General features: G+C 65.7%; 228 protein-coding genes, 4 tRNA genes and 7 pseudogenes (2 of these 239 cut by a window edge). 137 read left to right on the forward strand and 102 right to left on the reverse strand.

Going from position 1 to position 225,170, the window contains the following annotated elements; translation table 11 throughout:
- Both G6N47_RS10960 and G6N47_RS10965 read right to left on the reverse strand, forming a co-directional pair.
- On the reverse strand, positions 1–245 hold the 5' portion of the coding sequence (locus G6N47_RS10960) for a family 1 encapsulin nanocompartment shell protein (protein WP_083130937.1). It extends 553 nt beyond the left edge of the window; only the first 245 of its 798 coding nucleotides appear in the window; the start codon lies at positions 243–245; the stop codon falls past the left edge of the window.
- Positions 242–1,255, reverse strand: a complete 1,014-nt coding sequence (locus G6N47_RS10965; protein ID WP_083130936.1) for a Dyp-type peroxidase — start codon at positions 1,253–1,255, stop codon at positions 242–244. Before G6N47_RS10965 ends, G6N47_RS10960 begins: the two co-directional genes overlap by 4 nt.
- 48 nt (positions 1,256–1,303) lie before the next feature.
- Here G6N47_RS10965 and G6N47_RS10970 point away from each other — a divergent pair, with 48 nt between their 5' ends.
- Entirely contained in the window at positions 1,304–2,542 is a 1,239-nt protein-coding gene (locus G6N47_RS10970; protein WP_083130935.1) for a M18 family aminopeptidase, read from the forward strand.
- 4 nt (positions 2,543–2,546) lie between these two features.
- Here the strand turns inward: G6N47_RS10970 and G6N47_RS10975 are convergent, their stop codons facing one another.
- Complete coding sequence (locus G6N47_RS10975; protein WP_083130934.1) at positions 2,547–2,939, reverse strand: nuclear transport factor 2 family protein; 393 nt, start codon at positions 2,937–2,939, stop codon at positions 2,547–2,549.
- 126 nt (positions 2,940–3,065) lie between these two features.
- Here G6N47_RS10975 and G6N47_RS10980 point away from each other — a divergent pair, with 126 nt between their 5' ends.
- The gene (locus G6N47_RS10980) at positions 3,066–3,872 is read left to right on the forward strand and encodes a helix-turn-helix domain-containing protein (RefSeq protein WP_083130933.1); all 807 of its coding nucleotides are present in this window, start codon (positions 3,066–3,068) and stop codon (positions 3,870–3,872) included.
- A gap of 14 nt (positions 3,873–3,886) precedes the next feature.
- Positions 3,887–4,234: a VOC family protein gene (locus tag G6N47_RS10985; RefSeq protein ID WP_083130932.1), complete on the forward strand. Its 348-nt coding sequence runs from the start codon at positions 3,887–3,889 to the stop codon at positions 4,232–4,234.
- Here G6N47_RS10985 and G6N47_RS10990 read toward each other — a convergent pair whose 3' ends face one another.
- Positions 4,235–4,465, reverse strand: coding sequence for a hypothetical protein (locus G6N47_RS10990; protein WP_083130931.1), 231 nt, complete (start codon positions 4,463–4,465; stop codon positions 4,235–4,237).
- A 190-nt stretch (positions 4,466–4,655) separates the two neighbouring features.
- On the opposite strand from G6N47_RS10990, the gene purL reads away from it, so the two are divergent.
- The 6 genes from purL to purM all read left to right on the forward strand — a co-directional run bounded on the left by purL (position 4,656) and on the right by purM (position 12,530).
- Positions 4,656–6,956: a phosphoribosylformylglycinamidine synthase subunit PurL gene (gene purL / locus G6N47_RS10995; protein WP_179966378.1), complete on the forward strand. Its 2,301-nt coding sequence runs from the start codon at positions 4,656–4,658 to the stop codon at positions 6,954–6,956.
- A 3-nt stretch (positions 6,957–6,959) separates the two neighbouring features.
- A complete protein-coding gene (locus G6N47_RS11000) occupies positions 6,960–8,714 on the forward strand; it encodes an alpha/beta hydrolase (RefSeq protein WP_083130929.1) in 1,755 nt (584 codons plus the stop codon).
- A complete protein-coding gene (locus G6N47_RS11005; protein ID WP_083130928.1) occupies positions 8,714–9,340 on the forward strand; it encodes an Rv0804 family intramembrane glutamic endopeptidase in 627 nt (208 codons plus the stop codon). Before G6N47_RS11000 ends, G6N47_RS11005 begins: the two co-directional genes overlap by 1 nt.
- A complete protein-coding gene (locus G6N47_RS11010) occupies positions 9,324–9,710 on the forward strand; it encodes a sterol carrier family protein (RefSeq protein ID WP_083130927.1) in 387 nt (128 codons plus the stop codon). Before G6N47_RS11005 ends, G6N47_RS11010 begins: the two co-directional genes overlap by 17 nt.
- A 158-nt stretch (positions 9,711–9,868) precedes the next feature.
- Entirely contained in the window at positions 9,869–11,413 is a 1,545-nt protein-coding gene (gene purF / locus G6N47_RS11015) for an amidophosphoribosyltransferase (RefSeq protein WP_083130926.1), read from the forward strand.
- 40 nt (positions 11,414–11,453) lie between these two features.
- Positions 11,454–12,530, forward strand: a complete 1,077-nt coding sequence (gene purM / locus G6N47_RS11020) for a phosphoribosylformylglycinamidine cyclo-ligase (protein WP_083130925.1) — start codon at positions 11,454–11,456, stop codon at positions 12,528–12,530.
- Here the strand turns inward: purM and G6N47_RS11025 are convergent.
- Positions 12,527–12,718, reverse strand: a complete 192-nt coding sequence (locus G6N47_RS11025) for a DUF3073 domain-containing protein (protein ID WP_083130924.1) — start codon at positions 12,716–12,718, stop codon at positions 12,527–12,529. The two genes, purM and G6N47_RS11025, sit on opposite strands and share 4 nt — an antisense overlap.
- 131 nt (positions 12,719–12,849) lie before the next feature.
- A complete protein-coding gene (gene ygfZ / locus G6N47_RS11030; protein ID WP_083130923.1) occupies positions 12,850–13,941 on the reverse strand; it encodes a CAF17-like 4Fe-4S cluster assembly/insertion protein YgfZ in 1,092 nt (363 codons plus the stop codon).
- Positions 13,942–14,075: 134 nt separating this feature from the next.
- Between ygfZ and G6N47_RS11035 the strand changes: the two genes are divergently transcribed.
- Positions 14,076–14,927 (forward strand): aminodeoxychorismate lyase, encoded by an 852-nt coding sequence (locus tag G6N47_RS11035; protein ID WP_139799427.1) that lies wholly within the window; start codon positions 14,076–14,078, stop codon positions 14,925–14,927.
- A gap of 231 nt (positions 14,928–15,158) precedes the next feature.
- Here the strand turns inward: G6N47_RS11035 and G6N47_RS11040 are convergent, their stop codons facing one another.
- The 7 genes from G6N47_RS11040 to lmeA all read right to left on the reverse strand — a co-directional run bounded on the left by G6N47_RS11040 (position 15,159) and on the right by lmeA (position 19,049).
- Complete coding sequence (locus tag G6N47_RS11040; protein ID WP_139799410.1) at positions 15,159–15,800, reverse strand: FABP family protein; 642 nt, start codon at positions 15,798–15,800, stop codon at positions 15,159–15,161.
- Between the two features lie 223 nt (positions 15,801–16,023).
- Positions 16,024–16,326 (reverse strand): DUF1416 domain-containing protein, encoded by a 303-nt coding sequence (locus G6N47_RS11045; protein ID WP_045374431.1) that lies wholly within the window; start codon positions 16,324–16,326, stop codon positions 16,024–16,026.
- A gap of 1 nt (position 16,327) precedes the next feature.
- Complete coding sequence (locus G6N47_RS11050; protein WP_083130920.1) at positions 16,328–17,161, reverse strand: sulfurtransferase; 834 nt, start codon at positions 17,159–17,161, stop codon at positions 16,328–16,330.
- Positions 17,140–17,628 (reverse strand): DUF4395 domain-containing protein, encoded by a 489-nt coding sequence (locus tag G6N47_RS11055; protein WP_083130919.1) that lies wholly within the window; start codon positions 17,626–17,628, stop codon positions 17,140–17,142. The genes G6N47_RS11050 and G6N47_RS11055 overlap by 22 nt, the downstream gene beginning before the upstream one ends.
- A 79-nt stretch (positions 17,629–17,707) precedes the next feature.
- Entirely contained in the window at positions 17,708–17,797 is a 90-nt protein-coding gene (locus tag G6N47_RS30315; protein WP_372507691.1) for an Ms5788A family Cys-rich leader peptide, read from the reverse strand.
- A gap of 29 nt (positions 17,798–17,826) precedes the next feature.
- Positions 17,827–18,240, reverse strand: coding sequence for a thioredoxin family protein (locus G6N47_RS11060; RefSeq protein ID WP_083130918.1), 414 nt, complete (start codon positions 18,238–18,240; stop codon positions 17,827–17,829).
- Complete coding sequence (gene lmeA / locus G6N47_RS11065) at positions 18,237–19,049, reverse strand: mannan chain length control protein LmeA (protein ID WP_083130917.1); 813 nt, start codon at positions 19,047–19,049, stop codon at positions 18,237–18,239. Before lmeA ends, G6N47_RS11060 begins: the two co-directional genes overlap by 4 nt.
- A 126-nt stretch (positions 19,050–19,175) precedes the next feature.
- On the opposite strand from lmeA, the gene G6N47_RS29625 reads away from it, so the two are divergent.
- Both G6N47_RS29625 and mshD read left to right on the forward strand, forming a co-directional pair.
- Entirely contained in the window at positions 19,176–19,937 is a 762-nt protein-coding gene (locus G6N47_RS29625; RefSeq protein ID WP_163659615.1) for a winged helix-turn-helix transcriptional regulator, read from the forward strand.
- The gene (gene mshD / locus G6N47_RS11075) at positions 19,922–20,836 is read left to right on the forward strand and encodes a mycothiol synthase (RefSeq protein WP_372517523.1); all 915 of its coding nucleotides are present in this window, start codon (positions 19,922–19,924) and stop codon (positions 20,834–20,836) included. The genes G6N47_RS29625 and mshD overlap by 16 nt, the downstream gene beginning before the upstream one ends.
- A 91-nt stretch (positions 20,837–20,927) precedes the next feature.
- Here mshD and G6N47_RS11080 read toward each other — a convergent pair.
- Positions 20,928–22,147, reverse strand: a pseudogene (locus G6N47_RS11080) (IS110 family RNA-guided transposase).
- A gap of 375 nt (positions 22,148–22,522) precedes the next feature.
- Here G6N47_RS11080 and pstS (G6N47_RS11085) point away from each other — a divergent pair.
- The 4 genes from pstS (G6N47_RS11085) to pstB are packed head-to-tail and all read left to right on the forward strand — an operon-like array spanning position 22,523 to position 26,354.
- Positions 22,523–23,605, forward strand: a complete 1,083-nt coding sequence (gene pstS, locus G6N47_RS11085; protein ID WP_232080179.1) for a phosphate ABC transporter substrate-binding protein PstS — start codon at positions 22,523–22,525, stop codon at positions 23,603–23,605.
- Positions 23,606–23,628: 23 nt separating this feature from the next.
- Positions 23,629–24,654 (forward strand): phosphate ABC transporter permease subunit PstC, encoded by a 1,026-nt coding sequence (gene pstC / locus G6N47_RS11090; protein ID WP_083134553.1) that lies wholly within the window; start codon positions 23,629–23,631, stop codon positions 24,652–24,654.
- Positions 24,651–25,565 (forward strand): phosphate ABC transporter permease PstA, encoded by a 915-nt coding sequence (gene pstA, locus G6N47_RS11095; protein ID WP_083134552.1) that lies wholly within the window; start codon positions 24,651–24,653, stop codon positions 25,563–25,565. The genes pstC (G6N47_RS11090) and pstA (G6N47_RS11095) overlap by 4 nt, the downstream gene beginning before the upstream one ends.
- Before the next feature lie 12 nt (positions 25,566–25,577).
- Positions 25,578–26,354 carry a phosphate ABC transporter ATP-binding protein PstB gene (gene pstB, locus G6N47_RS11100; protein WP_083134551.1) on the forward strand — a complete coding sequence of 259 codons (777 nt, stop codon included), beginning with the start codon at positions 25,578–25,580 and terminating at the stop codon, positions 26,352–26,354.
- A 5-nt stretch (positions 26,355–26,359) separates the two neighbouring features.
- Here pstB and phoU read toward each other — a convergent pair whose 3' ends face one another.
- From phoU to G6N47_RS11125, 5 genes are all read right to left on the reverse strand, one after another.
- Positions 26,360–27,028 (reverse strand): phosphate signaling complex protein PhoU, encoded by a 669-nt coding sequence (gene phoU / locus G6N47_RS11105; RefSeq protein WP_083134550.1) that lies wholly within the window; start codon positions 27,026–27,028, stop codon positions 26,360–26,362.
- 74 nt (positions 27,029–27,102) lie between these two features.
- The gene (locus tag G6N47_RS11110; RefSeq protein ID WP_083134549.1) at positions 27,103–29,202 is read right to left on the reverse strand and encodes an LCP family protein; all 2,100 of its coding nucleotides are present in this window, start codon (positions 29,200–29,202) and stop codon (positions 27,103–27,105) included.
- A 184-nt stretch (positions 29,203–29,386) separates the two neighbouring features.
- Complete coding sequence (gene dusB / locus G6N47_RS11115; RefSeq protein WP_083134548.1) at positions 29,387–30,514, reverse strand: tRNA dihydrouridine synthase DusB; 1,128 nt, start codon at positions 30,512–30,514, stop codon at positions 29,387–29,389.
- Between the two features lie 6 nt (positions 30,515–30,520).
- On the reverse strand, positions 30,521–31,543 hold the full coding sequence (locus G6N47_RS11120) for an acyl-ACP desaturase (RefSeq protein WP_083134547.1): 1,023 nt from the start codon (positions 31,541–31,543) through the stop codon (positions 30,521–30,523).
- 122 nt (positions 31,544–31,665) lie between these two features.
- Complete coding sequence (locus G6N47_RS11125; RefSeq protein ID WP_083134546.1) at positions 31,666–32,247, reverse strand: TetR/AcrR family transcriptional regulator; 582 nt, start codon at positions 32,245–32,247, stop codon at positions 31,666–31,668.
- Positions 32,248–32,317: 70 nt separating this feature from the next.
- Here G6N47_RS11125 and G6N47_RS11130 point away from each other — a divergent pair, with 70 nt between their 5' ends.
- On the forward strand, positions 32,318–33,322 hold the full coding sequence (locus G6N47_RS11130) for an oxygenase MpaB family protein (protein WP_083134560.1): 1,005 nt from the start codon (positions 32,318–32,320) through the stop codon (positions 33,320–33,322).
- A gap of 6 nt (positions 33,323–33,328) precedes the next feature.
- Here G6N47_RS11130 and G6N47_RS11135 read toward each other — a convergent pair whose 3' ends face one another.
- The 3 genes and pseudogenes from G6N47_RS11135 to G6N47_RS11145 all read right to left on the reverse strand — a co-directional run bounded on the left by G6N47_RS11135 (position 33,329) and on the right by G6N47_RS11145 (position 34,466).
- Positions 33,329–33,532: a zinc transporter Slc39a7 gene (locus G6N47_RS11135; RefSeq protein WP_083134545.1), complete on the reverse strand. Its 204-nt coding sequence runs from the start codon at positions 33,530–33,532 to the stop codon at positions 33,329–33,331.
- Between the two features lie 3 nt (positions 33,533–33,535).
- Positions 33,536–33,927: pseudogene (locus G6N47_RS11140) on the reverse strand (ArsR/SmtB family transcription factor); the annotation flags it as partial.
- Positions 33,928–33,968: 41 nt separating this feature from the next.
- A complete protein-coding gene (locus G6N47_RS11145) occupies positions 33,969–34,466 on the reverse strand; it encodes a nucleoside deaminase (protein ID WP_083134543.1) in 498 nt (165 codons plus the stop codon).
- Positions 34,467–34,536: 70 nt separating this feature from the next.
- On the opposite strand from G6N47_RS11145, the gene G6N47_RS11150 reads away from it, so the two are divergent.
- Positions 34,537–35,433: an SAM-dependent methyltransferase gene (locus G6N47_RS11150; protein WP_083134542.1), complete on the forward strand. Its 897-nt coding sequence runs from the start codon at positions 34,537–34,539 to the stop codon at positions 35,431–35,433.
- Here the strand turns inward: G6N47_RS11150 and G6N47_RS11155 are convergent.
- The 4 genes from G6N47_RS11155 to G6N47_RS11170 form a co-directional block, all read right to left on the reverse strand.
- The gene (locus G6N47_RS11155; protein WP_083134541.1) at positions 35,430–36,512 is read right to left on the reverse strand and encodes a F420-dependent hydroxymycolic acid dehydrogenase; all 1,083 of its coding nucleotides are present in this window, start codon (positions 36,510–36,512) and stop codon (positions 35,430–35,432) included. The two genes, G6N47_RS11150 and G6N47_RS11155, sit on opposite strands and share 4 nt — an antisense overlap.
- Before the next feature lie 19 nt (positions 36,513–36,531).
- A complete protein-coding gene (locus G6N47_RS11160) occupies positions 36,532–36,717 on the reverse strand; it encodes a hypothetical protein (protein WP_083134540.1) in 186 nt (61 codons plus the stop codon).
- Between the two features lie 22 nt (positions 36,718–36,739).
- The gene (locus tag G6N47_RS11165; RefSeq protein WP_083134539.1) at positions 36,740–36,952 is read right to left on the reverse strand and encodes an excalibur calcium-binding domain-containing protein; all 213 of its coding nucleotides are present in this window, start codon (positions 36,950–36,952) and stop codon (positions 36,740–36,742) included.
- Between the two features lie 184 nt (positions 36,953–37,136).
- Positions 37,137–37,209 (reverse strand) — tRNA-Lys (locus G6N47_RS11170).
- A gap of 122 nt (positions 37,210–37,331) precedes the next feature.
- On the opposite strand from G6N47_RS11170, the gene G6N47_RS11175 reads away from it, so the two are divergent.
- From G6N47_RS11175 to G6N47_RS11185, 3 genes are all read left to right on the forward strand, one after another.
- A tRNA-Glu gene (locus G6N47_RS11175) sits at positions 37,332–37,405 on the forward strand.
- A 33-nt stretch (positions 37,406–37,438) separates the two neighbouring features.
- Positions 37,439–37,515: transfer RNA gene (locus G6N47_RS11180), tRNA-Asp, on the forward strand.
- A 25-nt stretch (positions 37,516–37,540) separates the two neighbouring features.
- Positions 37,541–37,617 (forward strand) — tRNA-Phe (locus G6N47_RS11185).
- Positions 37,618–37,717: 100 nt separating this feature from the next.
- Here the strand turns inward: G6N47_RS11185 and G6N47_RS11190 are convergent.
- The gene (locus G6N47_RS11190; protein ID WP_083134538.1) at positions 37,718–38,806 is read right to left on the reverse strand and encodes a tyrosine-type recombinase/integrase; all 1,089 of its coding nucleotides are present in this window, start codon (positions 38,804–38,806) and stop codon (positions 37,718–37,720) included.
- A gap of 114 nt (positions 38,807–38,920) precedes the next feature.
- Entirely contained in the window at positions 38,921–39,133 is a 213-nt protein-coding gene (locus tag G6N47_RS11195) for a helix-turn-helix transcriptional regulator (RefSeq protein ID WP_308206285.1), read from the reverse strand.
- A gap of 432 nt (positions 39,134–39,565) precedes the next feature.
- Between G6N47_RS11195 and G6N47_RS11200 the strand changes: the two genes are divergently transcribed.
- On the forward strand, positions 39,566–39,991 hold the full coding sequence (locus G6N47_RS11200; protein ID WP_139799741.1) for a hypothetical protein: 426 nt from the start codon (positions 39,566–39,568) through the stop codon (positions 39,989–39,991).
- Between the two features lie 144 nt (positions 39,992–40,135).
- On the opposite strand, the gene mobF is transcribed toward G6N47_RS11200, so the two are convergent.
- Positions 40,136–45,979: a MobF family relaxase gene (gene mobF / locus G6N47_RS11205; RefSeq protein WP_083134536.1), complete on the reverse strand. Its 5,844-nt coding sequence runs from the start codon at positions 45,977–45,979 to the stop codon at positions 40,136–40,138.
- 254 nt (positions 45,980–46,233) lie between these two features.
- Between mobF and G6N47_RS11210 the strand changes: the two genes are divergently transcribed.
- Positions 46,234–46,740: a hypothetical protein gene (locus G6N47_RS11210; RefSeq protein ID WP_083134535.1), complete on the forward strand. Its 507-nt coding sequence runs from the start codon at positions 46,234–46,236 to the stop codon at positions 46,738–46,740.
- Positions 46,741–47,224: 484 nt separating this feature from the next.
- Here the strand turns inward: G6N47_RS11210 and G6N47_RS11220 are convergent, their stop codons facing one another.
- Complete coding sequence (locus G6N47_RS11220; RefSeq protein WP_139799740.1) at positions 47,225–47,452, reverse strand: hypothetical protein; 228 nt, start codon at positions 47,450–47,452, stop codon at positions 47,225–47,227.
- A gap of 126 nt (positions 47,453–47,578) precedes the next feature.
- Here G6N47_RS11220 and G6N47_RS11225 point away from each other — a divergent pair.
- The 6 genes and pseudogenes from G6N47_RS11225 (at position 47,579) to G6N47_RS11250 (ending at position 54,408) form a co-directional block, all read left to right on the forward strand.
- A pseudogene (locus G6N47_RS11225) lies at positions 47,579–48,685 on the forward strand (tyrosine-type recombinase/integrase).
- 38 nt (positions 48,686–48,723) lie between these two features.
- On the forward strand, positions 48,724–49,035 hold the full coding sequence (locus G6N47_RS11230) for a helix-turn-helix domain-containing protein (protein ID WP_232080330.1): 312 nt from the start codon (positions 48,724–48,726) through the stop codon (positions 49,033–49,035).
- Positions 49,036–49,378: 343 nt separating this feature from the next.
- The gene (locus tag G6N47_RS11235) at positions 49,379–50,536 is read left to right on the forward strand and encodes a recombinase XerD (protein WP_308206286.1); all 1,158 of its coding nucleotides are present in this window, start codon (positions 49,379–49,381) and stop codon (positions 50,534–50,536) included.
- Between the two features lie 477 nt (positions 50,537–51,013).
- Positions 51,014–52,273 carry an IS21 family transposase gene (gene istA, locus G6N47_RS11240; RefSeq protein ID WP_083134532.1) on the forward strand — a complete coding sequence of 420 codons (1,260 nt, stop codon included), beginning with the start codon at positions 51,014–51,016 and terminating at the stop codon, positions 52,271–52,273.
- Positions 52,270–53,079: an IS21-like element helper ATPase IstB gene (gene istB, locus G6N47_RS11245; protein WP_083134531.1), complete on the forward strand. Its 810-nt coding sequence runs from the start codon at positions 52,270–52,272 to the stop codon at positions 53,077–53,079. Before istA ends, istB begins: the two co-directional genes overlap by 4 nt.
- Before the next feature lie 576 nt (positions 53,080–53,655).
- The gene (locus G6N47_RS11250) at positions 53,656–54,408 is read left to right on the forward strand and encodes an SDR family NAD(P)-dependent oxidoreductase (protein WP_083134530.1); all 753 of its coding nucleotides are present in this window, start codon (positions 53,656–53,658) and stop codon (positions 54,406–54,408) included.
- Between the two features lie 502 nt (positions 54,409–54,910).
- Here the strand turns inward: G6N47_RS11250 and G6N47_RS30430 are convergent.
- Positions 54,911–55,063: pseudogene (locus G6N47_RS30430) on the reverse strand (ATP-binding protein); the annotation flags it as partial.
- A 355-nt stretch (positions 55,064–55,418) separates the two neighbouring features.
- On the opposite strand from G6N47_RS30430, the gene G6N47_RS11255 reads away from it, so the two are divergent.
- The 11 genes and pseudogenes from G6N47_RS11255 (at position 55,419) to G6N47_RS11305 (ending at position 65,858) form a co-directional block, all read left to right on the forward strand.
- Complete coding sequence (locus G6N47_RS11255) at positions 55,419–55,655, forward strand: hypothetical protein (RefSeq protein WP_083134528.1); 237 nt, start codon at positions 55,419–55,421, stop codon at positions 55,653–55,655.
- Positions 55,656–55,699: 44 nt separating this feature from the next.
- Positions 55,700–56,197, forward strand: a complete 498-nt coding sequence (locus tag G6N47_RS30320) for an integrase core domain-containing protein (protein WP_372517556.1) — start codon at positions 55,700–55,702, stop codon at positions 56,195–56,197.
- 257 nt (positions 56,198–56,454) lie between these two features.
- Positions 56,455–58,017 (forward strand): hypothetical protein, encoded by a 1,563-nt coding sequence (locus G6N47_RS11265; RefSeq protein WP_197945474.1) that lies wholly within the window; start codon positions 56,455–56,457, stop codon positions 58,015–58,017.
- A 376-nt stretch (positions 58,018–58,393) separates the two neighbouring features.
- Positions 58,394–59,764 carry an aromatic ring-hydroxylating oxygenase subunit alpha gene (locus tag G6N47_RS11270; protein ID WP_211281517.1) on the forward strand — a complete coding sequence of 457 codons (1,371 nt, stop codon included), beginning with the start codon at positions 58,394–58,396 and terminating at the stop codon, positions 59,762–59,764.
- Between the two features lie 103 nt (positions 59,765–59,867).
- Entirely contained in the window at positions 59,868–60,473 is a 606-nt protein-coding gene (locus tag G6N47_RS11275) for an aromatic-ring-hydroxylating dioxygenase subunit beta (RefSeq protein ID WP_232080181.1), read from the forward strand.
- A gap of 61 nt (positions 60,474–60,534) precedes the next feature.
- The gene (locus G6N47_RS11280; protein ID WP_083134525.1) at positions 60,535–61,356 is read left to right on the forward strand and encodes an SDR family NAD(P)-dependent oxidoreductase; all 822 of its coding nucleotides are present in this window, start codon (positions 60,535–60,537) and stop codon (positions 61,354–61,356) included.
- 14 nt (positions 61,357–61,370) lie between these two features.
- Positions 61,371–62,285: a VOC family protein gene (locus tag G6N47_RS11285; RefSeq protein ID WP_083134524.1), complete on the forward strand. Its 915-nt coding sequence runs from the start codon at positions 61,371–61,373 to the stop codon at positions 62,283–62,285.
- 2 nt (positions 62,286–62,287) lie between these two features.
- Positions 62,288–63,166 (forward strand): cyclopropane mycolic acid synthase family methyltransferase, encoded by an 879-nt coding sequence (locus G6N47_RS11290; RefSeq protein WP_232080331.1) that lies wholly within the window; start codon positions 62,288–62,290, stop codon positions 63,164–63,166.
- A 12-nt stretch (positions 63,167–63,178) separates the two neighbouring features.
- Complete coding sequence (locus G6N47_RS11295) at positions 63,179–64,267, forward strand: ABC transporter ATP-binding protein (protein WP_083134522.1); 1,089 nt, start codon at positions 63,179–63,181, stop codon at positions 64,265–64,267.
- A 44-nt stretch (positions 64,268–64,311) separates the two neighbouring features.
- Positions 64,312–65,370, forward strand: a pseudogene (locus G6N47_RS11300) (lytic transglycosylase domain-containing protein); the annotation flags it as partial.
- Positions 65,371–65,591: 221 nt separating this feature from the next.
- Positions 65,592–65,858 (forward strand): hypothetical protein, encoded by a 267-nt coding sequence (locus G6N47_RS11305; protein ID WP_139799738.1) that lies wholly within the window; start codon positions 65,592–65,594, stop codon positions 65,856–65,858.
- 360 nt (positions 65,859–66,218) lie between these two features.
- On the opposite strand, the gene G6N47_RS11310 is transcribed toward G6N47_RS11305, so the two are convergent.
- The gene (locus G6N47_RS11310) at positions 66,219–66,734 is read right to left on the reverse strand and encodes a hypothetical protein (protein WP_232080182.1); all 516 of its coding nucleotides are present in this window, start codon (positions 66,732–66,734) and stop codon (positions 66,219–66,221) included.
- A gap of 294 nt (positions 66,735–67,028) precedes the next feature.
- Between G6N47_RS11310 and G6N47_RS11315 the strand changes: the two genes are divergently transcribed.
- Positions 67,029–67,319: a MerR family transcriptional regulator gene (locus G6N47_RS11315; protein ID WP_083134520.1), complete on the forward strand. Its 291-nt coding sequence runs from the start codon at positions 67,029–67,031 to the stop codon at positions 67,317–67,319.
- 228 nt (positions 67,320–67,547) lie between these two features.
- Here G6N47_RS11315 and G6N47_RS11320 read toward each other — a convergent pair whose 3' ends face one another.
- Positions 67,548–68,321, reverse strand: coding sequence for a VOC family protein (locus G6N47_RS11320; RefSeq protein WP_083134556.1), 774 nt, complete (start codon positions 68,319–68,321; stop codon positions 67,548–67,550).
- Positions 68,322–68,443: 122 nt separating this feature from the next.
- Here G6N47_RS11320 and G6N47_RS11325 point away from each other — a divergent pair, with 122 nt between their 5' ends.
- Positions 68,444–69,286, forward strand: coding sequence for a class I SAM-dependent methyltransferase (locus G6N47_RS11325; protein ID WP_083134519.1), 843 nt, complete (start codon positions 68,444–68,446; stop codon positions 69,284–69,286).
- A gap of 63 nt (positions 69,287–69,349) precedes the next feature.
- Here the strand turns inward: G6N47_RS11325 and G6N47_RS11330 are convergent, their stop codons facing one another.
- The 3 genes from G6N47_RS11330 to G6N47_RS11340 form a co-directional block, all read right to left on the reverse strand.
- Positions 69,350–70,762 carry a gluzincin family metallopeptidase gene (locus tag G6N47_RS11330; protein ID WP_083134518.1) on the reverse strand — a complete coding sequence of 471 codons (1,413 nt, stop codon included), beginning with the start codon at positions 70,760–70,762 and terminating at the stop codon, positions 69,350–69,352.
- A gap of 73 nt (positions 70,763–70,835) precedes the next feature.
- Entirely contained in the window at positions 70,836–71,180 is a 345-nt protein-coding gene (locus G6N47_RS11335) for a helix-turn-helix domain-containing protein (protein ID WP_083134517.1), read from the reverse strand.
- On the reverse strand, positions 71,177–72,280 hold the full coding sequence (locus G6N47_RS11340; protein WP_179966442.1) for a tyrosine-type recombinase/integrase: 1,104 nt from the start codon (positions 72,278–72,280) through the stop codon (positions 71,177–71,179). The genes G6N47_RS11335 and G6N47_RS11340 overlap by 4 nt, the downstream gene beginning before the upstream one ends.
- A gap of 577 nt (positions 72,281–72,857) precedes the next feature.
- Between G6N47_RS11340 and G6N47_RS11345 the strand changes: the two genes are divergently transcribed.
- The 3 genes from G6N47_RS11345 to G6N47_RS11355 all read left to right on the forward strand — a co-directional run bounded on the left by G6N47_RS11345 (position 72,858) and on the right by G6N47_RS11355 (position 75,046).
- Positions 72,858–73,826, forward strand: coding sequence for a hypothetical protein (locus G6N47_RS11345; RefSeq protein ID WP_083134516.1), 969 nt, complete (start codon positions 72,858–72,860; stop codon positions 73,824–73,826).
- A 150-nt stretch (positions 73,827–73,976) separates the two neighbouring features.
- Positions 73,977–74,372, forward strand: a complete 396-nt coding sequence (locus G6N47_RS11350; protein WP_083134515.1) for an XRE family transcriptional regulator — start codon at positions 73,977–73,979, stop codon at positions 74,370–74,372.
- Positions 74,369–75,046 carry an RES family NAD+ phosphorylase gene (locus tag G6N47_RS11355; protein WP_163659622.1) on the forward strand — a complete coding sequence of 226 codons (678 nt, stop codon included), beginning with the start codon at positions 74,369–74,371 and terminating at the stop codon, positions 75,044–75,046. Before G6N47_RS11350 ends, G6N47_RS11355 begins: the two co-directional genes overlap by 4 nt.
- 1,169 nt (positions 75,047–76,215) lie before the next feature.
- On the opposite strand, the gene G6N47_RS11360 is transcribed toward G6N47_RS11355, so the two are convergent.
- Together G6N47_RS11360 and G6N47_RS11370 are read right to left on the reverse strand one after the other, a co-directional pair.
- Positions 76,216–76,368, reverse strand: a complete 153-nt coding sequence (locus G6N47_RS11360) for a hypothetical protein (protein ID WP_163659624.1) — start codon at positions 76,366–76,368, stop codon at positions 76,216–76,218.
- Positions 76,369–76,620: 252 nt separating this feature from the next.
- Entirely contained in the window at positions 76,621–77,529 is a 909-nt protein-coding gene (locus tag G6N47_RS11370) for a helix-turn-helix domain-containing protein (RefSeq protein ID WP_139799681.1), read from the reverse strand.
- A 273-nt stretch (positions 77,530–77,802) separates the two neighbouring features.
- Between G6N47_RS11370 and G6N47_RS11375 the strand changes: the two genes are divergently transcribed.
- Positions 77,803–78,600, forward strand: coding sequence for an alpha/beta hydrolase family esterase (locus G6N47_RS11375; protein ID WP_163659626.1), 798 nt, complete (start codon positions 77,803–77,805; stop codon positions 78,598–78,600).
- On the forward strand, positions 78,597–80,054 hold the full coding sequence (locus G6N47_RS11380; RefSeq protein WP_163659628.1) for a CoA transferase: 1,458 nt from the start codon (positions 78,597–78,599) through the stop codon (positions 80,052–80,054). Before G6N47_RS11375 ends, G6N47_RS11380 begins: the two co-directional genes overlap by 4 nt.
- Positions 80,055–80,092: 38 nt before the next feature.
- Here the strand turns inward: G6N47_RS11380 and G6N47_RS11385 are convergent, their stop codons facing one another.
- A complete protein-coding gene (locus G6N47_RS11385) occupies positions 80,093–80,401 on the reverse strand; it encodes a hypothetical protein (protein ID WP_179966379.1) in 309 nt (102 codons plus the stop codon).
- On the opposite strand from G6N47_RS11385, the gene G6N47_RS11390 reads away from it, so the two are divergent.
- Both G6N47_RS11390 and G6N47_RS11395 read left to right on the forward strand, forming a co-directional pair.
- Positions 80,394–81,065: a M15 family metallopeptidase gene (locus G6N47_RS11390; protein ID WP_083133974.1), complete on the forward strand. Its 672-nt coding sequence runs from the start codon at positions 80,394–80,396 to the stop codon at positions 81,063–81,065. The two genes, G6N47_RS11385 and G6N47_RS11390, sit on opposite strands and share 8 nt — an antisense overlap.
- A 19-nt stretch (positions 81,066–81,084) precedes the next feature.
- The gene (locus G6N47_RS11395; RefSeq protein ID WP_083133973.1) at positions 81,085–81,894 is read left to right on the forward strand and encodes a methyltransferase domain-containing protein; all 810 of its coding nucleotides are present in this window, start codon (positions 81,085–81,087) and stop codon (positions 81,892–81,894) included.
- Here G6N47_RS11395 and G6N47_RS11400 read toward each other — a convergent pair.
- The gene (locus tag G6N47_RS11400) at positions 81,891–82,700 is read right to left on the reverse strand and encodes an SDR family oxidoreductase (protein ID WP_083133972.1); all 810 of its coding nucleotides are present in this window, start codon (positions 82,698–82,700) and stop codon (positions 81,891–81,893) included. The two genes, G6N47_RS11395 and G6N47_RS11400, sit on opposite strands and share 4 nt — an antisense overlap.
- 68 nt (positions 82,701–82,768) lie before the next feature.
- Here G6N47_RS11400 and G6N47_RS11405 point away from each other — a divergent pair, with 68 nt between their 5' ends.
- From G6N47_RS11405 to G6N47_RS11420, 4 genes are read left to right on the forward strand one after another with little or no spacing between them, the layout of a single operon-like run.
- On the forward strand, positions 82,769–84,346 hold the full coding sequence (locus G6N47_RS11405; protein ID WP_083133971.1) for a methylmalonyl-CoA mutase family protein: 1,578 nt from the start codon (positions 82,769–82,771) through the stop codon (positions 84,344–84,346).
- Positions 84,347–84,754, forward strand: coding sequence for a cobalamin B12-binding domain-containing protein (locus G6N47_RS11410; RefSeq protein WP_083133970.1), 408 nt, complete (start codon positions 84,347–84,349; stop codon positions 84,752–84,754).
- Entirely contained in the window at positions 84,739–85,695 is a 957-nt protein-coding gene (locus G6N47_RS11415) for an LLM class F420-dependent oxidoreductase (protein WP_083133969.1), read from the forward strand. Before G6N47_RS11410 ends, G6N47_RS11415 begins: the two co-directional genes overlap by 16 nt.
- Positions 85,692–86,723, forward strand: coding sequence for a CaiB/BaiF CoA transferase family protein (locus tag G6N47_RS11420; RefSeq protein ID WP_083133968.1), 1,032 nt, complete (start codon positions 85,692–85,694; stop codon positions 86,721–86,723). Before G6N47_RS11415 ends, G6N47_RS11420 begins: the two co-directional genes overlap by 4 nt.
- Before the next feature lie 32 nt (positions 86,724–86,755).
- On the opposite strand, the gene G6N47_RS11425 is transcribed toward G6N47_RS11420, so the two are convergent.
- Positions 86,756–87,658 carry a LysR family transcriptional regulator gene (locus tag G6N47_RS11425; RefSeq protein ID WP_083133988.1) on the reverse strand — a complete coding sequence of 301 codons (903 nt, stop codon included), beginning with the start codon at positions 87,656–87,658 and terminating at the stop codon, positions 86,756–86,758.
- A 165-nt stretch (positions 87,659–87,823) separates the two neighbouring features.
- Between G6N47_RS11425 and G6N47_RS11430 the strand changes: the two genes are divergently transcribed.
- Genes G6N47_RS11430 through G6N47_RS11445 form a run of 4 tightly spaced genes read left to right on the forward strand, consistent with a single transcriptional unit; the run spans position 87,824 to position 90,361 of the window.
- Positions 87,824–88,708, forward strand: coding sequence for an SDR family oxidoreductase (locus G6N47_RS11430; RefSeq protein ID WP_083133967.1), 885 nt, complete (start codon positions 87,824–87,826; stop codon positions 88,706–88,708).
- Positions 88,709–88,710: 2 nt separating this feature from the next.
- A complete protein-coding gene (locus tag G6N47_RS11435; protein WP_083133966.1) occupies positions 88,711–88,977 on the forward strand; it encodes a hypothetical protein in 267 nt (88 codons plus the stop codon).
- A 26-nt stretch (positions 88,978–89,003) separates the two neighbouring features.
- Positions 89,004–89,792: an enoyl-CoA hydratase/isomerase family protein gene (locus G6N47_RS11440; RefSeq protein WP_083133965.1), complete on the forward strand. Its 789-nt coding sequence runs from the start codon at positions 89,004–89,006 to the stop codon at positions 89,790–89,792.
- Complete coding sequence (locus G6N47_RS11445) at positions 89,789–90,361, forward strand: TetR/AcrR family transcriptional regulator (RefSeq protein ID WP_083133964.1); 573 nt, start codon at positions 89,789–89,791, stop codon at positions 90,359–90,361. Before G6N47_RS11440 ends, G6N47_RS11445 begins: the two co-directional genes overlap by 4 nt.
- Here G6N47_RS11445 and G6N47_RS11450 read toward each other — a convergent pair.
- The gene (locus tag G6N47_RS11450; RefSeq protein ID WP_083133963.1) at positions 90,358–90,804 is read right to left on the reverse strand and encodes a TIGR03618 family F420-dependent PPOX class oxidoreductase; all 447 of its coding nucleotides are present in this window, start codon (positions 90,802–90,804) and stop codon (positions 90,358–90,360) included. The genes G6N47_RS11445 and G6N47_RS11450 overlap by 4 nt on opposite strands.
- Positions 90,805–90,815: 11 nt before the next feature.
- Entirely contained in the window at positions 90,816–91,817 is a 1,002-nt protein-coding gene (locus G6N47_RS11455) for a ferredoxin--NADP reductase (RefSeq protein ID WP_083133962.1), read from the reverse strand.
- A gap of 73 nt (positions 91,818–91,890) precedes the next feature.
- Between G6N47_RS11455 and G6N47_RS11460 the strand changes: the two genes are divergently transcribed.
- From G6N47_RS11460 to meaB, 6 genes are all read left to right on the forward strand, one after another.
- The gene (locus G6N47_RS11460; protein ID WP_083133961.1) at positions 91,891–93,300 is read left to right on the forward strand and encodes a class I adenylate-forming enzyme family protein; all 1,410 of its coding nucleotides are present in this window, start codon (positions 91,891–91,893) and stop codon (positions 93,298–93,300) included.
- On the forward strand, positions 93,278–94,177 hold the full coding sequence (locus G6N47_RS11465) for an acyl-CoA dehydrogenase family protein (protein ID WP_083133960.1): 900 nt from the start codon (positions 93,278–93,280) through the stop codon (positions 94,175–94,177). The genes G6N47_RS11460 and G6N47_RS11465 overlap by 23 nt, the downstream gene beginning before the upstream one ends.
- Positions 94,164–95,246 carry an acyl-CoA dehydrogenase family protein gene (locus G6N47_RS11470; protein WP_083133959.1) on the forward strand — a complete coding sequence of 361 codons (1,083 nt, stop codon included), beginning with the start codon at positions 94,164–94,166 and terminating at the stop codon, positions 95,244–95,246. The genes G6N47_RS11465 and G6N47_RS11470 overlap by 14 nt, the downstream gene beginning before the upstream one ends.
- Before the next feature lie 120 nt (positions 95,247–95,366).
- Positions 95,367–96,134, forward strand: a complete 768-nt coding sequence (locus G6N47_RS11475; protein ID WP_083133958.1) for an enoyl-CoA hydratase/isomerase family protein — start codon at positions 95,367–95,369, stop codon at positions 96,132–96,134.
- Between the two features lie 78 nt (positions 96,135–96,212).
- Complete coding sequence (locus tag G6N47_RS11480; RefSeq protein ID WP_083133957.1) at positions 96,213–97,352, forward strand: thiolase family protein; 1,140 nt, start codon at positions 96,213–96,215, stop codon at positions 97,350–97,352.
- Positions 97,353–97,362: 10 nt separating this feature from the next.
- Positions 97,363–98,229 carry a methylmalonyl Co-A mutase-associated GTPase MeaB gene (gene meaB / locus G6N47_RS11485; RefSeq protein ID WP_083133956.1) on the forward strand — a complete coding sequence of 289 codons (867 nt, stop codon included), beginning with the start codon at positions 97,363–97,365 and terminating at the stop codon, positions 98,227–98,229.
- On the opposite strand, the gene G6N47_RS11490 is transcribed toward meaB, so the two are convergent.
- From G6N47_RS11490 to G6N47_RS11505, 4 genes are read right to left on the reverse strand one after another with little or no spacing between them, the layout of a single operon-like run.
- Positions 98,213–98,476 carry a cytochrome C oxidase subunit IV family protein gene (locus G6N47_RS11490; protein WP_083133955.1) on the reverse strand — a complete coding sequence of 88 codons (264 nt, stop codon included), beginning with the start codon at positions 98,474–98,476 and terminating at the stop codon, positions 98,213–98,215. The two genes, meaB and G6N47_RS11490, sit on opposite strands and share 17 nt — an antisense overlap.
- A complete protein-coding gene (locus tag G6N47_RS11495; protein WP_083133954.1) occupies positions 98,473–99,057 on the reverse strand; it encodes a cytochrome c oxidase subunit 3 family protein in 585 nt (194 codons plus the stop codon). The genes G6N47_RS11490 and G6N47_RS11495 overlap by 4 nt, the downstream gene beginning before the upstream one ends.
- A complete protein-coding gene (locus G6N47_RS11500) occupies positions 99,057–99,776 on the reverse strand; it encodes a hypothetical protein (protein WP_083133953.1) in 720 nt (239 codons plus the stop codon). Before G6N47_RS11500 ends, G6N47_RS11495 begins: the two co-directional genes overlap by 1 nt.
- Complete coding sequence (locus G6N47_RS11505) at positions 99,773–100,510, reverse strand: hypothetical protein (RefSeq protein WP_083133952.1); 738 nt, start codon at positions 100,508–100,510, stop codon at positions 99,773–99,775. Before G6N47_RS11505 ends, G6N47_RS11500 begins: the two co-directional genes overlap by 4 nt.
- Positions 100,511–100,571: 61 nt before the next feature.
- Here G6N47_RS11505 and G6N47_RS11510 point away from each other — a divergent pair, with 61 nt between their 5' ends.
- From G6N47_RS11510 to G6N47_RS11525, 4 genes are read left to right on the forward strand one after another with little or no spacing between them, the layout of a single operon-like run.
- Positions 100,572–101,147 carry a TetR/AcrR family transcriptional regulator gene (locus G6N47_RS11510; RefSeq protein WP_083133951.1) on the forward strand — a complete coding sequence of 192 codons (576 nt, stop codon included), beginning with the start codon at positions 100,572–100,574 and terminating at the stop codon, positions 101,145–101,147.
- On the forward strand, positions 101,148–102,209 hold the full coding sequence (locus tag G6N47_RS11515; RefSeq protein WP_083133950.1) for a phosphotransferase family protein: 1,062 nt from the start codon (positions 101,148–101,150) through the stop codon (positions 102,207–102,209). It abuts the gene before it with no gap.
- A 53-nt stretch (positions 102,210–102,262) separates the two neighbouring features.
- The gene (locus G6N47_RS11520; RefSeq protein WP_083133949.1) at positions 102,263–102,538 is read left to right on the forward strand and encodes a type II toxin-antitoxin system Phd/YefM family antitoxin; all 276 of its coding nucleotides are present in this window, start codon (positions 102,263–102,265) and stop codon (positions 102,536–102,538) included.
- Positions 102,538–102,930, forward strand: a complete 393-nt coding sequence (locus G6N47_RS11525; RefSeq protein ID WP_083133948.1) for a type II toxin-antitoxin system VapC family toxin — start codon at positions 102,538–102,540, stop codon at positions 102,928–102,930. Before G6N47_RS11520 ends, G6N47_RS11525 begins: the two co-directional genes overlap by 1 nt.
- Here G6N47_RS11525 and G6N47_RS11530 read toward each other — a convergent pair.
- The gene (locus G6N47_RS11530) at positions 102,927–104,528 is read right to left on the reverse strand and encodes an FAD-dependent oxidoreductase (protein ID WP_083133947.1); all 1,602 of its coding nucleotides are present in this window, start codon (positions 104,526–104,528) and stop codon (positions 102,927–102,929) included. The two genes, G6N47_RS11525 and G6N47_RS11530, sit on opposite strands and share 4 nt — an antisense overlap.
- An 11-nt stretch (positions 104,529–104,539) precedes the next feature.
- Positions 104,540–105,208 carry an IclR family transcriptional regulator gene (locus G6N47_RS11535; protein WP_083133946.1) on the reverse strand — a complete coding sequence of 223 codons (669 nt, stop codon included), beginning with the start codon at positions 105,206–105,208 and terminating at the stop codon, positions 104,540–104,542.
- Between the two features lie 99 nt (positions 105,209–105,307).
- Between G6N47_RS11535 and G6N47_RS11540 the strand changes: the two genes are divergently transcribed.
- From G6N47_RS11540 to G6N47_RS11575, 9 genes are read left to right on the forward strand one after another with little or no spacing between them, the layout of a single operon-like run.
- Complete coding sequence (locus G6N47_RS11540) at positions 105,308–106,177, forward strand: alpha/beta fold hydrolase (protein ID WP_083133945.1); 870 nt, start codon at positions 105,308–105,310, stop codon at positions 106,175–106,177.
- On the forward strand, positions 106,174–107,838 hold the full coding sequence (locus G6N47_RS11545; protein ID WP_083133944.1) for a bifunctional 3-(3-hydroxy-phenyl)propionate/3-hydroxycinnamic acid hydroxylase: 1,665 nt from the start codon (positions 106,174–106,176) through the stop codon (positions 107,836–107,838). Before G6N47_RS11540 ends, G6N47_RS11545 begins: the two co-directional genes overlap by 4 nt.
- Positions 107,786–108,664, forward strand: a complete 879-nt coding sequence (locus G6N47_RS11550) for a 3-carboxyethylcatechol 2,3-dioxygenase (RefSeq protein WP_232080184.1) — start codon at positions 107,786–107,788, stop codon at positions 108,662–108,664. Before G6N47_RS11545 ends, G6N47_RS11550 begins: the two co-directional genes overlap by 53 nt.
- The gene (locus G6N47_RS11555; RefSeq protein ID WP_264007153.1) at positions 108,661–110,370 is read left to right on the forward strand and encodes an FAD-binding protein; all 1,710 of its coding nucleotides are present in this window, start codon (positions 108,661–108,663) and stop codon (positions 110,368–110,370) included. Before G6N47_RS11550 ends, G6N47_RS11555 begins: the two co-directional genes overlap by 4 nt.
- Positions 110,367–111,668 (forward strand): LLM class flavin-dependent oxidoreductase, encoded by a 1,302-nt coding sequence (locus tag G6N47_RS29635; RefSeq protein ID WP_232080185.1) that lies wholly within the window; start codon positions 110,367–110,369, stop codon positions 111,666–111,668. The genes G6N47_RS11555 and G6N47_RS29635 overlap by 4 nt, the downstream gene beginning before the upstream one ends.
- Positions 111,665–112,489 carry a coniferyl-alcohol dehydrogenase gene (locus tag G6N47_RS29640; protein WP_232080186.1) on the forward strand — a complete coding sequence of 275 codons (825 nt, stop codon included), beginning with the start codon at positions 111,665–111,667 and terminating at the stop codon, positions 112,487–112,489. The genes G6N47_RS29635 and G6N47_RS29640 overlap by 4 nt, the downstream gene beginning before the upstream one ends.
- Positions 112,477–113,466 (forward strand): cyclase family protein, encoded by a 990-nt coding sequence (locus tag G6N47_RS11565; protein WP_083133942.1) that lies wholly within the window; start codon positions 112,477–112,479, stop codon positions 113,464–113,466. The genes G6N47_RS29640 and G6N47_RS11565 overlap by 13 nt, the downstream gene beginning before the upstream one ends.
- Positions 113,467–113,474: 8 nt before the next feature.
- The gene (locus G6N47_RS11570; RefSeq protein ID WP_083133985.1) at positions 113,475–114,053 is read left to right on the forward strand and encodes an NADPH-dependent FMN reductase; all 579 of its coding nucleotides are present in this window, start codon (positions 113,475–113,477) and stop codon (positions 114,051–114,053) included.
- Positions 114,050–114,871, forward strand: coding sequence for an alpha/beta fold hydrolase (locus G6N47_RS11575; RefSeq protein ID WP_083133941.1), 822 nt, complete (start codon positions 114,050–114,052; stop codon positions 114,869–114,871). The genes G6N47_RS11570 and G6N47_RS11575 overlap by 4 nt, the downstream gene beginning before the upstream one ends.
- Here G6N47_RS11575 and G6N47_RS11580 read toward each other — a convergent pair.
- Together G6N47_RS11580 and G6N47_RS11585 are read right to left on the reverse strand one after the other, a co-directional pair.
- Positions 114,837–115,292 carry a TA system VapC family ribonuclease toxin gene (locus tag G6N47_RS11580; protein WP_083133940.1) on the reverse strand — a complete coding sequence of 152 codons (456 nt, stop codon included), beginning with the start codon at positions 115,290–115,292 and terminating at the stop codon, positions 114,837–114,839. The genes G6N47_RS11575 and G6N47_RS11580 overlap by 35 nt on opposite strands.
- Before the next feature lie 5 nt (positions 115,293–115,297).
- Entirely contained in the window at positions 115,298–115,531 is a 234-nt protein-coding gene (locus tag G6N47_RS11585; RefSeq protein ID WP_083133939.1) for an antitoxin, read from the reverse strand.
- 289 nt (positions 115,532–115,820) lie between these two features.
- Between G6N47_RS11585 and G6N47_RS11590 the strand changes: the two genes are divergently transcribed.
- Genes G6N47_RS11590 through G6N47_RS11625 form a run of 8 tightly spaced genes read left to right on the forward strand, consistent with a single transcriptional unit; the run spans position 115,821 to position 125,455 of the window.
- Positions 115,821–116,537: an MlaE family ABC transporter permease gene (locus tag G6N47_RS11590; protein ID WP_083133984.1), complete on the forward strand. Its 717-nt coding sequence runs from the start codon at positions 115,821–115,823 to the stop codon at positions 116,535–116,537.
- Between the two features lies 1 nt (position 116,538).
- Complete coding sequence (locus G6N47_RS11595; protein ID WP_083133938.1) at positions 116,539–117,408, forward strand: ABC transporter permease; 870 nt, start codon at positions 116,539–116,541, stop codon at positions 117,406–117,408.
- A gap of 5 nt (positions 117,409–117,413) precedes the next feature.
- A complete protein-coding gene (locus G6N47_RS11600) occupies positions 117,414–118,631 on the forward strand; it encodes an MCE family protein (protein WP_083133937.1) in 1,218 nt (405 codons plus the stop codon).
- On the forward strand, positions 118,628–119,668 hold the full coding sequence (locus G6N47_RS11605; RefSeq protein WP_083133936.1) for a virulence factor Mce family protein: 1,041 nt from the start codon (positions 118,628–118,630) through the stop codon (positions 119,666–119,668). The genes G6N47_RS11600 and G6N47_RS11605 overlap by 4 nt, the downstream gene beginning before the upstream one ends.
- Complete coding sequence (locus tag G6N47_RS11610) at positions 119,665–121,212, forward strand: MCE family protein (RefSeq protein WP_083133935.1); 1,548 nt, start codon at positions 119,665–119,667, stop codon at positions 121,210–121,212. Before G6N47_RS11605 ends, G6N47_RS11610 begins: the two co-directional genes overlap by 4 nt.
- Positions 121,209–122,777: a virulence factor Mce family protein gene (locus G6N47_RS11615; RefSeq protein ID WP_083133934.1), complete on the forward strand. Its 1,569-nt coding sequence runs from the start codon at positions 121,209–121,211 to the stop codon at positions 122,775–122,777. The genes G6N47_RS11610 and G6N47_RS11615 overlap by 4 nt, the downstream gene beginning before the upstream one ends.
- Positions 122,774–123,898 carry a virulence factor Mce family protein gene (locus G6N47_RS11620; protein ID WP_083133983.1) on the forward strand — a complete coding sequence of 375 codons (1,125 nt, stop codon included), beginning with the start codon at positions 122,774–122,776 and terminating at the stop codon, positions 123,896–123,898. Before G6N47_RS11615 ends, G6N47_RS11620 begins: the two co-directional genes overlap by 4 nt.
- Before the next feature lie 3 nt (positions 123,899–123,901).
- Complete coding sequence (locus tag G6N47_RS11625) at positions 123,902–125,455, forward strand: virulence factor Mce family protein (RefSeq protein ID WP_083133933.1); 1,554 nt, start codon at positions 123,902–123,904, stop codon at positions 125,453–125,455.
- A 31-nt stretch (positions 125,456–125,486) separates the two neighbouring features.
- Here G6N47_RS11625 and G6N47_RS11630 read toward each other — a convergent pair whose 3' ends face one another.
- The 3 genes from G6N47_RS11630 to G6N47_RS11640 all read right to left on the reverse strand — a co-directional run bounded on the left by G6N47_RS11630 (position 125,487) and on the right by G6N47_RS11640 (position 128,092).
- Positions 125,487–126,386 carry a metal-dependent hydrolase gene (locus tag G6N47_RS11630; protein ID WP_083133932.1) on the reverse strand — a complete coding sequence of 300 codons (900 nt, stop codon included), beginning with the start codon at positions 126,384–126,386 and terminating at the stop codon, positions 125,487–125,489.
- 17 nt (positions 126,387–126,403) lie between these two features.
- Positions 126,404–127,261 (reverse strand): metal-dependent hydrolase, encoded by an 858-nt coding sequence (locus G6N47_RS11635; RefSeq protein WP_083133931.1) that lies wholly within the window; start codon positions 127,259–127,261, stop codon positions 126,404–126,406.
- A 111-nt stretch (positions 127,262–127,372) separates the two neighbouring features.
- The gene (locus tag G6N47_RS11640; RefSeq protein ID WP_083133982.1) at positions 127,373–128,092 is read right to left on the reverse strand and encodes a TetR/AcrR family transcriptional regulator; all 720 of its coding nucleotides are present in this window, start codon (positions 128,090–128,092) and stop codon (positions 127,373–127,375) included.
- 131 nt (positions 128,093–128,223) lie between these two features.
- Here G6N47_RS11640 and pstS (G6N47_RS11645) point away from each other — a divergent pair, with 131 nt between their 5' ends.
- Together pstS (G6N47_RS11645) and G6N47_RS11650 are read left to right on the forward strand one after the other, a co-directional pair.
- Complete coding sequence (gene pstS / locus G6N47_RS11645; RefSeq protein WP_083133981.1) at positions 128,224–129,333, forward strand: phosphate ABC transporter substrate-binding protein PstS; 1,110 nt, start codon at positions 128,224–128,226, stop codon at positions 129,331–129,333.
- Between the two features lie 22 nt (positions 129,334–129,355).
- On the forward strand, positions 129,356–131,320 hold the full coding sequence (locus G6N47_RS11650; RefSeq protein WP_083133930.1) for a serine/threonine-protein kinase PknD: 1,965 nt from the start codon (positions 129,356–129,358) through the stop codon (positions 131,318–131,320).
- Between the two features lie 5 nt (positions 131,321–131,325).
- Here the strand turns inward: G6N47_RS11650 and pstA (G6N47_RS11655) are convergent, their stop codons facing one another.
- Genes pstA (G6N47_RS11655) through pstS (G6N47_RS11665) form a run of 3 tightly spaced genes read right to left on the reverse strand, consistent with a single transcriptional unit; the run spans position 131,326 to position 134,349 of the window.
- A complete protein-coding gene (gene pstA, locus G6N47_RS11655) occupies positions 131,326–132,231 on the reverse strand; it encodes a phosphate ABC transporter permease PstA (protein WP_083133929.1) in 906 nt (301 codons plus the stop codon).
- Complete coding sequence (pstC, locus tag G6N47_RS11660) at positions 132,228–133,211, reverse strand: phosphate ABC transporter permease subunit PstC (RefSeq protein ID WP_083133928.1); 984 nt, start codon at positions 133,209–133,211, stop codon at positions 132,228–132,230. The genes pstA (G6N47_RS11655) and pstC (G6N47_RS11660) overlap by 4 nt, the downstream gene beginning before the upstream one ends.
- Before the next feature lie 13 nt (positions 133,212–133,224).
- The gene (gene pstS, locus G6N47_RS11665; protein ID WP_083133927.1) at positions 133,225–134,349 is read right to left on the reverse strand and encodes a phosphate ABC transporter substrate-binding protein PstS; all 1,125 of its coding nucleotides are present in this window, start codon (positions 134,347–134,349) and stop codon (positions 133,225–133,227) included.
- Positions 134,350–134,590: 241 nt separating this feature from the next.
- Here pstS (G6N47_RS11665) and G6N47_RS11670 point away from each other — a divergent pair, with 241 nt between their 5' ends.
- The 11 genes from G6N47_RS11670 (at position 134,591) to G6N47_RS11720 (ending at position 146,067) form a co-directional block, all read left to right on the forward strand.
- Positions 134,591–135,406, forward strand: a complete 816-nt coding sequence (locus tag G6N47_RS11670) for an SDR family oxidoreductase (protein WP_083133926.1) — start codon at positions 134,591–134,593, stop codon at positions 135,404–135,406.
- A gap of 46 nt (positions 135,407–135,452) precedes the next feature.
- Entirely contained in the window at positions 135,453–136,109 is a 657-nt protein-coding gene (locus G6N47_RS11675) for a TetR/AcrR family transcriptional regulator (RefSeq protein ID WP_083133925.1), read from the forward strand.
- Positions 136,106–136,300: a ferredoxin gene (locus G6N47_RS11680; RefSeq protein ID WP_083133924.1), complete on the forward strand. Its 195-nt coding sequence runs from the start codon at positions 136,106–136,108 to the stop codon at positions 136,298–136,300. The genes G6N47_RS11675 and G6N47_RS11680 overlap by 4 nt, the downstream gene beginning before the upstream one ends.
- Before the next feature lie 42 nt (positions 136,301–136,342).
- Complete coding sequence (locus G6N47_RS11685; protein WP_163659791.1) at positions 136,343–137,527, forward strand: cytochrome P450; 1,185 nt, start codon at positions 136,343–136,345, stop codon at positions 137,525–137,527.
- 147 nt (positions 137,528–137,674) lie between these two features.
- Entirely contained in the window at positions 137,675–138,736 is a 1,062-nt protein-coding gene (locus G6N47_RS11690) for an amidohydrolase family protein (RefSeq protein ID WP_179966443.1), read from the forward strand.
- A 54-nt stretch (positions 138,737–138,790) separates the two neighbouring features.
- Entirely contained in the window at positions 138,791–139,960 is a 1,170-nt protein-coding gene (locus G6N47_RS11695) for a M24 family metallopeptidase (RefSeq protein WP_083133980.1), read from the forward strand.
- Positions 139,950–141,080 (forward strand): M24 family metallopeptidase, encoded by a 1,131-nt coding sequence (locus G6N47_RS11700; protein ID WP_083133921.1) that lies wholly within the window; start codon positions 139,950–139,952, stop codon positions 141,078–141,080. Before G6N47_RS11695 ends, G6N47_RS11700 begins: the two co-directional genes overlap by 11 nt.
- The gene (locus G6N47_RS11705; RefSeq protein ID WP_083133920.1) at positions 141,073–142,023 is read left to right on the forward strand and encodes an enoyl-CoA hydratase/isomerase family protein; all 951 of its coding nucleotides are present in this window, start codon (positions 141,073–141,075) and stop codon (positions 142,021–142,023) included. Before G6N47_RS11700 ends, G6N47_RS11705 begins: the two co-directional genes overlap by 8 nt.
- Before the next feature lie 2 nt (positions 142,024–142,025).
- The gene (locus tag G6N47_RS11710) at positions 142,026–144,413 is read left to right on the forward strand and encodes a CaiB/BaiF CoA-transferase family protein (protein WP_083133919.1); all 2,388 of its coding nucleotides are present in this window, start codon (positions 142,026–142,028) and stop codon (positions 144,411–144,413) included.
- The gene (locus G6N47_RS11715) at positions 144,410–145,261 is read left to right on the forward strand and encodes an LLM class F420-dependent oxidoreductase (protein ID WP_083133918.1); all 852 of its coding nucleotides are present in this window, start codon (positions 144,410–144,412) and stop codon (positions 145,259–145,261) included. Before G6N47_RS11710 ends, G6N47_RS11715 begins: the two co-directional genes overlap by 4 nt.
- 5 nt (positions 145,262–145,266) lie before the next feature.
- Positions 145,267–146,067: an SDR family NAD(P)-dependent oxidoreductase gene (locus G6N47_RS11720; protein ID WP_083133917.1), complete on the forward strand. Its 801-nt coding sequence runs from the start codon at positions 145,267–145,269 to the stop codon at positions 146,065–146,067.
- Here G6N47_RS11720 and G6N47_RS11725 read toward each other — a convergent pair.
- The 4 genes from G6N47_RS11725 to G6N47_RS11740 form a co-directional block, all read right to left on the reverse strand.
- Positions 146,064–146,891 carry an SDR family NAD(P)-dependent oxidoreductase gene (locus G6N47_RS11725; protein ID WP_083133916.1) on the reverse strand — a complete coding sequence of 276 codons (828 nt, stop codon included), beginning with the start codon at positions 146,889–146,891 and terminating at the stop codon, positions 146,064–146,066. The two genes, G6N47_RS11720 and G6N47_RS11725, sit on opposite strands and share 4 nt — an antisense overlap.
- A 14-nt stretch (positions 146,892–146,905) precedes the next feature.
- The gene (locus tag G6N47_RS11730) at positions 146,906–147,742 is read right to left on the reverse strand and encodes a mycofactocin-coupled SDR family oxidoreductase (RefSeq protein WP_083133915.1); all 837 of its coding nucleotides are present in this window, start codon (positions 147,740–147,742) and stop codon (positions 146,906–146,908) included.
- A 23-nt stretch (positions 147,743–147,765) separates the two neighbouring features.
- Positions 147,766–148,968 (reverse strand): cytochrome P450, encoded by a 1,203-nt coding sequence (locus G6N47_RS11735; RefSeq protein ID WP_083133914.1) that lies wholly within the window; start codon positions 148,966–148,968, stop codon positions 147,766–147,768.
- 349 nt (positions 148,969–149,317) lie between these two features.
- Entirely contained in the window at positions 149,318–149,974 is a 657-nt protein-coding gene (locus G6N47_RS11740; protein WP_179966380.1) for a TetR/AcrR family transcriptional regulator, read from the reverse strand.
- 204 nt (positions 149,975–150,178) lie between these two features.
- Between G6N47_RS11740 and G6N47_RS11745 the strand changes: the two genes are divergently transcribed.
- Positions 150,179–151,354, forward strand: coding sequence for an acyl-CoA dehydrogenase family protein (locus tag G6N47_RS11745; RefSeq protein WP_083133912.1), 1,176 nt, complete (start codon positions 150,179–150,181; stop codon positions 151,352–151,354).
- A gap of 55 nt (positions 151,355–151,409) precedes the next feature.
- On the opposite strand, the gene G6N47_RS11750 is transcribed toward G6N47_RS11745, so the two are convergent.
- The 7 genes from G6N47_RS11750 to G6N47_RS11780 are packed head-to-tail and all read right to left on the reverse strand — an operon-like array spanning position 151,410 to position 157,032.
- The gene (locus G6N47_RS11750; protein ID WP_083133979.1) at positions 151,410–152,144 is read right to left on the reverse strand and encodes an acyl-CoA dehydrogenase family protein; all 735 of its coding nucleotides are present in this window, start codon (positions 152,142–152,144) and stop codon (positions 151,410–151,412) included.
- Between the two features lie 50 nt (positions 152,145–152,194).
- Positions 152,195–153,283, reverse strand: a complete 1,089-nt coding sequence (locus tag G6N47_RS11755) for an acyl-CoA dehydrogenase family protein (RefSeq protein WP_083133911.1) — start codon at positions 153,281–153,283, stop codon at positions 152,195–152,197.
- Entirely contained in the window at positions 153,280–153,699 is a 420-nt protein-coding gene (locus G6N47_RS11760) for a nuclear transport factor 2 family protein (RefSeq protein ID WP_083133910.1), read from the reverse strand. Before G6N47_RS11760 ends, G6N47_RS11755 begins: the two co-directional genes overlap by 4 nt.
- The gene (locus G6N47_RS11765; RefSeq protein ID WP_083133909.1) at positions 153,683–154,897 is read right to left on the reverse strand and encodes a metal-dependent hydrolase family protein; all 1,215 of its coding nucleotides are present in this window, start codon (positions 154,895–154,897) and stop codon (positions 153,683–153,685) included. The genes G6N47_RS11760 and G6N47_RS11765 overlap by 17 nt, the downstream gene beginning before the upstream one ends.
- A 3-nt stretch (positions 154,898–154,900) precedes the next feature.
- Positions 154,901–155,236, reverse strand: a complete 336-nt coding sequence (locus G6N47_RS11770; RefSeq protein WP_083133908.1) for a hypothetical protein — start codon at positions 155,234–155,236, stop codon at positions 154,901–154,903.
- On the reverse strand, positions 155,208–156,497 hold the full coding sequence (locus G6N47_RS11775; protein ID WP_083133907.1) for an aromatic ring-hydroxylating oxygenase subunit alpha: 1,290 nt from the start codon (positions 156,495–156,497) through the stop codon (positions 155,208–155,210). The genes G6N47_RS11770 and G6N47_RS11775 overlap by 29 nt, the downstream gene beginning before the upstream one ends.
- Positions 156,498–156,501: 4 nt before the next feature.
- Positions 156,502–157,032: a carboxymuconolactone decarboxylase family protein gene (locus tag G6N47_RS11780; RefSeq protein ID WP_083133906.1), complete on the reverse strand. Its 531-nt coding sequence runs from the start codon at positions 157,030–157,032 to the stop codon at positions 156,502–156,504.
- A gap of 223 nt (positions 157,033–157,255) precedes the next feature.
- Here G6N47_RS11780 and G6N47_RS11785 point away from each other — a divergent pair, with 223 nt between their 5' ends.
- The 13 genes from G6N47_RS11785 to G6N47_RS11845 all read left to right on the forward strand — a co-directional run bounded on the left by G6N47_RS11785 (position 157,256) and on the right by G6N47_RS11845 (position 168,687).
- The gene (locus tag G6N47_RS11785) at positions 157,256–158,551 is read left to right on the forward strand and encodes an amidohydrolase family protein (RefSeq protein ID WP_083133905.1); all 1,296 of its coding nucleotides are present in this window, start codon (positions 157,256–157,258) and stop codon (positions 158,549–158,551) included.
- A gap of 11 nt (positions 158,552–158,562) precedes the next feature.
- Positions 158,563–159,729, forward strand: a complete 1,167-nt coding sequence (locus tag G6N47_RS11790) for an acyl-CoA dehydrogenase family protein (protein ID WP_083133904.1) — start codon at positions 158,563–158,565, stop codon at positions 159,727–159,729.
- A complete protein-coding gene (locus G6N47_RS11795) occupies positions 159,729–160,487 on the forward strand; it encodes an SDR family NAD(P)-dependent oxidoreductase (protein ID WP_139799678.1) in 759 nt (252 codons plus the stop codon). Before G6N47_RS11790 ends, G6N47_RS11795 begins: the two co-directional genes overlap by 1 nt.
- The gene (locus G6N47_RS11800; RefSeq protein WP_139799677.1) at positions 160,488–161,684 is read left to right on the forward strand and encodes a CaiB/BaiF CoA transferase family protein; all 1,197 of its coding nucleotides are present in this window, start codon (positions 160,488–160,490) and stop codon (positions 161,682–161,684) included.
- Complete coding sequence (locus G6N47_RS11805) at positions 161,677–162,480, forward strand: enoyl-CoA hydratase/isomerase family protein (RefSeq protein ID WP_083133903.1); 804 nt, start codon at positions 161,677–161,679, stop codon at positions 162,478–162,480. Before G6N47_RS11800 ends, G6N47_RS11805 begins: the two co-directional genes overlap by 8 nt.
- Positions 162,473–163,618: a thiolase family protein gene (locus G6N47_RS11810; protein ID WP_083133902.1), complete on the forward strand. Its 1,146-nt coding sequence runs from the start codon at positions 162,473–162,475 to the stop codon at positions 163,616–163,618. The genes G6N47_RS11805 and G6N47_RS11810 overlap by 8 nt, the downstream gene beginning before the upstream one ends.
- A gap of 3 nt (positions 163,619–163,621) precedes the next feature.
- Positions 163,622–164,770 (forward strand): acyl-CoA dehydrogenase family protein, encoded by a 1,149-nt coding sequence (locus G6N47_RS11815; RefSeq protein WP_083133901.1) that lies wholly within the window; start codon positions 163,622–163,624, stop codon positions 164,768–164,770.
- Between the two features lie 94 nt (positions 164,771–164,864).
- Complete coding sequence (locus G6N47_RS11820; protein ID WP_083133900.1) at positions 164,865–165,464, forward strand: TetR/AcrR family transcriptional regulator; 600 nt, start codon at positions 164,865–164,867, stop codon at positions 165,462–165,464.
- A complete protein-coding gene (locus tag G6N47_RS11825; RefSeq protein ID WP_083133899.1) occupies positions 165,461–165,967 on the forward strand; it encodes a hypothetical protein in 507 nt (168 codons plus the stop codon). Before G6N47_RS11820 ends, G6N47_RS11825 begins: the two co-directional genes overlap by 4 nt.
- A gap of 110 nt (positions 165,968–166,077) precedes the next feature.
- Positions 166,078–167,361: a cytochrome P450 gene (locus G6N47_RS11830; RefSeq protein ID WP_083133898.1), complete on the forward strand. Its 1,284-nt coding sequence runs from the start codon at positions 166,078–166,080 to the stop codon at positions 167,359–167,361.
- Positions 167,358–167,546: a ferredoxin gene (locus G6N47_RS11835; protein ID WP_083133897.1), complete on the forward strand. Its 189-nt coding sequence runs from the start codon at positions 167,358–167,360 to the stop codon at positions 167,544–167,546. The genes G6N47_RS11830 and G6N47_RS11835 overlap by 4 nt, the downstream gene beginning before the upstream one ends.
- An 8-nt stretch (positions 167,547–167,554) precedes the next feature.
- Complete coding sequence (locus tag G6N47_RS11840) at positions 167,555–167,842, forward strand: DUF1330 domain-containing protein (protein WP_083133896.1); 288 nt, start codon at positions 167,555–167,557, stop codon at positions 167,840–167,842.
- A 2-nt stretch (positions 167,843–167,844) separates the two neighbouring features.
- Positions 167,845–168,687 (forward strand): SDR family oxidoreductase, encoded by an 843-nt coding sequence (locus G6N47_RS11845; RefSeq protein WP_083133895.1) that lies wholly within the window; start codon positions 167,845–167,847, stop codon positions 168,685–168,687.
- Between the two features lie 15 nt (positions 168,688–168,702).
- Here G6N47_RS11845 and G6N47_RS11850 read toward each other — a convergent pair whose 3' ends face one another.
- From G6N47_RS11850 to G6N47_RS11900, 11 genes are all read right to left on the reverse strand, one after another.
- The gene (locus G6N47_RS11850) at positions 168,703–170,223 is read right to left on the reverse strand and encodes an HNH endonuclease signature motif containing protein (protein WP_163659631.1); all 1,521 of its coding nucleotides are present in this window, start codon (positions 170,221–170,223) and stop codon (positions 168,703–168,705) included.
- A gap of 50 nt (positions 170,224–170,273) precedes the next feature.
- On the reverse strand, positions 170,274–172,175 hold the full coding sequence (locus tag G6N47_RS11855) for a YhgE/Pip domain-containing protein (RefSeq protein WP_083131263.1): 1,902 nt from the start codon (positions 172,173–172,175) through the stop codon (positions 170,274–170,276).
- Between the two features lie 2 nt (positions 172,176–172,177).
- The gene (locus tag G6N47_RS11860) at positions 172,178–172,876 is read right to left on the reverse strand and encodes a hypothetical protein (protein WP_083131264.1); all 699 of its coding nucleotides are present in this window, start codon (positions 172,874–172,876) and stop codon (positions 172,178–172,180) included.
- A gap of 101 nt (positions 172,877–172,977) precedes the next feature.
- On the reverse strand, positions 172,978–173,172 hold the full coding sequence (locus G6N47_RS11865) for a ferredoxin (RefSeq protein WP_083131265.1): 195 nt from the start codon (positions 173,170–173,172) through the stop codon (positions 172,978–172,980).
- Positions 173,169–174,374: a cytochrome P450 gene (locus G6N47_RS11870; RefSeq protein WP_083131266.1), complete on the reverse strand. Its 1,206-nt coding sequence runs from the start codon at positions 174,372–174,374 to the stop codon at positions 173,169–173,171. Before G6N47_RS11870 ends, G6N47_RS11865 begins: the two co-directional genes overlap by 4 nt.
- 74 nt (positions 174,375–174,448) lie before the next feature.
- On the reverse strand, positions 174,449–175,231 hold the full coding sequence (locus G6N47_RS11875; protein ID WP_083131267.1) for an NAD(P)-dependent oxidoreductase: 783 nt from the start codon (positions 175,229–175,231) through the stop codon (positions 174,449–174,451).
- Positions 175,228–176,037: an NAD(P)-dependent oxidoreductase gene (locus G6N47_RS11880; RefSeq protein ID WP_083131268.1), complete on the reverse strand. Its 810-nt coding sequence runs from the start codon at positions 176,035–176,037 to the stop codon at positions 175,228–175,230. The genes G6N47_RS11875 and G6N47_RS11880 overlap by 4 nt, the downstream gene beginning before the upstream one ends.
- Positions 176,037–176,900: an alpha/beta hydrolase gene (locus tag G6N47_RS11885; RefSeq protein ID WP_083131269.1), complete on the reverse strand. Its 864-nt coding sequence runs from the start codon at positions 176,898–176,900 to the stop codon at positions 176,037–176,039. The genes G6N47_RS11880 and G6N47_RS11885 overlap by 1 nt, the downstream gene beginning before the upstream one ends.
- A complete protein-coding gene (locus G6N47_RS11890) occupies positions 176,897–178,540 on the reverse strand; it encodes a thiolase C-terminal domain-containing protein (RefSeq protein WP_232080189.1) in 1,644 nt (547 codons plus the stop codon). Before G6N47_RS11890 ends, G6N47_RS11885 begins: the two co-directional genes overlap by 4 nt.
- A complete protein-coding gene (locus G6N47_RS11895; RefSeq protein ID WP_083131448.1) occupies positions 178,537–178,836 on the reverse strand; it encodes a ferredoxin in 300 nt (99 codons plus the stop codon). The genes G6N47_RS11890 and G6N47_RS11895 overlap by 4 nt, the downstream gene beginning before the upstream one ends.
- Positions 178,837–178,844: 8 nt before the next feature.
- On the reverse strand, positions 178,845–180,149 hold the full coding sequence (locus tag G6N47_RS11900; RefSeq protein ID WP_083131450.1) for an NADH-ubiquinone oxidoreductase-F iron-sulfur binding region domain-containing protein: 1,305 nt from the start codon (positions 180,147–180,149) through the stop codon (positions 178,845–178,847).
- On the opposite strand from G6N47_RS11900, the gene G6N47_RS11905 reads away from it, so the two are divergent.
- Positions 180,076–180,528, forward strand: coding sequence for a hypothetical protein (locus tag G6N47_RS11905; protein ID WP_083131451.1), 453 nt, complete (start codon positions 180,076–180,078; stop codon positions 180,526–180,528). The two genes, G6N47_RS11900 and G6N47_RS11905, sit on opposite strands and share 74 nt — an antisense overlap.
- 5 nt (positions 180,529–180,533) lie before the next feature.
- Here the strand turns inward: G6N47_RS11905 and G6N47_RS11910 are convergent, their stop codons facing one another.
- Genes G6N47_RS11910 through G6N47_RS11925 form a run of 4 tightly spaced genes read right to left on the reverse strand, consistent with a single transcriptional unit; the run spans position 180,534 to position 184,043 of the window.
- Positions 180,534–181,403 (reverse strand): alpha/beta fold hydrolase, encoded by an 870-nt coding sequence (locus tag G6N47_RS11910; protein WP_083131270.1) that lies wholly within the window; start codon positions 181,401–181,403, stop codon positions 180,534–180,536.
- Positions 181,400–181,792, reverse strand: coding sequence for a Rieske (2Fe-2S) protein (locus G6N47_RS11915; RefSeq protein ID WP_083131271.1), 393 nt, complete (start codon positions 181,790–181,792; stop codon positions 181,400–181,402). Before G6N47_RS11915 ends, G6N47_RS11910 begins: the two co-directional genes overlap by 4 nt.
- Entirely contained in the window at positions 181,793–182,938 is a 1,146-nt protein-coding gene (locus G6N47_RS11920; protein WP_083131272.1) for an amidohydrolase family protein, read from the reverse strand.
- Positions 182,939–182,954: 16 nt separating this feature from the next.
- On the reverse strand, positions 182,955–184,043 hold the full coding sequence (locus G6N47_RS11925) for an amidohydrolase family protein (RefSeq protein WP_083131273.1): 1,089 nt from the start codon (positions 184,041–184,043) through the stop codon (positions 182,955–182,957).
- 317 nt (positions 184,044–184,360) lie between these two features.
- Between G6N47_RS11925 and G6N47_RS11930 the strand changes: the two genes are divergently transcribed.
- The 11 genes and pseudogenes from G6N47_RS11930 to G6N47_RS11980 all read left to right on the forward strand — a co-directional run bounded on the left by G6N47_RS11930 (position 184,361) and on the right by G6N47_RS11980 (position 196,808).
- A complete protein-coding gene (locus tag G6N47_RS11930; protein WP_083131274.1) occupies positions 184,361–185,359 on the forward strand; it encodes an acyl-CoA dehydrogenase family protein in 999 nt (332 codons plus the stop codon).
- The gene (locus tag G6N47_RS11935) at positions 185,343–186,518 is read left to right on the forward strand and encodes an acyl-CoA dehydrogenase family protein (RefSeq protein WP_083131275.1); all 1,176 of its coding nucleotides are present in this window, start codon (positions 185,343–185,345) and stop codon (positions 186,516–186,518) included. Before G6N47_RS11930 ends, G6N47_RS11935 begins: the two co-directional genes overlap by 17 nt.
- Before the next feature lie 255 nt (positions 186,519–186,773).
- A pseudogene (locus G6N47_RS11940) lies at positions 186,774–187,193 on the forward strand (thiolase C-terminal domain-containing protein); the annotation flags it as partial.
- Positions 187,194–187,200: 7 nt separating this feature from the next.
- A complete protein-coding gene (locus G6N47_RS11945) occupies positions 187,201–187,995 on the forward strand; it encodes an MlaE family ABC transporter permease (RefSeq protein ID WP_372517460.1) in 795 nt (264 codons plus the stop codon).
- 13 nt (positions 187,996–188,008) lie between these two features.
- A complete protein-coding gene (locus G6N47_RS11950; RefSeq protein ID WP_062540327.1) occupies positions 188,009–188,854 on the forward strand; it encodes an MlaE family ABC transporter permease in 846 nt (281 codons plus the stop codon).
- 10 nt (positions 188,855–188,864) lie between these two features.
- Positions 188,865–190,142, forward strand: a complete 1,278-nt coding sequence (locus G6N47_RS11955) for an MCE family protein (RefSeq protein ID WP_083131277.1) — start codon at positions 188,865–188,867, stop codon at positions 190,140–190,142.
- Complete coding sequence (locus tag G6N47_RS11960; protein ID WP_083131278.1) at positions 190,139–191,173, forward strand: MCE family protein; 1,035 nt, start codon at positions 190,139–190,141, stop codon at positions 191,171–191,173. Before G6N47_RS11955 ends, G6N47_RS11960 begins: the two co-directional genes overlap by 4 nt.
- Positions 191,166–192,287 (forward strand): MCE family protein, encoded by a 1,122-nt coding sequence (locus G6N47_RS11965; RefSeq protein ID WP_083131279.1) that lies wholly within the window; start codon positions 191,166–191,168, stop codon positions 192,285–192,287. Before G6N47_RS11960 ends, G6N47_RS11965 begins: the two co-directional genes overlap by 8 nt.
- On the forward strand, positions 192,284–193,789 hold the full coding sequence (locus G6N47_RS11970) for an MCE family protein (RefSeq protein WP_083131280.1): 1,506 nt from the start codon (positions 192,284–192,286) through the stop codon (positions 193,787–193,789). The genes G6N47_RS11965 and G6N47_RS11970 overlap by 4 nt, the downstream gene beginning before the upstream one ends.
- Positions 193,786–194,970, forward strand: coding sequence for an MCE family protein (locus tag G6N47_RS11975; RefSeq protein ID WP_083131281.1), 1,185 nt, complete (start codon positions 193,786–193,788; stop codon positions 194,968–194,970). The genes G6N47_RS11970 and G6N47_RS11975 overlap by 4 nt, the downstream gene beginning before the upstream one ends.
- A complete protein-coding gene (locus tag G6N47_RS11980) occupies positions 194,970–196,808 on the forward strand; it encodes an MCE family protein (protein ID WP_083131282.1) in 1,839 nt (612 codons plus the stop codon). Before G6N47_RS11975 ends, G6N47_RS11980 begins: the two co-directional genes overlap by 1 nt.
- Positions 196,809–196,844: 36 nt before the next feature.
- On the opposite strand, the gene G6N47_RS11985 is transcribed toward G6N47_RS11980, so the two are convergent.
- From G6N47_RS11985 to G6N47_RS11995, 3 genes are read right to left on the reverse strand one after another with little or no spacing between them, the layout of a single operon-like run.
- The gene (locus tag G6N47_RS11985; RefSeq protein ID WP_083131283.1) at positions 196,845–197,336 is read right to left on the reverse strand and encodes an Rv2253/PknI dimerization domain-containing protein; all 492 of its coding nucleotides are present in this window, start codon (positions 197,334–197,336) and stop codon (positions 196,845–196,847) included.
- 28 nt (positions 197,337–197,364) lie between these two features.
- A complete protein-coding gene (locus G6N47_RS11990; protein WP_372517463.1) occupies positions 197,365–198,006 on the reverse strand; it encodes a twin-arginine translocation pathway signal in 642 nt (213 codons plus the stop codon).
- On the reverse strand, positions 198,003–198,776 hold the full coding sequence (locus G6N47_RS11995; RefSeq protein ID WP_083131284.1) for a hypothetical protein: 774 nt from the start codon (positions 198,774–198,776) through the stop codon (positions 198,003–198,005). The genes G6N47_RS11990 and G6N47_RS11995 overlap by 4 nt, the downstream gene beginning before the upstream one ends.
- Before the next feature lie 204 nt (positions 198,777–198,980).
- Between G6N47_RS11995 and G6N47_RS12000 the strand changes: the two genes are divergently transcribed.
- Positions 198,981–199,385 carry a hypothetical protein gene (locus G6N47_RS12000; RefSeq protein ID WP_083131285.1) on the forward strand — a complete coding sequence of 135 codons (405 nt, stop codon included), beginning with the start codon at positions 198,981–198,983 and terminating at the stop codon, positions 199,383–199,385.
- Between the two features lie 10 nt (positions 199,386–199,395).
- Here G6N47_RS12000 and G6N47_RS12005 read toward each other — a convergent pair whose 3' ends face one another.
- Positions 199,396–199,746 (reverse strand): hypothetical protein, encoded by a 351-nt coding sequence (locus G6N47_RS12005; protein WP_083131286.1) that lies wholly within the window; start codon positions 199,744–199,746, stop codon positions 199,396–199,398.
- A gap of 198 nt (positions 199,747–199,944) precedes the next feature.
- Here G6N47_RS12005 and G6N47_RS12010 point away from each other — a divergent pair, with 198 nt between their 5' ends.
- Positions 199,945–201,384: an adenylate/guanylate cyclase domain-containing protein gene (locus G6N47_RS12010; protein ID WP_083131453.1), complete on the forward strand. Its 1,440-nt coding sequence runs from the start codon at positions 199,945–199,947 to the stop codon at positions 201,382–201,384.
- Here the strand turns inward: G6N47_RS12010 and G6N47_RS12015 are convergent.
- Complete coding sequence (locus G6N47_RS12015) at positions 201,374–202,204, reverse strand: SDR family NAD(P)-dependent oxidoreductase (RefSeq protein WP_083131287.1); 831 nt, start codon at positions 202,202–202,204, stop codon at positions 201,374–201,376. The two genes, G6N47_RS12010 and G6N47_RS12015, sit on opposite strands and share 11 nt — an antisense overlap.
- On the reverse strand, positions 202,201–203,478 hold the full coding sequence (locus G6N47_RS12020; protein ID WP_083131288.1) for a cytochrome P450: 1,278 nt from the start codon (positions 203,476–203,478) through the stop codon (positions 202,201–202,203). Before G6N47_RS12020 ends, G6N47_RS12015 begins: the two co-directional genes overlap by 4 nt.
- 129 nt (positions 203,479–203,607) lie before the next feature.
- Between G6N47_RS12020 and G6N47_RS12025 the strand changes: the two genes are divergently transcribed.
- Complete coding sequence (locus G6N47_RS12025) at positions 203,608–204,219, forward strand: TetR/AcrR family transcriptional regulator (protein ID WP_083131289.1); 612 nt, start codon at positions 203,608–203,610, stop codon at positions 204,217–204,219.
- A 1-nt stretch (position 204,220) separates the two neighbouring features.
- Here G6N47_RS12025 and G6N47_RS12030 read toward each other — a convergent pair.
- The 7 genes and pseudogenes from G6N47_RS12030 to G6N47_RS12060 form a co-directional block, all read right to left on the reverse strand.
- Positions 204,221–205,336: pseudogene (locus tag G6N47_RS12030) on the reverse strand (FAD-dependent oxidoreductase); the annotation flags it as partial.
- Positions 205,336–205,839: a nuclear transport factor 2 family protein gene (locus tag G6N47_RS12035; protein ID WP_083131290.1), complete on the reverse strand. Its 504-nt coding sequence runs from the start codon at positions 205,837–205,839 to the stop codon at positions 205,336–205,338. The pseudogene G6N47_RS12030 and the gene G6N47_RS12035, both read right to left, overlap by 1 nt.
- A gap of 17 nt (positions 205,840–205,856) precedes the next feature.
- Complete coding sequence (locus G6N47_RS12040) at positions 205,857–206,453, reverse strand: TetR family transcriptional regulator (RefSeq protein ID WP_083131291.1); 597 nt, start codon at positions 206,451–206,453, stop codon at positions 205,857–205,859.
- Positions 206,446–207,258, reverse strand: a complete 813-nt coding sequence (locus G6N47_RS12045; RefSeq protein ID WP_083131292.1) for a glucose 1-dehydrogenase — start codon at positions 207,256–207,258, stop codon at positions 206,446–206,448. Before G6N47_RS12045 ends, G6N47_RS12040 begins: the two co-directional genes overlap by 8 nt.
- The gene (locus tag G6N47_RS12050) at positions 207,255–208,343 is read right to left on the reverse strand and encodes an NAD(P)H-dependent amine dehydrogenase family protein (protein ID WP_083131293.1); all 1,089 of its coding nucleotides are present in this window, start codon (positions 208,341–208,343) and stop codon (positions 207,255–207,257) included. The genes G6N47_RS12045 and G6N47_RS12050 overlap by 4 nt, the downstream gene beginning before the upstream one ends.
- 102 nt (positions 208,344–208,445) lie before the next feature.
- Positions 208,446–208,862, reverse strand: coding sequence for a hypothetical protein (locus G6N47_RS29645; RefSeq protein WP_372517461.1), 417 nt, complete (start codon positions 208,860–208,862; stop codon positions 208,446–208,448).
- On the reverse strand, positions 208,859–209,599 hold the full coding sequence (locus G6N47_RS12060) for an enoyl-CoA hydratase/isomerase family protein (RefSeq protein WP_083131294.1): 741 nt from the start codon (positions 209,597–209,599) through the stop codon (positions 208,859–208,861). The genes G6N47_RS29645 and G6N47_RS12060 overlap by 4 nt, the downstream gene beginning before the upstream one ends.
- Before the next feature lie 159 nt (positions 209,600–209,758).
- Between G6N47_RS12060 and G6N47_RS12065 the strand changes: the two genes are divergently transcribed.
- Genes G6N47_RS12065 through G6N47_RS12080 form a run of 4 tightly spaced genes read left to right on the forward strand, consistent with a single transcriptional unit; the run spans position 209,759 to position 213,193 of the window.
- Positions 209,759–210,949 carry an amidohydrolase family protein gene (locus tag G6N47_RS12065; protein WP_083131295.1) on the forward strand — a complete coding sequence of 397 codons (1,191 nt, stop codon included), beginning with the start codon at positions 209,759–209,761 and terminating at the stop codon, positions 210,947–210,949.
- A complete protein-coding gene (locus G6N47_RS12070; protein ID WP_083131296.1) occupies positions 210,946–212,373 on the forward strand; it encodes a FadD3 family acyl-CoA ligase in 1,428 nt (475 codons plus the stop codon). The genes G6N47_RS12065 and G6N47_RS12070 overlap by 4 nt, the downstream gene beginning before the upstream one ends.
- A gap of 26 nt (positions 212,374–212,399) precedes the next feature.
- The gene (locus G6N47_RS12075; protein ID WP_083131455.1) at positions 212,400–213,005 is read left to right on the forward strand and encodes a fatty-acid--CoA ligase; all 606 of its coding nucleotides are present in this window, start codon (positions 212,400–212,402) and stop codon (positions 213,003–213,005) included.
- Positions 213,005–213,193, forward strand: a complete 189-nt coding sequence (locus tag G6N47_RS12080) for a (2Fe-2S)-binding protein (RefSeq protein WP_083131297.1) — start codon at positions 213,005–213,007, stop codon at positions 213,191–213,193. The genes G6N47_RS12075 and G6N47_RS12080 overlap by 1 nt, the downstream gene beginning before the upstream one ends.
- Here G6N47_RS12080 and G6N47_RS12085 read toward each other — a convergent pair.
- A complete protein-coding gene (locus G6N47_RS12085; RefSeq protein WP_139799439.1) occupies positions 213,167–214,837 on the reverse strand; it encodes an alpha-keto acid decarboxylase family protein in 1,671 nt (556 codons plus the stop codon). The genes G6N47_RS12080 and G6N47_RS12085 overlap by 27 nt on opposite strands.
- A 65-nt stretch (positions 214,838–214,902) precedes the next feature.
- Here G6N47_RS12085 and G6N47_RS12090 point away from each other — a divergent pair, with 65 nt between their 5' ends.
- The 3 genes from G6N47_RS12090 to G6N47_RS12100 all read left to right on the forward strand — a co-directional run bounded on the left by G6N47_RS12090 (position 214,903) and on the right by G6N47_RS12100 (position 216,358).
- Positions 214,903–215,346 (forward strand): SRPBCC family protein, encoded by a 444-nt coding sequence (locus G6N47_RS12090; protein ID WP_083131456.1) that lies wholly within the window; start codon positions 214,903–214,905, stop codon positions 215,344–215,346.
- 113 nt (positions 215,347–215,459) lie between these two features.
- Complete coding sequence (locus G6N47_RS12095; protein WP_083131299.1) at positions 215,460–215,915, forward strand: SRPBCC family protein; 456 nt, start codon at positions 215,460–215,462, stop codon at positions 215,913–215,915.
- A gap of 8 nt (positions 215,916–215,923) precedes the next feature.
- A complete protein-coding gene (locus G6N47_RS12100) occupies positions 215,924–216,358 on the forward strand; it encodes an SRPBCC family protein (RefSeq protein WP_083131300.1) in 435 nt (144 codons plus the stop codon).
- Here the strand turns inward: G6N47_RS12100 and G6N47_RS12105 are convergent.
- Positions 216,355–217,515, reverse strand: a complete 1,161-nt coding sequence (locus tag G6N47_RS12105; RefSeq protein WP_083131301.1) for a pyridoxal phosphate-dependent aminotransferase — start codon at positions 217,513–217,515, stop codon at positions 216,355–216,357. The two genes, G6N47_RS12100 and G6N47_RS12105, sit on opposite strands and share 4 nt — an antisense overlap.
- Before the next feature lie 132 nt (positions 217,516–217,647).
- Here G6N47_RS12105 and G6N47_RS12110 point away from each other — a divergent pair, with 132 nt between their 5' ends.
- Together G6N47_RS12110 and G6N47_RS12115 are read left to right on the forward strand one after the other, a co-directional pair.
- Positions 217,648–218,859: an acetyl-CoA C-acetyltransferase gene (locus tag G6N47_RS12110; RefSeq protein ID WP_083131302.1), complete on the forward strand. Its 1,212-nt coding sequence runs from the start codon at positions 217,648–217,650 to the stop codon at positions 218,857–218,859.
- 3 nt (positions 218,860–218,862) lie between these two features.
- Complete coding sequence (locus tag G6N47_RS12115) at positions 218,863–220,995, forward strand: 3-hydroxyacyl-CoA dehydrogenase NAD-binding domain-containing protein (protein WP_083131303.1); 2,133 nt, start codon at positions 218,863–218,865, stop codon at positions 220,993–220,995.
- A gap of 72 nt (positions 220,996–221,067) precedes the next feature.
- Here G6N47_RS12115 and G6N47_RS12120 read toward each other — a convergent pair whose 3' ends face one another.
- The 4 genes from G6N47_RS12120 to G6N47_RS12135 are packed head-to-tail and all read right to left on the reverse strand — an operon-like array spanning position 221,068 to position 224,202.
- Positions 221,068–221,688, reverse strand: a complete 621-nt coding sequence (locus G6N47_RS12120) for a class I SAM-dependent methyltransferase (protein WP_083131304.1) — start codon at positions 221,686–221,688, stop codon at positions 221,068–221,070.
- A 1-nt stretch (position 221,689) separates the two neighbouring features.
- Positions 221,690–222,115, reverse strand: a complete 426-nt coding sequence (locus tag G6N47_RS12125) for a pyridoxamine 5'-phosphate oxidase family protein (protein WP_083131305.1) — start codon at positions 222,113–222,115, stop codon at positions 221,690–221,692.
- A gap of 22 nt (positions 222,116–222,137) precedes the next feature.
- Positions 222,138–222,992, reverse strand: coding sequence for an LLM class F420-dependent oxidoreductase (locus G6N47_RS12130; protein ID WP_083131306.1), 855 nt, complete (start codon positions 222,990–222,992; stop codon positions 222,138–222,140).
- A 4-nt stretch (positions 222,993–222,996) separates the two neighbouring features.
- Entirely contained in the window at positions 222,997–224,202 is a 1,206-nt protein-coding gene (locus G6N47_RS12135; protein ID WP_083131307.1) for an FAD-dependent monooxygenase, read from the reverse strand.
- Positions 224,203–224,278: 76 nt separating this feature from the next.
- Here G6N47_RS12135 and G6N47_RS12140 point away from each other — a divergent pair, with 76 nt between their 5' ends.
- Both G6N47_RS12140 and G6N47_RS12145 read left to right on the forward strand, forming a co-directional pair.
- A complete protein-coding gene (locus tag G6N47_RS12140) occupies positions 224,279–224,815 on the forward strand; it encodes a TetR/AcrR family transcriptional regulator (RefSeq protein ID WP_083131308.1) in 537 nt (178 codons plus the stop codon).
- A gap of 11 nt (positions 224,816–224,826) precedes the next feature.
- Positions 224,827–225,170, forward strand: the 5' portion of a protein-coding gene (locus tag G6N47_RS12145; protein WP_083131309.1) for an LLM class F420-dependent oxidoreductase. It continues 646 nt past the right edge of the window; 344 of the gene's 990 nt are visible here — the first part of the coding sequence; the start codon lies at positions 224,827–224,829; the stop codon falls past the right edge of the window.

The following is a 225,170-nucleotide window of genomic DNA, read 5'->3' on the forward strand; positions in this document are numbered from 1 at the left end:
AACGGAACCCGCAGCCGCACAAGCGGTTTGCTGGCCCGCAGGTGCGCCACCACGCCATCGGTAGGCGCCTTCACATCGGTCAGCCGACCGGTGCCGACTGCCGCCATGGTGGGTCCACCCGGCCCGCTGACATCGACCACCCGGCGCCCGGCGATGTGGCGCTTGAACGTCCGCGTCGCCTCCAATTCGATTTCGTCCCAGGCGGCCTCGGTGATCGGCGCCAGCTCGCGGTAGAGGTTGTTCATTGCGGGTTTCCTTTCAGACTGCCGATCGCCAATGATCCGTCTTCCGATTCGGACTCCACCGCGGGAGCGGCTGCACCCGGCAGTGGTGGCGGATCGTCGAGGAAGTCGACGGTGGGGGAGAAGAACATCCCGCCGGTGACCGCGGTGGAGAAGTCCAGGATGCGGTCGGTGACACCCGGCGGATCACCGAGAAACATGTTGCGCAGCATCTGCTCGGTGACGCCCGGACTGCGGGAATAACCGATGTAATACGTGCCGTATTCGCCCTTACCGACCTCACCGAACGGCATGTTGTGCCGCACGATCTTCAATTCGTTGCCCTCGTCGTCTTCGACCTTGTTCAGCGCGAGGTGCGAGTTGGCCGGCTTGTCGTCGTCGTCGAATTCGATGTCTTCCAGCTTCGTTCGGCCGAACGCCCGCTCCTGCTCGGTGACCGACAGCGAATTCCAGCCGGCCATATCGTGGATGTACTTCTGCACGTGCACGTAGCATCCGCCGGCGAAGTCGGGGTCCTCGTCGCCGATCTGTGTGGAGCTCGCCGCCAGCGGGCCGTCGGGATTCTCGGTGCCGTCGACGAATCCGAGCAGATCGCGGTTGTCGAAGAACCGGAAGCCGTGCACCTCGTCGACGACCGTGACCGCGCCGGACATCGCGTCGATCAGCCGGGTGGCCAGCTCGAAACAGACATCCATTGTCTCGGCCCGGATATGGAACAACACGTCGCCCGGTGTGCCCGGAGCGACGTGTCGTGGACCCTGCAGTTCGATGAACGGATGCAGTTCAGCGGGCCGCGGGCCCGCGAACAAGCGGTCCCAGGCATCGGATCCAATCGAGGTGACCACCGACAGCCGTTTTGATGGATCACGGAATCCGATGGCGCGCACCAGCCCGGAGATGTCCGCCAGCGCGTCGTGGACGGTGTCTTCGCCGCCCTCGTCGATGGTGACCACAAGAAAGATCGCGGCCGGCGTCAACGGAGCAAGGATCGGTTGCGGCTGCACGTCGGGCACGTCTTGACCCTAACGTCCCGGCCGGTGCCGTGATGAAAGGATGAGGACATGGCGGCGACGGCAGAGGGCCTCTGCGAATTCATCGACGCGTCGCCGTCGCCGTTTCACGTCTGCGCGACCGTCGCCGAACGGCTACGCGCAGCCGGATACACCGAACTAGCGGAGGCCGACGAATGGCCGGCGTCGGGGAGGTTCTTCATCATCCGGGCCGGTTCGCTGGTGGCCTGGAACAGCGGCGCGGACGGCCCGTTCCGGATCGTCGGCGGCCATACCGACAGCCCCAACCTGCGGGTCAAGCAACACCCCGACCGTCAGGTCGCCGGCTGGCAGATCGTCGCGTTGCAGCCGTACGGCGGCGCCTGGCTGAACTCGTGGCTGGACCGCGACCTGGGTATCAGCGGGCGGCTGTCGACCAGCGACGGCACTCACCGGCTGGTCCGCGTCGACGACCCGATCCTGCGGGTGCCGCAGCTGGCCATCCATCTGGCCGAGGACCGCAAATCGGTCACCCTGGACCCGCAGCGTCACGTCAACGCGGTGTGGGCGACAGGTGAGACGGGCGCGTTTCTCGACTACGTCGCCGAGCAGGCCGGCGTCGATCCCGGCGATGTGCTCGGCTTCGACCTGATGACCCACGACTTGACGCCATCGACAGTCATGGGCGTGGACCGCGCGTTGGTCAGCGCGCCGCGGCTGGACAACCAGGCAACCTGCTACGCGGCGACTGAAGCCTTCCTGGCCGCGCAGCCGAGCGGACACCTGCCGGTGCTGGCGCTGTTCGACCACGAGGAGGTTGGCTCCACCTCCGATCACGGCGCCAACTCCGAGCTGCTGCTGACGACGTTGGAACGGATCGTGCTGGCGGCCGGCGGCGGCCGCGAAGACTTCCTGCGCCGCCTGCCCGGGTCGATGGTGGCCTCCGGCGACATGGCCCACGCCACGCACCCCAACTACCCGGACCGGCACGAGCCCGGCCATCAGATCGCCGTCAACGCGGGTCCCGTCCTGAAGGTCCAGCCCAACCTGCGCTACGCCACCGACGGCCGCACCGCCGCGGCGTTCGCACTGGCCTGCCGGCAGGCCGGCGTCCCGCTACAGCGTTACGAGCATCGGGCCGACCTGCCCTGCGGCTCCACGATCGGCCCGATGACGTCGGCCCGGACCGGCATCCCGACCGTCGACGTCGGCGCCGCCCAGCTGGCCATGCACTCGGCGCGGGAGCTGATGGGCGCCCACGACGTCGCCGCCTACGCGTCGGCGCTGCAGGCGTTCCTGACGCCCAGCTAGCCGCTCACCGCTGGGTCACCGGCGCGTAGCGGATGACGTTTTCCACCACCTTTCCGTCGCGGGTGCGAACCCGGTCGAGCCCGCGGATCGCGAACGGCCCGTCCGGGCCGGTGCCTTCGCCGACGTAGTGCAGGAAGACCAGCTGCTCGCCCGCAGTAGCGCCGGGAACTGTCGCGCTGTCGACGAGCTCGAGCCGCAAATCCGGTGCAGCGGCCAGTAATTCGGCGATCTTCGCCGTATACGCCTCGACGCCGCGCACCGGTTCGGGCTCGTCGGGCCAGTAGCCGACGATGTCGTCGGCCAGCACGTCGAACCCCCGCGACAGGCTCGGAGCGTCCCAGTACGCCGCCCACAGCTCGGCGCTGAACGTCGGGGCAGCGGACTGAATGTCGGTCATGGCGTCCTCCAGGGATTCCGGCGCTCCGGATGAGCGCGTCGTATCGAGCGTGCGTCGACGGCCTGCGGCCGCGCAATTACCTGCGAGGTCATCGCGGCGGTGCGCCGGCGTGGTTAGCGTTTGCACATGACCGACGCGACGGTTGGTGTGTTGCTGCGTGAATGGCGCGCGCGTCGGCGGGTGAGCCAACTCGACCTCTCGCTGAATGTCGGCGTGTCGGCACGGCATCTGAGCTTCATCGAAACCGGCCGCTCCCGGCCCAGCCCCGAAATGGTGCTGGCGCTGGCCGACGGCCTGGACATACCGCTGCGAGAGCGCAACACGCTGCTGCTGGCCGCCGGCTATGCCCCGCGCTACCCGGCGCGGCCGCTGGCCGACGACGCGCTCACCCCGGCGCGTGCCGCCGTGCAGCGGCTTCTCGACGCGCACGATCCGTATCCGGGTGTCGTGATCGACCGGTGCTGGAACATCGTGCAGGCCAACGCCGCGGCGGCCGCGCTGACCGCCGGCGTGCCGGAGGCCGTGCTCGGGCCGCCGGTCAACGTGTACCGGCTGTGCCTGCACCCCGATGGTCTCGCCGGCCGAACCCTCAATTTCGAGGAATGGGCGGGGTACCTGCTCCAGCAGCTCCGCCGCACGATCGCGCTCACCGGCGACCCGCAATTGCAGGCACTCGACGAGGAGGTCCGCGCCTACCCGGGCGTCGCCGCACTAGCGGGACGCAACATCTCGCCTGACACGGCGTCGCTGCTTGTTCCGCTCGAACTCGCAATTGATGGCGGACAACGGCTTTCGATGTTCACCACATTGACGACGTTCGGAACCCCGCTCGACGTCACCCTGTCCGAGCTTGCGGTCGAGTTGTTCTATCCGGCCGATACCGAAAGCGCCGAATTGCTGCGCGCAAGTGGGTCCATCAGCTCGGCCGGGTGAGTACGGTCGCGGCTATGGCACTCAAGGTGGAAATGGTCACGTTCGACTGCATCGATCCCGCGAAGCTGGCCGGCTGGTGGGCCGAGCAGTTCGATGGTCAGGCTCAAGAGTTGATTCCCGGCGAATTCGTCGCTGTGACCCGGGCCGACGGGCCACGGCTGGGCTTTCAGAAGGTGCCCGATCCCACGCCGGGAAAGAACCGGGTGCACGTCGATTTCAGCGCCGCCGATGTAGACGGCGAGGTAGCGCGGCTCATCGCCGCCGGCGCCACCGAGGTCGGCCGGCACAGCATCGGAGACAGCTTCCGATGGGTGGTGATGACCGACCCCGTTGGCAATGCCTTCTGCGTCGCCGGCAGTTAGCTACAGCCGCTTGGCCAGTAGCTGCTCGGCGAGTTCGGCGCCCTTACGGCTGTCCGACTGCGCCTTGCGGAACAGGTCAGCGACTTCCTTGTCGCCGTCGCGCTCGGCGTCCTGGATGTAGGTCTCCAGCCGCAGCGCGTTGTCCAGGCATTTCTCCGTGTACCAAATGAGGTTGTAGTTCTTGTCTTTGGTGCCAGTGATGGTCCCGGTCTCGGCAGTCCCTGAGGTCATGAGTCCTCCTCTTTGATCGTTATTGCCGGACCCTGTGCGGCTACCCATCCAATCGCCATGCAAACGCTGGCCGCACGAAAATCGACTGTGAAACCAGGGCGGAAAAACGGCGCGAACGTCGCCCTGCATTAACAGTCGACGCCGAGGATTCACACTCGACCAATGAGCGAGTCGGCGAGGTAACTAAGCTGTGTCCGTGACCTCCGGCCTCACCCACGCGGTGGATACCGTCGAGCGGGCCGCAGCCACCCCTGATCAGCCGCAGCCGTTTCGCGAGCTGGGCCTCAAAGACGACGAATACCAGCGCATCCGCGACATCCTCGGGCGCCGGCCCACCGACGCGGAACTGGCCATGTACTCGGTGATGTGGAGCGAGCACTGCTCCTACAAGTCGTCCAAGGTCCACCTGCGCTACTTCGGCGAGACCACCACCGACGAGATGCGGGCGTCGATGCTGGCCGGCATCGGCGAGAACGCCGGCGTCGTCGACATCGGCGACGGCTGGGCGGTCACTTTCAAGGTGGAATCGCACAACCATCCCTCCTACGTCGAGCCCTACCAGGGCGCGGCCACCGGGGTAGGCGGCATCGTGCGCGACATCATGGCGATGGGCGCGCGACCGGTGGCGGTGATGGACCAGCTGCGCTTCGGGCCCGCCGACGCCCCGGACACTCGCCGCGTCGTCGACGGCGTGGTGCGCGGCATCGGCGGCTACGGCAATTCGCTTGGGCTGCCCAACATCGGCGGCGAGACCGTCTTCGACGCCTGCTACGCCGGCAACCCATTGGTGAACGCGCTGTGTGTCGGCGTGCTACGCACCGAAGATCTTCACCTGGCGTTCGCGTCGGGCGCCGGCAACAAGATCATCCTGTTCGGCGCTCGCACCGGGCTCGACGGCATCGGCGGAGTGTCGGTGCTCGCGTCGGACACCTTCGCCGGCGACGAGTCCGGGCCGGGCCGCAAGAAACTGCCGTCGGTGCAAGTCGGCGACCCGTTCATGGAGAAAGTGCTCATCGAGTGCTGCCTGGAGCTCTACGCCGCCGGCCTGGTGGTCGGGATCCAGGACCTCGGCGGGGCCGGATTAGCCTGTGCCACATCGGAATTAGCGTCAGCAGGCGACGGCGGCATGGCCATCGAACTGGACACCGTCCCGCTGCGCACCAAGAACATGACACCCGCCGAGGTGCTCTGCAGCGAGTCGCAGGAGCGGATGTGCGCGGTGGTCACGCCGGAAAACGTGGACGCGTTCATGGCGGTGTGCCGCAAATGGGACGCGCTGGCCACCGTGATCGGTGAGGTCACCGACGGCGACCGGCTCAAGATCACCTGGCACGGTGAGACGGTCGTCGACGTGCCGCCGCGCACCGTGGCCCACCAGGGGCCCGTCTACCAGCGCCCGCTGGCCCGCCCGGAGTCGCAGGACGCGCTGAACGCCGACCGGTCCACCCGGTTGCCCCGGCCGGCCACCGGCGACGAGCTGCGCGCGACTTTGCTTGCGCTGCTGGGCAGTCCGCATCTGTGCAGTCGCGCGTTCATCACCGAGCAGTACGACCGCTATGTGCGTGGCAACACCGTGCTGGCCGAGCACGCCGACGGCGGCATGCTGCGCGTCGACGAAACCACCGGCCGCGGCATCGCGGTGTCCACCGACGCGTCGGGTCGCTACACCCAGCTGGATCCCTACACCGGCGCCCAACTTGCGCTGGCCGAGGCGTACCGCAACGTCGCCGCCACCGGCGCCACCCCCGTCGCGGTCACCAACTGCCTCAACTTCGGCTCCCCGGAGGATCCCGGGGTGATGTGGCAGTTCGCCCAGGCGGTGCGGGGGTTGGCCGATGGCTGTGCGGCGCTTGGCATTCCGGTCACCGGAGGCAACGTCAGCTTCTACAACCAAACCGGCTCGACGCCGATCATGCCCACGCCGGTCGTCGGTGTGCTGGGTGTCATCGACGATGTGAGCCGTCGCCTGCCCACCGGCATGGGCACCGAACCCGACGAGTCGCTGCTGCTGCTCGGCGACACCCGCGACGAATTCGACGGCTCGGTCTGGGCGCAGGTCACCGCCGATCATCTGGGCGGCGTGCCGCCGCAGGTGGATCTGGCCCGCGAAAAGCTGCTCGCCGAGGTGCTGACCGCCGCCTCCCGCGACGGGTTGGTGTCGGCGGCCCACGACCTGTCCGAAGGCGGCCTGGCGCAGGCCGTGGTGGAATCGGCGCTGGCCGGCGAAACCGGTTGCCGCATCGTGCTTCCCGAGGGCGCCGACCCGTTCGTGATGTTGTTCTCCGAGTCGGCGAGCCGGGTTCTGGTCGCCGTGCCGCGCACTGAGGAAAGCCGGTTCGTCTCAATGTGCGAGGCGCGCGGGCTGCCCGTCGCCCGTATCGGCGTCGTCGACCAGGGGTCGGATTCGGTGGAGGTCCAGGGACTGTTCACGGTGTCGTTGGCCGAGCTGCGCAGCACGTCCGAAGGGGTGCTGCCGCGACTGTTCGGGTAGCCCATGAGCGCTTCAGTCGACGACGTCACCACCGTAGCGTTACCGACTCGCGGCAGGCATCCGCTGCTCGTGTGGGCATGGAGCCTGCTGCGGCTGAAATTCGTCGGTGTGGCGTTCGGCGCCTTGTTCTTTTGCTTGTCGCTGACGCCGTCACTGCTGCCCCGGGATTGGCTGTTTCAGGGGCTGATCGGCGGCATCAACGCGGCGTTCGGCTACGGACTGGGCGTGCTGATCGGCAAGACCGTGCACCGTGTCGTGCTGCGCAACGCCGGCTGGTGGCCGCCGCCGGCGCGGGTGCTGTTCTGGATGAAGGCGGCGGTGGTCGCCATCTCGCCGACGGCATGCGTGCTGATGCTCGTCCCCGCCGCATCCTGGCAGCGGCAGGTGTCGGCGCTGATGGGCATCCAAGGGCCGACGACGCCGGCCTACCTGCGGACCCTGATGGTCGCGATCGCCGTAAGCGCGTTGCTGGTAGCGGCATTTCGGGCCGTGATCGACGCCATCAAGCTGCTGGCCCGAATGCTGATCAGACGCTGGCACATCCACGACGAGGTGGCGTTGTTCATCGGCACCGCGATCGTGGTGGCGCTGCTGGTCACCCTGATCAACGGCGTCCTGGTGCGCGGATTCTTCGCCGGGGCCAACAAGATCTTCGAACCGCAGAACAGCGAAACACGCGAAGGCCTGACCCAGCCGACCCTACCCGAAAAGTCAGGCAGCCCAATGTCATTAGCACCGTGGGACACGCTGGGTTATCAGGGCCGCAACTTCGTCGCCACCGGCCCGCACGCCGCCGAGCTCACCCGGATCAACGGCCGGCCCGCGCGGGAACCCATCCGGGTGTATGCCGGGCTGCACACCGCCGAGGACGACGCCGGCCGCATGAAAGTCCTTGTCCGCGAACTCGAACGCACCGCCGCCTCCGACCGCAAGGTGCTGGTCATCGTCCCCACCACCGGCACCGGTTGGATCAATCCGGTGGCCGCCCGCGCGATCGAGATGATGTACAACGGCGACACCGCGATCGTCGGTGTGCAGTATTCCTATCTGCCAAGCTGGATTTCGTTCCTGGCCGACCGACAGAAGTCGAAGGATTCCGGGCGGGCCCTGGTCAACGCCGTCCACGACTACTGGCAGCAACTCCCGGCCGATCACCGGCCGAAGCTGGTGCTCTACGGCGAAAGCCTGGGCTCGATGGCCGGACAGAGCGCGTTCGGATTCCTTCCCGACATTCCGAGGATGGGCTTCGACGGCGTCTTGTGGGTCGGCCCTCCGCACGAGAGCCCCCTCTGGCATGCGCTGATGGTGCGACGCGACCCCGGCACCCCTGAGGTGCAGCCGCGCTACGACAACGGGCGGACCGTGCGGTTCTCCGAGGCGGTCACCAGTGACGACGTCGCCCGCATCGCCGAGCCGCCGTGGGACGGCACCCGAGTTCTGTTCCTGCAGCACCCTTCCGACCCCGTCGTGTGGTGGTCGCCCGATCTGTTGTTCACCCGGCCCGACTGGCTGGTCGAACCGCCCGGCCAGGACCGCACCGCGGCGATGAGCTGGTATCCGGTGGTGACGTTCTGGCAAGTCAGCGCCGACCTGACCGACGCCGAAAGCATGCCCGGCGGCCACGGTCACAACTACGGCGACATCGTGCTCGACGGCTGGGCCGCGGTCGCCCCGCCAGAGGGCTGGCAGCCGAGCGACACAGAACGCATGCGCCTGGCGCTGAAACAGACCGAAAGCGCCGACGGACCCGAACACTGATGAACTCCAACGCTTTTCGCGCGCTAACGCTGGCGGGGGCGCTGGTCGGCTGGAGCTTTCTCGGTCCCCGGGTTCGGATGCCGTGGCGTGTTGTGGCGCAATCCGGTCTGGCGGGGCTGCTGGTCCTGGTGACCCGTGCGCCGTTGGGGCTGGCTGGGCCGCGGCTGTGGGCGGGACTGCGGATCGGGGCCGCGGCAGCGCTTCCCGCGGCGACCGGTGTCGCGACGACAACAGCGGTGCCGGTCGTGCGGTTGTCGATGGCCGACCGGGAGCTGCCGCGGCCGACACCGGTCTGGCTGATGCTGCGGATACCCGTGGGGACCGTCTGGGCAGAGGAGGCCGCGTACCGCGGGGCGTTAGGCGCCACGGCCAGAACAGCTTTCGGTGAAACACGCGGACGGCTGCTGCAGGCCGCCGCGTTCGGGCTCTCGCATATCGCCGACGCCCGCGCCACCGGCGAACCGGTGCTGCCCACGGTCGTCGCCACCGGCATTGCCGGCTGGGTATTCGGTTGGCTCGCCGAGCGTTCCGGCAGCCTGGCGGCCCCGATGCTGGCACACCTGGCGATCAACGAGGCCGGCGCCGCCGCGGCGCTGGCGGTGCAGGCGCATGGCCGGGCGTCGTAAAGCCGACCCGGCCCAGACCCGCCAAGCGGTGCTGGCCCTCGAGGAGTGGCTGCGCGACGACAGCCGGCCCACACCCGACCGCGCCGAGTTGGCGGCCGCCGTGCGGCTCACCGCCCGCACCCTGGCCGAGCAGGCGCCCGGCGCCAGCGTCGAGGTCCGCATTCCGCCGTTCGTCGCGGTCCAGTGTGTCGCCGGGCCGCGGCATACCCGCGGCACCCCGCCCAACGTCGTCGAAACCGATCCGCGCACTTGGCTTCTGCTCGTCACCGGGCTGTTGAAGGTGCCCCACGCCCAGGCCACCGGATTGCTGCGCCTGTCCGGTTCCCGGGCCGGCGAGATCGCGACCTGGCTACCGCTCGTGAGCTTGTGACTTTTGTGACACACGCGACGGCTGAAGTCTCCTGGGAACGATCTTTTGCGCGAAGCCGTTAGCAAGGTGCGCAACACGCTCGTCCGATTCGGTGACTCGACGGTCGTCCCCGTAGACTCCGTTACGTCACCAATCGCGCCCCAGGGAGCCGCCACACCGTGACCGCCCAGCAGCCGCCGCCCGAGGAAAATCCGCCCGGCGAAGAGTGCGGCGTATTCGGCGTATGGGCGCCCGGCGAAGAAGTCGCCAAGCTCACCTATTACGGCCTGTATGCCTTGCAGCATCGCGGCCAGGAAGCCGCCGGCATCGCGGTCGCCGACGGCTCGCAGGTGCTGGTGTTCAAGGACCTCGGCCTGGTCAGCCAGGTGTTCGACGAACAGACGCTGGCGGCCATGGAAGGCCACGTGGCGATCGGCCACTGCCGCTACTCCACCACCGGCAACACCACCTGGGAGAACGCACAGCCGGTCTTTCGCAACACGGCCGCAGGCACCGGGGTGGCGCTCGGACACAACGGCAACCTGGTCAACAGCACCGCGCTTGTCGCCCGCGCCCGCGACGCCGGGCTGATCAACACCCGGGTGCCGGGTGCGGCCACCACCGACTCCGACATCCTGGGCGCACTGCTGGCCCACGGCGCGGCGGACTCCAGCCTGGAGCAGGCGGCCCTGGAACTGCTGCCGACCGTGCGGGGCGCGTTTTGCCTGACCTTCATGGACGAAAACACCCTCTACGCAGCGCGTGACCCGCACGGGGTGCGGCCGCTGTCGCTGGGCCGGCTGGACCGCGGCTGGGTGGTGGCGTCGGAAACCGCGGCGCTGGACATCGTCGGCGCCTCGTTCGTGCGTGACATCGAACCCGGCGAACTGCTGGCGATCGACGCCGACGGTGTGCGCTCCAGCCGCTTCGCCAACCCGACCCCCAAGGGCTGCATCTTCGAGTACGTCTACCTGGCCCGGCCGGACAGTATTCTCGCCGGCCGGTCCGTGCACGGAGCCCGCGTCGAGATCGGGCGTCGGCTGGCGCGCGAATGCCCGATCGACGCCGACCTGGTGATCGGCGTCCCCGAGTCCGGCACCCCCGCCGCGGTCGGCTACGCGCAGGAGTCCGGCATCCCCTACGGGCAGGGGCTGATGAAGAATGCCTACGTCGGGCGCACGTTCATCCAGCCGTCGCAGACCATCCGCCAACTCGGCATCCGGCTCAAGCTCAACCCGCTCAAAGAGGTCATCCGCGGCAAGCGGCTGATCGTCGTCGACGACTCGATCGTGCGCGGCAACACCCAGCGCGCCCTGGTGCGGATGCTGCGCGAGGCCGGCGCCGTCGAGGTACACGTGCGGATCGCGTCGCCGCCGGTGAAGTGGCCATGCTTCTACGGCATCGACTTCCCGTCGCCGGCCGAGCTCATCGCCAACGCCGTCGAGGACGAAGACGAGATGCTCGAGGCGGTACGCCATGCCATCAACGCCGACACGCTGGGCTACATCTCACTGCGCGGCCTGATCGCGGCCACCGAGCAGCCCACCTCGCGGTTGTGCTCGGCCTGCTTCGATGGCCAGTATCCGATCGAACTGCCCAGCGAAACGGCGCTGGGCAAGAACGTCATCGAGCACATGCTGGCCACCGCGGCACGCGGGGCGGCGGCGCAGAGCGCCGAGGTATCCCCGGAGGCCGAGCAGGCATCCGTGCTGCGGCACCCGTAGCCGATGGCGGCGTGGGTGCCGACCGGTAGCCTTGATCGCGATGACTGCAAAAGACCCCGGTAATCAGGGCATTACCTACGCTGAAGCAGGGGTAGACATCGAAGCCGGCGACCGCGCCGTCGAACTGTTCAAGCCGTTGGCATCGAAGGCCACTCGTCCGGAAGTGCGCAGTAAGCTGGGCGGATTCGCCGGATTGTTCGCTTTGCGCAGCGGCTATCGCGAGCCGTTGTTGGCTGCCTCCAGCGACGGTGTGGGCACCAAGCTGGCCGTCGCTCAGGCGATGGACAAGCACGACACCGTGGGCTTGGACTTGGTCGCGATGGTTGTCGACGATCTCGTGGTCTGCGGCGCCGAGCCGCTGTTCCTGTTGGACTACATCGCGTTGGGCCGGATCGTGCCCGAGCGGCTCAACGCCATCGTCGCCGGCATCGCCGACGGATGCATGCGTGCGGGTTGCGCGCTGCTCGGCGGCGAGACCGCCGAGCACCCTGGCCTGATCGAACCCGACCACTACGACATCTCGGGCACCGCCGTCGGCGTCGTCGAGGCCGACGATGTGCTGGGTCCCGAGCGCGTCAAGCCCGGGGACGTCATCATCGCGATGGGATCGTCGGGGCTGCATTCCAATGGATATTCGCTGGCCCGCAAGGTCCTGCTGGAGATCGACCGGATGAACCTGGCCGGTTATGTCGAGGAGTTCGGCCGCACACTGGGCGAAGAGCTGCTCGAGCCCACCCTGATCTACGCCAAGGATTGCCTGGCCCTGGCCGCTGAAACCCACGTCCGCACCTTTTGCCACATCACCGGCGGCGGGCTGGCCGGCAACCTGGAACGCGTCATACCGCACGGGCTGGTGGCCGAGGTCGACCGCGGCACCTGGACGCCGGCGCCGGTGTTCGCGATGATCGCGCAGCGCGGACGCGTGACGCGTGCGGAGATGGAGAAGACGTTCAACATGGGCGTCGGCATGGTCGCGGTCGTCGCGCCCGAGGACACCGACCGGACACTGGCCATCTTGACCGCGCGGCACCTGAACTGCTGGGTGCTGGGCACCGTCAGCAAGGGTGGCAAAGAAGGCCCCCGAGCCAAGCTCGTCGGGCAACACCCGAGGTTTTAGCGGCGCCAGTCGTCTTCGTCGGCCCAGGGGTCGCTGGGAAACGGTTCGTCGCCGTCGCGCTGGGCGGTGTCGTCGGCGCTCGACCCGGACAGCTCGCGCTGAAGCCGCTCGAAATCGGTCTGCGGGGTGCTGTACTTCAGTTCTCGAGCAACCTTGGTCTGCTTCGCCTTAGCCCGGCCGCGGCCCATGGGGGAACCCCCTCGCGCAATAACGGAGCGGCCCAAGAGAAGGCGGCTCCGATCTGTCAGTGAATTTATTGTCCTGCCGACAGTTTACCGTGCCCCGCGGGTGGGTGCTTGGCCTGCCCTACCCACCAGTACTACTGTCCTCGGCCGGTGCCGCGCAACCGCTCGACGGCCGCTCGCCCGGCCCCGACTGCATCCGCCGGAGGCATGGAATCCGGATCGATGACCGCGGTCACGGCGGCGTCGGAGCCCGTGACCAATTCGGTGTCGGCGGGCAATCCCCGCTTGAGCAGCGCCAGCGCCACCGGGCCGAGGTCCACATGGTCGACGACGGTGCCCAACCGGCCCACCGAGCGCCCGCTGGCCTGCACCGCATCGCCCGTAGACGGCCGATCCGCGGAACCGTCGAGGTGCAAAAGCACCAGCATCCGCGGCGGTCTGCCCAGGTTGTGTACGCGCGCGACGGTCTCCTGCCCCCGGTAGCAGCCCTTGTCCAGATGGACCGCGCCCAGCCCAGGGCCGCCGATCCAGCCCACCTCGTGGGGGATCGTGCGCTCGTCGGTGTCGACTCCGAGCCGTGGGCGCACGGCCGCCACCCGGTGCGCCTCATAGGTCCACACCCCGGCCGGGCGAATGTTGGCCTGCGCCAAGCGGTTTCGCCACCCCGCGGCGTCGTCGCGCGGCACCACCAAGTCCAGCTCGACCTGTGCACTGGTCATCCGGCGCAGGAAGCCTCCGCCCGGGAGCGCCGCGGCCGTCATCTCGGCGGGCAATGCGTCGACGCCGAGAGCGTCGAGAACCGGTCGCTCGGCCAGCCGCGGACCCAGCAGCGACAGCACCGCGAGGTCGGCGGCAGCGGGGCTGACGTCCGACCAGAACACCATCTTGCGCAGGTAGTCCAGCAGCGGCTCGCCGCGCCAGGGCTCGGTGTCGAGGTAGGTGATGCCGCCCAGCTCGGTCTGGATCCAGTGGTCCTCGACGCGGCCCTGCCCGTCCAGGCTGAGGTTCTCGGTGCTGGCGCCGTCGGGCAGCTCGCTGACGTGCTGGGTCGAGATGCTGTGCAGCCAGGTCTGGCGGTCGGCGCCGGTCAGCGTGAGCACCTTGCGGTGGGAGCGGTCCACCAGCACGGCGTCGGTCTCGGCCGCGCGCTGCTCACCCAGCGGATCGCCGTAATGCCAGGTCACACCGGCGTCCGGGCCGGTCTCGGGGGCGGGAACTGCAGGCACATCTCAACTCTACGGGCCCGCCAAGGCCGCCCCGGCCCCGCGAACGTGAAGCCAGTTTCACAGTCGTCGACGAGGGTGAACCTAGCTTCACAGGCGCCGCGATAGGCTCTTACGTCATGACAGACCACCCTGGCGTGGTCGTCACGCTCGACGGCGAGATCCATCCGCCGGGGACGCCACTTCTGTTCGCCGACGATCTCGCCGCGGTGCGTGGCGACGGCGTCTTCGAGACACTGCTGGTACGCGATGGCCAGGCGTGCCTCGTGGAGGCGCATCTGGACCGGCTGACCCTGTCGGCCAAGCTGATGGACCTGCCGGAGCCTGACGCGGCCGCTTGGCGGCGCGCCATCGACGTGGCAGCGCGCAACTGGGCGGCCGATACGACCGACGAGGGCGCGATGCGGCTGGTCTACAGCCGGGGCAGGGAGCGCGGTTCGGCGCCGACGGCGTACGTGACCGTCAACCCCGTCGCGGCCCGGGTGGGCGCCGCACGCCGTGACGGGGTGGCCGCGATCACCCTGCCTCGCGAACTGCCCGCCACCGGCGTCGACGCGATGCCCTGGCTGCTGGCCGGCGCCAAGACCCTGTCGTACGCGATCAATATGGCCGCGCTGCGGCACGCCGGCCGGCACGGCGCCGGCGACGTCATCTTCGTCAGCTCCGACGGCTATGTCCTCGAGGGCCCGCGGTCCACGGTGGTGATCGCCGCGGAAAATCGTTGCCTGCTGACACCGCCGCCGTGGTATCCGATCCTGCGGGGCACTACTCAGCAGGCGCTGTTCGAAGTCGCCCGCGCGAAAGGATACGACTGCGACTACCGCGCCCTTCGGGTATCGGATCTCTTTGATGCGCAAGGGATTTGGCTAGTGTCGAGTATGACGTTGGCTGCGCGTGTCCACACCTTGGACGGCCGGTTGTTGCCGCCCGCGCCGATGGCTGCCGAATTCGCCGAGCTGGTTGACGCCGCGATTCTCAGCGATCGCTGAATTCAGTTGTGGCTCCGGCCGGTTAGCGGTACGGTCGGCCGTACACAGGGAAGGAGGTGGTCCGCAAATTGATTGGCTTATGGACTTGTGAGGTGGCTGCGCGTTAAGCGCGAGCGGCTGGAATCACCTGCGCGCGCTGGCGAATTCCCCGCAGTCACCCGGCCCCCGAGCCTCCGGTCCGTCCAACCAGGAACTACGGCTCGGGGGCCGTCCCATCTCTGGACCTGACCGCTAGCCCGCGAAGCGGGAGAGCCGTGCCGACAAGTGCGGCACCAGCCCGCCGTCGGCGTCCACCCGTTCTTCGACGTAGGCCAAGTCGCCGCCCTCGACGATGCCGTAGAGCCGCTTGGCGCCCCCGACCAGCACGCCTGACTTACTGCACGCCAGTGCGTCGGTGACCAACTCCCACGACGACTGGTTGCGTGGCCGGCCGTAGAACAGCTCGACGTAGCCGGCGGAGTGGGCCAGCAGCAGCTCGATGGCCTGCGACTCACCTGCGTCGTTGGGGTCGACGACGAAGCGCCAGAAACCGGTTTCCCGCAGGTCGTGGCCGTCGTAGTCACCGGAGTCGGTGAGGCGCCACGACCGGGCCTCCCAATTCAGGTAGTCGCCGCCGTCGTGGCTGACCACGATCTGCTGGCCGAACCGGTAGTCGCCGTGGCTGCCGCGACCCTCGCCTTCACCGCGCCACACGCCGACCAGTGGCAGTAACGCCAACAAGGCGTCGTGCAGGTTGGCGCCCTCGCGCAGGTTGGCGGTGTCGGCGGGGCCAGGCAGGTCGTCGAAGACCGGGATGTTGCGTGACGCGGTCACCTTGGCGCGCTCGGCGGCGGCCGCCAGCGCTCGATCGCCAGAACCGGTCCGGTCACTCACGACTCGTCGGTGATCAGCCGATACAGCGCATACAACGCGAACCAGGTGATGACCACCACGGCCGCGACCAGCATGATCTCGAAGAACAGCACCACGGCAATGAGTCTAGTGCGTCAATCCCACCGATATTCTCGGGGCGACCCGCGGCGAGCGTGCACACTTGCACGTCATTTGCGGCGTTTCGGCGTACAAACACGCACGCTCGCTGGGAAACGAAGGCCCGTCAGGCGATCTTGACGTCCACCTCGTGGATGCCGGCGCCCGACGGGGTCACCACCGCGTCGCCGTTTCCGGCCGCCGACAGCGCGCGCAGCGTCCAGGACCCCGGCGCGGCGAAGAACCGGAAATCACCGGTGGCCGACGCGACGACCTCGGCGGTGAACTCGTCACTGGAGTCCAGCAGCCGCACGAACGCGCCGCCGACGGCCTGGCCGTCGCGGTCCACGACGCGGCCGGTGATGACGGTCTCCTTCTCCAGGTCGACGCTGGCCGGCAACGTCTGTCCTTGCTTCGGTGCAGAGCACATATCAGCTTCCCAACTCGATCGGGGCTCCCACCAGGGAGCCGTATTCCGTCCAACTGCCGTCGTAGTTCTTGACGTTTTGGTGTCCGAGCAGCTCGCGCAGCACGAACCAGGTGTGCGACGACCGCTCACCGATCCGGCAATAAGCGATGGTCTCCTTCGACCCGTCGAGGCCGGCGTCGGCGTACAGCTTGGCCAGCTCCTCGTCGGACTTGAAGGTGCCGTCCTCATTGGCGGCTTTGCTCCACGGCACGTTGATCGCGCCGGGGATGTGACCGGGCCGCTGGCTTTGTTCCTGCGGCAGGTGCGCAGGGGCCAGGATCTTGCCGGAAAACTCGTCGGGGGAGCGGACGTCGACCAGGTTCTTGACGTTGATCGCGGCCAGGACCTCGTCGCGGAACGCCCGGATCGAGTTGTCGGGCTGCTTGGCGCTGTAGGAGGTGGCCGGGCGGTTCACCTTCTCGCTCGACAGCGGGCGGCCGTCCAGCTCCCACTTCTTGCGGCCGCCGTCGAGCAGCTTGACCTTGTCGTGGCCGTAGAGCTTGAAGTACCAGTACGCGTAGGCGGCGAACCAGTTGTTGTTGCCGCCGTAGAGGATCACGGTGTCGTCGTTGGAGATACCGCGGTCGGAGAGCAGCTTGGAGAACTGCTGAGCGTCGACGAAGTCACGCCGGACCGGGTCCTGCAGGTCGGTACGCCAGTCCAGCTTGACCGCGCCGGGGATGTGGCCGGTGTCGTAGGCGCTGGTGTCCTCGTCGACTTCGACGAAGACGGTGTTGGCGGCGTCGAGATTGCTCTCGGCCCAGTCGGCGGAGACTAGGACGTCGGAGCGTGCCATGGTGTGGATCCTTTCGGTTGGTTACGCAGACGCGCGACGAGCGGGTAGAGCTGGCAGCCCAGGCAGATGCCGAAGGCCGCGTTGAGGAAGGCCGCCGCCAATGCGGCCGCGGTGGCGACGATCCCGAGCAGGGGAGCGCCGGCGGCGAACCCGGCCACGCCGATGGCGGCGAAGACGAATCCGACCAGTTGAGCGAATTTCAGCGGGGCCACCGGCTCCCGCTCCCGGACCGGCCCGAGCCGCGGCGCCACCAGGTTGGCGAACAGCACGCCGTACGGATGCCGGCGCGGGCCGGCCCAGGCGCCGATCGCGAACACGACTGCCTGCAGACCCAGGATGCCGGCGGCGGCGAAGGTGCTGGTCCCGGCCACAATCAGCGTGGTCACCAGCACCGCGGTGGTGACCCAGGCGACGAATCGCGGTCCGCGAACGTCCACCCGGTCGGTGGTGGTGGTTTCTGACGACATAGAGCTGCTCCTGTTGAGAACGGGAAGGGGGAGGCATGCCAGAACGGCTGCTTCCGAGAGCGGCGCGAGACGGCGCTACTCAGCAGCTACAACAACAGCAGCAACCCGCGGTGCGGCACAGATCGACTGCGCGGCGCTTGGTGAGCACGAGCTCCAGGCGGGCTAACACGTCGGACAGCTTACCCAATGTCCCGACGGTCAAGCCAACAGCGGGGTCAGCGCCGAGCGCAGGTCGGCGGCCGACGGGACGCCGGCGGTGCGGTACCGCTGCCGGCCGTCACCGTCGAAGATGAACGTCGTCGGCAGCGACAGCACCGAAAGGCGGCGCGCCGCAGCCGGGTTGGCGTCCATGTCGATCTCCACGTGCGCCACGTCGCCGAGGTCCTCGAGATCACGGCAGACCTGGCTGACCACGCGTCGCACGCGGTCGCACGGCGCACACCAGGCGGCGCTGAAGTGCACGACCGTCGGCCCGTCCCGGGACAAGCCGAGATCAGTGGTGTCCACTTCGGATCCGACGGCCTGTAGGGACCCGGCGCGGCGGGTCAGCAGCCAGCCGACGAGCGCCGCCAGCGCCAAAGCGGCCACGACAGCGACCAGTGCAGTAGTCATACCTGGTTGAACCCGTCGAGCGTGATCGTTACTCCCTGGGTGATGCCCTCGATGATCACGTCGGAGCCGCGGGCGCCCTGGCTCGTCGGCGCCACGCCGAACGGCAGCCGCTGGTCGGGCAACCGCTGGCGAAACGCCGCCAGCACCGCGTCCCGCTTGTCGTCGGGCACCGTCTGGTTGGCGGTGTCGGGTCCGGTCAGCACACCGGTCGGAGTGAACACCAGCGTGGTGCGGTCCGCTCCCGCGATGGAGAGGTCGACGGCGACGCTGACCCGCTTGTCGAAGTGGGCAGATTTCGGAGTGCCGGTGAACACCAGCCCACGACTGCCCGAGATCCCGGATTCGGTGGTGCCGCCGGTGTTGTCGTTGGTTTCCTGCGGCGGCGCCTCGACCATCAGATCGGTGATGCCCATGTACCGGCCCAGATGCGTCGAGTCGATGATGATGCGGCTTTCCAGCTTGCCCACCGGGAGCTTCGCGTCCGGCCGGATCAGCCATGACGCGTCGCCCAGGCCGATGGAATGCATCGTGGCCTCGAGGGTGGCCTTGCCGACCTTGGGATGGTCGACGGCGCTTGCCTTGATCTCCACCTCGTCGTAGTGGCGCCGCATGGCCTGCGGGATCACCGGGAAACCAAGGATCGCAATAAAGGGATCCGAACCCAGGTGCGCGGTGTTGCGCAGCGTGCGGGACAACCGGTATTCGGCGTAAATAGTGGTCCCGAAATCCACCCCGACGGCTCCGACGAGCACCACGGCGACGGCCACCGCCACCGCGGCCACACCGATGAACACCCTGCGCATCCGCATATTGTTGCCCTTGGATCGTCAGCGGGCGAAACACCTGGTCGCACGTTATCGTTAGATGACCTGGCCGCTAACTACACATCTCGCGAATCTGGGAGACGCCTTTCCCACGACGCTGGAGGGGCTTGCTTGGATCTATTGCTGCTGACCGCGGAGCCGCACCCGGACTCGGTCCTGCCGTCGTTGTCGCTGCTCGCCCACACTGTGCGGACAGCGCCGGCCGACGTGTCGTCGCTGCTGGAAGCGGGCAGCGCCGACGTCGTGCTGGTCGACGCGCGCAACGACCTGCCGGCGGCGCGCGGTCTGTGCCGCCTGCTGGGCACCACGGGCCGGTCGATCCCCGTCGTGGCGGTGGTCAGCGAAGGCGGGCTGGTGGCGATCAACTCCGACTGGGGGCTCGACGAGATCCTGCTGCCGGCCACCGGGCCCGGCGAGATCGATGCGCGGCTGCGGCTGCTGGTGGGACGCCGCGGCGGCCTGGCCGACCAGGAGAGCGCGGGCAAGATCAGCCTCGGCGAGCTGGTGATCGACGAGGGCACCTACACCGCCCGGCTGCGGGGTCGTCCGCTGGACCTCACCTACAAGGAGTTCGAGCTGCTCAAGTACCTGGCGCAGCACGCCGGCCGGGTTTTCACCCGCGCGCAACTGCTGCACGAGGTATGGGGCTACGACTTCTTCGGCGGCACCCGCACCGTCGACGTGCATGTGCGACGGCTGCGGGCCAAGCTCGGCCCGGAGTACGAGTCGCTGATCGGCACCGTGCGCAACGTGGGCTACAAGGCGGTGCGCCCGGCCCGTGGCCGGTCACCCGAACCGGAACCGGCCGACGACGAGGAGCCGGGACTGGACACCGACTCCGACCCGCTCGTCGACCCATTGCGCAGCCAGTGACCGACTGGCACTCGGAGCTGTCTGCGGACGAGCAGCAGCAGGTGCGTGAACTCGTCGCTGCGGCAACCGCATTCGATAAGGTGGCACCCGTCGGGGAGCAGGTGCTACGAGAGCTCGCGCATCGGCGAACCCGACATCTGGTGGCCACCGAGCCGCAGACAGACGCCATTGTTGGTTATCTGAATCTGACTGTCCCGCAAGATGATTCGTCTGCAATGGCCGAGCTCGTGGTCCACCCGGACGCGCGCCGGCACGGCATCGGCACCGCCTTGATCCGCACTGCGTTGTCGAAAACCGATGGACGTAACCAGTTTTGGGCGCACGGCACATTGGAAGCGGCCCGGGCTACGGCGTCGGCGCTGGGTCTGGTGCCCGTGCGCGAACTCATCCAGATGCGTCGTCCGCTGAACGACGTCGCCGCGCCCGCCGTGCCCGACGGCGTGCGGATCCGCACCTACGCCGGCGTCGGCGACGACGACGAACTGTTGCGGGTCAACAACACCGCGTTCGCCGCGCATCCCGAACAAAGCGGCTGGACGCAGGCCGATCTGGCCGAGCGGCGCGCCGAACCGTGGTTCGACCCCGAGGGACTGTTTTTGGCCTTCGACCAGACAACCGACAAGTTGCTGGGCTTTCACTGGACCAAGCTGCATCCCGACGAGAGCGGCCTGGGTGAGGTCTACATTGTCGGCGTCGACCCGGCGGCCCAGGGCCGTGGGCTCGGCGGCGTGCTGACGGCGGTGGGGGTCGCACACCTGGCGCGTCGGCTGGCGGACAAGGCGGATCCGACGGTGATGCTCTACGTCGAATCGGACAACACCGCCGCGCTGCGGACCTATCGGCGGCTCGGCTTCGTCCAGCACAGCGTCGACACCGCCTATGCTGCGGGTGTCCCCTGATTCACCCTGTGTTCACTGATAACCGGCAATCTCCAACCCATGCGCACTGCGCCGCACGACGTTCGAGAAAGACATCTCACGAAGTTAAGAGTCAAGCCACGAGCGAGAGAGGAGGTGGAAACGCCAGGTGTTCGTTGTAGAGCCGGCCGGTCTGCAGGCAGTGGTGGAGTTGGCCGAGAAACTTGTTGAACAGGTGCCGTTGGGCTTGGTGGTTCCAGTCTCCGGCGGCGCGGCGGGCATCGTAGTGGCGACGCGCGCCCGGCGAGGCGCGCAGCGATCCCAGTGCCCAGATCGGGCCGACGGCGGCCAGTCGCCGGTTCTTGATGTGGCGGTGCAGGACAACGGTTTTCTTGCCGCTGGCGCGGGTGATGGGGCGGATCCGGCGAAGGCTTTGAGTCCGCGGGCCTCAGCGAAGCGGGTTCGGTCATCGCCGATCTCGGCGAGCACCTGGCGCCGGCCAACATCCCCAGGCCGGGGAAGCTGGTGATGATCTTGGCGTCCGGGTGTTGCTCAAAATGGGCGATCGCCGCCTCGGCCAGCTCGTCGGCCGCGGTGCAGGCGGCCTCGAGTTGGCGCAACAACGCCGCCAGTTGGATGCCCATCGCGTTTTCCACGGCCGGCGGTTGGTGCAGGTAGGTGTCGGTGAACACGGCGCGCAACCGCTCGATATCGCGGTCGAGATGGCGTCGGCGGCCAGCTTTGGTCAGCAGTCGGCGCAGCCGGAGTCAGCGTCGCCGCCTGCGTTGGGGTCGGCGCAGCGGCCAAGATGGTGCGGGCGTCGGCGCGGGCCAGTCCACCCTCGGGCAGCCCGGCGAACGCGGCGATGGCGGCCGGGTAGAAGTCTTTGAGCAGGTCGCGGATCTGGTTGCCGATCTGCTGACGCGCCCAAACCGCATCTTGCTGGGCGCGGGCGAGCACCCGGATGGCTTGGGCCAGCTCGGTGTCGGCGGGCAGCGGTCGGTGCGCGGCGGCATCGGTGCGCACGATATTGGCCAGCAGCACCGCATCGGTGGCATCGGATTTGGCCCCCGACACTGCATGCCGTGCCCGGTACCGCGAGGCCGCCAGTGGGTTGATCGGGTAGATCACCCGGCCGGTTTCGCGCAGCGCGGCCACCCACAGTCCGCGATCGGTTTCGATCCCCACCGGGATTGGATGCGCGGCGCTGTCACCGGCCTCAGCCAGCAGCGTCAACAGAGCCGCGAACCCGGCCGCATCATTGCTGACCCGTCCGCGGGCCACCACACGCCCGTCGTCGTCGATGACGGCGACATCGTGATGTTCAGTGGCCCAATCAATTCCACAAAACAAGCCCAAGGTGTCATCACTCCTTCGATCGATGGTTATGCCGTCACCGGTGGACTCACGCGGCGCCCTAATCGCGGGACTCTTAGGTCCGTCATCTCACTAGCCGTCCGTGACTCCAGCTCACCGCAGGACCTCGTTCTATCGAAGAGCTCAAGGCTCGGGAAACACAGTCGGGAGGTCAACCCTGCGGTGGGCTCGGGCAACGGCATCCCACCACCACCGGAGGTGATCTGCCGCCAGGCGCGCCGTTCTTTCTCTAGACGTCGAGCGTCGGGACAAACCAGGCATCACCTGACAGCAGACCAACCAGGAAACAGACCCTGGTCGCCACCACGACCAGCAATCCATCCCTACTAAACGATTAGGACGCGCTACACGGTGGGTAAAGCGTTGATCGCGGCGGCGGTCCTGAGCCTGGTACTGGCCGGCTGCGGCAGCGACAACAACATCGGCACCCCCGCGACGTCGTCGCCCGCGATCGACTGCGGCGGCAAAGACGCCCTCACCGGCGAGGGCTCGACCGCTCAACAAAACGCCATCGCGCTGTTCAACCAGGCCTGGGCGCGGTTCTGCCCCCGCAAGAACGTGTCCTACAACCCGACAGGGTCGGGCGCGGGCCGGGAGCAGTTCGTCGCCGGTCATGTCGATTTCGCCGGCTCGGACTCGCCGCTGACCGCTGAGCAGGCCGAACCGGCAACCAAGCGCTGCAACGGCAACCCGGCCTGGCACCTGCCGCTGGTGTTCGGGCCGGTGGCGGTGGCCTACCACCTCGACGGCGTCAACCCCCTCGTCGTCAACGCCGACGTGCTGGCCAAGATCTTCACCGGCAAGATCACCAATTGGCGCGACCCGGCGATCGCGGCGCTCAACCGCGGCGTCACCCTGCCCGACATCGACATTGCGCCGATCTACCGGTCGGACTCCTCGGGCACCACCGACAACTTTCAGAAATACCTGGGCGCCGCGGCCCCGCAGAGCTGGACCAAAGGTGCCGGCAGCGAGTTTCAGGGCGGCGTCGGCGAGGGCGTGCAGAAGTCCGCGGGTGTGGTGCAGGCCGTGCAGTCCACGCCCGGCGCCGTCGCCTACGTCGAGAAGGGCTTCGCCGACCAGGCCTCGCTGACCTATGCGCAGATCGACGACGGCGGCGGCGCAGTGGCGCTGAGCGACGACGCCGCCCGCAACGCGATCGACGACGCCAAGTTCGCCGGCGCCGGCAACGACCTGCGGCTGGACCTGAACTCTCTCTACGGCACCAAAGAACCCGGCGCCTACCCGCTGGTGCTGGTGACCTACGAGATCGTGTGCTCGAAAGGCTACGACTCGGGCATTTCGACGGCGCTCAAATCGTTTCTGACCGCGGCCGCCGACTACGGTCAACAGGGGCTGTCGCCGGCCGGATACATTCCGCTGCCGGACAGGTTCAAGCAACGCCTGGTGGCGGCGATCGGCGCGATCCAATAAGAACCAACGGCGATGGGATCGAAGTGACAACGCCAAATCCGTCCGACGCGGGTTCGGGTGAGGTCGTCGCTGCGCCGGTTCCCGAACCGATCACCCCGCCCACCATTCCGTGGGGCAGGAGCAAACCCCGCCTGGGGGATCGCATCTTTCGCGGGCTGTCGGAAGGCTCTGGCGTCCTGATCGTCGTGCTGATCGGCGCCATCGCGGTCTTTTTGCTGTGGCGCGCCATCCCGGCGCTGGCCCGCAACAAAGAGAACTTCTTCACCTACGGCGGCAACTGGGTCACCACCGACACCTCGGCGATGCACTTCGGCATCTTCGACATGCTGCAGGTCACGGTTTTCGTCGCGTTGTTCGCGCTGATGCTGGCCATGCCGGTGGCGCTGGGCATCGCGATCTATCTGACCCAGTACGCGCCGCGACGGGTGGTGGGCCCACTGGCCTACATGGTCGACCTGCTCGCCGCGGTGCCGTCGATCATTTACGGCGTCTGGGGCCTCTATGTGCTGGCGCCGCGGCTGCGGCCGATCGCGACGTGGCTCAACCACCACCTGGGGTGGTGCTTTCTGTTCGCCAACGGCAACGCGTCCGTCGCCGGGGGCGGCACGATCTTCACCGCGGGGATCGTGCTGGCGGTGATGATCCTGCCGATCATCACCGCGGTCACCCGCGAGGTCTTCGTCCAGACGCCCCAGGCCCATATCGAGGCGGCGCTGGCGCTCGGCGCCACCCGGTGGGAAGTGGTCAAGACGACGGTGCTGCCGTTCGGCCGGTCGGGCTACATCAGCGGCGCGATGCTGGGGCTGGGCCGTGCGCTGGGCGAGACCGTCGCGCTGCTGATCATCCTTCGCGGCACGCAGTCGGCGTTCGGCTGGTCGCTCTTCGACGGCGGCTACACCTTCGCCAGCAAGATCGCGGCCACCGCGGCGGAATTCAACAACCAGTACAAGGCGGGTGCCTACATCGCCGCCGGACTGGTGCTGTTCCTGCTCACCTTTCTGGTCAACGCGCTGGCGCGCGCAGCGGTTGCAGGTAAGGGAACTCGATGACCTCGATCCTGGATCGCCCGGTCAAGGCGCGCACATTCGCCGGAACCAGCCTGCGGCGCCGGGTCGCCGACAATGTCGCGACGGTGCTGGTGACGCTGTCGATGGCGGTGGCGCTGGTCCCGTTGCTGTGGGTGCTCTACTCGGTGGTCGCCAAGGGATTCCGGGCGATCACGTCCACGGTGTGGTGGACACACTCGCAGGCCGGCTTGACGGCGTTCGTGAGTGGCGGCGGCGCCTACCACGCGATCGTCGGCACCGTGCTGCAGGGGCTGGTCTGCGCGGCCATCTCCATCCCGGTCGGCGTCTTCGTAGCGATCTACCTCGTCGAATACGGCGCGGGCACCGGCCTGGGGCGCCTGACGACGTTCATGGTCGACATCCTCACCGGCGTGCCGTCGATCGTCGCCGCGTTGTTCATCTACGCGCTGTGCGTGGCCACCCTGGGCCTGCCGCGCTCCGGCTTGGCGGTGTCGCTGGCGTTGGTGTTGTTGATGCTTCCGGTGATCGTGCGGGCGACCGAGGAGATGCTGCGGATCGTCCCGGTGGATCTGCGCGAGGCCAGTTACGCACTCGGCGTACCGAAGTGGAAAACCATTGCGCGAATTGTGATTCCGACGGGCCTGTCCGGAATCATCACCGGCATCATGCTGGCGCTGGCCCGGGTGATGGGCGAGACGGCGCCGCTGCTGATTCTGGTGGGCTATTCGCAGGCGATGAACTTCGACATGGTCAGCGGCTTCATGGGGTCGCTGCCCGGTATGATGTATGACCAGACGTCGGCCGGCGCGGGTGCCAATCCCGTCCCGACCGAACGACTGTGGGGCGCTGCGGTGACGCTTATACTGCTGATCGCCGTGATCAATGTCGGGGCCAAAGTGGTCGCGAAAATCTTTGCGCCTAAGAAATTCTAGGCAGGAGAAGCGGTGGCTAAGCGGTTGGACCTCAAAGACCTCAACATCTATTACGGGTCGTTTCACGCGGTCGCCGACGTGTCGCTGTCAGTGCTGCCGCGCAGTGTGACCGCGTTCATCGGGCCGTCCGGCTGCGGCAAGACGACAGTGCTGCGCACCCTCAACCGCATGCACGAGGTCATCCCCGGTGCCCGCGTGGAGGGCACGGTGCTGCTCGACGACGACGACATCTACGGCCCGGGAATCGACCCGGTCGGTGTGCGCAGGGCGATCGGGATGGTGTTCCAGCGGCCAAATCCCTTTCCCACCATGTCAATTCGCGACAACGTGGTGGCTGGGCTGAAACTGCAGGGCGTGCGCAACCGCAAGATCCTCGACGACACCGCCGAATACTCGTTGCGCGGAGCCAACTTATGGGACGAGGTCAAAGACCGGCTGGACCGGCCCGGTGGCGGGTTGTCCGGCGGGCAGCAGCAGCGGCTGTGCATCGCCCGGGCCATCGCGGTGCAGCCCGACGTGTTGCTGATGGACGAGCCGTGCTCGTCGCTCGATCCGATTTCGACGATGGCGATCGAGGAGCTGATCGCCGAGCTGAAGCAGGATTACACGATCGTCATCGTCACCCATAACATGCAGCAGGCCGCGCGGGTGAGCAACCAGACCGCGTTCTTCAACCTGGAGGCCGTCGGGAAACCCGGCCGGCTGGTGGAGATCGACGACACCGAGAAGATCTTCTCCAACCCCACCCAGAAAGCCACCGAAGACTACATTTCCGGTCGCTTCGGCTAGCGCGACTAGCCCGAGGTGGCCACCGCGTCGTCTTCGGGGAAGCGGCCGGTCGCCTGGAAGATGACCCGGCGCGCCACCTCGACGGCGTGGTCGGCAAAGCGTTCGTAGAACCGGCCCAGCAATGTCACGTCGACAGCGGCGGCCACCCCGTGCTTCCACTCGCGGTCCATCAGCACGGTGAACAGGTGCCGGTGCAGGTCGTCCATCGCGTCGTCTTCTTCGCGGATGCGAGCGGCCTTCTCCGGGTCGCGTGACAGCAGCACCTCCTGCGCGCTGTTGCCCAATTCGACTGCAACCCTGCCCATTTCGGCGAAGTAGCCGTTGACCTCTTCGGGCAGGGCGTGCTGGGGGTGGCGTCGCCGGGCGATCTTGGCGACATGCAGAGCCAGCGCGCCCATCCGGTCGATGTCGGCGACCATCTGGATCGCGCTGACAATCGCGCGCAGGTCACCGGCGACCGGTGCCTGCAGGGCCAGCAGCACAAAAGCGCTTTCCTCTGCGCGGGCGCTCAGCGTCGCGATTTTCTCGTGGTCGGATATGACCTGTTCGGCCAGCACCAGGTCGGCCTGCAGCAGCGCCTGCGTCGCGCGTTCCATGGCGGCGCCGGCGAGCCCGCACATCTCGCCGAGCAGCTCGGAGAGCCCGGAAAGCTGTTCCTGGTAGGCGGTCCGCATGTTGTCAAGACTACGTTCTCAGCCGGGAAAAGCCACGAAGGCCGACCTGAATTGGCGGTGAATGCCAATTACGGCTATTCGCAGGTGGTGTCGGCGGCGTTGGTGACGGACAAGTCCTCGGGAAGCTTGGTCGGTGTGCTGCTGGCGCTGCGGTCGATCTGCACGCTGACCGACGAACCGCTGGGCGGCGGCGCCGAGACAGCCCGGAAGTCCGGGCCGAGGACAACCTGCACAACCTGCTCAATTCCGGTGACCCGCTCCACCTTTGAGCTGCCGAACGACGCGGCTACCGTCGCCGCGGCCTGCTCGTTGCCCGGTGAGAAGAACACCGTGGTCGATTTCAGCGAGCTCGGGTAGTCGTCCGGCTCCTTGACCTTGAAGCCGTACTGCTGCAACTCGGCGGCGGCGGTGGCGGCCAGGCCGGACTTGCCGGTCGAGTTGGACACCTGCACGGTGATCTCCTGCGGCGAGGTCGTCACCGCCTGCACCTGCTCGGAGTGCGGCGCGGTTGACGGGCTGGGTTGCGCCGCTTGGCTGGTGCTCGACTGGGTTGTCGGCGTCGACGTCGCGTTCTTGTCGTTCTCTTTCGGCAGTGGATCGTCGTTGATGATGGCGTCGAAGAGCGCGCGCATGTCGGCGGTGCGCGGCGGCTCGTTGCCGTTCTCGTCGGTTTCGCCGGTCGGCACGGTGACGAAGGTGACGTGGCCGGCGGACATCCCCTGCACCGATTGGCCGAGGTCGACGAGATCCTTGGTCTTGACGTTGTCGACGGAGCTCTCGCTGATGAACATGTTGACGACGTTGTTGAGCTTGCTCAGCGAAAAGAACGTGTCGCTGGAGATCAGCGAACGCAGCAGCGACGACAAGAACAGCTGCTGGCGTTTGATGCGCCCGTAGTCGCCGTTGTTCTCGGTGGTGACTTTGCGGGCCCGCACATAGTTCAGCGCCGTCGTCCCGTCGATGACCTGGCGCCCGGCGCGATCGAGCACCGTGCCGAGCTCGTAGTCCTTCAGCGGGGTGGTCGTGCAGACTTCGACGCCGCCGAGCGCGTCGACCATCTTGGCGAAACCGGCGAAGTCGATGGCTATGAAGCGGTTGATCGAAAGGCCGGACAGCTTCTGGATGACCTTGACCAGACACTTCGGTCCGCCGAAGGCGTAGGCCGAGTTCAGTTTGGTCTCGGTGTAGATGTACCTATCGCCGTACTTTCCGGTCTCCTCGTCATAGAGCGGACCGTAGGCGCCGGTGTCGGGGTTCCACGCCTCGCATTTCATCGGCGTGATCGCCAGGTCGCGCGGAAACGACACGGCGACCACGCGTTTACGGTTCGCCGGGATGTTGACCAGCATGATGGTGTCGGACCGGGCGCCGCCGGCGTCCTCGGTGTCGCCCGCGCCCATCGCGGCGTTGGCCCCGGCCCGGGAGTCGACGCCGACGATCAGGAAATCCTCGTCGCCGTACTGCCCGTTGGGGTCCATGATGTCGTGTGAGTGCGGGTCGAGCGCGCTTATGGTGTTGAGCCGGTTGTTTTTCGAGGCGCTCCACTGGTACGCCCCGCCGGTCAGGGCCAGCGACAGCACGGCGATCAGCGCCGCGACCGCGCGGCCGGCCACCAACGCGGTGCGGCGCTTGCGTTTCGGTGTGGGCTCGGGGATTTCGGCAGCCGCCGGGTCGCCGAGGATCCGTGCCGGCGGCACCCGCCCCGACGCCGGGGGCAGCACCGTGGTTTCTTCGGCCGCAACGAGACGCCGTGGGCGCGGCGGCAGGTCCAGGTCAGGCAGCTCGGAGGCATACGCCGACGACATCGGCGCGGCGTAGGCGTCGAATCGGTGATCCGGCTCGTCCCGGGGTTCCTCGTCGGGTGGCTCGATATCCGGCTCCGCGCGGTGGCGGCTGCGCCGCGCCGGGGGTGGGCCGCCGACCTTGGCGATCAGCTCGGCGACCGTGAGCCCGCCGTCGGTGTGGCATCCGGTCGAGTTGTCGTCGCCGTGAGTGCGTGCCACCGGCGGCGCGGGTCGGCGAGGGGCGGCCACGGCGCCGTGAGACGAGATCCCGAACCGTTCCCACGGCGCGGCGGGTAGCGATCGCAGTGAAGTTCCGGTAATCCCGATGTCGTCACCCTCGACGGCTGCGGGGTGCGGGCGGCCCGGAGTGGCGTTGTTGCCGTCACTCATGTCCTACCGGCCTCCGAAACTCTGATGAGGTGCTCGACGTGTTCGTGCGCATACATCAGGGCAGTGCTCGCGGTGGCAGCACCACAAAATCGCGCTCCCCCCGGGGGTCCACCGGAGCGCGTTGCAACAAGTTCCACATCGTAGCCAGACATCGGCCGAAACGCGATGTCGAGACAGTCTCGATTCAGCCACCGGAGTGCATGACGTCCGCCCCGGCCGGCACGGTGCAGTCGTCGCGGTCGGCCAGCCACCCGTCGGGCAGCGCGACCCGCGCCGGCGAGCCCTGCCTGCCCCGCGGCCCGGTGGCCGCGTCCGGGAACGGGACCGCGGCGTCGAGGTGGTCCAGTAGACGGTCGAGCTCGTCGAGCGTCTTGACCAGCGCCAGCGACCGTCGCAACTCCGAGCCGGCCGGGAAGCCGTGCAGATACCACCCGATGTGCTTGCGGATATCCCGCATGCCCTTGTCCTCACCGAAGTGGGCGGCCAGCAGCGCCCCGTGCCGGCGGATGATGTCGGCGACTTGACCGAGCGTCGGCGGCGTGGGCGGCGGGCTGCCGGTGAAGGCGGCCGACAGCTCGGCGAACAGCCACGGCCGGCCCAGGCACCCGCGGCCGATCACAACGCCGTCGCAGCCGGTGGCGGCCATCATGGTCAGGGCGTCGCTGGCGTCGAAGATGTCGCCGTTGCCCAGCACCGGGATGGTCCGCACCTGCGCTTTGAGCGCGGCGATCTGCTCCCAGTCCGCCGCGCCCGAATAGCGCTGCGCGGCCGTGCGGGCATGCAGGGCCACGGCGGCGGCGCCCTCGGCTTCGGCGATGCGGCCGGCGTCCAAGTGAGTGTGGTGGTCGTCGTCGATGCCGATCCGGAACTTGACGGTCACCGGGATGCCGTCGGCGGCGCGCACGGCCGCGGCGACGATCTGGCCGAACAGCCGCCGCTTGTAGGGCAGCGCCGCGCCTCCGCCGCGACGGGTGACCTTGGGCACCGGGCAGCCGAAGTTCATGTCGACGTGATCGGCCAGGCCCTCGGCGGCGATCATCTTCACCGCCTCGTAGGTGGTGGCCGGGTCGACGGTGTAGAGCTGCAGCGAGCGCGGCGACTCGTCGGGGGAGAACGTCGTCATGTGCATGGTGGCCGGATGCCGCTCGACAAGCGCGCGTGCGGTCACCATCTCGCAGACGTAGAGTCCGCTGACCGTCCCGACCAGTGCCTGCTCGAGCTCCCGGCACAGCGTCCGGAACGCAACGTTTGTGACACCCGCCATCGGTGCTAACACCACCGGGCTGGCGAGCGTGATGGGCCCGATGCGCAATGCCGGCTACCGCCGGCTCATGGTGAGTTTGCCTGCGGTCTTGTGCAGCTCCAGGGCGGTGGTCCGCTTGCCGGTGCGGGCTTCGCGCTCCAGTTGGCGCCGCTTGGACACCTCGAACTTGTCGCAGGCCTGCTCGAGCTCCTTGATCAGCAGCGCCAGGTCGTCGCGCATCGCGGCGGCTTCACCGGTGAAGTCCTCGCGTTCGAAGATGCGCCATTTCTTGAGCACCGGCATGACGACGTCGTCGAGGTGGATCCGCGGGTCGTAGACGCCGCCGACGGCGATGACGACGGCCTTGCGCCGGAACTCGGGCACCTGGAAGCCGGGCATCTGGAAGTTGCGCAGCACCCGGTGCAGCGACTTCATCGCCTGGTTGGGCGCGATCTCGAATCCGGCCTCGCTGACGTCGCGGTAGAAGATCATGTGCAGGTTCTCGTCGGCCGAGATCTTGGCCAGCAGCTGGTCGGCGATCGTGTCGTTGCAGGCTTTACCGGTGTTGCGGTGCGAAATCCGGGTCGCGAGCTCCTGGAAGGTGACGTAGATGATCGAGTCGAACAGGCTCTCGGCGAACAGATCCTCCCGAACCTGGTGATTCTGGCCCGGGCTGAAACCCCGGTTGACCACCTCGATGCGCAGCAGTTCCAGCTCGACCGGGTCGACCGCTCGGGTCACGACCAAAAAGTCCCGCAGCGCCATCCCGTGCCGGTTTTCCTCGGCCGTCCAGCGGTTGACCCACTGGCCCCAGGCGCCGTCCATCCCGAAGTTCATCGCGATCTCGCGGTGGTAGCTCGGGAGGTTGTCCTCCGTGACGAGGTTCTGCACCATCGCCACCTGGGCAACGTCGGACAGCTTCGACTGCTCGGGCTCCCAGTCCTGCCCGCCCAGCGCGTAGTAGTTCTTCCCGTCCGACCACGGGATGTAGTCGTGCGGGTTCCAGTTCTTGTGCATCGACAGATGCCGGTTGAGGTTCTTTTCGACGACGGGTTCGAGTTCGTGCAACAGGTGCAGGTCGGTCAGGTCAGCCGACATGGGCCCCTCCAGTTATCTGTATCTGTTGGTTGCAGTCAATATATCTGTGTACGTCGGTAGCATCAAGTTTGGCCCACGCAAGCGCGCCGCGGGGCCGATCAGGGATTTGGGTGCTATCGCTGCTAGACCGTGGCGCGGCTGAGCAGCATGTCGACGCAGTAGTCGATGAACTGCTTACGGGTGGCGGCCAGCCGCCCGTCCAGGTACGCGGTGAACAGCGCGGTCAGGCCGCCGATCAGGCTGGTGGCGACCATGTTCTGCATGACCGGGTCACCGATCCGCGTCAGCTTGCGCTGCAGCAACTCGATGAAGTTGGGCATCCATTCCGCGCCGGAGCGGGTCAGCACCGGTTCCACCTCGGGCGCCAGCAGCAACACGCGGCCCCGGACCGGGTCGTCGACCATCAGCGCCACGAACTGCTCGACGGCCTCACGAGGAGTGCTCGCCGACGTCAGCGTCGACATCGCCCGGGTGCAGACGTCGTCATAGACCGCGCGCACGAATTCGTCACGGTCAGTGAAGCTTTCGTAGAAATAGCGTTCGGTCAGACCGGCCTCGCGACACACCGCCCGGACTGTTACCGCGGGACCGCCTTCGCCGCCGAGCAACTGCACTCCGGCCGCGACGAGTTTGTCCCGGCGCAGAGCCTGGCGATCCTCGAGGGGAACACCGGACCAGCGGCCCCGTCGTTGACCGGACGACACATCGCTCCTAAGGTCTATATTGACAACGCATGTAGTCAGTATGGCTGAGACCGGACAGGAAACTTCGTTAGTGACTCAAGATACGTCTGAGGCGCGCCCGCTGACCAGCGAAGGCGGGGTGGCTGCCGGTTGCCCCGTGTCGCCGGGCGGATACGACGCGCCGCCTACGCCGCTCGGCCCGGATTCGCTCACGTGGAAATACTTCGGCGACTGGCGCGGCATGCTGCAGGGCCCGTGGGCCGGCTCGATGCAGAACATGCATCCGCAGCTGGGCGCGGCGGTCGAAGACCACTCGACGTTTTTCCGGGAACGCTGGCCGCGGCTGCTGCGCTCGCTCTACCCGATCGGCGGCGTGGTGTTCGACGGCGACCGTGCGCCGGCGACCGGCGCCGAGGTGCGCGACTACCACGTCGGCATCAAGGGCGTCGACGCCCTGGGCCGGCGCTACCACGCGCTGAATCCCGATGTCTTCTACTGGGCACACGCCACCTTCTTTGTTGGCACTTTGATTGTGGCCGAACGATTTTGCGGCGGCATTACTGAAGCGCAGAAGCGGCAGCTGTTCGACGAGCACATTGCGTGGTACCGGATGTACGGCATGAGCATGCGACCAGTACCCAAGTCCTGGGAGGAGTTTCAGGTCTACTGGGACCACATGTGCCGCGAGGTGCTGGAGAACAACTATGCCGCCCGCGAAGTGCTCAACCTGACCGAGCTGCCCAAACCGCCGTTCGCGCAATGGCTTCCGGAATGGCTATGGGCACTGCAGCGCAAACTGATGGCACCGTTCTTCGTCTGGCTCACTGTCGGCCTCTACGACCCGCCGGTGCGCGAGTTGATGGGCTACACGTGGTCGTCTCGCGACGAGTGGCTTCATCGCCGGTTCGGCGACATCGTTCGGTTGATCTTCGCCTTGGTGCCGCGGCGTTACCGCAAGCATCCGCGGGCGCGTGCCGGTTGGGATCGCGCCACCGGCCGGATCCCGGCCGACACGCCGCTGGTGCACACGCCTGCGCGCAACCTGCCGCCGGCTGACGAGCGCGGAAACCCAAAGCACTACTGCCCCAACGTTTAACCAGCATCAGTGGGCGTGGCTGTGCGCCTCCTCGAGGCCGGCCTGGTGCACGTGGGCGTGGCTGTGCTCGGTGCCGTCGTCGTGGGTGTGGGTGTGCTCGTGTTCGACGTGTTCGTGCTCGTGTGTGGTGTGCGGGTGGGTGTGAGCGACGCCGCCGTGCTCGTGTTCGTGTGAATGCGGCGCTTCATGCGGGTGGTCGTGGTGCGACATGATCCTTATCTCCTTTGTTGCGTTGTCTTTTCGGCAACGACCTGCAGTCCGGTGTCAGCGCGGTGATGCGCCGGAACGCCCGGACCGGCATGCTCGGCGTTGAAAACGGCGTCGGTGACGAGCTGGCACACGTGATCGTTTTCCAGGCTGTAGAAGATCGTGGTGCCTTCGCGACGGGTGCGTACCAGCCGTGCCATCCGCAGCTTGGCGAGGTGCTGCGAGACCGACGGGGCCGGTTTGCCCACATGCTCGGCGAGTTCGTTGACCGACATCTCGCGATGGGCGAGCGACCAGAGCACCTGGACCCGGGTGGGGTCGGCCAGCATGCGGAACACCTCGACCACCAGGCGCACCTGATCGTCCGGCAGGCGCATATCCCTATTACTTGCATGCATACGCAGATAGTAGCGCAGCGTGCGGAGCGGGTGTCAAGGGTTCATCCGACAGGAGCGTCGCGCACCCGTCGCTCGCCGCCGTTGCGCTCGTTCCAGAACCGGTACACGTCGACGGCTTCGTCGCGGGGTTCGTAGCGCATCGGCAGGCGCCGCTGGTCGGCCGGCTTGGCAAACTCCGCATAGAACGTATTGAGCTCAAAGTATTTGCGGTCGTCGACGTAGTACGGCTCGTACTGCTCCCGATTGGTGAGGAAGACGACCTGATCCGGTGAGCAGTAGTACAGCGCGCCCAGACACATCGGGCACGGATGGGCCAGCACATAAATGGTTGTCCCGACGAGGTGTTCAGTGCCCAGCTTCGTGCAGGCCGCACGGATGGCAAGGATCTCGGCATGCGCGGTCGGGTCGTGAGTCTGCGCAACCTTGTTCGGGCTCTCGGCGAGGACTTCGCCGTCCTTGACGATGACCGTCGCGAACGGACGCCCACCGTCGGCGACGTTTCGGCGGGCCAGGTCGATGGTCCGTTGGGCGAAGTCCATGACACTCCCCATTCCACGAAAATAACTAGCTGATCTATATTATTGGGAACCTCGGATGGGAGATACCCGAATGCGCACCGACAGCGATACCTGGGATCTGGCGAGCAGCGTCGGCGCGACGGCGACGATGGTTGCCGCGCAACGGGCGCTGGCGGCGTCGGCATCGTTGATCGACGACCCGTTCGCGGCGCCGCTGGTGCGTGCGGTGGGCTACGACGTCTACACCCGGCTGGTGGACGGGCAGATCCCGGTCACCGAGGATTCCGGGTTCGACCCGGACCGGATGGCCCGGGGAATGGCCGTCCGAACCCGGTTCTACGACCGCTTCTTCCTCGAGGCGACGCAGAGCGGCATCCGTCAGGCAGTCATCGTCGCAGCCGGCCTCGACGCGCGGGCGTATCGGTTGGGGTGGCCGGCGGGAACCGTCGTCTACGAGGTCGACATGCCCGAGGTGATCGATTTCAAGACCTCGACGCTGGCCAAGCTGGGCGCCGAGCCGACCGCGGAGCGGCGGACCGTGGCCGTCGACCTGCGCGACGACTGGCCGGCCGCGCTGCGGGATGCCGGATTCGACACGGACGCCGCCGCGGCGTGGAGCGCCGAGGGTTTAGTGGTGTATCTGCCGCCCGAGGCTCAGGACGCGCTGTTCGACAACGTCACCGCGCTGAGCGCTGCCGGTAGTCGACTGGCATGCGAATTCGTGCCTGACACAAGAATTTTCGCCGACGAGCGGTGGCGCGCGCATCACGAGCGGATGAGCGAGCTCGGGTTCGACATCGACTTCAACGAACTCGTCTACCACTTCGAGCGCAGTCACATCATCGAGTACCTGACCCGGCATGGCTGGCAGGTGTCGCACCGCCCGGTCGCGCAGCTGCACGCCGACAACGGTTTTGACTACCCCGACGACGACGTCGCGGCGGCTTTTGCAAACGTCACCTATCTCAACGCGGTGCTGGGTACCTAATGCAACTGCGGTAGGACTTTGGTGCGGTAGAACTCGATCGCCGTTTTCGGGTCCTGCTGCGGGAAGTGCATGAACGGCGTCGCCCCGGCATCCAGAACGGACTGCACCGCTTTGACGTGGACGGCCGCGTCGGTGCCGGTGGTCCAGCCCTTGATCACCTTGTCGAGCGGATTGGCTTCGGCTGCGCGTTGAATGTCGACGGGGTTGGGTTGGTCGACGGCCCCGCCGGTGAAGCGCCACAGCTCGGCGGCGCGGCTGATCTCGGGCTGGTCGCCGACGACGGCGAACATCTCGGCCCGCTTGGCGAGCGTCGCGGGGTCGCGGCCGGAGTCCTTGGCGCCCTGATTGAACGCGTCGACCAGCTTCTTGTCTTTCATGCTGTCGGCCTGGGCGATCCAGCCGTCGCCGTACTGTCCGGCCAGGTGTGCGCTTTTCGGGCCGCCGGCGGCGACGAAGATCGGCGGAGGCTTTTGTGGTAGGTCGTAGATCTTGAGCTGGTTGGTCTGAAAGTATTTGCCCTGGAACGAGATTCGTTGACCGGTCCACAGTTGCCGGATCAGCTGGATGGCCTCGATGAGCCGGTCGTGGCGCTCTCGGTAACTGCCGAATTGGGTGGTGGCGGCCTGTTCGTTGAGGCGCTCGCCGGTGCCGATGCCGAGGAACACCCGCCCCGGATAGAGCACCTCGAGCGAGGCGAAAGCGTGCGCGACTGTCGTCGGGTGGTAGCGGTAGATCGGGCACGTGACGCCGGTGCCGAACGGGATGTGGTTGGTGCGCTGGCCGGCCAACGCGAGCGTGATCCACGGGAACATCGCATGGCCCTCGTTGTCCTGCCACGGCTGGATGTGGTCGCTGGCCCACAGGTAGCGAAAGCCGGCCTGCTCGGCGGCCTGGGCCTGCTCGACCAGCTGGGCGGTGGGGAACTGCTCGTGGGAGAGCACGAAGCCCACGCCTGGGCCCGACGGCGTGGGCGGGGCAGTCGGCGTGGTTTCGGGTTTTGAGCTGCACGCGGCGACAATGCCCGTGGCGCTCAGCCCTGCGGCGATCAGACCGAACGAGCGGCGTGATATTCCTCTCATCGCCTAGGGGTACCCAGGTTTACCTACCTGTCGTTTGCGCGCAGTAGCTTTCAAGATCCTTTTGTGTATAGCCCGGCGTGGCAATGCCCCCGACCGCCGACTGGTTCGCGGCGATGCAGTCCTTGTAGTTCTGACTCTCCCAGGGCCGTTGCGCAATTACGATCGCGCCGACGATGACGATTCCCGCCACGATCGACCCGATCACGAGCCACCTGCGAGGCACTGTGTTAATAGCTTTCACAGGCGATGCCGTCGTTGTCGCGATCGAGTGAAGGCCGGTAAGCCTGATCACCCCGGGGGATGTCGTAGCGCCCGTCCTTGTGGGCCTCGGTGCAGTTCTTGTAGGGCGGACCCGCGACCGCGGCCGGCGCGACGGCCAGACCGGTGCCCAGGGCGGCGGTGCCTAAAGCTGTCGCGACTAGGAAAGCGCGGACTGTCATCGCTAAGCACCCTCCAGTAATGGGCTGTTCCACTTTTGTGAAATAACGTCTACCACGGGAGCCTAGCTCGTCCCCAACTTCGGCGGCGGAGAATCCGGGCACGAGCAGACGCCGATCAGCGCCAGGACGTCAAGAATCAGCCGAAGTAACTGTCAAGCGTCAGCCGAAACAACTCAGACAAGAGTGCCCCCACTAGGACTCGAACCTAGGACCTGCGGATTAAAAGTCCGTAGCTCTACCAACTGAGCTATAGGGGCCGCGACGCACAGGATACTGCCTCCGTGGCGGGAGCTCGTTTGAGGATTCGGTCTGCCGTGGCCTAAGCTGGCTTGGCTCACAACGTCACCCGTTGCGAGTGCCCCGGAGAGATTCGGTTCTGGCCCCCTTCGTCTAGACGGCCTAGGACGCCGCCCTTTCAAGGCGGTAACGCGGGTTCGAATCCCGTAGGGGGTACCGCTACGCGGCGACGCGGAGCAGACAGTGCGAGGCCCTGTGGCGCAGTTGGTTAGCGCGCCGCCCTGTCACGGCGGAGGTCGCGGGTTCGAGTCCCGTCAGGGTCGCCATCGCGGCGAGGCATACGTGCCTTCCGGCCAGGTAGCTCAGTCGGTATGAGCGTCCGCCTGAAAAGCGGAAGGTCGCCGGTTCGATCCCGGCCCTGGCCACCAGGTGGTTTATGCAGGTCAGAGCAGCTTAAATGCGGTGTTGGCGGCGCGTCTGTTCCTCCGAGAATTCGTCCCGATGGGGCCAAAATGGGGCCAAACCGGATCAGTTGTTGCCGTCGTGAAAGTCGTCGAGCGAGTCGAGTGCGGTTGCGATGTCGTCGAGCTCGTCGTCGAACAGATCCGCGTAGGTGTGCGCGGTCACGGTGATCGATGCGTGGCCCATCGCCTTTTGCAGGAGTCTGAGGTCAGCCCCGGCCCGGCGTGATAGCGACGCATAGGTGTGCCGCAGATCGTGCACGCGCAACTCAGCCCGGCCGATCTCGATGACCGACTTTCTCCAATTGACGGAGCGTTTCCAGTTTTCCAGGCTTAGCCGCGAGCCCTTCGGCGACGCGATCGCTGGCGCGCCAGGGCTTCGTGCATCGAGCCGCGCCTTCAGCGCTGGCATTAAGCGCTCGGGAATCGGGACAGAACGTCGGCCGGCCTCCGATTTCGGATTGCCCTCGACGAGTTTGCCGCCGACTTGGGTCATCGATCGACGAACCCGGACTCGACGAGCGCCTAGGTCGACGTCCTCGACGTTAAGGCCGGTGAGTTCACCGAATCGAAGCCCTGTGTAAGCGAGGATCAAGACGATGTCCCCATGAGGCCCGCATGTCTGGGCAAGCGCTGCGACTTCGGCTGCGGTCAAATAGATGTGGGGCGCTTGTCGCATCGGCGGAAACTTGGTGCGTGATGCCGGGTTCTTGCCGAGGAGATGACCTTCGTCGACGGCCCGGTCAAGGGCCATCTTGAGGACCGAATGCGTCCATCGCACCGTTCGGGGCCCCAGGCCCGATGCGGACATGGCATTAACCCATTGCTGGATCGACTCGTGATCAATCTTTCCGATTGGCCACGAGCCGAATTGCGGCTCGATACGAAGTCTCCAGTTGTCTTCGTATCCGCGACGGACTTTCGCGCTCAGGTCCGGTCGCGACGCGAGCCAAGATCGATACACGGCACAAAGTTGAACCTTGCCGCCACGTGGGTCCACCCGCTCGCCCGCGGCACTACTGGTGACTAGCTTTGCCTCAAACCGCCGTGCCTCGCGCTCAGTTTTGAAAGTCTTCTTTCGCTTCGAGCGGTCTGGCAGCCGCCATTGCACGTCATATCTCACGCCGTCCTTGGTTTCGCGACGTTTGATTGCCATGGTGCCTCCGAATCAGGCTGGGCGACAGTCGGTCAAGACAGCCTCCGGGTTAGTGATATGCGATGCTGATGCCAGCGCACCCTACGGCTTGTGTGACAACGCGAGCGCGGTAGCCTACACCCGAGCAGATTGAATCCATTCGTCTACATCAGCTTTCGTCCACCGCCGATGTCGATCGCTCAGCCTTATGTGATGCGGTCCAGGAGCGTCGATCCCGCGTTCTCGTTTGGCCGCCCAATCATGCAGCGTTGATACCGGAACACCGGTCAGCTCACATACTTGTCTGGCAGTGAGCATCTCTCGGCCGTTGGTGGTGTCGTAGCGCATGATTAGTTCCTTCCCCGGCAAAGCGGCTTAGCGACCACCATCACGGGATCGTCGGATACAAGCTGGCTGCTTCGCCGCTATGCGGCGCCGCATTGCCCACACACCGCTCCAGGCGGCCTCCCGGAAGGTCGGCAGGAGTAGCTGTTTGTGCGGCTTAGTCGTGACCGCGGCTGCCGTCCAGGCCCCAAGAGCTTCCATACCAGGAGCTTAAAACCAGTGACAGACTAATGCGACGGCCAGGGAGAATAAATCAATAGCCCTCTGCGAAGACGGCACATGGTGGAACGACTGACGGCGTCCTTATTCACGGTATTTCACGCCCGAGAATTGAACGGGAAATGGGGTCCATCTGGTTACGCCGCGTAAGCCGTTGTCGGAGAGTGGAATTCATTACGCGGTTTCCCACCACGGCCAAGCGCCTACTATTGGAGCATGCCGCAGCGATCGCAATCCGGAGGTGACTGCTCGGCGGAGGTTGGCCGCTATTGCAACGTCGTCGACATCGCTAGGGCGATGCTGCGTCACCCCGGCGACGACCGATACCGGATGCGAGCGTTTTATGAGCTGATCCGCGCCGCCGCTGACTTGGGCGAGGCCGCAATGCAGCTCATCGCCGTCGAGCCGCCATTGGTCGGTGATCCCAGATTTGATGCCTTACTGGCCGCCGCAGCGGAATACATTGCCCAGCGTCTGGGACAGCTTATCCCGGCATGGTCACAGAAGCCGTGCCGGTTTCTCGAAACGCAGTGGTGGGTCTCGGATCTGCCGTCTGGGCGCGCTTATGCGAGCAGCGGAACGCGCCCGGCGTTCAAACGCCGCGGCATCTGGATAGACGAACACGACCTATCTACCGTGTGAGGGCGGCACCGGCGGTGCTCCTCTGTCGGTGCGGATTCGAATCTGTTGGACGGGTGGCGATCGATGGCAGTTAACAGCTTTGAGGATGCCGCGGCAACTTCTCGGTCTAAGGTTCGCGATCTCACAGGCCTGCCGTCGGGATTGTTAAAGGCCGATGCCGTCCTCGCGTCCACGGCCGCGTCGCCGGCCACGGTCGGCTATGGCGGTGGCGTCGAGTTGTGCGGCGGCTTCTGCGAGTTCGCGGAAGTGGTCGAGCAGCTGGCCGCGGCGCTCCAGGAGTTGGGTTGCTTCCGTGCGGCTCATGCTGGTTCCGCCGGTGGTGGCGAGGTGATGGTCGGCGCGCTCGATCGCGGTCTGAGGCCGTTGGCGGCTGGGTTCGGGTGTGCCGAGGTGTTGTGCCCAGGGCAGGTGGGTGTTGAGTGCCGCAAGCAATGTGTGGGCGGGCTCCCGTGTGTCGGACGTGGTGATGAGTAGGAGTTTGGTGTTGGTGCGTGCGGCGTTTTCGGCGAGCCACTGCAGCAGCTCAGGCTGCAGCTGGTCGGCGTCGTCGACGACGACGAGGCTGCCGAGTGGAAGTTTCCAGCGCCCGGTTTCTAGGTTGTCGCGGGCGCTTTGGGCGGTGCTGGTGGTGTCGGCGTAGCGGTTGGCGCCAGCGTATTGGGTGGCTTCGGTGGTGGCAGGTAGGGCCAGGACGCGGTGGTTGTCGTGGTGGCCGGCGGCGGCGATCGCGGCCAGCGCGGCGGGTTTGTCGGCGCCGGGATGTAGCTGCAGGCTGTGCACGGCTTGGTAGCTGCCGGTGATGGTGGTGACGGCCGCGCGACTGGTTTGGTCGAGGTGGGCGACGGTTTCGTCGGGGGTGGTGTAGCCGGCGGCCGCGGCGCGGGCGCGTCCGGCGGCGTCGATGAAGTCGATTTCCGCGCGCAGTTGGGGTAGTTCAGCGGCGAGATCGTAGTTGTGGGCGGGGTTTTCGGCGAAGGCGCGGGCGGCGATTGCTTCGGCGCGGGCCAGCTGGTTGTCGAGGTCGAGGGCTTCGGCGCGCGCGGCGGTGAGGGCTTCGGTGTCGGCGTTCAGCGCGGCGGCGCGCCGGTTGTGGATGTCGCGTTCGGTGACGATGTTGTCGACACCGCCCGCGGCGCGGATCAACACGGTACGGGCGGTGTCGAGGCGGGTGCGGGCGGTTTGGACGGCGGTGTCGAAGCGGGGCGTTTGTTGAGCGATCTGGTCGCGGTGGTGTCGGTAGCGGGCGACGGCCGCGGTGTCGCCGCGCTGCGCGGCGGCGGTGATGGTGGCACCTAGTTGGTTGAGCAGCTGGTGGTGTAGTTCGGCGGCGTCTTCGGCCCGCACCCAATCGGTGTGGGCGTAAGCGAGAGCGTGGTGGTTGGGCCGCTGTTGGGTGTGGCGGCGCCGGAGTTCGGCCAGGTCAGCGGCGGCGGCTTGTTCGGCTGGCCCGCCGGGTCCGCCCAGGATGGCGTCTTGGAGTTGTTGGGCGCGCCCGCGGGCGGCGTCGCGGCGCGCCCTCAGGGCGGGGATGTCGATGTCGTCGCCGCGTTGGGTCGGGGTGGGCCGGTGCAGCGGAAGGTCGGCGAAGTCCAGGCCGCCGAGGTCCTCCTCGGCGAAGCCGTACGGGTAGTCGTACGGGTCCGGCGGCGGTACCTGAAGGTCGCCGATGTCACCGCCGTCGGGGTCGGTGAACAGGTGCAGCTGTTCGTCGGGGGTGGGCTGGTCGGCGTATTCGGCGGGGTGCGGGATGTCGAGGTCGATGGTCTCGGCGTGGTGGGTGAGCAGCTCGACGCGGTAGGTGAGCAGGCGGGCGTATTCGTCGGGCCGCAAGGGTTGGGTGGCGGCGATGTCGCGCAGATGTTCGGTTGCGGCGGCCAGGATGTCGTGCGGTGGCCAGCCGCAGGCGGCGACTGCGGCCACCAGTCCGGGCCAGGCGGGGTCGGTGATGACGGCTTCGGCGATGCGGGTGCCGAGCAGGTGGTGCAGTTCGGCCGTCCACGGTGGGCGCAAGGTGGTGTCGGGGCGATCGAGCGTGGCCGGCGCGAGGGTGCCGGCGAGTCGCCACCACAGTGCTGCGGCGGGCATTTCGTCGGGCAGCGGGCCGTGTTGGGAGACCGCGGTGTTCAGCAGGCCGGCGACATCGGCGCCGGCGCGGGCGGCTTCGTCCAGATGGGCAGCGAGCCGTGGCCAGAACGGGTCGGTGGTGATGTGTTTGTCGAGTTGGTCGGCGAGGTTACGCCACCGCTGGGCGCTGGGGTGGGCGCGGGTAAGGGCGGCGTCGACGCGGGCGTGGATGGCGTGTTGGAGGGCGGCGGAGCGGTTGGCGTGTTGTTCGGGTCCGGTGAGTCGGGTGTCGGCCGGGTCGACGTTGTGGGCGGCGCGGAAGACCGCGATTTCGGCTAGCAGCGCCGGCCGTTGGCCGGCCAGGGGTCGCGCCCATGCGGGGGCGGTGGCGGGGGTCCATTCGCGGGCGATGTCGCGGACCTGGTCGGCCAGCTCGGACACGAGTTGGGCGCGCGCGCTCAGGTAGGTGCCCCAGCGTGGATCGTTGGCGAGTGGGTCGGGGATGGCGGCCAGCCAGCGCAAGGGTCCGACCTTTTCGGCGGCCGATCCGGGCGGGGGTTGCAGGCGCCAGTCGAGGACGGCGGCAGGGTCTTTGGCGTTGCCGAGCGGGGCGGCGGCCGCGTCGTACAGGGCCGCGATGGGGTCGTGTCCTTCGATAGCCAGCACGGCGAGGTTGCGCCGCAGAACGGGCCATGCTTCGGCGTCGGCGATGTCGGGGCGGATGGCGTTCGCGGCGGCGTCGATGCGGGCCATGGCGTTGGTGCCGGCGAGTTGTTCGGCGCCGGCGCTGAGTGCATCGGCGTACATGGCGGCGGCGCGATGCAGGCGGCTGAAGGGGTCGGCGTCGATGGCCGCGGCGGTGTGGGCCGAGATTTGTGCGCCGTCGCGGCGCAGGATGGCGGAGAGGATGTCGACGGCGGTGGGGGGATGGGTGGCTTTCGGGGAGACGATGCGGTGCGGGTCAGCTTCTGAGGTCGAAAAGTAGATGTGATTTTCGGTGCTGCCGCGGGTGGTGGCGACGTAAAGCTGTTGGCGGGTCAGCTGATCGGAGCCCACGATGTGACAGGTGCCTTCGATGCCACGCCCGCCGGCGGTCACACCTTGGGCGGTGTTGATGGTGCTGGCATAGCCCAACGTGGTGTGCGCGGCGACGTAGTCGGCGGGCAGCCGGATGAGAGTGTTGGTGTTTGGTCCGCGCAGCGGTGACACGCTCAGGGAACCGTCTTTGTTGACATCGCGAATGATCCAGCGGTGACCGTTTTTCACCCATGTGCCGCGCCCGGTTGCGCGCAGCCAGCGGGCGTTTTTGCGGGTGATGATCCAGTCCCCGGCCGAGGCCGCGAGCCCGTCTGCGAGGGTGACCGTGGCCGCTGAGGCGGCCTGCGGGTTGGCGGTGAGCCGGTCGAGGCGGGCGCGTTCGTTGAGTTCGGCGACAAGCTCATTGGTAGGGGCGAGCAGGATGGAGTCACGGCCGGCGGCCAGATCGGCTGCCCAGGCGTGGTAGGCCATGTCTTTGGAGACTGCGTCGGCGCCGACATGCACCCGCTGCTGGTCGACGTAAAAGGCGATGCCGGCCGGGTCTCCGGCGCGGATCGCCAGGCTGGCTGCGCCTTCGGCCTGACCGGTATCGGGGTGGGTGAAGCGCACCACGGTGCTCAGGGTGATGACGTCGTGGCGGTCGGCTAGGTCACGCAGGATCCCGCCAGCCGAGATCGAGGCGAGCTGCTGGTCGTCGCCGATGAGGCGCACACTGGCACCGCGCGCCAGCGCGTGGCCGATCACTTTGTCGAGGTCGAGAGTGGATGCCATGCCGGCTTCGTCGATGATCAGCAGAGTGTTCTGGTCGATGATGTCGAACCATTTGCGGGCGGGATCATCGAGGCTGGCCGGTAGCCCGCTGCGCGGGTCGGCCAGCTGCACGAGCTTGGCGATGGTGTCTGTAGGTGCGGCCAGGTCGGCGGCGAGCACTTCGGCGGCGCTCGCGGTGGCGGCAAGCCCGATGACGGTGCCGCCGTTGTTACGCCACGCTTCGGCGAGCGGGGCCATGGCGGTTGTTTTTCCGGTGGCGGCCGGGGCGAGCGCGAGTTGAACGCGGGCGCCGGAGGTGGCCATTTCGCGGACGAGCGCGACTTGCCCATCATTGAGTTTGATGCCGTGTTTGGCGTGGTGGTCCAGCAGCGCGAGGCGAATGCTGGTGTCGTCGACGACGCGGCCGCCGCGCCGCCCGGCGGCGGCCAGGATACGGCGCTCAGCGGCCATGATGTCGGCGCCGGTGTAAACGGTGGCATCGTGGCGGGTGTAGACGCTGGCGCCGCCGCGTCGGCGTAGCGCGGCGGGTTCGCCCATCTCGGTGTCGGCGTGTGAGGTCAAGGCGATGCTGTGATCGCCGAGCGCGGCGGACACGATGCGATCCACAACATCGGGTCCGCCGACGTGGTCGGTGTAGCGCAGCAGGCGTTGGGCCTCGGCACGCACATGGTTGATCTGCCAGTTCGCTCGGGTTTGGGAGACCGTGGCGATGACTTTGGCGGCCTGTTCGTACACCCACTTGTCGGTGATCGCAACCCGCTGCCGGTCGGCTTGTTGGGTGACTTCGGCGATCATCGCGGTCAGTTCACGCTGACCGCCGACAACCTCGATCGCTTCGCCACGCCACATGTGGCGCTGCTCAGCCAGAGAGCGTGGCTCGTGTTTGGCTTGCCGCGTATCCAGGGTGGCCCGCTGGGACAAGGCGACCATCTCGACGGCGGTGGGTTCGCGGCCGTGCTCGACTTGAAACTCCTTGGCCAACTGGCCCACTCGATGCTCGATCGCACTTCGCCGTGACGACCACCGCTCAAGGAGCCTTGTCGGTATTCCGACAATTTCACGCACCGGCCGTTTGCCGGCTTTGGCGGCCACGGCGGCGAAGAGCACACCGACCTTCTCGATCAACAGGGCTTCGATGCGGGTGTTGTAGAACTCCGAGGCCGCAACCTTGATCTTGTACAGCGGCTCACCGTCGAGGGCGAGCCAGCGGGGAATGCCATCGGGCCCAATGGCCAGTACTTTGTTGCTGATCGCAACATGGGTGTGCAGGTTGGGGTCACCGGCGCGCGAGTCCCGGTGATCGAAGACCGCCGCGATCAACCCGGTGGTGTTGACCTGGGCGATGCCGTCGGCGCCCATCCGGGAAAAGCAAGCGTGTTCTTCAATGAAGGCAAGGGTTTCGGCGACGGCTTGATGGTGGCATTCCTCGATCTTGGTGGCGATCGAGCGCGGCGCGATGGCCCACAGCGCCGACACCGACTTGACCGGGGTGAATGTCAGGTCGTAGCCGGCAACCGCGGTGGTTTGCGAACGGATATGGCGGGCGATAAACCCGGACAGTTCGCGCTCGTCGGCCGGTGCGCGACCGTGGGTTTCGGTGAACATGTCGCGCCCGACGGCGGTGCGGATGCGCGCGCGGACCTCGGGGTCCAGACTGGTGTTGCGCTCACGGCCCAACGTGGCGTTGTAATCACCGTAGGCGCCGCGCAACCGGCGGATGAACTCGTTTTCGGCGGCGTTGACGCGAAACGGCCGGCCCAGCCGGGCCGCGGCGATCGCACCGGCTTTGGCGACACCGAAGCCGGTCAGGTGCTTGGTGATTCGCTCGGCGTTGGGGTGCAGCCCTTCGCCGAACAGGGCTTTCATCTGCTCCTCGGTGACCTCGGAGCCCTGCCGAACCGACCACAGTTGGGCGATCAGCGGGTCGGACGGGTCGCGGGACACCGGGCGGCCGAGACCGGCCAGGCCGCGACCCATCCACCGGCCCGGGGTTTCACCTTTGGAGCTGTAGTAGTCGGCCAGGCCGGGACGGCCGCGGTGGCTGTCGTCAGCGGCGGCGACCTGCCGGATCAGGTAGACATACCCGTCCCCGGCGGTCAATTTGTGCAGACCCATCACCGCAAATCACCTGGGCCCGAAGCTATGGGCGGCCCGACCCTTACGCGACGGTGCGTTACCGTTTCGTGACCTGAATGCACTAGGTGTGGTCGGCGGTAGACGGTCGGTAGGCGGTTGTGGTGAGGGCGGCCTCAATGGCGGGCGGCTCCGGCCGGTGCGGTTCGGGTGTGGGCCGGTGCGGTAGGAGGTCGCGTGAGGTTTTTGGTTTCGGGTGCGGCGTAAGGGGTTTGGGGGGCTTAGCGTGTGGATCTATGGGCAATAGTGCAACGACGAAGGCGGCCCGGCGGGCCGCGCGGGAGGCCGCGGTGGCGGCCCAGGAGGAGCTGGCCCGGCGGATCCGGGCGAACGTGGAGGATTTGGCGACGTTCTTTTCGGCGCACGAGCGCGCCGAAGCGGTCGAGGAGTGGCTGGGCGAGCGGACGGCGGCGTTGCGCGAGCAGGCCGCGCAACGGCGCGCGCAGCAGCGCCGTCAGTGCGGTGCCGCGCTGGCGTCGATGCGCGATCGCGGCGAGAGTCTGCGGGAGATCGCCAAAATGGCTGGGATTCCCGAAAAGTCGGTGCGCGAGCTGATCAAGACAGTCGATACGAGCGCAGCGCCGGGAGCGCCGGCCGAAGGCAACGGCGCCTCAGCCGAGGCGGCAAGGCCGGAACAGGCTGAAACGGTGACGGAACCAGGTGAAGTTGAGGCGGCGGGGCCGCCGCGCGGGTCCAGTGTGGAGGCGCCGACGGTGACCGCGATGCCGGCAACGGCGCCGTAACCCGCGAGTATCCGACCTTCGGGTTCGAATGTGTCAGTGACGGCGCGATGTATGAGTACGAGTCATGGGTTACACATGAGTCGCGTCATCGGTTACAGATTCACCGGCCATCGGCCAGGGTTCTGCTTTGGTTGCGCCGGTAGTTGTGGTGGGGGCGATGCGGTGTCCGGCGATGAGTTGGTTATCGGTTTTGCTGACGACGGTGACGGTCGGCGGTGACGAGGATGAGCACGGTTGTGCGACTCGCTTGCGTCCATGTCCTGCACCCAGGCGCAGCTCCGTTTTCGTCGTCGAACGCTGCGAGCGATCCCGCGATTCCGAGGCCCCGGACGGCTACCGCGACGGACTGGCCCTGTGCGTCATCGACTCGATCCAGTCGACCGGCGCGACGTACTCCAGCATCATCAGCCGTCAGGCCGTCCGTGGCTAGAGAAATTCAACCGTCGTACCTCTGAAGCCTTTGTCTAGCGACATTGTTTCGTGCTCAGAGATGTGCCCACGGATCGATCAGCCGATAGCCGATGGGCTGTTGCATCAGATGAAAACCGAGACTTGATGGATATCCGCAGTTATCAATCAAAAATCCCGCCTTTTCATCTGATGAATCACACCCGGGGCTTCGCTTCCGATTGGCGGTGGCCTTGCTCTGGTGATCAAATCCGTTGTTGATCTGGGGATTTGGACTCAGTTGGGGTAGGTCCGGGGTGCTCACCCGTGGGGTGCTGTCGACACGCCGGGGCAAGTCGCCTCAAATTGGCCCCAGCTACGTGCGCCGATGTGGTAATGATTCACTGAATGATCCAATGATTCATTGGATCAGACGGGTCTGGAGGCTGATTTGGCGGTCGATAACAGCGGTCGCGTGTACGTCATCGGTTCGGTTCCTGTACTACATCCGGAGGCCCAGACTGTCGACGAGATGCTCGAGGGTTGGCGCAATCAGCAAAGGTGCCGCAACTTGAGTCATGACACGATCGCCGGGCGAGTGCGGCTCGTCGAGCGCTTCATCGAGCACACCAACGAATTCCCCTGGATGTGGACGCCGGCCTTGGTTGAGGAGTTCTTCAGCGATCTACGGTCGGTGAAAAGACGCAGGCAGTCGACCGTGCGGGGCTACCAGAATGCGTTGCGATTGTTCTGTTCTTAATGTCAGCGACCCCGATTACGGTTGGGATCGGGTGTGCGAACAGCGATTCGGCACACACCCGGCCCAGGAGTTTTTCGAATGGAACACCGCGGCACACGTGCAGGACAACGAGCAGTCCCCGACGAAGCGCGCGTTCACCAAACGAGAGCTGCAGGATTTCTTCGACCATGCCGACGACCAGGTGTCGCTGATCGCAGCCTCAACGCGTAAGGGCTGGCTACCGGCCGACCGGGACGCGGCAATGTTCAGGGTCGCCTCCTCATACGGGCTGCGGTTCAACGAACTGCGCCATCTGCAGACCGTGGATTTCTCCGGCAACGTCCACGCCCGCGAGTTCGGCCGCTACGGCGTTGTTCAGATCCGCTACGGCAAGGCCAAGAAGGGATCCCCACACAAACGGCGCGGCGTGCTGACGGTCTTCAAGTGGACTCCCGAGGTGATCGCCGATTGGCTTGCCCATGGCCAGCCGGGTATGACCGAGGGGATTGATCTATTCCCCAGCGAGCTAGGCGCGTTGGTCGCCGGAAATACGCTGTTGCGCCGGTTCCGTCGGTATTGTCGCAATCTCGAGTTGCCAGATGGATTGGACCTGCACTCGCTGCGCCGCTCGTATGCCACCCATTTAATCGAAGACGGCTGGGATGCCAAGTTCGTCCAGGACCAGATGGGTCACGACATGCCAGCACGACGTCGCTGTATACCTGCGTGTCCAGCGACTACCGCGTCAGCACGTTGCGCCGGGTGTTGGACACCACCATCAACACCGCACTGTCGTTGGGGGAGGAGGAGAGTTCATGAAGCGGCGAGTCGACTACACCTGAAGATTGGCCGAGCTGATGGCCGCTCGTGGGATGTACAACAGTACCGATCTAATTCCTCTTCTTGTTGAGCGAGGGATCCAACTATCGCGGCCACAGGTGTATCGAGTGGTTCATCAACGCCACCCCGAACGGGTTTCGCTTCAAATGATCGCCGCACTGTGCGATATCTTGGGCTGCGGCGTAGACGATCTGGTCACCGTGACCGCGGCCGATGTCCGCCGACGCAAAGCATCCGCCGGCTCGCCGAGCGCGCCGAGGCCCAACGTGGTCGAGCTCACCAAAGCGGTGCGACCGCGCCGAGCCAGAGTGATCAGCGATGACGATTAGCCCCAACCGGCGCTCCACCAAACGGGGCCGCCCGCCGGTTATCGGTGAGCGGTTCCGCTGCAGCCGATGCCAGCGAATGGCCAACCAGCGCAGGGCGTCCTGGCCCGGCGAGCAACTGTGCTACAGCTGCTTCTACACAGCGATGCGCACTCGCGGGATCTGCCCCCGGTGCGGCCACAACGGGGTGCTTCCCGGCCTGGGCAGCGACGCAGACCGGCAGCCGATCTGTTTATCGTGCGCAGGGATTCCCGCAGACTTCATCTGCCGAAGTTGCCAAACCGAAGGCAATTTCTACCGGCGCCGAACGTGTGCCCGTTGCGCCCTTCGTCAGGACCTGACCGCGTTGATAGTCGACAACGCTCAATGCCCTGAAGCCATCGCCCCGATCGTCGACGCGCTGTGCCGGGTCGAGCGGCCAGCCACCATCCTGAGCTGGAAGCGCTCGCCCCGCGTTCGGGAACTGCTGACCGGACTGGCCTGCGGGCAGATTCCGCTGACACACCAGGGTCTCGATAAAGCGGGTACCGACGGAGCCGTCAACCATCTGCGGAGTCTGCTCGAACACGCCGGCATCTTGGCTGCCCGCGACGAACCGCTGGCCCGGTTCGAGCATTGGCTCACCCAGAAACTCGAGGCGGTCACCCAACCGGCCGTGCGCGCCCCAGTGGAACAATTCGCCACCTGGCATCACCTTCGTCGGCTACGCAGAGCATCCTTTCCAGGACAGAACTCCGATGCCGCCGCGCGAGACGCCAAACAAGAGATCACCGAGACGATCAAGTTTCTCACCCGGCTGCACAGCACACATAGCCGCACCCTGGCCAGCTGCCGACAACACGATGTCGATGAGTGGCTGGCATCGGGTCCGACCACCCGACGAAAGATCCGAAACCTGTTGGCCTGGGCCAAGAAAGCCCGGGTGAACAAGTCAGTGCAGATTACTCATCAGCAGCCTCCTCCCAGCAGCGCGCTCACCCAAGAACAGCGGCTGGCATGGCTTCGAGAACTTCTTACCGGAGATTCCGAGACCCTGACTTACCGTGTTGCGGGAAGCCTTCTGCTGCTGTTCGCTCAGCCCATGACCAAGATCGCAGCACTACCGACATCGGCGATCACACTTGCGGAAAACGAAGTACGGATCACCCTGGCGCAAGAACCGATCCCCGTGCCGCGGCCGTTCGCAGACATGCTCGTCAACCACATGGGCAACCGACCGAATCTCCGAGCGACAGGTGGAGTCAAGGACAGCCCGTGGCTGTTTCCCAGTCTCCGGCCCGGCCGGCATCTTCGCCCACAAGACATCAGGGAAAGACTCGAACAGCTGGGCATCAATCTGCTTGGCGCGCGCAACACCACGTTGCAGAGCCTCGTTGCCTCCGCGCCAACGCCGTTGGTCGCCGAACTACTCGGCTACAGCTACAACACAGCCCAGCTCCACGCAGAGATCGCAGCCCAGCCCTGGGCCCGCTACGTGACCAAAACAGCCGTCGGATCGAACTGACCCAGGATTTTATCCAGTCTGTGCTGCAGAGGTTTTGGCTTCTATCGCCAAACACCAGCAAACGGGACAGTGTCTTCGTAGAGCGATGACACCGACGCTACCCCGGGCACGCAACCAAGACGATCGGGCATCAACCGCTTGGCAGTGCTGAGCCCCGGCACCTTCCCGACACGACCGAATACGGCGAGATTGAATACGGAGGGTTACCGGTATGCGCACCGGCGCGTCGCCCTGTGTCGACGGCGGGGGGCGGGGGTCAGGCGCTTTGTTCAAACGACACGGGTATATCGTTGGAGCACACCATATTTGAGGCGCAGATTTACTGCGGGGGAGGCGTTGCGGTGGCGAGCGAAGCGTGGACACCAAACGTCTATTGGTGTACGCTGTCGGCGTCGTCTGAAAACTGATCACGTGTCGACGCCCGAATTTTGACCCCCTTCGACCGACTCTCGGTTTCTAGCCGAGAGGAGAAGGGAGTTGTTGGCTGTGGAGGACTGGGCTGAGATCCGCAGGTTGCACCGAGCGGAGGGGCTGCCGATCAAGACGATTGCCAAGACGCTGAAGATCTCGCGCAACACGGTGCGCTCCGCGCTGGCTTCCGATGCTCCGCCGAAGTATGTGCGCAAGCCGGCGGGGTCGGCGGTGGATGTGTTTGAGGATGCGATCCGTGCCGAGCTCAAGCAGGTGCCGACGATGCCGGCCACGGTCATCGCTGAGCGAGTCGGTTGGACGCGAGGGATGACGGTGTTCAAAGAACGTGTCCGCGAGTTGCGCCCGGCTTACCTGCCGCCGGATCCGGCGAGCCGCACGAGCTATGAGGCCGGTGATATCGGGCAGTGCGACTTGTGGTTTCCGCCAGTCACGATCCCGGTCGGGTACGGGCAAAGACGCACCGCCACGCAGCTTCCGGTGCTGACCATGGCGTTGGGCTATTCGCGGTGGTTGTCGGGGATGCTGATCCCCTCGCGCCGTGCTGAGGATCTATTCGCCGGCTGGTGGCAGCTGATCTGCGGACTCGGTGCGGTGCCGCGCACCCTGGTCTGGGATGGCGAAGGCGCGATCGGGCGGTGGCGATCGGGACGCATCGAACTCACCGAGGACTGCCAGGCATTCCGCGGGGTGCTGGGGGCCAAGGTGGTGGTGCTCAAACCGGCCGAGCCGGAACACAACGGCATCATCGAACGGGCCCATGACTATCTGGAGCGGTCGTTTCTGCCGGGCCGAACCTTCAGCGGTCCCGGCGATTTCAACCACCAACTGCAGCACTGGCTGAACACCGTCAATGCGCGGACCCGCCGGGTGCTGGGATGTGCTCCGACCGACCGGATCGGCGCGGACCGCCAAGCGATGCTCACTTTGCCGCCGGTACCACCGGTGACCGGTTGGCGTCACACCACCCGGTTGGCGCGCGATCACTACATCCGGTTGGACTCCAATGACTACTCGGTGCATCCGGGGGTGATCGGGCGGCGCATTGAAGTCGTCGCCGACCTCGACCGTGTCCAGGTGTTTTGTGAGGGCAAGGTGGTCGCCGACCATGAGCGGGTGTGGGCCTGGCATCAGACCATCACCGACCCCGAGCACCGCGCAGCCGCCAACATGCTGCGCCGCAACCGGATTGGCGCCCTGCGCCCGGTGCGTGAACCCGAGGACCCAATCACGGTCGAACAGCGGTCTTTGACCGACTACGACAGCGCGTTGGGTATCGACCTCGGCGAAGACGGGTTGGTGTCATGACCACCAAAACACGGGCGACCGCGGTGTCATCGAACAACCGCGACCTGACCGCCGAAATCAGCTTTCTCACCCGCGCCCTCAAAGCACCCACCCTGCGCGAAGCAGTCACACGACTGGCCGAGCGGGCCCGCGCCGAATCCTGGACCCATGAGGAGTTCCTGGTGGCCTGCCTGCAGCGCGAGGTTTCGGCCCGCGAATCCCACGGCGGCGAGGGCCGCATCCGCGCTGCCCGGTTCCCGTCCCGAAAATCGTTGGAGGAGTTCGACTTCGACCACGCCCGCGGACTCAAACGCGACACCATCGCCCACCTGGGCACCCTGGACTTCGTCGCCGCCCGTGACAACCTCGTGTTCCTCGGCCCGCCGGGCACCGGCAAAACCCACCTTGCCATCGGCATCGCAATCCGCGCCTGCCAAGCCGGCCACCGCGTGCTGTTCGCCACCGCCGCCGAATGGGTCGCCCGACTCGCCGAAGCCCACCACGCCGGACGACTCCAACAAGAACTCATCCGGCTGGGCCGCTACCCGCTGCTCGTCGTCGACGAGGTCGGCTACATCCCGTTTGAACCTGAAGCCGCTAACTTGTTCTTCCAGCTGGTTTCCTCCCGCTACGAACGGGCCAGCCTGATCGTCACCTCCAACAAACCTTTCGGCCGCTGGGGCGAAGTGTTCGGCGACGACGTCGTGGCCGCCGCCATGATCGACCGACTCGTCCACCACGCCGAAGTCATCGCCCTCAAAGGCGACTCCTACCGCATCAAAGACCGCGACCTCGGGCGAGTCCCGGGATCAACCACCGACGAATGAACACCAAGGGGGTCAATTTTCAACCGTCGAAAAGGGGTCAATTTTCAGCCGCCGTTGACAAGGTCGGCCATTCCGCTGTTGAGCTAGCACGGGTCACAGCCGGGCGTTCGTCGGTGACATCGGCCAAAGGTGATCGGCGGTTCAGCGATCCGGCGCGGAGCTCAAACCCCGCCTACCGACCATGCGTGCCAGCGCGGGCTGGGACATGAAGAGACTGGCGGAAAGTTCACCGCGAGCACGGTGTACCAGTCCTGGTCAGTCATCTTGGCCACCGTTTTGTCGATGGTGATGCCGACGTAGTTGACCTAGATGTCGGTCCGCCCGGGCTGATCAGTCACCTCACGGATGGTGCGCCAACAATCCTCCGCGGAGGCGACGTTCCCGGCGTGCAGGCTCGGCCGTACACAGCGGGGGATGGCCGAAGCTAACGGGGACGCTGTGTCAGCGTGTAGTCGCCTGAGCTCAGCACGAGTAGCCGCTACGGTTCAGCAAGGTGCGACACCGCGCTGTACTTGATGATTCACCCAGCCGCATCGCAGGAGGGTTCCGTTTGCGACTCAACAAGGAGGTACGGGCATGGGGGGTCGTCTTGAGGGCAAGGTAGCGATAGTGACGGGCGCCGGTTCTGGTATCGGAAAGGCGATCGCTACCGCTTATCGCAAAGAGGGCGCTAGCGTCATAGTCGCAGACGTGTCGGGTGCCGAAGAATCAACGGCAAAAACTCTTGGTGATAAGGCATTGGCCGTACACGTCGATGTGTCTCGCTCGACGAACATAGAAGAAATGGTCCGAACTGCTGTCGACACCTTTGGTTCGCTTCATATTCTTTGCAGCTGCGCTGCAGTGCCCGGCGATCCCGCTCCCCTCGCTGAGTACACCGATGAGCAGTTGGAGCGTGTGATCGGCATCAACCTCAAGGGAACGTTCCTCGCAATGCGGGCTGCGTTGCCCGAGATCGTGAAATCAGGAGGTGGCTCGATCATCAATATCGCCTCAACTCAAGCACTTGTGGCGTTTCCCGAGACTTCCGGTTATGCGGCCACTAAGGGCGGCGTTGTGGCGCTCAGTCGGGTCGCCGCAGCCGAGTACGGGCCCGCTGGCGTGAGGGTCAATGTAATCTGTCCGGGCCTGACAGACACGCCGATGCTGCGCGGTTTCGAGAAAGCCGCCCCTCCTGGGGCCCTCGAACGAGTGAACGCTATAACCCCGCTCGGCCGTGTAGCCCAACCCGAGGAGATAGCCAATGCCGCCGTCTTCCTGGCCTCCGATGAGGCCTCCTACATCAGTGGTGTCGTTCTGCCCGTGGACGGCGCATATACAGCGGTTTAGTTGACGCTTCCAGCCATTAGTGACAGGGTCGGCGGACAAACCTGAGCGGATGCTGCAAACCATGTCACGTCTTCGTGGACGACGACCACGAAGTTCTAATTCAACCATTGAAGTTGCTGTTTTGGAGTTGGATTCTTCACCAAGCTACTTCCTGAGCCACCGTGAGCGAGCTTGTCGTGGACATCCGAAACCTGCTGGTGAGGCCACCGCCCAAAACATTGGTAAGCGCTGAACCAAGGCCCCGCCCCACTTCACCCTTCGCCGGCCCGGGTAGGCACTTTCCGCGGTAGCGGCGGGGAACAGCCGCCGTCAGTTCAGCGAGAGCTGAGGCGGCCATCTCGACCCTGCCAGCTCACAATTCCTGGGCGCCGCCCCGAGGGGTTGCGCGAATGGATTCCCAGCGACCGCTGCGAAGGCGACCCCTTTCGGTCGCCGGGCCGTGTGGTGATGTTGCCGATGGGGACCTGCGGTCAATCCGTGGGAGCTGGATGGGCTGGCTCGCGGGGCAGGGTTTTTGGCGTTGCTGATAGGACTCGCCCTCGACGACGAGTCCGTAGGCCGCTGATTGCAGTCGGTCCATCGCGGATTGGGCCAGCAGCGGGTCGGCCATCATGGTCAGGATTGCCGGCGGCTCTCGGTTGCTGGTGATGATCGTGGGTGAAGTACCCCAGGTTCCGATCTTCATAGGAGGATCGGAAGTTACGCCCCGTCACTATTCGCCGGAGTTCCGCGCGCGTTGCGTTTGTTGGACACCACAATGGAGGCCTCGGAAGTGTCGGAGTTCGAGGCGATCAAGCCTGTGGCCAGCAAACTCGATGTGTCAGAGGCGTCGGTGAGCCATTGGCGGCGTAAGGCTCAAGTCGATGCCCGGGAACGGCCTGGAACGAGTAGTTCGGGACATGCTGAGATTCGCCGGCTCAATCGTGGGGTCGCTGAATTGCGTACAACTAACGAGGTTCTCAAGGCCGCATCAGCGTTTTTCGCAGCGAACTCGATCGCCCCGCGACGAAATGATCGCCTTCATCGAAAATCTACCGCGATCAGTTCGGGGTCGAGTTCATCTGCCGTGGCCTGCGGGCAGCAATCACAATCTCACCGGTTTCCTCACGTCTCGAGGCTATCGAGCCGCCAAGACCCGTTCGCCCTCTGACCGGGCCATGCGCGACGAGCTGCTCATTCAAGAGCTCAAGACCGTCTATGAGCACAACCACTCGGTCTACGGCGTCAAGAAGATGCAGGGGCGATGAAACGCCGAGGCGGGCAGATCGGCCGCGAACAGACACGCCGGCTAATGAAACGTGCACCGCCTTTGTTACCGACTTTGTTACCGACGCCTGCTCCAGGGCCATCAAAGGCTGGGCGGTCGCCGCCACGATGCGCACCGAGGATTTGCTGTTGCAGGCATTCAATCACGTTGTATGGCAAGCGGATCAGAACTTTCCGAGTTGGCCCATCATTCCGACCGCGGATCGCACTACCTATCGCTGGTCTACACCGAGCGGCTGGCAAGCTCGGGATCGCCCCTTCGTTTGGGTCGCGCGGCGACGGTTATGACAAGGCACTCGCCGAGGCCGGTCATCGCCGCCTACAAGAGCGAACTGATCAACTGCGGCAAACCCTGGCGCAGCGTCGACGACGTCGAACTGGCCACCGCACCTGGGTGGCGTGGTACACCCAGGAACGCCTGCACGAAGCCCTCGGCTACAAGACCCCAGCCGAGTACGAGGCCGCCCTCACCGGCGCCTCACATCTTGCGAGCCAGCCAACCCCGGCCCTCGCAACCGACTAGGAAAACCTGGGATAGTGTAACGCCGGGTGGCCCCATAACTGGGAAAACCTGGGGTAGTTTAACGCCGGGTGGCCCCATAACTCGCAAGACATCCAATGAGGCCAGCCTCGGACCGCCGAGGTAGGTGGGCGGATTCGGAGGGATCGTTGCGGTTGGTTGCTGCTTGATAAGCGGTCCGAGCCTGCCCTTCGATGATCGCGGCGTCGCTGTGACGCTGCGCGCTGGTCAAGCGGGCATATTGGGGCCACGCTTCGTAGATGGCTGCGGTGGTGACGGTAAACGATGTGCTCGATGGACACGTCGATCTCGATGTGGAGTGCCTGGACCGGATCTACCTGAACGGCTATGTCCCCAACCTGCAAGTGGGCGGGCAGGTGGTGTCGTTTATGACCGCACATCTGGGATATCCCATCCCCTCACCGGCGATCATGGAAAAAATCGGCACCGCGTTTCGCAAGGCAGTGGACCGCTACGCCGCCGACAACCACATCCCGGTGGTGCGGTTCGGCAAGAACGACCGCAAGACCGACGTGATGGGCCCGTATCTGGCGCGCCAGGCGCACACCGGCCGCTCCGGGGTGGCTGCGATCGGCATCGCCCAGGAGTTTCAGAATGTGTTTTCCTCAGCACAGCGCAACGGCAACCCCGTGCCGTGGTTTTCGTTCTTCAAGGCCGACCGGCGGGTGACGTGTTTTTACTTCTACCTCTGGGACATCGATTTCGGGCCGGCGTTCATCAAGAACTGTGCGTATTTTCCGTACCCGATCAAGGTGTGGCTCAATGGCCACGAGTGGGCCAAACGCCAGGCCACGCAGGCCGGCATCGGGTTCACCGAGCTGTCCAATGGGTTCGCCAGCTGTGCGGATTCGGCTGCGCTGCAGGAGATCTGTGATCGGCTGGGGCCGGGCACGATCGGGGTGTTCTTCGAGCGTTGGATGAGCTTGCTGCCGCTGCCGCTGACCGAGCACGACCGCGACGCGGGCTACTGGTGGGAGCTGTCGATGCGCCAAGTCGAGGTCTCGCGCACCCTGGTCTTCGACGCGCCGCGACACGCCCGCGGGTTCTTCGAAGCGTTGGTCGCTGACAATCTCGATATCGGCCGCCCCGATAGTGTGGAGCTGATCTTTCACAGGCCCCGAGGACTTGGCCAGCCCATCAAACTCGGCTGTGTGCCCAGGACCCGGATCGTCACGTGCGGTACCGAAGTCACCGTCAACGCCTTCTACAAGAACTCCCGCATCAAGCAGTACCTCAAAAACGGGCGGGCGCTGCGCATCGAGACCGTCATCAACTCGCCTGATGACCTGCAGTGCCACCGCCGCCTGCCTCATCTCGATGAGCTGCAGGTCCGCGCGCGTGCGGTCAACCGCCGCCTGCTCGATACTGAACGTGTCGGCCAGGGCTGCGTCCTTGCGAGTCCAGCCTTTGAGCGGATCGCACAGCCCAACCTCACCGAGGATGGCAGGAGGGCCCCGGCCTTACGGTTCGGCGACCCTCGGGTCCAAGCCCTGGCCGGCGCCTTATGCACCAGCGTGCTCGCCGTCACCGCCATCACCAACAAGAGCCTGCGCGCCTTGATGACCCGGACTGCTCAGCGGCAGCGCCTACTCGATGAACCAGGCCAGCTAAGACCTGGCCCGACTGCGCCTCAACGGGCTCATCGAGCGCGTCCCCGGCAAGAACCGCTACCACCTGACCAGCGACGGGCTGCGGTTCGCGATCTTCTACACCAAAGTCCACGACCGCCTACTACGTCCCCTCCTAGCCGCCGACCGGCCACCAGCACCGCCACCACTACGAAATGCCTTGCACAGCATTGATATTCACATAACCCAAACCATCGATCGGGCCCGCCTGTTGCCCAAAGCGGCCTGAAAACTCGGCACAATTCTCAAAGATCTAGCGACCAAGGGTCGCTAGCCACGCGGTCCCATCACGGGCAACAGGGCGTTCCCATGCCCATGGCAAACCCCCGCCGAGCTGGTCCCTTTCCTGGCAACCGACGACGCGGCGAAGTGGGTGTCGGCGTCACGGCTTGGGTTTGGTGCGGTAGTGGCTGGCAGGCAATTTGGGTAGTGACTACGCGTGACCGTGGGCGCATACCAAGGTGTGCTTAAGGGTGGATTAGGCGCCGTGCATCGGCTGAGGCGACATCGGCTGAGGCGATTGGAAGCGAGAAATATGACGAGGGGTTCTGTGTATCAGCCCGAAACCCAGTTCGAGAGGGCAAGCACTAACGGTTCTCGGCTATCGGATGGTGTGCGGGTCGCCGACCTGATCGACCTCGACGAACGCACCGTCTGCGCCAGGCTTCACTCGGACGAGGAAATATACCGTCTTGAGATGGAGCGGATCTTTGGCCGGTGCTGGATCGCTGTGGCTCATGAAAGTGAGATTCCCAACCCGGGCGATTACGTCACCAGAGCCATCGGCGAAGACCCGGTCATAGTCTCGCGCGATCGCTCCGGGGACATCAATATCCTGTTGAATTCGTGCTCGCACCGCGGCATGAATGTGTGCCGAGCCGAAATGGGCAACACCAAGTTTTTCCGCTGCCCCTATCATGCCTGGAGCTACGACGCGACCGGACGTTTGGTTAGCGTTAGCGCCGAACAGGAAATGTATGACGGCAAGCTGGAGAAGGAAAAATACGGACTGCGGCGCGCGCGCGTGGCAACCTACGCCGGCATGATATTTGGGACTTGGTCCGATGAAACCCCTCCGCTGGAGGAGGAGCTAGGCGGCATCGCCTTCTACCTGGACATAGCGTTCAACCGGTCACGAAGCGGTCTTGAGGTGATCGGGCCGCCGCAACGATGGACTTTCGACGCCAACTGGAAACTCGCCGCGGAGCAGTTTTCCGGCGACGCCTATCACACCGTGATGTTGCACAATTCGCTCATCGAGCTGGGCGTGGCCCCCAAGGATCCGGCCGCGTTTTTGCTGGGCGTTAACGTCGGCACTGAGCGCGCGCACACGTTGAGGTGCCTAGACATGGAAGCGGTGATGGCGGGATTGGGCGCCGCGGCGAACGAAGGCATGCTAGAGCAGGCGCCGCCACCGGGAATGGATGCCGAGCTGGTCGCCCAAGCAAAGGAGTTGCTAAGCCCAGAGCAGATGGCCGTACTGGTCAAGACGCCACCTATTGTGGGGCAGGTCTTCCCAACGCTTGCCTGGATCAACATCATGCTGCCCAGCGCGGCAGTGGAAACGAAGGGTGGAGTCATAACCTTCCGCACCTGGGTACCGCGCGGTCTTGACCACATGGAAATCATGTCGTGGACCCTTGTGGAGAAAGACGCTCCCGAAGAGATCCGTCGAGCCACGGCACGCTCAACGATCCAGACCTTCAGCGACAGTGGCATCTATGAGCAAGACGATGCCGAATCCTGGGCCGGCGTGTACCGAGCGATCCGCGGGCCACAGGGCAAGAAACGGAACCTTCTGTACTTCTCCACCTGTGGTGAGCCCACTAAGGAGAACGGCTGTCTTAGCTGGCATGGAATGGGCCGCGACGATATTCAATGGCTGTTTTGGAAGCGCTACCGCCAACTGATGGACGGCTGACGTTCCCCCGTTGCCTGGGCGGACTTTCGGAAATTTCAATTGAAGGTATTTGAAGCGGCTTCGCCATCGTCCGCGAGGCGGCGGCTAGGAGAGGGATACTCGTATGCAAAGCACGGCAACCGGGCGCCCCCCCGTCGAACCGATGGCGGGAACCACTCAACGCCCACGACCCGAACCCGACTCGCTTCCGGCAGTTCCGTATTCGGATCCGAGGTTCACTGCGGCTCAGCAGTTTTTGATCCGAGAAGCGTTCCTCCTCGATCATGGCCGCTTCCACGAGTGGCTGGAAATGTTGGACGAAGACCTTGAGTATCGCATGCCGGTGCGGGTAACAGCTTGGCGCGCCGACGGTGAAGGATTCACCGGTGCAATGCATTTCGATGACACGTACGCATCGATGCAGGGCCGGGTGGCACGCCTTGACACAGACTACGCCTGGAGCGAAGACCCGCCCTCCAGAACCCGTCGATTCGTCAGCAATATCACCGTCACGGCACCAGCTGAGGGCAATGGGGAACTGCACGTAGTCAGTTACCTGTTCGTGGCGCGGAGTCGATGGGACAATCCCGCCTACCAATTCATTTCTGCCGAACGGCGCGACATCTTGCGTCCCCTGCCCAGCAAGGACGGGGTGTACAAGTTGCTGGACCGAGAGATCCTCGTCGATCAATCCAACCTTGGAACGGTCAACCTGGCCATTTTCCTGTAAGCGCTGCTGAGCCGGGGGCGATAGCTCAGCCACAGTTTTATACAGAGACGGCGGAAAGACTATGGGCGCTTTAGAAGGAAGCGGGGTGCTGCTAAGTGGCGGTGGCTCTGGCTTAGGGCGTGCGCTTGTCCAGCGGTTCCTCGGAGAAGGCTCCAAGGTGGCCTGCCTGGAATACAGCACCGCCAAGGTCGACAGGCTGCGGGCTGAGTTCGGCGATTCTGTACTTGCCATCGAGGGCGATATCCGTGATCCGGCAGCCTCGGAGTCGGCCGTCGCTGAAGTATTGCGGAATTGTGGTCGTCTGGATGCTCTCATCGGTACGGCTGCTATCTTTGACAACGTCCCAGCATTCAAGCTTTACGCCCGAAACCACATTCTGCCCGCTTTCGACGAGATCATGAGAACAAATGTGGCTGGCCACATTTTGATCGCGACCGCGGCTCGAGAAGCACTTGAGGCCACCGGCGGCAGCATCACGTTCACATTGTCGACCTCTGGTATGTACCCGGGCACGGGTCCAATGTATTCAGCGTCGAAAGCCGCGCTTACCATGGTTGTCAAGCAACTCGCGTTCGAGCTTGCCCCGCGGGTTCGCGTGAACGGAGTGGTACCCGGCACGATCCGCGACAGCGGTATAGCCGGCCCAAAAGCATTAGACCAGCAAGACACTACGCCGTCGGCAATTTTCCCGGGATTTTACGACGCCGCTAAATGTATGAGTCCACAGCGCACGTGTCCCAGCGCCACGGAATACACCGGCATTTATGTGCTGCTGGCTTCGAAGACAGATGCGGCTGTGGCGACCGGCGCCATTATCAACTGGGACACAGGTTTAGGAATGATTGGGCACGGCATGGCGCTGGCCCCGACGCTCGTTCAATAAGGAGGGTTTGAAAAATGTCTATTGCCAGTCTTGGCTATCTAGGAGTACAGACACCGGATCCGGGGATCTGGACTACTTTCGGTCCGGAAGTTCTCGGGCTGACCGTGTCCCGGACGGGGGATGACGGTTCGGTCTACCTGCGAGCTGACCTACGCCATCATCGGATTGCGATTCATCCTGGCGCGGAGAGCCAAGTTGCCTACGTGGGCTGGGAAGTCGCCGGCGAGTCCGATCTTGATGCGATGATCGAACGGTTGAACCGGGCCGGTGTGAGCTGGCGACCCGGTTCGGCTACGGAGTGCGCCGAACGCAAGGTCGAACGGTTCATCGGATTCGCCGACCCTGCGGGGCTTCCGCAAGAAATCTTCTACGGGGCGCTGGTGTCCTACGAGCCCTTCGTTCCGGGTCGACCGATACAGGGCTTTGTTACTGGTGATCGGGGGCTAGGGCACGTCGTTTTCATCGTCCCGGACGCCGCGGCGGCGCACGAGTTTTACACAAAAGTGTTGGGTTTCAAGTTGAGCGACATCGTGGACACGGTCTTCAATACCCCCGGCTACTTTTATCATTTGAACCGCCGCCATCACAGTCTCGCGATCCTGGAGGCACCGAATAAAGCGGGCCTGCATCACCTGATGCTCGAACTGCAAGACCTCAACGACGTCGGCACCGGCTACGACATCGTTCGCGATCGCGGATATCAATTGTCGATGGAATTCGGTCGACACTCGACCGATGAAGTGGTGTCGTTTTACTTCATTACCCCAGCTGGTTTCGAGATCGAGTACGGCTGGGGAGGCCGCCAGGTCGACGACGCCACCTGGCACGTGGTGCGAGCTGACCGCGGCGAGCTATGGGGCCACCAAGTAGTGGGACCCGGGCTGCCGCCAACCGTTCGCCCGGTGGATGCCGGGGTAGCAGCGCAGTGATTTTGCCGTCCGTGCAGCTGGCGCCGCGTTTTGATGACGTGCGGGCTCATTACGACCTGTCCGATGATTTCTTCCGGTTGTTCCTGGATCCGACCCAGACATACAGCTGCGCCTATTTTGAGCGTGACGATATGACGTTGGAAGAGGCGCAGATCGCGAAGATCGATCTAGCGCTAGGGAAGTTGGGTCTGCAGCCGGGAATGACGCTGCTGGACATTGGCTGTGGCTGGGGGGCCGCCATGAAGCGCGCCGTCGAAAGATACCAGGTCAATGTTGTGGGCTTGACGTTGTCGGTCAACCAGGCTGCTCACGTGCGGAAGATGTTCGACGAGATGGACACCTCGTGCTCAAGGCGGGTGTTGCTGGCGGGTTGGGAGCAGTTCGATGAGCCCGTCGACCGGATCGTCTCGATTGGTGCATTCGAACATTTCGGCCTCGAACGTTACTCGCGCTTCTTCACGATGGCCTACCAAGCGTTGCCAGCAGATGGTGTGATGTTGTTGCACACCATCGTCCGGCCGACTTTCAAGCAGTTGCGGCGCGCGGGCTTGGCGTTAACGCACGAACTAGTGCATTTCTGTGAGTTCATTTTGGCCGAGATCTTCCCGGGCGGCTGGCTGCCGACAGTCCCGGTGGTTGAGGAGCATGCCACCAAAGCGGGCTTCACCGTGGCACGCATCCAGTCACTGCAGCTTCACTATGCGCGGACGCTGGATATGTGGGCGGCCGCCTTGTGGGACAACCAAAAACGGGCCGTCGCGGTGCAATCTCAGGAGGTCTACGACCGCTACATGAAGTATCTGACTGGCTGCGCACGGCTGTTCCACCAGGGCTACACCGACGTCAACCAATTCACCCTGCAACGAAATTCTGTGAGCTAGAGGGGATTTCGCATGGGTAAGGCAATCCGGGTGGAGGGACTGACTAAGTCCTTCGGTTCCCAGCGAATCTGGGAAGACGTCACAATGGATATCCCGCCGGGCGAGGTCAGCGTGCTGCTGGGCCCGTCGGGTACCGGTAAGTCGGTGTTCTTGAAGTCGCTGATCGGACTGCTGCGCCCGGAGCGCGGCTCGATCATCATCGACGACACCGACATCACCGAGTGCTCGGCCAAGGAGCTCTACGAGATCCGCACGCTGTTCGGGGTGATGTTTCAGGACGGCGCTCTGTTCGGGTCGATGAACATCTTCGACAACACCGCGTTCCCGTTGCGCGAGCACACCAAGAAGAAGGAAAGCGAGATCCGTGACATCGTCATGGAGAAGCTGTCGATCGTGGGTCTGGCCGGGGACGAGAAGAAGTTCCCCGGTGAGATCTCCGGCGGTATGAAAAAGCGTGCCGGCCTGGCGCGCTCGCTGGTGTTGGACCCGCAGATCATCCTTTGTGACGAGCCGGACTCGGGTCTTGACCCGGTGCGTACCGCGTATCTGAGCCAGCTGCTGATCGACATCAACGCGCAGATCGACGCCACGATCCTGATCGTCACGCACAACATCAACATCGCCCGCACGGTGCCGGACAACATGGGCATGCTGTTCCGCCGCAAGCTGGTCATGTTCGGCCCGCGTGAGGTGCTGCTGACTTCCGACGAGCCGGTCGTCAAACAGTTCCTCAACGGCCGGCGGATCGGTCCGATCGGCATGTCGGAGGAAAAGGACGAGGCCACCATGGCCGAGGAGCAGGCCCACCTGGAGGCCGGCCACCACGGCGGCGGTGTCGAGGAGATCGAGGGCGTGCCCCCGCAGATCACCGCCACCCCGGGCATGCCGGAGCGCAAGGCCGTCGCCCGTCGGCAGGCCAGGGTCCGGGAGAACCTGCACCTGCTGCCCAAGAACGCGCAGCAAGCAATCCTCGACTCCTTCGAGGGCAGCGCCCAGGACTACCCGGCACACGAGCGCGACTTCGGCGGCGACGACGACAGCGGCCGCCACCGCGACTACGACGCCCCCACCGAAACCATCCGCACTCAGCCGGAGTCCTGAGCCCAGCACCGGTTGCGGTATCCATGGAAAGGAGATTCGCCACGATGGCGCGTCACCGCTGGGTGGATCCCGCTACCAAACCACCTTTGGTGTGCCGACTGTTTACCGCCTTAGCCGTTCGGCCGCACAACCGTCTCGACCTTGCGTCGTGCCAGCGGGTAATTCGCGCGACGCGGACTCCAGCGTTCGGCATCGCGGTGATCACGCCCCTGATTTTGGCTGGTGCCGTCAGCGCCGCGGCTCCCCGAATCCCCGCGCACATACCGGCTTTGCATGACACCCCCATCTCGCCGGTGGCGGCTGTTACGGCCGCCACGAGTGAACAGTCTGGCCCAGCGCTGGTCGCGGTCGAGCGAATGCCGATCGGCTTGCATATCGCAGCCGCCACTGTCTCGGCACCACCGCCACCAGCCATGGTAGTGAATTCTCCTGGTGCACTAGGGATCCCGGCGATGGCGCTATCGGCGTACCGCAATGCCGCGCAGATGATGGCAGACTCCTCCCCAGGCTGCGGAATCAGCTGGAACCTGTTGGCCGGGATCGGGCGCATCGAATCGGGGCACGCCAACAGCGGCGCCACCGACGCCCGCGGAACAGCGATCCAACCCATCTATGGCCCCGCGCTGGACGGCACGCTGCCCGGAAACGAGGTCATCGTCCAACGCAGCGTCGGCAGCCAGGTCACCTACGCGCGGGCGCTGGGGCCGATGCAATTCCTGCCCGGCACCTGGGCGCACTACGCCTCCGACGGCGACGCCGACGGCGTGACCGACCCGCAAAACCTCTATGACTCCACGCTTGCGGCCGCGCGTTATCTGTGCAGCGGCGGGTTAGATCTTCGAGACCCGTCACAGGTGATGTCCGCCATCCTGCGCTACAACCACTCCCTGCCGTATGCCCACAACGTGCTCGGTTGGGCCGCGGCATACGCCAGTGGTGTCGTGCCGGTCGACCTGCCGCCGCTGACCGGGCCGACACCGCCTCTCGCCGACGCCCGTCTTGAGCATTTGGACGATCCCAGGGGCATCGGACCGGACCTGCCACTCAACATCCATGGCTTGCCTTCCACCGATCTGCTGGCCCAGACGCCGCTAATCGATCTCGGCCAACCCGCTGGAATCACCACCCAAGCCCCCACGGAGCCTTAGCAATTGCGCACCCAGCCAATGCCGAGTCGCAAGGTGACACAAAGCCTGCCACGGTCGGGCCGCTGTCCGGTGTCTTCCCGGGTGCGCCACCTCGCAGGTCAGCCGCATCACCAGCGGTCAGTACGCTTACGTACGAGCGTGCTCGACAACTCGCACGACTTACCGGAGATACCACCATGATCACCACAACCAACCAACAGATCGCACTCGGCGCGCTGCGCTGCTGCCGCAGCAGACTTCTGGAAATCCGCCGAGACGCGCTGACAGCGGCCACGGCGTTGTCTGGTGTCCGCGCCAACCGTGCATATGAACTTGCTGACAAGCTGGCGGACGTGCTGGCCCACTGCGAACGCCTATCCTTCATCGTTGAAGGCGACGTTTACAGTGACGCGCCTGGGCCGCTCAGCCCTCCCGTAAATTCTGTTTGCCGTCCGTCCTGGTAACCCACCACAGACCGATTGACTGCGGCGCCTCCAGTAGCACACATGTCAGGAATCGTCCCGGCGAGCGCGGTTGCGCAACCTCGGGCCTGCATCGGCGTCGGTCAGGCCAGCATCGTTGCCGCCCGAATAGCCAGCGTGGCGACCGATAACGGCTCTTCGCGGTTCAGCGACGGGTAAGCGCGGGGGAGACCGAAATCCAGCCGAGACTTCGGCTATCCGACACAGTCGGCCCACTGACCTGCAGGGTCATTGCGCAATCAACCCAGCTTGACCCAACAAATGCCCCGGTTGTCTCGTTCGCATCGAGTAGGTCGCGACTCAGCGTCGGCTGTCCAAGTCCCGCCCTTCCATGTCGACGTGTTAGCCGCTCAGAACGTTTCCACCTGCTCCGCCGAGGGCACCGATCGCGACCTGTGTGGCGAATGAGCCAAGATAGCTCGCAGCTTGTCTGAACTTGCTTCGCTCCTCGGGCGCGCGAGTGTCATCATCGGCTGCCGTTTCCAGCGCATTGATGAGCCTTTGGAGTAGTTGCTCAGGAGATGGCCATGCACCGGCGACTCGGAGGGCGTCTGCGGTGGGCGGGCCCACCATAATGATCTGTCCTCCTGATGCGCCGACCAACTTCTCGAAGCAGGATGGTTGGGAGTTGAGCCGACGGAGAGCCCGCTGGACCGTGTCATGATCCAGTCCGGTCCGCTGCTCGATAGCCGTGGCGCGGGTGAGGTACGCGCCCGACTCGTCGCAGATGTCGACAACCGCACGCAACACGGGAAGGTCGCGGCTGGTCCATGTGTCTTCGGTCATCCTTGGAGTATCGCCATAGATGCCGACATCCAGGACGATGTGAATGTTGATGTCATCAACACGCCTCGGCATAGCCGCACGTCACACCGCGTCGCCGCACGTCGTTTCACGCTGTGATTCTGGGCGTTTCGCCAGTTCAACACGATTTTGGCGTCTGGTTCGATTCCCGGCAGCTCCATTGGCGCAAACCGTCGTTGAGCGCTGGGTTCCGTCTAGGGCAGTACGTATCAACATGCCATCAACATCGTTGGTGTCGCGACAAGGCCTCGCCGCCGAAGGCCTGGGACCCTCGCGGGCACCGCAGAAGCGGGCGCGGCGGTCGTCGGTGCTGAGCCTCGCAGGCGCCTCCCAAGCCAGACTTGAGCTATGGACAATAACGAAGCCGAGTTCAAGACGTACTCGCTCGCCGAAGTGGCGGAACGAATCCTGCCGGACATGGCGGACGGCGTGCGCTGGCTTTCACGTCGGCTGAACCGCGGTGAGCTGTCTGGATACCGGCTCGGCCGCGCTTGGCGAATGACGCGCGAAGATGTCGCAGGCCTGATCGAGCGCCATCGGAACCGCTCAAAAGTACCGGACGATGTCGAGATGCCACGATCGAAATTTTCGGGCTTGACGCCAACATCGCGCCGGCGGCGGGAGCGCGGGGGGTTGTGATCGATTTATGGAAGCAAGAGTTACCGGTAAAGCTGCATATTCGAACTTGTCGTATTCCCTCCGTCAATGGCCAGACTTGAGGGCGAGGCCTGCTCAAGCAGAGGAAGCTGTAGCTCGTCTGGGCGGGGGATGGCCCGTTGGTCCTCGTCTAGGCCGTTAGGTATTTGCTGTGCCAGCGCCGACGGCGCCGGGCGCGCCGTGAAGCGCCGAGTTTGGCCCGGGACAGCCTCAGTTCCGCAGCGAAGACAGGTTGAACATCACGCCCGTTGGGTCGGCCGCTGCCGCGAGGCGACCGTACGGGGTGTCCTCAGCGGGCCGGAGCACGATCCCGGCGTTGTCGGTGATCACCTGCAGCGTCTTGTCGACGTCCTCGGCGCCGAAAAAGGTGGTCCACTGCGACGGCATACCTTCGGGCAGAATCTTCGCACCGTCCATCACGCCCAGCAGCTGCTGGTCACCGAACCATGCAGTGGTGTAGCGGAATTCGTCGGCTTCGGAGACCTGCTCGGTGCGCCAGCCGAAAACCTCGCAATAAAAGTCGATGGCGGCCCGATAGTCGCGCGTGGTCAACTGATGCCAGACCGGGGCGCCCGCCTCGCCAATCACTTCGAAGCCACGGACATTCAATGGCTGCCACAAGCGAAACGCAGCGCCTGATGGGTCGGTCGCCGCGCCCATCACGCCTTTGGCCGGCAGCTGCATCGGCGGGAGGTGCAGCGAAGCACCGGCCGCAGTCAGGGCCGACACGGTGGCGTCGATATCGGCGGTGTGGAAGTAGGTGGACCACCCATCCGGGAAGGGCCACCGGCGGACGTTGGCCACCATGCCCGCGACCGGGTGCCCGTTCTTGGCGGCGGTGATGTAGCCGCCGACCGCCGGCCCCCCCGAGTCGAACGTCCAGCCGAACACCGTGCCGTAGAAATCTTGGGCCTGGTCGAGGTCGGATGATGTCAGATCGATCCAGGTCGGAGCGCCCAGCGGCGCGCCGTCACAAATGGGCACAGTGGCTTCCTTGGCGTGCGGGATGGAATCCGGCGGAGGCTTCACGATTATCGACTGTCACCAGGTCGGCGTCAAAGGCCAAAAGCTCCCTGACGGTTTGGGTCGTGAGGCAGACTTCTCGCATGACGACAACGGGATCCATCGCGAACGTCTCCGACACGGCCCATTTGATTGCGGCGCACCGAGCGATGGAATCGGCGCGCCCGGATGCACTTTTTCACGATGCTCTCGCCGATCGGCTCGCCGGTGATAAGGGCCAGGCGATAGTCGCGGCGGCTCCGCGAATACTGCGCAACAGCTGGCCGGTTGTGGCGCGCACCAGAATCATTGACGACATTATCGGTCAGGCGATCGGACAGGGCTGTGACCGGGTGCTCAATCTGGCGGCGGGTCTGGATACTCGTCCTTACCGGCTCGACTTGAGTCCTGACTTCACCTGGGTGGAGGCTGATCTGCCGGGGCTGCTCACCGACAAGGAGCGGTTGCTCGCCGACGAGAAGGCGCGCTGCCGGTTGACGCGCCATGCCGTCGACCTTGCTGATCCGCGTGCCCGTGACGCGTTCTTGAATGAGGCGCTCACCGGCGCCACCAAGGCGCTGGTTCTGACCGAGGGCCTGCTGATCTACCTGGACCACCGCGATGTCGACGCCTTATCGGCCGCCTTGAAGCGGCCCGAAGTGGCGTGGTGGATGTTTGATCTCTTCTCTCCAGGTCTTCGCCGCCGAATGATCAAGAAATCCGCCACCATGCTAGACAGCGCGCCGTTCAAATTTGCCCCGGCGGACGGCGTGGCGTACTTCGAAAACCTCGGCTGGACAACCCTCGACGTGGAATCGGTGTTGGCGGGCGCGTATCGATTTCATAGGTTGCCGCCATTGATGCGGCTTGTGGCGCACCTACCGCTACCCAATCCGCGCAAGCCCGGCAACATGCTGTGGAATGCGGTCGTCCGCATGTCACACTGATGTCGCGCCCCTTCCTGCGCCGGGTTGGACGGTTAATTTGGTCGGGAACTCGTTGCGGCGCAATCAACGTGTGATGTACCGCGACCACGGTTGAGCCGCCAGTTGGGCGTGCCGCTGAACGCAGTTGTCGCTGAAGCCTAAAAGCTTGGCCACGATAGGAGGGGGCATCTCAGCGACAAGCGTGCGCAGCGCCGAGTTGCGTGCAGCGAGGACACTGACGCCTGCGTGAGTGAGTTCATGTGCCAAAGTCATTGCGTCCAGGTGCTTTCCGGGCCGATGGGCTGGGAATAGCCACGGGTTGGGGACCGTACCGCCACCCGTTCGGAGGTTGGGTCTGCGGTGTACGAGCTCGACAAGAATGCTTGCGAAGGGTTCCGGCACCGGCACGGGTTCGTTCCCGAGGGATATACGCACTTCGTCGGTAGTCACCGCGACCGCGGTGGCTGGCAGTGCGGCGATTCTGACCAGTGGTTGTGCGTAGAGCAGCAGCAGAAGGCCGGCGACTCGATAGTGGAGGGATCCCGGGTTGCCGGTGAGGAGCGCCTTGATCCAGGTCAACCGTTGCTCCTGGGTGAGCATAGGAACGTGCTTGGGCTGTTGGTTGACGAATCGCACCGTGGTGTTGATCTTGCTTTTGTTGGCCCAGGCGAAGAACGCGCGGGTTTTGTGGCGTGTCGTGGGTCCGCTGGCGAGCCATTCGTCGAGATCCTGCTGACGGCAGTCGGCTGCGGTCCGATGGTGGGTGTCGTGCAGCCAGGTGAGGAGTTTGATCGTCTCGGTCACTTGCTGTTTGGCCGATTGCATCGATCTTTCAGAGGCTTGCCCTGGTGTGGAGTTGCCGCGCAGCCGGCGCAGATGGTGCCAGGTGGCGAACTGTTCAACGGGAGCTCGGACGGCCGGCTCGGTGATGGTATCGAGTTTGGCGGCAAGCCAGACCTCGAAGCGTGCTAGATATTCATCGCGGTCGGGGAGTAGACCATGGTGCTCGAGCAGGCTGCGCAGATGCGAAACGACTCGAGTGCGTTGACTGACGGCGTCGAGGCCGTCGTGGCTGAGGGGAATTTCGCCGCTCGAAAGGCCGGACAGCAGTGCCCGCACTCTGGGGGAGCGTTTCCAGGTGAGGATGCTCTCGGGGCGCTCGACCCCACAGAGGATTTCGACGATCGTGCTCATCGTGGCCGGATCTGCGGCCCCGTCGACGATCAGCGCCGTCAGGTCATCACGCAGGGCGCAGCGTGCACATCGACCGCCACGGTAAATCTGGCCTTCGGTGTCACAGGTTCGGCATCGGTAGTCCTCGGGGATGCCCGCGCATGTCAGACATACCGGCCGCGGATCGATATGGTTGGCGCGTCCAGGTAGCAGGCCATCGTGTCCGCAGAAGGGGCAGACGCCGTGGGTGCGCATCGCCGTGTAAAAGCAGCTGTTGCACAGTTGCTCGCCAGGCCAGGACGGGGTGCGGTTCTGGACCGACATGCGGCCGCAGCGTGTACAGGCGATTTCTCCCTTGACGTGAGGTCGTCCGCGTCCGCGAGCGTGGCCGCTACGGTTATTCGTCATCGCGGATCACCCGTGCCCGGCGCGGGCGCACCGATTTGTTGAGATCCACGACATTGGGAGCAGAGGCTGTGGCTGAGGCGGCTTTCTTGCGCCGCACATCAGTGGCGGTGACGGTAACCAAGTCCTCGACTCCGCAGCCGAAGATGTCACACAACGCGGCGATCATTTGCAGTGAAACCCGCTCTGGCCGTTGGTGAACGACTCGATACACTTGCGGACGCGACAACTGGATGCCGCGTTCGGCAAGGCGGGGAATCAGCTCGGTGCTGTTGTGCATCCCGTGGGCGGCCATGATTTCGGAAAGCCGCCACGCATAGTCGACTCGCCGCTTCATGAGGACTCCTCACCCAACGCAAGAGCATCGGCGATAGTGGCATCGAGCACCCGGCGCAGGGTTCGAGTGCGAAAATCACTGGACACGCAAGTGTAAAGCGCTGTGGTACTTGCATGTTCGTGGCCCATTTGATGCTGCACGAACATCGGATCCCAGCCATCTTCAATAAGATGGGTGGCATAGGAGCGGCGCAACGAGTGGATATCGAGCCCCGCCGATAACTCGAGATCAGTGCAGTAGCGGCGAAACCGCCGCAACAGGGTGTCTTCGGAGACCAAGGCTCCGCGCTCGCTGGGGAACAGATCAATGCCGTCATCCATATTGGGCTGCCCGTAGGCCAGCCAGTCACCGATGACCTCGGGTGTCCAATCGAAAACCGTCAGCACACTACGCCTTTTGTGCGGCGAACCCTTCTTGGCCTTGCCATAGCGCACGTGAACCAGGCCGTAGCGGCCGAACTCGCGGCCATGCGGATTACGAGCGAAGTCCACCGTCTGCAAATGGCGTAGCTCGTTAAACCGTAGGCCATAGGAGTAGGCCAGCTTAAACATCACTGAATCGCGGTAGGCCGGTAACCAGCCCTTCCGGGCGGAGGCGGCGATCAGCGCCACCCGGTCATCGGCGTGATCGAAGAAGTCCTGCAACTCGCGCTTGGTGAACGCTCGTTTGGTCGGCGCTTGCTCGTTGTCCTGGACGTGCGTGGCAGTGTTCCACTCGAAAAACACCTGGGCGGGATGGGTACTAAACCGCTGCTCGCACAACCGATCCCAGCCATAGTCGGGATCGCTGACGTAAGAACAAAACAGCCGCAGCGCGTTCTGATAACCGCGGATCGTCGACTGCCTACGTCCGGACACCGAGCGCAGGTCGCTGAAGAACTCCTCAACCATCGCCGGCGTCCACGTCCACGGAAACTCATTCGTGTAGGAGATGAACCGCTCCACCAGCCGAATCCGGCCCTCGATCGTGTCATGCGCCAAGTTCCGGCACAATTGCTGGTTACGCCAACCCTCCAGCATCTCCTGCACCGTCTGGACTTCTGGATGCAGCAGCGGAACCGAACCCACGACGTACACGCGGCCACTCTTGTCGACGGCCAAAACGACCTCCACAACGGTCTCATCCAATGAATCATTGAATCACCTGATGAATCAATACCACATCGGTACAGGTCCGTCCAGCCCATCGGAGCCGACATGTTGTGCGTGCCGCCGGTGCGCCACCTCAAGCAACCACCGCGCGCACTGCCCTGATGACCTCAAACCAGCTGCTCGAAGCCAGTTTTCGTGTGAGCTGATCGACTCAGCGGCCGTGCCGCGAAGAGGCGGGATTGATTCATCTGATGAAATATGCGGTACTTTTTCATGGATATTGTAGATTATCCATGAAAGGGCTTCGAAGTATGCTGCAGCACAGCATGTTTGCCTCTTCGTGAATATCGAGTCGTACGCCCACTGTCCCGTTGGCGCGTAGCTCTCGGACAACGCCCTGTCCGCCTCTGAATGAGTCGTCGCCGTTGATTCTTACTCGGTAGCCGACCGAACAGGACTTGAACCCGCGCTCCCGCTGTATCAACCCGGCGCTTTACCAACTGCGCTATTAGCCCTAGACGCGGCAACCCGCGCAGGCCAGTCACGGTGCACGGCCTGTGTCAGACGCAGATGGGACGATTGACACGTGGAGGACGACCCGACCGACGACCAGGAGACCGTAACGTCCTGGACGAATCCATGGATTGCCGAGTACAACAGCCGCCAAGCGATGCTGATGGAGATGCGAGCGTTTGAGGTCATCGCGATGACGCGCGATTTGAACTTGACCTCCTACGCGTTCAGCAAGAACGCCGAGGAGCTACAGAACCACATTTGGCGATACCCCGAGATTGGCCAGAGCCAGCCGTTCAACCCCGATGTGGGCGACCCATTCGGCATCGAGCTAGCCCGGCTGTTGGCGAACTTTCTCGCCTCGGTGAAGTCGCTTGTCTCAGGCCAGCGAGCGGTCCTACGCGACATCTGGCCGAAAATTGGAAAACAGCTCTCGGAGTTCGAGAGCGGCGAGTACACCACCAAGCGGCTCGCAGTATTCGAAGCAGACGAGGCGAAATTGCTTGAGGAACTGCGCAACTACTCCCAGCACAAGTTCCTACCCTACTTGAATCCAGCATGGCAGTTCTCGCAGGCGATGCCGATGACGGAGTTTCAATTTCGGTTGCATGTTGAGCCGCTGCTGAAGTGGGATAGTCTGAACGCAGAAGTTCGCAAATATCTTCAGCGACAAGGTGATTCGATTGATCTGCTTCCGATCATCGGGCGCTACACGGCTGCGGTCCGAGAGTTCTACGGTTGGTTCTGGCTCAAGATCGATGAGAAGACGAAGCCTGAGCGCGTCGAATACGATGCGCACGTGGCCGAGTTGATGGTCTTCGGCGAAGAAGTGTTCTTGACACCCGATTGGATCCGGCGGCCTGGTGGAGAACAGCCGCCCGGTTGGAATGGTAAGCGATGGCGTCGCCGGTCGCTAGCGGAGATTCGCCAGAGACGCTGGGCGCTCGGACACCGATCGTTTCGTGGCATCACCGTAGACAATCAAGGCGGCGCTGAGGTTGGCGAGCACCCATGGACGCCGATCCTGTTGCGGGTTCCATAAGCGGCGGTATATCCCGGAAGAGGTCGCCGCGAGCCGTGCGGAGAGCTTATAGGTCAGCTTTCTGGTGTAGTTTTCTGGTATATTGTTGGCTAGGTACGTGGTAGTGTCTGGTGTAGACTAGGCGCCGAACTGGGAAATTGGAGATGTGAGATGCCCGTCTTGACCGCCTCAGCAGCACAGCGACTCGACGACGAGGCGGCGACGCGTTCGATCCGCGAGGTCGCCGCGTACTTGCAGGACGCGGTGGGTCAGCGGGTGGCCGCCGCCCTTGGGGGGCTGGCCGACGCTAAGCAAATCGGCCGCTACGCCCGCGAGAGCGGTCCTGAGCCCCACGGCGCGACCGAACGCCGGCTGCGCGAAGGCTACAAAGTCGTGAAAATGATCGTCGACGCCTACGACGCCAAGACAGCGCGCGCGTGGCTGTTCGGCACTAACACGCGGCTAGATGACCGCGCGCCGATCGAGGTGCTCGGCGCCGCGACCGACACCGCGCAGTTCGCCATGGTTGTACGCGCCGCGCGGCAGGTCGCCAGCTTTCAGTCGTGACCCAAAAGCCCAGCGACCTGCCAGCTCTGTGGCGGGTGGGCTACTACGCCGATCCGTTCGGCTTCACCCCGTTGGATCTTTATTCGTTCAACCACCGGTTTGACGACATCCACCACCGATTCCGCACGCTCTACTGCGCCGCATTGCCGGAAACGTGTCTGCGCGAGGTACTCGCTGACTTTCGCCCCGACCTCGACGCGATGCGCCGCCACGTTGAGCGCTATGGGCCTGAGGCCGCCGACGACTTCACACCGGCGCCGGTGACCGCTAGGTGGCGCGCACAGCACGTCCTCGTTCCCGTCGATCTGCGGCTCGACGGCCCCCTCATCGATCTCACCGACTTGTCCACCCGCCAGAAGATCGAGGAACGTCACATCGAACTGCTGGTCGAGCACGGCCTGGAACACCTCGATCTACACGAGATCACAACAAGCCGCCGCGTGATCACCCAGACGATCGCCGCGGACCTATTCGACCGAGGCGCCAGTGCCGTGCGCTTTCCGTCTCGCCTGGACGGCAACCCGTGCGTTGCGCTTTTCGAAAAGCGTGGCACCGTCAGCGCGGCCGGCGACCCCATCGCACTCACCGACCCACCGCCCGAAGCGCTCGCAACGGTTGCCGCGGCATGGGGGCTGGTGCTGGAGCCCGCGGCCGCAGCCAACTACGACAACTGAACTCCATGGCTGGCGTCAGCTAACGAACATCCGATGTGCTGAGATTGACCGCTTGCATCCTGCGGAGGGGAGGCGAGCGCAACTGACAGAGGTTCGAATCAGGCGATCAAACTCAGTCTGGACTTCGAATCCATGGGGCCAAAATGGGGCCAACGAATCAGATGAGCTGATCCAACTCGTCTGATTGACGGTCTCACGTCCGTCCTGACCAGCTGAAACACAAAGATGTAAGCCACAACTCCGCCTGAAAAGCGGAAGGTCGCCGGTTCGATCCCGGCCCTGGCCACCAAACATCAGTGCAGGTAGTGGGCTCAGCAGCATCACTCGACACCACCCGTGGCCGGGCCTTCGGCGATTTCATGCGGCCAATATACGGCCAAGTCGCGGATTGGCCGCATGGCGGAAGATCGCCCACCATCAAACGAGCGGTTGTCAGGCCGCGACCGCTCTGGATTGCGCGCCAACCACATCGCTAAGCGCGAGAACCGGTAGTGCTGCCATTGCTCGCTTCGGCTTCGTGGTGGATCCGGCGAGTGTGCTGGACGATCCTGTCCGATCGCGCTAGTCGTGCCATGGCCTACGTCGGCGGCCGTCACCAACGAAGCCGACCAATACCACCGCGGCGATGACACCGGTATCCACCAGATGCGCCGCGGCACCAAACACGCCGCCGCCCACGCCTTACACACGATCGCGACCGCCAACGACGACCGGGCCCGCACCATGCACACCGTCGCCGCGGCCACCGCGCGCAAGCCTGGAGCCGACACACCGCCCAAAACCGCGCCCGCGAAGTCTCCTACCAACGCTTCATCGACGCCCGCCAGCAGGCCACTCGGCGCCAGCACAGCCGCAGCTGTGGCCGCAGCCAGGGATACGGGCTCGAATTGTGAACGCGGGGAACAACTTCAGGCAACAGAACCGGAAACCGTCTTGTGTTACCGCTCGCGCCGTGGCCTCGGCTCATCGACGCGGAACACGTTTACCGGCAGACCCCGCATCGGAATCGCGCGGACCGCACCTGTTTCCTGCCAGGACAATGACTGCGACCCCAGCCTCTCGGCGCAACCGCCCCTTCGATGACCTCGCTGGCCAGGGTGGGAGGTGAGGAGTTTGGTCGCTGATATCGAGCCTGGCTTTAGCTGCCGGGTCGTTAGCTGCCGCCTCGGTCACGGCGGCGACCGCGCGTACTGGGAGCTGAACACGGTGACGAAATCCAGTAGCGCCGCCTCGAGGGTCGCGCGATCGTCGAGCGCTGCACTCCATAGCACAGAGACTGGCGGCGCCAGCCGCTCGCGGATGTGATCGCTCAGGCGAAGCACGAATGCCGAGCGAGCGGAAAATACAGATAGAACGTTGCCCGCCCAAGGCCTGCCTCGCGGACCAGCCGGGCGATGCTCACCTCGGCGAACGGCGTCCCGTCAGCGCACAACGTGTCAACGGCCGCAAACAGTCGCCGCTCGACGTCCGGGCGGCGTTCATCACGCGGCGCCCTGCCGCTGATCGCAGGATGCCCGCTGGTGAAGACATCTCGTCGAGGAGAATGCCCGGGGTGCAGCAGATTGCGGCTTCTCTCAGTCGCAGGCAATCACTTTGAAATGCCGGCCACTCATGATCATCCCCGGGTGAAACCCGAACATCTCCTTGTATGCATGGCTGAAGTGCGACGAATCGTGAAAACCGAACTCGTGGGCGAGCTCGGTGAGTAGCTGGCCTTCCGACCAGGCTGAAAGCGCTTTCCAGACCGCAGTTGTGCGGGCGAAGTGAGACACCGTGTAGCCAACCTGTTCTTTGAACAGGTGCCGCAGGCGGTCGGGGGAGAGGTGGACCTCCTCGGCAATCGCGTTCAACGACACATCCTCCAGTCGGCGCTGCTGGATTACTCCCAACGCGGGCTCGACGCGAGGGTCGTAGTCCGGAGTGCATGGGTACACACCGGTTATGGCGTGCACCATGTCTCGCCGAAGATCGGGAATCCCTTCACCGTCTAGCTCACCCACGTACGCCTGTTCCAGGCGCGGCATCAATGTGTCGAACACCTCCAGATCCAGCGGCACAACTGACTGGCCAGCCATGAACAGCGACAGCGTGGTGTACTCCGGCGTCGATACCGCCATGTCAAGCAGGACGTACCCGGAATTCCTGGCGATGATCTGGCGGCGACGAACGTCCGAAGACATCAGGACCGCGCGTGTTTTCAGCCATGAGCCGTTCGAGAACTCGATTTCGAAGGGCGCTCGCAGGGCGATCATCACCCGGATGGACGGGCGCCGGTTGGGTTGTTCCCCGTGGTCGACGATGAAACTGGGTGCCAGCAAAAGGATGCCGCGCGGCCAGTAGTAAATGACCGCACCTTCCGGGAACGACGCCTTGGCCTTTTGCCCTGGGTTGACGCGAGTGGCTGGCGCTCGTCCCGCTGTCTGACCGGAGTTGGTCTTCGCCACAGACGCAATTGTTAGCCACGCAGTGGCCGAGAGATGCAAAAAGCGGCTGACTTTTCTGATGGCCGGGGTCCTAGCCGCCTTCTACAAGCCCGCACTGCAAACCGCTGCATACGGTCGCCATTAGAAGTGCTGGACCTGTTGCCGCCGCGGAGGACATCAATGACACAACGTAAGCAGTGCGTGGTCGGATCCGCGGGCAGGCTACGTCCAGACGTAGTGGCGCCGCAGGGGTCGCTGACCATCGGCGGGCGGCGCCGCACATTCATCACCGTCTCGGGCCGCATCCGACAGCGCCGCCCGGCGCTGGTGTTGATGTTGCACGGCACGATGCAGACCGCCCGCAACATTCGTCCGTTTGCCGGATACAGCTTCGATACCTATGCGGTCGGTGGGCGGGTCGTGGTGATCTATCCCGATGCGATTCGCCGCGAATGGAACGGTGCCCGCAAGGCAATGATGCTGTCAGAACGCGCCAAGCACATCGACGACCTGGGCTTCATCCGTGGTGTCATCGGCCATGCAGTCGCTGCCGAAAACGTCGATCCCACAAAGGTTTTCGTGGCTGGGTTTTCGCTTGGCGGTCAGATGGCAATCCGGCTCATTCACGAAATCCCTGAACTACTCGCGGGAGCCGCGGTGCTGAGCGCAAATTTGCCCAGCCCGGACAACTTTGTCGTTGACCGAGACGCCGAACTTGCTTTGCCCGTATTGACAATCCACGGCACCGCCGACCCACTTGCACCGTTCAACGGTGGTGCGGTCGGCTTCCACGGACATCTCCTGAAGGGCATACACCTATCAGCGCCGGAAACCGCCAGATACTTCGCCGCACGCAACGGCATCACCGGCGCGCCGACCATCACGCAGCTGCCGCATCAGCGCGTTCCCGGTAAACCAACGTCCGTGGCTCGCCACGACTACGCGAGGCCCGGTGGTCTGCCTGTCCGGTTCTATACCGTGCACGGCGGGGGCCATGTGCTCCCAAATCCCACACACACATTCGCGCAATGGTTTTGGGGACCGTCGACCCGCGATATTTGTGCCGCCGATGCGGTTGCCGACTTCTTCGGCCTACCTGTAGCAATCCCCGGAAGAGAGGCGACAACATGAACAGCAACGCCGCATTCGACCCCACCCACGCGCTCAATGCGTTGCTCGCTGAGGTGGGCCTGTCGACCGCCGATGCCGGCGGCGTCGTCACTTTCGCGGGGCGAGACCCTATCCTGCCGGCACGCCACCGCCTCGGTGCCTGTATCGGCATTCCCATGATGGGCAACGCTGTTGCCGCAGCTGCCATGCTGCGCCACCGCGGCGGTCCCGATCAAGACCTGCACTTAGACCTGCGCCAAGCGGTACACCACATCACCCCGCACGCATACTGGCATCCGACCGTGGCGGGTGAGCTTCCGTCGTTCGCGCTGGTGCCCGATAACCCGTTTCTGTTGCTTCCCTACCGCTCTCGCGACGGGCGCATTGTGATGGCCTCCGGGGTCTACCCGCACCTGGCCGCCAAATGGTGCCGGTTTCTAGATGTGCCACCAGATTTCGATAAGGTCGCATCCGCGTTCGCCGGTTGGGACGCCTTCGAACTTGAAGAAGCCGCCAATAAGGCGACGCTGCCACTGTGTGTGGCGCGCACGCCCGACGAGTGGCTGGCTCACCCACAGGGCGCGCTGCTCGCCACGCAGCCCGTCATCGGGTTGACCCGCATCGGTGACGCGCAACCGCGTCGGCTTGGTCCCGCCGAGCGCGCCTTCGATGGGGTGCGGGTGCTCTCGTTTACCCACGCCATCGCTGGGCCGACCGTGGGCCGCACCTTGGCCGAGCACGGCGCCGACGTGCTGTGTGCAACGCGCCCGATGGACTACGAGCACGACTTCATCTACGCCGAGGCCAACATCGGATCGCGCAGCGCCAACCTCGATCTCACGACTGAAAAGGGCAAAGGCCAGGTCGAGCGGCTGCTGGCCGACGCGCACGTCGTCGTCAACAACCATCGCGGCTCGAAACTGGAAAAACTCGGCATCGACCCTAATCAGCTCGCCGAAACCCATCCCGGCCTAGTCCATGTCTCGGTGACCTGCTACGGGTCGTCAGGCCCGTGGGCACAACGCGGCGGATTCGACATGAACGGCTCAGCCGCGTCGGGACTCATGACCATCGAAGGCGGCGACGGCGACCCCAAGTTGCCACCGACGGGCATGATCAATGACTTCATCACCGGATATATGGGCGCACTCGGTGCCGCGGCCGGTCTGATAAAACAAGCCAACGAAGGCGGCAGTTGGCACGTCACCGTCAATCTCACCCGCACCGCGATGTGGTATCAAACCCTCGGGCTCGTGGACCCGAGCGCGGCCGGAGCCGACGGCGAGCACAGCCTCCGTGAGCCTGCTGCCTGCGACGCGCAAACTCCCCTCGGCGATATCCACATGCTCGCTCCACCAGTCACTTTCAGCCACACCACCCCGCGCTGGGCCGACCCCATCCTGGTGCCGAAAGGATCGAGCCGCCCGGAGTGGATGACCCAGAGTGCCGATAAGTCGGCGGTCGGCGGAGAGTAGTCGAATGACCGATTTCTGGATCGATGTGCTGCGCGAGGTCAGTAATCGGCGGGCTGATTGAAGATGACCGCAAGGCTGACGACCTTGCCGTCACGCACGCTGAAGTAGTTTGTCAGGACAAGATCGTCGGGCAGGTTGGTCCGGTCGAAAGTGCCGTCGCAGGCGCCGCGCACCACGGTATCGCCGTAGTGATCGAGCACCCCGCGCACTTCGATCGTCACCTTGTCGCCGACCATCTCCTTGGCCACCCAGCGCGTGGCGGCGGCGACGGCGGGCTTGGCCGACGCAGCCGACGCCCGCCGCTGACCCGCCGGGCGGTTTTCGCGAGACAATGCTGAAATGCTCATTGCCCGACGCGCACTGGTCGCACTGCTACTCGTAGCGTGCAGCACCTTTTGTGGACGCGCCAACGCCGACGTGCCACCGGTCAGCGCGAAAGCGCAGGCGGCGGGTTTCGTCGACGTCCGCAGCTATGTTCCGGACGCCATCATCGACTTGCGCTACGCGACGCCCAACAATTTCACCGGCGCACCACTGTATCCGGCCGACGCGCGCTGCCTGGTACACGAATCCATGGCGCCGGGCCTCGCAACGGCCGCCAATGCTTTGCGTCAGCAGGGTCAGGCCCTGGTGTTCTGGGACTGCTATCGGCCGCACGACGTCCAGGTCCGAATGTTCCAAGTTATGCCGAACCCCGCCTGGGTGGCGCGGCCCGGCCAGTACGCACACAGCCACGAGGCCGGCCGCTCGGTCGACGTGACGACGGCAAGCACGCAGTGCCCACCTCAGAGACGCTGCTTCGCCGACATGGGAACCGATTTCGACGATTTCACGCCCCGAGCCCATGCCTCGGCCACCGACGGAGTCAGCCCCGACGCGCAGGCGAACCGGGCACGGCTGCGCAACGCGATGAACGCCGGCGGGCTGACCGTGTACTCCGGCGAGTGGTGGCATTTCGACGGCGACGGTGCCTACGCGGACCGGCCGATCCTCGACGTCCCGGTGAACTGACTTCACATACGGTAGGGCCATGACCCGCGACGCCGTCTATACCCACGGCCACCACGAGTCGGTGCTGCGCTCTCATCGCCAGCGCACGGCGGAGAACTCCGCGGGCTACCTCTTACCGCATCTGCGCCAGGGGATCTCCCTGTTGGACATTGGCTGCGGGCCCGGGACCATCACCGTCGACCTCGCCGCACGCGTCGCGCCCGGTCAGGTCACCGCCGTCGACACCGCTGACGACGCATTGGCCGCGGCACGCGCGGAAGCACGGGCGCGCAACCTCTCCAACATCTCCTTCGCCACCGCCGACGTGCACGCGCTCGAATTCGACGACGGCACATTCGATGTCGTGCACGCCCATCAAGTGTTGCAGCACGTCGCCGATCCGGTTCAGGCGCTACGGGAGATGCGACGCGTGTGCGCGCCGGGCGGTATCGTCGCCGCGCGCGACGCCGACTACGCCGGATTCACCTGGTATCCGCAGCTTCCCACACTCGACCGCTGGCTGGACCTCTACGAACAGGCGGCTCGCGCCAACGGCGGTGAGCCCGACGCCGGCCGGCGCCTGCTGTCCTGGGCTCAACAGGCCGGATTCGACGACATCACCCCTACCGCCGGAATCTGGTGCTTCGCCACGCCAGACGACCGAGACTGGTGGGGTGGCATGTGGGCCGACCGAATTCTCGAGTCGGCCCTGGCCCGCCAGCTCGTCGAGTCAGGGATGGCGACCACTGCAGAACTCACCGAAATCGCCTCCGCCTGGCGCCAGTGGGCCGCAGCCCCTGACGGCTGGCTGGCGATCCCGCATGGCGAAATCCTTTGCCGGAAGACCTAATCCAAAAACAGGTCCGGAATCGGCTCTTCTCCGCCGCCATACCGCGACAGGTCGCCGCCGAGCACGTCCGCGTCGATGAAGCAGTTGCCGGTCGCCTCTCGTGCGGGACGCGAGATGATCTCGACGGCCGCATCGCCCATGATCTCCGGACTGCGCGACGACAACGCCAGCCGGTCGCCGTCGGGCATGTTCGTCACCGCGGCGGTCGCGATATATGTCTGCGGCCACAGGCAATTCACCGCAATCCCGTCGTCGGCGTATTCGGCCGCCCAGCCCAGCGACAGCAGCGTCATCCCGTATTTCGATAGCGTGTAGGCCGGGTGAGCGCCCAGCCAGCGCGGGTTCATGTTGACCGGCGGCGAAATCGTCAGCACATGCGGGTTCGACGACGTCCGCAGGTGCGGCAGGCACGCTCGGGTCAGCAGAAACGTGCCGCAGATGTTGACGTCCTGCATCAGGTCGAACTTCTTGGCCGACAGGTTCTCGGTGGGGTCGGTCGCGATCGCGCTGGCGTTGTTCACGCAGACGTCCACCCCACCGAACCGCTCGACCGCCGCGTCGACGGCCCACTGCACGTCCTCTTCGCGGCGCACGTCGCCGACGACCGCCAGCGCCTTGCCGCCGGCGGCCTCCACCTCCGCGGCCGCGGTGTGCACAGTGCCGGGCAACCGGGGGTGGGGCTGGTCGGTCTTGGCCAGCAGCACCACGTTGGCGCCCCGCCGCGCGGCCGCAACACCGATCGCCAGGCCGATCCCGCGGCTGGCGCCGGAGATCACCACCGTGCGGTCACTAAAAGTGCTCATCATTCTCCTTTGGCCTGGTCAGCAGGACCCGGTATTGGCATTCTCTTTTTTTGCAAGTACGTTATCAGTCGATGGACAACCAGACTCAGACCTCATCCGGCATCCCGCTGGAACCCGTATACGGGCCGGGGGAGCGTGGTGCCGAGCCGCCGCCACCGGGCACCTATCCATTCACCCGGGGCAACTTCGCCAGCGGTTACCGCGGCAAGCTCTGGACGTTCCGCCAGTACTCCGGGTTCGGCACCGCCGAGGAATCCAACCGCCGCTATCGGTACCTGCTGGAGCAGGGCGGAACGGGCCTGTCGGTGGCGCTCGACCTGCCCACCCAGTGCGGCTTCGACTCCGACGACCCCGAGGTCGGCGAGGAGGTCGGCCGGGTCGGCGTCGCGGTGGACACCCTCGCCGACGCCGAGATCCTGTTCGACGGCATCCCGCTGGAGCGGATCAGTACCAGCTTCACCATCAACGGCACGGCGGCGATCTTGCTGGCGTTCTACGTGGCTGCCGCCGAACGCAAAGGGGTGCCGCGGGGCAAGCTGACCGGGACCATCCAGAACGACATCCTCAAGGAATACGCATCGCGCGGCACCTGGATCTGGCCGCCCGAGCCATCGCTGCGGCTGATCGCCGACACCATCGAGTTCTGCGCGGGGGAAGTCCCCAAGTTCAACGCGATTTCGGTAGCCGGGGCGCATTTCCGCGACGCCGGCGCCAACGCCGTGCAGGAGATGGCGTTCACGCTGGCCGACGGGGTCACCTACTGCGACACCGTGGTCGAGCGTGGGCGCATGACCATCGACGAATTCGCGCCGCAGATCTCCTTCTTCTTCTACACCCACGGCGACTTCTTCGAAGAGATCGCGAAATACCGTGCGGGACGCCGTCGTTGGGCCACGATCGTGCGGGAACGCTACGGCGCCAAGACCGACAAGGCATCGATGTTCCGGTTCGGCTGCGTGTGCGGCGGGGCGTCACTGTATGCCCCCCAGGCCCACAACAACGTCGTCCGGGTCGCCTACGAGGCAATGGCTGCGGTGCTCGGCGGCGTCCAGTCGATGTTCACCGCCGCCTGGGACGAGCCGTTTGCGCTGCCCACCGAAGAAACGACCACGCTGGCGCTGCGCACCCAGCAGATCCTGGCCCACGAAACCGGCGTCGCCCGGGTCGCCGATCCGCTCGGCGGCTCCTACTTCGTCGAGGCACTCACCGACGAGACCGAGGCCCGCATCATCGAGATCATGCACGATCTCGAACAGCACGGCGGAATGGTGCGTGCCATCGAGGACGGCTACCTGCAGGGCCTGATCGCCGACGAGGCCTACCGGATCCACCAGGAAATCGAGTCGGGCGAGCGACCGGTGGTCGGCGTCAACCGGTTCGTCACGCCCGAGCCGCCGCCCGAAATTCACACCTACGAACTCGACCCGGAAGGCCGCGATCTGCAACTGAAGCGGCTGTCCAAGGTAAAGGCCGAAAGAGATTCGGCCGCAGTCCAATCCAGCCTCGCCGCATTGTCCCGCGCCGCCGAACGAACCGACAACCTCATGCACAAACTGATCGACTGTGCCAACGCCTACTGCACGGTCGGCGAGATGGTCTCCGCGCTGAAAGCGGTGTGGGGCGAATTCGAACAGCCGGTGGTGTTTTAGATGGCAGTACGCGTTCTCATCGCCAAACCCGGTCTGGACGGGCACGACCGCGGCGCCAAGATCGTCGCGCGCACCCTGCGCGACGCCGGCTTCGAGGTGATATACACCGGCATCCGGCAGCGCATCGAGGACATCGCGTCGATCGCCGTGCAGGAAGACGTCGCGCTCGTCGGGCTGAGCATCCTGTCCGGCGCGCACGTTGCGCTCACCACCCGCACCATCGAGGCACTGCGTGCGGCCGACGCCGGTGACATCGCCGTCGTCGTCGGAGGCACTATCCCCGAGGCCGACGTACCCAAGCTATTGGATGCCGGCGCGGCGGCGGTGTTTCCGACCGGCACACCGCTGGACACCCTGGTGCAAGAGATCCGCAGGCTTACCGAGGAGGAATCGTGCGTCTCGGAGTAATGATCGGCGCCGAGCGTGGCGATTCGGCCCGCAAGGTCACCAAGCTGCTCGACGACATCGAGTGGGCCGAGTCCGTGGGCATGGACACCGCCTGGATTCCCCAGGTGCCCAACGACTTCGACGCGCTGACGGCCGTTGCGCTGATGACGACGCGCACCACCCGGATCGAGCTGGGCACTGCGGTCGTGCCGCTGCAGGCCCAGCACCCGATTGCGTTGGCGCGCCAAGCGTTATCGGTGCACGCCGCCGCCGGCGGGCGCCTGGCGCTGGGCGTGGGGCCGTCGCATCACTGGATCATCGGCGACATGCTGGGCCTGCCCTACGAGCGGCCGGCCGCCTACACCCGCGACTACCTCGACGTGCTTGCCGCCGCCTTTAGCGGTCCCGGCCCGGTCGACGTCGAGAACGAGACGTTCACCGTGCACAACCCGTTGGACCTCGCGCCGGTCGCCCCGCTGCCGGTGCTGATCGCCGCGCTGGGCCCGGTGATGCTGACGCTCGCGGGGGAGCGCGCCGACGGAACCGTGCTGTGGATGGCCGACGAGCGGGCGTGCGCCGAACACGTGGTCCCGCGCATCACCAAGGCGGCCGACAATGCGGGCCGCCCCGCTCCGCGGATCATTGCCGGGATCCCGGTATGTGTCTGCGCACCAAGCCAAGTCGACGCCGCACGGGAGCGCGCCAACCGGATCCTCGGCGAGGCCGAGGTGTCGCCGAACTATCAGCGGCTGCTGAGTTACGGCGATGCCAAGGACGTCGGCGACATCTGCGCGGCCGGCGACGAGGAGGCCATCCTGGCGCGGTTCCGCCGGTTCGCCGACGCCGGGGTGACCGACCTGTCGGTGCGGTTGCTGCCTTTGGGCGACAACCGCGACGAGCTGATCGCGTCCAAACGCCGCACCCGCGAAGTCATCGCGGCGCTGGGCACCGAGGTGCGATGACGGCGCCGCTCGCCGGCATCCGGATCCTCGAGGTCGGCACCATGCTGGCCGGGCCGTACGCCACCATGCTGTTGGCCGACCTGGGCGCGCAAGTCACCAAGATCGAGCCACTCGACGGCGAGATCTCGCGGAAAGTCAGCGACAGCTATTTCGCCAGCCTGAACCGCAACAAGGACAGCATCCGGCTGGACCTCAATTCCCAAGAGGGCCAAGGCAAGCTGGGTGAGCTCGTCGCGCAATCCCATGCGCTGCTGGTCAACCTGAAGCCGTCGGCGATCCGCCGACTCGGCCTGGCGTACGAGGCGCTGCGCGGCTACAACGAGCGGATTGTGTGCGTCGCGATCACCGGTTTCGGGTTGAACGGCGGCGACGACCCGGCATTCGACTACGTCGTGCAGGCAGCCACCGGGGTGGCTGCGTTGACCGGTGATCCCGACGGGCCGCCGACGCTGCCGGGCTACTCCTCGGCCGACAACTCCACGGGTCTCGCGGCCGCGCTCGGGCTGCTGGCGCAGATCGTGTCCGGCCACGGCGGCCAGGTCGACGTGTCGCTGCGCGACGTGATGCTCTCGCAGCTCAACTACCACGCCTCGGCGTATCTCAACGACGGCGTCGAGCCGCAGCGCCGGGCCTATGGCGCGCACTCGTATTACGTTCCCGCGCAGATGTTCTCGACCGCCGACGGCTACCTTGCCCTGTTCATCACCCACGACGGCTTCTGGAAATCCTTCGCCGGTGAGGCGGGTATTGCGGGCTTCGAGACAATGGCGGAGCGGGTGGCGCGAGCCGACGAGGTGCGCGCGGTGGTCGCGGCGGCGTTGGCCACCGACACCGCTGTGAGTTGGGAAGCCCGACTGCGTCCCCTCGGGATACCCGCAGCCGCAGTGCGCACACTGCCCGAGGCACTGAAAGCCACCCCAGAGATCGTTGTTACTGCAGGCGATTTCCGCCTGGTCGGCAACCCGATCCGCGTCGCTGGCTACGAGCCGGATTACCGGCCGCCACCAAAGTTGGGCGAGCAGACGTAAAAGTCGCCATGTCCTCGGCGTGCCGGATACCTTTACGTCTGCTCGGGGGGCCCGGTGAGGTGTGCTTCGGCCAGTTTGCGGAAAGCCGCCACCAGACGGCTGCGGTCGTCGGCACGACTGGCCAACACAACGTGGCTGGGCTCGATGCCCTCGATGGGAATCGTGGTTAGGTCGGGCCGCAACGCGCTTGCGCGCACGCCTGCCGAAATGACCACCGCCTGCCCGGCGGCGACCACTTCAAACTTGTCTTCGAGCGCCTCGATGAAGGGACCGTCGGGTGCGCGCCGCCCGTCAGGCCGCGGATCGACGCGCCAGAACGCGCTCCACGCCGGGTCGGAATCACGCATCCGCGGCATCGGCTCGTCGGCGATGTCGTCAAGGGTGATCGATTCCTTACCGGCCAGGCGATGGTCCAGCGGCACCACCAATACGCGCGGCTCGTCGTAGAGGATCGTCACGTGCAGCTGGTCGGTCGGAAACGGTAGCCGGGCCACTACAGCATCCACCCGGTGATCGAGCAGGGCCTCGCGGGCGCCGGTCCATTCCAGGTGCACAGCCTGCACGTCGGCGTCGGGGTATTGGCGGCGCAATTCGCGCACCGCCGGCGTGACGATCAGCCCCGACGTGTAGCCGATGGTGATACGGCTGGGCTGGGCGGCAGCGCGAGCCTGTGCCGCTGCGCGGGCGGCTGAGCGCAACAGTGACTTCGCCGACGGGAGGAACGCTTCGCCGGCCTCGGTGAGTTGGGTGCCCTGCGGAGTGCGGTCCAGCAGCCGGGCACCGAGCTGCTGTTCTAGCCGGCGGATCTGGCGACTCAGCGACGGCTGCGCCACGCGCAGAGCCGTCGCCGCGCGCCCGAAGTGCCGCTGGTCGGCCACCTCGACGAAATACCGGACCAGCCGCAGATCGAGATCGACGAACGGCGACTCGGACATACTCGCATCGTAATCGCCGTCAGTCACGCCCGACCGTCCTGCAGCCTGGTTTAGCAGCGGTGATGCCTAATTGGTATTGGCCAATTCGAAACGGGACTTGGACACCGCACATCGCCGAGACGCATCTTGGTTTACAGCATCACTGCGACATGGAGGGAGCCAACCATGCGTGTCTTTGTCACTGGCGCAACAGGATTCATCGGATCGGCAGTTGTCCGCGAGCTCGTCGATGCCGGCCACGAGGTGGTCGGGTTGACCCGCTCTGACGCGGGCGCTGCGGCGCTGACGGCCGTCGGTGCCGAGGCGCATCACGGCACCCTTGAAGACCTGGACAGCTTGGGCGGCGGCGCCGCGGCAAGCGACGGCGTCATCCATACCGCGTTCATCCATGATTTCTCCGACTATGCAGCTGCCGCCGAGACGGATCGACGCGCGATCGAGGCCATCGGCGACACACTCGCCGGATCCGACCGGCCGCTGGTCGTCGCATCTGGGATGGCGATGCGCACACCGGGCCGGCTCGCGACCGAAGAAGACGCAGTTGACCCAAACTTCCCCCGCGCATCGGAACAAACGGCGCTGCAGCTCGTCACACGCGGGGTGCGGGTGTCGGTGTTGCGGCTCCCTCCGTCGGTGCACGGCAAGGGTGATCATGGTTTCGTCCCGCACCTCATCAGTACCGCTCGCGCCAAAGGTGTTTCGGCCTACTTGGGCGACGGGTCCAACCGCTGGCCCGCCGTGCACCGGCTCGACGCCGCGCAGCTGTTCCGGCTGGCCCTGGAAAACGCCCCGGCGGGCGCACGACTGCATGCCGTCGGCGACGAGGGCGTCGCCGTTCGCGACATCGCTGAGGCCATTGGCCGGCATCTGCGGTTGCCGGTGAATCCCATCCCGGTGGATCAGGCGTTGGAGCATTTCGGCTTCATTGGCGCCGTCTTCGCGATGGACCTCGCCGCGTCGAGCACCCTCACCCAAGAGCAGCTGGACTGGCATCCCGTACAGCCAGGGCTCATCGACGACCTCGAAAAAGGTCACTACTTCAAGGACTGACCATGGAATACTCCACCTGCCAGCCATTGGGGCCGGTCGGCGTGCGTCTGCCGGTTTCATTCACCAGTGCTCCATCCACCGACCTGCAGCGCGAAGCAGTGGTGCGGATGGAACATGCGGGCTATCAAGCTATTTGGACCAATGAAGTCATTGGTAAGGATGCCCTCCTGCAACGGGCGTGGTCACTGCCGGTGATTTCCGCGTGTGGGCAGCCCGATAAGTGTCGCAGCGTCGCGACGGCCAGTCCTCCCTGGCGGCCCTTGCGTTAGTAGAACGTTTTATATAATCTGCGTGGATGGATAGGGCCGAAGGCCACGTCAGGTATCACAAGCAGGATCGCATTGCGACCATCACCCTGAACCGACCGCAGGCGCGTAACGCCATCGACCCCGCGATGGACCAACGGCTGCGGGAGATTTGGGCGGACTTCCGTGATGACGACGACGTCGACGTGGCGATCCTGACCGGCGCCGGCACGGCATTCTGTGCCGGGGCCGACCGCAACACCTGGTTTGCGCAATGGCTCGACGCCGACGCCGCGGCGGTGCGCCGCAACGCCAAAAATGTGGGTTTCGGCGGGCTGACGCGGGGGATGGGTATTGCCAAGCCGGTGATCGGCGCGATCAACGGCTGGGCGCTGGGCGCCGGTTTGGAGCTGGCGCTGGCCTGCGACATCCGAATCGCTTCGGAGCAGGCGATGTTCGGCGCGCCGCTGGTGGGTCTGGGCTTTCATCACGGAGACGGCGGGATTTCGCGGCTGGTCGACGCGTGCGGCATGGCGGTCGCGCTGGATTTGGAACTGAGCGGCGAACCGATCGACGCCGCGCGTGCACTGCACGTCAACCTGGTCACCCGCGTGGTCGCCCATGACGTGTTGATGAGCCACGCCCGGGCTCTGGCTGAGCGTATCGCCGGCCACCAACAGTCCGCGGTGCGTTCTGCCAAGCAGACCGTGCTCGATGTCATCGGCCGCCGACTGGACGACCAACTCGAGTGCGAAGCCCTCAGTGCCTATGCGATAGACCGACAAACCGCGCGGCGCATCGTCGATGCGATTCCGCTGCGATCGGGAGCCGAGCCGTGAGCCCGCCGACGCGTGAACGCTTCTTGACGGCAGCCGCCGGATTGTTCCGCCGGCAGGGCTACAGCGGCACCGGCCTCAAACAAATCGTCGCGGAGAGCGGCGGTCCGATCGGCTCGCTGTACTACTTCTTTCCGGGCGGGAAGGAAGACCTTGCACTGCAAGCCATTGCGCATACGGCCGAGCGGTACGAAGAGCTGCTCGACCGGGTGTTCGCCGAATCCGCCGATATCGGCCAGGCCGCGACCAAATGGTTCGGTTGGGCCGGCCACGCTCTGGAGGAGTCCGACTTCGCCGACGGCTGCCCGGTGGGGACGCTAGCGTGTGAGATCGCAAGCACCAACGAAGCGTTGCGCCGGGCGAGTGACGCGGTTTTCGACTCGTGGCGCTCGCGGGTGGCGGCCCAGCTGATCAGCGAAGGAGTCAAACCGGCCGCGGCGCGCCGCCTCGCAATGTTCGCGCTGGCCAGCCTGGAAGGCGCAATCATGCTGAGCCGCAGCCAACGAAGCCCCCAGCCCTTGCGCGACACCGGACGCGTCGTCGCCGACACACTCAGGGCCGCAACGGGTTAGGCCGGGTTGGCATAGATGCGGCCGGGCGAGACGAGGACGGCGGTTCGACGCTGCTCGCGCATTACCCTGTCGTAGGTGTCCCAATCGTCGTGGGTTCCGCCTGCGGCGGTGAAGATTTCGCGAAGCAGCAGCCGAAGCCGCTCGTCGTCGACGTCGGGGTGCGGGTCGTCCGGGCCGATCAGCTGCGCCGAGCCTTCGACTGCGGCCCATTGCCAGCCGCTGCGTGCGACGAGGTTGGCTCGGGGATCGGCACGAAGGTTGTGCAGCTTGCGGGAGCCCCCGATGGCCACCAGCCCGACAACCGTCGCGTCGGTCAGCGGGTGTTGCAGGACACCGGCATTCACCACCGACGACTGGATACTGCCGTCACCGCGCAAGGTGCTGAAGACGCACAGCCCGTGATCGGCCGACATCAGATCAGCGAAGGCAGACAGCTCGGTCATGCCTGCCGACGCTACTCGTAACGCACCGTCACGTTCGCCGTGTCCGGCACACCCTGGCAGGTGAGGATGTAGCCGTCGGCCACCTCGTCCTCCTCCAGCGCGTCGTTGACCCGCATCGTCGCACTGCCCTCGGTGAGCCTGGCCATGCACGTCCCGCAGTTGCCCGCCTCGCAGGAAAACGGCGGCGCCAGCCCGGCCCGTCGCGCGCTCTCGAGCAGAGTCTCACCCGCGACGCGGGGCACCGAAACCTTCTTGCGCTCAAGGTAAATCGTGACCGTGCCGCCTACCTCGGCGCCGTCGACGGCGGCAGGTGGCTTGACGGCGGGCGTCGCGTCGAAGTCTTCGACGAACACCCGTCCCGGCCCCGGCAATGCGGCGCGCACCACGGCCATGAAGCCCTCCGGCCCGCACACATAATTGTCGGCGTCGGCGTCGGCTCCGACGAAATCGCGGACCGCGGCCGCGTCAATCAGGCCGTGCTCGTCGTCGAGATGACGCACCACCGACAACCGACCCAGGTAACGCTCGGCAAGCTCGTCGAGCACCGCGTCGAAGATCACCGACGCACGATCACGGTCGGCGCACAGCACCCGCACCGAGCGGTCCGTCGTCGCCAACGCGCTTTTGACCAGCGACAGAATCGGGGTGACACCACTGCCGCCGGCGAAGGCCAACAGCGGCGCGGCGGTCGGCGTCAGGCAGAAGGTGCCGGCCGCGCGGGTCATCGTCAGCTCGTCGCCCTCGGAGACGTTGTCGATCAGCCAGTTGGACACCTTGCCGCCGGGCACCCGCTTGACCGTAGTCATCAGCTCGTCGTCGGTCTCCGGCGCGCTCGACATCGAATACGACCGATACAGCTGCTCGCCGTCGACGGTCACCCGAAACGTGCAGAACTGGCCCGCGCGATAGGAAAAGGGCTGGTCATGCGGGGCGAGCACGAAGGTGCGCGCGTCGGCGGTCTCCTTGACGATCCGGGTCACCGTCGCCTGGTGAAACGCGTGCAGCTCCGCCATTGCCACCCCCTTTCCATACTTGCGTTCTTCAGTATAGAGAATACTATTCTCCCAAAGCGATAGGATCTTCTCAATGCCATCACACGATGCCCCGGTGCTCGCGTTCGAGGAGCGGCAGTACAGCCTGCCGCAGCTCGACGCGCTGGCCTACGGCCTGGCGTCGATCCTGCGCAAAAGGGGAGTGACGGCCGGAGCGCGGGTGGCGTTGATGGCGTCCAACCGGCCCGAGTTCGTCGTCGCGCTGCACGCCATCTGGCGGCTGGCTGCGGCCGTGGTGCTGATCAGTCCGGCGTGGAAGCGCGCCGAGGTCGAGCACGCGCTGGGCCTGACGAACCCGTCGCATGCGGTCGGGGACCACCCGGTGCTCGCCGAGCTGATGCCGATGCTGCATCTCGACGAGGCGATCACACCCGGGCAGCCGGTATCCGGGTCGCCGCCGCGTGACACCGACGCGCTGCTGGTGTTCAGCTCGGGCACCACCGGTCTGCCCAAGGCCGTCCGGCACACCCATGCGTCGTTGTGCGCCGCCATCCGGCACTGGCGCGACGCGCTGCAGTTGACGTCGCGTGACCGCATCCAAATCGCCACGCCCCCATCGCACATCCTCGGGCTGCTCAACATCGTCACCGCGCTCGAGACCGGTGTGTGGATGCGGCTACACCGCCGGTTCGACGTCGACACCATGCTGCGGCACATCGAGACTGACCGCCTCACCGTCGAGATGGCCGTTGCGCCAATCGCTTTGGCCCTCGCGTCGCATCCACGGCTGGAGTCCTATGACCTGTCGTCGCTGCGGTTCATCATGTGGGGCGCCACTCCGGTCAGCCGAACCGCCGCCGAAACCGTCACCCGGCGCACCGGCGTCGGATGGGTGCCCGCCTACGGCACCACCGAGTTGCCGGTCATCGCCTGCAATCCGCTCGACGGTGCGCGGCTCGACTCGGTGGGGCGGCCGGTGGCGGGTGTCGAGGTGCGGGTGGTGTCGCTGGACACCGGTGCGCCCGTTGGTCCTGGCGAGGTGGGCGAGATTCAGGCTCGTTCGGAGTCGCTGATGGCCGGCTACCTGCCGCGCGCGGCCACACGAGATGCGTTGTGCGACGGCTGGTATCGCACCGGGGACGTCGGTTATCTCGACGGCGATGGCTGGCTGCGGATCACCGACCGGTCCAAGGAGATGATCAAGGTGCGCGGCTTCCAGGTCGCGCCCGCCGAGATCGAAGCGGTGCTGCACGGGCACCCGGCGGTCAGGGACTGCGCGGTGTTCGGTGTTCCGGACGGGCTCAATGGGGAGGCGATCGTCGCCGCTGTGTCGACGCACACCCCTGTGGAGACCACCGAACTCGCTGCATGCGTGGAAAAGCAGCTGGCGTCGTACAAACGGCTGAGCCGCGTGGTGTTCGTGTCCGATATTCCTCGGCTGCCTTCGGGCAAGGTGCTGCGCCGAGTGCTGAAGGAGAAGTATGGATGTACGTCTGACCGCTGAGCAACAGCAACTGCGCGACGCCGCCGCCAAACTGGCCGACGATCTGGGACCCGGGTCGGTTCAGGCGCTCGAGGATGCCGAGCGAATTGCGCGGCTGGACAAGCAGATTGCGGCGGCGGGTTGGCGGTCGCTGCGCGCCGACGGCGCCTCCGGCGTCGAGGTGGCGATCGTTGCCGAAGAATTCGGCCGCGGGCTGGTGGACGCGCCGTTCCTCGGGCCGGTGCTGGCCGACGAGCTGGCCCGGCACGTTGGCAGCGACGCGGCGACGATCGTCTACGGCGATCATGCGGTCGACGCGCGGGGATACCGGCGTGCGTTGTTGTTGCGGGATACGACAGTGTTGGCCGTCGACCTCGGCGACGTCCGGGCCGGTGCGGATTTGACCAGAGTCAACGCCGATCTGCACGGCGCTGCGGTTCCCGTCGGCGAAGTCTCTGCCGACGTCGCCGGACGATGGCTGGCTCTTGCGCTGGCCGCCACCGCCGCGGACTTGGTCGGCACCGCGCGCGGGGCGCACGCCCTGGCCTGTGACTACGCGAAAATCCGTGAGCAGTACGGCAAACCGATCGGCTCGTATCAGGCCGTCGCGCACCTGCTGGCCGAAAGCCTTGCGTTGATCGAGGGCTCGGTGAGCGTGTCGCGGCACGCCGCCTGGGCGGTCGACGAACTCGCACCGGCGGAGGCGATCCGGGCCGCCCGCGTCGCCAAGATCTACTGCGCGCGGGCCGCACAAACCGTCTGCGAGACCGCCATTCAGGTACACGGCGGCATCGGCAATACCTGGGAATGCCTGGCGCATGTCTTTCTGCGGCGGGCACTGACATCAACCGAGCTGTGGCCCGTCAAGCTGGAGGAGATCGACATTGGACTTTCGTGACTCGCCGGCGGAAGCCGCCTTCCGCGACCGGCTGCGATCCTGGCTTGCCCTGCACGCCAGGGAGTTTGCGAGCTCCGGCGACGAGTACTGGACCCGCCAGGGTGAATGGCACCGCGCCCTGTATGAGGGTGGTTTCTTCGGGTTGTCGTGGCCTAAGCAGTTCGGTGGTCAGGAGTTGCCGCCGGTCTACGACGTCATCGTCGACGAAGAACTGGCCCGTGCCGGTGCCCCGCCGCGGCCCAGCCTGGGCTATCTCGTGGTGGGGCTGGGCCGGCATGGCAGTAAGGAGCTGCAGCAGCGCTTCCTGCCCGGCATGATCAACGGCACCGAGCGGTGGTGCCAGGGCTTTTCCGAGCCCGGCGCCGGCTCGGATCTCGCGTCGCTGACCACCACCGCCACCCGCGACGGCGACAACTACGTCGTGCACGGGCACAAGATCTGGACCAGCTACTCCGACGTCGCCGACTGGTGCCTGCTGCTGGCCCGCACCGACCCGGAGGCGCCCCGGCACAAGGGCCTGTCGGCGTTCGTCATCGCGATGAAACAACCTGGCGTGCAACAACGTCCGCTTCGGATGATTAACGGCGTCACCACCGAGTTCGGCCAGGTTTTCTTCGACGGCGCGACCGTGCCCGCCGACCAGATGGTCGGCGGCCCCGGCGAGGGCTGGGCCATCGCCATGACGGTGGTCGGACACGAACGCGAACCGTCGACACTGGGCTATGCCGCCCGCTACGGCAAGCTCGTGCGGGAGATGGCTGCGCGCTGCGACGGTCCGGTGTCTCCCGAATTAGCTTGGGCAGCAGTGCAAACCGAGATGCTGACCCACCACGTGCGCCGGCGGTTGTCCGAACAGCTCGACGGTGTGTCGCACGGCTCGGACGGATCGCTGGACAAGCTGCTGATGACCTGGGTCGAGCAGTCCGTCGGCCACGCCGCGCTGGCCGTCGGCGGCACCGAGGATCCCGACCTGTTCAGTGCCTACCTATATAGCCGGGCGCAAAGCGTGATGGGTGGGACATCGCAAATCCAGAAGAACATCATCGCCTCACGAATCTTGGGGCTGTAGGAGTGATCGCGAACGCGGGCGAAGCCCGGGTGAAGCGGGTCACGACCATCGAAATAGGAGTGATCGCGAACGCGGGCGAAGCCCGGGTGAAGCGGGTCACGACCACAAAAGGAGTCTGACGTGTACGACATGCCGGCAGAAATCGACGTCGCGGCCGACGGGCCGCTGCGCATCATCACGCTGAACCGGCCCGACGCGCTGAACGCGGTCAACGACGACCTGCACAACGGGCTGGCGCGGCTGTGGCAGCGGATGAGCGACGACCGGACGGCGCGCGCCGCCGTGATCACCGGCCGCGGCCGGGCCTTCTCGGCCGGCGGCGACTTCCACTACCTGGCCGAGCTGGCGGCCGACGCCGACCTGCGGGCCAAGACCATCGCCGACGGACGCGAGATCGTGCTGGGCATGGCTCGTTGCCGAATCCCGGTGGTAGCGGCGGTGAATGGGCCGGCGGTCGGGCTCGGCTGCAGCCTGGTCGCGCTCTCCGACATCGTCTACATTGCCGAAGACGCCTACCTTGCGGATCCGCATGTGCAGGTCGGGCTGGTCGCGGCGGACGGCGGGCCGCTGACGTGGCCGCTGCACATCAGCCTGCTGCTCGCCAAGGAATATGCGCTGACCGGTGCGCGGATCTCCGCGCAGCGGGCCGTCGAGCTCGGGCTGGCCAACCACGTAGCCGATGATCCGGTGGCCGAGGCGGTGGCCTGCGCCAAGCGGATCATGGAACTGCCACAGCAGGCCGTCGAGAGCACCAAGCGGGTGCTCAACGTGCACCTCGAACGCGCGGTGCTGGCCACCCTGGACTTCGCCCTGACCGCCGAGAACCAGTCGTTCCAGACCGAGGATTTCCGCAACATCGTCGCCAAGCTGACCGCCGGCAAGAACTGATGCCGCCGAGCGTGAAGCTAAGTTCACGCTCGGCGCCCAACGTGAAACTAGTTTCACACTCGACGAAGGAGAGGCCCCATGCCTGAAGCCGTCATCGTGTCCGCCCTGCGCACGCCCATCGGCACCGCGCGCAAGGGAACGCTGCGCGACACCAGCGCCTACGAGCTGGCCCATCACGTGGTGTCGGAGGCCGCGGCGGGCCTGGACTCGGTGCCAGTCGACGACGTGATCTTGGGCGAGGGCCTCTACGGCGGCGGGGTGCTGGCCCGACATGCCGCCCTGACCGCCGGGCTGACCTCGGTGCCGGGCCTGGCCCAAAACCGGCATTGCGCGGCCGGCCAGGCGGCGGTGCAGAGCGCGGCGGCCAGCGTGCGCGCCGGCATGGATCAGCTGATCATCGCCGGGGGAGTCAACTCCGCGTCCACGTCCCCGCGGTCGCGAATGCAAGTCGACGGCGAATGGGTCGACTGGTTTCCGCCGACCCATCCCGATCGCCCCGACGCGCCCAACATGGACATGTCGATCACGGTCGGCTGGAATGCGGCCGTCACAGCCGGAATCAGCCGCGAGGAGATGGACGGCTGGGCGCTGCGCTCACACCGCAACGCGATCGCCGCGATCGACGAGGGCAGGTTCAAAGAGGAGATCGTCCCGATTGAGACGCCGCACGGTCTGTTCGAGGTCGACGAGCATCCCCGTCGCGACACCACCATGGAGAAGCTGGCCGCGCTCAAGCCGCTGCACCCCGAGATCGAAGGCTTCTCGATCACCGCGGGCAACGCCTGCGGCGCCAACGACGGCGCTGCCGTGCTCACGATCGCCAGCGACCGGTTGGGACTGCCGGCGCTCGCGACGATCCGGGCCTGGGCGTCGGTGGGTGTCGACCCCGCCGCGACCGGCCTGGCGCCCGTCGAGGCAATCCCGAAAGCGCTTGCCCGGGCGGGACTTTCGCTGGCCGACATCGACCTGTTCGAAATCAACGAGGCGTTCGCTTCGATGTGTGTGGCCACCGTCAAACTGCTCGACATCGATCCCGACTTGGTCAATGTCAGCGGCAGCGGCTGCTCGCTGGGACATCCGGTGGCGGCCACCGGAGCCCGAATGCTGGTGACGCTGGTGCACGAATTGCGGTGGCGCGGTGGCGGTTTCGGCGTGGCAGCGATGTGTGCGGGCGGCGGAATGGGCTCCGCGACGGTCATCGAGGTACCGGCGCCATAAACTCTCCTAGATGAACATCGCCGAGCTGATCGCCGCGGCGCGCAACGGATCACCGCGGGCGGCCGGCCGATTGCTCAGCCTGGTCGAGGGTGAGCGCCGCGACGAAGTGCTGGAAAGCCTCGGCTCGTCGTCGGTGCAGGTCGTGGGGATCACCGGACCGCCGGGCGCCGGCAAGTCGACAACGGTCGCGGCATTAGTGGGCGCCTACCGGCAACGGGAGTTGCGGGTGGCGGTGCTGGCCGTCGACCCGTCGTCGCCGTTCAGCGGCGGGGCGCTGCTGGGCGACCGGATTCGAATGACCAGACATATCAACGATTCCCAGGTGTTGATCCGTTCGCTGGCGACCCGTGGCCACCTGGGCGGTCTGGCCGCCGCGGTACCCGCAGCCATCCGGCTGCTCGGCGCGCTGGCCTACGACGTGGTCCTGCTAGAAACTGTGGGCGTGGGCCAGTCGGAGATCGAGATCGCGGCGGTCGCGGATCCGACCGTCGTCATCCTCAACCCGGGCGCCGGCGACGCGGTGCAGGCGGCCAAGGCGGGCCTGCTGGAAGTCGCCGACATCGTGGTGGTCAACAAGGCCGACCGGGAGGGTGCGGAGCAGACGATCCGCGACCTGCGTGCGGAAACCAAAGCGCCGATCCTTCCGCTCGTTGCTGCCAAAGGTGAAGGCCTCGCGGAGTTGATGGACGCGATCGATGCCCATCATCGCGCCGACAGCCGCGAACGTCGGTTGGCCCGCGCCCGGGCCCAGATCCTGTCGCTGGCGCAAACTCGGCTGCGGACTCATCCCGACCTCGACCGGCTGGCCGAGGCGGTCGCCGATGGCCGCGACGATCCCTATTCCGCCGCTGATGGGTTGCTCACCAAAGGTAAATGACCAGCACCGTCCCCCACAGCACCACGAGCCACGCGTCGGTGAACAACTTCAGCCAGCCGGGAGCGGTGCGCACCTCCATGAACTGCTGAATCACCAAGCGCACCTTGACCAATGCCATCGCCAGGACAGCAATCGTGATCGCCACACTGGCAGTCGCGTGGGAGGGCCCTGGCGCGAGCCACCATGCGGCGATGGTGATCGCCGACAGAATCAGCCACACGGAGGTGAGCCGGACGGTTGCGGTCATCGCATCACGTAGAGCAGCGCGAAAATGACGATCCACAGCAGATCGACCATGTGCCAATAGGTTGCGCCGGCCTCGGCCATCGACACCCGCCGACGTCGCGGATCTCGCAGATTGGCCACCACCACGCCCAGGATCACCAGACCGAGCAGCACATGGAATAGATGCACGCCGGTCAACAGGTAGTAGAACATGAAGAAGTCATTGTGCGGAAACGTCAGTCCCTGACCGATTTTCGTCGACCATTCGTATGCCTTGATCGCGATGAACAGCACACCGCAGGCGCCGCCGCCGACGATGAACCGTGTGGCGCGGGTGTACTCGGCAGCCGCGGCCGATTGAACGCCGCGCGCGACAAACCAGGAGCTGGCGATTAGGACCAACGTATTGACGACGCCGACGTTGAGGCTCAGATGTTGTTGCGACGCCAGGAACAACGCTCGCTCCTGCGTGCGGTACACCATGAAGATGACGAAGTAGGCGCCGAAGATGATGAGGTCGCCGAGCACGAACACCCACATGCTGCCGTCGCCGGGCAGATGCGGTTGGGGCTTGCGGCTGACGCCAGTTCGGGTATCGGTCATCAGTCCTGCACCAACTCGCCAACGGGCTGACGCTCCACGGCGATTTTCAGCAGAACGATCAGGCACACTTCCCAGAACCCGAAGATGGCCGTGCCCATCCAGAAGCTGATCGAACCGTTCCAGGCCAGTGGTCCGGATCTGAAGATGAACACCGGGGCCGCGAGCAGCTCGGTCACGATCTGCCAAATCGATATGTATCCCAGCCATTTCGGGAACACGCCGTTGGTGTCCAGCAGAATGGCGATCGCGAACACCAGGTATGCGGCGGAGAAGCAGCCCAGCGATCCGACGAACGAGAGGAACGTCAAGTCATACAGCAGTGCCACGATCTGCGGGTCGCGGTCAGGACGAAAAACGGCCGCCAGGAAGGAGATTGCGGCCATCAGGCATCCCGGCAGCGCACCGACGGCCAGGGTGCCCAGATAGGCGTACGCGAACACCGGGCTGACCGACATCCGTTTGATCTCGAAGGCGACGATGCCGTTCGTGACGCCCGCAAAGCCGATGATGACCATCAACAGCGCGAAGCCGATCTGGATCGTCACCGCATGCTGATGAAGGAAATGCCCCATTTGGGCGGCGGTAACATCCGGCCGTGGCGGCGGCATCACCCGGGTCAGCGGAACGAAGATCAGCCCGAACAAGGTGTAAAAAGTGGGAACCACCCAAAAGGCAATCCGCAGATCGATATTGCGCGGTGGCGCTGCCGTATCGGTCATGGTGCTTCCTCGGCGGCCTGGCGACGCAACGCCGCTCGCAGTACGAAGAACATCACCACGACGTCCAACGTGAACGCGCCGATCCGCAGCCAGAACGACACCACGCCGTTCCACGCCAGCGGCCCCGTACGAAATATCGCCGCGCCTGCCGCGGGTGTCATCGCGGCGGCGATGAGGACGCTGAACGCGCCCACCCACCGCGGAAAGACGGGCCGCGCACCGGCATCCAGGTAGACCGCCAGCGCCACGCAGAGATTCTGTACGACAAGGAAGCCCACCGGTGCGACGAACGTGATCCAGGCCAGGTCGTTGAGCAGTTGAATCAACTGCGGATTGCGTTCGGGCCGAAAAGCGGCCACCAGCCAGAAGATATCGGCGAGCGCGAACAGCGTCGCACCGCTGACCGCCGCGGTCAGATAACAGTAGGCGAGTACCTGGTTCGGCGTGGCCATCCGCTTCATCTGGACGACGATCAGCGCGAAGAGCGGGACCAGCATGATGCCGAACAGGTTGTAGGTGATCATGCTGAACCGGATCATCGTCGTGTTGTGCGCGTAGAAGTCGGCGACCTGGCCCGCGGTCAGCTGAGGTGACATCGGCGGAAAGAAACCCGGGAACGCCAAGAAGGCGACGAGCAGCACGGCGCCGACGACCGGAGTCATCCACAAACAGATCCACTGCCCGCGAAGACTCAACGCCACAGGCGCCTGCTGTGCTTCGGCAACAGTCGACATGCCGGTGAACCTAGCCGATCGGCTAGCCCGCGGTCAATAGCCGATCGGCTACCCTTACGGGATGGTGGCTACCCGGGCCGTGAGGCTCCGCTCAATCCAGCGCAGCGCGGCGCAGACCCGCATCCTCGATGCCGCGCTGAACCTGATCGCCGAAAACGGTGTGGGCGGAACGTCGTTGCAGATGATCGCCGACGCCATCGGTGTCACGAAGGCCGCGGTATACCACCAGTTCAAGACCAAGGACGAGATCGTCATCGCCCTCACCGAACGGGAACTCGGCGGCCTCGAGGAGGCACTGGAGGCCGCCGAAGCCGAGCGATCCCAACCGCGGGCACGCGAAATGTTGCTGGAGCGGGTGATCGATGTGGCGATCGAGCGCCGCGGCGCGGCGAGCACGCTGCAGTTCGATCCCGTCATCGTGCGCCTGCTCGCGCAGCACCAACCGTTCCAGGAGTTGATCCAACGGCTCTACAGCGTGCTGGTCGGCGACGCCGGCGACGACGCCCGGGTGACCGCGGCGATGTTGTCGGGCGCCATCGCCGTCGGCGTGATGCATCCCCTCGTCGCCGACGTCGACGACGACACGCTACGTTCTCAACTGATTCGTCTGACCCGCCGATTCATGGAGGCGTCGTAGATGAGTGGCGTACCAGAGTTGATACCGGTCCTGCCGGCCCACCGGTTCGACGAGGCCGCGCTGCGACGCTATCTGAACGGCCGGCTGCCGGGGTTCGACACCGGGATGGAGGTTCGCCAGTTTCAGGGCGGCCAGAGCAATCCGACCTTTCATCTGACTACCGCTGCCGGCGAGTACGTGCTGCGCAAGAAGCCACCCGGCACGCTACTGCCACGGGCGCACGAAGTAGAGCGCGAACACCGCGTGATGGCCGCGTTGGCCGACACCGACGTTCCGGTGCCACGGATGCGGCTGTTGTGCGACGACGAATCGGTCATCGGCACAACGTTTTTCGTCATGGACCACGTGCCAGGGCGGATCTTTCCCGACCGCGTCATGCGCGAGTGCACACCCGAGCACCGCGCCGCGATCTACGAGGACCTCGCCCGGGTGCTCGCGGCGCTGCACCGCGTCGATTGGCGCGCGGTCGGCCTCGAGGGATTCGGCAAGCCCGACGGTTACATGCAGCGGCAGGTCGCGCTGTGGACGCGGCAGTGGCAGGCCGCGCGGGTGGAGGACACCCCGGCGATGGACTCGCTGGCGCAGTGGCTGCCCGAGCACCTGCCGACCGACGACGAGCCGGCCTGCATCGCCCACGGCGACTACCGGTTGGGCAATGTGCTGATCCATCCGAGGCAGCCGCGCGTGGTTGCGGTGCTGGACTGGGAACTCGCGACCATCGGGCATCCGTTGGCCGACTTGGCCTATGCCTGTCTGACGTACCATCTCCCCGCCGACGACGCCGGTGGCCGCAGTGGAGTGGCGGGCGAGGACTTGACCGGCACCGGCATTCCCGACGAGGAGGCGTTCGTCGCCAGCTATTGCCGGCACGTGGGCCGGGAGGTTCCGGCCTCGCTCGACGTCTTCGTCGTGTTCTCCATGTTCCGGCTGGCGTCGATTGGGGCAGGGGTATATCGGCGCGGAATCGAGGGCAACGCCGCGGATTCGCGTGCGGCTACGTTCCGCGAGCGCTATCGCGAGCTCGCGCAAATGGCCTGGACGCTGGCGCAGGAGATGAACTAGTCAGCGAGATAAGGCATCACCGCCCAACCACCTCAATGTGCTACAGTTAGCACATGAGTTCGGTGGGTGTGCGTGAGCTTCGGCAGCGGGCAAGCGAACTCCTCCGGCGCGTCGAGGCCGGTGAAACGATTGAGATCACCGATCGCGGTCGGCCCGTCGCCCTGCTCTCGCCGATGCCGGAGGGCAGCCCATACGAGCGGATGTTGGCAAGCGGCGAGATCGAGCCCGCGACCGGAAGCCTTGACGATTTGCCCGAGCCGATCGAGCTAGAACCGGGTGTCGAGCTGCCATCGGTAACGCTCGCGCGCCTGCGTGAGCGCGAGCGTTGATGGCAGCCACCTACCTCGATTCGTCCGCCGTCGTCAAGCTCGCAGTGCGTGAGCCGGAGTCGGACGCCCTGCGTCGCTACCTTCGGAGCCACCGGCCGTGGGTATCGAGCGCTCTTACTCGGACGGAAGTCATGCGGGCGGTCCTCGACAAGGGCGAACCGGCGCGGAAAGCCGGACGCCGAGCGCTCGCTGATTTAGACCTAATTCGCGTCGATAATCGAGTGCTTGATCTTGCTGGCGCACTCCTGCCATCCGAACTGCGCTCGCTCGATGCGATTCACATGGCTACGGCGCAGCGGCTCGGCAACGACCTCCGCGAGGTTGTTACTTACGATGTGCGTATGACGGAGGCCGCCGAGTTGCTGGGCTTTCGCGTTATGGCACCGACCTAAATCTCGACCGACTCACCCGTCGCCGCATAGTGCCCAGCGCGATACCCGAAAACCATAGCCGGGCCGATGGTTCCGCCGGCACCGCCATAGGCACGCCCGGTCACCCCTGCCATCGCGTTGCCGGCGGCCAACAGGCCCGGTATCGGCGAACCGTTGACGTGCAGCACCCGCCCGTCGCGGTCGGTGCGCGGTCCGCCCTTGGTGCCCATCGCGCCCACCGACACCGGCACCGCATAGTAGGGGGCGGTGTCGATGGGGCCCAGTGTTTTTCCGGCCAGCGTGGTGGCGCGTTCGTCGCCCCAGTAGCCGTCGTATGCGCTTGAGCCGCGCCCGAATTCGGGATCGGCTCCGTCCGCGACATTGCGGTTCCAGTGTTCGACGGTGCGGGCCAGCCCGTCGGCGTCGATGCCGGTCTTGGCGCCCAGCTCGGCGAAATCTGCTGAGGCGCAGAACCAGTCGGGCACCGGATCTCCGGGTGCGACGCCGAGGAACCCGTAGCGTTTGAGGTGCAGCGAGTCGAAAACGATCCACGCGGGGTCGTTGACGTAGCCGTCGCGGGGATCCAGGTAGTGGAAGGCGCCGGCCATCGAATTGTAATCGCAGGCCTCGTTGACAAACCGGCGGCCGGCCCGGTTGACGATGATGCTGCGCGGACGCGTGCGTTCCAGCCGCACACTGCGGCTGCGCTGATGCCCGTCGATGGTGTCGCCCGGGATCTGCACGATCGGCACCCACCAGGCTTCGCCCATGTTGGCCAGCTCCGCACCGTGCGCCATTGCCATGCGCAGCCCGTCGCCGGTGTTGTTTGGCGGCGAGACCGCGCCGTGCATCGGTCCGCGCAGAAACGCCTTGACCCACGCCGGATTCCATTCGAATCCGCCGGTGCCAAGGATGACACCGCGACGAGCGCGGACCGCCCGTGGGCCCACCCGCACGCCGGCGATGCCGTCGCCGTCGGCAACCAGCTCCTCGGCGCGCGCGTTGGTGCAGGGCACGACACCCAGATCCAACAGACCCTTGAGCAGCCCGGCGATCAGCGCGGTGCCGGCCACACACAAGTCGGCACCTTCGTCGACGTCTGCGTGCAGCCGCGCGCGGGTCTCGGCGTCGAACCCGACGTTGGACCAGTCCGCGGGAAACGACGTGATCCGATCACGCCACTCGCCCAACTGCGCCAGATCGTAGGGTGCGGCGGAAAAAGACCTTCCGCCGGAAGGCTGCCCACCCGGCAGCTCCGGTTTGTAGTCGGGAAAGCCGGTCGCGATCTCGAAACGCAGACCGCTGTGCGCCTCGACGAAGTCGAGCATCGCCGCGCCGGTCCGCACGAACGTCTCCACCAGCGGCTCGTCCATCGACCCGAAAGACTGTGCCCGCAGGTAGCTCAACGCGTCGTCAACCGTCAATTCGCCGTCCGGACAACGGTTATGGGCCGGAATCCACACCACGCCGCCCGACACCGCGGTGGTGCCGCCGACCGTCGGTGCCTTCTCGTACACCGCCACCGACGCTCCGTTGACCGCCGCCGTCAGCGCCACGGTGAGGCCGGCGCCGCCGGTTCCCAACACGACGACGTCGACTTCCTGGTCCCACAAAGGCATCGAGAATCCCTTCAGCTCAGAATTGCCGACAATTCCTTGGCCGCCTTGATCACTGCGTCCTTGCCGCGCAGCACGACGTCCTCGCGGTGCGAGATCAGGTTGATACACGTTGGCGGCGAGGGTGGTTGGCGACGGACCGGCACGGCCAGGCCGTAGGTGTTCGGCTCGATCTCGCCGTGGGTGACGACCCAGCCCTGCTCGCGGGCCCGCGCGACGAGGTCGCGTTCCCCGGGCCGCGGCGGCATGCTCGCCAACAGCGCGATGCCGGCGGCGCCGCGGTGCAGCGGATAGCGGCTGCCCTCGTGGAACGCCAGCTGGTAGGCGACCTGAGTGGGCACGATCACGGCGAGCGCCACCTGCTGGTCGCCCTCGGCCACCAGCAGCGACACAGTGGTGCCCAGCTCGTCAGCCAATGCCCGCAACGTGGGCACGCTCAGTTGGCGCATGTTGCGGTCGAACGAAGCGCCCAAAACCGCCAGTCCCGCCGCCGGGCGGTACCGGCCGTCGTCACCCTTGGCGATCAACCGGTACTCGGCCAGGGTGCCGAGCAGCCGGTAGGCGATTGTGCGGTGCACCCCGACGCCGTCGGCAACCTGTTGGACTGTCAGGCCCGTTGGTGCGCCCGCCACTAATTGCAGGGCGCTGAGCCCCCTGGCCAGCGTCTGCGAACCGTTCACCACCTTGACAGGCCACCGGCTGAGAGTGATGCTCTACAGATAATGCACATTAGTGTTCGATATTAGCACGCACGCTGTAAAAATACGAGAGCGGGATTTCCGGTGAGGGAGCACGAGAGCGTCTGGAGCGACCTGCAGGGCGTCGCGTTCGAACAGGGCTACCTGGACGCCGGCGGCGTTCGAACCCGCTATCTGCATGCCGGCGACGCGGATGACAAGCCGGTCCTGATCCTGCTGCACGGTTCGGGCGGGCACGCCGAGGCGTACGTCCGCAACCTGGAGGCGCACGCCGAGCACTTCTCCACCTGGTCGATCGACATGCTGGGCCACGGCTACACCGACAAGCCCGGCCATCCGCTCGAAATACCGCACTACGTCGAGCATCTGGTGGCCGTCCTGGATGCGATCGGCGCGAAGCGGGCTCACCTGTCCGGTGAGTCGCTCGGCGGCTGGGTGGCTGCCCGCGCTGCCGTCGACCACCCCGACCGGGTCGACCGCCTGGTGCTCAACACCGCCGGCGGCTCACAGGCCGATCCCGAAGTGATGCAACGGATTATCACGCTGTCGATGGCAGCCGCCGAGAACCCGACCTGGGAGACCGTGCAGGCGCGGATCAAGTGGCTGATGGCCGACAAGTCCAAGGACTACGACGATCTCGTGGCCAGCCGCCAACGCGTCTACCGGCAACCGGGTTTCGTCGCCGCGATGCGCGACATCATGGCGCTGCAGGACCCGCAGATCCGGGCCCGCAACCTGCTCGGCCCGGCCGAGTACGGCGCCATCGCCGCGCCCACCCTGGTGCTGTGGACCAGCGACGACCCCACCGCCGACGTCGACGAGGGCCGCCGGATCGCCTCGATGATTCCCGGCGCGCGCTTCGAGGTGATGCCCGGCTGCGGGCACTGGCCGCAGTACGAGGATGCCAAGACGTTCAACCGGCTGCACCTCGACTTCCTGCTGGGACGCTTATGACAACCGAAGTCGACGTCGTCGTGGTCGGGGCCGGCCCGGTCGGGTTGACGTTGGCCAACATCCTTGGGCTGCACGGGGTTCGCACGGTGGTAGTCGACGAGCGGGCGTCGCTGATCGACTATCCGCGCGGCGTCGGCCTGGACGACGAGGCGCTTCGCACCTTCCAATCAATCGGGCTGGTCGACGCGATCCTGCCGCACACCGTACCCAACCAGATTCTGCGGTTCGTCGACGCCAAGCGACGGGTGCTGGCCGAGATGGCCCCGGCCGACGCCCGATTCGGCTGGCCCAAACGCAACGGCTTCGTGCAGCCGCTGGTCGACGCCGAATTGCTGTGCGGCTTGGACAGATTCGAGCACGTCGAGGTGTGGTGGGACCACCCGATGACATCGTGTACGCAGACCTCCGAGGCGGTGACGGTCGAACTCGGCGGCGACGGGGGGCCGCTGCGCGCACGTTACGTCGTCGGCTGCGATGGCGGGCGCAGCACCACCCGGCGGCTGATGGGGGTGTCCTTCGACGGCACCACCTCCTCGACCCGCTGGCTGGTCATCGACCTGGCCAACGACCCGCTCGGGCACCCCAACAGCGAGGTGGGCGCCGCCCCGGAACGTCCCTATGCGTCGATCTCCATCGCGCACGGAATTCGCCGGTTCGAGTTCATGATTCACGCTGACGAGTCCGACGAGCTGGCCGAGGATCCGGCGTTTCTCGCACGTATGCTCGCGCCGTTCGTCCCGCACCCCGAGCGTGTCGACGTGATCCGCCGCCGGGTGTACACCCACCACTCACGCATCGCCGGCGCGTTCCGCCGCGGCCGGTTGCTGCTGGCCGGCGACGCCGCGCACCTGATGCCGGTGTGGCAGGGCCAGGGCTACAACAGCGGCATCCGGGACGCCGCCAATCTCGGCTGGAAGCTGGCGGCAGTGGTGAACGGTCAGGCCGACGACGCGCTGCTCGACACCTACGACGTGGAACGGCGCAAGCACGCCCGGGCGATGATCGACCTGTCCACGATGGTCGGCCGGGTCATCTCCCCGACCAACCGCCGGGTCGCCGCCGTCCGTGACCTGCTGGTGCGATCGGCGTCAATTGTGCCGTCGCTCAAGCGGTATGTGCTGGAGATGCGGTTCAAGCCGATGCCGCGCTACGAGAACGGCGCCGTCGTACACACCACACCCAACTCGCCGGTCGGCACGTTGTTCGTGCAGCCCCGGGTGGACACCCGCGAGCAACAGAACGTCATGCTCGACGACGTGCTGGGCACCGGGTTCGCCGTGCTGTGCTGGAACAACAACCTCAAGGAAATCCTTGGCGCACGGGCATTCTCGGACTGGAAAACCCTGGGCGCGCGGTTCATTGCGGCACGGCCCCTCGAACAGCTGCACTGGACCGGCCATGACGACCCCGACGTGGTGATCGTCGGCGACCGCGACGGTGATCTGAAAGCGTGGTTCGACACCCGTCGGGAATCCGTGCTGTTCCTGCGCCCCGATCGCTGCATCGCCGGTGCCTGCATCGCCCAACTCGCACCCGAGCTGAGCGCCAAGCTCTTCGACGTCCTCACCTTGACTCCGGGAGGAAACCGTGCCGCTAGCCCTGTGCTGTATGTCTCACAGCCCGCTACTGAATCTGCCAGGGCCGTCGCAGGACCTCCTTGATGACATCGACACCGCACTCGCCCAGGCTCGCGACTTCGTCAACGATTTCGACCCCGAACTCGTCGTGGTCTTCGCGCCGGACCACTACAACGGCTTCTTCTCCACGCTGATGCCGGCGTTCTGCATCGGCACATCCGCCCAAGGGGTGGGCGACTACGGCACCCACGCCGGCCCACTCGACGTTCCCGATGCCCTCGCGGCCGATTGCGCGAAAGCGATCCTCGCCGCGGGCGTCGACATCGCGATATCCGCGTGCATGGACGTGGACCACGGCACCGTCCAACCGTTAGAGAAACTATTCGGTGACGCCACGGTCCGGCCGGTAATCCCGATCTTCATCAACTCCGTCGCCACCCCGCTGGGGCCCTTGCGCCGGACCCGGGCGCTCGGTGACGCGGTCGGCAGCTACCTGGCCACGCTGGACAAGCGGGTACTGGTGCTGGGATCCGGTGGGCTGTCGCATGATCCGCCGGTCAGTGTGCGCAACCGCCCGATGACCGCCGAGGAGCGACAGGCCCGCCAGAAGGCAGTGATCGACGCCGCCCGCAGTTACGCCGACGGAACCAGCGACCGCCAGCCCATCAATCCCGCCTGGGATCATCGCTTCCTCGACGCCGTCGACTCCGGGCAGCTGGCGGACCTCGACGGTTGGTCCAACTCGTTCATCGCACACGAGGGCGGCAACTCCGCCCACGAAATCCGCACCTGGGTAGCCGCTTTCGCCGCGATGGCGGCCGCAGGCCCCTACCGGACCACGGTGCGCTACTACAAAGCGGCCGCCCAGCTCATCGCCGGCTTCGCGATCCGGACGGCGGTGCCGGTGTGACAACCGTCGACGTCCTGGTGGTCGGTTCCGGTGGCGGCGGAATGACGGCCGCGTTGACCGCCGACGCCGCCGGGCTGGACACCCTCGTGGTCGAAAAGGCTTCGCACTTCGGTGGTTCCACCGCGCTGTCCGGCGGCGGGATCTGGGTGCCCGGAGCGCCGGCGCAACGCCGCGAAGGTTACACGCCGTCGCCCGACGATGTCGTGGGATACCTGCGCCGCATCACCGAGGGCCTGGTCAGCGACGCCAGGATCCGCCAGTACGTCGAGGCGGCGCCGCAGATGATGGAGTTCCTCGAGCAACTCAGCCCGTGGTTCGAATTCGTCTGGAAGCCCGGCTACGCCGACTACTACCCGGAGCTTCCCGGCGGCTCGGAGCTGGGCAGCACGATCAACGTGCCGGCGATCGACCTGCGCACGCTGGGGGACGACGAGCAGCACCTGCTGCAGCCGCTGACACTGGCGCCGCGGGGAATCTGGCTGGGCCCCAAAGAGCTTCGCTCCTTCTACCGGGTCCGCCAGTCGTGGGCGGGCAAGGCGGTGCTGGCCAAACTGGTGTGGCGGATGGTCCGGGCCCGCGTTTTCGGCGACCGGATGGCGGCCATCGGCCAGTCGCTGGCGGCGCGGCTGCGGCTGGCGATGAAGGATCGCGGCATTCCGCTGTGGCTGGATTCGCCGATGACGCAGCTGATCACCGATGCCGACGGATCGGTGTCCGGCGCCGTCGTCGTCAAAGACGGTGCGCCACAGCAGATTCACACCCGCCGCGGCGTCATTCTGGCGACCGGCGGCTTCGACCACGACCTCGCCTGGCGCAAGGAACACCAGCCGGTCATCGACCAGGATTGGAGCTTCGGCAATCCCGCGGCCACCGGCGACGGCATCCGCGCCGGTCAGCAGGTCGGCGCCGCCGCGGACCTGCTCGACGAAGCCTGGTGGTTCCCCGCCATCCAATGGCCCGACGGCAGGCTGCAATTCATGCTCAACGAGCGGATGATGCCGTCGCAGTTCATCGTCAACGGCGACGGGAAACGCTTCATCAACGAGGCCGCGCCTTACATGGACTTCGGCCACGCGATGATCGAGGGCCAAAAATCCGGCGTCACCCACATCCCGTGCTGGCTGATCACCGACCATCGGTCCTGGAACCGGTATGTCGTCGCCGGACACATTCCGCTGCCGAAGATCCCGGGCGCGCCGGTACCCACCGGCCGCAAAGTCCCGCAAGCCTGGCTGGAATCCGGCGTGGTCAAGGCCGCCGACAGCTGGACCGAACTGGCCGCCAAGATCGGCGTTCCCGCCGCCGCGCTGCAAGACACCGCAGCACGCTTCAACGAGCTGGCCCGCAAGGGGCATGACGACGACTTCAACAGAGGTGACAGCGTTTACGACAACTACTACGGAGATCCCACCCTGGACAATCCCAACCTGTATCCCCTGGGCAAGCCGCCCTACTACGCGTTTGCGATCGTCCTCGGCGACCTCGGCACGTCGGGCGGCTTGCGCACCGACGAGCACGCCCGGGTGCTGCGCGCCGACGACAGCGTGGTGCGCGGCCTGTACGCGGTGGGCAATACCGCAGCGCCGGTGATGGGCCGCAGCTACGCCGGCGCCGGCGCCACCATCGGACCGGCCATGACGTTCGGCTACGTCGCGGCCAAACACCTTGTCAGCCAACGGTCAACCCTTATTGGAGGTAACCAGTGAAAATCTCACTGTTCTACGAATTCGCCCTGCCCCGCCCGTGGGTGCCCGACGACGAGCGGATTTTGCTGCAGGACTGCCTCGACGAGGTGGAGGCCGCCGACAAAGCCGGGTTCTCCACGGTCTGGCTGACCGAGCACCACTTCCTCGAGGAGTACTGCCATTCGACGGCGCCGGAGATCTTCCTGGCCGCGGCGAGCCAGCGCACCAAGAACATCCGGCTGGGTTTCGGCATCATGCATCTGCCGCCGGTGGTCAACCACCCCGCCCGGGTGGCCGAACGCATCGCCACCCTTGATCTGCTCTCCAACGGGCGGGTGGAGTTCGGCACCGGAGAATCCTCGTCGGTCGGCGAACTCGGCGGCTTCGGCATCGATCCCGCCGACAAGCGGGCGCAGTGGGAGGAGGCGCTCGAGGTCTCGATCCGCTGCATGATCGAAGAACCCTTCAGCGGATTCAAAGGCGAGCACATCGAGATGCCGGCCCGCAACGTGATCCCCAAGCCGATGCAAAAGCCGCATCCGCCCGTGTGGGTAGCCTGCACCCGGCCGGCCACCGTCCAGATGGCCGCTCAAAAATGTATCGGCGCACTGAGTTTCGCCTACACCGGCCCGGGACCGCTGACCGAACGGGTCAACGGCTACTACAAGGAACTCGAGGAGAACGGCGTCCCGGTCACCCCGGCGATCAACCCGAACATCCTGGCCATCGGCGGCGACCTGTCGATGATGGTCGCCAAGACCGACGAGCAGGCACTCGAACGACTCGGAAAAGGCGGCGGCTTCTTCTCGTTCGGGATCATGCACTACTACATGACCGGTGTGCACACGCCTGGCCGGACCGGGGTTTGGAAGCGCTATCTCGAAGAAGTCGAAAAGGACCCGACGCTGGCGTATGGTCCCGGCCGCGGCGCGATCGGCTCACCTGCCACCGTGCGGGAGTTCCTGCGCGGCTACGAGGAGAGCGGCGTCGACGAGATCATCCTGCTGCTCAACCCGCGCAGCCACGAAGGCACGATGGAGTCCATCGAGATCATGGGCAAAGAAGTATTGCCGGAGTTTATCGAACGCGACGCAAAAGCGGTGACCGACAAGGCAAAGCGGCTGGAGCCGGTCATCGAGAAGATCGAGGCGCGCCGCACAGCGTCCACCGCGCCGGAATTCGACGAGAGCTACTCCTTCGGTGGCCTGCCCACCGGTCGTGGCGGCAAGTTCACCGCCAGCGAGATTCCCGAGGCCATGGCCGAGATCAACGAGGGCCGCGTTCAAGCTGCGCAGCGCGCCAAAGAACAGCGTCAGTGATCGAGCAACTCTGGCGATACGACGACCGCCGCGTGGTGGTCACCGGCTGCGCGTCGGGCATCGGCGCGTACGTCGTGCGGCAACTCGCCGAGCTCGGTGCCGACGTCGTCGGATTGGACACGCGGCGACCAGGATTCGCGATCGCCGAGTTCCATCAGGTGGACCTCGGCGACGCCGCCTCCATCGACCGGGCCGTCGATGCGGTCGGCACACAGATCGACGCCCTGTTCAACGTCGCGGGCGTGTCCTCAGGGATCGGCGATCCGCTGCTCGTCGTCGCCGTCGACTTCCTTGGCCTGCGTCACCTCACGGAGGCGCTCACTCCCCAGATGCCAGCTGGGTCGTCGGTGGTCAGTGTGTCCTCGCTGGCAGCGGCCGGCTACCACGAGCATCGACAGGAGGTGGCCGGGCTGCTGAACACCGCAAGCATGTCCGAGGGAATCGACTGGTGCCGCCGCCATCCCGAGGCGCTGGCCGGCGGGGGCTACCGGTTGGCCAAAGAAGCGGTCATCCTCTACACCATGACAACTGCCGTCGCCCTCGGTGCCCGGGGTATCCGGATCAACTGCACCGGCCCGGGTGTCACCGAAACCCCGATACTCGACCAACTGCGCACCGCCTACGGCCAGGGCTACCTCGACGATGTGCCCAAGCCGCTGGGCAGAGTCGCGGAGCCCCATGAACAGGCCTCGGTGCTGGTGTTCCTGAACAGCCAAGCGGCCAGCTACATTTCGGGCCAGGTCATCTGGGTCGACGGCGGGGCAGTAGGTGCGGCGATCGCCGCCGAACTCGAGGAGGGACGGGCGTCGTGGCCGGCCTGAGTGATTTTCGCCGGGTTGCGCGCGAGGTCAGCAACTGGGGCCGCTGGGGCGACGACGACGAGCTGGGCACGTTGAACTTCATCGACGCGGACAAGGTCGCCCATGCCGCAAGCCTGGTCAAGCGCGGCGCAGTGTTCCCACTCGGCGTGGACTTCGGATCCGCCGGTCCGCAGGGGGCGTTTCAGTTCCGGCACAACCCGATCCATGTCATGACCGTCGACGGCGGCGACGCCGCCACCCTGGCGCAGTACGGGCCGAAATGGACGCGCAACTCGGTAGCGCAGGAAGTAAGCGGGTATTTCGGAGACGGCCTGCTGCGCTTCAACGACGACATGATCATCATGCCGCTGCAGGCGGCCACCCAATGGGATGCGCTGTCCCACGTGTACTACGAGGACCAGCTGTACAACGGCTTCCCGGCCAGTTCGGTCACCAGCTTCGGCGCCTTTCACTGCGGCATCGACAAAGTCGACGGCAAGGGCATCACGTCCCGCGGGGTGTTGCTCGACCTGGTTCGGCACCGCGGCGCAGACACCTTCCTCGAACACGGGAACCCGATCACTCCCGAAGAGCTCGACGACGTCGCTCGCTCCCAACAAGTGGCGATCGGCCGCGGAGACATCGTGCTGATCCGGACCGGTTGGTGGGCACGGTTTTTGGCCACCGGCAACGGCGGCGAGCCGGGCGCGGGTCTGGACTGGCGCTGCGCCTCCTGGTTCCACGACCACGACGTCGCCGCGGTGGCCGCCGACAACCTGATGGTCGAAGACCCCGTGTCCGGTGTCGAGGGAACGTTCTTGCCGATGCACATGCTGTGCCTGCGCGACATGGGCCTGATGCTCGGCGAGTACTGGGATCTGACCGCGCTGGCGGCGGATTGTGCGGCCGACGGGGTCTACGAATTTCAGCTCGTCGCACCGCCGTTGAGAGTCGTCGGTGCGGTCGGCTCGCCGGTCAATCCGATCGCGATCAAGTAGGAATGATGATGACGGAATCTGTCGGTCCACTGGTCGTCGGTGTCGGCGGCACGCTGCGATCGAACTCCTCGACCGAGCGGGCCTTGCGGCACTGCCTGGAAGCTGCCCGGCGCCAAGGTGGACGCACCAAACTGTACTGCGGCGAGGACATCGAGCTGCCGATGTACAACCCGCACGATCCGGCCCGCACGGACAAAGCCGTCGAGCTGATCGGCGCACTGCGCCAGGCCGACGCCGTCGTCGTCGCGTCACCCGGATACCACGGCGGTATCTCCGGGCTGGTGAAAAACGCACTGGACTACATCGAGGACATGCGCGACGACTCCCGGGTCTACCTCGACAACAAGCCGTGGGGCTGCATCAGCTGCGCGTACGGGTGGCAGGCGGCCGTCGGTACGCTCGACCAACTCCGGGCGATCGGTCACGCGTTGCGCGCCTGGCCCACTCCGCTGGGCGTCGCGATCAACTCGGCGGACCAGATATGGGACGAGGCCGGCGGATTGGCGGACGCCACCGTGCGGGCCCAGCTCGACCTGCTGGCCTCACAGGTGCTGACGTTCACACGCTCGGCCCCGGGCACGGCATGAACCCCTGGCGGCGTAAAACAACCGTGGTCGACGGGCTGGTCACCAGCTATCTGGAAGCCGGCGCCGGCGAACCGGTGGTGTTGCTGCACGGCGGAGAATTCGGCGCTAGCGCCGAAATCGGTTGGGAGCAAACCATTCCCGCGCTCGCTGCGCATTACCATGTGCTCGCGCCGGACATGCTGGGCTTCGGTCAGTCGGCCAAAGTCGTCGACTTCAACGACGGCCGCGGGATGCGCATCCGCCACATCGCGCGGTTCTGCGCCGAGATGGACGTCTCGTCAGCGCATTTCGTCGGAAACTCGATGGGCGCCATCAACCTGCTCGTCGACGCCACCTCAGATGCGCCGCTGCTACCGGTGCGCAGCATCGTGACCATCTGCGGCGGCGGCGAGATCCAGCGCAACCAGCACACGGACGCGCTTTACGACTACGACGCCACCGTCGAGGGCATGCGCCGCATTGTGGGGGCGCTGTTTCACGATCCCGCCTATCCGGCCGACGATGAGTATGTGCGGCGGCGCCATGAATCGGCCACCGCACCCGGCGCCTGGGAGGCCGTCGCCGCCGCGCGGTTTCGCCGGCCCGGCGCAACTCCGCCGCCTGCGCCGTCGAGTAACCGGGCCTACGAGCGCATCTCGGTACCTGTGCTGGTCGTCGAGGGCGACTGCGACAAGCTGCTGCCGCCCGGCTGGGCCAAAGAGATCGCCGACCAAATCCCCGACGGCCGCTCGGCGGTGGTCGAGGAGGCCGGCCACTGTCCGCAGATCGAGCAACCGGCGATCGTCAACCAGCTGCTGCTGGACTTCCTCCGTGCGTGATCGGATCCCACACCCGCGAGAAGCCGAACTCCTTGAAGTCGTTGACGTTTCGCGTGGCGAACTCGTCGACACCATGGTGGCGCAAGGTCAGCGCCAGCCGTGCATCGAATAGGCGCCGGCGAGCGACTCCGGGTGTGGCCGCGAGCACCCATACGTCGTTCATCACCGGGGCGTTTTCGATGAGCGCCCATCGCCGGTTGCGGCGGAACGCCTGACAGACCTCGGCCGCATCGGGCCCATCGAGCGGTCGCGTCACCACCGCCGGGTTCCGCAGCAATTGATACAGCTCCAGAAGCACGAGCTCACAGACCGCTACGTCGGTGCGATCAGCGCACTCGACGAGAAAGGCGGCGGCAGTGTCGTGTTCGGGGCAATCCTGATTTTGGGCATACAACAGGACATTGGTATCGATCGAGAGCACGGCGCTTACGCCTCGTTGGCGAGCTCGCGCCACGCGTCGTCGGAAACCCGAAACGAACCGAGTCGACGCGGCGCGGGCGGCTGCCAGACATCGCCCGCCTCGTCGCGTCTCGGGTAAATCCGCACCATGTGCTCAAGCCCGCGACGAACGACCTCGGCGAGGGTCATCTCGTGCTCGTGCGCGATCCGCTTGGCGTCGCGGTAAAGCCCATCGGGGAGCTGGACCTGCGTTCGAATCATACATCAAATTTACATCTGTATCTAAAAGGCATCAACATCCAGCGGACTGCCGAGAATCGCCATTGACTTCGCCCCGCCTACTGCAGCGTGTCTCGTGCGCTTAGTGTGATTCTTGTTACATAGTGTGGCCCATGGGAAACAGATGTTGTCACGTCGCGTGCTGCCCAGCGGGCGCTAGAACGGCGACGAGGCAGCGGTGACGACCGCGACGCAGACGCCGGCGCGGCTCACCGACTACGTCCGTGACCAGATCACGCCCCCGCTGGCAACGGTCGGCGGTTTCGCCCGGATGTGTGTGCTGACCGGTAAAGCGCTGTTCCGGGTGCCTTTCCATTGGCGCGAAACCATCTACCAGTGCTGGTTCATCATGCGGGTCGCGCTGTTGCCGACCATCGCGGTGTCGATCCCGCTGACAGTGCTGATCGTCTTCACGCTCAACACCCTGCTGTCGGCGTTCGGCGCCGCGGACCTGTCCGGCGCCGGGGCCGCGCTGGGCGCGGTCACCCAACTGGGACCGCTGACCACCGTGCTGGTGGTGGCCGGCGCCGGGTCGACGGCCATTTGCGCCGACCTGGGCGCCCGCACCATCCGCGAGGAGATCGACGCGATGGAGGTGCTCGGCATCGACCCGATCCACCGGCTGGTGGTGCCGCGGGTGGTCGCCGCGACGTTCGTCGCGACGCTGCTCAACGGCACGGTGATCACCATCGGACTGATCGGCGGCTTCTTTTTCGGCGTCAAGCTCCAAAACGTGTCGGGCGGCGCCTATCTCGCGACCCTGACGCTGGTCACCGGTCTGCCCGAAGTGGTCATCGCAATGGTCAAGTCGGCGATATTCGGGGTGATCGCCGGTTTGGTGGGCTGCTACCGCGGCCTGACCACCAAGGGCGGTCCCAAGGGCGTCGGCATCGCGGTCAACGAGACGCTGGTGTTGTGCGTGCTCGCGCTGTTCGCGGTCAACGTGGTGCTGACCACCATCGGTGTGCGGTTCGGGACGGGGCGCTGAGATGTCCACGGCCACCGTCATTCGCGCCCGCTACCCGCGCACGGTCGCCAATGTCGAGCACTATGTCGGAGGCACGACCCGGGCAATTCGTGAGGCCGGCAAAATGGCCCGGTTCGCGCTTGCCGGCAGTTGGTCGATCGGGTGGGCGCTGCGCCGCTACCGCCGGGAGACGCTGCGGCTGATCGCCCAGATCGGCATGGGCACCGGCGCGATGGCCGTCATCGGCGGCACCGCGTCGATCATCGGTTTCACCACACTGTCCGGCGGCTCGTTGATCGCCATCCAGGGTTTCGCGTCGCTGGGCAACATCGGCGTCGAGGCGTTCACCGGATTCTTCGCCGCACTGGCCAACGTCCGCGTTGTCACCGCCGTCGTCACCGGCGTCGCGCTGGCCGCGACCGTAGGTGCCGGCGCCACAGCCGAATTGGGCGCCAGGCGGATCAGCGAAGAGATCGACGCGCTGGAAGTGATGGGCATCAAGTCGATCGCATTTCTGGTGTCGACGCGTCTGATGGCCGGGCTGGTGGTGGTCGTCCCGTTGTATGCGATGGCGCTCGTGATGTCGTTCCTGTCCGGGCAGACTGTCACGACGCTGTTCTACGGACAGTCGGTGGGAACCTACGAGCACTACTTCCGGACGTTCCTGCGCACCGAAGACGTGTTCTGGTCGGGGGCCGAGGTCATCGTCATGGCGGTGATCGTGATGATCACCCACTGCTACTACGGGTACACCGCCAGCGGCGGTCCGGTCGGGGTGGGCGAGGCGGTCGGCCGATCGATGCGTTTCTCGCTGGTGTCGACCGTGATCGTTGTCCTGCTGACCTCGCTTGCGCTCTACGGCGTCGACCCGAACTTCAACCTCACGGTGTAGCCGCCATGACGATTCCGATCAAGGAACGCAAGACGCGAAGCTGGCCGGACCTGGTGGCGGGCCTCGGGTTGTTGCTGGCATGCGCGCTGGTACTTTCGTTGACCTACTGGCAGTTTCGCGGCAATTTCACACCGAAGACGCGGCTGACGATGCTGGCCGGCCGGGCAGGACTGGTGATGGACCGCGGCTCCAAGGTCACCTTCAACGGCGTCAGCATCGGCAGGGTGGCCGAGATCTCCGAGGTTCAGCACGACGGCGAACCTGCCGCCAAGTTCACCCTCGACGTGGATCCGCAATACGTGCAACTGATTCCGTCCAACGTCAAGGCCAAGATCCAGGCGACGACCGTGTTCGGCAACAAATACGTGTCGTTCACCTCCCCGCAAAACCCGTCGCCGCAACGGATCACGCCGCAGCACGTGATCAACGCGATATCGGTGACCACCGAATTCAACACCTTGTTCGAGACGCTCACCCAGATCGCGGAGAAGGTCGATCCGGTCAAGGTGAACCTGACACTGAGTGCCGCCGCGCAGGCACTGAGCGGGCTGGGCGAGCGGTTCGGTCAGTCGATCGTCAACGGCAACGCGATCCTCGACGACGTCAACCCGCAGATGCCGACCATCCGCCACGACATCGCTCAGCTCGCGGCGCTCGGCGACATCTACGCCGACAACGCACCGAATCTCTTTGACGCGCTGAACAATGCGATCACCACCGCACGCACGCTCAACCGCCAGCAGGCCGACGTGGATTCGGCCCTGCTGGCGGCGACCGGATTCGCCAACACCGCGGCGGACACCTTCGAGAAGGCCCGGCCGTATCTGCAGCGCCTGCTCGCAGATCTAGTGCCCACTGCCCGCCTGCTCGACACCTACAGCCCCGAGATCCTCTGCACATTCCGCAACTTCGCCAAACTGGTCCCCAAAATCGGCGAGCTGGAAAGCGGCAACAGTTACTCTGCACGGCTTGGTGTTTCGCTCAACGGCGCGGAGAACCCGTATGTCTACCCGGACAACCTGCCGCGGGTGAACGCCCGGGGCGGACCCGGCGGCTCGGCGGGCTGCTGGCAGCCGATCACCCGTGATTTGTGGCCGGCGCCTTATCTGGTGATGGACACCGGCAACAGCATCGCGCCGTACAACCACTTCGAGATCAGCCAGCCCCTCGCCACCGAATACGTGTGGGGCCGCCAGTACGGGGAGAACACGATCAACCCATGAAAATCCGCGGAACCATTATTCGACTCGCCGCCATCGCGTCGGTGCAACTGGTGTTCACCGCCGTCATCATCGTTGTTTTCGGCCAGGTGCGATTCGACAAGACCAACAGCTATTCCGCAGAGTTCTCCAATGCCAGCGGGTTGCGCGCCGGCCAGTTCGTCCGCGCCTCGGGCGTCGAGGTGGGCAAGGTCAAAAGTGTCGACCTAGTCGACGGGGACAAGCGAATACGGGTCGAGTTCACCGTCGACCGCTCGATCCAGCTGTACCAGTCGACAACCGCGGCGATCCGCTATCAGGACCTGATCGGCAACCGCTATCTGGAACTCGACCGTGGCACGGGCGAAAACGCCGAACGGGTGCTTCCCCCAGGGGGATTCATCCCGCTGGCCCGCACCCAGCCGGCTCTGGACCTGGACGCGCTGATCGGGGGTTTCAAGCCATTGTTCCGCGCGCTCAATCCCGAGAAGGTCAACAGCCTCGCCTCGGCCATCATCACCGTGTTCCAGGGCGAGGGCGGCACCATCAACGACATTCTCGACCAAACCGCGCAGTTGACCGAACATCTGGCACAACGTGACGACGCGATCGGCGAGGTGATCAAGAACCTCAACACCGTGTTGGACACTACGGTCAAGCACCGCAAGGAATTCGACGCAGCCGTCGACGACGTCGAGAAACTAGTCACCGGGTTGAAAAACCGTGCCGATCCGCTGGCGGCCGGCACCGCGCATATCAGCAACGCCGCCGGTACGGTGGCCGACCTGCTGGCTGACAACCGAAACCTGCTGCACGACACCGTGAGTCGCTTGGAGGTCGTCGCGCAGCCGCTGGTGGACGGGCGTGACCGACTCGACAACATGCTGACCAAGCTGCCGGATGCGTTCAACCGCATCGGGCGCGCCAGCGGCATCTACGGCGACTTCTTCAACTTCTACCTGTGCGACGCGTCGCTCACCGTCAACGGGCTGCAACCCGGCGGACCGGTCCGCACGGTCAGGCTCTGGCAGCAGCCGACGGGCAGGTGCACCCGGCAATGAGAACGCTCGAACCCGCCAACCGGGTCCGCATCGGCGCCTTGGCCATCGTCGTGGCGCTGCTCGTCGTCGGGGTAGGCCAAAGCTTCAGCAGTGTGCCGATGCTGTTCGCCACCCCGAGCTACTACGGGCAGTTCACCGACACCGGTGGACTGAGCAAGAACGACAAGGTGCGCATCGCCGGCAAGGACGTCGGCATTGTGCAGAGCCTCAAAATCGACGGCGACCACATTCTGATCAAGTTCACTACGGGCACCCACACGGTGGGCACCGAGAGCCGGCTGGCGATCAAGACCGAGACAATCCTGGGCAAGAAGGTGCTCGAGATCGAGCCGCGCGGTCACGAAAAGCTGCGCCCGGGCGGCGTTTTGCCGCTCGGCCAGAGCACCACCCCGTATCAGATTTACGACGCGTTCTTCGACGTCACCAAGGCCGCCGCCGGCTGGGACATCGAAACCGTCAAGCGGTCGCTGAATGTGTTGTCGCACACCATCGATCGGACTTATCCGCATCTGAGCGCAGCCCTGGACGGGGTGGCCAAGTTCTCCGAGACCGTGGGCAAGCGCGACGAGGAGATCAGGCATCTGCTCGAGCGGGCCAGAAAGGTGGCCGATGTCCTGGGCGACCGCAGTAAGCAGATCAACGCGCTGCTGGTGAACGCCCAAGCCTTGCTGGCGGCGTTCAACCAACGCGGGCGGGCCGTCGAGGCGCTGCTGAGAAACGTGGCGTCCTTCTCAAACCAGGTACGGGGGCTGATACGCGACAACCCCAACCTGCATCATCTGCTCGAGCAATTGCGCACCGTCACCGACATATTGGCCAAGCACAAGAACGACCTGGCGTCCGTGCTGACCACGCTGCGCAACTACACCGCGGCGCTGAGCGAGGCGGTCGGCTCCGGCCCGTACTTCAAGGTGATGGTCGCCAACATCCTGCCGTACTGGATTCTGCAGCCGTGGGTGGATGCGGCGTTCAAGAAGCGCGGTATCGATCCGGAGGACTTCTGGCGCAGCGCGGGATTGCCGGCGTTCCGGTTCCCCGACCCGAACGGCACCCGGTTCCCCAACGGGGCGCCGCCGCCGGCGCCGCCGGTGCTGGAGGGCACGCCGGATCATCCGGGGCCCGCTGTGGCGCCGGGCTCGCCGTGCTCGTACGCGCCGCCGCCGGAATTGTTGCCGCGACCCGGTAATCCGATGCCGTGTGCAGGCGTCGATCAAAGCGAGGGGCCGTTCGGAGTCAACGGCCCGTATCCCGGCGCGCCCGACGTACGACCCGCGCCGGCCAATCCGCACGGCTTGCCGCCGACACCGGGGATCCCGATCGCCGGCCGGCCGGGCGAAGCACCGCCGGACGTTCCGGGCACGCCGGTGCCGATCGCGCCGGGTCCGCCCGGGGGCCGCAGCGAGCCGTTGGGACCGGCCGGCCCGCCCGCGCCGCCGTCGACGTTCGCGCCCGGGCTGCCGCCGGGACCGCCGGCGCCGCCCGGTCCCGGTCCGCAGCTGCCAGCGCCGTTCATCACGCCTGATGGGACCGGAGGCCAGTATTGAGCACCATCTTCGATATCCACAACGTCCGGCTGCCGTCGCTGTCGCGGGCATCGGTCGTGATCGGGTCGGCCGTGCTGCTGCTGAGTCTGGTCGCCGCGTTCGTGGGCTGGCAGGTCTATCACCGACTGACGAATACCACTGTGGTGGCGTATTTTCCGCAGGCCGACGCGCTGTATACGGGTGACAAGGTTCAGATCATGGGCATCCGAGTCGGCGCGATCGACAAGATCGAGCCGGCCGGCGACAAGATGAAAGTGACCTTTCACTACCAGAGCCGCTACAAGGTGCCCGCCAACGCGCAGGCGGTCATTTTGAACCCGACGCTGGTCGCGTCGCGGGCCATCCAGCTGGAGCCGCCGTACAAGGGCGGGCCGGTGCTGGCCGACCGCGCGGTCATCCCCATCGAACGCACCCAGGTGCCGGTGGAATGGGACGACCTGCGCAACCAATTCACCAACATCATCGACAAACTTGGCCCCACACCCGAACAGCCCAAGGGCCCGTTCGGCGACATCGTGGAATCGTTCGCCGACGGGCTGGCCGGCAAGGGCAAGCAGATCAACGCCACGCTGGACAACCTGTCGCAGGCCTTGACCACCCTCGACGAGGGGCGCGGCGACTTCTTCGCCGTGCTGCGCAGCCTGGCGCTGTTCGTCAACGCCCTGCACCAAGACGATCAGCAGTTCGTCGCACTGAACAAGGACCTGGCTCAGTTCACGAATGCGCTGACTTCCTCAGATCAGGCCGCCGCCAACGCGATTCAGCAGACCGACGACTTGCTGGACACCGCACGCACGTTCTTTTCCGAGAACCGTGACGTGCTGGCCCATGACGTCAACAACCTCTCCGAAGCGACTACCGCGATTGTGCAGGACACGCCGAGGGATGGTTTGGAGACTGCGCTGCACATCCTGCCCACGATGGCCGCCAACGTGCTCGGGATCTACGAGCCGGCGCACGGCAGCCTGACCGGGGTGCCGGCGCTGGTCAACTTCGCGAATCCAATGCAGTTCATCTGCAGCGCAATTCAGGCCGGCAGCCGGCTGGGGTATCAAGAGTCCGCCGAGCTGTGTGCGCAGTATCTGGCGCCGATTCTGGATGCGATCAAGTTCAACTATGCGCCGTTCGGGATGAACCTGTTCAGCTCCGCCGACACCTTGCCCAAGAACGTCGCGTACTCCGAGCCGCGGCTGCAACCGCCGCCCGGCTACAAGGACACCACCGTGCCCGGGATCTTTTCGCGGGATACCCCGTGGTCGCACCGAAACTCCGAGCCCGGCTGGATCGTCGCGCCGGGCATGCAGGGAGTTCAGGTCGGGCCGGCCACGGCGGCGATGTTGACGCCGGAGTCGTTGGAGGAGTTGATGGGTGGTCCGGACATCACCCCGCCACCGCCGGGGCAGAACATGCCCGGTCCGCCGAACGCCTACGACCAGAACAACCCGCTGCCGCCGCCGTGGTACCCGCAGCCGCTGCCGTCGCCGACCGCGGCCCCGCCACCGCCGCCGGCTCAAGCGCCGCTCGGTGCCGCCGAGGCGCCCGGACCGGCAGGACCGGGATCATGAGGCGGGTCACGCGACGCGTTTTGGCTTTGTTGGTGAGCGCGGTCGTGTTGACGTCGTGCGGGAACTGGCGCGGCATCTCCAACGTGCCGCTGCCCGGCGGGCCCGGCAGCGGACCAGGCTCCTACACCGTCTACGTGCAGATCCCGAACACGTTGGCGCTCAACGGAAACAGCCGGGTCCTGGTGGCAGATGTCTTCGTCGGGACCGTGCGCGCGATCAACCTGAAGAACTGGGTCGCCACCCTGACGATAGATTTGGACAAGGGTGTCCGGCTGCCGAAGAACGCCACCGCCAAGATCGGCCAGACCAGCCTGCTGGGTTCTCAGCACGTCGAGCTAGCCGCGCCGCCGAACCCGTCGCCGCAGTTGCTGAAGGACGGCGACACCATTCCGCTGAAGAACTCCTCGGCCTATCCGTCGATCGAGCAGACCCTGGCGAGTCTGGCGATGGTGCTGCGCGGCGGCGGGATTCCGAACATCGAGGTGATCCAGAACGAGGTCTACAACATGCTGCACGGGCGGGCGCAGCAGTTCCGGGAGTTCTTGCATAAGCTGGACACCTTCGTCGCCAAGCTCAACCAGCAGCGCGGCGACGTCACCCACGCGATCGATTCGACCAACCGGCTACTCGGCTATGTGGCCGGGCGCTCCGATGTCATCGATCGGGCGCTCACCGAGTTCCCGCCGCTGGCAAAGCATTTCGAAGACCAGCGTGACCTGTTCATCAATGCCGTCGACGCGGTGGGGCGGCTCAGCGACGTCGCCGACCAGACGCTGTCCGCGTCACGCGGTGACCTGCACCAGGATCTGCAGTTGCTGCAGCGGCCGCTGAAGCAACTCGGCCTTGCCTCACCCTATTTGGTGGACGCACTGGGGCTATTGCTCTCCCCGCCGTTCACCATCGACAGCGTGCCAAAGATCGTGCGTGGCGACTACATCAACGTTTCCGGGTCATTCGACCTCACGCTGAGCACCATCGACAACGCTGTTTTCAGCGGAACCGGGATCTCGGGGATGCTGCGCGCACTCGAGCAGTCGTGGGGGCGCGATCCCGCCACCATGGTTCCCGACATCAGGTTCTCGCCCAACCCTGCCGACGCTCCGGTGGAACGGGGTGAGTAACCGATGTTGACCCGCTTCATCCGGTACCAGTTGATCGTGTTCGCCATTCTGACGGTGGCCGCACTCGTTGCCCTGGGCTGGTATTACCTGCGCATCCCAAGCATGATCGGCATCGGCCAATACACGCTGACCGCAGATCTGCCCGCCTCGGGCGGCTTGTATCGCACCTCCAATGTGACCTATCGCGGAATCCAGATCGGCAAGGTCACCAAAGTCCAGCCAACCGTCAACGGCGCGCGGGCCACACTGTCGATCGACAAGCGCTACCGAATTCCCATCGACGCCACCGCCAATGTGCACTCGGTGTCTGCGGTCGGCGAGCAATACCTCGACCTGGTCTCCACCGGCAACCCGGGAAAGTTCTTCTCGCCCGGCCAAACCATCACCAAGGGCACGGTGCCCAGCGAGATCGGGCCCGCGCTGGATGCCGCCAACCGCGGCCTGTCGGTGTTGCCCAAGAACAAGATTGCGTCGCTGCTCGACGAGACCGCGCAAGCGGTCGGCGGCATGGGGCCGGCGCTGCAACGCTTGGTCGACTCGACCCAGACGGTCGTCGGCGACTTCAAGAACAACCTCTCCGACGTCAACGACATCATCGCGAACTCCGCCCCGATCATCGACAGCCAAGTCACCTCAGGCGATTCGATCGAACGCTGGTCCCACAACCTGAACGTGCTGACCGCGCAAGTCGCCCAGAATGACACCAGCCTGCAACGCATCCTGTCGAAGGCCCCGCCCACCGCCGATCAGGTGGCCGAGGTGTTCAGCGACGTCCGTGAGGCGCTGCCGCAGACGGTGGCCAACCTCGAAATCGTCGCCGACATGCTCAAGCGCTACAACAAAGGCCTCGAGCAGTTACTGGTGTTCCTGCCGGAGATCGGGTCCGTCGCGCAGTCCGCGATCGCGTCGGCCCCGGGGTCGGTGCTGATGGACTTCAACCTCTCGCTCAACAATCCGCCGCCGTGCCTGACCGGATTCCTGCCAGCGTCGGAGTGGCGGTCACCGGCCGACACCAGCACGGCGCCGCTGCCGACGGGCACGTATTGCAAGATCCCCCAAGACACTCCGGCCAATGTGGTGCGCGGGGCGCGCAACCTGCCCTGCGTCGACGTGCCGGGCAAGCGCGCCGCGACGCCGCGAGAGTGCCGCGACCCCAAGCCGTATGTTCCGTTGGGCACCAACCCGTGGTACGGCGACCCCAACCAGATTCGTAACTGCCCGGCGCCCGGTGCGCGCTGTGACCAGCCGGTCAACCCCGGCGAGGTGATACCAGCGCCGTCGGTCAACAACGGCCTGAACCCGCTGCAAGCCGACAAGGTGCCGGGCACGCCGCCGCCGGTCAACGATCCACTGTCCCGGCCCGGTTCGGGCACGGTGCAGTGCAATGGCCAGCAGCCCAACCCGTGTGTCTACACGCCGTCGAGTCCCGCGGCTGTCTATCTACCGTCCAGCGGAGAAGTGGTAGGCCCAGACGGCGTCAAGTACAACCTGGAGAACTCGAGCGACATCGGCGACGACGGGTGGAAGCAGATGCTCGCGCCCGCCCCGGCTCGTTGAGTTTGCGCTCAGGGCTGTTGATTCGCGAAAATCACGACCCTGAGCGCGATTTCAACGCAAGCCGGTCGACGAGCGCGCCGTCGTCGCCGAACAATTGCTGACGCCAGATTTCCAGCAGCTCCGTGGTGTCGATGTCGTCCGGGTGGAAGCCCGGTCGCATGTACTTGCGCAAATCGGCCATCACGCCTTTGAGCAGCGGGCCGCGGAAAACGCCAATCGTCTGACGCCACACCGTGATCGGATGCCAGCCGGTGGGGTCCATCAAGATCGACAGAATCACGCCGCCCGTGACCACCGGGATGGTGAGGACGTAGATCACCGCCATCACCCCGATGCGGATCCACTCCGGTCCGCCGACCGCCCGATAGACGTCGAAAGCCACCGACTTGTGTTCCAGCTCCTCGATCGCATGCCAGTTGAGCAGGTTGCGCACCTCGGGATCGCCTGGGATGGCCTGCATCTCGTCGGTGAGCATCCGCTGGGCAAGCGTCGCCGTGTAGTGCTCAGCTGCCGCAGTCATCGCCAGATGCAGATAACCGGGCAGCCGGTTCTCGTAACGCACCAGCAGCTTGTGGCGCCTGCTGTCGTGGTCGAACATGAACAGGCGGACCAGTGGATAACCCATCGCCACCAGTTGCTCGTTCAGCCGTCGATGCTCTTGACCGTGCACCGACTCCTGGCCGATGAAACCGGCGACCCTCTTCTTCAGCTCGGGATCGGTCACGTGATCGGCGAAGCGCCGCACCGACCTGATGAAGCCCTCCTCGCCGGGCGGGAATATCGCCGACAATAGCGCGGTCAGGTGGCTCAGCACGATGTCGCCCTCAACGAAGTGACGCTTCATCGGCCGCGCGTCGCCGAACCGGAACCGGATCCGCCGCACCTTGGGATACGCTCTGGCCGAAAGGCTTTCCGGCTGTGCAGCACCCATGACGGTCTTCTCCTTGGTTACCTGAGGTGGTCGACCAGAGCGCCCTCGGAGCCGAAGAGTTCGTCGCGCCACTGCTCCAAAAGTGCTGTCGTGTCGATGTCGTCGGGGTGGAAGCCCGGACGCAGGTATTTCGCTAGCTGGCCGATCAAGCCCTTGAAGAACGGGCCCCGGTAGAGGTCGTAGGCCTCGCGGATCAGCCGCAGCGGGTGGCGTCGCGCTATCGGGTCGCGCGCCAGCGCGATCGTCAACAAGACCGTGGTGAGCGGAATCATCACGGTGAGCAGTACAGCCATCACCGTGATGCGAATGCGCTCGGAGCCGCCCACCGCGCGGTACACGTCGAAGGCCACGGACTTGTGCTCGAGTTCTTCGAGGGCATGCCAATTCAGCAGGTTCCACACTTCCGCGTCACCGGGAATCGCTTGAATTTCGGCGCTGGACAACACCCTTTCGGCCAACACCGCGGTGTAATGCTCGGCGGCCGCTGTCAGCGCCAGATGGCGTCGGCCGCCCAACCACTCTTCGAACCGAAGCCGCTTTTGCTTCAACGACTCCGAATCCCACCACCCGATCGGGTAGCCCATCTCGATGAGCTTCTCGTTGAGCCGGCGATGCTCCTGCCCATGCGTGGATTCCTGTCCGATGAAGCCGTTGACCCGTTTCCTCAGCACCGGTTCGGTGATGCGGTCGGCGTAGCGGCGCACCGACCGGATGAAGGCCTCCTCGCCCGGCGGGAACGAGCCCGACAGCCCCGCCACGAAGTGGCTGAACACCATGTCGTTGTTGACGAAGTACTTTCCGTACCTGTGGTCCTCGCCGAATCGGAAGCGGATCCGCCGCGTGGTCGGATAGCTGGCCTGTGCCGCATTGGTCATGACATCGACGGCCTTTCTCGAACCCCCAGTACCTAGTACTACATGTACGATGTGCCTGTCGTCACAGTAGCGCGGGCCGACCGAGACCCGCAAGAGTCAGGGAAACCAGCGCTAGGCCAGTTTTTCGTCCGGATCGAGGGACAGACCACGCGCTGCGGCGGTCGCCGTCAACGCGCCCCACAAGAACGTGGTCAGCTGCTCGACGAGCTCGTCCTTACTGATCGTCGGCTCGTTCAGCCAGCGCAGCACACCGAGCGCCACGCCGCCCAGCAAAGCATCGACGGCGTATTGAAGGTCGTCGGCCTGCCCCCCGCGCGCCCGCAGGATGCCCGCCACCACCTCGGTGGTGGCGTTGGCCAGTGGCCTGCCGCCCTCGATCAGCGCCTCGGTCGAGCGGCGTTCGGTGAACTGGGACCCGACTAGGAAGCGGAACAGGTTGGGCCGCTCGTCGACCAGGTCGATGTAGGTGGCCACCGCCGAGCGGACCAGCTCGCGCGCGGTGCCGGCCTCGCTGAAACGGGGAACCACGCGCTCGAGCACCATCGCCTGCACGCGTTCGCCGACGGCGCTGAACAACGTGTCTTTGTCGGCGAAGAACCGGTACAGCTTGGGCCGCGGGACGCCGGCCGTGCGCACCACGTCGTCGATGGACAGGTCGGGGCCGTATTCCTCGATCGCCCGCAGCGTGGCCTCGACCAATTCGGCCCGTACGGCGGCACGGTGCTCACGCCAGCGATCGACTCTCGCGTCGCCGGTCAGTTCGGGCAGCCGCCCGCCAAGAGCCTCCGTGGACACGAGCCAATGGTATCCGCAGGTGGCGCTGAACAGCATGTAGTCGGTTGCGGCAGGCCGAAACGCGGGCTCGTTCAACCTCGGAACGCTTAGTGTTGTCGGTAGGCTCGGCGTTCTATTGCCGACTGTTGCCGGGCAACGACGCAGATGTGCGACGGAAGGTGGATTGCGTGAAGGTCAAGCGATGTAGCGCGGCGCTGAGCCTGCTGGCGGTCAGCGGACTGGTGTTGTCGGCGTGCGGTGGCAACCACAATACGTCGGCTCCGTCCAGCGCCACATCGGTGCCCGTGCAGTGCGGCGGCAAGCAGAAGCTCAAGGCCAGCGGTTCGACCGCGCAAAAGAACGCCATAGAACAATTCGTCTACGCCTACATCCGGGCGTGCCCGGGCCACACACTCGACTACGACGCCAACGGCTCGGGCAAAGGCGTGGAGCAGTTCGTCAGCAACATCACCGACCTGGGTGGCTCCGACAAGCCGCTGGACCCCACCAAGGGTGAGACGGACAGCGCCCAGCAGCGGTGCGGTTCGCCGGCGTGGGACCTGCCCGCGGTGTTCGGCCCGATCGCCATCACCTACAACGTCAACAATGTCAGTTCGCTGAACCTCGACGGACCGACGACGGCGAAGATCTTCAACGGCGCGATCACCATGTGGAACGATCCCGCGATCGCGGGGCTCAACAAAGGCACCAACCTGCCTGCGACGCCGATCAACGTCGTGTTCCGCAGCGACAAGTCCGGCACTACCTACAACTTCCAGTCGTACCTGGACGCCGCATCCGACGGTGCGTGGGGCAAAGGCGCCGGTGAGGAATTCAACGGCGGTGTCGGCCAGGGCGCCGTCGGCAACGACGGCACCTCGTTGGCCCTCAAGAGCACCGACGGATCGATCACCTACAACGAATGGTCGTACGCGGTCGGACACCAGTTGAACATGGCGCAGATCATCACGTCCGCCGGCCCGGATCCGGTGACGATCACCACCGAATCGGTCGGCAAGACGATCGCGGGGGCCCGGTTCAAGGGACAGGGCAACGATCTGGTGGTCGATACGTCGTCGTTTTACAAGCCGACCCAGTCCGGCGCGTATCCGCTGGTGCTGGCGACCTACGAGATCGTCTGCTCGAAGTATCCCGATCCTGCGACGGGTGCTGCGGTAAAGGCGTTCATGCAGGCCACAATTGGGTCGGGGCAAGAAGGATTGGATCAGTACGGATACATTCCGCTGCCGAGTTCGTTCCAATCGAAACTCGAGACGGCAGTGAATGCCATCTCGTGATTAGCCGAAGGGAGCGTCGACGGTGAGCGAGCCAGGTTCGCGGGTGGGGACGTGGTTTGGGCCCTACCAGCTGAGGCGGCTGCTGGGTCGCGGCGGCATGGGCGAGGTTTACGAGGCCGAGGACACCCGTAAGCACCGGGTGGTGGCGCTGAAACTGATCTCGTCGCAATTCTCCGGCAACCCGGAGTTTCGCGCGCGGATGCAGCGCGAGGCCGACACCGCGGGCCGGCTGACCGAACCGCACGTCGTGCCGATCCACGACTACGGCGAGATCAACGGCCAGTTCTACGTGGACATGCGGCTGATCGAAGGGACCTCGCTGCGCGCTCTGCTGGCGCGCAACGGTCCGCTGAGCCCGGCGCGGGCGGTCGCGATTGTGAGCCAGGTCGCGTCGGCGCTGGACGCCGCGCACGCCGCCGGAGTGACCCACCGCGACGTCAAACCGGAAAACATTCTGATCACCGGCAACGACTTCGCCTACCTGGTGGATTTCGGGATCGCCCGTGCCGCAACCGATCCCGGGCTTACGCAGACCGGCACCGCGATCGGAACCTACAACTACATGGCCCCGGAGCGGTTCTCCGGCAACGAGGTCACCTACCGGTCCGACATCTACGCGTTGGCCTGCGTGCTGGCGGAATGTCTGACCGGGGCGCCGCCGTACCGGGTGGACAGCATCGAACAGCTGATCGCGGCGCATCTGATGCAGCCCGCCCCGCGGCCGAGCCAGCAGCGACCCGCCGAGGTACCGGCCGCCCTGGACGAAGTGATCGCCAAGGGCATGGCCAAAAACCCGGACGACCGCTACCGCAGCGCCGGGGATCTGGCCGTGGCCGCCCACAACGCACTGACCACCAGCGACCAGCACCAGGCCACCTCGATTCTGAAGCAAGGCGAAGATGCCACGCTGCTGGGCAGCGCCGCCGACCCGCGGCTGGCCGGTTTCCGCAACCATTCCACCGGCCCGGGTCCCCGCGCCGACACCTTTACGCAGCCGGCGTGGACGCCGCCTCCCGACACCGGCGGCAGTCGCTGGCAGAGCTCACCCGGTGTCCCGGCGGCGGGCGGCGCAGCGCGTGCACCCGACTTCAGCAAGGCACCCGACGCCGAAGACGACCGCAAGCGGTGGGCCATCCTGGGCGCAATCGCACTGGTTGTCGTCGGCGTCCTGGTGGCCGTCGCAATCCTGGTGTTCGGGCCGTCGCACCCGTCGCGGAATGCGGGCGGTCAAGCGGTGCTGCCGTTCAACGGGCTGAACTTCCGCCTCTCTCCGGGCGGGGTGGCGCTGGACCATGCGGGCAACGTCTACGTCACCAACCAGGGCATGTACGGCCGGGTGGTGAAGTTGGCGCCCGGATCGAGCAGCCCGTCGGTGTTGCCGTTCACCGGCCTCTACGAGCCGCAGGGCGTGGCGGTCGACGGCAACGGCGCGGTGTATGTCAGCGACTTCAACAACCGGGTGGTGAAGCTGGACGCCGGGTCGAACAACCAGACGCAGCTGCCGTTCAACGGCCTGAATTACCCCGAGGGTCTGGCGGTCGACGGCAACGGCGCGGTGTACGTCGCCGACCGCGGCAACAACCGGGTGGTGAAGCTGGACGCCGGGTCGAGCAACCCGACGGACCTGCCGTTCAACGGCCTCAACCACCCCGACGGCGTCGCCGTCGACACCGCCGGCAACGTTTATGTCACCGACTCCGACAACAACCGGGTGGTGAAGCTGGACGCTGGGTCGACCAACCAGACCGAGCTGCCGTTCTCCGGCCTGTCGGTGCCGTGGGGTATTGCGGTCGACGACACGGGTGCCGTCTACGTCACCGAGCATGACAACAGCCAGGTGGTCAAGTTGGCGTCCGGCTCCGACAAGCCGACCGTGCTGCCGTTCAACGGACTCAACACGCCCCTGGATGTGGCGGTGGACAAGGACCGCAACATCTACATCGCCGACCGCGGCAACGACCGGGTGGTGAAGCTGCCGCCGACCTGATCCGTCTAGCGGCGGCGGGCGGCCAGCAGGCGGGTGGCTGCCGCGGGGATCAGGTTGACGACGACGACCACGATGATCAGGGTCAGTGCCGCACCCCAAACCCGCAAGAAGCCGGCGTGTTCGGGATTGTCGAGCTCGGTGTAGATCAACAGCGGCAGCGACGCCATGTTGCCCTTGAACATGTCGTAGTTGATCGAGCGGCTGTAGCCGACCAGCACCAGCACCGGCGCCGTTTCGCCGATGATGCGTGCGATCGACAGCAGGATGCCGGAGATGATGCCGGGCAGCGCAACCGGAAAAACGATCCGCACGATCGTCTTCCATTTCGCGATGCCCAACGCGTAGCTGGCTTCTCGTAATTCGTCGGGGACCAGCTTGAGCATCTCCTCGCATGAGCGAACCACGATCGGCAACATCAGCAACACCAAGGCCAGCGACACGGCGAAGCCGCACTGCTCGAATCCCAGGGTGGCGATCCACAGCGCGAAGATGAACAGCGCCGCGACGATGGACGGCACCCCGGCAAGGACGTCGACCATGAACGTGGTCAACCGGGTCAGCCGATCGGGTCCGTATTCGGCCAGATACACCGCGACCATCAGCCCCAGCGGCACGGCGAGGACTGCGGCCATAGCGGCTTGTACGAGCGTCCCGTACAGCGCGTGATAGACGCCGCCGGCGAATTGCTCCGGCATCACGCCGCGCAGCGAGTGGGTCCACCAGCCGGAGCGGGTGACCGCGTACCAGCCTCTGGCGATGACGACCCACAGCACCCACACCAGCGGGACCAGTGCGACGACGAACGAGGCGAGGAAAAGCGTTGTCGCGACGTGGTTTTTGATTCGCCGCCCGATGCTGATATGGCGAAACGCGCTCGGCTTGACGGGCCGGCTGAGCGTCTGGGTGCTCATCCGTTGACCTTTCCACCGGCGATCGCACGGGCGGCGGCGTTGACCAGGAAGGTCAGCACGAACAGCACGAATCCGGCCGCAATGTAGGCCCCCGTGGGCAGCGGTTCACTGAATTCGGTTGCTGCCGAGGCAATCTTGGAGGCAAACGTGTAGCCGCCGTCGAACAGCGACCAATGGCCCGGCTGCGCGGCCGCGCGCAGGATGACCAGCACCGCCACGGTTTCGCCCAGCGCGCGGCCCAGACCCAGCATCGACGCGGCGATGACACCGCTGCGACCGAACGGGAAGACGGTCATGCGGATCACTTCCCATTTCGTGGCGCCGAGCGCCTGCGCCGCCTCGATTTGCGGATGTGGGGTCTGCCGGAACACCTCTCGCGACACCGACGAGATGATCGGCAGGATCATCACCGCGAGGACAACGCCCGCCGTGAAGATGGTGCCGCCGCCGACCAGCGACACGTTGCCCTTCTTGAACAGGAACAGCCAGCCCAGGTCCCGGTTGAGCAACAGCTCGAACGGCATGAGCTGCGGCGCCAGTACGAAAATTCCCCACAGCCCGAAGATGATCGAGGGCACCGCGGCCAGCAGATCGACGATCACGCCGAACGGCCGGGACAGCTGCGCCGGCGCGTACTGGGTGAGGAACACCGCGATCCCGACCGCCACCGGCACGGCCAACACCAGAGCGAACAACGAGCTGAGCACCGTGACCATGAACAGGTCACGGATGCCGAACGCCAGCTTCTCCGCGTCGGTGGTGTCGAATTGAGCGCTGGTGAAGAAATTCGCGTGGTTTGCGCGCAGCGACGGCACGGCGTGGATCAGGAGGAATATCGCGATCAGCACGAGGGCGGTCACGATCGTCAAACCGGCGGCGACGGCGACCGACTTGAATAGTCGGTCGCCGCGCCGCGCGGCCTCCACACTGGTCACCGTCAACTCCGGCGTGCCGGGGCGCGGCGGTGATCGTCGGGCCATGAAAGCCGAAAGATCAGGAGATGGCGTTGACCGAGTCCGACAACTTCGACTTGAACTTGTCGGGGATCGGGATGTACCCGTTGTCAGCCAGACCGTCCTGGCCCGGGCCGATCGCGGCTTGCAGGAAAGCCTTGACCGCCGTACCGACCTGAGGGTCGGGGTACTTCGAGCAGACGATCTCGTAGGTTGCCAACACGATCGGGTAGGAGCCGGGTTGCGTCGGCTTGTAGAACGAGTTGGTGTCGAGCACCAGGTCGTGGCCCTGGCCCTTGATCGTCGCGCCCGAGATCGTCTTGCCGACCGAGTCGCTGCTGATCGACACCGGGTCCGGACCCGCAGAGGTGACGATCTGGGCCATGTTCAGCTTCTGCGCCTGGGCGAACGACCACTCGTTGTAGGTGATTGATCCCTCGGTGTTCTTCACCGCCGCCGAGGTGCCGTCGTTGCCCTTGGCGCCCTCACCGACACCGCCGTTGAACGTCTTACCGCCGGGCTTGCCCCAGGCGCCGTCTGATGCCGCCCCGAGGTACTCCTGGAAGTTGGCGGTGGTCCCGGACTCGTCGCTGCGGAACACCACGTGAATCGGCTCGGCGGGCAGGTTGGCGCCGCCGTTGAGTCCCTTGAGCGCCGGGTCGTCCCACGTCTTGATGGTGCCGTTGAAGATCTTCGCGGCCGTCGGCCCGTCGAGAACCAGCTTGTCGATGCCCTTGAGGTTGTAGGTGACCGCGATCGGCCCGAACACGGTCGGCAGGTTCCACGCCGGCGAGCCGCAACGCTCCTGGGCTTTGCCGGCTTCGTCGGTGCTCAGCGGCACGTCGGAGCCACCGAAATCGGTTTGCTTGCCCGTGAACTCGTTCACCCCGGCGCCCGAACCGTTGGCGGTGTAGTTGAGTGTCTGGCCTGGACATGCAGTTTCGAACGCGTTGACAAAGCGGGCCATCGCGTTGGCCTGGGCGGTGGAACCGCTGGCCTTGAGCGTCTTGGTCCCGCCGCAGTTTACGTTCGCTGACGACGCCGCGGACGACGAACCCGATGTCGGCGCGCCCTGGTTGGCGCTGTTGTCGCTACCGCACCCTGACAACACCAGTGCACCGGTGGCCATGACACCCAGCGCGGTGCCAACTCCGTTGAGTTTCAACTCAGCTCCTTCGAACGATGACGACAACTTTCACCGCGTCTGCCGCCCGCCCGAACCACTCCGGCCGGCACCGCACAGACGCATAGTTGATCAAGGGCCCCACCGAGGCGAACGTATCAGCAGCACGACCTCCCAGTCGAGAACTCGAGATGGTTTTTCAGCGAACAGCGGTAGCGGGCCTGCGCTGCCCGCTAAATCAGTCGCTTGACTTAACCGATGGCGCGCCGATTAACTCTTCGATGTGGTCAACGAGTTAGCCGGCAAGGTCGCGATCGTCACTGGCGGATCATCGGGTATCGGCGCCGGCATCGTCGAGAGATTCCTGGCGGAGGGTGCTCGGGTGGTCGTCGGCGATATCGACGCAGACCGCGGGAGCGCGGTTGTCGGCGCACATGGCGGGCAGGCCGCCTTCCGGCGCACCGACACCGCCGAGCCGGACGAGGTCAGCGCGCTGGTGTCATACGCGGTCGAGCGGTTCGGCGGCCTCGACGTCATGGTCAACAACGCCGGCATTTCCAGCAGGATGCACCGCAGTTTCCTCGAGGACGACCTCGCCGACTTCCACCGGGTGATGGCGGTCAACGTGCTCGGCGTCATGGCAGGCACGCGCGACGCCGCCCGTCAGATGGCGGATGCCGGTGGCGGTTCGATCATCAACGTGTCGTCGATCGGCGGGATCCAGGCCGGCGGCGGGGTGATGACATATCGGGCCTCCAAGGCCGCGGTCATCCAGTTCACCAAGTCTGCCGCAATCGAGTTGGCGCACTACGACATTCGGGTCAACTGCATCGCCCCGGGCAGCATCCCCACGCCGCTGCTGGCCTCCTCGGCGAGCGGCATGTCGGCGGAACAACTCGAGCGCTTCGAACGGGCGGCCCGTGAGCAGATGCGCGCCGATCGTCCCCTTCAGCGCGAGGGCACGCCCGACGATGTCGCCGAGGCCGCCCTGTACTTCGCCGGCGATCGCGCCCGCTACGTCACCGGCGCCGTCCTGCCGGTCGACGGCGGGACTTCGATCGGCAAACCCATCCGCCGGCGCAGTGCACCAAAAGATTAAATCAATCGCTTGACTTAATGGGGCAGGGAGGGGTTGACTAGCCCGCGTGACGACGGCGAGGACCGCGCGCAGCGAGCGGGCCAGCACGACGCAGGAGGCGATCCTGACTGCGGCCGAGCGGCTCTTCGCCGAACACGGCGTGTTCGCTGTGTCCAACCGGCAGGTCAGCGAGGCTGCCGGGCAGGGCAATAACGCCGCCGTCGGCTACCACTTCGGCACCAAAACCGATCTGGTGCGGGCGATCGAGCACAAGCACCGGGTGCCCATCGAGCGCCTGCGTGAGCAGATGGTGGCCGAAATCGGCGAGTCCACCGAGATGCGGGACTGGGTGGCCTGTCTGGTGCGGCCGCTCACCGATCACCTTGCGGAGCTGGGCAATCCCACCTGGTACGCCCGCTTCGCCGCCCAGGTGATGACGGACCCGGCCTACCACAACATCGTCGTCAAAGACGCGCTCACCTCGCCGTCCCTGGTTCAGGTGATCGACGGCATCAACCGTTGCCTTCCCGAGTTGCCGATCGACGTCCGGGTGGAACGCAACGTGATGGCCCGCAATCTGCTGATGCATACCTGCGCCGACCGGGAACGCGCAATGGCCAGCAGGTCCGCGCCGCGCACCAGTTGGCAGGCCGCCGGGTCCGGCCTCATCGACGCGATCGTGGGGTTGTGGCTGGCACCGGTAAGCGAAAGAAGTCTGCGGTGAAAGTCATTGTCGACCAAGACAAATGCGCTTCGTCGGGCAACTGCGTGATGCGCGCTCCCGAGATCTTCGACCAGCGCGACGAAGACGGCGTCGTCGTGCTCCTCAACGAAAACCCACCGCCCGAGCAGGCCGAGGGTGCCCGCAGCGCCGCCGCGGGCTGCCCCGCATCCGCCATCTACGTCGAGGAGTGAGACGTGTCCGACACCCTCACCGAGGCCATCTCGGAGTACCCGATGCCTCGCGAGGCTGGCTGCCCGTTCGCGCCGCCGCCGGACGTCATGGCGCTGGCGAAATCGAAACCACTTTCGCGAGTGCGCATTTGGGATGGCAGCACACCGTGGCTGATCACCGGCTACGACGAAGTGCGGTCGCTGTTCGCCGACTCACGGGTCAGCGTCGACGACCGTCGGCCCGGCTTTCCGCATTGGAACGAGGGGATGCTCTCGACCGTGCACAAGCGGCCCCGGTCGGTGTTCACCTCGGACGCCGAGGAGCACACCCGGTTCCGGCGAATGCTGTCAAAGCCGTTCACGTTCAAGCGGGTTGAGGGCCTGCGGCCGGTGATCCAGCAGATCACCGACGAGCACATCGACGCGATCCTGGCCGGGCCGCAGCCCGCCGACATCGTCACCGCGCTGGCCCTGCCGGTGCCGTCGTTGGTGATCAGCCAATTGCTGGGCGTGCCATACGAAGACGCCGAGTTCTTTCAGCGCCACGCCAACATCGGGCTCGCCCGGTACGCGACCGGGGAGGACACCGCCAAGGGTGCGGCAGGACTGGCGAAGTACCTGGCCGACCTGGTCCAGACCAAGATGGACAATCCGGCCGAGGATGCCGTGTCGGATCTGGCCGAGCGCGTCAAGGCTGGCGAGCTCAGCGTCCGCGAAGCCGCCCAATTGGGCACCGGCCTGCTGATCGCCGGGCATGAGACCACCGCGAACATGATCGGGCTCGGTGTGCTGGCGCTGCTGGAAAACCCCGAGCAGTTGGCGAAACTTCGCGACAGCGACGACCCGAAAGTCGTTGCCAACGCGGTCGAGGAGCTGCTGCGCTACCTGTCGATCATCCAAAACGGCCAACGCCGCGTCGCGATCGAGGACATCGAAATCGCCGGCGAGACAATCCGTGCCGGTGAGGGCATCATCATCGATCTGGCGCCGGCGAACTGGGATGCCAAGGTGTACCCCGAGCCGGGAGAGCTCGACCTGTCGCGGCCGGCGGCGGGCCAGCACGTCGCGTTCGGCTACGGCAGACATCAATGCGTGGGCCAGCAGCTGGCCCGCGCCGAACTGCAGATCGTCTTCCATACGCTGCTGCGCCGCATCCCGACGTTGCGGCTGGCCGTGCCCATCGAGGAGATTCCGTTCAAACACGACCGCCTCGCCTACGGCGTCTACGAGCTTCCGGTGGCCTGGTGAGATGACTACCCTGAAAAACCGAGCCGATCCGATTGGAGGATCATCATGACGAGCACCGTCTCGCTCTACCCGCCCGGAGGTTACGGCGCTCCGAAGGATCGGCGCGGACATGCCGACCTCAGCAACGTCGGCCTGCCGGAAGGCACGGTGGTTTTCTCTGCGGACAACCACATTTCGCTGGCCGAGGACATTTTCTACGAGCGTTTCCCGGAGAACCTCAAGGACAAGGCGCCGCGGATCTGGTACGAGGACGGCGCCTACCAGGTCGGCCGCAAGGGGCAGTCGTTTTTGCCGGGTGATTTCAGCGCGGTGCTGATGCAGTACGACGACCTTCCGGGCGCCGGCAGCACCAACATCGAGGCGCGCATCCAGGAGCTGCACGACGACGGCGTCGAGAAGGAGCTGGCGTTCCCCAACGCGATCCTGGCGCTGTTCCACTACCCGGACAAGGAACTTCGCGAGCTCTCGTTCCGCATCTACAACGAGTACATCGCCGAGCTGCAGGAGCGCTCGGGGGGTCACTTCTATGGTGCGGGGCTGATCAACTGGTGGGACCCGAAAGGCACCCGCCGCACTCTTGCCGAGCTGAAATCCTTGGGCCTCAAGACATTCCTGCTCCCGCTGAATCCTGGCAAGGACGACGACGGCAACGTCATCGACTACGCCAGCGACGCGATGAGCCCAATGTGGGACGAGATCGAGGACGCCGGCCTGCCGGTCACTCACCACATCGGCGAGACCCCGCCCAAAACCCCGTGCGAATTCAACAGTGTGGTCGTCGGCATGATGATCAACATCGACGGGTTCCGCGAGACGTTCGCCAAGTACATCTTCGCCGGCATCCTCGACCGGCATCCCAAGCTGCGGATCGGGTGGTTCGAAGGCGGGATCGCCTGGGTGCCATGGGCTCTGCAGGACGCCGAGCACCTGGTCGCGTCGTATCAGCACATGTTCAACCGGCCGGTCGAGCACGACGTGCGCTACTACTGGGACAAGCACATGAGTGCGTCGTTCATGGTGGATCCGCTGGGCCTGCAGCTCATCGACAAGATCGGCGTCGACAAGGTGATGTGGTCGTCCGACTACCCGCACAACGAAAGCACCTACGGCTATTCGGAGAAGTCGCTGGCCGCTGTGGTCGATGCCGTCGGCTCCGAGGCCGCCGCAAAGATCGTGAGCGGCAACATCAGTGAATTCTTGGGTGTCTGAGGCATTTTCGTGACCACTGCGATCGACATTCCGGTCACGCCGGATATTGACCGGATGCGCCGCGAGACCGCTGCACGGCTGCGCGCCACGATGGCCGATCGTGGTGTGGACGCGATGATCCTGTTGGGCAACAACAACGTCGTCTACGCCACGGGGGTCAGCTGGCCGTTGGGCGATGCGGGATTGTCCTATGTCGAGCGGCCCGTCGCGGTGGTGCGGGCCGACGACCCCTGGCCCCACCTGTTCCTGCCGTTCCGCGAGGGCGCGTCGTCGGAATCGGGGCTGCCCGCCGACCATCTGCACGGCCCGGTGTATCTGGAGTTCGACGAGGGCGTGGAAAGCTTCGCGCGCACTGTGGCCGAACTGGTTCCCGCGGATGCGGTTGTGGCCGTTGACGAGTTGACCGGGGCGATGCGCCGCGCGCAGCAGCGGCTGTTCCGGGCGGGCCGGCCCGTTGACGCGGCTCAGGTCATCGGCGCCGCCAAGCTCATCAAGACCCCTGACGAACTGGCCTGCATTCGCACCGCGTGCCGGATCACCGACCAGGCGATGGTCGACGTGCAGGCCGCACTGGCGCCGGGAATTCGGCAGATCGACCTGTCCGCCGGTTTCATGCGGCGGGCGTTCGAGCTGGGCGCGATGGCCAGCATGCTCGAACCGATCTGGCAGGTGATGCCCCCGAGCAAGGCCGACGGCGTATGGACCACCCACGGCGATTTGGCGTTGCCGCTGTTGACAACCGAGCGGGAGCTGGCCGCCGGCGACGTGCTGTGGACCGACGTGTCGATCACCTACTTCGGCTACTGCTCGGATTTCGGCCGCACCTGGGTGGTGGGCCGCGAGCCGACACCACGCCAGCAGGCGCAGTTTCACCGGTGGCAGGAGATCATGACCGCGGTGCTCGAGGTGACCCGGCCCGGCGCGACGGCGGCGGAGTTGGGCCGGGCTGCGACGAAGGCCAACGGCGGCAGTCGGCCATGGCTGCCGCACTTCTACCTGGGGCACGGGATCGGCGTGAACGCCGCCGAAACACCCATGATCGGAACCGATCTCGGCGACGAGTTCGACGAGAACTTCGTGTTCGAGCCGGGAATGGTGCTGGTGCTCGAGCCGGTGGTGTGGGAGGACGGCACCGGCGGCTACCGCAGCGAAGAGATCATCGTCATCACCGAGGAAGGCTGGATCCGGTTGACCGACTACCCCTATGACCCTTATGGCCACTGAGGTTCTGCCCGACGACCCGGCGCTGCGCTGCGGGCGTCGCGAGCGCGCGCTGGCCCAGATGGACGCGCACGATCTCGACGTGCTGGTGCTCGGGCGGCAAGCCAACGTCCGCTATGTCGCGGGGGCGCCGCAACTGTGGGTGGCCGGCACCCGCCCGTTCGGGCCGACGTGCGTCGTCGTGCGGCAAACCGGGGCCATCCATCTGCTGTCCACCTGGGACGAGGGTGTGCCCGACGACATCCCCCACGAGAATCTCTACGGCATCGCCTGGAACCCGATGAACACCATCTCGGTGTTGCAGGGCATCGACGGCGCGGGCGAGGCGAAACGTGTTGGTACCGATGCGCTTTCGCCGGCATTCGCCCAGCTGCTGCCGGTGGCGTTCCCCAACGCCGAGTTGGTCGACGGCGAGGCGGCCATGCGTGCAGCCCGGCGCGTCAAGACTCCCGAGGAGGTGGCCGCCTTGCGCGATGCCATCCGGGTCGCCGAGCAGGCACTGGCGGCGGCGGTGGCCGAGTTGCGTCCCGGGATTGCCGAAAAGACCTTGGCCGGTGTGCTGTTGGAGGCGATGACGGCCGGCGGGGTGAGCACCCCGTCCACGCAGGACGCCGCGTGGGTGACGTCGCGGGAGCACCCGTGGCGGCGCGGCAGCGACGACGGCCGGGTGCGGGCGGGCGACCTGGTGGCGTTTTCCGCGGGCGTGCTCGGCGGCGGCTACACCGGCGAGGTCGGCCGCACCTGGCCCGTCGGCGAAGCAGACGGCGCCGCCGAGTTGTATCGACGGTGGGAGTTGCTGTGGGGCAGGCTTTTTGACGCCTGTCAGCCGAACGCGCCGGCCGCGGAGCTGCTGTCGGCGTATCACGCCGCGGGAGAGCCGCTGCCGCCGATGCCGGTGGCCCGCGGGCTGGGGATGGGCTTCGACCCGCCGGTGGTGTCGGCGCATCTGCCGGCGACCGCCGCAGAGGACCGGCTGGAACCGGGCATGGTGCTCGCGGTAACCGGCTACGTCTGGGAGCGTGGGGTCGGCGCGGTGTTCGGCCGCGAGGCGGTGCTGGTCACCGCGGACGGTCCCGAGGTACTCACCACCAGCCCGTCCTGGCAGGGCGTCGTCCATGCCTGACAACCGTCCCTCGCCGGAGGAGATCATCCTCTACGCGAAAGACCCCAAGACCAAGATCGCGACGATCACGTTCAACCGTCCCGAATTCCTCAATGCGCCCACGGCCGCCGCACGGCTGCGCTACGCGGATCTGCTCCGCGGCGCCACCGTCGACAACGACGTCAAGGTTGTCGTGATCCGCGGTGTCGGCGACGATTTCGGCAGCGGCGCAGACCTTCCCGAGTTCATGGAAGGCCAGGACTCGGCGGCCTTCCGGCTTGCCGAGTTGCGGCTCGAGGATGACGGCGTCCAATACCCGCCGAAGGGATCGTTCCGCCACGGAGCGACGATCAGCGCGTGGTATGCCAACTCGCAGGCCGGCAACCGCCCGCTACAGGAGCTGAAGAAGATCAGCATCGTCGAGGCGAAGGGCTATTGCTACGGCTGGCATTTCTACCAGGCCGCCGACGCCGACCTGGTGATCGCTAGCGACGACGCGCTGTTCGGCCACCCGTCGTTCCGCTATTACGGCTGGGGCCCGCGAATGTGGACCTGGATCCAGACGATGGGGCTGCGCAAGTTTCAGGAAATGGTCTTCACCGGACGGCCTTTCACCGCCGACGAGATGTTCGCGTGCAACTTCTTGAACAAGGTGGTGCCGCGAGACCAGCTGGAGGATGAAGTCTCCAAGTACGCGCTGGCGTGCGCACGCAACCGACCCACCGACACGGTCTTCATGCAGAAGATGTTCTTCGAGGTGTTCAAGCAGCACCAGGGCGAATACATGGGCAGCCTGCTCAGCGCGTTCTTCGAATCGATGGGCAGCGGTGTCACCTCCGACGGCGACGACCTGATGCTCGACGACGCGATCGACGCCGGGCTCACCGACGCGGTCAAGGACAACGATGCCAAGTTTCCGCCGGAGTTCCGGTTGAGCAAGTCCAGTCGCAAGAAGAAGAAGTAGCCGTGGCGCCGCTGCACGGCTACACGGTCGTCGACCTGTCCAGCGGTATCGCCGGCGCCTACTGCACCAAACTGCTGGCCGACGGCGGTGCCCGGGTGATCAAAGTCGAATCACCACAAGGAGATCCGCTGCGACGGTGGTCGGCGTCCGGCGCTCACACCGAGAGCGACGGCGCGCTGTTCAGCTTCCTGGCCTGCTCCAAGCACAGCGTGGTCGCCGACCCCGCGACCGACGTCGACTTCGTGAACGGGCTGCTGGCATTGGCGGACGCCGTGGTGTGGTCGTGCGGCTCGACGATCGCCCACGCGTTCGCGCCGGCCGAAATGCACCGCGCTCACCCGCATCTCGTCGTCACCGCGATCACCCCGTTCGGGCTGAGCGGCCCGTGGCGGGACCGGCCAGCTACCGAATTCACGCTGCAGGCGTGGTCGGGTGGCATCGTCGGGCTGGGCCGGGGCTCCCCGGACCGCGCGCCGGTGTACGTCGGCGGCCAGGTCGGGGAGTACTTCGCCGGGGCCTATGCCAGCGCCGCGACGCTGGCCTTTCTTCGGCGCGGCGGCCAGCTCATAGATCTGTCCATGCTGGAAACGGCGGTCCTGGGTCTCACTTATTACCCCGTCACCTACTTCGAAATGCTCGGCAGACCATGGCGGGACGCGCGCAAGCTCACCGTCCCCGGCATCGCGCGCGCCAAAGACGGCCTGGTCGACGTCGGCTGCGGAACCGCCCAGCAGTGGTTCGACCTGTGCGCGATGACCGGCCACCAGGAATGGATCGACGAGGAATCGCCGCTTTCGATCACCGAGCAGGCCAACGAGAAAGCCGACGAGATCTATGACTGGGTGGCGAGCCACACCGTCGACGAGATCCGCGAGCTGGCCACCGCATTTCGGATCCCCAACTCGCCAGTGGCCAACGGCGCCAACATCACCGGACTCGACCACTTCCGGCAGCGGCGAACGTTCACCACGAATCCTCGCGACGGTTTTACCCAACCCGACCACCCCTACCGGATGACGCCTTCAATCCTGCGGGCGCCGGCACCCGCCCCGCGACTCGGTGAGCACACCGCGCAGTACCGTCACGCTAGTGAGTCGGCACGGAAGGTTTGCGGGCACGCGTCGAATCGCTTGCCGTTCAGCGGATTACGTGTACTCGACATGACCACCTTCTGGGCCGGCCCCTGCTGCACGCATTACCTGGCGATGCTCGGCGCCGAGGTCGTCCACGTGGAATCCACCGGCAAACCCGACGGTACCCGGCTGATCGCCGGCATCCCGATGACCGAAGAGCAGTGGTGGGAACGCTCGCCGATCTTCTCCGCGCTGAACACCAACAAAAAGGGCGTGACGCTGGACCTGCAGACCTCTGCAGGCCGGGATCTGTTGCGCCGCTTCATCGCAACATCCGACGTGATCGTCGAGAACTTCACCCCGCGGGTGCTCGACCAGATCGGGGTGGACTTCGCCGCGGTGCAAGAGCTGCGGCCCGACGCCATTCTGGTGCGCATGCCGGGGTTCGGTCTTGACGGTCCGTGGCGCGACAACCCGGCGTTCGCTTACGTGATCGAGGCCGCATCCGGGTTGAGCTGGCTGACCGGCTATCCCGACCGCAACCCCTACGAGCCTTATTCGGTCGGGGACCCCAACGCCGGGGTGCATGCGCTCAACGCGCTGCTGCTGGCACTCGAACATCGGCGCCGCACCGGTCAGGGCGTGTTGCTGGAAGCCGCGATGGTCGACGCGGCGGTCAACGTCGCCGCCGAGCAGGTCATCGAGTACTCGGCGTACGGGGCACTGCTGGAGCGGGCAGGTAATCGCGGGCCGACGGCGGCGCCGCAGAACCTGTACCGCACCGCCGACGTCGACGAATTCGGGCGCCTCGACAGCTGGGTGGCAATCGCCGTGGCGACCGACGAGCAGTGGACTGGTTTGTGCGAGGCGCTGGACAGGCCGGCCTGGGCCACCGATCCCGAGCTGGCCACCGCGGCCGGCCGTCGAGCGCTGCACGACCTGATCGATCAGCACTTGGCCGCCTGGTGCGAGGGACGCAGCGGCGACGAGATCGTCCGTTGCCTCTGGGACGCCGGCGTGCCAGTGGCGAAAGTGATGCAGCCGCACCGTCAAACCGAGTTGCCGCAGTTGGCATTTCGCCGCTTCTTCGAAGACGTCGGGCACCAGGTGAACCCAACGGTTCCGCACAGCACCGTGCCGATGCGGTTGTCCGATGGCCCGGACCGGTTCCATGTGCAGCCGGCGCCGCTGCTCGGCCAGCACAACCACGAGCTGCTCGGCGAACTCGGCTTGAGTGAGGCCGAAATCGACCAGTTGGAGGCCGATGGCATCATCGGTACCACACCGGGCGCCGCGAGAAGGGTGAAAGCTCAATGAAGTTCGGGATTCCGCTGGCCCGTGCGCATCCAGGCGTGTGGCCGGACCTGACCAAGCGGGCCGAGGAGTTGGGGTTCGAGTCGGTGTGGCTGCCCGAGCATCTGGTGCTGCCCGCCGCGATGAGCGGCAGCCCGCACGACGGCGATACCCATCCGCCGGTCCCGCCGCAGACGCCGATCTTCGACGCGCTGAACTACCTGTCTTTCCTTGCCGCGCAGACCAGCACCATCCGGTTGGGCACCTACGTCTACAACATCGGTCTGCGTCATCCGTTCGTCAGCGCCCGCGCCGCCGCCACGCTCGACATCGTGTCCGGCGGCCGCTTCGACTTCGGCGTCGGGGCGAGCTGGCTGCGCGAGGAATGGGACGCCGTCGGGCTGGACTTCGACAGCCGCGGTGCCCGTGTCGACGAGGCGCTGCAGGTGTGCCGGGCGTTGTGGACCCAACCCAGCATCGAACACCACGGCCGCTTCTTCGATTTCTGCGAAGTGATGTTCGAGCCCAAGCCGATACAGCCGGGCGGGCCGCCGCTGCACATCGGCGGCGACGGCAAGGCCGCGCTGCGCCGGGTGGCCCGATTCGGCGACGGCTGGCTGCCGATGAACCACACCTTGGACCGGATACCGGACTCGGTGCGCACGCTGACCCGGCTGTGGACCGACCACGGGCGCAGCGGCAAACCACATGTCACCACGTCGGTGCCGATCTCGTCGGCGGACGACGTGCGCCGCGCCGCCGACGCCGGCATCGACCGGCTCATCGTTTCACCGTGGCAGCGGACCCGTGAAGCACTCGACGGCATCGCCAGGTTCGCCGACCAGTACATCGCGACAGCGGCTGCGGGATAACGACTGTGGCTATCAGCCCGTCCGACATCCAGCTGACCGGCCGGGTCGCAGTGGTCACCGGTGGCGGAGCGGGCATCGGGCGCGGGATCGCCGCCGGGCTGGCGGCCTTCGGCGCGTCGGTGGCGATCTGGGAGCGTGACGCCGACAGCTGCGCGTCAGCCGCCGAATCGATCGGAGCGCTGGGCATCGTGACCGACGTGCGCGACACGGGTCAGGTCGACGCGGCGCTGCAGCGCACGGCCGACGAGTTAGGGCCGGTGTCGATCCTGGTCAACAATGCCGGCGGGACGTTCTCCTCGTCGCTGCTCGAAACCAGCGAAAACGGTTGGGACGCACTGTACAAGGCCAACTTGCGGCACGTGCTGCTGTGCACCCAGCGGGTGGCGCGGCAGTTGGTCGCCGCGGGGGTGCCCGGCAGCGTCGTCAACCTGACGTCGATCGAGGGTGTGCGCGCCGCGCCCGGCTACGCCGCATATGCCGCCGCCAAGGCCGGCGTCATCAACTACACCAAGACCGCGGCGTTCGAACTCGCCCCGCACGGCATCCGGGTCAACGCGCTTGCACCCGACATCACGTTAACCGAAGGGCTGGCCAACCTCGGCGCTTTCGGCCCGGATATCGCTAACGTCATCCCGCTGGGCAGAGCCGGGACAGTCGACGAGATCGCCGCAGCCGCAGTATTTCTCGCATCCGATATGGCGAGCTACATCACCGGCGAGACCATCCACGTCGACGGCGGAACACATGCCGCCGGCGGCTGGTACCGCCATCCCCGAACCGGCCGGCCGCAACTGGGTCCTGGCTAATACGCCCAGCCGTCGGCGGCCTGGTCGTCGAAGGTGCGGTCGATGCGCTCGAACCGTCGGCGGATCAAATCGCGCGAGGCCGCGTGCGGCAGGATGTAGAGCCGGTTGGCGAGTATCGCCTCGACGGTCAGCCGAGCGACGTCGTCGGCGGCGAGGACAGCGTCTTGGCCGACGGTGACCGGCTCTGAAACCGGTTGCGTCGCCGCCGTTCCGTAGTCGGCGCCGCGGTTGCGCTCGCAGTGGCCGATATTGGTGGCGACCAGCATCGGGCACAGCACCGACACCCCGATGCCGTCGGCCCGGACCTCACGCGCGAGCGCCTCGGCGAGCGCGACAACGCCGTACTTGGCAACGGAATACGGCCCGAGCCCGACATTGGACACCAGCCCGGCGAACGACGAGGTGAACAGCAGGTGGCCGCCTTCGCCCTGCGCGAGGAGACGGGGTAAGAAGGCCTCGACGCCGTGAATCGGGCCCCACAGGTCGACGTCGATCACCCAGCGCCAGTCGTCGTGCGACATCTGCGCGATCGGCCCGGCCACCGCGACACCGGCGTTGTTGAAGACCACATGGACGCCGCCGAGCATCCGGAACGCTTCGTCGGCCAGATGAACGACGTCGTCGCGGTGCCGGACGTCGCAGACGACACCGTGCGCCTCGAACCCGTCGTCGCGCAGACCGCTCACGGCGGTATCGAGCGCACCTTGTTCGATGTCACCGAGCACCACCCCGGCCCCGCGGCGAGCCAGCTCGCGGGCGGTGGCCAAGCCGATGCCGCTCGCGCCGCCGGTGATGACCGCGCCACGTCGCTCAAACCCGTCCATAGACGGGACTTTAGCTACTTGAGGCAGCTGCCCGCATCAACCGGAAGGGTGACGCCGGTGATGTAGCGCGATTCGTCGGAGGCCAGGAACAGAACCGCATTGCTGATGTCCTCCGGCTCCACCCAGCCGATCGGCAGCGTGTGCATCATCTGCGCGACGACCTTCATGTCGTCGGGGCCGGGGTTCTCCAGGTCCGGCCGGAACAGCTTCATCGTCTGTTCGTTGAGGAACAACGGCGTGTTCACATTGGTGGGGTGCACGGAATTGACCCGAACCATGTGCTGGCCCAACTCAACTGCGAACGTCCGCATCAGCCCCACCACGCCGTGCTTGGCGGCGACGTAGTGGCCGGTGTGCGGGTAGGCCTTCAGCCCCCCGACCGAACTGGTCAGGATGATCGAACCGCCGCGCCCGCCCGCAAGTATATGGGGCACACCGGCTTTCACACTCTTCCACACCCCGGACAGGTTAACGTCGATCATGTCTGTCCAGTCGCGCTCGCTGGTCTTGTCCAGCGTCGCGCCGCCGTTGCCGATACCGGCGTTGGCGACGATGATGTCCAGCCGGCCGAGCTGCTCAACGCCGGCGTCGACCGCAGCCTTCAGCGCGTCGTAGTCCCGCACGTCGACTTCGGCGGTGTAGATGCGGCGGTTGAGGCCCTTGACCAGGTCGGCGGTCTCCGCGAGGTCTTCCGGTGTGGAAAGCGGAATCTGCACGCTGTCGATCTGCTTGCAGATGTCCACCGCGATGATGTCGGCGCCCTCCTGCGCCAACCGCACCGCGTGGCTGCGGCCCTGACCGCGCGCCGCGCCGGTGATGAACGCGACCTTGCCTTCGACTCGCCCTGCCATCGTTACCTCATTTCTCCAGTGGCTCAGCCGATCACAGCCGGCATCGATTCCCAGCCCCGCACCGTGGACGTCGGAGACAGCTTGGCCCCGGTGAGGTCGACGTCCCACTCGGGGAAGCGCTTCAAGACCTCCTCCAAGGCGATCCGCCCTTCCAGACGGGCCAGCGCCGAGCCCAGGCAGTAGTGCGTGCCAACACTGAACGACAGGTGCTGGCGCAGCTCGCGGTGAATGTCGAAAACGTCGCCATCGGGCGGGAATTGGCGGTGATCGCGGTTGGCAGCGCCAATCAGCATCATCATCACGCTGCCCGCCGGCACAGTCTGGCCGTAATACTCGACGTCCCGGGTGACGTAGCGCGCTACATGCGGAGCCGGCGGCTCGAAGCGCAGCAACTCCTCGATGGCCCGCGGAATCAACGACACGTCCTCCACGAGTTGGCGCCGCTGGTCTGGGTGTTCGGCCAAAACCTTGCCGGTCCAGCCGATCAGGCGGGTGGTGGTCTCGTTGCCCGCGCCCGCCACCACATTGACATAGATCAGCAGTTCGTCGCGAGTCAGACGGCGGGTGGTGCCGGTCTCGTCCTCGAATTCGACGTTGAGCAACTCGGTCATGATGTCGTCGGACGGGTGCTCGGCGCGCCAGTCGATGTAGGCGGCGAAGGCCTCACCGGTGTCGAAGCCATTCTGCGCGATATCCATCGGCTTGCCTTCTTCGGTGCGCATCGTGGCGTTCGAGCGATCCCGGATGGCTTCCTGGTCGGATTCGGGGATACCCAGCAGCATCCCGATCACCCGCATGGGCATTTGGGCGCCGAGATCGGCGACAAAGTCGAACCGGTCGGCGCCGACCAGCGGATCCAAACAGCGCACACAGTAGTCGCGGATCTTGCTTTCCAGCTCGTTGATCTTGCGCGGCGTGAACATCCGGGCGAGCAGCTTGCGGTGGATGTCGTGGACCGGTGGATCCTCGAAAATCAAGACGCCGGAAGGGACTTCGATGTTGGCCTTGATCAACTCGAGGATCGCCCCGCGCGCCGAGCTGAACGTTTCATGGTCGACCAGTGCGTCGTCGACGTCGGCGAACCGGCTCAGCGCGTAGAAGTCGTGCTGTTCGTTGTAGTACAGCGGCGCTTCCTCGCGAAGCCGCCGAAACATGGGGTAGGGGTCGGCATTGAGTTCGGGGTTGTACGGGTCGTAATAGGCCTCGCTGGTAGCGCTGACTGTCACGGGTGTTGCTGCCTCTCACCGGAACCACGTTCTCGCGGGATCTGCCGTCCCTATTGCCCTGAACTCTGTCACCCGTGACAGGGAAGTGTCAATGACGAATCCGTTTCTGTCATCTCAGGCTCTCATTATCAGAGAATTACCTTCTCAGAATCCGGATGATGGTGCGATATGTGAACGAATTCCGCTGTGTCAGATCATCACTGCGTGAAACGCAGCGGCGCCTCCTGGGCGCAAGAGGCCGGCAGCACGCCGCCCGATCGAGGCGTCGGCCGCCGCCTCGGCCATGTCGTCGTCCCCACAGCAGCCGGGCACCCGGTCGATGTGAACCTAGTTCTCGCTATTCGGTAACCTACTTCTCGCCCACGAATCCCCGTGAGCAGAAGTCCCATACTTCGTCGGCGGTGATGGGGTGGACCGTCGCATCGTCGGTGCCGCCGCTGGACTGGGCGATGAACATCACGGTCTGCATGGTCATCGCGGCCATCCGCTTGGGGTTGATGCCGGCGCGCAGCTGCCCGGCAGTGTTGGCCTCTTCCATCAGCTCGGTCAGCAATGCCAGAAGCGGCGCATGGGCCACTTTCACCTCGGCAGGATGTGAAACCAGCAACCGCGGTGCGAAGTCGGTGAAGAGCGGCCGCTTGGCCGTCGGGTCGGGGCGCGAGGCCTCGAACAGCAACTCGACGGCGACCTTCAACCGCTCGAGCGGTTCTTCGTGGCTGGCGGTCGCGGCGCGAATCTGGTCGGCCGACCGGCTCAGCGCGTCTTCGAACAGGGCCAGCAGCAGCTCGTGCTTGCCGTCGAACTGCAGGTAGAAGCTCCGCAGCGACTGCCGGGAGCGGTCCACGACCTCCTGAACGGTAAAGTCCGTGCTGCCCTTTTCGATGATGATGGCCTGGGCGGCGTCCAGAAAGCGTTGAACGCGCTGCGCCGCCCGCAGCTTCGCCGTCTTGATCGACCGCTCGACCGCGCGCTGCTTCCAGGCAGGCTCTTCGCTTGGGCTTGTCACCGGCGGCCCGGACGATTGCCGTGAGGGGAGAACATGATTGGACTGTACCGGAGAACGCCGTGCCATTGGTGTCTAGACCCCCTCACGGACGACGTGTCCGAGATTGTAACTTTCTCATCATGAGAATAGTATTCTCTTTGCCGTGTCCGCGGAAGCGAAATTCTCAACTGCGGGCGGCCTGGGACTTCCGGCCGAGGAGAATCCGTGCAGCTGACGTTTGACGCCGAGGTCGAGGCGTTCCGGTCCGAATTCGTCGCGTTTCTCGACGAGAATTTGCCCGACGAGGCGTGTGCGGTCGAGCGCCCCCGCTCGACATCGCACATTCCGGAGTGGGCGCGGCGCTGGCAGCGGCTGTTGTTCGACCACGGTTGGCTGCTGCCGGGCAATCCGCCGGAGTTCGGCGGACGCAACGCCACGGTGTTGCAGCAGTACGTGCACTTGCAGGAGTTGTCGCGGCGACGGGTTTACCAGAGCTTCAATCCGCAGGGCATCGGGATCATCGCGGCATCGGTGCTCTCGTTCGGGACCGACGAGCAAAAGCAGCGGTGGGCGGTACCGATTCTGCGCGCCGAGATGACCGCCGCGTTGGGAATGAGCGAGCCCGGCGCGGGATCGGATCTAGCCTCGTTGCGCACGCGGGCGGTCCGCGACGGAGATCACTTCGTGGTCAACGGGCAGAAGGTCTGGACGTCGGGCGCCCACGACGCCGACGTGCTGCTGACGTTCGTGCGCACCGATCCGGACGCGCCAAAACACAAGGGCATCAGCGTATTGCTGATCCCGACCGATACTCCCGGCGTGACGCGCCGGCCGTTCGCGTCGGCGTCGCAGCGCGACGACGTCGATTTCAACGAGGTGTTCTTCAGCGATGCGCGGGTCCCGGTCGAGAATCTAGTCGGGCCTCTGGGCGATGGGTGGCGGGTGGCCAACGGCTCGCTCGGACATGAGCGCACGATGCTCTGGCTGAGTTACGCCGACCGGCTGCGTGAATTGACTGTCGATTTCCGTCCGTTGCGGATGCTGCAGCGCGACCAATATGCCACGCTGGCCATGGATTTCGAGGCATTGAGTCTGCTCGGGTCTGCGGCGCTTGCCCGCGCTGACCGCGGTGAGGAGGATGTGGCGGGCCTGTCGGTGCTGAAGCTGCTGGGATCGGAGGCCGTGCAGGTTGCTTCCGAGCATGCGCTCAATGCTGCGGGCGTCGACGGACTGGTTCACCCCGACGTCACCGGTCCGTGCGCGCCGCTGAACCTCGATGCCCACCACGGCAGTTGGTTCGATCGGTACTTTCGCAGCTTCGCCGGCACGATCGCCGGCGGCACGTCGGAGATCCAGCGCAACATCATCGCCCAACGGATCCTGGGCCTGCCGCGCGGTTGATTCCCGCGCGAGTGTGCATCTGCCGACGCTGCCACGGCGTGTCGCGTCGTCAGATTCACAGTCGCACCAAACGCGGTGCAGAGCCCTGGGCCCGCAGGATGGCTCCAGCCTCCCGCGTGAGTTCCCGTGCGCTGCCGAGCAATCCGTCCAGCACCAGGGCACGCTTCACGTGGCGGTGGAGCTCATGCTCGGCGGTGAAGCCGATCCCGCCCAGCACCTGCTGGCAGTGCCGGGCGGCGGTCAATGCGGCCTGGCCGGCCGCAGCTTTGCCCATTAGGCAACCCAGGTCGTCGGACGCGGCCAGCAGCGTGGCCTCCGCGCCCTCGACCGCGACGAGGGTTTCCGCCAGCCGATGCCGGATCGCCTGAAACGACGCAACCGGCCGGCCGAATTGCACGCGGTCCAAAGCGTGTTGGCGGGCCAGCGACAGCATCGACCGACTGGTGCCGACCAGCCACCAGCCCAGCGCTTGCCGGCCGGCGGCCAGCGGCACCGGTTCGCCGTCGGTCACTCGCTGTATCGGCAGGTCGCCGCCGAGTGCCGGACCGGGCAGCCCCTTGCGTTCCCAGACGACCCAAGCACCGCCCGCATACGGCAGCGGCACGGTTCCGCCGCCGACGCGTCCGGCGGCGCGCAGTACCACGTCGTTGAGCACCGGCGCGTGCGCACCGGTTTCGCCGAGCAGCCGGAACACCAACGGGATTGCGGTATCGGGCATTTCGTCGAGCATGTCGAGCCAGCCGAGGTCGCTCAATGCCGCGTCGAGCTCTCCGCCCGACGCCGTGGCCATCGTCTTGCGCAACCCCTCCTCGAGCAGCTGCCAGGATTCGGTGTCCACGCTCACTCCTTGCCCAGATCCAACAGCCGGCGCGCGATGATGTTGCGCTGGATCTCGGCGGTGCCGCCGTAGATGGTCGCCGCGCGGGAATACAGGAACTCGGTGCGCCACTCCGACTCGTCGAGTTCGACCACACCGGGCAGCAGGTCGCGGGCCGTGTCGTAGAGGCGCTGCTCGGCGCCGGCCAGCAAGACCTTGTCGATCGAGGTCTCCGGCCCCAGCCGCGCACCGTCGGCGAGCCGGTGCAACGTGGCGCGGGACCGGCAACGCAGCGTATGTAACGCCAAAAACGCTGCCCCCAAAGCGGAGTCGTCGGTATCGGTCGCCTCTGCGATCAGCCGGTCGAAGCGGGCATACAAGTAGGCGATGCGCTGCCAAAAACAGGTGGACCGTTCGAACGGCAGCAAGTCCATCGCCAGCCGCCAGCCGTCGCCCGGCTTGCCGAGCATCCGGTCGCCGGGGATTACCACGTCGTCGAAGTACACCTCGCAGAACTCGTCGACGCCGTGCATGGTGCGCAGCGGTCGAACGGTGATGCCCGGGGTGTCCATGTCCACGAAGAACGCCGTGATCCCCTCATGGCCGGACGCAGTGCGGGTCAGCAGCACACACCGGGTCGAGTACTGCGCGAAGCTCGTCCACACCTTCTGCCCGTTGACAATCCAGTTATCGCCATCCGGTACCGCGCGGGTGGACAGCGACGCCAGATCGCTGCCCGAACCCGGTTCCGAAAAGCCCTGGCACCATTGCTCGCGGCCGGACAGCAGCCGCGGCACCATTTCCGCGGCCAGTTCTCTTGGCGCATAATCGATCATCGTCGGGGCAAGGACCTCGACCATCGAATAGGGGCCCGGCTCGGCCAGACCGCGGCCGACGACCTCCTCGCCGACGACCGCGCGAAGTATTGCGGGACCGCCTAATCCGCCGACTTCGACCGGCCAGCCGTATCGCATCCAGTCGGCGTCGTACAGCGCTCGATGCACGCGTGCCAACTGGCGCATCTGGCCTTGCAGGGAACGATCCGGCCCCGGGGTCAGGTCGTTGTCGTCGAGCCAGGCCCGCAGATCGGCCCGGAACTGGTCGACTTTCATGCAGGTGGACGCCCGACGGCATGGGGCCGGCCGGAGTCGTGTGCGCCGCTGCGCCGGATGAACGTCATCGCACGGGTTTTCAGCCGCCAGCCGTCGGCAGTGCGCACATAGGTGTCGTTGTAGTAGCCGATCCGCATGTCGTGGGTGGCATGGTCGATGAAGCACAGCGGTTGCGTTCCGGTCGCAGTGTCGCCGTCCAACTCGATCACCGGTGTTGCGGTCAAAAACAAGCCCTTGGGCGCGGCATCCACCAGCACGGGAAACCGGTCGAGAGAATACGTTTCGCCGAAGGCGCTGTACGTGCCGTCCGGGGTGAACACTTGCACCAGCCCGTCGATGTCTTCCTGAGTGATGGTGACCGCGTAGCGGGCGAGCAGCTGCTGAATCTCGACGAGGTCGTCAGTTCTTGTTGGCATACACCTTGCCGCCTTTCATGACGAACTGCACATTCTGGGTAACGCTGATGTCGGACAACGGATCTCCCGGCACGGCGATGACGTCGGCGAGCAAACCCTCGGCCAGCCGTCCCCGGTCCGTGACGTCGATCAGTTCGGCCGCCGTGACCGTCGCCGCCCGCAGCACCGCCAGCGGCGGCAGACCCAGCTCCACCAGCGTGACGAGCTCGTCGGCGTTGCGGCCATGCGGAATTGCCGGGGCGTCGGTGCCGACCGCAATCTTGACGCCGGCTTCATACGCCGCCAGCACCGACTTTCGCGCCCGGGGGAACATCTCGGCGGCCTTCTCCTGCAGCTCGGGCGGGGCATGCGAGACATCCATCGCGTCGGCCAGCCGGCGGGTGGTGACCAGGAAGGTGCCGTGCTCGACCATCATCGCGATTGCGTCGTCGTCGATCAAGAAGCCGTGCTCAATGCAGTCGATGCCCGCTGCCACGGCATGCCTGACCGCATCGGCGCCGTGCGTGTGCGCGGCGACCCGCAGGCCCCGCCGATGCGCCTCGTCGACGATGGCGCGCAGTTCGTCGTCGGAATAGTGTTGGGCGCCGGGCGGTCCCGTCATCGACATGACACCGCCCGAGCAGCACACCTTGATCAGCTGGGCACCGTGTTTGATCTGGTAGCGCACCGCCCGCCGGATCTCGTCGATGCCGTTGGCGATGCCCTCCTCGACGGTCAGGTCCAGCACGTGCGGTGCGAACGCGGCGAACATCGTCGGATCCAGATGCCCGCCGGTCGGGGTGATCGCATGCCCGGCCGGCACCACCCGCGGGCCGTCGATCCAGCCGGCGTCAATGGCCTTGCCGAGCGCCACGTCGAGCAGATAGCCGCCGGTCTTGACGAACAGCCCGAGGTTGCGCACCGTGGTGAAGCCTGCGCGCAGCGTCCGACGAGCGTTACCGACCGCGCGCAATACGCGGGTCGGTGGGTCGTCCTGAACCTGGGACAGCCCGGGCTTTTCCCCGCGGCCGCCCATCAGCAGGTTGACTTCCATGTCCATCAGCCCGGGCAGCAGGATCTGATCGCCGAGGTCGAGAACGTCACCGTCCGGTGCGCCGCCGACACCGACGATCCGCTCGCCGTCGATACGCAACACCCCCGGCCGCGTGATCTCGCCGGCATCGACGTCGAGAAGCCCAGCTGCCTTGAGCGTCAACACAGCTCAGATCACCGGTTCCTTGATCAATTCCACCCACGCGGCGCCGCTGTCGGGGACGCGCGGCTGCTTCCACGCTTCGATGGGGAACGACACCATGATCAGCGACTGCATCATGTGCATGAGCGTGCGGGCGTCCTCGGGCAGGTCGTCCAACGGGAACTTGTCACAGTAGGCGATCACGTCGTTCAGGCGGGGGAACGCGGTGTCGTAGAACTCCTGCATCTCGGGCATGGTCGACGCCAGCCGCTTGGCGTATCGCTCCGGCTCGGTGGGCAGGTCCCAGTCCAAATACGGCTCCAGGTCTGCGAATTCAGACGGAAGCTTGCTTGCGGTGGCCATTGTTGCGGTACTCCTTCACGTAGTCTGCGGTCGTCTTGTGCAGATGGCGGATCAAGACTTCCTGGTCGCACAGCAGGAACTCTTTGACGGCCCGGGTGCCGATCATGGTCTGGGTGGCTTCCAGCGTGTTGGCGTCCTGCAGCGCGTACTCCTTGAACGTCACCGCGGCCAGCTCCTGAGCCAGCCGTTCCCGCGCGTTGCGCGGCGGAACGAAATACAGTGTGCATTCGAAGATGTGCTTGTCCACCGCGGTAGGCCAGTAGTGGTAGGTCAAAAACCAGCCCGGCTCCCATATCAACAGCATGAAGTTCGGGAAGAAGAGCCACGAGTCGATGCCCCACTGCGGCACCCGCTTGACGTTGACACCCGGCGGCAGCTCCAGGTTTTCGATGATCTCCGGTTTGTCCCACGGGCCGAACAAACCGCTGCGTAACACCTGGTCCATTGGCTTGACCATGGACATGTCCGGGGGTGGTGCCTGCCCGCCCCAAGTCGACTGCAGGTTGTGCGGGCCGGCCAACTCGTAATGAAGCGCCTCGTAGCCAAACTTCTGGATCTTGGCGGCTTCTTCCTTGGTGTACTGGCCCTGGTGCAGGATCGGCGCGTGGTAGAACTCGACGAACGCGTCGATGAACAGCTTCCAGTTGCTGCCGACCTCTGCGCGGTAGGAGTAGGTCTCCGTCATCTCGCCGAAGGGGTAGCCCTCGATGCTCTTGGCCAGCGGTCCGAGGTAGTCGATCAGCGGCGCCGCGTTGTCGTCGAGGTTGACGAAGATGAATCCCTCCCACACCTCGCAGCGCACGGGCACCAGGCCGTATTGGCTCTTGTCGACGTCGAAGAACTCGTCCTCCTGCTGGATGAAGGTCAGCTCGCCGTCGAGGCTGTAACGCCACGCGTGGTACTTGCAGGTGAACTGCCGGCAGGTTCCCGACGTCTCCTCGTGCGGAAAGTCGTTCCATACCAGCTTGTTTCCGCGGTGACGGCAAACATTGTGGAATGCCTTGATCGACCCGTCTTTGGTCTTGACGACGATCACCGACATACCCGGTCCGGCCGACGGGAGTTCCTTGGTGAAGTAGCTGCCGGTGCGTGGGAGCCGATTGACCCGTCCGACGTTGAGCCAGGTCCGCTTGAAGATCGCCTCGCGCTCGGCTTCGAAGAAAGCCGGGTCGATCGAGTCGGTGTAGTCCACCGGCCCGGTGCCCAGCTCCGGATAGTTCTGCGTCCAGCTTCCCGCAGCCGGCTTGGTGAAATGTGGCACGGTACTACCTCTCTTGTTCCACTTCGACGCCAAAGGTGTTGAGGGCCATCGCGAGTGCGGTGTAGCCCCCGATCGTGAAGACCAGATCCATCCGCTGCTTTTCGTCGAGCCGTTCGCTCAACGTGGCCCACGTCGCATCCGATAGGTTGGATTTTTCGTCGAGTTCGTCGACGGCGCACACCACCGCGCGGTCGAATTCGTCTGCCGGGTCACCGGATTGGATTGCGGCGATGTCGGCGTCGGACAGCCCGGCTTTCTTGCCGAGCTTCACGTGGTGTGTCCACTCGTAGCCGCAGCCGCGCCGATGCGCGACCCGCAGTATGACCTGCTCACGGATGCGCTCCGGCAGCGTCGAACCGTAGAGCAGGTACGCGCTGAACCGCAGAAACGCACGGGTGAGCTTGGGGTGGTGCACCAGGGTGGCCAGCAGGTTGCCCGCATCGTCCGGGTTTCGCCGCTCCTCGGGCAGCATCCCGGCGACTGCATGCCGGACAGCGTCGTCCCATTCGTCCGCCGGCAGCGGGGACAGACGCATAGGGCCTCCTCGGATTGGAGAATCATATTCTCATATTTGACCAATAGGTTTCCACGATCCGGTCGATTGGTCAATACCGTGGCAGACACCTGCGGAAACGCGGCCTGCCTCGGGCACGGCCCAGCCACCTTCCCGCCCCTGCCGCGGCTGCCGCGCCCGCGGCAAGATGTTGATTCTCGCGATCTGAGAAGCTAATTTCCATAGTGAGGGAAAGGACCGTCCAATGAACAAAGACGACATGATCCTGATCAGCGTCGACGACCACATCGTCGAACCGCCCGACATGTTCAAGAACCACCTGCCCAAGAAGTACATCGACGACGCCCCGCGCCTCGTGCACAACCCGGACGGCTCCGACACCTGGCAGTTCCGCGACACCGTGATTCCCAACGTCGCGCTCAACGCGGTGGCCGGCCGTCCCAAGGAGGAGTACGGGATCGAGCCCACCGGGCTCGACGAGATCCGGCCGGGCTGCTACAACGTCGACGAGCGGGTCAAGGACATGAACGCCGGCGGCATCCTCGGGTCGATCTGCTTCCCGTCGTTCCCGGGTTTCGCCGGGCGGCTGTTCGCCACCGAGGACCAGGACTTCTCGCTGGCGCTGGTGCAGGCCTACAACGACTGGCACATCGACGAGTGGTGTGGGGCGTACCCCGCCCGGTTCATCCCGATGGCGCTGCCGGTGATCTGGGACGCCGAGAAGTGCGCGGCCGAGGTGCGACGGGTGTCCAAGAAGGGTGTGCACGCGCTGACGTTCACCGAGAACCCCGCCGCCATGGGTTACCCCAGCTTCCACGACGACTACTGGACCCCGCTGTGGAAAGCGTTGTGCGACACCAACACAGTGCTCAACGTGCACATCGGGTCGTCGGGCCGGCTGGCGATCACCGCGCCCGACGCGCCGATGGACGTGATGATCACCCTGCAGCCGATGAACATCGTGCAGGCAGCTGCAGATCTGTTGTGGTCCAAGCCGATCAAGCAGTACCCGGACCTCAAGATCGCGCTCTCCGAGGGCGGCACCGGCTGGATTCCCTACTTCCTGGAGCGGGTGGACCGCACCTACGACATGCATTCGACGTGGACGCACCAGAACTTCGGCGGCAAGCTGCCGTCGGAGGTGTTCCGCGACCACTTCCTGACCTGCTTCATTTCCGACCCGGTGGGCGTGACGCTGCGCCACATGATCGGCATCGACAACATCTGCTGGGAGGCCGACTACCCGCACAGTGACTCGATGTGGCCGGGTGCGCCCGAGGAGCTGTGGGAGGTGCTGTCCGCCAACAACGTTCCCGACGACGAGATCAACAAGATCACGCACGAAAACGCGATGCGCTGGTACTCGTTCGACCCGTTCAGCCACATCTCCCGTGAGCAGGCCACGGTCGGAGCGCTGCGCAAAGCCGCTGAGGGACACGACGTTTCGATCCGGGCGCTGAGCCACCACAAGGAGCGGGCCGGCTCGTCGTTCGCGGAGTTCGCCGCCAGCGCGAAGACGTTGACCGGCAACACCGACTGACGCCCCTCAGCATGGATTTCGAGCTGACCGATGATCAGGAGCTGATCCGACGCTCGGTCGCAGAGCTGGCGGCGAAGTTCGACGACCACTATTGGATGGAGCGCGACCAGGCGCACGAGTTCCCGACCGAGTTCTACCGCGCCATCGCCGACGGCGGCTGGCTCGGGATGACGATCCCGACCGAGTACGGCGGGCACGGCCTGGGCATCACCGAGGCCACTCTGCTGGCGGAGGAGGTCGCCAAGTCCGGCGGCGGCATGAACGCCGCCAGCTCGATCCACATGTCGATCTTCGGGATGCAGCCGGTGGTGGTGCACGGCTCCGACGAGCTCAAGGCGCGCACCCTGCCCCGGGTGGCAACTGGCGATCTGCACGTCTGCTTCGGCGTCACCGAACCCGGTGCGGGCCTGGACACTTCGCGCATCACCACCTTCGCCAAACGCCAGGGCGACCACTACGTCGTCAACGGCCGCAAGGTGTGGATCTCCAAGGCGATGGAGTCGGAGAAGATCCTGCTGCTGACCCGCACCCAGACCTACGACGAAGTCACCAAGAAGACGGACGGCATGACGCTGTTCCTCACCGACCTCGACCGCAGTCGGGTGGACGTGCGGCCGATCCGCAAGATGGGCCGTAACGCGGTGTCCTCCAACGAGCTGTTCATCGACAACCTCGAGGTGCCGGTCGAAGACCGGGTTGGCGAGGAAGGCAAGGGTTTTCAGTACATTCTCGACGGGTTGAACCCGGAGCGGATGCTGATTGCCGCCGAGGCGCTCGGCATCGGGCGGGTCGCGCTGGACCGGGCGGTGAAGTACGCCACCGACCGCGAGGTATTCGGCCGGCCGATCGGGATGAACCAGGGCATCCAGTTCCCGCTGGCCGACTCGCTGGCCCGACTCGACGCCGCCGAGCTGATGCTGCGCAAGGCCACCTGGCTCTACGACAACGGCAAACCCTGTGGGCGCGAAGCGAACACCGCGAAATACCTGTGCGCCGACGCCGGGTTCACCGCCGCCGACCGCGCGCTGCAGACCCACGGCGGGATGGGCTACGCCGAGGAATACAACGTCGCCCGCTACTTCCGCGAGGCCCGCCTGATGAAGATCGCGCCGATCAGCCAGGAGATGATCCTGAACTTCCTGGGATCGCACACGCTCAAACTGCCGAGGAGTTATTGATGAGCCGGTATTTCGACTTGTCCGGCCGCGCGGCGCTGGTCACCGGCGCGGCAGGCGGCATCGGCTCTGCGGTTGCAGCCGCGTTGGCCGACGCGGGTGCGGCGGTGCTGGTCACCGACGTGGACAAGGACGCGGCTACAGCTGTAGCAGAACGCATTTCGTCGTCGGGACGACGCGCCGAGGCCGCCGTGCTGGACGTCTCCGATCGCGACTCGGCCGACGCGGCGGCCGCGCAGGCCGCCGCGCTCGCCGACGGCAAGCTGCACATCCTGGTCAACAACGCGGGCGTGACGCGGCCGGCGATGTTCGAGAAGACCACGCCGGAGTCGTTCCGGTTGCTCTTCGACATCCACGTGATGGGTGCGTTCAACTGCACCCAGGCCGCGCTGTTCTACATTCCCACCGACGGCACTGGGCGCGTCATCAACGTCACGTCGGCGGCCGGGCTGACCGGCACGCTGGGACAGGTCAACTACTCCGCAGCCAAAGCGGGCATCATCGGATTCACCAAATCCCTTGCGCGCGAGTTCGCGACAAAGAACATCCTCGTGAATGCCCTTGCGCCGCTGGCCGCCACGCCGATGACCGAAACCATCCGGACCAACGAGAAGTTCGCGGCCAACATGATGAATCGCATTCCCTTGAAGCGCTGGGCCGAGCCCGAGGAAGTCGCAGGCGCGTTCGTCTTTCTCGCCTCCGATGCGGCGTCCTACATCACCGGGCAGGTGCTGCCGGTGGACGGCGGCATGGTGATGTAGATGCCCGATTCACAGGCGCCGCTCGCGGGAGTCACCGTGGTGGCGCTGGAACAGGCCGTGTCGGCGCCGATGTGCACTCGTGTGCTCGCCGACTTCGGGGCGCGGGTCATCAAGGTGGAAAACCCCAAGGGGGGAGACTTCGCCCGGTATTACGACGACGTCGTCAACGGGCTTGCCGCACACTTCGTCTGGGCCAACCGGGGCAAGGAGTCGGTCACCCTCGACCTGAAAACCGAAGCCGGGCTGGGTCTTCTGCATCGGCTGCTTGAGCGGGCCGACGTGCTGGTGTCCAACCTGGCGCCCGGATCGACCGCGCGGCTCGGAATCGGGCCCGACGATCTGGCGACGCGGCACCCGGACGTGATCGCCGTCGAAATCGACGGCTACGGCGCCGGAGGCCCGTTGTCGCATAAACGCGCCTACGACCTGCTGGCCCAAGCCGAATCCGGTGCGTGCGCCGTCACCGGCTATCCAGGCGCCCCGGCCAAGCCCGGGCCGCCGGTGGCCGACATCAGCACCGGGCTGTACTCGGCGCTGTCGGTTCTCGCGCTGCTGTATTCGCGAAGCGGCGGGCGGGCCGTCAGCGTGAGTTTGTTCGACACCATGACGGATCTGATGGGCTACCCGCTGACCTACACCCAGCACTCCGGTGTCGACCAGCAACCACTGGGGATGAGCTCCCCGGCGGTGGCCCCCTATGGCGCCTATGCCACCGCCGACGGCCAGACCGTCGTGCTGGGCACCACCAACGACCAAGAATGGCAACGGCTTTCGCGGGAAATCCTGCAGCGCCACGACCTGGCCGACGACCGGCGGTTCGCGACCAACGCAGGTCGCGTCGCCCACCGCGACATCCTGGACCAGGCCATCGGCGCCTGGTGCGCCGAGCACGACCTGGAACACGTGCAGAAGATCGCCGACGCCGCCGGAATCGGCAACGCGCGCTACAACGTGCCCAGCGAGGTGCTCGTCCACCCGCAATTGAGCGTCCGCGACCGCTGGCGCCAGGTTGACACTCCGACCGGGCCGATCAAGGCCCTGCTGCCGCCGCCGGTTATCGCCGGCTACCAAGCGCCGATGGGCGCCGTGCCCGGGCTTGGGCAGCACACCGACTCGGTGCTCGCCGAACTCGGCCTGGCCGACGACGAAATCACCGCGCTGCGTGCCCAAGGTGCCATCGGACAGGCGTATGCCTGAGCCTGTACTGCTGTCGACCGACCGCAATGGGGTGCGGACGTTGACGCTCAACCGTCCGCGGCGCAAGAACGCGATCAACCGGGACCTGTGGATCGCGCTGGCCGACGCGCTCACCGCCGTCGGCAACGACCGCGGCGTGCGCGTCGTCGTGATCACCGGAGCCGGCGGGGCGTTTTGTTCCGGAGCAGACATTTCCACCCTCGACGACACCCACCCGACCTACAAGATGCGGCTGCTGACCGACGTCGCGCTGGCCCTGCACGAGTTACCGGTGCCGACAATCGCGAAGGTGACCGGAGTGGCCGTCGGCGCCGGCTGGAACCTCGCGCTGGGTTGCGACTTCGTGGTGGCCACCCCGGAATCGCGGTTCTCGCAGATTTTCGCCAAGCGCGGCCTGTCGCTGGATCTGGGCGGGTCGTGGTTGTTGCCGAAAATCGTTGGGCTGCAACAGGCTAAACGGCTCGCGCTGCTGGCCGAGACCATCGACGCCGACGAGGCCCAGGCGCTCAACCTGGTGACGTGGGTGGTATCGGGCGACGAGATCGATGCCTTCGTCACCGATCTGGCCGAGAAGCTGGTGGCCGGACCGCAGATCGCGCTGGCCCAAACCAAGGCACTGCTCAACGAGGGCGCCGACCGGACGCTGCGCGACGCGCTGGCCAACGAGGCTCGCGCGCAGATCGTCAACTTCGCCACCGCCGACGCGGCGGAAGCCTATGCCGCGTTCGCCGAGAAGCGGGAGCCGTCGTTTACTGGTCGGTGGGCGGTTTCGAGATCGGAGCAGACAGATGCGTGAAGTAGTCATCGCCGAGGCGGTGCGCACCCCGGTCGGCAAACGCAACGGCGGGCTGTCGAGCATGCACGCCGCGGACCTGTCGGCGATTGTGCTGGGCGAATTGGTGGAGCGCACCGGGATTGACCCCGGGATCGTCGACGACGTCGTGTGGGGTTGCGTGTCGCAGGTCGGGGACCAGTCGAGCAACATCGGCCGCTATGCGGTGCTGGCGGCGGGCTGGCCGGAGAGCATCCCGGGCACCACGATCAACCGGGCGTGCGGGTCCAGTCAGCAGGCGCTCGACTTCGCTGTGCAGGCGGTCATGTCGGGCCAGCAGGACGTCGTGGTGGCCGGCGGCGTGGAGGTGATGAGCCGGGTGCCGCTGGGCGCGGCCCGGGCGACGGGAATGCCATATGGGCCGAAAGTCCTTGAGCGGTATAACGATTTCTCCTTCAACCAGGGCATCTCCGCGGAGATGATCGCCAAGAAGTGGGGCTTTTCCCGCACCCAACTCGACGAGTACTCCGTGCGCTCGCACGAGCTGGCCGCGGCCGCCCAGGACAACGGCGCGTTCGACGCGCAGATCGTGCCGGTGTTCGTCGACGACACCGTGATGAACCAGGACGAGGGGGTGCGGCGCGGCAGCACGGTGGAGAAACTGGCCTCGCTCAAACCCGCCTTCGTCGACGACGGCGTCATCCACGCCGGCAACTCGTCGCAGATTTCGGACGGGGCGGCGGCGCTGCTGGTGACCACGTCGGCGATGGCCATCGAGCTGGGATTGGCTCCGTTGGTGCGGTATCGGGCCGGGGCGGTGACCGGAGCGGACCCGGTGCTGATGCTCACCGGACCCATCCCGGCCACGGAGAAAGTGCTCAAGAAGGCCGGCGTCCCGCTCGGCGAGGTGGGGGTGTTCGAGGTCAACGAGGCGTTCGCGCCGGTGCCCCTGGCTTGGCTCGCCGAGACCGGCGCCGACCCGGAGCGGCTCAACCCGCTGGGCGGCGCGATCGCGCTGGGCCACCCGCTCGGGGCGTCCGGCGCGGTGCTGATGACCCGGATGGCATATCACATGCGGGACAACGGGATTCGCTACGGCCTGCAGACCATGTGTGAGGGCGGCGGCACCGCCAACGCCACGCTGGTGGAACTGGTGGCCTGACGCATGCGCCGAGACCTGTTCACCGACGACCACGAGGCTTTCCGGCGACTGGCCCGCGACTTCGTCGAGAAGGAGATCGAACCGCACTACGCCGACTGGGAGAGGGCCGGCCGGATGCCGCGGGAGATCTTCGAAAAGCTCGGCGCGCTGGGCATGTTGGGCATGGCCATCCCGGAGGAATACGGCGGCTCGGGGCTCAACGACTACCGCTACAACGTCATCCTGCAAGAGGAAGCCGCCCGGGCACTGGTCACGATGGGCACTGTCCGCACGCAGCTCGAGGTGATCCTGCCGTACTTCCTGCACTACGCCAACGACGAGCAGCGGCAGCGTTGGTTTCCCGGTCTGGCCGCCGGCACGCTGCTGACTGCGGTGGCGATGACCGAACCCGGCACCGGCTCGGATCTGGCCGGGATCCGCACCACGGCGGTCCGCGACGACGACCACTACGTGCTCAACGGCGCCAAGACGTTTATCACCGGCGGCCTGCTGGCGGACCTCGTCATCGTGGTGGCGCGGACGTCGACCGATCCGGACAACCGCCGTCGCGGACTGACGCTGCTGGTCGTCGAGGACGGAATGCCGGGCTTCGTCAAGGGCAGGGCGCTGGACAAGATGGGCTGCAAGGTGCAAGACACCGCCGAGTTGTCATTCACGGATGTCCGTGTCCCCGTGGCGAATCGGCTCGGTGAGGAGGGTGAGGCGTTTGGGTACCTCGGCCACAACCTGCCGCAGGAGCGGATGACCGTCGCCGTCGGGTCGGTGGCCCAGGCCCGGGCGGCCGTCGCCGCCACGATCGACTATGTCAAGGAGCGCAAGGCTTTTGGCACGCCGGTGGCATCATTCCAGAACACCAAGTTCGAGCTGGCGGCGATGTCCGCCGAGATCGAGGCGGCGCAGACCATGGTCGACCGGGCCGTCGCCGAACTGGTCGCGGGCGAGCTGTCCGGCGCGGATGCGGCGAGGGTGAAGCTGTTCTGCACCGAGATGCAGGGCCGGGTCGTCGACCGCTGCCTGCAGCTGTTCGGCGGCTACGGCTACATGATGGAGTATCCGATCGCCAGGCTCTACACCGATGCCCGGGTGGCCCGCATTTACGCGGGAACGAGCGAGGTGATGAAGGTGATCATCGCCAAGTCGCTCGGGTTGTGACCGCCGGCTGATAATCAGCTGCTTGAGACCCTTGTCACACGCCGCCAACCAACCTACTGTGTGTTCAGTTGGTTGGTTTGGACGAAGGAGTCGGGTGACACGGCCTTACGACACCCTGCTGGCCAAGGGCGAAGACCGCAAACAGCGCATTCTCAAGGTCGCGCAGCGGCTGCTGACCCAAAACGGGTGGCGTAATACGACGTTGGCGCAGATCGCCAGCGAGGCCGGCGTCAGTCCCGCCGGCCTGCTGCACCATTTCGAGTCCAAGGAACAGCTGCTTCACGCCGTGGTCGACGCCCGCGACGCCGACGACGATGCCCATGCGGACCGGGCCGGCGACTTGATTTCGGAGATCGCAGCGGTCGCGGATCGTTTTCACCGCTCGCCGGAATTGGTCGGCACCTACACCGTGCTGCTGGCCGAGAACATGGACCCCGACGCACCGCTGCACGACCGCCTGCTCGCCCGCTATCAGGACGCGGTCGACATCATCACCGGCCTCATCCGGCGCGGCCAGGAGGCCGGCCAGTTCCGCATGGACATAGACGTCACTGTCAAGGCGGTGCAGATTCTCGCCTTTATCACCGGAATGGAGACCACATGGTTGCTCGACCCTTCGATACCACTGACCGAAGCGTTCAAGGAGTACGCGGAATCGCTGGCTCGGGACATGGCACCGCCGAGGACGACGTGAGGTACCAACTCGACGTGGTCGCCGCCGACGTCGTCGACGTGGTGAAGTTCGCCGGCGGCTGGCTGTTCGACCGTGCGATGGCCGGCTGGGACGTGACGGTCCTGGTCGCCGACCATCCCGACGAACGGCCGCTGCAGATCCTCGGCGCGCGGGTCGTCGACCTCGAATACGCGCTGGCGACGGTCGGGCAGCGCCCGCGCCCACAGACCCTGGCCGCCGCCGCGGATCTCATCGGATGCGATTCACGGGTTCGCCAGGGCGTACTGCAGGCCCTCGACCACGGTGTCACCGAAGTAACCCTGTGGGGCGAAACCTGGCCGCCCGAGCTGAACGACAATGTCGGGCTCGTCCAGCACCGGCTCAGCGCCGCCGCGCAGGCGTTCAAGGCCCAGGCCCTCGCCGCGGCCGGGCTGCCGGCATGCCCGATTGCGGATGCCGAGACTTTCCGCAGCGGCGCGATGGTGTCCCCGCCCGTCGCGGCCGACCTCATTCCGGCCAGCTAAATAGGCGCCTTCACTGCTCCGTTGACGTCGAAGCGCTCCCTATGGAAATGTAATACTCATAGCTGAGAGGGACATTCTCACTAGCCGAGATTGCGCGAACGGAGCAGCAGATGGCGGACGATCTGACCGCGTTGGATTTCTTCCGGGACGACCGGCTCCTCGAGAACCCCTACGCCTACTTCGACGCGCTGCGACGCAAGTGTCCGGTCACCCGCGAACCGCATCACGGGGTGACGATGGTGACTGGCTGGGAGGAGGCCGTCGAGATCGCGAACGACGCCGAGACGTTCTCGTCGTGCATCTCGGTGACCGGTCCCTTTCCCGGCTTCCCGGTGCCGCTCGAGGGCGATGATGTGACGGGCCTGATCGAGCAGCACCGCGACGAACTGCCGTTCAGCGACCAGCTGCCGACGCTCGACCCGCCGACCCACACCAACCACCGTGCGCTGCTGATGCGGTTGATTACTCCCAAGCGTCTCAAGGAAAACGAGGACGCCATGTGGGTGCTGGCTGATCGGGTGCTCGACGATTTCCTGGCGCCCGGAGAGGGCGAATTCATCAAGGGCTTCGCGGGGCCGTTCACGCTGCTGGTGATTGCGGACCTGCTCGGTGTGCCGGAAGGTGACCGCGACGCGTTCGTCAAAGGCATCCACCGCAACGCGGGTGGCGGGGTGGGCAGTACCGGCGAAAAGTCGTTGTCGCACAGTCCACTTGAGTTCCTCTACGGCACGTTCTCGGACTACATCTCCGACCGGCGCCGCTCGCCCCGCGACGACGTGCTCACCGGGCTGGCGACTGCGACGTTCCCTGACGGTTCGGTGCCCGACGTCACCGACGTGGCCCGTGTCGCTACCAACGTTTTTTCTGCGGGCCAGGAAACCACCGTGCGACTGCTCGGTGCCGCGCTGCAAGTCATCGGCGAGCGGCCGGATATTCAGGAGCGGTTGCGCGACGACCGCAGCCTGATCCCGAACTTCATCGAAGAGGCGTTGCGCATCGAGAGCCCGGTCAAGGGCGACTTCCGGCTGTCCCGGGTGTCGACCAGCGTGGGCGGCGTCGAAATCCCTGCCGGCACAACGGTGATGGTGGTCAACGGCGCCGCCAATCGTGATCCGCGCCGGTTCGAAAACCCCGACACCTTCGATCCGGCCCGCAAGAATGCGCGGCAGCACATCGCGTTCGGCCGGGGGATCCACAGCTGCCCCGGCGCGCCACTGGCGCGGGCAGAGACGCGGGTGGCGATCGAGCGGCTGCTGGACCGCACCACCGACATCAGGATTTCGGAGAGCAAGCACGGGCCGGCTGGCGAGCGGCGCTATCAGTATGTGCCGACCTATATCCTGCGCGGCCTGACCGAACTGCACCTGGAGTTCGACCTGGAGGGTGGTAGGTGAAAGCCAGAGTCGACGAGGAGCGCTGTCGCGGACACGGGATCTGCACCACCATCTGTCCGTCGGTGTTCGAAATCAACGAGGACGGCTATTCGGTCGTCACCGTGTCCGAGATTCCCGCCCAGTACGAAGATGCAGTCCGCGACGCCGTCAAGGACTGCCCCGAGCAGGCCATCGAAGCGAGTTAGGGGTTTAAATGCCAAAGGGCTACGTCATTCTCACGGAGGCCATCAAAGATCCGGAGGGGATGAAGGCCTACGCCAAGGCTGCCGGAGGGGCGATGGCGGGCGTCAACATCTTGGCGGTGGATACAGCTCCGACAGTGCTCGAAGGCAGCTGGCACGGCGACCAGACCGTCGTGCTGGAATTCGAGTCGGTCGATGCCGCTCGCGCCTGGTATGAATCCGAGGGCTACCAGAAAGCGGCCAAGCTGCGACAGGCAGCGGCCGACTGCAACGCAGTGATCCTCTCCGGTTTTGCGTGACGATGCGCGGGGTTTCGGTCATCACCGGCGGAGCCGGCGGCATGGGACTCGCGACGGCGAAGATCGTCGGCCGCGAGCATTCCGTCGTGGTCAGCGACGTCGACGCTGACCGGTTGGATGCGGCGGCTGCCGAGCTGAAAGACTTGGGCGTCGCGGCTACGGCGGTGCTCTGCGACATCACCGACCGGGAGTCCGTCGCGGAACTTGTCGAGACGTCGAGCGCGTTGGGAACCGTCGCTTCCGTCATTCACACCGCGGGCGTGAGCCCGAGCATGGGCGGCGCCGAGATGATCATGCGGATCAATGCGGTGGGCACGGTGAACGTGAACGAGAGTTTCTTCAAGATCCTCGGTGAGGGTTCTGCGATCGTCAACGTCGCCTCCATGGCTGCACACATGCTCCCTGAATCGTTTGTTCCGACAAAGCGATTCGGCTCCGCATTGCGCGACGAGCACACGTTCATGAAGAAGATGATGGCGGTGTGCAGCCTGGTTCCGGAAAGAGCGCGACCAGGCATGGCATACAGCATCAGCAAGAGCTTCGTGCGGTGGTATTGCACGTCGCAGGCGTCCCGATTCGGTAGCCGCGGCGCACGCATTCTCTCGGTGTCGCCGGGGTCGATCGACACCGCGATGGGCAGGCTCGAAGAGCAAAGCGGGGCCGGTGCCATGATTCGCTACGCCGCGTTGAAGCGGTTCGGGAAGCCAGAGGAGATCGCGGAACTGCTGGCGTTCTGTGCGAGCGACAAAGCCGGCTACCTCACTGGCACCGACATCTTGTGCGACGGCGGGACGGTGGCCGCGATGACGTTGCGCGACAAGCTGACTGTAGGGCGCAAACCGTAATCGGTTGAGCTGCAATCAGAACGGGGGTGGTTCGTCGTCGTCGGTGGGTGGTGCCGGGCCGAATATTGCGGTTTCGCGGGCTTGTCGGCGCGCCGCGCGGGCGTCTCGGTTGCGTTTGCGTTCTTTGGCGATGTAGTTGGCGCGGTTTTGGGCGCGGGTGCGGCGGCGTTTGGGCATCATCACGGCCCGCTCGGCGCAGCGTTCGGTGCGGACCGGCGCGGGTGCGCCTAGGTCGCCGGTGGGCGCGCACAAGCTCGGGAACAACAGCGCGCTGCCCGGAGTGGTGATATAGGTCTGCCCAGACGGCGAGGTCAAAATCACCGTCCCGTCGGGCAGCTGCTTGTCGTGCCAGCCCCAGAACGTTTTCACCAAATGATGTGTGCGGCAATAGCATTTGAGGTTCGACGCGTGCGTGGGCCCACCCTGGGCATAGGGGGTCGTATGATCAAGGTCGCAGTCCCAGGCCGGCCGATCACAGCCGGGCCAGCGACACGTCAAATCCCGGCAGCGCACAAAATCCGCCAGCGCCTTCGACGGCACATACCCCGGCTCCGGGGCGGCATCGGCGGGATGGGACAGCGCCACCAGCTTGGCCGATGTCGCCAGTTGATCGAGCAGTTCGGGTGGGATCAGCGCATCAGCGCCCACCCGCGAGGCGACCGCCGACCCGGCGCCCGCGATCGCGGCCGGCTCGGCGATGACATGAATGACCACCGGTGAGGGCGCCGGCTTGGCCGCCGCGGGGCACTCGGCGCGCCCGCAGTGACACGTCAACCGCTCGGCCCCGACCGCCAGCGCCCCCATCGCATCGGCGCGGCGCTGCGTGCGGGTGCGCGGATCATGCTCACACACGCTGCCCGCCAACGCCTCCAGGCGGGCATCCAGCGCATGAGCGTCGGTGGCGATCAAACGGCCGAACACCTCGGCTAAACCGTTACCGCTATCGGAGATGCAAAACTCGCGATCGGCCTGCTGCTCACGACGCTGGCGCACGGCATCACGATCGGCGCGGGCCACGATCTTATCCACCTGCCCCGCCAGCCGGCCCTGTGTCATCGACGGCCAACGCGGCACCCGCAGCGCCAACTGGGCATCGACCGCGGCCAGCACCTCGGGATCGGTGATCAGATCGGTGCGAAACACAATCGTCTGAAACATCCGATAGTCGATATCCCCGGCGACAAACACCGCGCCCAGCTGGGGCAACCGCTCCCGCATGGCCCGCGCATAACGCAGCCGGCTGCCCGCCAGGCCCTGGCTGATCCGCAACGCCGCCGCCACCTCCGCGGCCACCGCCGCCTCGGTGTCCATCGCCCACTGCTCGGTCTCCGAACAACGCGCGAGCCGATAGCCGAACAACTCCCCAATCGCAGCCAACTGCGCGGCCGCCGCCCGATTTTCCAACCGCGTCGCCGCGCAAATCCGATCCACCAAGCCAGCCGACTCCGACGTCGTCGACGGATGGCGCCGTTCCATCAGCTCATCCAGGCGGGCAATCACCGCCTCCTGCGACCCCGGACCCTGAGCATCGAACATACATTCGATTATGCCATAGTGGGCCGACAAGTCACCCGGGAGCTGACGGCTCAGATCTTGATCGCCGGTAGCAGCCGAGTGATGTTCCAGAGCCGATTGCGCCGGGCGGACAGAGACGAGATCACCAACGCGACCAACCAGATTCCGATTAGCGCGATGATCGCCTGCCATAGCCGATAGTCGATGCCGCCCAATATCAGCTGTCGCAATCCATTGACTCCATAAGTCATCGGGTCGTAGTGGTGCAGCACCTGGAATGGCTTCGACGTTGTCTCCACGGGGTACATGCCGCCGGCACTGACCAACTGGAGCATCAGCAACGCCATGATCAGTACCCGCCCCACGGCCGGGCCGACGAGTGCGTTGATCGCTTGCGTCGCGGCGACGAACGCGCACGACACCAGCACCATGAATGCCAGCATCGCGAAGGGGTGCGTGGCGTGCATGCCCAGGGCGAACCGCACCACGCAGTACAGGATGATCGCCTGGAATATCCCGATCACGGCCGCCGGGAGGTAACTGGCAAGCGTGACGCGGATCGCGGTCACCTCCGCGGCGATGGCGCGGCTTTGCAACGGCCGCAACACCATCCACAGCACCAGCGCGCCGAAGAACAGCGCGAGCGTGAGGAAGAAGGGCGCCATGCCGGTGCCGAAGTTGGGGGCGGCGTTCTCATGCGAGGTTTCGAGGTGAACCGGGCCGCCGATGGTGCTGGCGATCGCATTCTTCTGCTGGGAGCTCCAGTTGGGCACCTGCTTGGCACCTTCGGCGAGTTTGGTCGCCAACTCTTCCGATCCCGCCCTGAGTTGGGCGGTACCCGACTTCAGTTGTTGCGCGCCGTCGTCGAGTTTGGCTATTCCGCTTGCCAATTCGGCGTTGCCGGAGGCGAGCTGCTGTGCGCCGTTGCGCAGCTGGGTCAGCTTGTTCGTGAGGTCCTGTCCTTTGTTGCCGACTTGGTCGAGCGCCGTCTTCAGTGGGCCAGTAGCGTTTTGCGCGTCGATGAGTTGCTGGCGCAGCTGCGGTGTGAACTGGTGTGCTCGAAGCTGGTCCTGAATTCCGTGCAGCGTCCCGGCGGCATTGCGTGCCACCGGGTCTGGGCTCGCGGAGAGCTGGTCGATCACCGACGAGAGCGACGTCGCGGCGGCGTCCTGCGCCGCGGCGATGGCGCTGATTTGGTCGGCGGCTTGCGTCATCGCGGTGTTGGCGCCGATGGCCGAAACCGCCTTTGCCACCGCAAGCAGTGGGTCGGTGGCGGTGTTGATCCCGTCGGAGAGCTGCTTGGCGCCCGTGGCGAGTTGCGCCGAGCCGGACCGGGCGGTGTGCAGACCGGCCGCCAACTGGCCGGCGCCGTCGTCGACCTGCGCCGCACCGTCGGCAAGCCGTCTCGCCCCGTCAGCGGCCTGCTTGATCCCCGCGCCGGAGGAAACCACCACGGACAGCACCTGATTGACCGCCTGCCCGGAAATCCGGGTCGATACCGCGTTGAGAACCTGCTCGATGGCAGTGCGGCCAATGCTGGTCGAGATGTAGTTGTTGGCGTCGTTGTAGACCGCGATCAGCTTGGCCTGTTTCGGTTGGCCCGTCGCGGGCGATGCGATCGCCTCACTGAAATCGGGAGGCAACTCCAACATGAAGTAGTACGCGCCGTGTTCGACGCCGCTGCGCGCCTCCTGCGGATCCACGACATGCCAGTCCATGCTGTGGTCTGCGGTCAGGCTTTTGGCGATCTCGGCTCCGGCGTTGATCTGCTGCCCGGAGACGACGGCGCCGCGGTCGGCATTGACCAGCGCCACGGGCATCTTGTTCACATGGCCGAAGGGGTCCCAGTAGGCCCACAGGTACAGCGCTCCGTACACCAGCGGAAGCAGCATCAGCACCACGATCGCTGCCCGCGTCATTCGGCTACGGCCGAAACGCTTGATCTCCGAGCCGAATGCGAGTCCAGCCAGCATCGTCAGTCTCTCCCGGTCAGGATGCGGTGATCGTGTATGTGGTGGTCGGGGGCGTCACTGCCGAGCGGATTGGTCACCCCGACAACGACGGTGCGCTGTGTCGCGATCGCGCCGAGCCGCTCGACCGCTACCTTCCGGCGCGAGTTGTCGCGGACCTGCTCGAGGTCGCCGACCACAAGGATCGGCCGATCGGAGAACAGCGCCAGCGTGATTCGCAGTAAGAACAGCTCCAGGTCGGACAGCTCGACAATGTAGGTCTTGGCCGACGGTGCCGGGATCTCACCGAACACCTCTCTCAGTTCCCCCTGCCCGGCGTCGCTGGGGATCGGCGAGTACCAGGGCGCCAGCCATCGGCGCTGCTCGGCGAGCACCGTGGCCACGGTCACCGACTCCTCCAGCTCGTCGATGTCGGCGAACGCCGCAATCGAGCAGTGCCGGCGAATCGCGGCCGGCTGCGTGTCGCCGAGCACGGTTACGGTGCCGCGGCTGGGCTTGAAGCGTCCGGCGAGTGTCAGCAGCAGCACGTCCTGCGCCGGCCCGCCGGGCATCTGAATGGCGTGAAAGCCCGAGTCGAGCTCCAGGTCGATCCCGGAGAACAACGGGCCGTGCTCACCATCCACCCCCAAGCCGGCCGCGCGGATCAACGGGGCTTGGACCGGCTCGTCCGACGGGGTGGTGCCGGTTTCGTCCGGTACCTGCATTGGGCCAGTCTCCTCGGGTTGCTCGACTACCTCCGGCTGAGTTAGAGCCTAGGAGCAGCCGCTGCCTGTCCCGAATCGATCCGCCCAATAGCGAGTGTCCGCTACTCCTTGATCGAGATGGCCTGCCGCGGGCACTGCCGCACGGCGTCGCGGATTCGTTCCTCGTTTTCGGGGGTGACTTCGTCCTGCAGGACGGTCAGCAGGTCGTCATCCCCGAGATGGAACACCTCGGGGATGATGCCCATACAGACGCCGTTGCTTTCGCACAGGCCGAAGTCGACTTCGACTTTTTTCATCGCAGCACTTTCACCGGTACGTTCTGGTAGCCCGCGACGTTTTGCATGTGAACGCGTTGCAGGCCATCCCAATTCACCTCGTAGCGGGGCATGAAGTCCAGCAGGCGCTCCAGCGCGATCCTGCTTTCCATGCGGGCCAGCGCAGCGCCCAGGCAACTGTGAATCCCATACCCGAGACCGAGGTGCTGCGCCTCAGTGTGGTCGCGCTCGATGTCGAACTTCTCCGCGTCGGTAAACGCTTCGGGGTCGCGGTTGGCCGCGGCGCCGCACAAGAACACCGGCTTGCCGGGCGGGATCACGCCCCCGCTGACGTGGGCCTCCTTGAGGGTGTAGCGCACGTTGTACTGGACCGGTCCTTCGTAGCGCAGCAGCTCTTCGACCGCTCCCGGAATTTTGCTGCGGTCGTCGAGCAGTTTCTGCCACTGGTCGGGATGACGCGCGAAGATCACTGCCGCGTTCCCGACCAGCTTGGTGACGGTCTCGGCCCCCGCGCCGCCGAGAAGTGTCGAGAAGCCGGTGATTTCGATGTCGTCGAGCTTGCGCATCTGGCCGTTCTCGCCCGGGATTTCGGCGGCGATGAGCCTGCTGATGAAGTCGTCTTGGGGATTCTCGCGCCGTTGTTGCACCAGGCCGAAGTAGTACATCGCGGTGTCGATGTTGGCCTGCATGCCGGCTTCGCTGGCCTCGATCTGTCCCGGCTCGCGGTGCAGGCTGATGTCGATCCAGTGCCGGACCTGTTGGCGGTATTCCTCCGGCACGCCCATCATCGTGGTGATCACCTCGACGGGGAACGGCCCGGAGAAGTCCTGGACGACGTCGAAGTTGTCGGGATCGGCCTTGCTCAAGTACTTCTCGACGACGGCGACGACGGTGTCCTGCTGCGATTGGATGGCCCGTGGGGTGAAGGCCTTGTTGAGCAGGCTGCGCATGTGCCGATGCTCCGGCGGATCCATGAAGATGATCGACTTCTGTTCCGGAGAAATCCCTTTGCGCACCATCGCGAGGTCGCAACCGCGCGCCGACGAGTAGGTCTCGAAATCCTTGAACGCGGCCGCCACATCCTCGTGGCGGGTCAACGCGTAGAAGTCCTCTTTTTCGTCGTAGTAGAGCGGGGCGTCCTCGCGCATCCGCCGATATATCTCGAACGGATTGTTGAAGAACTCCTCGGAGAACGGATCGAAGACGACCTTCGGCTTGGTCATTGCATCTCCTCAGCGGCGTGGCTGGCGGCTGCAGCCTTTACGACGGAAGGCTTGACTGTAACGCTAACGGTAAATCACTTTTTGCGGGATGAAAACACCTCGATCGCGTTTTCCAGCACCCCGAGATCACCGCCCAGCTCAGCGGCGACGTTGCGGGCCACGGCCACGTCCTTGCCGACGAATTCACCGGCCATCTGGGTAAACGACGCGACGGAGCCTCCCGCCGCGACGAGGTCCAGCACGCGGCTGGCCGCGCTGCCATGCGGCAGCGCCGACAGCAGCGCCGGCTCGGGGACACCGAGCCGCTCCGCGAGATTCACTGATGCCGAGAGCAACCCGATCTGCGCCGCGAACAGCGCATTGTTGACCAGTTTGACCTTCTGTCCGGCGCCGAGCGGCCCGACGTGCAACACCGGATCGCCGTAGCAGCTCAACACCGGCCGCGCCCGCGCCACCGCCGCGTCGGCACCGCCCACGAACAACGTCAGCTCGCCCGCCGCCGCATTGTGGGGACCGCCGCTGACCGGAGCATCGACCACGTCGACGGCAAGCGACGCGGCGATGGTCTCGACCGTGCGCGGACTTCCGGTGGTGTGCACCACCAACACGGCGCCGGGAGCCATCGGCAGGTCCAGACACACCTGGCGCACCTGTTCGTCGCTGAAGACGCAGACCACCACAACCTGGGCGTGCGCGCTCACCGAAGTCACGTCCACCGTCGCCGTCGCGCCCAATTGGGCGATGGCTGCCCGCTTTTCGTCGGACCGGCCCAGCGCCCGGACGTCGTGTCCGGCCTCGACCAGCCGGGCCACCATCGGCCGGCCCATCCGGCCCGCGCCGATGAATCCGACTCTCACCGGGGGTGCGCCATCAGGGTTAGTGTGGCGTCGGCCGCGTCAAGCACGGCCCCGCCGTCGACGCCGGCGGTGCCGGCGATGTCGGCGATCAGCCGGACATCCTTTTGCAGCAGTGCTCCGGCGAGCCCGGCAAGGCGGTCCAAGCCGGCAGCGTCACCGCCAAGAGCGTTGAGCGCGAAGCTGTTCCCGCTGCCCCGCGAGATGACCTCGGTGAGGCGATCCGGCAAGACGCCCAAAGCCTTGCCCAGGGACAGGGCAGTGGCCGCGGTTCCCAGGTTGGCGGTGAAGAGCAGGTTGTTCAGCAGCTTGGTGGTCTGTCCGGAGCCCAGATCGCCCAAGTGCACGATCGGATCGGCGTAGGTCTCGAACACGGGACGGCAGCGCTCCACCACGTCGGGGTCGCCGCCGACCATCACCAGCAAACGACCTTCCGCGACCGCCGGGGCGCCACCGCTCACCGGTGCGTCGATCACCGAGACATCGTGGGCGGCAGCCTTCTTGGCCAACTTCTGACATGTCCCCGGATGCACGGTGCTGTGCACGGCGATGATGCTGCCCGGCTTGGCGCCGGCCAGTAGCCCGTCGGCGACTTCGTCGACGTCGGCGTCACCGACCACGCACAGGCACATCAGATCGCTGGCCGCGGCGAGTTCAGCCGGCGAGCCGGCCATTTTGGCCGCGGTGTCGGCGAACGGCTCGAGCGATGCAGGCCGCCGCGCCCACAACGTGGTGGGGTAACCGGCCTCGACGATCCGGCGTGCCATCGGCCCGCCCTGGCTCCCCAGCCCGATAAATCCGACATGCATCAACCGGCCTCCAAATCGGCTTGCGTAGCGAGACATTCATCGACGAACGCGAAGATCTTCCGGTGGTAGGCTGCGGCCGCATGGCCGAGGCTGAGGTTGTGGCCAGCGCCGGGCTGCTCGTTGACGGTGAATCGCGGCGAGGCGGAGAACATGGCCGCGATCTCGGCCAACGCGGCTGCGTCGGACTGCCATACCTTTTCGTGTTCGGCGACGCTGAATTGCACCGGCACCCGCACCTGGGCTGCCAGTGCCGGGAAGTCGCGGCGGGGCCATTCGGTGACCATGGCCGCTTCATACGGCGCGCCGGTGGCGGAGTTGGTGAGACCACCGAGCACCTCCGGCGGATACAGCTCCGGGGGATGCCACAGCAGCTCGCGCAGGCCGGGCGGCCGGTGGGTTGCGCTGGCCGTCTTGAGCACCTCGCGTGCCGCCGGGTGGTAACGCCTTCCGGTGCCGGCCATTTCGATGCCGAGAAGATCAGCGCCGCGTGCGTCGGCGGCCATCCGCAGCGCCAGCTCGCAGCCATTGGAGTGGGCCACCACGAATAGGCCGGTGGGTCTTTCGCCGAGGATGCGGTCGACGGCACCGTAAGCCAGCCGGACCCGCTGCTCGGGTTCCGCTAGCGCCTCCGGGTATGGCGCGGAGCTGCCATAACCCGGCCGGTCGAGTGCGATGACCGTGAAGCCCAGCGCTGCACCGATTCTCAGCAGCGACAGCGACGGGTGACCCGGACAGTCGAAATACGCTGCGGTGGAACCGCCGCCGTGCAGCGCGACGACGACGGCCCGCGGCTCGGTGGCCTCGGCGACCAGTGCCGACATCGGCACTCCGTCGACAAGGACGACGCGCGGACGTACGGTCATGTGTCGGCCCGCAACAGCAGCACCCCGCTGGGTGTCAGGCCCCCGCTGCTGACCACGCCGACGCGGGCGTCGGCAACCTGGCGCGCGCCCGCCTCGCCGCGCAGCTGGCTGATGGCCTCGTGCAGCAGGCCCATGCCGTGGGTGCGCCCGTGAGACAGCTGACCGCCGTGGGTGTTGAGCGGCAGCTGACCGTCGCGGGCGATGTTCTTGCCGCCGTCCAAAAACTCGCGGGCCTCACCGATCCCGCAGAAGCCGAGCGCCTCGATCCAGGACAGGCAGTTCATCGTGAACCCGTCGTACAGCTCGGCGACGTCGACGTCGTCGGGCCGCAGCGAAGTACGCGTCCACAGGTGCGCGGACTGACCGAGTACCTGCGGCTCATGCGTCAAAGTGCTTTGGTCCCAGTCGATCCGCTCGATGATCTGCGTTCCCACCGCCTCCACCAGCACCGGTCGCTTAGCCAGGTCGCGGGCGGCATCGACGGCGGAGACGACGACGGCGATTGCCCCGTCGCACGGCACGTCGCAGTCGTAGAGCCCGAACGGTGTGGTGATCGGCCGCGCGTCGAGGTAGTCCTCCATGGTCATCGGCGAGCGGTAGACCGCCGTGGGGTTGAGTTCGGCGTTTGCGCGCTGGTTCAACGCAATCCAGCCCAGCGTCTCCTTCGTCGTCCCGTACCGATGCATGTGACGCTGCGCGTTCATCGCCAACGTGTGCGCGGCCGAGGTGGCGCCGAACGGGAACTGCCAGCTGGCGGTGCGGCCGCCCGGCGGGGCAATTTTGCCCTGCTTCATCAACTCGTTGTACGTGGCTTCCCACAACGTGCGGAAGCACAGCACGTGGCGGGCCAGGCCGCCGGCGACCGCGAGCATCGCGGCGATCACCGACCCGCCGGGACCGAACGTCTCGATGCCGCCGTTGTGCCACACCGGCCGAATACCCAGCGCGGCTTCGAGCGCGGTGACCCCGCCTTCGCCGAACCCGCCGAGGTTGCCGCCGCCGGGATACGTTGAGAGGCCGTCGATGTCGTCGAGGGTGAGCCCGGCGTCGGCGATCGCCGCCTCGCAGGCCTGCACGGTCAGCTGCAGCGGCGGCACCATCAGCCGGCGCCCGATGTCGGACATGCCGATTCCGGTGAGCGCGACCTTGTCCTCGAACTTCTCGCGGCTCAGCATCGGGCGGACATGCTCGCCGAAGCGCGCCGGCGCGATCTCGTCGACCGGCAACGGGGCAAGCTGACCTGCTACCGGCCGGAACAGCGGCAGCCACACGTCGTCGGCCTGCTCGAAGACCACCTCCACCGGCTGGCCGAGTCGCAGTTGATCGGGATCGCAGTCAACGATGTTGGTGGTCAACCGGACTCGCGGATCCTCGACGATCGCCACCTGGGCCACCACATACGGCGCGGGCAGGTCCGGCAGGCTGAACCGGTGGTTGACGGTGAAGCCGGCCAGTGTGCCGCGACCGGACACGGCCCGCACTCCCATGTTGTGGGAGCGGCAATACCGGCACACCGGTGCGGGCGGATGGATCAGCGCGTTGCAGTCGGTGCATTCCTGCAACCGCAGCGTGCCGTCTTCGCCTGATTTCCAGAAGAACTCGTTGTCCAGCGTGAGCAGGGGCAGCGGGCGACCGGTCAACGGGTGAACCCCCACTCCGCTTCGTTGTCCTCGGCTTTGACGTCGGCCGCGGGGTCGTCCACGGTTGCGGCCGACGGGGGATGGGTGCCGGCCGGCCGGTGCTCGCCGACCTCCATGATGGCGTGCACCGGGCAGTCGAGCAGCGCGCGCATGACGGCGTCGTGGTCTTCCTCGGCGACGGTGCCGTCGCCGATCAGCGACGCGTATCCCCAGTCATCGAGCGAGAAATACTTCGGCGCGTGTTTGGCGCAGATGCCGAAGCCGTCGCACACCGTGCGGTCGAGGCGGATTGTCATACGATCGGTCATGCCGGCTCCACTTCGTACGGCCGGTCGGCCCGGTAGATGCTGGCATGGCATGTCTCGCAGGTGTTTTCGAGATGGCGGTCGACCGCGTGCGGGAACTGGTCGAGCAGACTGGCCGCCATGTTGCAGGCGGCGTCCAGCGTCGCGCAGGCGCCGCGACCGCGCAGCATCACCGACCAGCGCCGCAGCCGGGCCAGGTCCTCGCTGGTCGCCACGCCGTCGCGCAGCGCACCGGCGGCAGCGGCCATCGCCGCGGTGCCGTTGAAACACGAGCCGCACTGCCCGGCGTTCTCGCGGTCGAAGTACGCGAGCACGGACGCGGCGACGGCGACGGCGCAGTCGTCGGTCAGCACCGTGATGGCACCCGCGCCCAATCCGCTGCCGAGCCTACGCAGCGTCTCGTGGTCCAGCGTCGCGTCGAGCACGTCGCGGTTGAGCAGCCCGGCGAAGTAGCCGCCCATCAGCACACCCTTGACAAGGTCGGGTGAAACACCGTGCAGCGCAAGCAGTTCCGTGAACGGCAAACCATGGGGGATTTCGTAGAGGCCGGGCGGCCGGCCTGCGCCGGTGATCGTGATCAAGAAGGTCCCCGGCGACAACGGCGTGCCCTGGGCCCGAAACGCCGCGGCGCCATGCTCGTGCAGGTAGGGCAGATTGGCCAGCGTCTCGACATTGCTCACCAGCGTGGGCAGCCCGCCGACCCCCTCCTGGAACGGCCGCGGCGGCTTGTCGGTCGGCTTGACCGGGCCGCCGTTGAGGGCGCGCACCGCCGCCGTCTCCTCGCCGGCCACGTAGCCGGGATCGACCAGCCGAACGCTCACCGCAACACCCATGTCGCCGGAGATCGCTTCCTCGACGCTGCGCGCCGACCCCGGGTCGGACACATACACATACGCGCGCTCTGCGCCGACGATCGCTGACGCGAGCCGCAACCCGTCGAGAACCAGGTGCGGCCGGTTGCGCAGCAGCCAGCGGTCCTTGGCCGAAGCCGGTTCTCCCTCTTCGCCGTTCGCGACGACGACGGCGCCGCCCGCGACGCGGCCGTTGTCGCGCACCGTTCGCAGTTTGACCGCCAGCGGGAATGCCGCGCCGCCGCGGCCCAGCAGCCCGCTGCGGTCGACCTCGTCGAGCAGGTCGTCGGCTGAGGCCAGTGGGAGGTAGCCGCTGAGCGCATCGCCAAGTAGTCGTGGTGCAAGGTCGGGCCAGGCGGCGACGGTTAGGCTGGGGGCCGTGCGAACAGCGGTGGTGCGGATCGGTGTCGACCCATCGGGTGTGCTCAGCCCGGCGGAGTTAGACAAGGGCATGGCCACACTCCGAGAACTCGTCGAGGCGACCGGCGCCGAGGTGCTGCCGGTGTCGCGCCGCGAAGTACAGCTGCTGATCGCCGGCAGCGACGCGGACGCCGTCAGACAAACCGCTGTCGAGTTGTGCGCCAAGGCTTTCGGCACTGTGCCGGCGCCCGGTGTGGTCACGTATGTCAGCCGGGGCACCGACGACGACGCCCGCGGTGTGCTGGCCGGGTTCGGGCTCACTGGCGAGATCCGGCGAGTTGCGGGCGACGAGGGGTTCGACGTCGTCTACGTGACGCTGCGTCAGGCCGATCTGGAGCGCATCCCGGAAAGCCGCGTCCACACCGCGCTGGAGGCCTCGCTCAACTGCGAGGTCCACATTCTCACCACGTAAAGCCATCAGCCGTCCAGGAATTCCAGAATCGCGGGCGCAGCCAGCACCCAGGTGTCGAACATGTTGAAGCGGTCCACCTTGCCTGCCGCGCGCTCTTCGGCCGCACGCTCCCAGGCGTCCTCCGGCCACGGCGGATCGATCAGCTTGGATCCCTTGATCAGGCAGCTGACCTCTAGCGACGTCCGTTTGGGGTGATCCCAGTCGTTCTCCCCGCCGCGGATGATCAGCGTGGGAACCGTGATCCGGTCGAACATTTCGTCGTCGACACCGGGAATCGTTTGGCCCGGCTTGGACACGAACGCGTTCAGCCAGCGCAACATCACCTTGAGGAACTCGTCGCGGTCGAAGTCGAGGAATCGCTGCTTGTTGTTCGGGTTCTCCTCGATGCGCTCGCGCCATTCGGGGACTTTCACCACCCCCTCCATGCCCGTTCCGCGCGCCGCGAGAATGCTCGGGATCACGTAATACGAACCGAGGACAAAGGTTCCGTAGATGCCGCCGACGATGTTCCACACCACGAGCTTTCTCACCAGCTCGGGGTAGAGCATCGTGGTCAGCATCGAATCCCGTGCGCCGCCGGAGCCGCCGGCGATGATGCACGGCCCGAGGTTGAGCCGAGTCAGCAGGCCGTGCAGCGTCTCGGCGCGCATGTGCGACTCGCTTTGCCCGTAGAACTGCACGTCGGACGCCCCGCAGTTAGGCCGGTCCCACAGCAGCACCCGATACCCGCCGTCGACCAGCGCCTCGGCCAGCGGACGAAGGCCGGGGATCTCCTTGCTGAACCGGCCACCGGGCGTCAGCACGATGAGATCGCCTGAGCTGCCGAGGATTTCGTAGACGACGTTGCCGCCGTTCACTTCAATGGACGCGTTCATGCCTGCACCACCACGTCGTTGCCGACGACCCGCACCGGGTAGGTGCGGATGCTCCACTCCGGCTTGACCGCCGTCGTCCCGGTCGCGAGCTCGAAACCCCATTGATGCCAGGGACAGTAGATGTACTCGAGGTCGCGGACCATCACCGCATCCCCCGGCGCAGACTCGTCGACGACGGTGCGGCCCCGGGCGCGTCCCGAGCACAACGGCCCACCTTGGTGCGGGCAGTAGTTGGCGATCGCGTAAAACGTGCCGTTGACGTTGTAGACGCCGACGCCGTGCCGGCCGATCGGCACCAGTTTATGTGTGCCGGGCGGGATTTCGTCCACCGTCGCGACGACGTGCTCGCGACCCTGGGCGAGCCGGGGCCGCTTGACTTCTTCGGGCATTCAGAGCACCCGGACTTGGCCTTCGAGCACCGGGACCGTCTCCGGCAGGTGATAGGTCGCGATGCCGTTTTTGTACATGACGGCCTCGCGGGCTGCTTTGGGCAGGTGCTTGACCAGCCAGCGCGGGTCGTCGAAGGTCCAGTGCGGGTAATCCGAGGAGTACAGCAGGATCTTGTCGCACTCCATCCACTCCAACGCCCGGGTCAGCTCGGTCTTGTCCTCCGGATAGTCCAGCGGCTGAGTGGTGAACTTGATGTGCTCCTTGAGGATTTCCGACGGCTTGCGTTTGATCTCCATTCGCGACTTGCGGGCCTCGTAGATGGCGTCCATCCGCCACATCAGCGGCAGCACCCACGTAAAAGCGTGCTCGACGAACACGATTCGCAGGGTGGGGAAGCGGTCGAAGACTCCGTCGAAGATCAGGCTCATCACCTGGTTGGCGGCCAGCAGCGAGTAGGTGACCATGAAATCGTGGTTGTAGCTGGGAAATCCGACCGGCGGCATCGGCAGCATCTCGTAGTTGCTGCGCGACAGGTGACAACTCACGGTGATGTCGTGCTTGGTGGCAGCCGCCCAGATCGGGTCGTACATCGGGTGCCCCCACGACGGCCGCGGCTCGGCCTTGATCAGGATCTGCGCCATGTACGGGTGGCCGGCCCACTTTTCGATCTCGCGCGCGGCGCCCTGCGGGTCCTCGATCGCGGCGCAGATCGAGCCGCGCCAGCGCTCGTGCCAGTTGTTATGGCTGTCCAGCCAGTGGTTGGCCTGCCACTCGTTGAGGGCCGACGACATCGCCTGGTGCGCTTCGGGTAGCCGAGGCGTCCGACCACCCGGCTCCAGGATCGCGATGTCAGAGCCCGCCTCCATGATCAGCTGCCGGAACGCCATATCGGGGTCGCTGCCGGGGAATTCGCCGTCCGGCGGGAAGGTGTCCACGCGCATCGCGTAGGAGTGCGCGTAGTCGGGCGCGTCGTAGTAGATGAGCTCGCCGACCTTGTGGTCGAGGAAGAACTTGCTGCGCCACGGCTCCGGGATGTACTGAGTCAGCTCGCCGCGCTTGGGCACCGGGTGGACGTCGGAGTCCACGCACCGCACGGCGATGCGCTCGGCGGCGGGAACCCGTTCTTGAGTCTGTGTGAGCGTCATCGTGGCCTCCCTGTATCTACTGTGCGGCCAACGGGGCCGGAATGTCTATGCCGTAGAGCTCGGCGGCGTTGCGCCAGCAGAACTTCTCCCGCTGCTCGGCGGTATAGGCGCTCGGCACCGCCAGCGTGCTCATGTGCCAGTGCGGGTAACTGGACCCGAACATCACCATGTCGTCCTTGCCGGTGAAGCCGAACCACTCGCCGGCGAACTCGACGTCGCCCGGCCCGTCGAAGCGGCCCGCGACGAAGTGCACGTGGCCGGGCAGGTAGTCGCTCGGTATGCGTGGCGCCCACGGCGTCTGCTCCAGATGCGGACGTCCGAAGGTGTCCATCCGCCAGATGAACGGCGTCACGAAGTCCGCGCAGCCGTCGGCCCAGACGAACTTCAGCGTTCCGAACCGCTCGAACACGCCCTCGGCGATCATGTTCATCAAGTGGTACAGGTAGTTCAGCGACATGAAGCTGACGTACTGCTCGTACGTCAGGGTGTGTCCCGACGGCGTCGGCGGAAACCCAATGCCCTCACCGGTTTCGATGTGCACCGCCACCGGAAGGTTGGCCTCGGCGGCGGCTTCCCACAGCGGCCAGAACTGCGGCTTGCCGTAGAGCTCGCGCGACTGCAGCGGGATGCCGATCTGCACCACCTGCGGGTGGTCCTTGTATTTCGCGAGCTCGCGCAGCGCTCCGGCGATGTCGTCGGGGTTGACCCGGATCGTGCCGCGGAACTTCTCGGCGTACTGGCCGGACCCCAGCCACCGCGACACCAGCATCTCGTTGTGCGCCGCGCACAGCGCGCTGCCCAGGTGCCGGTCGGGCATGATGCCGCGGCCCATCGGGTGCAGGACCGCGACGTCGACGCCGCGCTCGTCGAACAGCTGGTGGCCGACGAACTCCGGATCCGAGCCCGGGTAGCCGCGGTTCGGCCCCTGGGTGTCGGGCGCGTATTCGCTGCCCGGCGCTCCGTACCAGTCCATTTCGTAGTCGGGAAAGCCGCGGCTCTTGAACGGCTCGCGGAGAAATCCGCGCAGGTCCGGGGTGGACGCGAAGAAGATGTGCACGCTGGCGTCGATGACCGGCGTGCGGGCTCCGTCCGGGTGTTCTATCACCTAAACCACCCTCCGCGGCTCCGACCGCTGTGTCGGGCCTGTTGGCGATCCGCTAGGTAACCTAACATTCCACTTTACCGCCATTCAATGGGTTTCCGGTAAGCGTTTCGAGTAATCCAGCGGCCGGGTCGCCGCGTCGTGCTGTAAGTCAAGTTCTTCCATCGCGAGAATAACATTCTGGAACGGCCCTGCACAGCTGACCCATGTCGCGCGGCCTTACGGCAGCGAAGACGCGTAAGGCCAAGGCCCGGGCCCACAAGCCCTTTCACCGCTACTGAGATGGATACTTTCGCTAACGAGAATGCTATTCTCGGACGATGCTTCTAGAGTTCGACGCCGATCAGCGGCTGTGGCAGGAAACCGTGCGCGATGTCGTCGCCAAGCAATGCCCGCCGGCGCTGGTGCGCAGTGTCGCCGAGGACGGCGCCGACCCCGCCCCGGTGTGGAAGGTGTACGTCGATCTCGGCTGGACCGAGCTGAACGATCCCGCCAGCGCGGTGGAGTTGGCCATCGTGACCGAGGAATTGGGCCGCGCCACGGACCCGACCCCCTACCTGGCGACGATGACCCAATTCGCACCGCTGGTCGGCGATCGGTTCGACCCGCACGGATCCGGGACCGCCGTCTACAGCGGCGTGTCGGCGCGCCGCGATGGCGACGGCTGGGTGCTCGACGGCACCGCGCGTCATGTCCTGGACGGGGACCGCGCCGATCGGCTGGCGGTGGTTACCGAAGCGGCGGTGTTCCTCGTCGACGCCGGCGACGTATCTGCCCGTCGCACTTCGGTATTCGATCCGGTGCTCCACGTCGCCGACGTGACCTTCGCCGGGGTTCGGGTGCCCGACACCGCCCGGCTCGGCGCCGACACCGAGCGCGCACGCCACGTCGCGCTGACCGGGATGGCGATGACGATGGTCGGCGCCTGCCAACGCATTCTCGACCTGGTTCTCGAACACGTAAGCAGCCGCCAGCAATTCGGCGTTCCGATCGGCTCGTTCCAGGCGGTCCAGCACAAGGCCGTCGATATGTACGTGGCGATCCAACGGGCCCGTGCGCTGGCGTATTTCGCCGCGCTGACGATCGCCGAAGACGACCCCCGCCGCCGCCTGGCGGCGGCGATGGCCAAGGCGGCGGCCGGCGAGTGCCAGTCGCTGGTGTTTCGCCACGGCCTGCAGCTGCACGGCGCGATGGGCTTCACGTGGGAGAACGATTTGCAATTCGCGCTCAAGCGGGCCAAGGCCGGCGAGCTGATGCTCGGCGGGGCCGCGGAGCACCGGGCCATGATCGCCGAGGAATACCGTGCAACTCACCTTTGATCCCGACGTCGAGGCGTTCCGCGCCGAGTTCGCCGCGTTCCTCGACGAGCACCTGCCCGCGGCAGCCGCTGAAGCATTGGAGCGGCCGCGGTCCGTGTCGCACATGCCGGCGTGGGCGCGACGCTGGCAGCGATTGCTGTTCGACAACGGTTGGTTGCTGCCGGGGCAGCCACCGGAGTTCGGCGGGCGCAACGCGACGGTGTTGCAGCAATTCGTTCACCTCGAGGAGCTGTGCCGGCGGCGGATCTACCACAGCTTCAACCCGCAGGGCGTGAATATCGTTGCGGCGTCGCTGCTCTCGTTCGGCAGCGACGAGCAGAAGCAGCGCTGGGCGGTGCCGATCCTGCGGGCCGAGATCACAGCGTCGCTGGGCATGAGCGAGCCCAGCGCCGGCTCGGACCTGGCGTCGCTGCGCACGAGGGCGGTGCGTGACGGCGACGAGTTCGTCGTCAACGGGCAGAAAGTGTGGACATCGGGCGCGCATGACGCCGACGTGCTGTCGACCTTTGTGCGCACCGATCTCGACGCGCCAAAACACAAGGGCATCAGCGCATTACTGATTCCCACCGATACGCCCGGGGTGGTGCGCCGGCCCTTCCCGTCGATCTGCTCGATCGACGACCTGGATTTCAACGAGGTGTTCTTCACCGATGTCCGGGTGCCCGCCGAGAACCTGGTCGGCCCGCTCAACCAGGGCTGGCGGGTGGCCAACGGGTCGCTCGGGCACGAACGCACGATGATGTGGCTGGGTTTCGCCGACCGGCTGGACAACCTGATCAGCGACTTTCATCCGCAAACCGAGCTGGAGCGCGACCAGTACGCCACCTTGGTGATGGACCACCAGGCGCTGCGGCTACTCGGTTCGGCGGCGCTGGCGCGCGCCGCCCGCGGTGAACAAGACGTGTCGGCGGTGTCCGTGCTCAAGCTGCTCGGCTCGGAGGCGGAGCTCAAGGCATCCGAGCATGCGCTGTCGGCCGCCGGCGCCGACGGTCTTGTCCACCCGGCACTCACGGGACCGTATGCGCCAATGAATCTCGACCACTACTTCGCCAGCTGGTTCGAGCGCTATGCCCGCAGCTTTTCCGGGACCATCGCCGGCGGCACGTCGGAGATCCAGCGCAACATCATCGCCCAACGAGTCCTCGGCCTGCCGCATTAAGCAGTGAGTCCTTGCTCACCGGGGCGGACTCCACATGCGCCCACTGCTTTCAGGCAGCACAATCACGTCGATCCCCTCGTCGTGACAAAGGTCAAGCAGGTGCGGATCAGACGTGGCGACGGCCGTACTGGCAGAACGAGCGACCTCGGCGACCACACAGTCGGCGAGACTGACCGCGCGGCGACTCCTGTGGTACTGGCGAGCACGGAGCAGCCCTGCTCGCATTGCGACCGTCGCATCCATCGGGGGCGGGCACCGGATATGACGACGTTCCCGGCCACGGTACGTGCCGCCAAGCGCGCGTTCGGCATGGCGGGCTTGACTCCTTCGGACGTGCACGTCGCTGAAGTCCACGACTACTTCACCGGGATCGAGCTGATCAGCTACGAAGACCTGGGATTCGCCGAACGATTCGGCGCGCACAAACTCGTCGAAGAAGAGGTGACTAGCGTTGGCGGCGCGTTACCGGTGAACCCCAGCGGCGGCCTGAAGTCGAAGGGGCATCCGCCCGGGGCCACCGGGGTGGCGCAGTGCGTGGAGCTCTTTCAGCAGCTGCGTGGCGAGGCGGTCAACCAGGTCGACGGCGCGCGAATTGGCTTGGCGCACAACATCGGCGGCCCGACGGCGGTTTCCGCCGTCACAATCCTGGAAGGACCTGGGGCCGATGGGGTTTAGGGAGTCCATGGATCGCTGGTCGCCGGGTATCTCGGTGCCACGGAACTTCTCAGGGCCCATGCAGGCCGTCGGCGGCTTGTTCGCGATGTCGGCGGACGCGGTGAAGTTCGCGTTCCGCCGGCCGTTTTTCTGGCGGGAGTTCCTGGAGCAGTCCTGGTTTATCGCCCGGGTCTCATTGGCGCCAACGCTGTTGGTGGCAATTCCGTTCACCGTGCTGGTCAGCTTCACCCTCAACATCTTGTTGCGTGAGCTCGGCGCCGCTGACTTGTCCGGTGCCGGTGCCGCATTCGGTGCCGTCACCCAGGTCGGTCCGATCGTGACGGTGCTGATCGTGGCCGGCGCGGGCGCCACCGCCATATGTGCGGATTTGGGTTCGCGAACCATCCGCGAGGAGATCGACGCGATGGAGGTGTTGGGCATCAACCCGGTGCAGCGGTTGGTGACCCCGCGCATGTTGGCCTCGGGGCTGGTGGCCCTGCTCCTGAACAGCCTGGTGGTGATTGTCGGCATCCTCGGTGGCTACACATTCTCGGTGTTCGTCCAGGACGTCAATCCCGGGGCTTTCGCCGCGGGTATCACGTTGCTCACCGGGGTGCCCGAGGTGATCATTTCCTGTGTCAAGGCAATGCTTTTCGGCCTGATCGCGGGATTGGTAGCGTGCTATCGCGGCCTGATCATCAGCGGTGGTGGCGCCAAGGCAGTGGGCAACGCGGTCAACGAAACCGTGGTGTACGCGTTCATGTCGCTGTTCGTGGTCAACGTGGTGGTCACGGCGATCGGCATCAAGATGACGGCGAAGTGAGCGGGGGGATGGCATGACTTTGCGAGCCGCCTACCCGCGGCTGTTCCGCCAATTGGAACGGCCGGTTGGGACGTTGGGGCGCATCGGAGACCACACCCTGTTTTACGGCAAGGCGCTCGCCGGGGCGCCCTTCGCGGCTGTGCACTACCGGCGGGAGGTCATTCGTCTCATCGCCGAGATCAGCATGGGTGCCGGCACGTTGGCGATGATCGGCGGCACGGTGGTGATCGTCGGATTCTTGACGCTGGCCGCCGGCGGCACACTGGCGGTGCAGGGCTACAGCTCGTTGGGCAACATCGGGATCGAGGCGTTGACCGGGTTCTTGGCGGCGTTCATCAACGTCCGGATCTCTGCGCCGGTGGTTGCCGGTATCGGTTTGGCCGCCACGTTCGGCGCCGGCGTCACCGCGCAACTGGGCGCGATGCGGATCAGCGAGGAAATCGACGCACTGGAAGCCATGGCGATCCGCCCGGTTTCCTATTTGGTAAGCACCCGGATCTTGGCTGGGTTGATCGCGATCACCCCGTTGTATTCCATCGCGGTCATCTTGTCGTTTGTCGCAAGCCAATTCACCACGGTGTTCTTGTTCGGGCAGTCCGCTGGGCTCTACAATCACTACTTCAACACGTTCCTGAACCCGATCGACTTGCTGTGGTCATTCCTGCAGGCGGTGTTGATGGCATTGACGATCTTGTTGATCCATACGTACTTCGGCTATTTCGCCTCTGGCGGACCCTCGGGCGTCGGCGTGGCAGTGGGCAACGCGGTCCGCACGTCGCTGATCGTCGTTGTGTCGGTGACCCTGCTGGTCTCGCTGTCCATTTACGGCTCCAACGGCAACTTCAATCTATCGGGCTAGGGGAGGGGACGTGACGCGCAACCTCGGGCCCGGCCCGATTCACCGGTCTGAAACCGCGAGCGCCGCAACGCCCGTGGCTGCCTCGCCAGGGCGCCACTTCGGCGCGCAGTCATACGCGCGTCCGCTGGCGGGCCTCGCGACCGTTGCGGTTGTCGTCGCGATCTTCGCTCTGGCCGTGGGTTTGTTCCAGGGCAGTTTCACCGAAACCGTTCCGGTGACGGTGATCTCGCAACGCGCCGGTCTGGTCATGAATCCCGATGCGAAAGTCAAGATGCGCGGTGTGCAGGTGGGCAAGGTCGACTCGATCGAATCGCTGCCCAACGGCCAGGCCGCTCTTCACCTGGCGTTGGATCCTGGCCAATTGCGTCTCATTCCTGCCAATGTCCTTGTCGACATCACATCCTCAACGGTGTTTGGTGCCAAGTTCGTCGACCTGGTTGCACCTGCCGAGCCATCGGCCCAGCGGCTACACCCGGGGCAGACGCTGGAAGGCAAACACGTGATGGTCGAAGTCAACACGGTATTCGAGCAATTGACAGCGCTGCTGTCGAAGATCGAACCGGAAAAGCTCAACGAGACCCTGGGCGCGTTGGCTTCGGCGTTCAACGGGCGAGGCACGAAAATCGGCCAGACGCTGAGTGATTTGGACGCGTTTCTCGCCAAGCTGGATTCGAGTCGCCCCGCATTAACCCATGACCTTGCGGTCGCACCAGAGGTACTCAACGCCTATGCTGATGCGGCGCCAAACCTGATCAAGACCGCGGACAGCGCCACCCGGATCAGCCGAACCATCGTCGACGAGCAAAACAATCTGGATTCACTACTGGTCAGCTCGATTGGGTTGGCCGACATCGGCAATCAGGTGTTGGGCGACAACCGCCAGCGGCTGACCGACGTCGTGCACCTGCTGTTGCCGACGACAGATGTCCTCAACCAGTATCACGAAGGACTGTGGTGCGGGATCAAGGGTCTCTCGTACTGGTGGAAGAATCCGCCGTTCAAAGATCCGGGCATCACGCTGTTGATCGGCTTCGAATTCGGTGCGGAGCGTTACCGGTATCCGGGCGACCTGCCACGGGTGGCGGCCAAGGGCGGCCCGCAATGCACTGATCTTCCGGAGATGCCCTTCGAGGGGAAGGCTCCATCAATCGTCGCCGACACCGGCTCCAACCCGTTCAAGTACGGAAACCAATTCCTGTTGTGGAACTCGGACCTCATCAAAGAGTGGCTGTTCGGGCCGCTTGACGGACCGCCTCGCAATACCGCACAGATCGGCCAGCCCGGATGAGCGCCTCAACGCGAGCGATGATCATCAAGTTCGGCATCTTCGCGATCATCATGGGGGTGCTGACCACCTTCCTGTTCTTCATCTTCGGCCAGTACCGAACTGGTTCGACGTCCGGGTATTCGGCCGTCTTCAATGACGTGTCACGCCTGAAGTCCGGAGACTCAGTGCGCGTCGCCGGTATCCGAGTCGGCACAGTCAATAGCGTCTCGCTACGGCCGGACAAAAAAGTCCTGGTGAAATTCGACGCCGACCGCACAGTGGTGCTCACTGACGGCACCAAGGCGGCGGTTCGGTATCTCAACCTGGTGGGCGATCGGTATCTGGAGCTACTCGATGGTCCGGGCTCGACGAAGCGATTGCCGGCAGGGACGCAGATTCCGGTCGACCGCACCGCGCCGGCGCTCGACCTCGATCTGCTGCTGGGCGGACTGAAGCCGGTGATCCGCGGTTTGAACGCGCAAGACGTGAATGCGCTCACGTCATCGCTCATTCAGGTCTTTCAAGGCCAGGGTGGGACTTTGGAGTCGCTATTGTCCAGAACGTCTTCGTTCACGAACGCGTTGGCGGACAACAAACAAGTGGTCCAGCAAGTGATCGACAATCTCAACGTCACGCTGGCCACGATCGACAAGGAAGGCGGCAAGTTCTCCGGCACAATCGACCGTCTCCAACGGCTCGTCGGCGAACTTGCGGCAGACCGAGATCCGATCGGCACCGCGATTGACTCTCTGGACAAGGGGACAGCGTCCCTGGCGGACTTGCTGACCAACGCACGCCCGCCGTTACGCGACGACATAAATCAGTTGAACCGATTGGCGCCCTTGCTCGATGACCACAAGGACCAGATCGACGCCGGCTTGATCAAGGCGCCGCAAAACTACCGGAAACTGATCAGGGCCGGCTCATACATGAGCACCATCAACTGGTACCTCTGCGCGCTGAGCTGGCGGGTCACCGACATGCAGAACCGCACCGTGGTTGCGCCGTGGATCAAGCAAGAAGGCGGGAGGTGCGCAGAACCCGATGCTTAAATACCGCGGTTCCCACCTGATAAAGGCGGGTTTCATCGGGGTCGTCCTGGTGATACTCGTCATCGCCGTGGGCCTGCAGCCGGAGCGGCTGTTGTCGTTGGCGAGCGCCGTGCGCTACCAGGCATTGTTTTCCGAAGCGGGCGGTCTGGCCGTGGGCAACGGCGTGATGGTATCGGGTATCAAGGTCGGTTCGGTATCGGATGTGTCGCTGCACCACGGGGATGCCCTGGTGACCTTCAGCCTCAACGGAAATATTCTGCTGGGTTCGGAGACCACCGCGCACATCCGAACCGGCACACTCCTCGGCGAGCGGGTGCTGACGCTGGAGTCGGCCGGCAGCGGTCGCTTGCATCCCATGGACGTCATCCCGACGACGCGTACATCCTCGCCATATTCACTGACCGACGCGGTGAGCGAACTGACCACCAACGCAGCCGGGACCGACACCGCCATGCTCAACCAATCGTTGGACACCCTGTCGAAAACGATCGACCAGATCGCACCACAATTGGGACCGACGTTCGACGGGCTGACCCGGTTGTCACAGACCATCAACAGCCGCAACGAGAATCTCAGCGAACTGCTCAAGGGCGCCAGTGATGTCACCGGAATCCTTTCGGAGCGCAGCCAACAGGTCAACACGCTCATCCTCAACGCCAACGATCTCGTCGGCGTGCTGGTACGGCGCCGTCAGGCGATCGTCGATTTGCTGGCGAACACTTCCGTTGTCGCCAAGCAACTGACCGGCCTGGTGCACGACAACGAAGCGAAGTTGGCGCCGACGTTGGACCGGCTGAATTCGGTACTAGGGGTCTTGGAGAAGAATCGGGACAACATCGCCAAAGCGCTGCCCGGGTTGGCGAAATACCAGATCACTCTTGGCGAGGCAGTGTCGAGCGGCTTCTACTATCAGGCGTTCGTCCCAAACATGTTGGTACTGCAGCTCCTTCAACCATTTATCGACTACCTGTGGGGCTTCCGCACCTTTGACACGGCACCCGGTCGAGGCCCTGGTTACCCGTCACCCATGCCACGGGCGCTGCTTCCCTGGCCGTACGCCGGTGTTCCGCCGTGCGACGGCTGCACACTGGGCGGAAGGATCGGAGGAGGATGATTCCGCGCAACAGGCTGGCAGCCGGGTTGGCGATTGCGCTGGCAGCGCTGATCGTTATCGGCGCGGGTTTGGTGGTCCGCCACACGTTCTTCCGCCCAAAGACGATTACCGCCTTTTTCACCACCGCTACTGCGATCTACCCGGGCGATGAGGTGCGGGTCTCGGGTGTCAAGGTGGGCAATATCGCCTCCATCCAGCCGGTGGGCACTCAAGCCAAAATGACGCTCCACGTGGACCGTGATGTGCCCATTCCAGCCGATGCCAAGGCGGTGATTGTGGCCCAGAATCTGGTCGCAGCGCGGTATGTCGAGCTCGCACCGGCTTACCGGACGAATGGCCCGACGATGCCCGACGGAGCGGTGATACCAGCAGATCGGACGGCTGTACCGGTCGAGTGGGATGAGGTGAAAACCCAACTGACACGGCTGGCAACAGATTTGGGGCCCAACAGTAAGGTCTCCACGCCGTCGGTGGCTCGGTTTATCGACAGCGCCGCCAACTCACTGGAGGGCAACGGAGACAAGCTGCGGCAGACACTCGCGCAACTGTCTGGTGTCGGACGAATCCTTGCCAACGGGAGCGGCAACATCGTCGACATCATCAAGAACTTGCAAACATTCGTCACGGCGCTGCGCGACAGCAATACCCAGATCGTTCAGTTCCAAGACCGGTTCGCCACGTTGACCAGCGTGCTCAACGAAAGCCGGTCCGATCTGGATGCGGCCCTGAAAGATCTGTCGGTGGCGGTGGGCGAGGTGCAGCGCTTCGTGGCAGGGACCCGCGACAAAACGAGCGAGCAGATCGCGCGGTTGGTCGACGTCACCCAAAACCTTGTCGAGCACCGAACGGATGTCGAAAACATCCTGCACGTCGCGCCGAACGCGTTCGCCAACTTCTACAACATTTACAGCCCCGCTACCGGACTGAACTATGGCGTTTTCGTGGTCAACCAGTTCTCGAACACGACGTTCTCGATTTGCACGTCCCTGGAGGCCATCGAAAACATCACGGCGTCGGAATCCGGGAAGCTGTGTGCCCAATATCTGGGGCCGGGCCTGCGACTGCTGAACTTCATCAATTATCTTCCCATTCCGACTAACCCGTGGATCGCGAAAGCGGCGGACCCGGAAGATGTCATCTACACCGACCCGGCCCTGATACCGTGTCATCCCCACATGGAGGCCTGCGAGGGCGGCCTGAACGGCACGACCCCTACGCCACCCGAAATTCCGCCCACCGGATCGGCATACACCGGGCTGCCCGGCGACAACATTCCGAATTGGGGCCCGGGTGCCTTCTGGGCGCCGCCGCCGCCGTCGCCTCCGCGCGCCGTTTCGCTGCCGCCCGAGCCGCCTGCTGGAGGGCCGGCTCCGGTGGTCGGCGGGCCGGCTTCCGCTGCGGCTCCCGCGGCCCAGCCGGTCGCGCCCGGGCCGCCGCCTCCTGCGGCTGCACCTCCGACCGTGCCCGACATGCTGCTCCCCGCGGAAAGGCCAGGGTCATGACCGTCATCGGTACTGCGCGCCGACTGCTGGTCATCGGATCGTGTGTGGTGCTGACCGCGACAGGGTGCGCATTCCAGGGCCTGAACTCGCTACCGCTTCCGGGCGCCGTGGGACGGGGACCCGCGGCCCAAGTGTTCCATGTCGAGATCCCCAATGTTGGCACCATGGAATCGAATTCGCCCGTCATGATCGACGATGTCGTGGTCGGCAGCGTGGCCAAAATGACGGTGCAGGGTTGGCACGCCGACGTTGAGGTCGGGGTGAGGCCCGATGTCGTCGTCCCCGCCAACGCGGTGGCCAAGGTCGGGCAGACCAGCCTGCTGGGGTCGATGCATTTGGAACTCAATCCCCCGCTCGGCCAGCCAGCGATCGGAAGACTCAAACCGGGCGCTACGATCCCGCTGAGCAAGTCGTCGTCGTATCCGTCGACCGAGCAGACCCTGGCGTCCTTGTCGGTGATCGTCAACTCGGGAGGGTTGGGGCAGATTGGCGACGTCATTCACAACTTCAGTGGCGCGCTGTCGGGGCGTGAAGGCGAGGTCCGGGATCTGCTGACCCGGCTGGACGATTTCGTCGGAACGTTCGACGACCAGCGCGACAACGTCGTCGCGTCAATCCAGGCCTTGAACCGTGTTGCCGGTACCTTCGCCGGTCAACGTGACGTCATCGCCCGTGCGCTACGAGAGATTTCGCCCTCGCTCGATGTCCTGCTGAAGGAACGGCCACAGATAACCACCGCACTTGAAAAGCTCGGAGTTTTCAGTGACACCGCGACAAGGCTCGTCAACGACACACAAACCGACTTGGTGAAGAACCTGCAAAACCTTGCGCCGACATTTTGTTCGCTCGCCGAGGTTGGTCCCGACCTTGCCAAGAACATTGCCTTCGCAGGATCGGCCTTCCCGTACGGCCAAAATCTCATCGACCGGGGTGTGCGGGGCGATTACTTCAATGTCTTCGTCATCATCGACATGACTCGTTCCCGGCTGAAGCAACAGACATTCATAGGGACACATTGGCAACAGAAGGATCTCTCCTGGGTGCCAGCGCCCGGAGATCCGGGATACGACGCGTTCTACACGAAGTTTCCCAATGGTGACGGTGTCACAGGATTACCGCGTACGCCACCGCCGCCGGACCCCTGCGGCCCGAATACCCCCGCCATGACTGGGGGCCGCTGATGTTGACGCGGTTTGTTCGGATCCAGCTGACCATCTTTGTGGTCGTCTCGATCATCGGCGTGGTCCTGATGATCTTCTCCTACATGCAAGTACCTACCCTGTTGGGTATCGGCCGGATCACGGTCACGTTGGAGTTGCCCGCCGCGGGGGGACTGTACCGTTTCTCCAACGTGACCTACCGCGGTGTCCAGGTAGGTAAGGTTACAGCGGTCGGGCTGACACCCAACGGCGCGAAAGCGACGCTGTCACTTGGCACTTCGCCCAAGATTCCGGCCGACCTGAGCGCGGAGGTACGCAGCATCTCCGCTGTGGGCGAGCAGTACGTCGATTTGCGGCCGCATACCGACTCGCCACCCTACCTGCGTGACGGTTCTGTGATACCCGCTGGGAAGACGACGATCCCGCAACCGGTTGGACCGATGCTGGACCAGACCACCAAGCTGATCGACAGCATTCCCAAGGATCGACTCAGCACCTTGCTTGATGAATCGTTCAAGGGATTCAACGGATCCGCCTACGACCTGGGCTCGTTGTTCGACTCGTCGGCCAGAGTGAGTGCCGACGCCAACGCCGTCTCCGATCGCACCCGGACGCTAACCGAAGACAGTGTGCCGCTGCTGGATTCACAGGCCCAGACCGCCGACTCGATCAGGCTGTGGGCACGCAGCCTTGCCGGAGTGAGCGAGCAGGTTGCGACCGACGATGCCCAGGTGCGCAGGTTGCTGCAGACTGGGCCGGGCGCCGCCGACGAGGCTGCCCGCCTGCTTGACCAGGTCAAGGTCACCCTGCCGGTGTTGCTCGCTAATTTGACCACGATCGGCCAAATCGGCGTGACCTACCATCCCTCGCTAGAACAATTACTGGTACTGCTGCCGCCGGCTATTGCGGGGCTTCAGGCAGCGCAGCCGATCAACAACTGGACGGGCCTCCCTGTGGGAGGTTTCCACGTGTCGATCGCCGATCCGCCGGCATGCACGGTCGGTTTCTTGCCGCCGTCCCAGTGGCGATCACCGGCTGACACCACAACGATTGACACCCCGGATGGGTTGTACTGCAAACTGCCGCAAGATTCGCCGCTGGCGGTTCGCGGTGCACGCAACTATCCATGCATGGGGCATCCCGGCAAGCGTGCACCGACTGTCGAGATCTGCAACAGCGACAAGCCATACGAGCCGCTGGCCATGCGCCAGCACATGGCCGGCCCTTACCCGCTGGATCCGAACCTGGTGTCGCAGGGCATCCCGCCGGATGATCGAATCAATTTCCACGATTTTGAATACGGCCCACCAGAGGGAACGCCGCTCCCGCCACCCACAGCGCCTCCGCCGCCGCCGACGCTCCCCGCGCGCCCGCCGCTGGGACCATTACCGCCTGGCAACCCGGCCGGTGCCCCGGCGCCGGGGCCCGCGACGTACGCCGCGGGTCCGCCCTGGCTGGCGCCGCCACCCGCTAACCCCGCGAGTCCGCCAGTGCCGCAAGGTAACCTCGTGAGCCCATCGGCGCCGCAAGGCAATCCTGCGAGCCCGCCGCCGGGACCGCAATTTAACCCCGAGAGTCCATCGCCACTGGGACCACTGGCACCGTTGGATACTGCCGACTCGGCTGCGCCAGCGTCGGCACCGCCCGCGCCGGCGCCCGGTGGAATGCCGTCAGCCGCCCCGAGTTCGTTCGGCGCCAAAGGATCTGGGAACGGCCCGTCGGTAGCCATCGCTTCGTACAATCCGCGCACCGGGTCGTACGTTGGAACCGACGGGCACCTTTACCGGCAGTCAGACCTGGTGACCCCGTCGGACCACAAAGCCAAAACGTGGAAAGACCTGCTACTCATCCAAACGTAGGCGTCGCCATTCACACCTGTGCCGGTTGATAGTGGCTCAGCCGATCTTGACCAATTTGAACGGCATGTCGATGACGAGCCATCTGTTGGCTCCACACGCGCCGCTGGGGCCGACGGTGTGGTCATCGCCGGCAAGCTTCTCGTCCGCCGAGAACCTGAAAACCTGGTGCCCCGTCGCCGCCGGCATGCCATCTCCGCATTGCTCCCAGTTTGGGACATCGTGGACAACACGCCACATATTCCCGCCAACCAGCTGCAGCGGAGCGCTCCATCCTTGGTCGCTGGTGACCTGGCCCGTGCACTCCAGCGGGTTGGTGCAGCTGGAGGTGATGGTCCAAATGGACGTGACGGTCGCCTCGTTGTGAAACTGGTCGTTCGTCGTTGCCCATTGACCGTCAGACGTAGCCTGATATTTTCCGTTGAGGGCGAGCGCATCCGTATCCGTTGTCGCCCATGCCGAGGCGCCGAATCCCGGAGTCATTGTGGCTGCTATCAGTGTTGCGCCTGCCACCGCGTGCATTACCCGCATTGGTCGCTCCTCACATCACGTGCCGCGCTTATTCGGGCTCGAATTTCGATATCAGCCAGGACCCGTTGACCTTTGTCAGCGTTACCCGCACGCTGTTCGTGGCCAAGACCGGCTCCGGTTTGTCCTTGTTGCTGCTGGTCTGGTGGACGAACTCAAGCACCACGGCCGAATCCGGATCTAATTCCACGACAGCGGCACGCACCACGGTGGCGGATGCCTTCACGCCCTGTTGCCGGACTGCCGGCGCCACGAAATATCGGCCAAAATCGTTGAAGTACTTCAGGAAGTTTCCGGTCAGATGTGACTTCGCAACCGTCAAATCATTGTCGACCGTCTCCGGCGCGTATGACAGGACCGCAACCGTGCCGTCGGACGCGGCCTTGATCACCGCTTGTGCCGCCGAATGGTCGGTCTGATGAATTGGGCGGTACTGAAAGAAGAACAGCCCGGCGGCAAGTCCTACCGCTGCAACGACTCCCACCGTCAGCGCGATGGCGCGCCAACGCGCAAGCAACCTGCGTAGCCCGCGCCGGCCGAAATCGATAACGCATCGGAGGCGCCACAGCAATCTCCGTGGCGGGTGGTCATCCTGCGGCTTCACGGCCGTCCCGTTTTCGCCGGTATCCACGTCGTCAGCGTCTTCGATTTGGGGCTCTTGGTCGACTGTCATTGCACGAACTCGATATTCGCCATCTTGGGCTTTCCACCGTCCCTGCGGAGGCCCAGCGCGATCTGCCACGAACGTGGTTGCGGCGGACCGTCGACTGGCTTGGCCTCTGTCGTGGCTGCGACAAGGACGATCGCCGAATCATCGGTCATCGATTCAACCGCCACATCGTGCACCGTGACTGTGGTAGTCACCTTGGATTGCTCCAAGCCCTGGGTCAACTTGTCAGCGATCACAGGGAAACTGTTCTTGAAGTTTCCCGTCGAGTTGTCAGCGATGCGCTGCATGTTCTCTTGGGCTTTGTTGAAATCCAGGGACATCAAGGCGCCGATACCCTGGCGGGCAGCCGACGCGTACTCCGAGGCGCGTTGCCTTTGCTGCGAGGCGATGTGATCCTGGCGGACCATATACCCGCTCGCTGCGAGTGAGGCGCAGATCAACACGATCCCTGCGCCGACGGCCATGGGTTTCCTACCCAGCACACGCAGGCGCGGCGTGCGGGCGACGGACTCCGCGGGTCGATCAAGGGCCTTGCCATCGTCGTCCGACTCTGCCATGTCTGCATTGTCGGGATGGGCAGACGACGTTGGGGCGGTGGCGGCTTCCCGGCGCAGCCGTATCGCTCGGGCCCGGGCCGCCGCGGCCCGCGCTTCCGCCTCAGCGGCTGCGGCCTCCGCCTCGGCCGCCTCAGCCAAATCGAGGAGGTTGGCTTGCCCTGTCTCGTCACCCTGGTTGGCATCGAGCGCCGAGGCGGGCCGCTCCGGGGAAGTCATCCAGAACTCCTTGTTTAGATGGATAGTGCACCGGGAGTCAGCGAAAATGATATGTGGGAATCGGCGGCCAGCGGTCCTGGTTGGGTACGCCGCTCAGGGGCTCGACGGTGTCGGCCGGAACGGTACACAACGCAGGCTAGCATGCTCTGGAATAATCCTCTCGAAAACCGAGAATTCGGCTTTCACACGTGCGAGACTCATAGGATGCGATCGATCGTGGCGGCCGTTGCTGCCCTGGTGGCCGCTGGGGGCGTCGCCGCAGCACCGGCGGTGGCCGACCCAACCACTAGTTGCGACGACCCCAGCTGTGTTCCGGGCATTCAGCCGGGTGTGGTCCTCGGCGCACTGTGCGAGAACACGACCTACTACGTGTTCGGAGTCACGGCATTCGCCCCGGGCGGGTCGGATGGTCCTAACAGGATTGTCTTCTGCGGTTCGCCGCGAAGGTATGCGCCGCGATGGTTCCGCTCCCCCAGTTTGGTCGGGATCAAAGAATTAGGCGCGGACTGCACGCCCTATCTGAACATGGTCGCGCAAGCGCCGGACGGATTGTTCCTGACTTGTATGGCGCAAAACGGCCGAACGGTCTGGGTGCGCGGCGACACTTAGCCGCGCAGGGTCAGACTGCGCCGTCGCAGCCTCCTGGCGGCGCCATCGACGCGCTCACCAATTCGTCGCCCGTTACGCAGTGCAGCCCGTAGAAAGACACTTGTTCCGGGTTGAAGATCATGGAAGTTGGCACGGGAAACTGGACGTAGCGCCAGTGCGAACCGTCGGCGTAGGGAACGCCGTCGCAATAATAGGCAGTCGCGCTATAGGGCGCCGCGATAGGTTTCGTACCGTTACCCCCAGGGCAATAGCCGATTTTCACGTCCGGCATGTGAGGGTCGGAGTCGGCGTTTGCCAAGGGTCCGGCGGTGGCGGGCACGGTCCACAAGGCCGCCACTACCGCAGCGATTGCTCGTCTCATCCTCGTCGCCTTTCTCGTCTCCCCGTTTTTACACCGCGTCGTCTTGTCCCACGTGCGGTTTGGAAGGCCACGGTCTAAAAGCGGCGCGCTCAGCCGCGCGCAATTCGTCCTGGGCCCCGCTACGGTCATCGTGTGAGCAGACTGGCTGAGGCGCCGTCCAGCAGCGTCGTTAGTCCGTCGATTCGATACGCGGCCGGATTGGCGTTCGCGCATCTGCTGAGCGTCGCCGAGGTCCTCGTCGTTGTCGTCGTGCTCAGCGGTCATGGCCCGGGAATGCATGCCCACTCCAGCGGCAAGTACGTAATCACATCGCTGGCGGTAGTGCTCGTCGGCACCGCCGTTGTATTCGTCGCCGGTATCAGGGTGATCGCTCCGTCACTGCGCTGGTTTGTCGCCGGGCAAGAACCCGATGCGAATCAGCGTGCTGCCGCAATGAAACTCATGCGCAACCAGTCGATCCTTCTGGCGGCGACATGGGCTGCCAGCGGCGCGCTCTTCATCCTTCTCGACCTGGACGGCGGCGCCACCGTTGCGCTGTCGACTGGGTTGGCCATTGTCTTCGGCGGGGCCGCGGCCACCGGAACCGCGGTTCTGCTGACCCAGCGAACGCTCCGCCCGATCGTTGCCGCCGCGACACAGGGATTCGAGGGCTTTGTGACGGCCCCGGGCGTGCTGGCCCGACTGATCGGGATGTGGTTGCTGTCCAGTGCCCTTCCCAGCGCGGCCATTGCCGCCCTGGTTTTCCTTCACTCGAACGGCTGGATCCTTCCCAGGTCCGCATCGGTGGAGATCGCCGTGCTGGTGCTGTCGCTTGTCGCCGTGATGCTGGGACTGCGGGGGATGATCCTGGTGTCGCGGTCGATCTCGGATCCGGTCCGCGAGGTGATCGACGCGATGGGAGAAATCGAGCACGGCCGAATCGGCACCTTCGTCGACGTCTATGAACGCTCCGAAATCGGCCGTCTGCAAACCGGATTCAACCGCATGGTCGCCGGACTCGCGGAACGCGACCGGCTCCGCGACCTGTTCGGCCGTCACGTCGGGGCAGACGTCGCACGGCACGCCCTCGAGCAGGGGGCGTCGATGTCCGGGGACGTCATGGACGCCGCGATCCTGTTCGTCGACCTGGTGGGTTCGACGCAGTTAGCTGCCAGCCGCCCTCCGCGAGAGGTCGCCGAGGTGCTCAACGATTTCTTCCGGATCGTGGTGGTGGCAGTCGACGAAAACCACGGTCTGATCAACAAGTTCCAGGGCGACGCCGCGCTGGCCGTGTTCGGGGCGCCGCTGCGCACCAGCGGAGCCGCCTCCGCGGCATTGGCCACCGCTCGGGCGTTGGCCATTCGACTGCGGCAGCTACCCGTTGTCGACTTCGGCATCGGTGTATCGGCCGGCCCGGTGTTCGCGGGAAACATCGGCGCCGAAAACCGCTACGAATACACGGTGATTGGTGACGCCGTCAACGAGGCCGCCCGGCTGGCTGATCTCGCCAAAACCTCGGAGCGGCGGGTGCTGTGCTCGGATGCGGCCATCGAACGTGCCGACGACGCCGAGCGCAGGTGCTGGCAGTCACGCGGATCGGTGGTGCTGCGCGGCCGCAGCGAAGCGACGAACATCTCGTCGCCGGTGCTCAACGACTGAGAATCGCCGCGGTACGCTCCCACAGCTCGCGGGCAAGCCTGGCATCGTAGGCCGCGCGGTTCGCTTTGCCGACACGGTGTTTCGAGTAGTACTCACCGGACTGCCAGTCCACCCCGGGCGTGCTGGAGGCAAGCCATACCAGTTGGTCGGCGCCCTGCTCCGCGGTCACGGTGAAGTACCGCGCCGGCGTACGCCGCATGAAGACAAGGAACCGGGATCCTGACGCGGATCCGAAGTTCGTGTCGACATAGCCGGGGTGAAATGCTGCCGTAGACACACCGCCGCCGTGGTAGCGCCGGTGTAATTCCTTGGTGAACAAGATGATTGCCAGCTTGGTCAGCGCATAAGCCTGGCTGGGTCGCCGTTGGTGGATGCTTTCCAGATCCTCGATGGTGAACCTGCGCACTAGTTTTTGTGACGCGCTGGTGGTGTTGACCACGGTGGCGCGAGAATCGACGAGCACGTCCAGCAGCGAGGTGGTGAGCAGGAACGGAGCCAGGAAGTTGACTTGATAAGTCTGCTCGAATCCGTCGGTCGTGATGCGCAGTTTGGTGTTCATGCCGCCGGCATTGTTCGCCAGCACGTCGATGCGCGGATATCGCGAGCGCAGTTCCTGTGCCAACGAACGCACTTGCGACAGGTCTGCGAAGTCTGCCACGAAGCTGTCGACACCCAATTCGGTTGCCAGCGCCCGTGTTTTGCTTTCCGAGCGGCCCACCACGACAACTTTCTCGCCGGCGCGCGACAACCGGTGCGCGGCCGCCGCGCCGATGCCGTCGCTGCCACCGGTGATGACGATCGTCCGGCCCGTGGCGCTCACCCAGCTGGGGTAAAGGTGAGGTGCAGTTCGGATAGCCCGCGCAGGATGTAGGTCGGCTCGTAGGTGTAACGCCGCGCGCCGGCCGGCCCGTGTTTGGCCTCGTTGATGCAGATGTCCGACATGCGGTCGAGGATCCGCTCGATCGAGACGCGGCCCTCGACCCGGGCCAGCGGCGCGCCGGGGCAGGAGTGCACCCCGCGCGCGAATGCCATGTGCTCGCGGACGTTCTTGCGGTCGAGGGAGAACTCGTGCGGGTTGTCGAAACGGCGCGGGTCGCGGTTGACCGCACCGGGCAACACCATCACGATGGTGCCGACGGGAATGTCGACACCGCCGATGGTGGCCGGCTTGCGGGCCAGCCGCGAGTCGCTCTTGACCGGGCTCTCCATCCGCAGGGACTCCTCGATGAACGCCGGAATCAGGCTGCGGTCCTTGCGCAGCTTGTGCTGAATGTCGGGTCGCTCGCCGAGCACCTGCAGCGCCGCGGAGAGCAGCTTGGCGGTGGTTTCCTGCCCGGCTGCGAACAGGAAGGTCGCCGAGCGGACCACCTCGATGACCTCGGGTGTGGAGCCGTCGGGATACTTCGCCGTCGCCAGCGCGGTCAGCACATCGTCGCGGGGGTGACTGCGCCGGTCCTCGATGTAGCCGCAGAACTTGTCGTCGAGCCACTCCAGCGGGTTGACTCCGACCGACCCGTGGTCGAGCGAGCCCACCCGCGTTTCCGGGCGATCGGCTCCCAGCACGGTGCGGAACTGCTTGTGGTCTTCCTCCGGCACACCCAGTAAGTCGGCAATCACCAGGGTGGCAAAGGGTTTCGAATACTCGGCGATGAACTCGCATTCGCCGTTGTCGAGGAACTCCTCGAGCTGGCGGTCGGCGAGGCTCCACATGAAGTCCTCGTTTTCCTTCAGCCGGCTCGGCGTCAGCAGCCGGCTCAGCAGCGAGCGCGCCCGGGTGTGGTCGGGCGGGTCCATCGTGACCATGTGCTCGAACATCGGGAACTGCTCGCGGTGCGCGTCGATCTGGGCGGACAGGTCGTCGCCCTCGGGCTCGAACGGCAACGGCGGGAACGGGCCGCCGAGCGCGACGCAGTTGGAGAACGTCTCGGGATCCTTGTAGACCGCGTTGGCCTCTTCCCAGCCGGTGACGGCGACGACGTTGTAGTGCGGCAGCCGCAACACCGGGTTCTGGCTGCGCAAGTAGTCGAAATAGGCGTACGGGTCCGGCACCAGGGAGGCGTCGGTGAAGAAGTCGACCGATTCGAAGGTGGTCATGGTTTTACGCGCCTCCTGCGTACGAGATCGACCAAAGTGCTGAGCACTTGCTTAGCATGGCGGTAATGTCGGGGTCAAGGCGCCGCTACGATCGGCGTGGTCGGCACGGTCGGAGGTTTGGAGCAACGAATGACATCGGCGCGCAGGATCGGGGCGCCGGACGCCAAGAACCGCGGCGTACTTCTCGACGCCGCGGAGCAGTTGATGCTCGAAGAAGGCTACGCCGCAGTCACTTCACGTCGCGTTGCCGAGAAGGCGGGACTCAAGCCGCAGCTGGTGCACTACTACTTCCGCACGATGGACGACCTGTTCCTGGCTGCATTTCGCCGTCGCGCCGAGGAGGGGCTTCGCGTGCACGCGCAAGCGCTGCGATCACCGCAACCGCTTTGGGCGCTGTGGCGGTTCAGCATCGACCCGACGGCCACAGCGGTGACGATGGAATACGTTGCGCTGGCAAACCACCGCAAGGCCCTCAAGGCTGAAATCGCCTACTATGCCGAGCGATTCAGGGAGGAACAGCGCGATGCAGTGTCAAATGTACTGGAGCGCTATGGCATTGACGCGGAAGAAGTTCCGCCACTGGTGTGGTCGGTGCTGATCACCAGTGTTTCGCGGGTGCTGGTCATGGAGCAGGCGCTTGGGATGTCGGCCGGCCACGCCGAAACCGTGGAGTTCGTCGAGCGTTATCTGCGCCGTCTGGAGGGCGAGCCGCAGCCGAGCGCTGCCATAGCCGCGCGCTGATCAGCGGGTCGTTGCTGCGCACCCCGCGGTAATAGCCCCAACCGACCACCATCGGCAGCAGTACCCGGTGGAACATCCATGCGGGGAAGCGGAGGGCGCTCCCGTTGGGGGTGAAGACCTCGAGCCCGTCGGGCAGTGGACCGAGCACCGAGCCCCATCGCTGTGCGGGAGGGCGGTAGTCGCGTAGCGCGCGTCCGGACAGTGCCGCCCGCACATTGCGGGCCAGCAACGCGTCGGCCCGGTTTCGGGCCGAGCTGCGAAGCGGGTCGGTTGCGGCGACGTCACCCAGCGCGAATACATCGGGATGGCCGGGAACACGCAAATCCGGTGTGACGCGGACGAAGCCATGCTCGTCGAGCACCTGGGCGGGCAGCCAGCCGGTGTTGGGCCGCACCCGGCCGATCGTCCACAGCACCGCGTCGGCGGACGCGGCCGGTTGGCCCGTGCGCCATTGCACGGGTTCGCGGGTGATTCGATCGCAACTGAAACCGTCCGGTATCACCGCGCGGTGACCGGGGTGCGTGTGCACGCCGAGCCCGTGCAGGCGGCGGGCGACGCGGTCCCAGGTGCGGGGGTGATGGTGGACGAGAGCGCGGTCCCCGGGGAAATACAGGTCTACGCGTTTAGCCGGCCAAGTGGTGGCAATCTGGGCCGCACTGCTCACCGCCGCGGCGCCGCCACCGATCACAATGACCGATTCGGCGTCGGCGAGGACGTCATGCGCGGCGCACAGATCCGCACCGATCTCGGCCGCCGTCTGAAGACCGGGCTGGCGCCAGAAGCCATTCGTCACGCCGGTGGAGATCACCAGTGCGTCATAGTGTTCCGTCACTGCTGAGCCGTCGTCGCGACGCGCGAAAACTGTTCTGGCGCGGAGGTCTACTCCGGTAAGCACGGCGTGGACGGCTCGCACCCGCCCCAGGCCGCGGAATCGGTCGAAGGGGATCCAGTTCACGCGTGCCCACGCCTCGGGACGGGTGAGCCGCCAGCCGAGCTCCTGGCCGCTGAGCAATCCCGGTTTGGCCGAAATCCCGACGACGTCGGCGTGGCGAGCCAGCCGGATCGCCGCCAGCACACCGGTGTCGCCGAGCCCGGCGATCACGACCCGTGTACGCACTAATCCAGTTGCCAGTTCATGTTTTTAGCGAAGGTAAGCGCGTCGTGGGAGAGGGTGCCCAGGGCCTTGCAACGCTTGGTGTACTCGTGCACCATCGTCAGGAAGTTCATCGGGTTGTAGGCGTCTTCCTCGTAGCGCCACAGCCCGTCGCCGGCGTAGTGCAGCACGGTCAAGTTCGCGGCCTGATGGATGCTGCCATCGCCGGGATCCTTCATCCGGTTGAGGACCTTCATGATGACCCAGCCTCGGTCCTCGTCGATGATGTGCCACTCGGTGGGGTAGAACGGCATCTCGGAGCCGGGAAATGTGTTCATTGTCGAGGAGATCCAGGTGCGGATCTGTTCTCTGCCCTGCATTTTCCCGTACACGTGCTCCAGGTACACGGCGTCCTCGGTGAACAGGTCGGCGTAGTGCGCCCAGTCCCAGTTCTGTCCTATCGCGACGACAGTCTGGCTGTAGTCCTTGAATGCGCGCTCGATTTCGTCACGCGGCCACTGTCTCATCTAATTCTCCCGATCAGCTAACGCCAGCGTGGATTCATCACAGCCTGCAGCGCCTCGGACACCATCTCCAGAAGCGGCTTGTGATCGCCACTGGAGGAGCGCACCCATTGCTGGAATCCGAAATCGGCTGCGGCGAAGGCTAAGTGGACGAGCAACGCCGGTCGGGTGTCCTTTTCGGGATCGGTGCCCATGCGGGCGGCGGTGAGCTTCACCAGGCGGCTCTTGTCCTCGGGGGCGATGGTGATCTTCTCGAGCAGGCCGGGGGCGGCCAGGATGGCCGTGCGCCATTGTTCGGTGTCGTCGTCTTGGAAGGCGGCGGTGCGGGCTTCGATCGCGCGGGCCAGCGCGACGTCGGGCGGCTCTGCGCTGGGGCGCTCCTCGAGCAGCGACGCGATGACCTCCCACCCGCGCCGCACCTGGTGCAGCAGCAACTCTTCCTTGCTGGCGATGTGGCGGAAGAAGGTGCTCGGCGAAACGCCTGCGGCGGCGGCGATCTGCTCGGTGGTGACGTTGTCGAACCCGTGCTCGGCGAACAGCCGGTAGGCCGCCAGCCGGATCTCGTCGCGGACCTGCGCACGCTGGCGGTCCCGGAGCGATACAGGCTTGTCAGGCAACGGGTTTGGTCTCCTGTAGCGGCGGCACGGGAATCGTGAAGGCCGGCGCGGTGGTACCGCCGTCGACCCGCAGGAACACGCCGGTGACCCATGACGACGCCGGTGAGGCCAGATACACCACGGCGGCGGCGATGTCGCGCGGTGTGCCGATGCGGCGCATGGGCGTGTTCTGCTCGAACTGTGCGCGCAGCGGTTCGTTGTTCATGACGAAGTCCATCGCCTGGGTGGCCGTCCCGCCGACGCCGATCGCATTGACCCGCACTCGTGGTGCCAACTCGGCGGCCAGGTTGAACGTCATCATGTTCAGGGCGGCTTTCCCCGCCGCATAGGCGATCATGCCGGTCATCACCATGTCGCCGGAGCGCGACGAGATGTTGACGATGGATCCGGCTCCGCCGGTGTCGACCATGGCCTGCGCGGCGAGCCTCGACAGCACAAACGGTGCCGTGGCGTTGAAGTGCAGTGCGGTGGAGAAGTATTCGGACGAAGTGTGCATCGCCGGCAATGGGGCGGTGCCGCCTGCGTTGTTGACAAGGATGTCGAGCCGGCCGAACTGCGCCACCGCGGCGTCGACCAGGTTCGTCAAGTCCTCTTCGACCATGACGTCGGTGACCACCGAAAGCCCGCTGCGGCCGGCCTTTTCGATCTCGCGCACGGTGTCGTCGAGGTCGGACTTGGTGCGCGCGGCCACCACCACGTCGGCTCCGGCCTCGGCCAGCGCCACAGCCGTGCCGCGGCCGATGCCGGCCCCGGCACCGGTGACGATCGCGACCTGGTGGGTGAGCCGGAAGTCGTCGAGGATCACCGCACCGCCCCGGCGAGTTTGGGTGCGGGCCGCCCCGCGATCATCGGCAGATCGAGATAGGTCTTGATGCCCGGCTCGGCAGCGCACGTCTGCGGGATCGCATGCACGCAATGGTTGGCGGTTGCCACCACCCCCGGGTTGCGTCGCAGGCCCTCCGCGATCGAATCCGGTTGCAGGCCTTTGACAACCACTTCCAGGTGGGGGTCGCCGTCGACCTCCAGTTCGAATCGTTCGCCGCGCTCGCCGAACGTCCAGGCCGGGTCCAGGTCCTGCTCGCCCATCAGCCAGTTGACCGCGGCGGTGATCACCGGCTCTCCGTCCACGAGCGCTTGCCAGCGGAAGCGCCGCGCGGCCACCCGGCCCGGCTCGATCTTGAGATAGCCGGCGTCGATCGGCGCGGCGGCCACCGCCACTTCCTGCGTCGAGGCGAATGTCGGATCGCGAAAGCCCAGATAGTCGGCCACCATCCACACCGAGGACTTGAAGCCGCCTTCCAACAGGGCGGCCATCGGGCCCTGAGCGGCCTCCTCTGGCGTGGCCCCGAAGCCCATGATGTGGTGCACCACGTCCGGGGCGTTGTACGTGCGGATGTCGGAGAACTCCTCGGCCCGCACATGTGTGATCGCCGTGGACAGTGCCGAGATCATCAGCGGGAACTTCTCGGTGATGCCGCCGGGATGCAGACCCGAGCCGTGCAAGGTCACGCCGCCGTCGAGGCAGGCCTGCTCGATGGCCTGCACCCGCGCGTCGCGACGGTCGGGATACACCCAGCCCACCGGTGTCACAACGTTTTTCCCCGACCGCAGAATGGTTTTGACCTCGTCGTCGTCGGGAATCAGCGGCGCATACACCACGCAGTCGGCGGCCAGCGCCAGCACGTCATCCTTGTTGGAGTTGGCGACGACACCGAGCGGTTCTCGGCCGAGGATCTCGCCGACGTCGCGGCCGTTTTTCTCGGCGCTGTGTACCCAGCAGCCGGCCAGTTCCAGCTCGGGATGATTGAGCACCGCTTCGATGGCCGCTTTGCCAACTCCGCCGGTAGCCCACTGAATGACCTTGAGCCTCTTGGTGTTTGGTTCTGGCACGGCAGACCTTCCTCACGCGCAGCCAGGGCGGCGACGTTGCGAGGGAGCCTATGGCGATATGACAGTGACTGTCAAGATGGCTGTGAGTGCCAGGTTGCCGGCTCACCAGTGACGTATCGAGCAGAGCACACCCTTGGGGCCGTCCTTGGATGCGACGACGACGCCGTCCACTGCCAGATCGCAGTGAAACTGCGGTGTGGCTCCCGATAGCCCGCTGCTGGCGGTTACCCAAGCCCACTGATCGGGGTTGGCCAACATGAGTTCGAATACCCACGGCTTGCCCGGGCCGACATCGGCCTTGATGTTTGGGGACCACTCGTACGGGTTGTGACTCCAGGCGGCAAAATGCGGCGGCTCGTTGTCAAGGTAGTAAATGTCTGCGCGGGTCGGGCTTGCAGCGGTGACGGTGTACCTCACGCGATGCATCACGGGATCGTCGTCCGCGCCCGCCGGTGCGGCGACGCTGGTGGCTGCCACTAAGGCCGCCGAGACCGCGAGTGCCCGACCGATGGTTGTCACGTCGCACCTCCTGCACGGGAGTTGTTGCCGCGGTTCATCACTCGATCGGCGGCCCGCCAGTGGTCGTCGCTCACCCACAGCCGCGCGAAAGCCTGCACCGCTTCGTCAGCCGTAACGCCGCCCACCACACGCTTGATCTCACCGGCCGGGCGGCTGGCCAACGTGCGCGCGATCATTCGCCAATCATCGTCGAAGCTGGACCGCGGCAACACCCGATCGACCAATCCGATGCGTTCCGCCTCGGCGGCGTCGAGCACCGTCCCGGTTCCCGCCAGCAGCAGGGCACGGCTCTTGCCGACGAGTGCGGCCAGCCTTTCCGCGCCGCCCCAGGCCGGCATGATCTCCAGCGTCACCTGGTTGAAGCCGATCTTGATGTCGTCGGCGGCCAGCCGGATGTCGGCGGCGACGGCCACCTCGGCACCCCCGCCCAGCGCGTGACCGTTGAGCGCGGCGATCACCGGCGCCGGGAAACCGGCCAGCCGCTCGCAGATCGACCGCATCCGCCACGCCATTGCCGCCGCGTCGTCTTCGGTCCTGATCGCGCTGAGCTCTTTGAGGTCGCCGCCGGAGACGAACGCGCGGTCGCCGGCGCCGGTGATGGCCAGCGCACGTGCGCCCTCGGCCGCGTCGATCGCCTTGTCCAACTGGTCCATGGTGTCCAGGGAGATGGCGTTGCGCGCGTGCGGGCGGTCGATGGTGAGCACCGCAAGGCCGTCGTCGAACTCCAGGTCGACCATACGCGGCGCTCCATCGTGCGATATTGGCATTCTCCTTAGCGGAGAATAGCATCGCCGTGGTGCTGACAAGGCGTCGATCCCGGGCCGGCTGCTGCATCGGGGCATTGCGGTAGCCTCTGAGGGAGAATAGTATTCTCACAAACTGCGAAGGAGGATTTCATGGGGCAGTTGTCGCACCGGGAAGACGTCCCGTTTCCGATCTTTGACGCGGACAACCATCTCTACGAGCCGCCGGAGGCGCTGACCAAGTTCCTGCCCAAGGAGTACAAGGACTTCGTCCAGTACGTCCAGATCAACGGGCGCACCAAGATCGCGCTGCGCGGCGTGATCAGCAACTACATCCCCAACCCGACCTTCGAGGTGGTCGCGCGGCCGGGCGCCTGGGAGGAGTACTTCAAGTACGGCAACCCGGACGGCAAGAGCAAGCGCGAGCTGTTCGGCGAGCCGATGCGCGCGATCCCCGCGTTCTTCGAGCCCGGCCCGCGCCTGGAGAAGATGAACGAGCTGGGCCTGGACCGCACCCTGATGTTCCCGACGCTGGCCAGCTTGATCGAGGAGCGGCTGCGCGACGACCCGGTCGCGATCCACGTCCTGATCCACGCGCTGAACCAGTGGCTCGACGAGGTGTGGGGCTTCAACTACCAGAACCGCATCTTCACCACCCCGGTCATCACCCTGCCGATCGTCGAGAAGGCGATCGAGGAACTGGAGTGGGTGGTCAAGCGTGGTGCCCGCGCGATCCTGGTCCGGCCGGCGCCGGTGCCCGGTTTCCGTGGCCCCCGGTCGTTCGCGCTGCCCGAGTTCGACCCGTTCTGGGAGCGCGTCGTCGAGCACGACGTGCTGGTCGGGATGCACTCGTCCGACAGTGGCTACTCCCGCTACACCTCCGAATGGGACGGCGCCGACCAGGAGATGCTGCCGTTCCAGACCAACGCGATGAGCATTCTCAACGAGTGGCGGCCGATCCAGGACTCGGTCGCGTCGTGGGTGATCCACGGCGCGCTGTACCGCCATCCCAAGCTGAAGGTCGCGATCGTCGAGGCCGGCTCGAAGTGGATGACCCCGCTGCTGGACGGCCTGGCCGAGGTGTTCCGCAAGGCGCCGGAGGCTTTCCCGAGCGACCCCGTCGAGATGGTCAAGAACCGCATTCACGTCAGCCCGTTCTTCGAGGACGGCATCGACGATCTGGTCAACCTCGTCGGCGTGGACCAGGTGTTGTACGGCTCGGACTGGCCGCACCCCGAAGGGCTGGCGGAGCCGACCTACTACGTCAACGCGCTGTCACACCTGCCTGTCGAGGATCAGGCAAAGATCATGGGCGGCAACCTCGGTCGACTCGTTACGACATGAGCTGGGAGACCATCCCCGAGATGGTCTTGAGCGCGGCGGACCGCTTCGGCGACGCGGAAGCGATTGTCGACGGTCCGCTGCGCCTCACCTACGCCGAATTGGTCGATCGAATCCGCTGCGCTGCAGGTGCTTTCGCCGATCTCGGAGTCGGCAAGGGTGATCGGGTCGCGATCTGGGCGCCGAACTGCGCCGAGTGGATCATTGCGGCCTTTGGGCTGCTTACTGCCGGCGGGGTGTTGGTTCCCGTCAACACTCGGTTCAAGGCGTCCGAGGCCGGCGACATCATCGCCCGCAGCGGGGCCAAGGCCGTCCTGGTACAGAAGGGTTTTCTGGCCCAGGACTACACCGCGCCCGCGGGTATCCCGGTCATCGACCTGAAGTCCGACTTCCTTTCCAGCGGTGCACCATTCGAGCGAACGATAAAGAGCACCGACGTCGCTGACATCATCTTCACCTCGGGCACCACCGGCCGCCCGAAGGGCGCGATGATGAATCATCAACAGACCCTGCGGATGTACGAGGAATGGGCGACGCTCGCCGACCTGCGCGAGGGCGACCGCTATCTGATGATCAACCCGTACTTCCACACGTTCGGCCTGAAAGCGGGACTGATCGCGTCCTTTTTGCGCGGCGCGACGATGGTGCCGGTCGCGGTGTTCGACCTTGACACGGTGGTGAACCTCGTTGAGCGCGAACGCATCACGATGCTGCCCGGCCCGCCCACGCTGTACCACTCGCTGCTGACCGTGCGCGACAAGGACAAGCTGTCCACGTTGCGGGCGGGCGTGACCGGCGCCGCGGACATTCCGGTCGAGCTGGTTCGCCGCATCCATGGCGAACTGCCGTTCCAGACACTGATGACCGGTTACGGGCTCACCGAGGCCGGCAACGTCACGCTGTCGCGGCCCGGCGACTCCTTCGAAGATGTCGCGACAACTGCGGGCCTGCCCTGCGACGGGGTCGAGGTGCGCATCGCCGACGACCGTGAGGTCCTGGTTCGCGGATACGGGGTTATGCAGGGGTATTTCGACGACCCCGTCGCCACGGCGCAGGCAATCGACGCCGAAGGCTGGTTGCATACCGGCGACCTGGGTACGCTGGACGCGGCGGGGCGGCTACGGATCGACGGGCGCAAAAAGGACATGTTCATCGTCGGCGGGTTCAACGCCTACCCGGCCGAGATCGAGGGCTTTTTGCTGGAACACCCCGCGGTCGCCCAGGCTGCCGTGATCGGCGTTCCCGACCAGCGACTCGGCCAGGTGGGCAAGGCCTTCGTCGTGCCGAAATCGCCGGTGTCCGAAGAGGATTTGATCGCGTGGTGCCGCGAGCGGATGGCAGGCTTCAAAGCGCCGCGATCGATCGAGTTTCTCGACGAGTTGCCGCTGAACGCCACCGGCAAGGTGATGAAGGACCAACTCCGGTGACTGCGGCAGACTTCAACTCGCAATCGATGGTGCTCGCCTCGGATTACCGGGTGCCGAATCCGGACCGGGTGTGGCCGCTGCTGCAGCGGCGCAAATCCGCGCTCGCCGACATCGGCGCGCACCACGTTCTGCTCTACAAGTCGACCCAGGACTACGGACGTGTCCTGGTGACGATCGGCGTGCGCAGCCGCGAGCCCATCGTCGAGCTCCTGCGGTCACGGGTGTTCTTCGACTGGTTCGACGCGGTGGGTGTCGACGACATTCCGGCGGTGTTCGCCGGCGAAATCGTCGAACGGTTCGATTCCTCTCGGGCTTCGGAGCCGCATGCGCCCGGAATCGTGGTGGCCGCCGTCGCACCGGTCGATAACGTGGCCACGCTGACCGCCGGGGTGCGGGCCGCCTGGGACCGGTTCACCGCGGCGGGTATCCGAAAGACGTGGCTGTTCCAGGCTTTCGACGACGGGCAGGAAGTGATGATCCTGCAGGAGTTCGACGACGAAACGACGGCGCAGCGCTGGATCGAGCAGCCCGACACCGCGGCAGAGTGGATGAGCGGGCCGGGAGTAGGTGCCTATCCACCGTTGTTCGTCGGCAGATTCGTCGACGTGATGCGTATCGAGGCAGGGCGGTGATGTTCGTCTGCCTCTGCAACGGGATCACCAACAACATGGTGGCCGAGGTTGTCGCCCAAGGCGCGTCGACCACCAAGCAGATCGCCGAGGCATGCGGCGCCGGCGCCGACTGCGGCCGCTGCCGACACACGCTGCGGGCGATCCTTGGCGCATCAAGCAACTCAGCGACGCGCGCTCCCGTCAGGTGACGTCGGTTTGGTCAGCTCGGCCAACAAGTCAGGGACGTCGAGGCGCGGCACGACGGCCTCGATGAGCACCATCCGGTCTTGATGGTCGGCGGCCGCGGTGAGCGCCGCGTCGAGTTCGCCATACGTCTGCGCGCGGAACGTCAGATGGTTGGTCACGCCCAGCGCGTTGGGAATCTCGGCCCAATCCCAGCGCACAATGTCGTTGTAGGGGGCCGTCTTTCCATGGATCATCCGCTCGACGGTGTACCCGTCGTTGTTGACCACCACGATGACCGGTGAGAGTCCTTCGCGGGAGAAGGTGCCCAGTTCCTGCACGGTCAGCTGCGCGGCACCGTCGCCGATCAGCAGCACCGGCCGGCGGTCGCGATGCGCAAGCCCCGCGCCGAGTGTGGCCGGCAACGTGTATCCGATCGAACCCCACAACGGTTGGCCGATGAAGGTCACCCCGCGGGGGAGGCGATGGCCTGCCATCCCGTAGAACGAGGTGCCCTGGTCGGCTAGCACCACATTGCCGGGCGTGAGAGCTTGACAAAACCTGTCCCACAACGCTTTCTGGGTGAGTGGCGTGTCGGGCGGCGGAAGCTGCAGCGGCACACCATCGTCCGTCGAGGCCACCGGCGGCGAGGAGGCCCCTCGCCTGGTGAGGATGGTGGTGACGGCGTCCAGCGCCGCCTCCATCTCCAGCGGCGCGAACACCTGGGTGCCGACCGTGCTCTGCTGTGCTCCGATGTCGATGGTGCGTGCGGGATCGATGCGCTGGCTGAAAAAGCCGCTGACCATGTCGGTGAACACCACCCCGGCGGTCAACAGCACCGGCGCTTCCTCGATCGCGCGGCGAACCGGTTCGTCGCTGGCCGCTCCGGCGTAGATCCCGAGGAAATTGGGGGAGCTCTCGTCGACCAGGCTCTTGCCCCACATCAACGTGGCGTGCGGCACCTCGTCGGCGGCCAGCAGCGCCTCGAGTTGTGGGATTGCGTCGAGGCGGTGGACGAGGTAGTCCGCGAGCACGGCGAGCTGGTGATCGGCGATGAGTTCGGTTGCGGCTTCGGTGAAGTGAGCCAGCGCACGGGGACTGGTGCCGCCGGCGTAGCGGGGCAGTGGCGCGCTGGGGCACTCGACTTCGAAACGCGCCACGTCGGTGGGCAGCAGCAGGTAGCCGGGTCGCTTCTGCTCCCGAACCTCGCACAGCACCCGGTCGATCTCCCTTGTCGCCGTCGCGGGCATGAGATTGGCTTGGGCACAGGTGATTTCGCGGCTCATCCGCAGGAAGTGCTCGAAATCGCCGTCGCCCAGCGAATGGTGCAGTGCGCGGCGGGTGCCCTGCGCATCTTTGGACGGCCCGCCGACGATGTGCACCACCGGCACATGCTCGGCGTAACTGCCGGCGATCGCGTTGGTTACCGACAGCTCGCCGACACCGAATGTGGTTACCACAGCGGACATCCCGCGCAGCCGCCCGTAACCATCCGCCGCGTAGCCGGCATTGAGCTCGTTGGCATTGCCCACCCACCGGACGTCCGGGTGGGCGACGATGTGGTCGAGGAACTCCAAGTTGTAGTCACCGGGAACACCGAAGATTTCGGTGACGCCGAGTTCGGCGAGACGGTCGAGCAAGTAGTCACCAACGGTGTAGGCAGAAGTCACGAAATCGACGGTACGCCGAGCCGAAAACACCGCATCTCGGACGCCACCTCGCTATGGTGCGGACCATGGCCATCAAGGAATCCCGCGAAGTAGTCATCGAAGCGACCCCTGAAGAGATCCTGGACGTCATCGCCGATCTCGAGTCGCTGACCGAGTGGTCGTCGTCGCACCAGAGCTCCGAGGTGGTCGAGCGTGGCGACGACGGGCGGCCCAGCGTGGCGAAGATGAAGGTCAAGGCGGCCGGGATCACCGACGAGCAGGTCGTGGCCTACACCTGGGGCGAGAACACCGTCAGCTGGACGCTGGTCAGTGCCAGCCAGCAGCGCGCGCAGGACGCCACATACACGCTGATCCCGGAGGGCGACAAGACGCGGGTGAAGTTCAACATCACGATCGACCCGATGGTTCCGCTGCCCGGATTTCTGCTCAAACGCACCATCAAAGGAGTGATGGACACCTCCACCGAGGGATTGCGCAAGCGGGTGCTGAGCGTGAAGAAAGGCAAGTAACCGGCCTCTGGGCCGGTGTGGGCGCCGCCGGCGGGCATTACGCCGTTGGACGAAATCGGCTGGTAATCGCGGATTTGTCGTCTACGCGCGGCTGCGAGGCTACGTTGGGGATAGTGGCCGTACGAGCATCGCGGGAAATTGTCATCGACGCGCCGCCGGAAGCAATCATGGAGGCGCTGGCCGACATCGCCTCGGTGCCATCCTGGTCGTCGGTGCACAAGCGCGCCGAAGTCATCGACACCTATCCCGACGGCCGGCCGCACCACGTAAAGGTCACGGTCAAGGTGGTCGGCATCGTCGACAAGGAAGTACTCGAATATCACTGGGGCCCGGACTGGCTGGTGTGGGACGCCGAGAAGACAGTTCACCAGCACGGCCAGCACGTCGAGTACACGTTGCGGCGTGAGGGGCTCGACAAGACGCGGGTGCGCTTCGACATCACGCTGGAGCCGTCGGCGCCCCTGCCGGAGTTCCTCATCAACCGGGCCCGCAAGAAGATCCTCAATGCCGCGACCGAAGGACTGCGCAGGCGTGTCACGGGTGCCGTCGGTTCGGATCGGCGGGGTTAGGTGCCGGCGTGGCCGTCCGAGCGTCACGGGAAATCGTCATCGACGCACCGCCCGAGGTGGTGATGGAGGCGCTGGCCGACATCACCAACTTGACGTCGTGGTCCCCGGTGCATAAACGCGTCGAGGTGCTCGACCGCTACGAAGACGGCAGGCCCCACCACGTGCGGGCCACCATCAAGATTTTCGGGCTGGTCGACAGGGAAATCCTCGAATACCACTGGGGTCCCGACTGGGTGGTCTGGGATGCCGAGGCGACGTTCCAGCAACGCGGCCAGCACGTCGAGTACACGCTGCAACGCGAAGGAGTCGACAAGACGCGGGTGCGCTTCGCCATCACGGTGGAACCGTCAGGGCCGGTACCGGAGTTCCTCGTCAAGCGGGCCAGCAACATCGTGCTGGGCACCGCGACCGAGGGCCTGCGCAAGCGGGTGATGGGCGGCTAGGCCAGTACCGCCAAGCGCCGGATCGCCTCGTCGAGCGTGTCATCGCGCTTGGCAAACGTGAAGCGCACCAGGTGATTCCACGGCCCGCCGATCGCAGGGTCACAGAAAGCCGACATCGGGATCGCCGCCACTCCCGCGCGTTCGGGCAGGGCGGCGCAGAACGCCGTGCTGTCGTCATAGCCCAACGGCCGCGGGTCGGCGCACAAGAAGTAGGTGCCCGCGCTGTCGTGAACCTCGAAGCCGATCTCGGTCAGCCCATTGGCCAACCGGTCTCTTCTGGATTGCAGCGACGACCGCAGAGCCGCCACCCAGTGGTCCTCGGTGTCGAGGGCGTGGGCGACCGCCGGCTGAAACGGCGCGCCGCCCACGTAGCTCAGGTACTGCTTGGCCGAGCGCAAACCGACAATGAGTTCCCTAGGGCCGCAAGCCCATCCGATCTTCCAACCGGTGCAGTTGAACATCTTGGCGGCACTGGAGATGGTGATCGTGCGCTCGGCCATGCCGTCGTAGGTGGCCAGCGGAAGGTGCCGGTGCTGGTCGAAGACCAGGTGTTCGTAGACCTCGTCGGTGATGACGAGCAGGTCTGCTTGGACCGCGATTTCGGCGACGGCCTTGAGTTCTTGTGCGCTCAGCACCGTGCCGGTCGGGTTGTGCGGCGAGTTGACGATGAGCGCCCTGGTGCGCGGCGTCACCGCACGCCGCAGCGCGTCGGCGTCCAAAGCAAAACCGCGGCCGTCGGGCACCAGCGGCACCACCACCCGCTGCGCGCCGGCCATCGCCACCACCGGCGAGTAGGAGTCGTAGAACGGCTGGATCAGGACGACCTCGTCGCCGGGTTCGACCAGCCCGAGCACCGCGGCGGCGATTGCCTCGGTGGCCCCGACCGTCACCAGCACCTCGGTGTCGGGGTCGTAGTCGACGCCGAAATGCCGTTTGCGCTGGGCGGCGATCGCGTGGCGCAGCTCCGGGACACCGATGCCCGGCGGGTACTGGTTGACGCCGTGGGCGATGGCGTCCTGCGCGGCCCTCAGCATTGCCGGCGGGCCGTCCTCGTCGGGGAAGCCCTGGCCAAGGTTGACCGCGCCGATGCGCGCCGCCAGCGCCGACATCTCGGCGAACACCGTCGTCGCATAGGGCCGCAGCCGCGACACCGTCATGGTCGTCGAGCTTAGGACGCCGCGCGTGCGGCCAATCGCACGCTGGGCGCTGACCTCCCAACCAACAGGTTGATCGGCCGTCCTGTTAGGGTGGCGGGCAGACGGATCCGACCCTTGGAAGAGGAATCAGCCATGTCCGAAGAAGCCTTCGTCTATGAGGCCATCCGCACCCCGCGCGGCAAGCAGAAGAACGGGTCGTTGCACGAGGTCAAGCCGCTGAACCTGGTCGTCGGCCTGATCGAGGAACTGCGCAAGCGTTTCCCCGATCTCGACGAGAACATGATCAGCGACGTCATCCTCGGCGTGGTCTCGCCGGTCGGTGACCAGGGCGGCGACATCGCCCGCACCGCGGTGCTGGCGGCCGGCCTGCCCGACACCACCGGCGGTGTGCAGCTCAACCGGTTCTGCGCGTCCGGCCTGGAGGCCGTCAACACGGCGGCGCAGAAGGTGCGCTCCGGCTGGGACGACCTGGTGCTGGCCGGTGGTGTGGAATCGATGAGCCGGGTGCCGATGGGCTCCGACGGCGGCGCCTGGGCGCTGGACCCGGCCACCAACTACGACCTGGGCTTCGTCCCGCAAGGTATTGGCGCTGACCTGATCGCCACCATCGAGGGGTTCTCGCGGGAAGACGTCGACGCCTACGCGCTGCGCAGTCAGCAAAAGGCCGCCGCGGCCTGGTCGGGCGGCTACTTCGCCAAGTCGGTGGTGCCGGTCCGCGACCAGAACGGCCTGCTGATCCTCGACCACGACGAGCACATGCGGCCCGACACGACGATGGAGGGCCTGGCCAAGCTCAAGCCCGCCTTCGAAGGCGTTGCGGCACTGGGCGGTTTCGACGACGTGGCGCTGCAGAAGTACCACTGGGTGGAAAAGATCAACCACGTCCACACCGGCGGCAACAGCTCCGGCATTGTCGACGGCGCCGCGCTGGTGCTGGTCGGTTCAGAAAGCGCAGGAAAGGCTGTCAATATAACCCCGCGGGCGCGCATCGTGGCCACCGCCACCAGCGGCGCCGAGCCGACGATCATGCTGACCGGCCCCACTCCGGCCACCCGCAAGGTGCTCGACCGGGCCGGGCTGACCGTCGACGACATCGACCTGTTCGAGCTCAACGAGGCGTTCGCGTCGGTGGTGCTGAAGTTCCAGAAGGACCTGAACATCCCTGACGAGAAGCTCAACGTCAACGGCGGTGCGATCGCGATGGGCCACCCGCTCGGTGCCACCGGCGCGATGATCCTGGGCACCATGGTCGACGAACTGGAGCGACGGGGAGCGCGGCGCGCGCTGGTCACGTTGTGCATCGGCGGCGGCATGGGCGTCGCGACCATCATCGAGAGGGTTTAAGGCATGGCAGAGAACACCATCCAGTGGGACAAGGACGCCGACGGCATCGTCACGCTGACCATGGACGACCCGTCCGGGTCGGCCAACGTGATGAACGAGGCCTACATCGAGTCGATGGGCAAGGCGGTGGAACGCCTTGTCGCCGAGAAGGATTCGATCACCGGCGTGGTGATCACCAGCGCCAAGAAGACGTTCTTCGCCGGCGGCGACCTGACCGCGATGGTCAAGGCGCGCCCCGAGGACGCGGGCCAGTTCTTCGACACGGTCGAGCGGGTCAAGAAGGATCTGCGGACCTTGGAGACATTTGGCAAGCCCGTCGTCGCGGCCATCAACGGCGCGGCGCTGGGCGGTGGCCTGGAGATCGCGCTGGCCTGTCATCACCGGATCGTCGCCGACGTGCCGGGTGTGCAGATCGGTTTGCCCGAAGTGACTTTGGGGCTGCTGCCCGGCGGTGGTGGGGTGACCCGCACCGTGCGGATGTTCGGCATCCAGAACGCGTTCGTCAACATCCTGGCGCAGGGCACCCGGTTCAAGCCGGCCAAGGCCAAGGAGATGGGGCTGGTCGACGAGGTGCTGCCGACCGTCGAGGAGCTGGTGCCTGCGGCCAAGGCCTGGATCAAGGCCAACCCGGACGCGCATGTGCAGCCGTGGGATGCCAAGGGCTACAAGATGCCCGGCGGCACCCCGAGCTCGCCGTCGCTGGCGGCGATCCTGCCGTCGTTTCCGTCGAACCTGCGCAAGCAGCTCAAGGGCGCGCCGATGCCTGCGCCGCGGGCCATCCTGGCCGCCGCGGTCGAGGGCGCGCAGGTCGACTTCGACACCGCCACGCGCATCGAAAGCCGTTATTTTGCTTCGCTGGTCACCTCTCAGGTGGCCAAGAACATGATCCAGGCGTTCTTCTTCGACCTGCAGCACATCAACTCCGGCGGCTCACGGCCCGACGGCATCGGCAAGACCCCGATCAAGAAGATCGGTGTGCTGGGCGCCGGGATGATGGGCGCGGGCATCGCCTACGTGTCGGCCAAGGCCGGATTCGACGTGGTGCTCAAGGACGTCAGCCTCGAGGCCGCGCAGAAAGGCAAGGGCTACTCGGAAAAGCTGGAAGCCAAGGCGCTGCAGCGTGGCAAGACCACCGAGGAGAAGTCCAAGGCGCTGCTGGACCGGATCACACCGACGGCTGATGCCGCCGACTTCAAGGGCGTCGACTTCGTGATCGAGGCCGTGTTCGAGAACCAGGAACTCAAGCACAAGGTGTTCCAGGAAATCGAGGACATCGTCGAGCCCAACGCGCTGCTCGGGTCCAACACGTCGACCCTGCCGATCACCGGCCTGGCCACGGGCGTCAAGCGGCAAGAGGATTTCATCGGGATCCACTTCTTCTCGCCGGTCGATAAGATGCCGCTGGTCGAGATCATCAAGGGCGAGAAGACATCTGACGAGGCACTGGCCCGAGCGTTCGACTACACCCTGGCCATCGGCAAGACGCCGATTGTGGTCAACGACAGCCGCGGCTTCTTCACGTCGCGGGTCATCGGCACGTTCGTGAACGAAGCGTTGGCGATGCTCGGCGAGGGTGTGGAGCCCGCGTCGATCGAGCACGCGGGCAGCCAGGCCGGCTACCCGGCGCCGCCGCTGCAGCTCTCCGACGAGCTCAACATGGAGCTGATGCACAAGATCGCCGTTGCCACCCGCAAGGGCGTCGAGGACGCCGGCGGCACCTACGAGCCGCACCCCGCCGAGGCCGTCGTCGAGAAGATGATCGAACTGGGCCGGCCAAGTCGGTTGTCCGGCAAGGGTTTCTACGAGTACGCCGACGGCAAGCGGGTAGGCCTGTGGCCGGGTCTGCGCGAGACGTTCAACTCCGGTTCGTCGCAGCCGCCGCTGGCCGACATGATCGACCGGATGCTGTTCGCCGAGGCGCTGGAAACCCAGAAGTGCCTCGACGAGGGCGTGTTGACGTCGACCGCTGACGCCAACATCGGCTCGATCATGGGCATTGGCTTCCCGCCGTGGACGGGCGGCACGGCGCAGTTCGTCGTCGGCTATCCGGGTGGCAAGGAGGGCTTCGTCGCCCGCGCCCGCGAGCTGGCGGCCAAGTACGGCGACCGCTTCCTGCCGCCGGCGTCGCTCACCTAAGGCTCTGCGCCGAGACTTAAACCATTGCGACGCCCGCCAGCGTGTCGTCGCAATGGGTTAAGTGTCGCGGCGTCAGGACGCCTGGCGCTGCAACACGTAGCTGCGAGCTTTGAATCGGGCCGCAAACCTGCCGGCGATTCCGCCCTGAGGCGTCCATTGCGGTTCATCGTCCGCCGACAGTAGCGCCCACGCGGGTGTGAATCGGCGCTCGATTTCGGTTTGGTCGACTCCTGCCGGCCCAGGGCCGCCGCCGGGTTTGAACGCGATCATCAGCAGCCGCGCACCCGCTGATGCTGCGGCGGTGATCTCTTGGACGTAAAGGTCGCGGTCGTGCGCACTCATGCCGTGAAAGCAGCCGTTGTCGACGACCAAATCGAAGGGCCCGGTGATCCCCGTCTGCCTCAAGTGCGTGACGTCGGCGTGGACAAAGTTGACGGTAGCGTCTGCGGCTCGGGCCTTGGCACGTGCCTTGTCCAGGGCCTTTGGCGTGAAGTCCGCTCCGGTGACTTGCCATCCGTGTTGGGCGAGATAGATCGAGGTGTCTCCGGTGCCGCATCCGACATCGAGCGCCGAGCCGGGCGGCGTGTCGGTTGCCTCGACGAGATCTCGCAGCTTCGTCGAGAGCGGATGACCGTCCCACGGCGTGAAGCCGAGCGCGTAGAACACCCGGAACAATAGGTGCCGAGATGCCATGTCACAGTCCTCCTAGGTCGGCGGAAAGCCAGTGTTGCGGTTGCATATAAATCGCGACGCTCTCGCCGATTTCGTTGCGGGCGTAGTCGAGGTAGGCGTCCACCTTTTCCGGAGGCATGTAGCGCCGCGTCATTTCGACCAGCTGATCATCGGTGCCGGGCTCGATGCGGCTTACCGGGCCGTCGACCGCGACATAACGCACGGTCGGCTCCAGCCGTTCGACCATCAACGAGAAGTAGCCGGCCGCCTCGATGAGCCGCGTCTTGCGTGAGCCGGGGCCGGTGAGCACCCAGGGCTCGCCGCCGGGCGTGTACTGGTACCAGATGGGGACGGTCAACGGTCCACGGCTGTCGCCGGCCTGCACCGACAGCGCCGCGATGTGTGGTTGGGCAAGAAACTCTTCGCGTTCATCCTTCGACACGGGCATGCCCCGAGGCTAGCCGGGAGGGTCAGCCAATGCAGGCGGCCGCGATACGCCGCCACTGCTCCCGTGGGAACTCCTGCGGGTCGGCCAGCAACACCTGCACACAGACATGGTCGGCGCCGGCCGCGCGATGCTCGGCGATCCTGCGTACGACGGCCTCCTCGTCGCCCCAGGCGAAGATCGCGTCGAAGAGCCGATCACTGACCTGCGCCAAGTCGTGGGGCGTGAATCCACTGCGCAGCAGGTTGTTGGCATAGTTGGGCAGGGCCAAATACGAGCGAAGCCAATCGGTTCCGATGGCATGTGCCTCGTCGGGATCGTCGCTGAGAATCACCGTCTGCTCGGGCAGCAGCAACAAGCCGTCGCCCAATGCCGACCGGGCAGCGGCGGTGTGCTCGGGCGTGACGAGATAGGGATGGGCGCCGCGGGCACGGCTTGCCGCCAGCGTCAGCATCTTCGGGCCCAGCGCGGCCAGCACCCGGTTTTCGGCCGGAACCGGTTGCTCGGCGGCATCCAACGCGTCCAGAAATGACGCCGTCGCCGCCAGCGGCTTGCGGTAGCGATCCGACCCGATGAGCGGGGCATGGCTGACGCCGATCCCCAGCAGGAAGCGCTCACCGTGCGCGGCGGTCGACTGCGCATACGAGGCGGCGACCTCAGCCGGGTCGTGCATCCACAGGTTGAGGATGCCGGTCGCGATTACCGTCCGTTTGGTTGCGGCCAGTAGGCTTTCGACCGCGTCCAGGACCGGGCCGCCGACGTCGGGAATCCATAGCGCGTCGAACCCGAGCTCGTCCAATTCGGCTGCGGCGTCAGCGGATTCGGCCGGGTCGCCGTAGCGCAGTTGGCTGCTCCACACTCCGACACCGGAAAGCTCCATGCAGTCAATGCTGCCAGACACCGGCGCCGTAGTCGGGCACCGGTATCGAGTCGTGCAGGCGCACACCTTTGGTGTTGAGCTTCGCGACGGCGCGGCTGACCGGGGTGGGCAGCGCCGACACCAGTTGCGCTCCGCGCGTCACCAGCCACAGCGCGGCACGCGAGTCGGGGACGACGGTCTTGGCGGCCCCGCGTGCGAAAGCACGACTGCGGCGCACCGGTTCGCGCATCCGCCGTTCGTACGCCGCGAACGCGCGCTCGTGGTCGCCCTGTGCCTGTGCCAGCTCGCCGGCCAAGACATAGGCACCGATTACCGCGAGACTGGTGCTGCCGCCGACGGCGGGTCCGGGGCAGTAGCCGGCGTCGCCGACCAGACTGACCCGTCCCCGCGACCAGCTGTCGATCTGCAGCTGGGTGATCGAGTCGAAGTAGAACGCCGGCGTGCCCTCGAGCTGGTCGAGCCACCCGTCCACTCGCGGATTCATTCCCGCGAACGCGTCGCGCACCAACTCCTTCTGCCGCTGCACATCCCGATGGTGGTAGGTCAGCTCGGGGCTGTGGAACATGAACAGCACCCGCGCGTCGTCCAGATGCCGTGCGCTGTAGATCCCTGCCATGCGGCCGATTTCGACGTGACCGATCATCTCGCCGTCGGGCGCCAGCGATTTGGGCGCGGACGCCACCGCCAGGTAGCCGCCGAGGTAGCGGGTGAGACCGGCCCCGTCACCGAACACCAGTCGCCGAACGTTCGAATGCAGCCCGTCCGCGCCGATCACGACGTCGAACCTGCGGGAGGCCGCCTGTTCGAATGCCACCTCACCATCGGGGGAGACGGCCGTGATCGAGTCGCCGAACAGGTACTCGACATCGGCTGCGTTGTAATAGATTTCGCTGAGATCGTCGCGCATGATCTCGACATGGCGGTCGGAGGCGGCGCCGTAGATCTTCGTGAGATCGACACGGATCGGCCGTTGTGCGCCGGCGCGGTAGATGCTCAGGCGCGACGTCCCGGTAGCGCGCGCCTCGATCTGGGGCAGCACGCCCATCTGCTCGGATATCTCCATCGCCGGACGGAACAAGTCGACCGCGTGGCCGCCGGTCTTGCGCAACGTCGGCGCACGCTCGACGACGGTCACGTCGAACCCGTACCGGTCCAGCCAGTACGCCAGCACCGGCCCGGCAATGCTCGCGCCCGAGATCAGAACTCGCATGCCGCACCTCCTTACTTAACGATCGGTAAGCTTAGCACCGATGCTTACTTATCGGTAGGTCAGATAAACTGGGCCGGTGAGTAGGCCCCGTTCCGGCACCCGGGAGCGCATCCAGGATGTTGCCCGCGAGTTGTTCGTCCGGCAAGGCGTGCAGCGCACCAGCCTGCAGGACATCGCCGACAGGCTTGGGATCACCAAACCCGCTCTGTACTACCACTTTTCGTCGCGGGAGGAGCTGGTGCGCAGCATCCTAGAGCCGCTGATCGAGGAGGGCGAGCGCTTCATCACGGAGCACGAAAAGCGGCGCGACGCCGATGCCCGCGAGTTGCTGGAGGGGTACTTCGATTTTCACTACCGGCATCGTGGCGACCTGATGTTGGTGGTGACGGAGTTGACGACGCTGGCCGAGCTGGGGCTGATCGACAAGCTGCTGGCATGGCGAGAACGGCTCGGGCGGTTGGTTTTCGGCGCGAAACCGACGCTGAGCCAGTCGACCCGGGCGGTGATCGCGTTCGGTGGTCTGCAGGACTGCTGCCTGCAATTCCCGGACACGCCGTACGTAAAGTTGCGCACTGCCGTGGTCGACGGCGCGCTCGCTGCCTTGGGTATCTAGAGTCGGCAGTTATGCGCTTCGGACTTTTCATCCCACAGGGCTGGCGGCTGGACCTCGTCGGGATCGAACCTGACAAACACTGGGCGGTGATGCGCGACCTGGCCGCGTACGCCGACGGCGGCGTCTGGGATTCGTTGTGGGTCTATGACCACTTCCACACGGTGCCGATGCCGACCGGGGAAGCCACGCACGAGGCGTGGTCGCTGATGTCGGCGTATGCGGCGACGACATCGCGGATCAAGCTGGGTCAGATGTGTACGGCGATGAGCTACCGCAACCCGGTCTACCTGGCCAAGGTGGCGGCCACAGCCGACATCATCTCCGGTGGTCGCATCCAGATGGGCATCGGCGGCGG

This window comes from Mycobacterium branderi, assembly GCF_010728725.1.
GTDB lineage: Bacteria > Actinomycetota > Actinomycetes > Mycobacteriales > Mycobacteriaceae > Mycobacterium > Mycobacterium branderi.

Excerpts from the sequence above, each read along its gene's own strand:
- G6N47_RS11910 (WP_083131270.1), bottom strand. The coding sequence starts at position 181,403 with ATGAACGCGTCCATTGAAGTGAACGGCGGCAACGTCGTCTACGAAATC.
- G6N47_RS11780 (WP_083133906.1), bottom strand. The coding sequence starts at position 157,032 with ATGCGTCTGTCCCCGCTGCCGGCGGACGAATGGGACGACGCTGTCCGG.
- G6N47_RS11810 (WP_083133902.1), top strand. The coding sequence starts at position 162,473 with ATGCGTGAAGTAGTCATCGCCGAGGCGGTGCGCACCCCGGTCGGCAAA.
- G6N47_RS11265 (WP_197945474.1), top strand. The coding sequence starts at position 56,455 with ATGGCTGCGGTGGTGACGGTAAACGATGTGCTCGATGGACACGTCGAT.
- G6N47_RS11840 (WP_083133896.1), top strand. The coding sequence starts at position 167,555 with ATGCCAAAGGGCTACGTCATTCTCACGGAGGCCATCAAAGATCCGGAG.
- G6N47_RS11595 (WP_083133938.1), top strand. The coding sequence starts at position 116,539 with ATGTCCACGGCCACCGTCATTCGCGCCCGCTACCCGCGCACGGTCGCC.
- G6N47_RS10975 (WP_083130934.1), bottom strand. The coding sequence starts at position 2,939 with ATGACCGACATTCAGTCCGCTGCCCCGACGTTCAGCGCCGAGCTGTGG.
- G6N47_RS11520 (WP_083133949.1), top strand. The coding sequence starts at position 102,263 with ATGAGTTCGGTGGGTGTGCGTGAGCTTCGGCAGCGGGCAAGCGAACTC.
- G6N47_RS11800 (WP_139799677.1), top strand. The coding sequence starts at position 160,488 with ATGCCCGATTCACAGGCGCCGCTCGCGGGAGTCACCGTGGTGGCGCTG.
- G6N47_RS12070 (WP_083131296.1), top strand. The coding sequence starts at position 210,946 with ATGAGCTGGGAGACCATCCCCGAGATGGTCTTGAGCGCGGCGGACCGC.
- G6N47_RS11790 (WP_083133904.1), top strand. The coding sequence starts at position 158,563 with ATGGATTTCGAGCTGACCGATGATCAGGAGCTGATCCGACGCTCGGTC.
- G6N47_RS11880 (WP_083131268.1), bottom strand. The coding sequence starts at position 176,037 with ATGCATGTCGGATTTATCGGGCTGGGGAGCCAGGGCGGGCCGATGGCA.
- G6N47_RS11950 (WP_062540327.1), top strand. The coding sequence starts at position 188,009 with ATGACTTTGCGAGCCGCCTACCCGCGGCTGTTCCGCCAATTGGAACGG.
- G6N47_RS11490 (WP_083133955.1), bottom strand. The coding sequence starts at position 98,476 with ATGACCGCAACCGTCCGGCTCACCTCCGTGTGGCTGATTCTGTCGGCG.
- G6N47_RS11250 (WP_083134530.1), top strand. The coding sequence starts at position 53,656 with ATGGGGGGTCGTCTTGAGGGCAAGGTAGCGATAGTGACGGGCGCCGGT.
- G6N47_RS11700 (WP_083133921.1), top strand. The coding sequence starts at position 139,950 with ATGGCCACTGAGGTTCTGCCCGACGACCCGGCGCTGCGCTGCGGGCGT.
- phoU (WP_083134550.1), bottom strand. The coding sequence starts at position 27,028 with ATGCGGACCGCCTACCAGGAACAGCTTTCCGGGCTCTCCGAGCTGCTC.
- G6N47_RS11760 (WP_083133910.1), bottom strand. The coding sequence starts at position 153,699 with ATGCCAACAAGAACTGACGACCTCGTCGAGATTCAGCAGCTGCTCGCC.
- G6N47_RS11465 (WP_083133960.1), top strand. The coding sequence starts at position 93,278 with ATGGATGTACGTCTGACCGCTGAGCAACAGCAACTGCGCGACGCCGCC.
- G6N47_RS11990 (WP_372517463.1), bottom strand. The coding sequence starts at position 198,006 with ATGACAGTCGACCAAGAGCCCCAAATCGAAGACGCTGACGACGTGGAT.
- G6N47_RS11195 (WP_308206285.1), bottom strand. The coding sequence starts at position 39,133 with ATGCGCTACGACACCACCAACGGCCGAGAGATGCTCACTGCCAGACAA.
- G6N47_RS11280 (WP_083134525.1), top strand. The coding sequence starts at position 60,535 with ATGGGCGCTTTAGAAGGAAGCGGGGTGCTGCTAAGTGGCGGTGGCTCT.
- G6N47_RS11450 (WP_083133963.1), bottom strand. The coding sequence starts at position 90,804 with ATGACCGAGCTGTCTGCCTTCGCTGATCTGATGTCGGCCGATCACGGG.
- G6N47_RS11050 (WP_083130920.1), bottom strand. The coding sequence starts at position 17,161 with ATGGCACGCTCCGACGTCCTAGTCTCCGCCGACTGGGCCGAGAGCAAT.
- G6N47_RS11060 (WP_083130918.1), bottom strand. The coding sequence starts at position 18,240 with ATGACTACTGCACTGGTCGCTGTCGTGGCCGCTTTGGCGCTGGCGGCG.
- G6N47_RS11945 (WP_372517460.1), top strand. The coding sequence starts at position 187,201 with ATGGATCGCTGGTCGCCGGGTATCTCGGTGCCACGGAACTTCTCAGGG.
- G6N47_RS11480 (WP_083133957.1), top strand. The coding sequence starts at position 96,213 with ATGCCTGAAGCCGTCATCGTGTCCGCCCTGCGCACGCCCATCGGCACC.
- G6N47_RS12020 (WP_083131288.1), bottom strand. The coding sequence starts at position 203,478 with ATGACCACCTTCGAATCGGTCGACTTCTTCACCGACGCCTCCCTGGTG.
- G6N47_RS11885 (WP_083131269.1), bottom strand. The coding sequence starts at position 176,900 with ATGACCGTACGTCCGCGCGTCGTCCTTGTCGACGGAGTGCCGATGTCG.
- G6N47_RS11895 (WP_083131448.1), bottom strand. The coding sequence starts at position 178,836 with ATGACAATCCGCCTCGACCGCACGGTGTGCGACGGCTTCGGCATCTGC.
- pstA (WP_083133929.1), bottom strand. The coding sequence starts at position 132,231 with ATGAGCACCCAGACGCTCAGCCGGCCCGTCAAGCCGAGCGCGTTTCGC.
- G6N47_RS11430 (WP_083133967.1), top strand. The coding sequence starts at position 87,824 with ATGCGTGTCTTTGTCACTGGCGCAACAGGATTCATCGGATCGGCAGTT.
- G6N47_RS11330 (WP_083134518.1), bottom strand. The coding sequence starts at position 70,762 with ATGTCGGTCCAGAACCGCACCCCGTCCTGGCCTGGCGAGCAACTGTGC.
- G6N47_RS11455 (WP_083133962.1), bottom strand. The coding sequence starts at position 91,817 with ATGGCGGAGCTGCACGCGTTTCACCAGGCGACGGTGACCCGGATCGTC.
- G6N47_RS12075 (WP_083131455.1), top strand. The coding sequence starts at position 212,400 with ATGGTGCTCGCCTCGGATTACCGGGTGCCGAATCCGGACCGGGTGTGG.
- G6N47_RS11715 (WP_083133918.1), top strand. The coding sequence starts at position 144,410 with ATGAAGTTCGGGATTCCGCTGGCCCGTGCGCATCCAGGCGTGTGGCCG.
- G6N47_RS30320 (WP_372517556.1), top strand. The coding sequence starts at position 55,700 with ATGAAACGTGCACCGCCTTTGTTACCGACTTTGTTACCGACGCCTGCT.
- G6N47_RS11785 (WP_083133905.1), top strand. The coding sequence starts at position 157,256 with ATGAACAAAGACGACATGATCCTGATCAGCGTCGACGACCACATCGTC.
- G6N47_RS11335 (WP_083134517.1), bottom strand. The coding sequence starts at position 71,180 with ATGAAGCGGCGAGTCGACTATGCGTGGCGGCTTTCCGAAATCATGGCC.
- G6N47_RS10970 (WP_083130935.1), top strand. The coding sequence starts at position 1,304 with ATGGCGGCGACGGCAGAGGGCCTCTGCGAATTCATCGACGCGTCGCCG.
- G6N47_RS11325 (WP_083134519.1), top strand. The coding sequence starts at position 68,444 with ATGACGACAACGGGATCCATCGCGAACGTCTCCGACACGGCCCATTTG.
- G6N47_RS12065 (WP_083131295.1), top strand. The coding sequence starts at position 209,759 with ATGGGGCAGTTGTCGCACCGGGAAGACGTCCCGTTTCCGATCTTTGAC.
- G6N47_RS11275 (WP_232080181.1), top strand. The coding sequence starts at position 59,868 with ATGCAAAGCACGGCAACCGGGCGCCCCCCCGTCGAACCGATGGCGGGA.
- G6N47_RS11605 (WP_083133936.1), top strand. The coding sequence starts at position 118,628 with ATGAAAATCCGCGGAACCATTATTCGACTCGCCGCCATCGCGTCGGTG.
- G6N47_RS11010 (WP_083130927.1), top strand. The coding sequence starts at position 9,324 with ATGGCCGGGCGTCGTAAAGCCGACCCGGCCCAGACCCGCCAAGCGGTG.
- G6N47_RS11845 (WP_083133895.1), top strand. The coding sequence starts at position 167,845 with ATGCGCGGGGTTTCGGTCATCACCGGCGGAGCCGGCGGCATGGGACTC.
- pstA (WP_083134552.1), top strand. The coding sequence starts at position 24,651 with ATGACCTCGATCCTGGATCGCCCGGTCAAGGCGCGCACATTCGCCGGA.
- G6N47_RS11695 (WP_083133980.1), top strand. The coding sequence starts at position 138,791 with ATGCGCCGCGAGACCGCTGCACGGCTGCGCGCCACGATGGCCGATCGT.
- G6N47_RS11830 (WP_083133898.1), top strand. The coding sequence starts at position 166,078 with ATGGCGGACGATCTGACCGCGTTGGATTTCTTCCGGGACGACCGGCTC.
- G6N47_RS11505 (WP_083133952.1), bottom strand. The coding sequence starts at position 100,510 with ATGTCGACTGTTGCCGAAGCACAGCAGGCGCCTGTGGCGTTGAGTCTT.
- G6N47_RS11685 (WP_163659791.1), top strand. The coding sequence starts at position 136,343 with ATGCCTCGCGAGGCTGGCTGCCCGTTCGCGCCGCCGCCGGACGTCATG.
- purM (WP_083130925.1), top strand. The coding sequence starts at position 11,454 with ATGACTGCAAAAGACCCCGGTAATCAGGGCATTACCTACGCTGAAGCA.
- G6N47_RS12000 (WP_083131285.1), top strand. The coding sequence starts at position 198,981 with ATGCGATCGATCGTGGCGGCCGTTGCTGCCCTGGTGGCCGCTGGGGGC.
- G6N47_RS11120 (WP_083134547.1), bottom strand. The coding sequence starts at position 31,543 with ATGTCGGCTGACCTGACCGACCTGCACCTGTTGCACGAACTCGAACCC.
- G6N47_RS11930 (WP_083131274.1), top strand. The coding sequence starts at position 184,361 with ATGCTTCTAGAGTTCGACGCCGATCAGCGGCTGTGGCAGGAAACCGTG.
- G6N47_RS12035 (WP_083131290.1), bottom strand. The coding sequence starts at position 205,839 with ATGAGACAGTGGCCGCGTGACGAAATCGAGCGCGCATTCAAGGACTAC.
- G6N47_RS11385 (WP_179966379.1), bottom strand. The coding sequence starts at position 80,401 with ATGAGCATTTCAGCATTGTCTCGCGAAAACCGCCCGGCGGGTCAGCGG.
- G6N47_RS11995 (WP_083131284.1), bottom strand. The coding sequence starts at position 198,776 with ATGACTTCCCCGGAGCGGCCCGCCTCGGCGCTCGATGCCAACCAGGGT.
- G6N47_RS11135 (WP_083134545.1), bottom strand. The coding sequence starts at position 33,532 with ATGTCGCACCACGACCACCCGCATGAAGCGCCGCATTCACACGAACAC.
- G6N47_RS11920 (WP_083131272.1), bottom strand. The coding sequence starts at position 182,938 with ATGACGCTCACACAGACTCAAGAACGGGTTCCCGCCGCCGAGCGCATC.
- G6N47_RS12005 (WP_083131286.1), bottom strand. The coding sequence starts at position 199,746 with ATGAGACGAGCAATCGCTGCGGTAGTGGCGGCCTTGTGGACCGTGCCC.
- G6N47_RS11110 (WP_083134549.1), bottom strand. The coding sequence starts at position 29,202 with ATGAGTGACGGCAACAACGCCACTCCGGGCCGCCCGCACCCCGCAGCC.
- G6N47_RS11900 (WP_083131450.1), bottom strand. The coding sequence starts at position 180,149 with ATGCCCTTGTCTAACTCCGCCGGGCTGAGCACACCCGATGGGTCGACA.
- G6N47_RS11915 (WP_083131271.1), bottom strand. The coding sequence starts at position 181,792 with ATGCCCGAAGAAGTCAAGCGGCCCCGGCTCGCCCAGGGTCGCGAGCAC.
- G6N47_RS11165 (WP_083134539.1), bottom strand. The coding sequence starts at position 36,952 with ATGACAGTCCGCGCTTTCCTAGTCGCGACAGCTTTAGGCACCGCCGCC.
- G6N47_RS11155 (WP_083134541.1), bottom strand. The coding sequence starts at position 36,512 with ATGAGAGGAATATCACGCCGCTCGTTCGGTCTGATCGCCGCAGGGCTG.
- G6N47_RS11795 (WP_139799678.1), top strand. The coding sequence starts at position 159,729 with ATGAGCCGGTATTTCGACTTGTCCGGCCGCGCGGCGCTGGTCACCGGC.
- G6N47_RS11530 (WP_083133947.1), bottom strand. The coding sequence starts at position 104,528 with ATGCCTTTGTGGGACCAGGAAGTCGACGTCGTCGTGTTGGGAACCGGC.
- G6N47_RS11375 (WP_163659626.1), top strand. The coding sequence starts at position 77,803 with ATGTTGCACGGCACGATGCAGACCGCCCGCAACATTCGTCCGTTTGCC.
- G6N47_RS11870 (WP_083131266.1), bottom strand. The coding sequence starts at position 174,374 with ATGACCAAGCCGAAGGTCGTCTTCGATCCGTTCTCCGAGGAGTTCTTC.
- G6N47_RS11545 (WP_083133944.1), top strand. The coding sequence starts at position 106,174 with ATGACAACCGAAGTCGACGTCGTCGTGGTCGGGGCCGGCCCGGTCGGG.
- G6N47_RS12080 (WP_083131297.1), top strand. The coding sequence starts at position 213,005 with ATGTTCGTCTGCCTCTGCAACGGGATCACCAACAACATGGTGGCCGAG.
- G6N47_RS11230 (WP_232080330.1), top strand. The coding sequence starts at position 48,724 with ATGGCCGCTCGTGGGATGTACAACAGTACCGATCTAATTCCTCTTCTT.
- G6N47_RS11725 (WP_083133916.1), bottom strand. The coding sequence starts at position 146,891 with ATGGACGGGTTTGAGCGACGTGGCGCGGTCATCACCGGCGGCGCGAGC.
- G6N47_RS11420 (WP_083133968.1), top strand. The coding sequence starts at position 85,692 with ATGACGGCGCCGCTCGCCGGCATCCGGATCCTCGAGGTCGGCACCATG.
- G6N47_RS11575 (WP_083133941.1), top strand. The coding sequence starts at position 114,050 with ATGAACCCCTGGCGGCGTAAAACAACCGTGGTCGACGGGCTGGTCACC.
- G6N47_RS11620 (WP_083133983.1), top strand. The coding sequence starts at position 122,774 with ATGAGGCGGGTCACGCGACGCGTTTTGGCTTTGTTGGTGAGCGCGGTC.
- G6N47_RS11405 (WP_083133971.1), top strand. The coding sequence starts at position 82,769 with ATGGACAACCAGACTCAGACCTCATCCGGCATCCCGCTGGAACCCGTA.
- G6N47_RS11495 (WP_083133954.1), bottom strand. The coding sequence starts at position 99,057 with ATGACCGATACCCGAACTGGCGTCAGCCGCAAGCCCCAACCGCATCTG.
- G6N47_RS11190 (WP_083134538.1), bottom strand. The coding sequence starts at position 38,806 with ATGGCAATCAAACGTCGCGAAACCAAGGACGGCGTGAGATATGACGTG.
- G6N47_RS12125 (WP_083131305.1), bottom strand. The coding sequence starts at position 222,115 with ATGCCCGTGTCGAAGGATGAACGCGAAGAGTTTCTTGCCCAACCACAC.
- G6N47_RS11200 (WP_139799741.1), top strand. The coding sequence starts at position 39,566 with ATGCCGCAGCGATCGCAATCCGGAGGTGACTGCTCGGCGGAGGTTGGC.
- G6N47_RS11515 (WP_083133950.1), top strand. The coding sequence starts at position 101,148 with ATGAGTGGCGTACCAGAGTTGATACCGGTCCTGCCGGCCCACCGGTTC.
- G6N47_RS11635 (WP_083133931.1), bottom strand. The coding sequence starts at position 127,261 with ATGACCAATGCGGCACAGGCCAGCTATCCGACCACGCGGCGGATCCGC.
- G6N47_RS11055 (WP_083130919.1), bottom strand. The coding sequence starts at position 17,628 with ATGTCGTCAGAAACCACCACCACCGACCGGGTGGACGTTCGCGGACCG.
- G6N47_RS11255 (WP_083134528.1), top strand. The coding sequence starts at position 55,419 with ATGATCGCCTTCATCGAAAATCTACCGCGATCAGTTCGGGGTCGAGTT.
- G6N47_RS11850 (WP_163659631.1), bottom strand. The coding sequence starts at position 170,223 with ATGTTCGATGCTCAGGGTCCGGGGTCGCAGGAGGCGGTGATTGCCCGC.
- G6N47_RS11210 (WP_083134535.1), top strand. The coding sequence starts at position 46,234 with ATGGGCAATAGTGCAACGACGAAGGCGGCCCGGCGGGCCGCGCGGGAG.
- G6N47_RS11425 (WP_083133988.1), bottom strand. The coding sequence starts at position 87,658 with ATGTCCGAGTCGCCGTTCGTCGATCTCGATCTGCGGCTGGTCCGGTAT.
- G6N47_RS11295 (WP_083134522.1), top strand. The coding sequence starts at position 63,179 with ATGGGTAAGGCAATCCGGGTGGAGGGACTGACTAAGTCCTTCGGTTCC.
- G6N47_RS11855 (WP_083131263.1), bottom strand. The coding sequence starts at position 172,175 with ATGCTGGCTGGACTCGCATTCGGCTCGGAGATCAAGCGTTTCGGCCGT.
- G6N47_RS11610 (WP_083133935.1), top strand. The coding sequence starts at position 119,665 with ATGAGAACGCTCGAACCCGCCAACCGGGTCCGCATCGGCGCCTTGGCC.
- G6N47_RS11005 (WP_083130928.1), top strand. The coding sequence starts at position 8,714 with ATGAACTCCAACGCTTTTCGCGCGCTAACGCTGGCGGGGGCGCTGGTC.
- G6N47_RS11815 (WP_083133901.1), top strand. The coding sequence starts at position 163,622 with ATGCGCCGAGACCTGTTCACCGACGACCACGAGGCTTTCCGGCGACTG.
- G6N47_RS11630 (WP_083133932.1), bottom strand. The coding sequence starts at position 126,386 with ATGGGTGCTGCACAGCCGGAAAGCCTTTCGGCCAGAGCGTATCCCAAG.
- G6N47_RS10990 (WP_083130931.1), bottom strand. The coding sequence starts at position 4,465 with ATGACCTCAGGGACTGCCGAGACCGGGACCATCACTGGCACCAAAGAC.
- G6N47_RS12115 (WP_083131303.1), top strand. The coding sequence starts at position 218,863 with ATGGCAGAGAACACCATCCAGTGGGACAAGGACGCCGACGGCATCGTC.
- G6N47_RS12105 (WP_083131301.1), bottom strand. The coding sequence starts at position 217,515 with ATGACGGTGTCGCGGCTGCGGCCCTATGCGACGACGGTGTTCGCCGAG.
- G6N47_RS11500 (WP_083133953.1), bottom strand. The coding sequence starts at position 99,776 with ATGACCGATACGGCAGCGCCACCGCGCAATATCGATCTGCGGATTGCC.
- pstC (WP_083133928.1), bottom strand. The coding sequence starts at position 133,211 with ATGGCCCGACGATCACCGCCGCGCCCCGGCACGCCGGAGTTGACGGTG.
- G6N47_RS11965 (WP_083131279.1), top strand. The coding sequence starts at position 191,166 with ATGCTTAAATACCGCGGTTCCCACCTGATAAAGGCGGGTTTCATCGGG.
- G6N47_RS11310 (WP_232080182.1), bottom strand. The coding sequence starts at position 66,734 with ATGCCGAGGCGTGTTGATGACATCAACATTCACATCGTCCTGGATGTC.
- G6N47_RS12120 (WP_083131304.1), bottom strand. The coding sequence starts at position 221,688 with ATGGCATCTCGGCACCTATTGTTCCGGGTGTTCTACGCGCTCGGCTTC.
- G6N47_RS11305 (WP_139799738.1), top strand. The coding sequence starts at position 65,592 with ATGATCACCACAACCAACCAACAGATCGCACTCGGCGCGCTGCGCTGC.
- G6N47_RS11975 (WP_083131281.1), top strand. The coding sequence starts at position 193,786 with ATGACCGTCATCGGTACTGCGCGCCGACTGCTGGTCATCGGATCGTGT.
- G6N47_RS12060 (WP_083131294.1), bottom strand. The coding sequence starts at position 209,599 with ATGGTCGACCTGGAGTTCGACGACGGCCTTGCGGTGCTCACCATCGAC.
- G6N47_RS11150 (WP_083134542.1), top strand. The coding sequence starts at position 34,537 with ATGCGCACCGACAGCGATACCTGGGATCTGGCGAGCAGCGTCGGCGCG.
- G6N47_RS11970 (WP_083131280.1), top strand. The coding sequence starts at position 192,284 with ATGATTCCGCGCAACAGGCTGGCAGCCGGGTTGGCGATTGCGCTGGCA.
- G6N47_RS11145 (WP_083134543.1), bottom strand. The coding sequence starts at position 34,466 with ATGGACTTCGCCCAACGGACCATCGACCTGGCCCGCCGAAACGTCGCC.
- G6N47_RS11625 (WP_083133933.1), top strand. The coding sequence starts at position 123,902 with ATGTTGACCCGCTTCATCCGGTACCAGTTGATCGTGTTCGCCATTCTG.
- G6N47_RS12090 (WP_083131456.1), top strand. The coding sequence starts at position 214,903 with ATGGCCATCAAGGAATCCCGCGAAGTAGTCATCGAAGCGACCCCTGAA.
- G6N47_RS12135 (WP_083131307.1), bottom strand. The coding sequence starts at position 224,202 with ATGCGAGTTCTGATCTCGGGCGCGAGCATTGCCGGGCCGGTGCTGGCG.
- G6N47_RS11045 (WP_045374431.1), bottom strand. The coding sequence starts at position 16,326 with ATGTGCTCTGCACCGAAGCAAGGACAGACGTTGCCGGCCAGCGTCGAC.
- G6N47_RS11860 (WP_083131264.1), bottom strand. The coding sequence starts at position 172,876 with ATGCAGGTACCGGACGAAACCGGCACCACCCCGTCGGACGAGCCGGTC.
- meaB (WP_083133956.1), top strand. The coding sequence starts at position 97,363 with ATGAACATCGCCGAGCTGATCGCCGCGGCGCGCAACGGATCACCGCGG.
- G6N47_RS11460 (WP_083133961.1), top strand. The coding sequence starts at position 91,891 with ATGCCATCACACGATGCCCCGGTGCTCGCGTTCGAGGAGCGGCAGTAC.
- G6N47_RS11350 (WP_083134515.1), top strand. The coding sequence starts at position 73,977 with ATGCCCGTCTTGACCGCCTCAGCAGCACAGCGACTCGACGACGAGGCG.
- G6N47_RS11730 (WP_083133915.1), bottom strand. The coding sequence starts at position 147,742 with ATGGCAGGGCGAGTCGAAGGCAAGGTCGCGTTCATCACCGGCGCGGCG.
- G6N47_RS11000 (WP_083130929.1), top strand. The coding sequence starts at position 6,960 with ATGAGCGCTTCAGTCGACGACGTCACCACCGTAGCGTTACCGACTCGC.
- G6N47_RS11705 (WP_083133920.1), top strand. The coding sequence starts at position 141,073 with ATGCCTGACAACCGTCCCTCGCCGGAGGAGATCATCCTCTACGCGAAA.
- G6N47_RS11755 (WP_083133911.1), bottom strand. The coding sequence starts at position 153,283 with ATGAAAGTCGACCAGTTCCGGGCCGATCTGCGGGCCTGGCTCGACGAC.
- G6N47_RS11440 (WP_083133965.1), top strand. The coding sequence starts at position 89,004 with ATGGATAGGGCCGAAGGCCACGTCAGGTATCACAAGCAGGATCGCATT.
- G6N47_RS11600 (WP_083133937.1), top strand. The coding sequence starts at position 117,414 with ATGACGATTCCGATCAAGGAACGCAAGACGCGAAGCTGGCCGGACCTG.
- G6N47_RS11285 (WP_083134524.1), top strand. The coding sequence starts at position 61,371 with ATGTCTATTGCCAGTCTTGGCTATCTAGGAGTACAGACACCGGATCCG.
- G6N47_RS11770 (WP_083133908.1), bottom strand. The coding sequence starts at position 155,236 with ATGGCCACCGCAAGCAAGCTTCCGTCTGAATTCGCAGACCTGGAGCCG.
- G6N47_RS12130 (WP_083131306.1), bottom strand. The coding sequence starts at position 222,992 with ATGGAGCTTTCCGGTGTCGGAGTGTGGAGCAGCCAACTGCGCTACGGC.
- G6N47_RS11510 (WP_083133951.1), top strand. The coding sequence starts at position 100,572 with ATGGTGGCTACCCGGGCCGTGAGGCTCCGCTCAATCCAGCGCAGCGCG.
- G6N47_RS10985 (WP_083130932.1), top strand. The coding sequence starts at position 3,887 with ATGGCACTCAAGGTGGAAATGGTCACGTTCGACTGCATCGATCCCGCG.
- G6N47_RS10980 (WP_083130933.1), top strand. The coding sequence starts at position 3,066 with ATGACCGACGCGACGGTTGGTGTGTTGCTGCGTGAATGGCGCGCGCGT.
- G6N47_RS11640 (WP_083133982.1), bottom strand. The coding sequence starts at position 128,092 with ATGCTGTTCAGCGCCACCTGCGGATACCATTGGCTCGTGTCCACGGAG.
- G6N47_RS11410 (WP_083133970.1), top strand. The coding sequence starts at position 84,347 with ATGGCAGTACGCGTTCTCATCGCCAAACCCGGTCTGGACGGGCACGAC.
- G6N47_RS12025 (WP_083131289.1), top strand. The coding sequence starts at position 203,608 with ATGACATCGGCGCGCAGGATCGGGGCGCCGGACGCCAAGAACCGCGGC.
- G6N47_RS11550 (WP_232080184.1), top strand. The coding sequence starts at position 107,786 with ATGTCTCACAGCCCGCTACTGAATCTGCCAGGGCCGTCGCAGGACCTC.
- G6N47_RS11865 (WP_083131265.1), bottom strand. The coding sequence starts at position 173,172 with ATGAAAAAAGTCGAAGTCGACTTCGGCCTGTGCGAAAGCAACGGCGTC.
- G6N47_RS11805 (WP_083133903.1), top strand. The coding sequence starts at position 161,677 with ATGCCTGAGCCTGTACTGCTGTCGACCGACCGCAATGGGGTGCGGACG.
- G6N47_RS11980 (WP_083131282.1), top strand. The coding sequence starts at position 194,970 with ATGTTGACGCGGTTTGTTCGGATCCAGCTGACCATCTTTGTGGTCGTC.
- G6N47_RS11390 (WP_083133974.1), top strand. The coding sequence starts at position 80,394 with ATGCTCATTGCCCGACGCGCACTGGTCGCACTGCTACTCGTAGCGTGC.
- G6N47_RS11025 (WP_083130924.1), bottom strand. The coding sequence starts at position 12,718 with ATGGGCCGCGGCCGGGCTAAGGCGAAGCAGACCAAGGTTGCTCGAGAA.
- lmeA (WP_083130917.1), bottom strand. The coding sequence starts at position 19,049 with ATGCGGATGCGCAGGGTGTTCATCGGTGTGGCCGCGGTGGCGGTGGCC.
- G6N47_RS12110 (WP_083131302.1), top strand. The coding sequence starts at position 217,648 with ATGTCCGAAGAAGCCTTCGTCTATGAGGCCATCCGCACCCCGCGCGGC.
- G6N47_RS11380 (WP_163659628.1), top strand. The coding sequence starts at position 78,597 with ATGAACAGCAACGCCGCATTCGACCCCACCCACGCGCTCAATGCGTTG.
- G6N47_RS11395 (WP_083133973.1), top strand. The coding sequence starts at position 81,085 with ATGACCCGCGACGCCGTCTATACCCACGGCCACCACGAGTCGGTGCTG.
- G6N47_RS11985 (WP_083131283.1), bottom strand. The coding sequence starts at position 197,336 with ATGCGGGTAATGCACGCGGTGGCAGGCGCAACACTGATAGCAGCCACA.
- G6N47_RS11590 (WP_083133984.1), top strand. The coding sequence starts at position 115,821 with ATGTGTGTGCTGACCGGTAAAGCGCTGTTCCGGGTGCCTTTCCATTGG.
- G6N47_RS11570 (WP_083133985.1), top strand. The coding sequence starts at position 113,475 with ATGACGGAATCTGTCGGTCCACTGGTCGTCGGTGTCGGCGGCACGCTG.
- G6N47_RS11960 (WP_083131278.1), top strand. The coding sequence starts at position 190,139 with ATGAGCGCCTCAACGCGAGCGATGATCATCAAGTTCGGCATCTTCGCG.
- G6N47_RS11435 (WP_083133966.1), top strand. The coding sequence starts at position 88,711 with ATGGAATACTCCACCTGCCAGCCATTGGGGCCGGTCGGCGTGCGTCTG.
- G6N47_RS11585 (WP_083133939.1), bottom strand. The coding sequence starts at position 115,531 with ATGATTCGAACGCAGGTCCAGCTCCCCGATGGGCTTTACCGCGACGCC.
- G6N47_RS11750 (WP_083133979.1), bottom strand. The coding sequence starts at position 152,144 with ATGGCCACGGCGTCGGGCGGAGAGCTCGACGCGGCATTGAGCGACCTC.
- mobF (WP_083134536.1), bottom strand. The coding sequence starts at position 45,979 with ATGGGTCTGCACAAATTGACCGCCGGGGACGGGTATGTCTACCTGATC.
- G6N47_RS11315 (WP_083134520.1), top strand. The coding sequence starts at position 67,029 with ATGGACAATAACGAAGCCGAGTTCAAGACGTACTCGCTCGCCGAAGTG.
- istB (WP_083134531.1), top strand. The coding sequence starts at position 52,270 with ATGACCACCAAAACACGGGCGACCGCGGTGTCATCGAACAACCGCGAC.
- G6N47_RS11525 (WP_083133948.1), top strand. The coding sequence starts at position 102,538 with ATGGCAGCCACCTACCTCGATTCGTCCGCCGTCGTCAAGCTCGCAGTG.
- G6N47_RS11400 (WP_083133972.1), bottom strand. The coding sequence starts at position 82,700 with ATGATGAGCACTTTTAGTGACCGCACGGTGGTGATCTCCGGCGCCAGC.